185 protein-coding genes, 7 tRNA genes and 6 pseudogenes (2 of these 198 cut by a window edge) are annotated in these 230,686 nt (G+C 72.6%); 140 read left to right on the top strand and 58 right to left on the bottom strand.

Annotation, left to right across the window (positions count from 1 at the left end; all coding sequences use genetic code 11):
• Positions 1 to 130, top strand: the end of a protein-coding gene (locus tag QFZ64_RS12510) for a TetR/AcrR family transcriptional regulator (protein ID WP_307065094.1). Its footprint begins 434 nt before the window's first position; 130 of the gene's 564 nt are visible here — the last part of the coding sequence; the start codon falls outside the window, past its left edge; it ends in the stop codon at positions 128 to 130.
• A 48-nt stretch (positions 131 to 178) separates the two neighbouring features.
• Here QFZ64_RS12510 and QFZ64_RS12505 read toward each other — a convergent pair.
• Positions 179 to 489 (bottom strand): annotated as a pseudogene (locus QFZ64_RS12505) (hypothetical protein); the annotation flags it as partial.
• A gap of 433 nt (positions 490 to 922) precedes the next feature.
• Between QFZ64_RS12505 and QFZ64_RS12500 the strand changes: the two are divergent.
• Entirely contained in the window at positions 923 to 1,384 is a 462-nt protein-coding gene (locus QFZ64_RS12500; protein WP_307065092.1) for an NUDIX hydrolase, read from the top strand.
• Between the two features lie 963 nt (positions 1,385 to 2,347).
• A complete protein-coding gene (locus QFZ64_RS12495) occupies positions 2,348 to 4,108 on the top strand; it encodes a TIGR03767 family metallophosphoesterase (protein WP_307065090.1) in 1,761 nt (586 codons plus the stop codon).
• Positions 4,109 to 4,113: 5 nt separating this feature from the next.
• On the opposite strand, the gene QFZ64_RS12490 is transcribed toward QFZ64_RS12495, so the two are convergent.
• Both QFZ64_RS12490 and pepN read right to left on the bottom strand, forming a co-directional pair.
• Positions 4,114 to 5,223, bottom strand: coding sequence for a hypothetical protein (locus QFZ64_RS12490; protein WP_307065082.1), 1,110 nt, complete (start codon positions 5,221 to 5,223; stop codon positions 4,114 to 4,116).
• A gap of 471 nt (positions 5,224 to 5,694) precedes the next feature.
• Positions 5,695 to 8,271 carry an aminopeptidase N gene (gene pepN, locus QFZ64_RS12485; protein WP_307065081.1) on the bottom strand — a complete coding sequence of 859 codons (2,577 nt, stop codon included), beginning with the start codon at positions 8,269 to 8,271 and terminating at the stop codon, positions 5,695 to 5,697.
• A gap of 236 nt (positions 8,272 to 8,507) precedes the next feature.
• Between pepN and QFZ64_RS12480 the strand changes: the two genes are divergently transcribed.
• Positions 8,508 to 9,302 carry a disulfide bond formation protein DsbA gene (locus QFZ64_RS12480; protein ID WP_373430594.1) on the top strand — a complete coding sequence of 265 codons (795 nt, stop codon included), beginning with the start codon at positions 8,508 to 8,510 and terminating at the stop codon, positions 9,300 to 9,302.
• Between the two features lie 97 nt (positions 9,303 to 9,399).
• On the opposite strand, the gene QFZ64_RS12475 is transcribed toward QFZ64_RS12480, so the two are convergent.
• Together QFZ64_RS12475 and QFZ64_RS12470 are read right to left on the bottom strand one after the other, a co-directional pair.
• Complete coding sequence (locus QFZ64_RS12475; RefSeq protein ID WP_307065080.1) at positions 9,400 to 9,624, bottom strand: hypothetical protein; 225 nt, start codon at positions 9,622 to 9,624, stop codon at positions 9,400 to 9,402.
• 224 nt (positions 9,625 to 9,848) lie between these two features.
• A complete protein-coding gene (locus QFZ64_RS12470) occupies positions 9,849 to 10,490 on the bottom strand; it encodes a superoxide dismutase (RefSeq protein WP_307065078.1) in 642 nt (213 codons plus the stop codon).
• Positions 10,491 to 10,847: 357 nt separating this feature from the next.
• On the opposite strand from QFZ64_RS12470, the gene QFZ64_RS12465 reads away from it, so the two are divergent.
• Positions 10,848 to 11,426 (top strand): biotin transporter BioY, encoded by a 579-nt coding sequence (locus tag QFZ64_RS12465; RefSeq protein WP_307065077.1) that lies wholly within the window; start codon positions 10,848 to 10,850, stop codon positions 11,424 to 11,426.
• A 213-nt stretch (positions 11,427 to 11,639) separates the two neighbouring features.
• Here QFZ64_RS12465 and QFZ64_RS12460 read toward each other — a convergent pair whose 3' ends face one another.
• Positions 11,640 to 13,094, bottom strand: coding sequence for an amino acid permease (locus QFZ64_RS12460; RefSeq protein WP_307065076.1), 1,455 nt, complete (start codon positions 13,092 to 13,094; stop codon positions 11,640 to 11,642).
• Positions 13,095 to 13,418: 324 nt separating this feature from the next.
• Between QFZ64_RS12460 and QFZ64_RS12455 the strand changes: the two genes are divergently transcribed.
• The 11 genes from QFZ64_RS12455 (at position 13,419) to QFZ64_RS12405 (ending at position 28,881) form a co-directional block, all read left to right on the top strand.
• Positions 13,419 to 13,904, top strand: coding sequence for a ribose-5-phosphate isomerase (locus QFZ64_RS12455; protein ID WP_307065075.1), 486 nt, complete (start codon positions 13,419 to 13,421; stop codon positions 13,902 to 13,904).
• 288 nt (positions 13,905 to 14,192) lie between these two features.
• The gene (locus QFZ64_RS12450; protein WP_307065063.1) at positions 14,193 to 15,002 is read left to right on the top strand and encodes an Fpg/Nei family DNA glycosylase; all 810 of its coding nucleotides are present in this window, start codon (positions 14,193 to 14,195) and stop codon (positions 15,000 to 15,002) included.
• 234 nt (positions 15,003 to 15,236) lie between these two features.
• The gene (locus tag QFZ64_RS12445) at positions 15,237 to 16,412 is read left to right on the top strand and encodes a PP2C family protein-serine/threonine phosphatase (RefSeq protein ID WP_307065061.1); all 1,176 of its coding nucleotides are present in this window, start codon (positions 15,237 to 15,239) and stop codon (positions 16,410 to 16,412) included.
• 126 nt (positions 16,413 to 16,538) lie between these two features.
• Positions 16,539 to 19,007, top strand: a complete 2,469-nt coding sequence (locus QFZ64_RS12440) for an ADP-ribosyltransferase (RefSeq protein ID WP_307065057.1) — start codon at positions 16,539 to 16,541, stop codon at positions 19,005 to 19,007.
• Between the two features lie 42 nt (positions 19,008 to 19,049).
• Positions 19,050 to 19,454 carry a hypothetical protein gene (locus QFZ64_RS12435; RefSeq protein WP_307065050.1) on the top strand — a complete coding sequence of 135 codons (405 nt, stop codon included), beginning with the start codon at positions 19,050 to 19,052 and terminating at the stop codon, positions 19,452 to 19,454.
• A 92-nt stretch (positions 19,455 to 19,546) separates the two neighbouring features.
• On the top strand, positions 19,547 to 20,041 hold the full coding sequence (locus QFZ64_RS12430) for a phosphohydrolase (RefSeq protein ID WP_307065049.1): 495 nt from the start codon (positions 19,547 to 19,549) through the stop codon (positions 20,039 to 20,041).
• A gap of 89 nt (positions 20,042 to 20,130) precedes the next feature.
• Positions 20,131 to 20,466, top strand: a complete 336-nt coding sequence (locus tag QFZ64_RS12425; protein ID WP_307065047.1) for a hypothetical protein — start codon at positions 20,131 to 20,133, stop codon at positions 20,464 to 20,466.
• 271 nt (positions 20,467 to 20,737) lie between these two features.
• Entirely contained in the window at positions 20,738 to 22,093 is a 1,356-nt protein-coding gene (eccD, locus tag QFZ64_RS12420) for a type VII secretion integral membrane protein EccD (RefSeq protein ID WP_307065045.1), read from the top strand.
• Positions 22,094 to 22,170: 77 nt separating this feature from the next.
• Positions 22,171 to 23,352, top strand: a complete 1,182-nt coding sequence (locus QFZ64_RS12415) for a MinD/ParA family protein (RefSeq protein ID WP_307065041.1) — start codon at positions 22,171 to 22,173, stop codon at positions 23,350 to 23,352.
• A gap of 25 nt (positions 23,353 to 23,377) precedes the next feature.
• Complete coding sequence (gene eccCa, locus QFZ64_RS12410) at positions 23,378 to 27,364, top strand: type VII secretion protein EccCa (protein WP_307065039.1); 3,987 nt, start codon at positions 23,378 to 23,380, stop codon at positions 27,362 to 27,364.
• Between the two features lie 95 nt (positions 27,365 to 27,459).
• Positions 27,460 to 28,881, top strand: a complete 1,422-nt coding sequence (locus tag QFZ64_RS12405) for a DUF6177 family protein (RefSeq protein WP_307065037.1) — start codon at positions 27,460 to 27,462, stop codon at positions 28,879 to 28,881.
• Positions 28,882 to 28,981: 100 nt separating this feature from the next.
• Here the strand turns inward: QFZ64_RS12405 and QFZ64_RS12400 are convergent, their stop codons facing one another.
• Complete coding sequence (locus tag QFZ64_RS12400; RefSeq protein ID WP_307071667.1) at positions 28,982 to 30,154, bottom strand: acyltransferase family protein; 1,173 nt, start codon at positions 30,152 to 30,154, stop codon at positions 28,982 to 28,984.
• 683 nt (positions 30,155 to 30,837) lie between these two features.
• On the opposite strand from QFZ64_RS12400, the gene QFZ64_RS12395 reads away from it, so the two are divergent.
• The 3 genes from QFZ64_RS12395 to QFZ64_RS12385 all read left to right on the top strand — a co-directional run bounded on the left by QFZ64_RS12395 (position 30,838) and on the right by QFZ64_RS12385 (position 32,147).
• Positions 30,838 to 31,032, top strand: a complete 195-nt coding sequence (locus QFZ64_RS12395; protein ID WP_307065035.1) for a hypothetical protein — start codon at positions 30,838 to 30,840, stop codon at positions 31,030 to 31,032.
• A gap of 536 nt (positions 31,033 to 31,568) precedes the next feature.
• Positions 31,569 to 31,916 carry a DUF1330 domain-containing protein gene (locus QFZ64_RS12390; protein WP_307065034.1) on the top strand — a complete coding sequence of 116 codons (348 nt, stop codon included), beginning with the start codon at positions 31,569 to 31,571 and terminating at the stop codon, positions 31,914 to 31,916.
• A gap of 57 nt (positions 31,917 to 31,973) precedes the next feature.
• On the top strand, positions 31,974 to 32,147 hold the full coding sequence (locus QFZ64_RS12385) for a hypothetical protein (protein WP_307065032.1): 174 nt from the start codon (positions 31,974 to 31,976) through the stop codon (positions 32,145 to 32,147).
• A gap of 75 nt (positions 32,148 to 32,222) precedes the next feature.
• On the opposite strand, the gene QFZ64_RS12380 is transcribed toward QFZ64_RS12385, so the two are convergent.
• Positions 32,223 to 32,296: transfer RNA gene (locus QFZ64_RS12380), tRNA-Gly, on the bottom strand.
• 172 nt (positions 32,297 to 32,468) lie between these two features.
• Here QFZ64_RS12380 and QFZ64_RS12375 point away from each other — a divergent pair.
• The 5 genes from QFZ64_RS12375 to clpX all read left to right on the top strand — a co-directional run bounded on the left by QFZ64_RS12375 (position 32,469) and on the right by clpX (position 37,763).
• Positions 32,469 to 32,545 (top strand) — tRNA-Pro (locus tag QFZ64_RS12375).
• 254 nt (positions 32,546 to 32,799) lie between these two features.
• Entirely contained in the window at positions 32,800 to 34,209 is a 1,410-nt protein-coding gene (gene tig, locus QFZ64_RS12370; RefSeq protein ID WP_307065030.1) for a trigger factor, read from the top strand.
• A gap of 639 nt (positions 34,210 to 34,848) precedes the next feature.
• Positions 34,849 to 35,469 (top strand): ATP-dependent Clp protease proteolytic subunit, encoded by a 621-nt coding sequence (locus QFZ64_RS12365; RefSeq protein WP_307065028.1) that lies wholly within the window; start codon positions 34,849 to 34,851, stop codon positions 35,467 to 35,469.
• Positions 35,470 to 35,576: 107 nt separating this feature from the next.
• Positions 35,577 to 36,275: an ATP-dependent Clp protease proteolytic subunit gene (locus QFZ64_RS12360; RefSeq protein ID WP_307065026.1), complete on the top strand. Its 699-nt coding sequence runs from the start codon at positions 35,577 to 35,579 to the stop codon at positions 36,273 to 36,275.
• A gap of 201 nt (positions 36,276 to 36,476) precedes the next feature.
• The gene (gene clpX, locus QFZ64_RS12355; protein ID WP_307065025.1) at positions 36,477 to 37,763 is read left to right on the top strand and encodes an ATP-dependent Clp protease ATP-binding subunit ClpX; all 1,287 of its coding nucleotides are present in this window, start codon (positions 36,477 to 36,479) and stop codon (positions 37,761 to 37,763) included.
• A 113-nt stretch (positions 37,764 to 37,876) separates the two neighbouring features.
• On the opposite strand, the gene QFZ64_RS12350 is transcribed toward clpX, so the two are convergent.
• Positions 37,877 to 38,824 carry a hypothetical protein gene (locus QFZ64_RS12350; protein WP_307065023.1) on the bottom strand — a complete coding sequence of 316 codons (948 nt, stop codon included), beginning with the start codon at positions 38,822 to 38,824 and terminating at the stop codon, positions 37,877 to 37,879.
• 137 nt (positions 38,825 to 38,961) lie between these two features.
• Here QFZ64_RS12350 and QFZ64_RS12345 point away from each other — a divergent pair, with 137 nt between their 5' ends.
• The 11 genes from QFZ64_RS12345 to QFZ64_RS12295 all read left to right on the top strand — a co-directional run bounded on the left by QFZ64_RS12345 (position 38,962) and on the right by QFZ64_RS12295 (position 54,368).
• On the top strand, positions 38,962 to 41,613 hold the full coding sequence (locus tag QFZ64_RS12345) for a valine--tRNA ligase (protein WP_307065021.1): 2,652 nt from the start codon (positions 38,962 to 38,964) through the stop codon (positions 41,611 to 41,613).
• 219 nt (positions 41,614 to 41,832) lie between these two features.
• Complete coding sequence (locus QFZ64_RS12340; protein WP_307065019.1) at positions 41,833 to 43,359, top strand: folylpolyglutamate synthase/dihydrofolate synthase family protein; 1,527 nt, start codon at positions 41,833 to 41,835, stop codon at positions 43,357 to 43,359.
• Positions 43,360 to 43,364: 5 nt separating this feature from the next.
• Positions 43,365 to 43,739, top strand: coding sequence for a DUF4233 domain-containing protein (locus tag QFZ64_RS12335; protein ID WP_307065017.1), 375 nt, complete (start codon positions 43,365 to 43,367; stop codon positions 43,737 to 43,739).
• A gap of 64 nt (positions 43,740 to 43,803) precedes the next feature.
• On the top strand, positions 43,804 to 44,217 hold the full coding sequence (gene ndk / locus QFZ64_RS12330) for a nucleoside-diphosphate kinase (RefSeq protein WP_307065014.1): 414 nt from the start codon (positions 43,804 to 43,806) through the stop codon (positions 44,215 to 44,217).
• A gap of 398 nt (positions 44,218 to 44,615) precedes the next feature.
• Complete coding sequence (locus tag QFZ64_RS12325) at positions 44,616 to 45,635, top strand: rod shape-determining protein (RefSeq protein WP_006137364.1); 1,020 nt, start codon at positions 44,616 to 44,618, stop codon at positions 45,633 to 45,635.
• 230 nt (positions 45,636 to 45,865) lie between these two features.
• Positions 45,866 to 46,894, top strand: coding sequence for a rod shape-determining protein MreC (gene mreC / locus QFZ64_RS12320; RefSeq protein WP_307065010.1), 1,029 nt, complete (start codon positions 45,866 to 45,868; stop codon positions 46,892 to 46,894).
• A gap of 12 nt (positions 46,895 to 46,906) precedes the next feature.
• A complete protein-coding gene (gene mreD / locus QFZ64_RS12315) occupies positions 46,907 to 47,578 on the top strand; it encodes a rod shape-determining protein MreD (protein WP_307065008.1) in 672 nt (223 codons plus the stop codon).
• 133 nt (positions 47,579 to 47,711) lie between these two features.
• The gene (gene mrdA, locus QFZ64_RS12310) at positions 47,712 to 49,967 is read left to right on the top strand and encodes a penicillin-binding protein 2 (protein ID WP_307065006.1); all 2,256 of its coding nucleotides are present in this window, start codon (positions 47,712 to 47,714) and stop codon (positions 49,965 to 49,967) included.
• Entirely contained in the window at positions 49,964 to 51,163 is a 1,200-nt protein-coding gene (rodA, locus tag QFZ64_RS12305) for a rod shape-determining protein RodA (protein WP_307065004.1), read from the top strand. The genes mrdA and rodA overlap by 4 nt, the downstream gene beginning before the upstream one ends.
• Positions 51,164 to 51,395: 232 nt before the next feature.
• Entirely contained in the window at positions 51,396 to 53,336 is a 1,941-nt protein-coding gene (locus QFZ64_RS12300) for a TIGR03960 family B12-binding radical SAM protein (protein WP_307065003.1), read from the top strand.
• 225 nt (positions 53,337 to 53,561) lie between these two features.
• On the top strand, positions 53,562 to 54,368 hold the full coding sequence (locus QFZ64_RS12295) for a S1 RNA-binding domain-containing protein (RefSeq protein ID WP_307065001.1): 807 nt from the start codon (positions 53,562 to 53,564) through the stop codon (positions 54,366 to 54,368).
• Between the two features lie 33 nt (positions 54,369 to 54,401).
• Here the strand turns inward: QFZ64_RS12295 and QFZ64_RS12290 are convergent, their stop codons facing one another.
• Positions 54,402 to 54,566: a hypothetical protein gene (locus QFZ64_RS12290; RefSeq protein ID WP_307064999.1), complete on the bottom strand. Its 165-nt coding sequence runs from the start codon at positions 54,564 to 54,566 to the stop codon at positions 54,402 to 54,404.
• Between the two features lie 14 nt (positions 54,567 to 54,580).
• Between QFZ64_RS12290 and QFZ64_RS12285 the strand changes: the two genes are divergently transcribed.
• On the top strand, positions 54,581 to 55,624 hold the full coding sequence (locus QFZ64_RS12285) for a replication initiator (protein WP_307064997.1): 1,044 nt from the start codon (positions 54,581 to 54,583) through the stop codon (positions 55,622 to 55,624).
• Positions 55,624 to 55,752 carry a hypothetical protein gene (locus QFZ64_RS12280; protein ID WP_307064995.1) on the top strand — a complete coding sequence of 43 codons (129 nt, stop codon included), beginning with the start codon at positions 55,624 to 55,626 and terminating at the stop codon, positions 55,750 to 55,752. Before QFZ64_RS12285 ends, QFZ64_RS12280 begins: the two co-directional genes overlap by 1 nt.
• Positions 55,753 to 55,815: 63 nt before the next feature.
• Here the strand turns inward: QFZ64_RS12280 and QFZ64_RS12275 are convergent, their stop codons facing one another.
• Both QFZ64_RS12275 and QFZ64_RS12270 read right to left on the bottom strand, forming a co-directional pair.
• Positions 55,816 to 57,378 carry a recombinase family protein gene (locus QFZ64_RS12275; RefSeq protein ID WP_307071666.1) on the bottom strand — a complete coding sequence of 521 codons (1,563 nt, stop codon included), beginning with the start codon at positions 57,376 to 57,378 and terminating at the stop codon, positions 55,816 to 55,818.
• Between the two features lie 277 nt (positions 57,379 to 57,655).
• Positions 57,656 to 58,321: a hypothetical protein gene (locus tag QFZ64_RS12270; RefSeq protein WP_307064993.1), complete on the bottom strand. Its 666-nt coding sequence runs from the start codon at positions 58,319 to 58,321 to the stop codon at positions 57,656 to 57,658.
• Positions 58,322 to 58,525: 204 nt separating this feature from the next.
• Between QFZ64_RS12270 and QFZ64_RS12265 the strand changes: the two genes are divergently transcribed.
• The 7 genes from QFZ64_RS12265 (at position 58,526) to obgE (ending at position 69,859) form a co-directional block, all read left to right on the top strand.
• Positions 58,526 to 60,658 (top strand): restriction endonuclease, encoded by a 2,133-nt coding sequence (locus QFZ64_RS12265; RefSeq protein WP_307064991.1) that lies wholly within the window; start codon positions 58,526 to 58,528, stop codon positions 60,656 to 60,658.
• A 120-nt stretch (positions 60,659 to 60,778) separates the two neighbouring features.
• The gene (locus QFZ64_RS12260) at positions 60,779 to 61,957 is read left to right on the top strand and encodes a hypothetical protein (RefSeq protein ID WP_307071665.1); all 1,179 of its coding nucleotides are present in this window, start codon (positions 60,779 to 60,781) and stop codon (positions 61,955 to 61,957) included.
• A gap of 46 nt (positions 61,958 to 62,003) precedes the next feature.
• Positions 62,004 to 62,792: a TIGR03936 family radical SAM-associated protein gene (locus QFZ64_RS12255; RefSeq protein WP_307064989.1), complete on the top strand. Its 789-nt coding sequence runs from the start codon at positions 62,004 to 62,006 to the stop codon at positions 62,790 to 62,792.
• A 245-nt stretch (positions 62,793 to 63,037) separates the two neighbouring features.
• Positions 63,038 to 67,378: an Rne/Rng family ribonuclease gene (locus QFZ64_RS12250; protein ID WP_307064987.1), complete on the top strand. Its 4,341-nt coding sequence runs from the start codon at positions 63,038 to 63,040 to the stop codon at positions 67,376 to 67,378.
• Positions 67,379 to 67,642: 264 nt separating this feature from the next.
• The gene (gene rplU / locus QFZ64_RS12245; RefSeq protein WP_004931419.1) at positions 67,643 to 67,963 is read left to right on the top strand and encodes a 50S ribosomal protein L21; all 321 of its coding nucleotides are present in this window, start codon (positions 67,643 to 67,645) and stop codon (positions 67,961 to 67,963) included.
• 14 nt (positions 67,964 to 67,977) lie between these two features.
• Positions 67,978 to 68,232, top strand: coding sequence for a 50S ribosomal protein L27 (gene rpmA, locus QFZ64_RS12240; RefSeq protein ID WP_307064985.1), 255 nt, complete (start codon positions 67,978 to 67,980; stop codon positions 68,230 to 68,232).
• 181 nt (positions 68,233 to 68,413) lie between these two features.
• A complete protein-coding gene (gene obgE / locus QFZ64_RS12235; protein WP_307064983.1) occupies positions 68,414 to 69,859 on the top strand; it encodes a GTPase ObgE in 1,446 nt (481 codons plus the stop codon).
• A 77-nt stretch (positions 69,860 to 69,936) separates the two neighbouring features.
• Here the strand turns inward: obgE and QFZ64_RS12230 are convergent, their stop codons facing one another.
• A complete protein-coding gene (locus QFZ64_RS12230; protein ID WP_307064980.1) occupies positions 69,937 to 72,033 on the bottom strand; it encodes a hypothetical protein in 2,097 nt (698 codons plus the stop codon).
• A 434-nt stretch (positions 72,034 to 72,467) separates the two neighbouring features.
• Here QFZ64_RS12230 and proB point away from each other — a divergent pair, with 434 nt between their 5' ends.
• The 5 genes from proB to QFZ64_RS12205 all read left to right on the top strand — a co-directional run bounded on the left by proB (position 72,468) and on the right by QFZ64_RS12205 (position 77,756).
• Positions 72,468 to 73,595 (top strand): glutamate 5-kinase, encoded by a 1,128-nt coding sequence (gene proB / locus QFZ64_RS12225; RefSeq protein WP_307064978.1) that lies wholly within the window; start codon positions 72,468 to 72,470, stop codon positions 73,593 to 73,595.
• A 198-nt stretch (positions 73,596 to 73,793) separates the two neighbouring features.
• Positions 73,794 to 74,477 (top strand): hypothetical protein, encoded by a 684-nt coding sequence (locus QFZ64_RS35335; RefSeq protein WP_373430593.1) that lies wholly within the window; start codon positions 73,794 to 73,796, stop codon positions 74,475 to 74,477.
• A gap of 106 nt (positions 74,478 to 74,583) precedes the next feature.
• Positions 74,584 to 75,870 carry a glutamate-5-semialdehyde dehydrogenase gene (locus QFZ64_RS12215; RefSeq protein ID WP_307064976.1) on the top strand — a complete coding sequence of 429 codons (1,287 nt, stop codon included), beginning with the start codon at positions 74,584 to 74,586 and terminating at the stop codon, positions 75,868 to 75,870.
• A gap of 105 nt (positions 75,871 to 75,975) precedes the next feature.
• Complete coding sequence (locus QFZ64_RS12210) at positions 75,976 to 76,584, top strand: hypothetical protein (protein WP_307064974.1); 609 nt, start codon at positions 75,976 to 75,978, stop codon at positions 76,582 to 76,584.
• A gap of 104 nt (positions 76,585 to 76,688) precedes the next feature.
• Positions 76,689 to 77,756: a hypothetical protein gene (locus tag QFZ64_RS12205; protein WP_307064972.1), complete on the top strand. Its 1,068-nt coding sequence runs from the start codon at positions 76,689 to 76,691 to the stop codon at positions 77,754 to 77,756.
• Positions 77,757 to 77,787: 31 nt separating this feature from the next.
• Here QFZ64_RS12205 and QFZ64_RS12200 read toward each other — a convergent pair whose 3' ends face one another.
• The gene (locus QFZ64_RS12200) at positions 77,788 to 78,918 is read right to left on the bottom strand and encodes a M48 family metallopeptidase (RefSeq protein WP_307064970.1); all 1,131 of its coding nucleotides are present in this window, start codon (positions 78,916 to 78,918) and stop codon (positions 77,788 to 77,790) included.
• 163 nt (positions 78,919 to 79,081) lie between these two features.
• Between QFZ64_RS12200 and QFZ64_RS12195 the strand changes: the two genes are divergently transcribed.
• The 10 genes from QFZ64_RS12195 (at position 79,082) to QFZ64_RS12150 (ending at position 84,719) form a co-directional block, all read left to right on the top strand.
• Entirely contained in the window at positions 79,082 to 79,240 is a 159-nt protein-coding gene (locus QFZ64_RS12195) for a hypothetical protein (protein ID WP_307064968.1), read from the top strand.
• Positions 79,241 to 79,433: 193 nt separating this feature from the next.
• The gene (locus tag QFZ64_RS12190; protein WP_006137415.1) at positions 79,434 to 79,598 is read left to right on the top strand and encodes a hypothetical protein; all 165 of its coding nucleotides are present in this window, start codon (positions 79,434 to 79,436) and stop codon (positions 79,596 to 79,598) included.
• 91 nt (positions 79,599 to 79,689) lie between these two features.
• Complete coding sequence (gene nadD / locus QFZ64_RS12185) at positions 79,690 to 80,364, top strand: nicotinate-nucleotide adenylyltransferase (RefSeq protein WP_307064965.1); 675 nt, start codon at positions 79,690 to 79,692, stop codon at positions 80,362 to 80,364.
• Between the two features lie 16 nt (positions 80,365 to 80,380).
• Entirely contained in the window at positions 80,381 to 82,225 is a 1,845-nt protein-coding gene (locus QFZ64_RS12180) for an LCP family protein (RefSeq protein WP_307064963.1), read from the top strand.
• Positions 82,226 to 82,415: 190 nt separating this feature from the next.
• Positions 82,416 to 82,862: a ribosome silencing factor gene (gene rsfS / locus QFZ64_RS12175; protein ID WP_307064961.1), complete on the top strand. Its 447-nt coding sequence runs from the start codon at positions 82,416 to 82,418 to the stop codon at positions 82,860 to 82,862.
• Positions 82,859 to 83,539 carry a histidine phosphatase family protein gene (locus tag QFZ64_RS12170; protein WP_307064959.1) on the top strand — a complete coding sequence of 227 codons (681 nt, stop codon included), beginning with the start codon at positions 82,859 to 82,861 and terminating at the stop codon, positions 83,537 to 83,539. The genes rsfS and QFZ64_RS12170 overlap by 4 nt, the downstream gene beginning before the upstream one ends.
• Positions 83,540 to 83,669: 130 nt before the next feature.
• A tRNA-Ala gene (locus tag QFZ64_RS12165) sits at positions 83,670 to 83,742 on the top strand.
• A gap of 332 nt (positions 83,743 to 84,074) precedes the next feature.
• Complete coding sequence (locus tag QFZ64_RS12160; protein ID WP_307064957.1) at positions 84,075 to 84,248, top strand: hypothetical protein; 174 nt, start codon at positions 84,075 to 84,077, stop codon at positions 84,246 to 84,248.
• A gap of 3 nt (positions 84,249 to 84,251) precedes the next feature.
• Positions 84,252 to 84,485 carry a hypothetical protein gene (locus QFZ64_RS12155; RefSeq protein ID WP_307064955.1) on the top strand — a complete coding sequence of 78 codons (234 nt, stop codon included), beginning with the start codon at positions 84,252 to 84,254 and terminating at the stop codon, positions 84,483 to 84,485.
• A 161-nt stretch (positions 84,486 to 84,646) separates the two neighbouring features.
• Positions 84,647 to 84,719 (top strand) — tRNA-Ala (locus tag QFZ64_RS12150).
• 157 nt (positions 84,720 to 84,876) lie between these two features.
• On the opposite strand, the gene QFZ64_RS12145 is transcribed toward QFZ64_RS12150, so the two are convergent.
• Both QFZ64_RS12145 and QFZ64_RS12140 read right to left on the bottom strand, forming a co-directional pair.
• Positions 84,877 to 86,508: an NADH-quinone oxidoreductase subunit NuoF family protein gene (locus QFZ64_RS12145; protein WP_307064951.1), complete on the bottom strand. Its 1,632-nt coding sequence runs from the start codon at positions 86,506 to 86,508 to the stop codon at positions 84,877 to 84,879.
• Positions 86,505 to 87,824 carry a ferric reductase-like transmembrane domain-containing protein gene (locus tag QFZ64_RS12140; protein ID WP_307064950.1) on the bottom strand — a complete coding sequence of 440 codons (1,320 nt, stop codon included), beginning with the start codon at positions 87,822 to 87,824 and terminating at the stop codon, positions 86,505 to 86,507. The genes QFZ64_RS12145 and QFZ64_RS12140 overlap by 4 nt, the downstream gene beginning before the upstream one ends.
• 516 nt (positions 87,825 to 88,340) lie before the next feature.
• On the opposite strand from QFZ64_RS12140, the pseudogene leuS reads away from it, so the two are divergent.
• From leuS to QFZ64_RS12110, 6 genes and pseudogenes are all read left to right on the top strand, one after another.
• Positions 88,341 to 91,245, top strand: a pseudogene (gene leuS / locus QFZ64_RS12135) (leucine--tRNA ligase).
• 186 nt (positions 91,246 to 91,431) lie between these two features.
• On the top strand, positions 91,432 to 92,160 hold the full coding sequence (locus QFZ64_RS12130) for a hypothetical protein (RefSeq protein ID WP_307064948.1): 729 nt from the start codon (positions 91,432 to 91,434) through the stop codon (positions 92,158 to 92,160).
• Positions 92,161 to 92,256: 96 nt separating this feature from the next.
• Positions 92,257 to 93,102, top strand: a complete 846-nt coding sequence (locus tag QFZ64_RS12125; protein ID WP_307064947.1) for a DegV family protein — start codon at positions 92,257 to 92,259, stop codon at positions 93,100 to 93,102.
• A gap of 570 nt (positions 93,103 to 93,672) precedes the next feature.
• Positions 93,673 to 94,698, top strand: a complete 1,026-nt coding sequence (locus QFZ64_RS12120) for a helix-hairpin-helix domain-containing protein (protein ID WP_373430735.1) — start codon at positions 93,673 to 93,675, stop codon at positions 94,696 to 94,698.
• Between the two features lie 176 nt (positions 94,699 to 94,874).
• Positions 94,875 to 97,364, top strand: a complete 2,490-nt coding sequence (locus QFZ64_RS12115; protein ID WP_307071663.1) for a ComEC/Rec2 family competence protein — start codon at positions 94,875 to 94,877, stop codon at positions 97,362 to 97,364.
• Positions 97,365 to 97,590: 226 nt separating this feature from the next.
• Positions 97,591 to 98,010, top strand: a complete 420-nt coding sequence (locus QFZ64_RS12110) for a hypothetical protein (protein ID WP_307064943.1) — start codon at positions 97,591 to 97,593, stop codon at positions 98,008 to 98,010.
• A gap of 26 nt (positions 98,011 to 98,036) precedes the next feature.
• Here the strand turns inward: QFZ64_RS12110 and QFZ64_RS12105 are convergent.
• Positions 98,037 to 99,063: pseudogene (locus QFZ64_RS12105) on the bottom strand (NADP-dependent oxidoreductase).
• A 192-nt stretch (positions 99,064 to 99,255) separates the two neighbouring features.
• Between QFZ64_RS12105 and QFZ64_RS12100 the strand changes: the two are divergent.
• From QFZ64_RS12100 to holA, 3 genes are all read left to right on the top strand, one after another.
• On the top strand, positions 99,256 to 100,305 hold the full coding sequence (locus tag QFZ64_RS12100) for a GlxA family transcriptional regulator (protein ID WP_307071662.1): 1,050 nt from the start codon (positions 99,256 to 99,258) through the stop codon (positions 100,303 to 100,305).
• Between the two features lie 58 nt (positions 100,306 to 100,363).
• Positions 100,364 to 100,609: a hypothetical protein gene (locus QFZ64_RS12095; RefSeq protein WP_307064942.1), complete on the top strand. Its 246-nt coding sequence runs from the start codon at positions 100,364 to 100,366 to the stop codon at positions 100,607 to 100,609.
• Between the two features lie 117 nt (positions 100,610 to 100,726).
• Positions 100,727 to 101,719: a DNA polymerase III subunit delta gene (gene holA, locus QFZ64_RS12090; RefSeq protein WP_307064939.1), complete on the top strand. Its 993-nt coding sequence runs from the start codon at positions 100,727 to 100,729 to the stop codon at positions 101,717 to 101,719.
• 547 nt (positions 101,720 to 102,266) lie between these two features.
• Here the strand turns inward: holA and rpsT are convergent.
• A complete protein-coding gene (gene rpsT / locus QFZ64_RS12085) occupies positions 102,267 to 102,533 on the bottom strand; it encodes a 30S ribosomal protein S20 (RefSeq protein WP_307064937.1) in 267 nt (88 codons plus the stop codon).
• Positions 102,534 to 102,777: 244 nt separating this feature from the next.
• On the opposite strand from rpsT, the gene lepA reads away from it, so the two are divergent.
• Positions 102,778 to 104,646, top strand: coding sequence for a translation elongation factor 4 (gene lepA / locus QFZ64_RS12080; RefSeq protein ID WP_307064934.1), 1,869 nt, complete (start codon positions 102,778 to 102,780; stop codon positions 104,644 to 104,646).
• A 290-nt stretch (positions 104,647 to 104,936) separates the two neighbouring features.
• Positions 104,937 to 106,823 carry a long-chain fatty acid--CoA ligase gene (locus tag QFZ64_RS12075; protein ID WP_307064933.1) on the top strand — a complete coding sequence of 629 codons (1,887 nt, stop codon included), beginning with the start codon at positions 104,937 to 104,939 and terminating at the stop codon, positions 106,821 to 106,823.
• Positions 106,824 to 106,934: 111 nt separating this feature from the next.
• Here the strand turns inward: QFZ64_RS12075 and QFZ64_RS12070 are convergent, their stop codons facing one another.
• Entirely contained in the window at positions 106,935 to 107,525 is a 591-nt protein-coding gene (locus tag QFZ64_RS12070) for a two-component system response regulator (RefSeq protein ID WP_307064932.1), read from the bottom strand.
• Positions 107,526 to 107,829: 304 nt separating this feature from the next.
• Between QFZ64_RS12070 and QFZ64_RS12065 the strand changes: the two genes are divergently transcribed.
• Together QFZ64_RS12065 and hemW are read left to right on the top strand one after the other, a co-directional pair.
• A complete protein-coding gene (locus QFZ64_RS12065) occupies positions 107,830 to 110,373 on the top strand; it encodes a SpoIIE family protein phosphatase (RefSeq protein WP_307064930.1) in 2,544 nt (847 codons plus the stop codon).
• Between the two features lie 99 nt (positions 110,374 to 110,472).
• Positions 110,473 to 111,705, top strand: a complete 1,233-nt coding sequence (gene hemW, locus QFZ64_RS12060; RefSeq protein WP_307064927.1) for a radical SAM family heme chaperone HemW — start codon at positions 110,473 to 110,475, stop codon at positions 111,703 to 111,705.
• 114 nt (positions 111,706 to 111,819) lie between these two features.
• Here hemW and QFZ64_RS12055 read toward each other — a convergent pair whose 3' ends face one another.
• On the bottom strand, positions 111,820 to 112,638 hold the full coding sequence (locus QFZ64_RS12055) for a DUF3097 domain-containing protein (RefSeq protein ID WP_307064925.1): 819 nt from the start codon (positions 112,636 to 112,638) through the stop codon (positions 111,820 to 111,822).
• Positions 112,639 to 112,669: 31 nt separating this feature from the next.
• Positions 112,670 to 113,464 carry an MBL fold metallo-hydrolase gene (locus tag QFZ64_RS12050; protein ID WP_307064923.1) on the bottom strand — a complete coding sequence of 265 codons (795 nt, stop codon included), beginning with the start codon at positions 113,462 to 113,464 and terminating at the stop codon, positions 112,670 to 112,672.
• Positions 113,465 to 113,629: 165 nt separating this feature from the next.
• Here QFZ64_RS12050 and hrcA point away from each other — a divergent pair, with 165 nt between their 5' ends.
• The 13 genes from hrcA (at position 113,630) to QFZ64_RS11985 (ending at position 129,399) form a co-directional block, all read left to right on the top strand.
• A complete protein-coding gene (gene hrcA, locus QFZ64_RS12045) occupies positions 113,630 to 114,649 on the top strand; it encodes a heat-inducible transcriptional repressor HrcA (RefSeq protein ID WP_307064921.1) in 1,020 nt (339 codons plus the stop codon).
• 1 nt (position 114,650) lies between these two features.
• Positions 114,651 to 115,787, top strand: coding sequence for a molecular chaperone DnaJ (gene dnaJ, locus QFZ64_RS12040; protein WP_307064919.1), 1,137 nt, complete (start codon positions 114,651 to 114,653; stop codon positions 115,785 to 115,787).
• Between the two features lie 368 nt (positions 115,788 to 116,155).
• Complete coding sequence (locus QFZ64_RS12035) at positions 116,156 to 117,241, top strand: nitronate monooxygenase (RefSeq protein WP_307064917.1); 1,086 nt, start codon at positions 116,156 to 116,158, stop codon at positions 117,239 to 117,241.
• On the top strand, positions 117,238 to 117,987 hold the full coding sequence (locus QFZ64_RS12030; protein ID WP_307064915.1) for a 16S rRNA (uracil(1498)-N(3))-methyltransferase: 750 nt from the start codon (positions 117,238 to 117,240) through the stop codon (positions 117,985 to 117,987). The genes QFZ64_RS12035 and QFZ64_RS12030 overlap by 4 nt, the downstream gene beginning before the upstream one ends.
• A 105-nt stretch (positions 117,988 to 118,092) precedes the next feature.
• A complete protein-coding gene (locus tag QFZ64_RS12025; protein ID WP_307064913.1) occupies positions 118,093 to 118,650 on the top strand; it encodes a hypothetical protein in 558 nt (185 codons plus the stop codon).
• Between the two features lie 46 nt (positions 118,651 to 118,696).
• The gene (locus tag QFZ64_RS12020) at positions 118,697 to 121,897 is read left to right on the top strand and encodes a S41 family peptidase (protein WP_307064910.1); all 3,201 of its coding nucleotides are present in this window, start codon (positions 118,697 to 118,699) and stop codon (positions 121,895 to 121,897) included.
• A gap of 196 nt (positions 121,898 to 122,093) precedes the next feature.
• Positions 122,094 to 122,447 (top strand): histidine triad nucleotide-binding protein, encoded by a 354-nt coding sequence (locus QFZ64_RS12015; protein WP_307064908.1) that lies wholly within the window; start codon positions 122,094 to 122,096, stop codon positions 122,445 to 122,447.
• A gap of 18 nt (positions 122,448 to 122,465) precedes the next feature.
• On the top strand, positions 122,466 to 123,371 hold the full coding sequence (locus tag QFZ64_RS12010) for a ribonuclease Z (RefSeq protein WP_307064906.1): 906 nt from the start codon (positions 122,466 to 122,468) through the stop codon (positions 123,369 to 123,371).
• Between the two features lie 20 nt (positions 123,372 to 123,391).
• Positions 123,392 to 124,384 carry an adenosine deaminase gene (locus QFZ64_RS12005; RefSeq protein WP_307064904.1) on the top strand — a complete coding sequence of 331 codons (993 nt, stop codon included), beginning with the start codon at positions 123,392 to 123,394 and terminating at the stop codon, positions 124,382 to 124,384.
• 597 nt (positions 124,385 to 124,981) lie between these two features.
• Entirely contained in the window at positions 124,982 to 125,860 is an 879-nt protein-coding gene (locus QFZ64_RS12000) for a putative RNA methyltransferase (RefSeq protein WP_307064902.1), read from the top strand.
• Between the two features lie 117 nt (positions 125,861 to 125,977).
• On the top strand, positions 125,978 to 126,874 hold the full coding sequence (locus tag QFZ64_RS11995; RefSeq protein ID WP_307071661.1) for a 5-dehydro-4-deoxyglucarate dehydratase: 897 nt from the start codon (positions 125,978 to 125,980) through the stop codon (positions 126,872 to 126,874).
• Positions 126,871 to 128,166 (top strand): glucarate dehydratase family protein, encoded by a 1,296-nt coding sequence (locus QFZ64_RS11990; protein ID WP_307064899.1) that lies wholly within the window; start codon positions 126,871 to 126,873, stop codon positions 128,164 to 128,166. Before QFZ64_RS11995 ends, QFZ64_RS11990 begins: the two co-directional genes overlap by 4 nt.
• A 105-nt stretch (positions 128,167 to 128,271) precedes the next feature.
• Positions 128,272 to 129,399 (top strand): carbohydrate kinase family protein, encoded by a 1,128-nt coding sequence (locus QFZ64_RS11985; RefSeq protein WP_307064898.1) that lies wholly within the window; start codon positions 128,272 to 128,274, stop codon positions 129,397 to 129,399.
• 189 nt (positions 129,400 to 129,588) lie between these two features.
• On the opposite strand, the gene era is transcribed toward QFZ64_RS11985, so the two are convergent.
• Complete coding sequence (gene era / locus QFZ64_RS11980; protein ID WP_307064896.1) at positions 129,589 to 130,542, bottom strand: GTPase Era; 954 nt, start codon at positions 130,540 to 130,542, stop codon at positions 129,589 to 129,591.
• 302 nt (positions 130,543 to 130,844) lie between these two features.
• Between era and QFZ64_RS11975 the strand changes: the two genes are divergently transcribed.
• On the top strand, positions 130,845 to 132,173 hold the full coding sequence (locus QFZ64_RS11975) for an ammonium transporter (RefSeq protein WP_307064894.1): 1,329 nt from the start codon (positions 130,845 to 130,847) through the stop codon (positions 132,171 to 132,173).
• On the top strand, positions 132,170 to 132,508 hold the full coding sequence (locus QFZ64_RS11970; protein WP_307064892.1) for a P-II family nitrogen regulator: 339 nt from the start codon (positions 132,170 to 132,172) through the stop codon (positions 132,506 to 132,508). The genes QFZ64_RS11975 and QFZ64_RS11970 overlap by 4 nt, the downstream gene beginning before the upstream one ends.
• A 111-nt stretch (positions 132,509 to 132,619) precedes the next feature.
• Here the strand turns inward: QFZ64_RS11970 and QFZ64_RS11965 are convergent, their stop codons facing one another.
• From QFZ64_RS11965 to QFZ64_RS11930, 8 genes are all read right to left on the bottom strand, one after another.
• Positions 132,620 to 132,973 (bottom strand): cytidine deaminase, encoded by a 354-nt coding sequence (locus QFZ64_RS11965; RefSeq protein ID WP_307064890.1) that lies wholly within the window; start codon positions 132,971 to 132,973, stop codon positions 132,620 to 132,622.
• A gap of 37 nt (positions 132,974 to 133,010) precedes the next feature.
• Positions 133,011 to 133,376, bottom strand: a complete 366-nt coding sequence (locus tag QFZ64_RS11960; protein WP_307064889.1) for an MmcQ/YjbR family DNA-binding protein — start codon at positions 133,374 to 133,376, stop codon at positions 133,011 to 133,013.
• On the bottom strand, positions 133,373 to 134,674 hold the full coding sequence (locus QFZ64_RS11955; protein ID WP_307064887.1) for a hemolysin family protein: 1,302 nt from the start codon (positions 134,672 to 134,674) through the stop codon (positions 133,373 to 133,375). Before QFZ64_RS11955 ends, QFZ64_RS11960 begins: the two co-directional genes overlap by 4 nt.
• Complete coding sequence (ybeY, locus tag QFZ64_RS11950; RefSeq protein ID WP_307064885.1) at positions 134,671 to 135,168, bottom strand: rRNA maturation RNase YbeY; 498 nt, start codon at positions 135,166 to 135,168, stop codon at positions 134,671 to 134,673. Before ybeY ends, QFZ64_RS11955 begins: the two co-directional genes overlap by 4 nt.
• 15 nt (positions 135,169 to 135,183) lie before the next feature.
• On the bottom strand, positions 135,184 to 136,278 hold the full coding sequence (locus tag QFZ64_RS11945) for a PhoH family protein (protein ID WP_307064883.1): 1,095 nt from the start codon (positions 136,276 to 136,278) through the stop codon (positions 135,184 to 135,186).
• A 152-nt stretch (positions 136,279 to 136,430) separates the two neighbouring features.
• Positions 136,431 to 137,798, bottom strand: a complete 1,368-nt coding sequence (locus QFZ64_RS11940) for a GH1 family beta-glucosidase (RefSeq protein WP_307064881.1) — start codon at positions 137,796 to 137,798, stop codon at positions 136,431 to 136,433.
• Positions 137,795 to 138,061 carry a protealysin inhibitor emfourin gene (locus QFZ64_RS11935; protein WP_307064879.1) on the bottom strand — a complete coding sequence of 89 codons (267 nt, stop codon included), beginning with the start codon at positions 138,059 to 138,061 and terminating at the stop codon, positions 137,795 to 137,797. The genes QFZ64_RS11940 and QFZ64_RS11935 overlap by 4 nt, the downstream gene beginning before the upstream one ends.
• Before the next feature lie 21 nt (positions 138,062 to 138,082).
• The gene (locus QFZ64_RS11930; protein WP_307064877.1) at positions 138,083 to 139,153 is read right to left on the bottom strand and encodes a M4 family metallopeptidase; all 1,071 of its coding nucleotides are present in this window, start codon (positions 139,151 to 139,153) and stop codon (positions 138,083 to 138,085) included.
• Between the two features lie 232 nt (positions 139,154 to 139,385).
• Here QFZ64_RS11930 and QFZ64_RS11925 point away from each other — a divergent pair, with 232 nt between their 5' ends.
• The 5 genes from QFZ64_RS11925 (at position 139,386) to QFZ64_RS11905 (ending at position 144,673) form a co-directional block, all read left to right on the top strand.
• The gene (locus QFZ64_RS11925) at positions 139,386 to 139,631 is read left to right on the top strand and encodes a hypothetical protein (RefSeq protein ID WP_307064875.1); all 246 of its coding nucleotides are present in this window, start codon (positions 139,386 to 139,388) and stop codon (positions 139,629 to 139,631) included.
• Positions 139,632 to 140,030: 399 nt separating this feature from the next.
• Entirely contained in the window at positions 140,031 to 141,752 is a 1,722-nt protein-coding gene (gene leuA, locus QFZ64_RS11920; protein ID WP_307064873.1) for a 2-isopropylmalate synthase, read from the top strand.
• A 236-nt stretch (positions 141,753 to 141,988) separates the two neighbouring features.
• Complete coding sequence (locus tag QFZ64_RS11915; RefSeq protein ID WP_373430592.1) at positions 141,989 to 142,717, top strand: TerB family tellurite resistance protein; 729 nt, start codon at positions 141,989 to 141,991, stop codon at positions 142,715 to 142,717.
• Positions 142,718 to 143,041: 324 nt separating this feature from the next.
• Positions 143,042 to 143,791, top strand: coding sequence for a DNA repair protein RecO (gene recO / locus QFZ64_RS11910; protein ID WP_307064869.1), 750 nt, complete (start codon positions 143,042 to 143,044; stop codon positions 143,789 to 143,791).
• 45 nt (positions 143,792 to 143,836) lie between these two features.
• Complete coding sequence (locus QFZ64_RS11905; RefSeq protein WP_307064867.1) at positions 143,837 to 144,673, top strand: isoprenyl transferase; 837 nt, start codon at positions 143,837 to 143,839, stop codon at positions 144,671 to 144,673.
• Positions 144,674 to 144,800: 127 nt separating this feature from the next.
• On the opposite strand, the gene QFZ64_RS11900 is transcribed toward QFZ64_RS11905, so the two are convergent.
• The 4 genes from QFZ64_RS11900 to QFZ64_RS11885 all read right to left on the bottom strand — a co-directional run bounded on the left by QFZ64_RS11900 (position 144,801) and on the right by QFZ64_RS11885 (position 148,170).
• Positions 144,801 to 145,208, bottom strand: coding sequence for a Fur family transcriptional regulator (locus QFZ64_RS11900; protein ID WP_307064866.1), 408 nt, complete (start codon positions 145,206 to 145,208; stop codon positions 144,801 to 144,803).
• Positions 145,209 to 145,267: 59 nt separating this feature from the next.
• A complete protein-coding gene (locus QFZ64_RS11895; protein ID WP_307064865.1) occupies positions 145,268 to 146,266 on the bottom strand; it encodes a metal ABC transporter permease in 999 nt (332 codons plus the stop codon).
• Positions 146,267 to 146,300: 34 nt separating this feature from the next.
• Entirely contained in the window at positions 146,301 to 147,122 is an 822-nt protein-coding gene (locus QFZ64_RS11890; RefSeq protein WP_307064864.1) for a metal ABC transporter ATP-binding protein, read from the bottom strand.
• A gap of 76 nt (positions 147,123 to 147,198) precedes the next feature.
• The gene (locus QFZ64_RS11885) at positions 147,199 to 148,170 is read right to left on the bottom strand and encodes a metal ABC transporter substrate-binding protein (RefSeq protein ID WP_307064863.1); all 972 of its coding nucleotides are present in this window, start codon (positions 148,168 to 148,170) and stop codon (positions 147,199 to 147,201) included.
• Positions 148,171 to 148,352: 182 nt separating this feature from the next.
• Here QFZ64_RS11885 and QFZ64_RS11880 point away from each other — a divergent pair, with 182 nt between their 5' ends.
• Entirely contained in the window at positions 148,353 to 149,735 is a 1,383-nt protein-coding gene (locus QFZ64_RS11880) for a glycine--tRNA ligase (RefSeq protein WP_307064861.1), read from the top strand.
• Positions 149,736 to 149,823: 88 nt separating this feature from the next.
• On the opposite strand, the gene QFZ64_RS11875 is transcribed toward QFZ64_RS11880, so the two are convergent.
• Positions 149,824 to 150,750, bottom strand: a complete 927-nt coding sequence (locus tag QFZ64_RS11875; protein WP_373430591.1) for a helix-turn-helix transcriptional regulator — start codon at positions 150,748 to 150,750, stop codon at positions 149,824 to 149,826.
• Between the two features lie 137 nt (positions 150,751 to 150,887).
• Between QFZ64_RS11875 and QFZ64_RS11870 the strand changes: the two genes are divergently transcribed.
• On the top strand, positions 150,888 to 152,309 hold the full coding sequence (locus QFZ64_RS11870) for an MFS transporter (protein ID WP_307064859.1): 1,422 nt from the start codon (positions 150,888 to 150,890) through the stop codon (positions 152,307 to 152,309).
• Positions 152,310 to 152,401: 92 nt separating this feature from the next.
• Entirely contained in the window at positions 152,402 to 152,869 is a 468-nt protein-coding gene (locus QFZ64_RS11865; protein ID WP_307064857.1) for a VOC family protein, read from the top strand.
• Positions 152,870 to 152,934: 65 nt separating this feature from the next.
• Here QFZ64_RS11865 and QFZ64_RS11860 read toward each other — a convergent pair whose 3' ends face one another.
• Both QFZ64_RS11860 and QFZ64_RS11855 read right to left on the bottom strand, forming a co-directional pair.
• Complete coding sequence (locus tag QFZ64_RS11860; protein ID WP_307064855.1) at positions 152,935 to 153,093, bottom strand: hypothetical protein; 159 nt, start codon at positions 153,091 to 153,093, stop codon at positions 152,935 to 152,937.
• 142 nt (positions 153,094 to 153,235) lie between these two features.
• Complete coding sequence (locus tag QFZ64_RS11855) at positions 153,236 to 154,216, bottom strand: GlxA family transcriptional regulator (RefSeq protein WP_307064853.1); 981 nt, start codon at positions 154,214 to 154,216, stop codon at positions 153,236 to 153,238.
• Between the two features lie 175 nt (positions 154,217 to 154,391).
• Here QFZ64_RS11855 and QFZ64_RS11850 point away from each other — a divergent pair, with 175 nt between their 5' ends.
• The 5 genes from QFZ64_RS11850 (at position 154,392) to QFZ64_RS11830 (ending at position 161,573) form a co-directional block, all read left to right on the top strand.
• A complete protein-coding gene (locus tag QFZ64_RS11850) occupies positions 154,392 to 155,360 on the top strand; it encodes an NADP-dependent oxidoreductase (RefSeq protein WP_307064851.1) in 969 nt (322 codons plus the stop codon).
• Positions 155,361 to 155,398: 38 nt separating this feature from the next.
• Positions 155,399 to 155,719 (top strand): NIPSNAP family protein, encoded by a 321-nt coding sequence (locus tag QFZ64_RS11845; protein ID WP_307064849.1) that lies wholly within the window; start codon positions 155,399 to 155,401, stop codon positions 155,717 to 155,719.
• Between the two features lie 95 nt (positions 155,720 to 155,814).
• Positions 155,815 to 156,261 (top strand): heme-binding protein, encoded by a 447-nt coding sequence (locus QFZ64_RS11840; protein ID WP_307064848.1) that lies wholly within the window; start codon positions 155,815 to 155,817, stop codon positions 156,259 to 156,261.
• A 121-nt stretch (positions 156,262 to 156,382) separates the two neighbouring features.
• Complete coding sequence (locus tag QFZ64_RS11835) at positions 156,383 to 157,042, top strand: hypothetical protein (RefSeq protein WP_307064847.1); 660 nt, start codon at positions 156,383 to 156,385, stop codon at positions 157,040 to 157,042.
• Between the two features lie 16 nt (positions 157,043 to 157,058).
• Complete coding sequence (locus QFZ64_RS11830; RefSeq protein ID WP_307064846.1) at positions 157,059 to 161,573, top strand: cation-translocating P-type ATPase; 4,515 nt, start codon at positions 157,059 to 157,061, stop codon at positions 161,571 to 161,573.
• Positions 161,574 to 161,584: 11 nt separating this feature from the next.
• On the opposite strand, the gene dusB is transcribed toward QFZ64_RS11830, so the two are convergent.
• On the bottom strand, positions 161,585 to 162,658 hold the full coding sequence (gene dusB, locus QFZ64_RS11825; RefSeq protein WP_307071658.1) for a tRNA dihydrouridine synthase DusB: 1,074 nt from the start codon (positions 162,656 to 162,658) through the stop codon (positions 161,585 to 161,587).
• Positions 162,659 to 162,915: 257 nt separating this feature from the next.
• Here dusB and QFZ64_RS11820 point away from each other — a divergent pair, with 257 nt between their 5' ends.
• Positions 162,916 to 164,370, top strand: coding sequence for an MFS transporter (locus QFZ64_RS11820; protein ID WP_307064845.1), 1,455 nt, complete (start codon positions 162,916 to 162,918; stop codon positions 164,368 to 164,370).
• A 121-nt stretch (positions 164,371 to 164,491) separates the two neighbouring features.
• Here QFZ64_RS11820 and QFZ64_RS11815 read toward each other — a convergent pair whose 3' ends face one another.
• Positions 164,492 to 164,878 carry an AAA family ATPase gene (locus tag QFZ64_RS11815; protein ID WP_307064844.1) on the bottom strand — a complete coding sequence of 129 codons (387 nt, stop codon included), beginning with the start codon at positions 164,876 to 164,878 and terminating at the stop codon, positions 164,492 to 164,494.
• Positions 164,875 to 167,004 (bottom strand): CDP-alcohol phosphatidyltransferase, encoded by a 2,130-nt coding sequence (locus QFZ64_RS11810; RefSeq protein WP_307064843.1) that lies wholly within the window; start codon positions 167,002 to 167,004, stop codon positions 164,875 to 164,877. Before QFZ64_RS11810 ends, QFZ64_RS11815 begins: the two co-directional genes overlap by 4 nt.
• 608 nt (positions 167,005 to 167,612) lie before the next feature.
• Here QFZ64_RS11810 and ppdK point away from each other — a divergent pair.
• Positions 167,613 to 170,354 (top strand): pyruvate, phosphate dikinase, encoded by a 2,742-nt coding sequence (gene ppdK / locus QFZ64_RS11805; RefSeq protein WP_307064842.1) that lies wholly within the window; start codon positions 167,613 to 167,615, stop codon positions 170,352 to 170,354.
• Between the two features lie 277 nt (positions 170,355 to 170,631).
• Here the strand turns inward: ppdK and QFZ64_RS11800 are convergent, their stop codons facing one another.
• The gene (locus QFZ64_RS11800; RefSeq protein WP_307064841.1) at positions 170,632 to 171,483 is read right to left on the bottom strand and encodes a LysR family transcriptional regulator; all 852 of its coding nucleotides are present in this window, start codon (positions 171,481 to 171,483) and stop codon (positions 170,632 to 170,634) included.
• Positions 171,484 to 171,563: 80 nt separating this feature from the next.
• Here QFZ64_RS11800 and QFZ64_RS11795 point away from each other — a divergent pair, with 80 nt between their 5' ends.
• Entirely contained in the window at positions 171,564 to 172,151 is a 588-nt protein-coding gene (locus QFZ64_RS11795; protein WP_307064840.1) for a cupin domain-containing protein, read from the top strand.
• Between the two features lie 50 nt (positions 172,152 to 172,201).
• Here QFZ64_RS11795 and QFZ64_RS11790 read toward each other — a convergent pair whose 3' ends face one another.
• Complete coding sequence (locus QFZ64_RS11790; protein WP_307064839.1) at positions 172,202 to 173,209, bottom strand: SDR family NAD(P)-dependent oxidoreductase; 1,008 nt, start codon at positions 173,207 to 173,209, stop codon at positions 172,202 to 172,204.
• A gap of 73 nt (positions 173,210 to 173,282) precedes the next feature.
• Between QFZ64_RS11790 and QFZ64_RS11785 the strand changes: the two genes are divergently transcribed.
• From QFZ64_RS11785 to nirD, 4 genes are all read left to right on the top strand, one after another.
• Complete coding sequence (locus tag QFZ64_RS11785; protein WP_307064838.1) at positions 173,283 to 174,218, top strand: AraC family transcriptional regulator; 936 nt, start codon at positions 173,283 to 173,285, stop codon at positions 174,216 to 174,218.
• Between the two features lie 412 nt (positions 174,219 to 174,630).
• The gene (locus tag QFZ64_RS11775) at positions 174,631 to 175,905 is read left to right on the top strand and encodes an NAD(P)/FAD-dependent oxidoreductase (protein WP_307064837.1); all 1,275 of its coding nucleotides are present in this window, start codon (positions 174,631 to 174,633) and stop codon (positions 175,903 to 175,905) included.
• A complete protein-coding gene (gene nirB, locus QFZ64_RS11770) occupies positions 175,905 to 178,565 on the top strand; it encodes a nitrite reductase large subunit NirB (RefSeq protein ID WP_307064836.1) in 2,661 nt (886 codons plus the stop codon). Before QFZ64_RS11775 ends, nirB begins: the two co-directional genes overlap by 1 nt.
• Complete coding sequence (gene nirD / locus QFZ64_RS11765; protein WP_307064835.1) at positions 178,562 to 178,918, top strand: nitrite reductase small subunit NirD; 357 nt, start codon at positions 178,562 to 178,564, stop codon at positions 178,916 to 178,918. Before nirB ends, nirD begins: the two co-directional genes overlap by 4 nt.
• 72 nt (positions 178,919 to 178,990) lie before the next feature.
• Here nirD and QFZ64_RS11760 read toward each other — a convergent pair whose 3' ends face one another.
• Entirely contained in the window at positions 178,991 to 179,749 is a 759-nt protein-coding gene (locus QFZ64_RS11760; RefSeq protein ID WP_307064834.1) for an SDR family NAD(P)-dependent oxidoreductase, read from the bottom strand.
• A gap of 147 nt (positions 179,750 to 179,896) precedes the next feature.
• On the opposite strand from QFZ64_RS11760, the gene QFZ64_RS11755 reads away from it, so the two are divergent.
• A complete protein-coding gene (locus QFZ64_RS11755) occupies positions 179,897 to 180,532 on the top strand; it encodes a TetR/AcrR family transcriptional regulator (RefSeq protein ID WP_307064833.1) in 636 nt (211 codons plus the stop codon).
• Between the two features lie 52 nt (positions 180,533 to 180,584).
• Here the strand turns inward: QFZ64_RS11755 and QFZ64_RS11750 are convergent, their stop codons facing one another.
• Positions 180,585 to 181,208 carry a class F sortase gene (locus tag QFZ64_RS11750; RefSeq protein ID WP_307064832.1) on the bottom strand — a complete coding sequence of 208 codons (624 nt, stop codon included), beginning with the start codon at positions 181,206 to 181,208 and terminating at the stop codon, positions 180,585 to 180,587.
• A gap of 145 nt (positions 181,209 to 181,353) precedes the next feature.
• Entirely contained in the window at positions 181,354 to 181,878 is a 525-nt protein-coding gene (locus QFZ64_RS11745; protein ID WP_307064831.1) for a hypothetical protein, read from the bottom strand.
• 287 nt (positions 181,879 to 182,165) lie between these two features.
• Here QFZ64_RS11745 and cutA point away from each other — a divergent pair, with 287 nt between their 5' ends.
• Both cutA and QFZ64_RS11735 read left to right on the top strand, forming a co-directional pair.
• Positions 182,166 to 182,537, top strand: coding sequence for a divalent-cation tolerance protein CutA (gene cutA / locus QFZ64_RS11740; RefSeq protein WP_307064830.1), 372 nt, complete (start codon positions 182,166 to 182,168; stop codon positions 182,535 to 182,537).
• A gap of 90 nt (positions 182,538 to 182,627) precedes the next feature.
• Positions 182,628 to 182,912 (top strand): hypothetical protein, encoded by a 285-nt coding sequence (locus QFZ64_RS11735; protein ID WP_307064829.1) that lies wholly within the window; start codon positions 182,628 to 182,630, stop codon positions 182,910 to 182,912.
• Between the two features lie 183 nt (positions 182,913 to 183,095).
• Here QFZ64_RS11735 and QFZ64_RS11730 read toward each other — a convergent pair whose 3' ends face one another.
• Both QFZ64_RS11730 and QFZ64_RS11725 read right to left on the bottom strand, forming a co-directional pair.
• The gene (locus QFZ64_RS11730; RefSeq protein WP_307064828.1) at positions 183,096 to 185,204 is read right to left on the bottom strand and encodes a molybdopterin oxidoreductase family protein; all 2,109 of its coding nucleotides are present in this window, start codon (positions 185,202 to 185,204) and stop codon (positions 183,096 to 183,098) included.
• 147 nt (positions 185,205 to 185,351) lie between these two features.
• On the bottom strand, positions 185,352 to 186,077 hold the full coding sequence (locus QFZ64_RS11725) for a vancomycin high temperature exclusion protein (protein ID WP_307064827.1): 726 nt from the start codon (positions 186,075 to 186,077) through the stop codon (positions 185,352 to 185,354).
• A 176-nt stretch (positions 186,078 to 186,253) separates the two neighbouring features.
• Here QFZ64_RS11725 and QFZ64_RS11720 point away from each other — a divergent pair, with 176 nt between their 5' ends.
• The 10 genes from QFZ64_RS11720 (at position 186,254) to QFZ64_RS11675 (ending at position 198,136) form a co-directional block, all read left to right on the top strand.
• Positions 186,254 to 187,114: a sirohydrochlorin chelatase gene (locus QFZ64_RS11720; RefSeq protein ID WP_373430734.1), complete on the top strand. Its 861-nt coding sequence runs from the start codon at positions 186,254 to 186,256 to the stop codon at positions 187,112 to 187,114.
• Positions 187,115 to 187,155: 41 nt separating this feature from the next.
• On the top strand, positions 187,156 to 188,307 hold the full coding sequence (locus QFZ64_RS11715; RefSeq protein WP_307064825.1) for an FAD-dependent oxidoreductase: 1,152 nt from the start codon (positions 187,156 to 187,158) through the stop codon (positions 188,305 to 188,307).
• Positions 188,304 to 190,112: a CocE/NonD family hydrolase gene (locus QFZ64_RS11710; RefSeq protein ID WP_307064824.1), complete on the top strand. Its 1,809-nt coding sequence runs from the start codon at positions 188,304 to 188,306 to the stop codon at positions 190,110 to 190,112. Before QFZ64_RS11715 ends, QFZ64_RS11710 begins: the two co-directional genes overlap by 4 nt.
• A complete protein-coding gene (locus tag QFZ64_RS11705; protein ID WP_307064823.1) occupies positions 190,109 to 190,612 on the top strand; it encodes a nuclear transport factor 2 family protein in 504 nt (167 codons plus the stop codon). The genes QFZ64_RS11710 and QFZ64_RS11705 overlap by 4 nt, the downstream gene beginning before the upstream one ends.
• 41 nt (positions 190,613 to 190,653) lie before the next feature.
• Positions 190,654 to 190,968, top strand: coding sequence for an NIPSNAP family protein (locus QFZ64_RS11700; RefSeq protein WP_307064822.1), 315 nt, complete (start codon positions 190,654 to 190,656; stop codon positions 190,966 to 190,968).
• Between the two features lie 30 nt (positions 190,969 to 190,998).
• Positions 190,999 to 191,922: an acetamidase/formamidase family protein gene (locus QFZ64_RS11695; protein WP_307064821.1), complete on the top strand. Its 924-nt coding sequence runs from the start codon at positions 190,999 to 191,001 to the stop codon at positions 191,920 to 191,922.
• Between the two features lie 135 nt (positions 191,923 to 192,057).
• On the top strand, positions 192,058 to 193,395 hold the full coding sequence (locus QFZ64_RS11690) for a deoxyguanosinetriphosphate triphosphohydrolase (protein WP_307064820.1): 1,338 nt from the start codon (positions 192,058 to 192,060) through the stop codon (positions 193,393 to 193,395).
• A gap of 145 nt (positions 193,396 to 193,540) precedes the next feature.
• A complete protein-coding gene (locus QFZ64_RS11685; protein ID WP_307064819.1) occupies positions 193,541 to 194,806 on the top strand; it encodes an NAD(P)/FAD-dependent oxidoreductase in 1,266 nt (421 codons plus the stop codon).
• 55 nt (positions 194,807 to 194,861) lie between these two features.
• Entirely contained in the window at positions 194,862 to 196,772 is a 1,911-nt protein-coding gene (gene dnaG / locus QFZ64_RS11680) for a DNA primase (protein WP_307064818.1), read from the top strand.
• Between the two features lie 149 nt (positions 196,773 to 196,921).
• Positions 196,922 to 198,136, top strand: coding sequence for an RNA polymerase sigma factor (locus QFZ64_RS11675; protein ID WP_307064817.1), 1,215 nt, complete (start codon positions 196,922 to 196,924; stop codon positions 198,134 to 198,136).
• Between the two features lie 148 nt (positions 198,137 to 198,284).
• On the opposite strand, the gene QFZ64_RS11670 is transcribed toward QFZ64_RS11675, so the two are convergent.
• From QFZ64_RS11670 to QFZ64_RS11655, 4 genes are all read right to left on the bottom strand, one after another.
• Positions 198,285 to 200,216, bottom strand: a complete 1,932-nt coding sequence (locus QFZ64_RS11670; protein WP_307064816.1) for an ABC transporter ATP-binding protein — start codon at positions 200,214 to 200,216, stop codon at positions 198,285 to 198,287.
• Entirely contained in the window at positions 200,216 to 201,949 is a 1,734-nt protein-coding gene (locus tag QFZ64_RS11665; RefSeq protein ID WP_307064815.1) for an ABC transporter ATP-binding protein, read from the bottom strand. The genes QFZ64_RS11670 and QFZ64_RS11665 overlap by 1 nt, the downstream gene beginning before the upstream one ends.
• Before the next feature lie 277 nt (positions 201,950 to 202,226).
• A complete protein-coding gene (locus QFZ64_RS11660; protein WP_307064814.1) occupies positions 202,227 to 203,681 on the bottom strand; it encodes an FGGY-family carbohydrate kinase in 1,455 nt (484 codons plus the stop codon).
• Positions 203,682 to 203,859: 178 nt separating this feature from the next.
• Positions 203,860 to 204,165 (bottom strand): YtxH domain-containing protein, encoded by a 306-nt coding sequence (locus QFZ64_RS11655; protein WP_307064813.1) that lies wholly within the window; start codon positions 204,163 to 204,165, stop codon positions 203,860 to 203,862.
• 167 nt (positions 204,166 to 204,332) lie between these two features.
• On the opposite strand from QFZ64_RS11655, the gene QFZ64_RS11650 reads away from it, so the two are divergent.
• The 4 genes and pseudogenes from QFZ64_RS11650 to QFZ64_RS11635 form a co-directional block, all read left to right on the top strand.
• Positions 204,333 to 204,405 (top strand) — tRNA-Asn (locus QFZ64_RS11650).
• A 5-nt stretch (positions 204,406 to 204,410) separates the two neighbouring features.
• Positions 204,411 to 204,483 (top strand) — tRNA-Asn (locus tag QFZ64_RS11645).
• 223 nt (positions 204,484 to 204,706) lie between these two features.
• Positions 204,707 to 204,783 (top strand) — tRNA-Ile (locus QFZ64_RS11640).
• 318 nt (positions 204,784 to 205,101) lie between these two features.
• Positions 205,102 to 205,382 (top strand): annotated as a pseudogene (locus tag QFZ64_RS11635) (MFS transporter); the annotation flags it as partial.
• A gap of 73 nt (positions 205,383 to 205,455) precedes the next feature.
• Here the strand turns inward: QFZ64_RS11635 and QFZ64_RS11630 are convergent.
• The gene (locus QFZ64_RS11630) at positions 205,456 to 206,049 is read right to left on the bottom strand and encodes a hypothetical protein (RefSeq protein WP_307064812.1); all 594 of its coding nucleotides are present in this window, start codon (positions 206,047 to 206,049) and stop codon (positions 205,456 to 205,458) included.
• 697 nt (positions 206,050 to 206,746) lie between these two features.
• Between QFZ64_RS11630 and fxsA the strand changes: the two genes are divergently transcribed.
• The 7 genes and pseudogenes from fxsA to QFZ64_RS11595 all read left to right on the top strand — a co-directional run bounded on the left by fxsA (position 206,747) and on the right by QFZ64_RS11595 (position 216,804).
• Positions 206,747 to 206,908 (top strand): FxSxx-COOH cyclophane-containing RiPP peptide, encoded by a 162-nt coding sequence (fxsA, locus tag QFZ64_RS11625; RefSeq protein ID WP_307064811.1) that lies wholly within the window; start codon positions 206,747 to 206,749, stop codon positions 206,906 to 206,908.
• Positions 206,909 to 207,027: 119 nt separating this feature from the next.
• Positions 207,028 to 208,380 (top strand): TIR-like protein FxsC, encoded by a 1,353-nt coding sequence (locus QFZ64_RS11620; protein ID WP_307064810.1) that lies wholly within the window; start codon positions 207,028 to 207,030, stop codon positions 208,378 to 208,380.
• Positions 208,370 to 212,389, top strand: a complete 4,020-nt coding sequence (gene fxsT / locus QFZ64_RS11615) for an FxSxx-COOH system tetratricopeptide repeat protein (RefSeq protein ID WP_307064809.1) — start codon at positions 208,370 to 208,372, stop codon at positions 212,387 to 212,389. Before QFZ64_RS11620 ends, fxsT begins: the two co-directional genes overlap by 11 nt.
• Before the next feature lie 112 nt (positions 212,390 to 212,501).
• A complete protein-coding gene (locus QFZ64_RS11610) occupies positions 212,502 to 213,785 on the top strand; it encodes an FxsB family cyclophane-forming radical SAM/SPASM peptide maturase (RefSeq protein WP_307064808.1) in 1,284 nt (427 codons plus the stop codon).
• A pseudogene (locus tag QFZ64_RS11605) lies at positions 213,782 to 214,852 on the top strand (HEXXH motif-containing putative peptide modification protein); the annotation flags it as partial. The gene QFZ64_RS11610 and the pseudogene QFZ64_RS11605, both read left to right, overlap by 4 nt.
• A 75-nt stretch (positions 214,853 to 214,927) precedes the next feature.
• Positions 214,928 to 215,779, top strand: coding sequence for an aminoglycoside N(3)-acetyltransferase (locus QFZ64_RS11600; RefSeq protein ID WP_307071657.1), 852 nt, complete (start codon positions 214,928 to 214,930; stop codon positions 215,777 to 215,779).
• A 131-nt stretch (positions 215,780 to 215,910) separates the two neighbouring features.
• Positions 215,911 to 216,804, top strand: a complete 894-nt coding sequence (locus QFZ64_RS11595; protein ID WP_307064807.1) for a DUF4231 domain-containing protein — start codon at positions 215,911 to 215,913, stop codon at positions 216,802 to 216,804.
• A gap of 78 nt (positions 216,805 to 216,882) precedes the next feature.
• Here the strand turns inward: QFZ64_RS11595 and QFZ64_RS11590 are convergent, their stop codons facing one another.
• The 3 genes from QFZ64_RS11590 to QFZ64_RS11580 form a co-directional block, all read right to left on the bottom strand.
• Positions 216,883 to 217,368, bottom strand: a complete 486-nt coding sequence (locus QFZ64_RS11590; RefSeq protein ID WP_373430590.1) for a hypothetical protein — start codon at positions 217,366 to 217,368, stop codon at positions 216,883 to 216,885.
• Between the two features lie 148 nt (positions 217,369 to 217,516).
• Positions 217,517 to 218,554, bottom strand: coding sequence for a rod shape-determining protein (locus tag QFZ64_RS11585; protein ID WP_307064805.1), 1,038 nt, complete (start codon positions 218,552 to 218,554; stop codon positions 217,517 to 217,519).
• Positions 218,555 to 218,767: 213 nt separating this feature from the next.
• The gene (locus QFZ64_RS11580; protein WP_307064804.1) at positions 218,768 to 220,333 is read right to left on the bottom strand and encodes an acyl-CoA synthetase; all 1,566 of its coding nucleotides are present in this window, start codon (positions 220,331 to 220,333) and stop codon (positions 218,768 to 218,770) included.
• Between the two features lie 300 nt (positions 220,334 to 220,633).
• Here QFZ64_RS11580 and QFZ64_RS11575 point away from each other — a divergent pair, with 300 nt between their 5' ends.
• Positions 220,634 to 221,506 carry a RimK family alpha-L-glutamate ligase gene (locus tag QFZ64_RS11575; RefSeq protein ID WP_307064803.1) on the top strand — a complete coding sequence of 291 codons (873 nt, stop codon included), beginning with the start codon at positions 220,634 to 220,636 and terminating at the stop codon, positions 221,504 to 221,506.
• 135 nt (positions 221,507 to 221,641) lie between these two features.
• Here the strand turns inward: QFZ64_RS11575 and QFZ64_RS11570 are convergent, their stop codons facing one another.
• A complete protein-coding gene (locus QFZ64_RS11570; RefSeq protein ID WP_307064802.1) occupies positions 221,642 to 222,232 on the bottom strand; it encodes a hypothetical protein in 591 nt (196 codons plus the stop codon).
• Between the two features lie 212 nt (positions 222,233 to 222,444).
• Here QFZ64_RS11570 and QFZ64_RS11565 point away from each other — a divergent pair, with 212 nt between their 5' ends.
• From QFZ64_RS11565 to QFZ64_RS11555, 3 genes are all read left to right on the top strand, one after another.
• Positions 222,445 to 223,218, top strand: a complete 774-nt coding sequence (locus QFZ64_RS11565) for an IclR family transcriptional regulator (protein ID WP_307064801.1) — start codon at positions 222,445 to 222,447, stop codon at positions 223,216 to 223,218.
• Positions 223,215 to 224,072 (top strand): SMP-30/gluconolactonase/LRE family protein, encoded by an 858-nt coding sequence (locus tag QFZ64_RS11560; protein WP_307064800.1) that lies wholly within the window; start codon positions 223,215 to 223,217, stop codon positions 224,070 to 224,072. Before QFZ64_RS11565 ends, QFZ64_RS11560 begins: the two co-directional genes overlap by 4 nt.
• An 80-nt stretch (positions 224,073 to 224,152) precedes the next feature.
• Positions 224,153 to 225,658, top strand: a complete 1,506-nt coding sequence (locus tag QFZ64_RS11555) for an alpha-N-arabinofuranosidase (protein WP_307064799.1) — start codon at positions 224,153 to 224,155, stop codon at positions 225,656 to 225,658.
• 47 nt (positions 225,659 to 225,705) lie between these two features.
• Here the strand turns inward: QFZ64_RS11555 and QFZ64_RS11550 are convergent, their stop codons facing one another.
• Positions 225,706 to 226,089, bottom strand: a complete 384-nt coding sequence (locus QFZ64_RS11550) for an ATP-binding protein (protein WP_307064798.1) — start codon at positions 226,087 to 226,089, stop codon at positions 225,706 to 225,708.
• A gap of 317 nt (positions 226,090 to 226,406) precedes the next feature.
• Between QFZ64_RS11550 and QFZ64_RS11545 the strand changes: the two genes are divergently transcribed.
• The 3 genes from QFZ64_RS11545 to QFZ64_RS11535 are packed head-to-tail and all read left to right on the top strand — an operon-like array spanning position 226,407 to position 228,008.
• The gene (locus QFZ64_RS11545) at positions 226,407 to 227,303 is read left to right on the top strand and encodes a helix-turn-helix transcriptional regulator (RefSeq protein WP_307064797.1); all 897 of its coding nucleotides are present in this window, start codon (positions 226,407 to 226,409) and stop codon (positions 227,301 to 227,303) included.
• Positions 227,304 to 227,305: 2 nt separating this feature from the next.
• Positions 227,306 to 227,545, top strand: coding sequence for a DUF397 domain-containing protein (locus QFZ64_RS11540; RefSeq protein ID WP_307064796.1), 240 nt, complete (start codon positions 227,306 to 227,308; stop codon positions 227,543 to 227,545).
• Positions 227,546 to 227,549: 4 nt separating this feature from the next.
• Positions 227,550 to 228,008 carry an Rrf2 family transcriptional regulator gene (locus QFZ64_RS11535; RefSeq protein WP_307064795.1) on the top strand — a complete coding sequence of 153 codons (459 nt, stop codon included), beginning with the start codon at positions 227,550 to 227,552 and terminating at the stop codon, positions 228,006 to 228,008.
• Between the two features lie 40 nt (positions 228,009 to 228,048).
• Here QFZ64_RS11535 and QFZ64_RS11530 read toward each other — a convergent pair whose 3' ends face one another.
• Positions 228,049 to 229,263: an ATP-binding protein gene (locus tag QFZ64_RS11530; protein WP_373430589.1), complete on the bottom strand. Its 1,215-nt coding sequence runs from the start codon at positions 229,261 to 229,263 to the stop codon at positions 228,049 to 228,051.
• A 30-nt stretch (positions 229,264 to 229,293) separates the two neighbouring features.
• Between QFZ64_RS11530 and QFZ64_RS11525 the strand changes: the two are divergent.
• Positions 229,294 to 229,864: pseudogene (locus tag QFZ64_RS11525) on the top strand (PadR family transcriptional regulator).
• A 46-nt stretch (positions 229,865 to 229,910) separates the two neighbouring features.
• Positions 229,911 to 230,686: the 5' portion of an NADPH:quinone reductase gene (locus tag QFZ64_RS11520; RefSeq protein ID WP_307064793.1), read on the top strand. Its footprint extends 202 nt past the window's final position; 776 of the gene's 978 nt are visible here — the first part of the coding sequence; it begins with the start codon at positions 229,911 to 229,913; its stop codon lies off the right edge, out of view.

Genomic DNA, 230,686 nt, shown 5'->3' with positions numbered 1-230,686 from the left:
GATGCTGCGCAGCCTGTTCCACGGCTTCGCCACCCTGCAGGCGGCGGGCGGCTTCCGGTGGAGCACCGACCTCGACGAGAGCTTCGAGTGGCTCGTCGACTTCGTCGACCGGGGCCTGCGCGCCCCGTGAACGGGCGGGGAACGGGGGAAGACCTCCGTGTCCCACCGCGTGGTGCGGTTACGGCGCCACCTTCCCGATGCTCACGTTGCCGGTCCCGGCCACCGTGCCCCGGGCGTTGACCAACTGCACCCGGCCGAAGAACTCCCGGCCCTCGGGCGCCGCGGCCGCCACCGTGACCTGCGCGTCCACCGTCACCGACGCGCCCGTGCCGAGGAGTCCACCGTCACCGTGCCGAGCGAGGACGAGAACACGTCCCGGTAGTCGTACTCGGTGGTCCCGTCCGGCGCCGAGTAGCCGACGACCTCGACCGTGTACGTCCCGGCGGCCGGCTCCGCCACCGGCACCGACTCCTCCGAGTCGCCGACCGCCTCGGCCCGGCCGGAAGGTCGGCGACGTCCGAACCGAGCTTGGCGGGACCGGACTTGACGGGGGCGGCCCCGACCGGGTCGGACGCGGCGGTGGAGGTGCGGCCCGCCGCGACGGCCAGAGGTATCGGCCCGGTCGCGGAGAACGCGGCCACCAGGCCGGCGGCCACGGCGACGCGGACCGCGCGTCTTCTCGCGGCCGATGTGTATGGGGACGCGCTGAGGGGCGGAGGTCATCAGCATCCCTTGTAGGCCAACCGAACCGAAGTGGGCCGCTCAGCTCTACCCGAGCGGGGGTTGTTTGGGGAGTGTCGACCGAGAGGTGACCCGTGCATGGCGTACTTCCGCCATACGCCATCGGGGAGCTAGCGGGCAAAGCGGGTGGTTCCGTTCGGGTGGCGGTGGGCTTTCGGCCGTGGGGTCCTACCGTCGTCGCATGCGGAGGAACGTGAGGGTGGCGGCGTACGCCGTGTGTGTCCGGGACGGGCGGATCCTGCTGGCGCGGTGGACCGGAGCGGGCGGGCCCCGCCGGTGGACGCTGCCGGGCGGAGGAATGGAGCACGGGGAGGACCCGTACGGGACGGTGGTGCGGGAGGTGGAGGAGGAGACGGGGTACCAGGTGGAGCCGGTGGCCTTGCTGGGGGTGGAGTCGGCGCGGCGGGTGATCCCACGGCGGGGCTGGCGGCGGTCCGCGGTCGACCACCAGGCGGTGCGGGTGATGTACGAGGTGCGCATCACCGGCGGTGAGCTGCGGTCGGAGGTCGACGGGTCGACGGACCTGGCGGCGTGGCACAAGCTGTCGTCAGTGGGCTTGTTGACCCGTGTCCCTTACGTGGACACGGCTCTGCGCCTCTGGCGCGACCGCCCTCCGACGGGCCGAGCGATGGGTTCACCGTAAGGATTCCTCGCCCCCGCCTTCCCTACCCGACCCATTTCGCAGACCGTACGGCAGACACAGCACAACGCTCCAACTGCGACTCTCACTTGCGCAGTTGGAGCGTTGCTTCGTCCCGGGAGACCTCTACGCTCCGTGATCCGTGTGGAAGACCGTGGCTGCCGACGCATCATCGTTGATCCCGCCGGCCCTTGACCGACTGCGTGAAAGCCACAGGTCGGCCCGGAGGAAGTTCCGAGCCTGCTGGAGTGGCTGGCCGAAGTGGCGGACCGACTAGGGTGCGCCACCGCCTGGCCGTCGTACTCGCACCCACCGCGTGTGCGGTGCTGGCGGAGCGACCTCACTGCTGGCGGTGGGCGTGGTCGGAAGCTGGCTCGCGGACCGCCAGCCGAAGACGACCGGGGCCACCGCGTTGCGCGGTCTGGCCGTGGACGGCAACCAGAAGAAGCTCCGCACATATCCCAACTCGCGCGGCTCGTCCGCGACCACTGGAAGATCGAGGCCCTGCACCACGTCCGTGACAGCAACCTTCGCCGAGGACGCCCCACAAGTACGGACCGGCAAACGCGCCCCACGCCCGATGGCCACCCGGCACACCGTGCCAGTGGAGCCCTCCGAACAGCTGGAGCCAACAACATCGCGGCCACTTTCCGGCACAACGCCCGCGATCCCCGTCGTACCCTCGCACTCCTCAGCCTCAACTGATCACACACCGAACGTCACGCGACTATGCCGAAAACCTGCGCCCCAGACCCCCGGCGGCACCCCTCCCTCAAGGGGCGGAGCCCCTTGAGGGAGGGGAAGGGCAGGAGCGGCGAGGGCGAAAAAACTCCTGAGGGCGCCGCAACGTTGCCGTGCCGTTCACGCCGTCGCCACCCCCGGTGCCAAGCATCCCGGTGAGCGGAAGGTTCGCGCAGGCGAACCCCGCGCCACCGTCGATGCGTTCGCCCCCGGGGAGATCCCGCCATGCCGCGCCAGCGCTCAGCCACCGCACCCCCCGCCCCCGCCGCATTCGCCCCCACCCGTCGCACCCTCCTCGCCACCGCCGCCGCGGCCACCACCTCCGTCGGCATCGGCCTCGCCCTGCGGCCCGACAGGGCGGCCGCCGGAGCCGCCGAACCGTGGCCCGCCGCGCACGGCCGCCCGGCAGCCGCCCCACCCCTCGCCCCCTACACCCGCGGCACCACCCTGGCCACCGTCGCCACTCCCGTCGGCAGCAACACCGGCTACCGCCGCCTCGGCGACGGCCCCGCCTGGCCCCGCGTCGTCCGCACCGACCTCGCCGCCCCCGCCTCCGGCCGGGCGGCCCGGCGTACGACGCTCGCGGCGTTCGTCCAGTTCACCGACCTGCACCTGGTCGACGTCCAGCACCCCCTGCGCTACGAGTACCTGCGCGCCCAGACCTCCAGCGCCTGGCGCCCGCAGGAGGCCCTGTCCGTGGCCGGCGCCGCCTCCCTCGTCGAACGCGTCAACGCGTTGCGCGGCGCCCCCGCCACCGGCTCGCCGCTGCACTTCGTGATGACGACCGGCGACAACTGCGACAACAACTCCCGCACGGAACTGGACTGGTTCCTGAAGGTGATGAGCGGCGGCCGTGTCACCCCCAACTCCGGTGACCCCCGCCACTACGAGGGCGTCCAGAACAGCGGTCTGAAGCTGTACTGGCAGCCGGACGCCGCCCTGCGCGACATCGACAAGCAGCACGGCTTCCCCCGCCTCGACGGCTTCCTCGCCGCCGCGATCGCCGAGGTCAACAGCCCCGGCCTGAACCTCCCGTGGTACTCCACCGTCGGCAATCACGACGCCCTGCCCGGCGGCTGCTATGCCCCGGGCGACTCCTGGTTCGCCGAGTTCGCCGTCGGCGGACGCAAACTGATGAGCCTGGACGAGCACGCGGGCAAGGCCGTCTGGGACAACGTGCGGCACGGCGGCGACCCCACCGGCGCCGCCTTCCGCGACCTGCTGAGGTCCCAGGCACGCCACATGCGCGCGGTCACCGCCGACGAGGCACGCGCCCCCTTCACCCCCGCCGAGTACCTCAAGGCCCACCTGGACCCGGCGCACACCGGCCCCGGCCCCGTCGGCCACGGCTACACGCAGGCCAACGTCGACGCCGGCACCCAGTACTACGCCTTCCGCATCGGCGACGACGTCCTCGGCGTCAGCCTCGACACCACCGACCCCGGCGGCCACTACGAGGGCTCGATCGGCACGGCCCAACTGCGCTGGCTGGAGCGGACGCTGAGCGAGAACCGGGACTCCCACGTCCTCGTCTTCAGCCACCACACCAGCAAGACCATGCGCAACCTGCGCACCGACCCCGGCCGCCCGGACGAGAAGCGGCACGGCGGCGACGAGCTGGTCGCCGCGCTCGGCCGCCACCCCAACGTACTGGCCTGGATCAACGGCCACAGCCACAAGAACGACATCACCCCGCACCGCTTCTCCGGCAACGGCTCCTTCTGGGAGGTCTCCACCGCCTCCCACGTCGACTTCCCCCAGCTCGCCAGGGTGATCGAGGTGGCCGACAACAAGGACGGCACGCTCAGCCTGTTCACCACGCTCGTCGAGTCCGCCGCCCCGCACCGAACGGACTTCGCCGACCTCACCCAGACCGGCCTCGCCGCCCTCTACCGCGAACTCGCCTTCAACGCCCCCGGCTCCCGCGCGACCCTGTCGGGCGGCGCCCGGGACCGCAACACGGAACTCGTCCTGAAGAAGGCGTAGCGCGCTCACCTGGGCAGCACCACGATGTACGCGGGCGGCTTCCGGTCCGCCGCGGCCATCAGTGCCGTGCGGACCACCGTCGCCTGCTGCTCCATCGCGTCCCGCAGCTTCTTCGGCGTGAGGTGGACGACGGTGACGCCGAGCCGCTCCAGGTCCTCCCGCTTGCGGGCGTGCGCCGACCACGCGGCGTCCTCGTGCGGGCGGGCGACGCCCGGTGAACCGCCGTGGCGCGGGGCGCGGGTGTCCAGCTCCACGGCGACCGCGGCGTGCGGCCAGTAGGCGTCCACGCCGCCCAGGTGCGGGCCGCCGGGCAGGCGCAGGTCCACGTTCCACACCGGGTCCGGCAGCCCGTACTCCTCGACCATCCGGTACAGCCGCTCCTCGGCGAGGGTCCGGCCCTCGGCGAGGAGCGCGTCCACGGCGTCCACCACGTGCGGCCGGTTCAGCAGCCGTGCCTGCGTCAACTCCCGGACGGCGGCGGCCGGTTCGCAGTGGCCGCCGCGGACTGCCTCGGTCAGCAGCCGGATCACGGTGGTGGCGTCCGACAGGTGCGCCACCGCGTCGGCCAGGGCGCGCGGCACCGGGGCGACGGGGACGCCGGTGACCCGCTCGGCGATCGGCAGCACGGAGGTGCGCAGGATCCGCGCGCACCCCACGCTGCGCAGCCGGCGGGTGCGGGGGACCAGGACGTCGATGCGGTCCAGGGACGGCAGCGGCGGGGAGGCGGTGAAACCGTGCAGGGTGAGCGCGGCGAGCCCGGTGACCATCGCCTCGGCCTCCGGCACCGGGCGCGGGCCGGGGCCCGACTCCTGGGCCTCGTCCGAGCCCGGTTGCGGCGGAATGCCGGGGGCGGCCCGGCCGGCACCGTCGGCGGCCCGCGCGCGGTGGGCGTAGAGCAGTACCGCGTGCAGCCGCTCCTCCGAGGTGGGCGGGCCGGGGTGCAACAGGACGACCCCCGGCAGCAGTTGCTGCCAGGGGCCGCCGGGCCGGCACCGCCCGTCGGTCTCGGCGGCCCCGACGCCGTGGGCGCGGAGCTGGGCGGCGGACAGCACGCGCGGGCGGGTGTCGCAGAGGTGCTGGAGCGGGCGGGGGGAGAGGGGGGTGTTGTGCGTCATGCGGGGGAGTTTCCCGGGCCGGATCGCCCTGCCAACCGCTGTTACGCGTCCGTCGACGAACCAGGACAAGCAGGCCCTGGCGGACAGCTGTTCGGCCCCTGAAGAGGCTGGTCCGACCGGGCGGCCCCCCGGGTTACGGCCCAGGCGTCAGGGTTGCGTAACACCCACTGGTCCACGACGGGTTGACGCCCTCCCGCGCGGCGGCCGGCCCGCGCTCGGCCGGCGCCTCCGCTCGGCCGGCGGCCTTAGTCCGGGCGACAGATCTCATGTTCGGGTGGCGGCCCCCGCCTCTCGGCCGACGGCCCCGGACTCGGGCGGCGGTCCTCACCTCTGGGCCCGAGGCCCCCGTCTCTCGGCCGGAGGTACCCACCGCTCGCGCGGCGGGCCGCCCCAGGCCGCGCGGCCCGGGGCGGCCGCGTCGGTCGGGGCGGATGAGGCGGCCGGGGGCGCCGGGGTGGCTCCGCCCCCCGGTCAGCCGGCGGCGGCCGCGTCGCAGGACTGGCCGCGCAGGCCGCGCGCCAGGTCGTCCCGCGCCTCCAGGACCAGGCGGCGCAGCGCCGGGGCGGCGTCCTCGTGGGCGGACAGCCACGCGTCTGTCGCCGTCAGCGTCTCCTCCGACGCCTGGAGCGAGGGGTACAGTCCGCGGACCACGTCCATGCCGATCTGGATCGACCGCTCGGCCCACACCCGCTCGATCACCTCGAAGTACCGCTCGGCGTACGGCGCGAGCAGTTCCCGCTGGGACGGCTGCGCGAACCCCGCGATCGTCGCCTCCACCAGCGCGTTGGACAGCGTCTCCGACTCCACCACCTGCTCCCACGCCCGCGCCTTGACCCCGGCCGAGGGCCGCGCCGCCAGGCACCGCACCTCGTGCCGCTTGCCGGACGCGGTGTCGTCGCGGGCGAGCTCCGCCGCGAGTACCGCCTCGTCCACGGCGCCGTGCGCGGTGAGCGGCTCCAGGAACGCCCAGCGCAGCTCCTGGTCCACCTCCAGGCCGTCGATCTTCTCCGTGCCGTCGAGCAGCCCGCGCAGCACGGCGCAGTCCGCCTCCCCGGCGGCGGCCGCCGCGAAGAACCGCGCCCAGGTGAGCTGGTGCTGACTGCCCGGCTCCGCCGCCCGCAGCTCGCGCAGCGCACCCTCGGACAGCAGTCGGGCGCCCGTCTCCCGCCATTCGGGCGCGGCGTAGTGCGTCAGCGCGGACTCGGCCCACGCGTGCAGCATCTGCAGCACGCCGATGTCGGACTCTCGGCCCGCGAACCGCAGCACCAGGTCGACGAAGTCCCGTGCGGGCAGCAGCGCGTCCCGCGTCAGGTTCCACAGCGCCGACCAGCACAGCGCCCGAGCGAGGGGGTCGGTGAGGTCGCCGAGGCGGCCGCGCAGCGTGGCCAGCGAGGTCTCGTCGAAGCGGATCTTGCAGTACGTCAGGTCGTCGTCGTTGACCAGCACCAGGTCCGGTGCCTGGGCGCCCGCCAGCTCGGCGACGACCGTGCGCGGCCCGGCGACGTCCGCCTCGGCGCGCGCGTACCGCACGAGCGCCCCGTCCTCGTCGCGGTACAGGCCCACCGCCACCCGGTGCGGGCGGATCGTCGGATGCGACTCGGCGGCCTCCTGCACCACCGCCACCTCCTCCACGCGCCCGTCGGTGCTCAACAGCACCTGCGGGGTCAGGGAGTTGACGCCGGCCGTCTCCAGCCAGGCGCGCGACCACTCGGCCATGTCCCGCCCGCTGGTCTCCTCCAGCACCGCCAGCAGGTCACCGAGCCGGGTGTTGCCGTACGCGTGCCGCTTGAAGTAGCGACGGGCGCCCTCCAGGAAGGCGTCCTGGCCCACGTAGGCGACGAGCTGCTTGAGCACGGAGGCGCCCTTGGCGTACGTGATGCCGTCGAAGTTGAGCTTGGCGTCCTCCAGGTCGCGGATGTCCGCCGTGATCGGGTGGGTGGAGGGGAGCTGGTCGGCGCGGTACGCCCACGCCTTGCGGCGGTTGGCGAACGTGATCCAGGCGTCCTTGAAGCGGGTCGCGCCCACGTTGGCGAACGCGCCCATGAAGTCGGCGAAGGACTCCTTCAGCCACAGGTCGTCCCACCACTCCATGGTCACGAGGTCGCCGAACCACATGTGCGCCATCTCGTGCAGGATCGTGTTGGCGCGGGCCTCGTACGAGGCCCGGGTCACCTTCCCGCGAAAGATGTACTCCTCGCGGAAGGTCACCAGACCCGGGTTCTCCATCGCCCCCAGGTTGTACTCGGGCACGAACGCCTGGTCGTACTTGCCGAACGGGTACGGGTGGTCGAAGCGGTCGTGGAAGAAGTCCAGGCCCTGCTTGGTGACGAGGAAGACGTCGTCCGCGTCGAAGTGCTTGGCGAGGCCCTTGCGGCACAGCGCGCCGAGCGGGATCTCCAGACGGGTGCCGTCCTCGAACGTCCGCTCGTAATGGTCCGTCACGTAGTGGTACGGGCCCGCGACGACGCAGGTGATGTACGTCGAGATCGGCTTCGTCTCGGCGAAGCGCCACACCTCGTCCCGCAGGTCCCCGACGCCGTTGCTCCACACCGTCCAGCCCTCCGGTGCTTCCACCTCGAAGCGGAACGGGGCCTTCAGGTCCGGCTGTTCGAAGTTGGCGAAGACACGGCGGGAGTCGGCGGGCTCGTACTGCGTGTAGAGGTAGACCTCGCCGTCCTCCGGGTCGACGAAGCGGTGCATGCCCTCGCCGGTGTGGGAGTAGGCGCACCGCGCGTCCACCACCAGCTCGTTCTCCGCGGCCAGGTCCTCCAGCCGGATCCGGGTGCCGTCGAAGACCTCGCCGGGGTCCAGGTCGCGCCCGTTGAGGGAGAGCGCGGTGACGGCCGGGGCGATGAGGTCCGCGAAGCTCGTGGCGCCCGGCTCGGCACAGCGGAAACGGATCGTGGTGACCGAACGGAACGTGCGCGGCCCGTCGGCGGGGGCGTCGCCCACCGCCGAGCGCAGGTCGAGCGACACGTCGTACCCGTCGACGGACAGCAGGGCGGCCCGCTCCCGGGCCTCGTCGCGGGACAGGTTCTCACCGGGCACGGGCGGCACTCCCTCGGGTGTGGCGTGACATGGTCCGGCGGTCCGTCTCGGATGCCGGACACACGAGTACAGGAGCGATCCTGCCATGCGCCCCTGACATCGGACACGGGGGAATGTCCGGTACGGCCTGTCATGTTGCGGGAAAGTAGACCGTCGAGATCCCCACCGGGCCGCCACGGCCCGTTCGGCACCCCGGGTACGGCGTCCGGCCGTACGACCGCTCTTCGAGGAGACCCATGTCCGAGAAGCACGAAACGCACGAGGCCATTGACACGAGTCAGGCGCCTGGGACAGGAGCGACCACTGCGACGGCCGGGACGGCCGGGACGCCAGGGACGGCAGGGGCGGCCGTGACTGCCCCGGGTGCCGCGACGGTCGCCGGTGGCCCGTCGGGCAGGACTCCGGTCGACTTCTGGTTCGACCCCCTGTGCCCCTGGGCCTGGATGACCTCCCGCTGGGTCCTGGAGGTCGAGAAGGTCCGTGACATCGAGATCCGCTGGCACATCATGAGCCTGGCGGTGCTCAACGAGAACAAGCTCGACACGCTGGGCGACGGCTACCGCGAGCTGATGACCACCCGCGCCTGGCTGCCGGTCCGCGTCGTCACCGCCGCCTGGCAGAAGCACGGCCCCGAGGTGCTCGGCCCGCTCTACACCGCGCTCGGCACCCGCATCCACAACCGCGGCGAGGGCACCACCCGCGAGGCGGTCGTCGGGGCGCTCGCCGACACCGGCCTCCCGGCCGAGCTGATCGACTACGCCGACCAGGAGGACTTCGAGTTCGAGGCGCAGCTGCGCGCCTCGCACAAGGAGGGCATCGACAAGGTCGGCCAGGAGGTGGGCACCCCGGTGATCGCGCTCCCCGGCCCGGACGGCGAGGAGATCGCCTTCTTCGGTCCGGTGGTCACCCCCGCCCCGAAGGGCGAGGAGGCCGCCCGCCTCTGGGACGGCACGCTCGCCGTCGCCTCGGTCTCCGGCTTCTACGAGATCAAGCGCACCCGCACCAAGGGTCCCGACTTCAGCAACCTCTGACGGGGGGGCGGTCGGGGCGCCGCACGGCGACGCGTCGGCGGGGGCGCCGTCGCCCGGGGAGGGCCGGGCCGCGACGGCACCCCCGCCGATGGTCCGCTCAGAGGCCCTCCGGCAGACTCGCCCCCGTCTTCCAGCGGTCCTTGCGCTGCACCCGCCGGCAGCTCCCGCGGGTGCAGCGCTGGTAGGCGGCCGGACGGAACGGCATCTCGTCCGGGAAGAGCGCGAGCACCACGGCCTCCGCGGGGCCGTACTCCTTCTCCTTCAGGTCCCGGAACCACTTCAGGTCACTCCCGGGACATGTCGGACAGCGCACCCACGCCATGGCGTCTCCCCCCAGTTCCGGGCGGTGCCGACGCGCCGCCTTCGGGGCAGCGTACGGTCGCGGGACGCCGCGCCAGGAGCCCGGAATCGGTCCGACCGGGGACGCGATCCGGCACCCACAGCGGGAAACCCCCCGGGAGTCACGTCCTCCCGGGGGGTTTCCTCCGTGCGCCTGCCCGGTGAACGGTGAGAAGACGATCACGAGCAGGCCGCTTCAGTGTGCCCTCAGGGCGCGAGCAGCAGAACATCCGTGCGCGACTTCGCCGCTGCGTGACGCCGGGCGACGTCCTGCCAGTTCACCACCCGCCACATCGCCTCCACGAAGTCGACCTTCTGGTTGCGGTACTGCAGGTAGAAGGCGTGCTCCCAGGCGTCGAAGACCAGAAGGGGCGTGGCGCCCTGGCCCACGTTGCCCTGGTGGTCGTAGACCTGCTCGACGATCAGCCGCCCGCTCAGCGGCTCGTACGCGAGGACGCCCCAGCCGGAGCCCTGGGTGGTGGCCGCCGCCTTCGAGAGCTGCGCCTTGAACGAGGCGAACGAGCCGAACGACTCGGTGATGGCGTCGGCCAGTTCGCCCACGCCGTCCGCCGCCAGTGGCTCCCCGCCGCCGTCGCCGGTCATGTTCCGCCAGTAGATGGAGTGAAGGATGTGGCCGGAGAGGTGAAAGGCCAGGTTCTTCTCCAGGCCGTTGATCGAACCCCACCGCTCCTTGTCCCGCGCCTCGGCGAGCTGCTCCAGCGTGTCGTTGGCGCCCTTGACGTACCCCGCGTGGTGCTTGTCGTGGTGCAGTTCGACGATCTCGGGGCTGATCACGGGCGCGAGGGCCGCGTAGTCGTACGGCAGGTCCGGCAGCGTGTAGACGGGCATGGCGGATCGATCCCCTCCGGCCTTTATTGCACATTAGTTGCAACTGCACGCTAGCAACAACAAGGCCCTGGTGTCAGGCGGGCGGAGGCGGCCGGGTGCGCCCGTCGGCCGGGCGGGTGGACGGTTGCGGCAGACGCCGTTGGCGGGTCCCTACAGTCCGCCGGCGTGCGCCCGGCACACCCGCATCGCCGTCGCCTCCGTGATCAGGGTCACGCCCGGCGAGGTGTGAGGCACCGTCTTTGTGCGGTGTCCATCAACGCCGTGTTCCCCGCTTTGTCGGACGGTGACGGTGTAGGGGCGGGCATCCACCGGATAGCGTCACGGTGTCCCGAACCGTCCTCACCCGCGGAGTCCCCCATGAGCACCGCCGTCCTCGCCCGCCCCGGTCACGTCCTCGCCGACCTGCTCCCCTCCACCCGTGCCCGGGACGTCGCCCTCGTGGCCGGCGGCGCCGTGCTCACCGGGCTCGCCGCCCAGCTCGCCGTGCCCGTCCCCGGCTCCCCGGTGCCGGTGACCGGGCAGACCTTCGCCGCGCTCCTGGTCGGCACCTCGCTCGGCGCCCGCCGCGGCTTCCTCTCCCTCGCGGTGTACGCGCTGGCCGGCGTCGTCGGCGTGCCGTGGTTCGCGGGCGGCGGCTCCGGCGCGGGCGCGCCCTCCTTCGGCTACGTCCTCGGCATGCTGCTCGCCGCCATGGCCGTCGGCGCGCTGGCCCGCCGCGGCGGCGACCGCTCGGCGCTGCGCACCGTCGGCACGATGCTGGTGGGCGAGGCGATCATCTACGCCGTCGGCGTGCCCTACCTGGCCCTGGCGACCGGCATGTCCGCCTCGGCCGCGCTCGCGGCCGGCCTCACCCCGTTCCTGATCGGCGACGCGCTCAAGGCCGCGCTGGCGATGGGCGCGCTGCCGACCGCCTGGCGGCTGGCCGGACGGCGCTGACCCGGAAGCCGCACGGGGGCTCGTGCGGCCGGCTCGCACGGCGAGTCGCAAAGCGGTCCCGTACGGCGGTCCCGTACGGCGGTCCCGTACGGCGGTCCCGTACGGCGGTCCCGTACGGCGGTCCCGTACGGCGGGTCCGTACGGCGGCGGATGACGACGGAGAGGGGCGGGAGCCGAGCACGGCTCCCGCCCCTCCCGCGTGTTCCGCGCCCGTCAGGCGTCCACGGCCTCGCGCCGCCCGCGCACTCGCTCCTTCACCACCGCGACGACCAGCACCACCGCCGCCACCAGCAGGGACAGCAGTACCGTCTCGCGCCCGTCGTGCTCGGTGTCGGTCAGCATGTAGCCGAGGACGAAGACGATCAGCGCGGCCGTCGCCCATGTCAGATACGGGTACAGCCACATCCGCACGACCAGCCGCTCCGGCGCCTCGCGCTGGATGATGCGCCGCATCCGCAGCTGGGAGAAGCAGATCACCAGCCACACGAACAGCGCGACCGCACCGGAGGAGTTGACGAGGAACAGGAAGACCGAGTCCGGGAACTCGTAGTTGAAGAACACCGCGACGAACCCGAAGAGCACCGAGGCGATGATCGCCGTGCGCGGCACGCCCCGATGTGTGGTCCGGGCGAACGCCTTCGGCGCGTCGCCCCGCTCGCCCAGCGAGAACGCCATGCGGGAGGCGGTGTAGAGGCCGGAGTTGAGGCAGGACAGCACCGAGGTCAGCACGACGACGTTCATGACCTGTCCGGCGTGCGCGATGCCGAGCGAGTCCAGGGCGGCGACGTAACTGCCGTCGTCGGTGATCGACTTGTCGTTCCACGGCAGCAGGCAGATGACGACGAAGATCGAGCCCAGGTAGAACACGGCGATCCGCCAGATGATGCTGTTGGTCGCCTTGGTCACCGCCCGCTGCGGGTCCTCGGACTCGCCGGCGGCCAGGGTCGGGATCTCGCTGCCCATGAAGGAGAAGACGACCAGCAGCACACCGGTGAGGATCGCGCCGGGCCCGTGCGGCAGGAAGCCGCCGTGTTCGCTGAGGTTGCCGAGCCCCGCCCGGTCGCTGTGGACGCCGGGCAGCACCCCGAAGACGGCCAGCCCGCCGACGATGATGAAGATCGTGATCGCGACGACCTTGATCCCGGCGAACCAGAACTCGAACTCGCCGTAGGAGCCGACCGAGGCCAGGTTGGTCGCGGTGAGGACCAGCATGACGATCAGGGCCCAGCCCCACTGTGGGACCGCCGGGACCCAGCCCGCCAGGATCGTCGCCCCCGCGGTCGCCTCGACCGCCAGCACGACCACCCAGAAGAACCAGTACAGCCAGCCGATGGAGAACCCGGCCCAGCGGCCGAGCGCCCGGTCGGCGTGGGCCGAGAACGAACCCGAGGTCGGGTTGGCGGCGGACATCTCGCCGAGCATCCGCATCACCAGCACCACGAGGACGCCGACGAGCGCGTACGACAGCAGGATGCCGGGCCCGGTCGTGGCGATGCCGGTACCGGAGCCGACGAAGAGACCGGCGCCGATCACGCCGCCGATCGCGATCATCGTGAGGTGGCGGTTCTTGAGTCCCGCCTGGAGTCCGGTGCCGGTACCGGAGCCGGAATCGGGTCCGCCTGGTTCGGGACCGCTTCCGGGTGTCGCCAGGGTCGGCTGCGAGGTCATGCGCGTCTTCCTTTGCGCCGGGGCCGGGGGTGAGGGGCCGGGGAATAGGGCTGTCGTCTTCCCCCGCGGCGCGGGGATCATCCCGCGCTTCACGAGGGGTGCACGAAGGCCGCACGGCCGGAACACGTACGAGGTGTGCGACGAGTGGCCCGCCGTGCGAGCGGTGCACGAGCCGGAACAGTGAATCCCAGGGCAGTGCCCTACGGAACCTCTGTTTTGCACATTTTACAAGCGCCTTACCTGTACTTCCGTGGTGTGCCTCACAGTTTACGTGGGCGGTACCCGGCAGGCCGGGGCGCGTGGGGCCGTGCCACACTCGGAACCATGCGCGTCTACCTCGGCTCCGATCACGCCGGTTACGAACTGAAGAACCACCTCGTCGAATGGCTCGAGGCGGCGGGACACGAGCCCGTGGACTGCGGGCCGCACGTCTACGACGCCCAGGACGACTACCCGCCGTTCTGCCTCCGCGCGGCGGAGCGCACCGCGGGCGACCCCGGCTCGCTCGGCGTGGTGATCGGCGGCTCCGGCAACGGGGAGCAGATCGCGGCGAACAAGGTGAAGGGCGTGCGCGCGGCGCTCGCCTGGAGCGAGGAAACGGCGTCGCTGGGGCGGCAGCACAACGACGCGAACGTGGTGGCGGTGGGGGCGCGGATGCATACGCGTGAGGAGGCGACGAAGTTCGTCGAGACCTTCCTGGCGACGCCGTTCTCCGGGGACGAGCGGCATGTGCGGCGCATCGACATGCTGTCGGGCTACGAGACCACGGGGGAGCTGCCCCCGATTCCCCCGCACCACCCGCAGGGCTGAGGGGCGGAGCGGGACGGGGGCCCGTTTCCTCGCCCCCGCCGCCCCCACCCGTCCCATCACCGGGGGCTCCGCTCCCGGAGCCCCCACGGGGTGCGTTGTCGGGAGCGGGCCGGTGGGGGTGCGCCGCGCAGTTCCCCGCGCCCCTCAGGGGGCGCGGTCCGTCAGAGGGTTGCGGGGAACCGCGCGACCGGCCACGACGCACCCGCACCCCGCCCACGCACCGGCACCACCCGAGCTGTCCGCACCCACCCGCCCCGTCAGCAATCCCCGCACCGCCGGAGGCGCCCCGTGCCGGAAGGGCACACCATTCACCGCCTGGCCCAGGACTACGCCCGCTTCACCGGCGGAGCCGTCCGCGTCAGCAGCCCCCAGGGCAAGTTCGCCGACGCCGCCGCCCTCCTGGACCGTACGGAACTCACCGCCACCGAGGCCCACGGCAAGCACCTCTTCCTCGGGTTCGGCGCGACCGGCTGGGTCCACATCCACCTCGGCCTCTTCGGCAAGGTCGCCTTCGGCGGCGCCCCCGCGCCCCCGCCCACCGACACCGTCCGCCTCCGCCTCGCCGACGACACCGCCCACGTCGACCTCCGCGGCCCCACCACCTGCGCCCTGATCACCGATCCCGAGAAACGGGCCGTCCATGCCCGCCTCGGCCCCGACCCGCTGCGCGCCGACGCCGACCCCGCCGCCGCGTACCACCGGATATCCCGCAGCCGCACCACGATCGCCGCGCTCCTCATGGACCAGAAGGTCGTCGCCGGCGTCGGCAACGTCTACCGGGCCGAGGTCCTCTTCCGGCACGGCATCGACCCCCACCGCCCCGGCCGGGACCTCACCCCCGCCGAGTGGGACGCGCTCTGGACCGACCTGGTCGACCTGATGCGCGAGGGCGTCCGCCATAACCGCATCGACACCGTGCGCCCCGCCCACACCCCCGAGGCGATGGGCCGCCCGCCCCGCGTCGACGACCACGGCGGCGAGGTGTACGTCTACCGCCGCGCGAACCTGCCCTGCCACCTGTGCGGCACCCCCGTCCGCACCGCCGGCCTCGCGGGCCGCAACCTCTTCTGGTGCCCCACCTGCCAGAGCGCCCCGTAACGACCGTCCGGACGCCTTCGACACCCGGGCCCGGTCCACGCACGCCGTCCCAACTCCCTTGCGTACAGCACGTGATCGACCGACCCCGCACCGCCTATCGGGGCAATCCCGTACGGGAGAGGCCATATCACTCACCGTACGGCCCCCCGAACCCTGTGAAGTTGGGCGCTCCGAGGGGGGACAAGCGGTACCTCCCGTGCCAAGCACCTGGTCCGATGGATAGGGTCCCGAACAATGGCATCAGGACGAGAGCGGCGCGCGGAAGCCGAGACTTTCCCGGCCCGGGTGAAGAAGCAGTGGCACCGGGCCCGCGTCGGGCTGCGCCGCGCCGCCGTGGACTACTTCCGCGGGGACGGCTCCGACTGGATCGCCCTCGTCGGCCTGATGCTCACCGTGCCCCTCATCGCGGCGACGACGATGGCCAACTCGGTCTGGTGCGCACCGGCCGTCCTCGTCCTGCCGATCGTCGCCGGCGGCCTGCTGCTGCGGCCCTCCAGCCTGCTCGCGCTGTACGCGGCCGCCGCCACCGCGCTGATCGTCGAATCCGTCCAGCTCGGCCCGTACACCCAGGGCCCCTCCCGGGTCACGCCCGGCGTGGTCCTGGTGGTCGCCGCCTGCGGTTTCTTCGGGCTGCTCATCGCGCAGTTCCGCAGCCGGGTCGGCGTGCCCTGGCGGCGCGGCGGCACCATGCTGTTCGACCTGCGCGAACGCATCCGGGTACAGAGCAAACTGCCCAAACTGCCGATGGGCTGGCACCGCGAAATGGCGCTGCGCCCGGCCGGCGGGCAGTCCTTCTCCGGCGACTTCGTGGTCGCCGCCCGCACCAACGGGGGCCGCACACTGGAGGTCGTCCTCACCGACGTCTCCGGCAAGGGCATGGACGCGGGATCGCGGGCCCTGCTGCTGTCCGGCGCCTTCGGCGGCCTCCTCGGCTCCCTCCCGCCGCACGCCTTCCTCCCCGCCGCCAACGGCTACCTCCTGCGCCAGGACTGGGAGGAGGGGTTCGCGACCTCCATCCACCTCGTCCTCGACCTGGACTCCGGCGACTACGAGCTCTACTCCGCGGGCCACCCGCCGGGCCTCCAGCTCAGCGCCGGCAGCGGCCGCTGGGAGGAGAAGTCCGCGGAGGGTCCGCTGCTCGGCGTGTACGACGGCGCGCAGTTCGACTCCGTCAAGGGCACGCTGCGCCCCGGGGACGTGCTGATGCTCTTCACCGACGGCCTGGTGGAGACCGCCGAACGGGACATCGCCGAGGGCATGGACCGCCTCACCGGCGAGGCCGACCGCTACGTCGCGGGCGGCTTCCGCGGGGCGGCCTGGCATCTGATCGAGGCGGTCGCGAAGGACGTCAACGACGACCGGGCACTGCTGCTGATCTGCAGAGAGGGCCCGACGGCCCCGTCGCACTGACCGCTCGCCGGCTCCGCTCCGGATTGCATGAGCAATCGCGGAGTTGATAGAGATGACTCCGCGCACAGCACGGCACAGAACGGCACAGCACGGAGCCAACGGGCCGGGACGGGGGTCGAGGTCGCGGTGATCAGTCCAGAACAGATTCCGCAGTACACCGGGGATCTGACGCAACTGGAGAAGGACTACGGGGACCTGAGGACGGACGCGTCGCACCTCCGCTCCACGGGTGCGGACGTCCACTCGCAGTTCCAGGGGCTGTCGGCGTACTACAAGGCTCCGGAGGCGGAGCAGTTGTTCGCGTCGACGAAGCCGGTGAAGGACCGTGCGGACGATTTCGCGACGGATCTGGAGACGGTGTCCTCGGCCCTGTCGTCCTACGCCACGGAGATCCGCCCGCTGGTGACCAAGCTGGCGGAGCTGAAGACGAAGGCGACGACGTTCGTCAACTCGGTCAAGGACGACGACGACTGGGAGTACGACGGGGACAAGGTCGAGGAGCACAACGGGATCCGGGACGACATCACGGCGACGGTCGCGGCGTTCTGGGCGGCGGAGCGGACCTGCCACAACAAGATCACGGCGGTCTTCGGCGGGACGCAGATGGTCGCGGGGGACGGCTCCGACCGCAAGGACCAGTACGGATTCGACGCGGAGGACCTGAAGAACGCGAAGCTGCCGTGGGGCGATCCGGTGGAGGAGAAGCACCACGCCTGGGAGATCGGCCACTGGATCAAGTCGTTCGTGTGGGACGGCCTGATCGTGGACGGTGTGTGGGGCACGATCAAGGGGCTCGGCACGCTGGTCGGCTTCGGCGGCTGGGACGCGATGGGCCAGGCGTGGAAGGGCCTCGCGCAGCTCGCCACCGGCCTGGCCATCGCCTCGATCCCCGGTGTGGGCACCGCGTTCTGGGCGCTGCCCGACGACAAACTCCCCTCCTGGATCCGTGATTCGCGTACGGCGGTGAAGGAGACGGGCAAGGCGCTGGTGGCGTGGGACGAGTGGGGCAAGAACCCCGCGCGGGCCGCGGGCGCGGTCACGTTCAACGTCGTGACGACGGTCTTCACGGGCGGTGCTGGCACGGCCGCCTCGGGCGCGGGCAAGGCCGGCGCGGTCGCCAAGGCCCTGTCCGTGGCCGGCAAGGCGGGCAAGATCATCGACCCGATGACGTACGTCATGAAGGGCGCGGGCGCGGGCCTGTCCAAGATCGGCGACGTCACGAAGGCGCTGAAGGGCGTCGGCAAGATCGACATCCCGACCCTCCCCGACGGCGCGGTACACCTCCCCGAGGGTTCGATGCACCTCCCCGACGGCTCGGTCCACCTTCCCGACGGCCGCATCCTCGACCCCCAGGGCCACCTCACCACCCCCGACGGCGTCGTCGACACGACCCCCGCCCCGCACGAGGCGGCGCCGGGCCTCCCGAAGAGCTGGACGCTCCCGCACCAGCCGGTCCACGCGGCCGCGCACGTACCGGGCGGATCCGCGTTCCACACGGCGGACACGGCCGGCCACTACGGCGCCCAGACCCCGGCCCCGCACGTCCACGAGCCCGGCCCGTACGGCCACGGCCCGGGTGCGTACGACCACGGGCCGGGCCCGCACGGCGAGGGGCCGGGCCCGACGTCGTACGACCACACGACCACGCACGCGCCGCACGAGACACCGGGGGGCACCCCGCACCCCGGCCACGAGGCACCGGGCGGCGGCCATGGGGGCGAGCATCAGCACGAGGGTGAGCACGCGCACGGCGGCGACCACGACGGGGCGGGCCACGCGGACGACGCGCACCACGCGGACGACGCCGGCCATGTGGGCGACCACACGCCCCCCGTCCACCAGGCGACGGACGCAGCGGCCCACCACGGGCCGGACGGCGCGACAACTCCGGGGCACGCGGGTTCCGACGCCCCGGGGCACGGAGGATCCGGCGAGCCGTTCGAGTACGAGCCGATCATGTCGGCGGACGACTTCGACGATCTGGCCACCGACGCCGAGAAGCACGCGGTGGCCGAGGCGGAGCTGGCTCACGGCACCGACCCGACGCCCAGCCTCAGCGACGACGCCGGGCAGGTGTACGGCGACAGCTACTGGAACGACTTCCTGGACGACCTCGACCCCTCCGGGAGGGACGCGCTGCACACCTACAGCGACCACTACTACACAGAGATCAACGGCCACCTGCGGGGCAGTCACCCCGATGTGGACCCCAGCATCCTCCACACGATCCAGGAGATGGACCGGGTCATGGGAACCCGTCCGGTGCCCGAGAACGTCATGGTCATCCGTGGTACGGGCATCGACCACCTCAATCTGAGGTCGCCGCTCGAGATGGAGGGCAACGTCTACGGTGATCCGGGGTACACCTCCACGGCATTCGGCCGGACCGTTCCCGCCGCCTTCCGCTACAAGCCGGTGGTGATGCACCTGCGGGTACCCAAGGACACTCCCGCCCTCTGGATCGACCACATCTCCGCGAACCCCGGAGAACGGGAAATCCTGCTGGCACGTGGTACGCAGTACAAGGTGACGCGCGTCTTCATGGACGACGCGGGCAAATGGCACGTCTACGGTGAGGTCCTGCCGAGGCCCTAGCCGCGCTCAACACGAAGCCGCGCGAAGGAATGTGTGAACGACATGAGCAGTGAACGCCCGGTCAACCCGCGATTCGACGACGACATGAGGTTCGTCGAACAGCCGGGCGGCCCGCCGCGTTACCACCACTGGACCGACAAGCCGGTGCGGTACTTCACCGTGGTGGACAAGGAGGCCGGCTCGATCCTCGGGTATGTGTGGGCAGGCGACGAGGATGGCGCCGCCGCGTACGAGCCGAGGCAGGCTGCAGGGCCTCGTGGGGTGAACGCGGGCGGTCACTGGGTACGTCGGCTGCGTGCGGCCCGGGAGCGGGAGCTTCGACCGTCCCAGGCGCTGGCCGAGTTGTACGGCGATCCCGACCCCGGCGGAAAGGGGCGCCCGCTGCCGGGCTCACTCGCGGACGCGCCGAACGCCGCGGCCGTGGAGGCCCTCGCCGCCGGCGACTGACCCCCCGTTCCTCCCGTATCGCGTCCGTCCCGGGCTGTACTGGCCGCTCACCCATGGCTTATGTTGCAGGGGCAAAGTGAGGGGGAGCCTGAATGCCGTACGAGGGGCACCGGCAGGGGCGCACGGAGGCGTTGGGCGGCGGGCTGGGGCTCGCCGAGGTCGAGGCCGTGGCGCGTACCGCGCACGCCGCGCAGCAGGACAAGGCCGGGCGGCCGTACGCCGAGCATCTGCGGGCCGTGGCGGAGGGCGTGCGGGCCAGGGGCGGAGCGGACGACCTCGTCGCCGCGGGCTGGCTGCACGACGCGCTCGAGGACGGCGTCCTCGACGACGCCTGGCTCGACGCCGCCGCACTGCCGCAGCGCACCAAGGACGTCGTCCGGGCCGTCACCAAGCGCGACGGCGAGGACCCGGAGGCGTACGCGCGGCGCATCCTCGCCACCCCCGGCGCCCGGCTGGTCAAGGCGGCGGACCTCGCGCACAACGCGGACCCCGACCGGCTCGCCGTCCTCGACGAGCACACCGCCCGTCGGCTCACCGCCAAGTACGCCACCATGCGCCGGCATCTCGGCCTCACCGCCGACGACTGACGGTACGTCAGGGACCACGCGGACCACATGGACCGCACAGCCCACAGGGACTACACGGACCACACGGACTACACGGGACACGACGACTGATGGCACGGGACTACGACAGCCAGTTGCTGGAGTCGGTGGCGGTGCGCCGGCGCCGGATGCGCGACGCGCTGCTGTTCGGCGCGCAGCGCGGCCGGCGCACGGTGGACGAGCGGCTCGGCAAGATCTTCGCGGGCATCGCCATCGCGGCCGTCCTGTGCGCCGGGTGCGTCGGCTGGTCCTTCCTGCAGGCGACCCTGGACAAGCAGAAGGCCGAGAAGAAGAAGCAGGAACAGCAGCAGGAGCAGCTCTACAACCCGTCCGGGGCGAGCGACTCGCCCACCCCTTCCGGCAGCGCGACGAAGGGCGCCGGGAAGGGCGGGGACGGGAAGCGTTGAACCGGGGCCGGCGACGGGAAGGACATACGGGGGTCATGATGGGCATGCGCACGTCAGTAGCGTCGCCCGCCGCACGATCGGCGGCAGTGCTGTCGGCACCGTCGTCGGCGCCGCCGACGACATCGTCGGCACCGTCGACCGCGACGGCCGCGGCGCGCGCACCGGCAGGCACCACCACTCGCCCCCCGACCGCAACCGCCCCCGCACCCGACATGTTCACGCCATCGGTGTCCCCGTGGCCGAAAAACTACGCGATGATAGGTTCCCGCACGTGGTGAGCACAGCAACGACGTCCCGGGCCCAGCTCAGCAGGGTCACCCTGGTCGGCGAGCGACGGCGAGCCGACATCGTCCTGCCGTCGGACACCCCGATCGGCCAACTGCTGCCCGACATCCTGCAGTTGCTCGACGACCGGGCCGCCTCGCGGCCCATGACCCGGCAACTGATCACCTCCGACGGCTCGGTCCTGCCGCACGACGCCACGCTCTCCTCCGAGGGCGTCCCCGACGGCGCCGTACTGCAACTCGTGCGCGCGCACGCGGCACCGCCCGCGCCCGTCGTGCACGACGTCACCGACCAGGTCGCCGACGACCTCGATCTGCGCGCCTGGCGCTGGCGCCCCGCCGCCCGCCGGGTCACCGCCGGCGCGGCCACGGTCACCTTCGCGGTGGTCACCGCCGTGCTCGCGCGCCGCGAGTTCGCGCTGGACTCGCTGGCCGGCGTCCTCGTCGCCGCCACCGTCGTCTTCCTGCTCGCCGGCGCCGCCGTCGCGAAGATCGGCGAGGGCAACCAGGGCCTGGCCACCGCGCTGCTGCTCACCTCCGGCGGACTCGGCCTGCTGGCCGCCTGGACCCTCGCCGACGCCCAGGACTGGGAGGCGACCGCGCGGCTGGCCGCCGTCGGGGCGGCACTGGTGCTGATGCTCCTGCTGCTCGCCTTCTTCTCACCACTGGGCCGGGGCGGGCTCATCGGCGCGGGCGCGGTGGCCGTGATGGCCGCCGTCTGGGAGGCCGTCGCCGCACTGCAGGACCGTTCCGACCGGCTCGGCGCGGTGATGGCGGTCTTCTCCGTCGTCCTGCTCGGCCTGCTGCCCCGGTTCGCCCTCATGGCCTCCGGGCTCACCGGGCTCGACGACAAGCGCTCCGGCGGCGTCTCCATCAGCCGTCACCAGGTGGCCAACGCACTCGCCGCCACCCACCGCGGCCTCGCCCTCGCCACCGTCGTCACCGCCGCCTCCGCCGCGGCCGGCGGCTGGCTGCTGACCACCGCGGACGCGCCGACCCCGTGGAGCGTGGCGCTCGCCTCGCTCACCGCCGTCGTCCTGCTGTCCCGGGCGCGGGCCTTCCCGCTCGTCGCCGAGGTGGTGCCGCTGTTCGCCGCCGCCGCGCTGCTCGTCGTACGGCTCACCGTGGTGTGGACGGACCACGCGGGCGGCGCCGGACCGCTCGCCGTGCTGTGCGCGGCCGCCGTACTGCCGCTGCTGGTGCTCGCGGTGCAGCCGCCGGAGCACGTGCGGGTGCGGCTGCGGCGGACCGCCGACCTGATCGAGTCCATCGGCGTGATCGGGCTGTTCCCGCTCGCCGTGGGCGTGTTCGGCATCTACGGGCAACTGCTCGACAAGTTCTGACGCGCACCGCCGCGCCCCGGACAGAACACGGGGCACGGGGGCCGGGCAGAGGCAGAGGTACAGGGGAGAAGGGCGACATGCCGAACGGCGACAACTGGCAGAGCGACGTGCTGCGCGACCTGAACGGCGGCGCCGCGTCCGCGCGGGGCGCGCAGCCGGGTGCGGACGCGCAGCCCCCGAGGGGCGCCGGCGCGCCCGCCCCCGGCACGCCCGGGCCGGCACCGCAGTCCCCCGCCCAGCCCCAACAGGCGTACGTTCCCCCGCAGAACCTCCAGCCCCGGCGCCCGCAGACGCAGGCCCGCCCCGCCGCCGGGGCCGCGGGCCCCGCCCGCCCCCGCACCCCCGAGTCCCGTCCCGTCGTGGAGAAGGACCTCGTCGCCGCCGGCCTCAAGCCCCGGCACGGCGAGCCCCTCACCGCCCGCGCCCTGCGCGCCGTGCGCCGTACGGTCTCCTCCTCCGCCGCCCGCGAGGTCGCCCGCACCACCGCCACCGCCGAGGTGCTCCAGCAGGCGGTCACCACCGGACGGCAGATCGCCGTCACCTCCATCCGCGGCGGCGCCGGCAAGACCACGATCGCCGCGCTGCTCGGCACCACCTACGCGCACTACCGGCACGATCCCACCCTGATCATCGAGGCCGACCCCGCGCTCGGCTCGCTCCCGCTGCGGCTCGGCGCGCAGAGCCTGCGCTGGACCACCGGTGACGTCGCCGGCATCGTCGAACCGCAGATGTCGCTGCTCGACGTCACCGGCTACCTCGTCCAGCTCCCGGACAACGCCTGGCTGCTGCCAGGCAGTCAGGGGCAGATCGGGGCCATGCTCGACCTGCGCTCGTACGAGAAGGTCATGGTCTCGCTGCGCCGCTACTTCGGTGTCACCGTCGTCGACTGCGAGACCCTGCCCGCCGAGGTCGCCCGCGTCGCGCTGTCCGCCGCCCAGGCGCGCATCCTCGTCACACCCGCCACCCTCGAGGGCGTCGCCAGCACCTACGCCGTCCTGGAGTGGCTGCGCGGACTGCCCCGGCACGTCATCGCCGGGACGATCGTCGTCCTCACCGAGACCGTGCCGCACGCCGGTCTCGACCTCGACGCGGCCGGCGCCAAGCTGACCGCCACCGGCGCGGGCGTCCACGTCCTGCCCTACGACCGGCACCTCGCGGCGGGCGGCACCATCCGCACCGAACTCCTCGCGCACGCCACCCGGCAGTCCGTCACCACACTGGCCGCCGACATCTTCCAGCTCTCCCAGAAGCGCCGCTGACCGAAGAAGGGGGAGGCCACGGCACATGAGCACCCGACTGATCCACCGTCCCGCCCGGACCACCCGACCCGCCCCCGCGCCCGACCCGCGTTCCATCGAGGCGCCGCCCAACCTGCCCGAGGGCAAGGCGGGTTCGATAGCGACCTCGCTGCTGCCGGTGGCGGGCGTGATGTCGTCCGTGGTGATGATGACCGTCGTCCGCAACAGCCAGTTCGCGGGCCTCGGCGCCATCATCCTCGTCGTCACCCTCGCCGGCTCCATGACCCTGGTGTTCTCCCAGCGCGGCAAGGCCCAGCGCACCCGCCGCACCCAACGCGAGGCGTATCTCGCCTACTTGGAGGACCTGCGGGAGCAACTGTCCAAGGAGGAGCGGGAGCGGCGCGAGCGGGCCCAGGTGCTCAACCCGCCGCCGGACGCCCTCTACGACATCGTGCGCGACCCCGCCCGGCTCTGGGAGCGCCGCCGCCTCGACCCCGACTTCCTGCGCGTACGCGTCGGCACCGGCGAGATGCCCGTACGGGACCTGAAGGTCGCACAGCAGGGCTCCTCCGTCCTCACCCCGCCCGACGAGTTCATGCTGAACGAGGCCTCCGCGCTGATGGCCCGCTTCAGCACCGGCACCGAACTCCCGCTCACCGTCCCGCTCGACCGCGTCGGCGACATCAGCGTCATCGGCGCCCGCGAGGACACCCTGCGGGTCGCCCGCGCCCTGCTGGTGCAGGCCGCCGCCACCCACGCCCCCGACGACGTCGCCATGGCGCTCGCGGTGCCCGGAGACCGCCTGGAGGAGTGGGAGTGGGCCAAGTGGCTCCCGCACCTGCTCGACCCCGAGCAGTTCGACGGCCCCGTCGCCGCCCGCCGCATCGCCCCCTCGCTGCCCCAGCTCGCCCGGCAGATCCGCCCCGAACTCGCCCGCCGCGCCTCGTACGCGGCCGAGGTGCGCCGCGGCCTGTCCGGCAAGGACGCGCTCGCCATGTCCTCCCGGCTGCTCGTCGTCGCCGACGGACACGGCGAGGACGCCGTCGACCTGCCCCGCCCCGACGAGGCGGTCGGCCTGCGCGACATGGGCGTCACCGTGCTGCACCTGCTCGACCGGCGGGTGCAGGAGCCCGGTCACGTCGGCGTGCGGATCACCGTCGAGGGCGGGCGCGTGGTCATCGAGGACCTGCGCGAGGCCGAACCGGTCGGCGCCCACGGCACCGTCGACGAGGTCGGCGTCCCCTTCGCCGAGGGCCTCGCCCGGATGCTCGCCCCGATGCGGCTGTCCGCCGACTCCACGGGCGCCGACGCCCCCCTGTCCGGCCCCGTCGACTTCGCCGACCTGCTCGGCATCGACGACGTCGCCGACCTCGACCTCGGCCGGCTGTGGGCGCCGCGCGGCGAACGCGCCTTCCTGCGCGTGCCCATCGGCGTCAACGACGCCCGCGAACCGGTCCTGCTCGACCTGAAGGAGTCCTCCGAACTCGGCATGGGCCCGCACGGCCTGTGCGTCGGCGCCACCGGCTCCGGCAAGTCCGAACTGCTGCGCACCCTCGTCCTCGCCCTGGTCACCACCCACCCGCCGGAGGACCTCGCCCTCGTCCTCGTCGACTTCAAGGGCGGCGCCACCTTCGCGCCCTTCGCCGAACTCCCGCACGTGGCCGGCGTCATCACCAACCTGGAGAACCAGGCCGGCCTCATCGAACGCGTCCACGCCTCCCTCGCCGGCGAGGTCAAGCGCCGTCAGCAGGTCCTCAAGGACGCCGGGAACGTCGCCGACATCGGCCACTACGCGGCCCTGCGCGCCGAGAAGCGCCCCGACCTCGACCCGCTGCCGCACCTGTTCGTCGTCATCGACGAGTTCGGCGAACTCCTCACCGCCAAGCCCGACTTCATCGACCTGTTCCTCTCCATCGGACGCATCGGCCGCTCCATCGGCGTCCACCTGCTGCTGTCCAGCCAGCGCATCGAGGGCGGCAAGCTCAAGGGCCTGGACACCTACCTGTCGTACCGGCTCGGACTGCGCACCTTCTCCGCCGACGAGTCGCGCACCGTCCTGGACACCACCGACGCCTTCCACAACCTGCCCCCGCTGCCCGGCTTCGGTTACCTCAAGGTCGACACCAGCCACTACGAGCGGTTCAAGGCCAGCTACGTCTCCGGCGCCTACCGGGGCCCCGTGCAGCGCGAGGCCGAGGAGGACACCGGACCGCTCGCCCTCGCCTACGAGGCGTACAACACCCTCGGCCGGGACGAGACCGGCGGGCCCGAGGAACCGCAGATGCGGCGCCGGGAGACCGGGCCCACCGAGATGGGCGTCCTCGTCGGACGGATCGAGGAGTCCGCCGCCCCGCCCGTCCGGCAGATCTGGCTGCCCCCGCTGCCCGACGCCGTCGCCCTGGACAAGGTCGCCGGCCCCGTCGAGGTCGGCGCGCGCGGCATGCAGCTCGCCAAGCGGCGCGGCCCGCTCCAGGTGCCCATGGGCCTCCTGGACGACCCCACCAAGCAGTGGCAGGGCCAGTGGTACTTCGACCTCACCGTCGCCGGCGGCCACGCCGCCGTCATCGGCGGACCCCAGTCCGGCAAGACCACCCTGCTGCGCACCCTGGCCCTGTCCCTCGCGCTCACCCACACTCCGCAGGAGGTCGGCCTCTACGGCCTCGACCTCGTCGGGGGCGGCCTCCAGGCCCTGGCCGGACTGCCGCACGTCGGCGGCGTCGCCGGCCGCGCCGACCGCGAGCGCGCCGCCCGCACCATCGACTCGGTGCGCACCATGCTCGACCAGCGCGAGGAACTCTTCCGCGTCCACAGCATCGACTCCCTCGAACAGCTCCGCGACCTGCGCGCCGCCGGCCGGCTGCCCGAACTCGCCTCCACCGAGATCGTCCTGCTCATCGACGGCTTCGGCGCCCTGCGCGACGACTTCGAGCAACTCGACGACGCCGTCGTCGACATCCTCAAGCGCGGCGGCGGCTACGGCATCCACGTCGTCGCCGGCATGCTCCGCTGGAACGACGTCCGCATCGCCACCCAGTCCCAGTTCGGCACCCGCATCGAACTGCGCCTGAACGACCCCAGCGAGTCCAGCGTGGACCGCAAGCTCGCCGAGACCCTCGCCCCCACCGAGAAGGGCCGCGTCCTCACCGACGGCAAACTGTTCGCCCAGGTCGCACTGCCCCGCACCGACGGCCTCGCCGACACCGGCGACCTCGGCGCCGTCCTGGAACGCACCGCACGTTCCGTCCGCGCCACCTGGACCGGTGACGTCGCCCAGCCCGTCCGTGTCCTCCCGCACGTCGTCGAACCCCGGCAACTGCCCGGCCCCGCCGCCGAACCGCGCCGGGTCCCCATCGGCCTGGACCAGAACCGGCTCGCCCCGGTCCTGCTCGACCTGTTCGACCGCGACCAGCACCTGATCGTCATGGGCGACAGCGAGTGCGGAAAGACCAACCTGCTCAAGGTGATCGCCCAGGGCCTCATCGAGCGCTACGGCGACGAGGAGCTCGTCTTCGGCGTCTTCGACCCCCGGCGCGGACTGCGCGGCGCCATCCCCGAGGAGTACCGGGGCGGCTACGCCTACAACGCCAAACTGGCCGGGGGCCTGGCCGCGGGCATCGCGGGCGAACTGGAGAAGCGGCTGCCCGACGAGAGCGCCGACACCGAGGACCTGGAGCCCGGGAGCTGGGGCGCGGGACCCCGCATCGTCATCCTCGTCGACGACTACGACGTCCTCACCACGGCCGGACAGCAGCCGCTCGCCCCGTTCCTGCCGTACATCCCCTCCGCCGTCGACATCGGCCTGCACTTCGTGCTCACCCGCCGCGTCGCCGGCGCCTCGCGAGGGCTGTACGAGCCGCTGCTCCAGGGGCTGCGCGAGTCCGGCGCGAGCGCGCTGGTGATGACCGGCGACCGCGGCGAGGGCCAGCTCTTCGCCGGGGTCTACGCCACCCAGCAGCCCTCGGGCCGCGGCACCCTGATCCGCCGCGGACAGCCCAACCGCCTGATCCAGACGGTGTACACCGGGACGAATTGAACGTTGAACAACGTGCACATCGACGGCCATGACAGCCGTACGGCACCCGGTGGCCGGGTGCTCACCGCCGACGCGACGAAGGGCCTGCCCACCTCATGACCAAGGACGTCATCGCCCTCACCCGCAAGATGCCCGATCCGCTGAGCGTGCTCGCGGGGCTGCTCTCCGGCGGCCCGGACAAACTGGTCGGCGCCGAGGGCGACGGCGCGGTCGTGCAGCTCTGCGACGAGCAGGGCCGCCCGCTGGTCTCCGTCGAGGCCCCGCTCCTCGTCCAGGTGCGCGGCGAGGCCGAGCGGCTGCTCGACGCCACCGAGCCGGAGGTCCCGTACTGGTGGACGGAGGCCCGCGCCACCACCGGCGTACGCGAGGCCGAACAGCTCGCGGGCACGTTCGCCGCGAGGGTGGCCAGTCTGGTCGGCGGCACCGCCTGGCCGCGCGAGGCGGCGACGTCGCTGGCCGTGGTGAACTCCGACGGGATCAGCGCGGTGCCCACCCCGGCCGCCGCCCAGCCGGCCGTCGACGTGCTCACCGACAAGGTCGCCGTCATCATCCAGGACCGCCCCGTGGTCGCCATGACGGCCTGGCTCTCCGACGCCCTGCGCGCGGCGGCCGCCGCCGAACTCGGCCTGCAGATCGTCACCCCGGCCGGTACCCGGCTCTCGCCCGCCGTCCGGGGCAGCCTGCCCGGCTGGCCCTCACGGTGGGTGGTGCAGGACGAGAAGGACGGCTACTACGACGGCCTCTCCGGCGCCGTACTGGAGTGGAAGAACGGCCTGTTCGTCACCGTCGAGTCCCCGGAGGCGACCCCGCGCGACCCGCGCACCCCGGTCGCCGACACCTTCGCCGCGGACACCGCCGACACCGGCGAACGCCAACTCGCGCTCTCCTTCCGGGCGATCCACCCGGCCGACGACCGCCTCGTGCTCGGCGGCGCGGTGGAATCCGTCTGGGAGGCGGTCACCGGCGAGCCCCCCGCGGGCTGGGGCACCGAGGAACCGGCCAACCTGCCGTGGAACCTGCGCCAGTTGACCGACGTGGCCCACGAACGTTCGCCCGCCCCGACCTGGCTGGTCGTCGTCGGCACCCCCGAGCGTCCGGGCCTGGCGACGGTGCGGGTCAGCCGTACGACGGGGGGCGTGGAGGAGGACGTCACGCTGGCGTTCGGCTACGGGCCGGGAGAGGAGGTCCCGGTGGACGCGGTACCGAAGGCGGCGGAGGTACTGGCGACCCGGCACGACCTGCAGTCGATGCTGGCCCAGGTCCGCCGCGCCCGCCGCGACCTCTCGGTCCCGCCCCGCTTCGAGGGCCCCGGCGTCCCTCTCGCCTTCGCCCTGGGCGCGGAAGAGGTCCGCACGATGCCGGGCGACCGCGCCCGCAACACCCCCCTGCGCGATAAACCGAGAGAGCTGGGCCCCCGAACCCGCCCGTCCCTCTACTACCCCCTCCCCGGCGACCCGTCCGACCTCTCGGCCTGGCAGGACTTCGAACGCCTGATGAGACACCTGAAGGGCGCGTAGGACAGCCCCGCAAGGGGCGCGCCCTTCCAGGGGCGCGGGGAACCGCGCGACCAGCCACGCACGAACCGCAGCCGCCCGCAGACAGGCCCCCCGCATCCCTCTAGGCGCTCTTCTCCCGGGCCCCCGCACCGGAGGTGCGGAAGGCCCACCCCATCTCCGGCTCCAGCACGACCCGGAACACCCTGCGGACCGGCGGCGTACACAGCACCGTGACGACCGCAGCCGCCACCACCGTCGCAGCCACCTCACCCCACACCTGCTGCGCCCACGCATGGTCGTACCAGCCCCAGAACCGCGAACCCTTCGCGAGGAACCCGTGCAGCAGGTACCCGTACAGGGTTCCGGCGCCGAGCACCGTGAACCACGTCTTCCGCCGCGGCACCCACGCGAGGAAGCACCCCGTGAGCACCATCGAGCAGCCGAACAGCGCGAGCGTCATGACCACGCCGGCCCACCAGGGCGCACCCAGTTCCTGCGCACTGTCCCGGTGGTAGAACCACGCGGAGTTCATGCGCGGCCCGGCCCAGTAGGCGAAGGCGACCGCGCCCGCCACGACCGGCACGGACACCGTCCGCACCGCGCGCCCGCGCAGCCGCCGGAAGTGCTCCGGCCTCATGAACAGGCCGACGACGAAGAACGGCAGGAACTGCAGCACCCGCTGCAGATCGAGGTCGTCGCCGATGTCGGGGGAGACGGAGGCGAGGCAGGCGATGACGAGCGCCAGCGGCACCGGGTGGCGGACGACCTTCCACAGCGGGGTGGTCAGCCGCCACACGAACAGCGCGACGAGGAACCAGGTCAGGTACCAGGGGTCGAGCAGGCTGATCGGATGTCCGGGGTCGTGGTCGGCCCACCTCTTGAACAGGGAGTAGACCACCTCGAAGACGGCGTACGGCACGGCGACGCCGGTGATCAGCCGCCTGAGCCGGTCGGGCCGCATGTCGAAGCTGCGGGAGAAGTAGCCGGAGATGAGGATGAACGCCGGCATGTGGAACGTGTAGACGACCATGTAGAGCGCCTCGGCGGCGCGGCTGTGGTCGGTCAGCGGCTCCCAGGCGTGCCCCATGGCGACGAGGACGATCGCCAGGTACTTCGCGTTGTCGAAGAACGCGTCACGCCGGCCGGCCGGCCGGGCGGCGGGGGAACCGCCCGCGGTGGTCGCGTCGGGCGGGCGTCGCGGGTCGCGGGGTCCGGGCACCCCGTCCGCCGTCGGCCGGGCCGGGGGGAGCGGGACGCGGGAGGAGGAACCGTGCGGTCGCAGCGAGTTGGTCACCGGACCCCCCAGCGAGCGGGGGGCGGGGGGAGTGACCGGGACCTCGCTGCGCATACGGGGGACGAGGCAGCGGAGAACATTTGAGGCACCCTAGCGCTGTCTGCGGGGCTCAGTAAAACCCCTGTGGCCAATCCTGGTTATGGCCTGCGCATACCCGCGATTCACAGAAACCTGACAGTGCGGCTCACGTGTTCCGGGCCACATCCGGGGTAGCCGAGTCGTATGTCGGACCGTCATCAATTCCCATACCGTACGCGGGCGTTGTGTCCTACTTCCACACGATGAAGCAGGATGAAAGACCCCCAAAGGGGGCACGCGAGGACCGTCCGATTTCCGAGGGATGCCCGTTGTGCGCGTCCGGCGTCCACGGGCTTGCCCCGTATTCGTCGCCGCGCCTCCGCGCAATTCAAATCACTCGCGAACGAGATGTGTGGACATGGAAACGATCCGTGGCAATTCCCTCACGGGCGGCTGTTCGAATTCACGTGCGACACATGCTTGTTGAGCGGCGCACGCACGGGGCGCGTGCCCGTCCCGTGAGCGCCTCGATGGACGCGGGCGCACGACGATGTCTCACGCGCCGCATACGTACGGCCGGTTGGTGGCACGATGGTTCTGGCGGGGGCGCGCCGGGTTGGCGTCCCGGGCCGGTGGAGCGGGACCGACCGAGGGTGTGATCTGTTGTGGCCATTTCGCTGTCAGTGGTGCTGCTGTTGGCGATCATCCTTGTGGTGATGGTGCGAGGGGGCTCCATCAAGGCGGGCCCGGCCATCGTGGCCGTCCTCTTCGGCTTCTTCCTCGCCTCGACCGGTATGGCCCCGTCGATCAACCGCTTCATGAACTCGCTCGCGGACATGATCAACTCGATCACCCTCTGACCACCGGGCCGGCCGCCACCGCCGCACGCACGACGACGGCCTCCGGCCGGCCGCGCCCCCGAAGGGAGCGGCATCGGGCCCTGGGCCGCACCGGAGCGGGCGACGGGAAACGGACTCGCCTAAGAGGTGTCCCGCAATCCGTGGCGGACGTGCGACGACAGCTACGGCACCTCGCCGCGTTGTCGGAACGTCCGCATACATCCAGTACGCGGACGCCCCTCCGGCTCGCGATGCACCGCATCCGACGCCGCGCGCTGATCCACCAGGGATCACGGGACAGCCCTCAGCCGGCCGAGTGGATCGCGTGACCAGGCCGGGCCCGGCCGGGGAAGGTGCTGACCCGCGCGTTCCCGAACACTCGTCAACGGTCCCCGAAAATCCCCCGCCATGTGCCGCCTGAGCGGGCACCCGGGAGGCATGTGCGCCGTCGCTACGGCGGGTGCGGACGGGCTCCGCCCACCCGTCGGGTCACCGACCCCGACGCGTCGGCATGCCATGCTCCCGGCGTACGGAGCTCGACCGACCGGAAGGACACCATGCCCGCCTACGCCATAGCCCACCTGCGAGAGGCCGCTCCGCATCCGGAGATCGCCGAGTACGTCGAGCGCATCTCCGCCACCTTCGAGCCGCACGGCGGGCGCTTCCTGGTGCATGCCACGCAGCACGAGGTGAAGGAGGGCAGCTGGCCCGGGCATGTAGTAGTGATCGGCTTCCCCGGGATCACCGAGGCGCGGGCCTGGTGGGACTCGTCCGCCTACCAGGAGATCGCACCGTTGCGCTCGCGGCACATCGAGGGCGACATCATCCTGGTCGAAGGCGTCCCGGAGACCTACGACCCGACGGCCACCGCGAAGGCGATGCGAGAGGCCCTGCCCGCCGAGTGACCCGCCCGCATGATCTGCGCCACACGGGCAACACTCTCGCCGTGTCCACCGCGGCCAGTGACCGGGAGTCGACGGCGCGCGGGCCCCGGCACCGCCCGCACATCGCTGATCCACCAGCACGCCGGCGCCGACCGTGGTCGGCTGATCGCCGACGCCCCGACCGGCCCGGCCGACCGGGGCCGGAAGGCACCCGGCCACCCGGAGGGGTACGCGGGGGACATGGCCGACTGAACCTGTTGCACGCGCCCTTGGAACACGACCAGGGCCAGGTGGAGGATCGAACCTCCGACCTGGCCCTGACGCGTATGGAGCGGGCGACGGGAATCGAACCCGCGTAGCTAGTTTGGAAGACTAGGGCTCTACCATTGAGCTACGCCCGCACAGTCGGGCCGCAGGTCAGTGACCGCGGCACCGCACGCATCGTAGCGGGTGGGCCACCGACTAGGCCAACCCGTACGCCCCCGTGCGGCTCACGGAGGGGCGCCGCGCGGCCCGGCGAGCAATGCGGTCGGCGCGTCGCGCCCGGGCATGTACCCTACGTGTCGCACCAGACGGGGTGTGGCGCAGCTTGGTAGCGCGTCCGCTTTGGGAGCGGAAGGCCGTGGGTTCAAATCCCGCCACCCCGACCACCGGCTCCGGCTCGTTCGTCACCTCGCCGGACCTCTTCGGGCCTCTTCGGCAAGATCGCCTTTGGGCGCGTGTGCGGCCTGCGGCTACTATGCAGAATGCGCGCCCGTGTGTCCGCACAGTCACGTCTCACCGGACGGACGGCTCGGCTGTCTCAAGGGCGCGAATCCGCTGAGGCCCTGCCCGGTCGTACACCCGATCTCCGGCAGGCGCGTTCAGCAGAACCCGAAGAAGTCAGCCACAAGGAGACCGAACCGTGAAGAGCGCCGTGGAGACCCTGAACCCGACCCGGGTTCGGCTCACTGTTGAGGTGCCCTTCGAGGAGCTCAAGGACAGCCTCGACGCGGCGTACAAGAAGATCAACCAGCAGGTCACGGTGAAGGGCTTCCGCAAGGGCAAGATCCCCGCCCGAGTCATCGACCAGCGGTTCGGCCGCGGTGCGGTGCTGGAGGAGGCCGTCAACGAGGCGCTCCCCAAGTTCTACACCGACGCGGTCAACGAGGCCGAGCTGAACCCGCTGGGCCAGCCCGAGGTCGACATCAAGGAGCTGAAGGACAACGAGCTGCTGTCCTTCACCGCCGAGGTCGACATCCGCCCGGCCCTCGAGATCCCGGACTACTCCGGCATCGAGGTCGAGGTCGACGCCATCGAGGTCACCGACGAGGACGTCGACAAGGCGGTGGAGGAGCTGCGCGAGCGCTTCTCCTCCACCTCCCCGGTCGAGCGCGCCGCCGAGGAGGGTGACGTCGTCACCCTGGACCTGGAGGCCAAGGTCGACGGCGAGGTCCTCGAGGACGGCGTCGCCAAGGACGTCTCCTACACCATCGGCTCGGGCGAGCTGCTCGACGGCATCGACGACGCCGTGAAGGGCAAGTCCGCCGGCGAGGAGGCCACCTTCGCCTCCGAGCTCAAGGGCGGCTCGGCGGCCGGCAAGGAGGCCGAGGTCACCGTCAAGGTGTCCCAGGTCGCCGCGCGCGAGCTGCCGGAGCTGGACGACGAGTTCGCCCAGCTCGCCTCCGAGTTCGACACGCTGGAGGAGCTGCGGGCCGACAGCCGCAAGCGCCTGACCGACATGAAGGAGTACGACCAGGCCACGCAGGCCCAGGAGCGCGTGCTCGACAAGCTCCTGGAGCTCGTCGAGGTGCCCGTCCCCGAGAAGCTGCTCGAGGACGAGATCAACACCCGCAAGCACAACCTGGAGCACCACCAGCTCGGCCAGATGGGCCTCACCCTCGACAAGTACCTGGAGCTCCAGGAGAAGACCGCCGAGGAGTTCGAGACCGAGACCCGCGAGGCCGCGGTCAAGGGCATCAAGACGCAGTTCGTCCTCGACGAGCTGGTCAACAAGGAGAAGCTCAACGTCAACCAGGAGGAGCTCACCGAGCACCTGGTGCGGCGCGCGGCCGGCTCCGGCATGTCCCCCGACCAGTTCGCCCAGGCGGTCGTCGAGGGCGGCCAGGTCCCGATGCTGGTCGGCGAGGTCGCCCGCGGCAAGGCGCTGGCGGTCGTCGTCGAGTCGGCGACGGTCAAGGACACCAACGGTGAGGTCGTCGACCTGAGCGACGACGAGGACGAGGCGGAGACGGCTGCCGCCGGCTCCGAGGAGGAGACGGCGCCCGAGGCCGCCGACGCCGAGGAGAAGGCCGAGGACTCCAAGGAGTCCTGACCTCTCCTCCCTCCCCCCCCCCCCCCGCACGCCCGGAACGGGCCCCGTGGTCGTACACGGGGCCCGTTCCCGTTCCGGGGGACCGCCGTGTGCCACCAGGCACGCGCCCGACCGCGGCCCGACGGGGGCCGGTCGCGCAGTTACCCGCGCCCTTCAGCCGGGCGCCCGCACCGCACCGCATTGCACGAGGCACCGACGTCCCCCGTAAGCGCCCTCAAGGGGCGCGGGGAGCCGCGCGACGGGCGGCCCCGGCCCACCGTTCCCTTGCCGACCGCCGGGCGAGCGCCGCGCCCCCCAGGGGCGCGGGGACCCGCGCGACCAGCCCCACCGGCCCGCAGGCCATCCCCCGCCGGCGGGGCCACGGCGAGAAGGAGCCCGGGGGCCGGGGCGGAGTCCCGGGGCTGGGGGCGGGCAGGGCCTGTGCCGTCACCGCCCGGGCCCGCCCCACAACCCCCCGCTCACCGGCGGAGCCATGCGCTCACAGCGAACACTCCCGTGCGCGGGATTCCCCGGAGGGACCCGCGCGTTAGGGTCCATGAGTACGAGGGCAGGGGAGTCCCCGAATACGGCCGGACGGCCCGCGCCCCGGCAGAACACGTGAGACGGCCCGGCGCCGTCGTAAGACGAGCAGGTGGATACGTGACGAATCTGATGCCCTCCGCCGCCGGCGAGCCCTCCATCGGTGGTGGCCTCGGCGACCAGGTGTACAACCGGCTGCTCGGCGAGCGGATCATCTTCCTCGGCCAGCCGGTCGACGACGACATTGCCAACAAGATCACCGCACAGTTGCTGCTCCTCGCCGCTGACCCGGAGAAGGACATCAACCTGTACATCAACAGCCCCGGCGGCTCGATCACGGCGGGCATGGCGATCTACGACACCATGCAGTTCATCAAGAACGACGTGGTCACCATCGCCATGGGCCTCGCGGCCTCGATGGGCCAGTTCCTGCTCAGCGCGGGCACGCCGGGCAAGCGCTTCGCCCTGCCGAACGCGGAGATCCTGATCCACCAGCCCTCCGCCGGCCTGGCCGGCTCGGCCTCGGACATCAAGATCCACGCCGAGCGGCTGCTGCACACCAAGAAGCGCATGGCCGAGCTCACCTCGCACCACACCGGCCAGACGGTGGAGCAGATCACCCGCGACTCGGACCGCGACCGCTGGTTCGACGCGTACGAGGCCAAGCAGTACGGCCTCATCGACGACGTCATCACCCACGCAGCCAGCTTGCCGGGCGGCGGAGGCACCGGAGCGGCGTGAGCGCTCCCGTCCGCGCGCACGCCCCGCGTGCGTGACCGCGACGGAGCCCACGCGTCACCGCCCCAGCCGACCGCCACAGCCCCTCTCAGGCCCCAGGAGATATTTACGTGAACGACTTCCCCGGCCGCGGCCTCTACGGCCGTCTGCAGGCCACACAGGCCGCCGAGGCCGAGTACACCGGCCCGCGCGCCGAATCCCGTTACGTCATCCCCCGCTTCGTCGAGCGCACCTCCCAGGGCGTGCGCGAGTACGACCCGTACGCGAAGCTGTTCGAGGAGCGCGTGATCTTCCTCGGCGTGCAGATCGACGACGCCTCCGCCAACGACGTCATGGCGCAGCTCCTGTGCCTGGAGTCGATGGACCCCGACCGGGACATCTCGGTCTACATCAACAGCCCCGGCGGCTCCTTCACCGCGCTCACGGCGATCTACGACACCATGCAGTTCGTGAAGCCGGACATCCAGACGGTCTGCATGGGCCAGGCCGCCTCGGCCGCCGCCATCCTGCTGGCCGCCGGAACGCCCGGCAAGCGCATGGCGCTGCCCAACGCCCGGGTGCTGATCCACCAGCCCTACAGTGAGACCGGCCGCGGTCAGGTCTCCGACCTGGAGATCGCCGCCAACGAGATCCTCCGGATGCGTGCCCAGCTCGAAGACCTGCTGGCCAAGCACTCCACCACGCCGATCGAGAAGATCCGCGAGGACATCGAGCGCGACAAGATCCTCACGGCCGAGGAGGCGCTCTCCTACGGCCTGATCGACCAGATCATCTCCACCCGGAAGATGAACAACGACTCGGTCCGCTGAACCCGGACCTCCACAGGAGCTGTATCGTCTGCCGCCCCTTGGTTCGGTTCGGCACACCTCACGTGAGCCGTGTGTCGAAGTGAACCGTGCCAAGGGGGGCCCGAACGGGGGCCGCGGCAAGGTACCGTCGGACATAAGGCAGCACCAGGAGTCGCTGGACGTTGACGTCCAGGCGGTTCCCAGGCGAAGGGGAAGCACACCGTGGCACGCATCGGTGACGGCGGCGATCTGCTCAAGTGCTCGTTCTGCGGCAAGAGCCAGAAGCAGGTCAAGAAGCTCATCGCAGGCCCCGGTGTGTACATCTGCGACGAGTGCATCGATCTCTGCAACGAGATCATCGAGGAGGAGCTCGCCGAGACCAGCGAGGTGCGCTGGGAAGAGCTCCCCAAGCCCCGCGAGATCTACGAGTTCCTCGAGGGCTACGTCGTCGGCCAGGAGCCGGCGAAGAAGGCCCTCTCGGTCGCGGTGTACAACCACTACAAGCGCGTCCAGGCCGGCGAGAACGGCGGCGCGCAGGGCCGTGACGACGCGATCGAGCTCGCCAAGTCGAACATCCTCCTGCTGGGCCCCACCGGCTCCGGCAAGACCCTGCTGGCCCAGACGCTGGCCCGCATGCTCAACGTCCCCTTCGCCATCGCCGACGCGACGGCGCTGACGGAGGCCGGCTACGTCGGCGAGGACGTCGAGAACATCCTGCTCAAGCTGATCCAGGCGGCCGACTACGACGTCAAGAAGGCCGAGACCGGGATCATCTACATCGACGAGATCGACAAGGTCGCCCGCAAGAGCGAGAACCCGTCGATCACCCGGGACGTCTCCGGCGAGGGCGTGCAGCAGGCCCTGCTGAAGATCCTGGAGGGCACCACCGCCTCCGTCCCGCCGCAGGGCGGCCGCAAGCACCCGCACCAGGAGTTCATCCAGATCGACACGACGAACGTGCTGTTCATCGTGGGCGGCGCGTTCGCCGGACTGGAGAAGATCATCGAGTCCCGGGCGGGCGCCAAGGGCATCGGCTTCGGCGCCACCATCCGCTCCAAGCGGGAGCTGGAGTCCAAGGACCAGTTCCAGGACATCATGCCCGAGGACCTGGTCAAGTTCGGCATGATCCCGGAGTTCATCGGCCGGCTCCCGGTCATCACCTCCGTGCACAACCTCGACCGCGAGGCCCTGCTGCAGATCCTCGTCGAGCCGCGCAACGCGCTGGTGAAGCAGTACCAGCGGCTGTTCGAACTCGACGGTGTGGAGCTGGACTTCGAGCGCGAGGCGCTGGAGGCCATCGCCGACCAGGCGATCCTGCGCCAGACCGGCGCGCGCGGTCTGCGCGCCATCATGGAGGAGGTCCTCCAGGGCGTGATGTACGAGATCCCGTCCCGCAAGGACGTGGCCCGCGTCGTCATCACCGCCGACGTCGTCCACTCCAACGTCAACCCGACGCTCATCCCGCGGGACGCCCGCGGACGCGGCCCGGGCGAGCAGAAGTCGGCGTAACGCGACCCGGAAGTCGGCGTGACGCGCCCGCACCCGCGAGCAGCGCACACGAAGGGGCGCCCGGCAGTCCGCCGGGCGCCCCTTCGTGTGCGGTCGTATGCCGTGCGCCTTCGTCAGGCCTTGACGCGTGCCTTGCCGCGCAGCTCGGTGCCGAACGCGGACACCTTGTCCTGCGGGATGCCGGCCCCCGTCTTGGAGGACGTCAGGTCGAAGCCGTTGACCACGCCGTAGGTGCTGTGGTCGGCCCACACGCAGATCGGCATGTCCAGGCTCTGCGCGCCCTCGGTGATGTGTGCCGTCTGGCACTTCATCAGGGCCCCGTCCAGGCCGTTCGGCTCGACGGCCGCCGGGCTGCCCTTCCAGGAGATCTTCTCCTTGTTGTCGCCCGTGCTCGACGTCTTGTGGGCGTTGGCGAAGCCCGCGTCGATCGTGGCCTCCGGGTCCTTGATGTCCCCGTAGGCGCCGTTGAACGACATGATCCTGCCGCTGGTGCCGGGACCGGCGGTGTACGTGGCCTTGACGACATGGCCGTTCTCGATGCCGATCGTCTTGAGCTTCGCCGGGTCGCTGGTCCCGGTGGGGCCGCCGTCGCTGTCGGTGGTCAGACCGTCCGCCTTGGCGTAGTCGCCGACCGCGGCCGGCGTCACCAGCTTGTGCGGGCCGTCGTCGGCGACCGAGGCGCTGCCGCCGTCGTCGCCGCCGATCACGAAGTACGCGCCCACGGCGATCGCCGCGACCACGGCCACCGCACCGATGATCAGCCCGGTCTTCTTCTTGCCGCCGCCCGGCGCCGCCGGCTGCGGCGGGTAGGGCTGCTGACCGTACGGCTGCTGCCCGTAACCCGGCTGCGGGGCCTGCTGCTGGCCGTAAGGGTTCGGCTGCTGCGGCGGTACGCCCTGCGGCTGCTGCGGGTAGCCGTAACCGGGCTGCGGCGGGGTCTGGGGCGGCTGTCCGTAGCCGGGCTGCGGGGCCTGCGGCGGCTGACCGTAGGGTCCCGGCTGACCGTACGGCCCGGGCTGCTGCGGCTGCCCGCCGTACGGGCCCGGCTGGTTGTGGCTCATCTCTGGGTTCCCCCTCGGTTTCCTGTGTGGCCCCTGTCATCCTGACGGAAGCGCCATGCCCCGGGGGCGGCGGGGGCCGCACCGTTACAGAACAAACGCGTTTCAGAACCGGCCCGTGACACCTCTAAACTGAGCGGGTGACCGAGAACGCATCGCAGCAGCCCACAGCGCCCAGCACCGAACTGCCGACCCAGTACGCGCCGGCCGAGGTAGAGGGGAAGCTGTACGAGCGCTGGGTCGAGCGGGGTTACTTCGAGGCCGACGCCAAGAGCGAGAAGCCGCCGTACACCATCGTCATCCCCCCGCCGAACGTCACCGGCTCGCTCCACGTCGGGCACGCCTTCGAGCACACGCTCATCGACGCCCTGACCCGCCGCAAGCGCATGCAGGGCTTCGAGACGCTGTGGCAGCCCGGTATGGACCACGCCGGCATCGCCACGCAGAACATCGTCGAGCGTGAGCTCGCCAAGGAGGGCAAGTCCCGCCACGACCTCGGCCGGGAGGCCTTCGTCGAGCGGGTCTGGCAGTGGAAGGCCGAGTCCGGCGGGCAGATCAGCGGGCAGATGCGCCGCCTCGGCGACGGCGTCGCCTGGTCCCGTGAGCGGTTCACGATGGACGAGGGGTTGTCCCAGGCCGTCCAGACGATCTTCAAGCGGCTCTACGACGACGAGCTGATCTACCGCGCCGAGCGCATCATCAACTGGTGTCCCCGCTGTCTGACCGCGATCTCGGACATCGAGGTCGACTACCAGGACGACGACGGCGAGCTGGTCTCCATGACGTACGGGGAGGGCGACGAGACCATCGTCGTCGCCACCACCCGCGCGGAGACGATGCTCGGTGACACGGCCGTCGCCGTCCACCCCGAGGACGAGCGCTACAAGCACCTGGTCGGCAAGCTCGTCAAACTGCCGCTGACCGACCGCTCCATCCCGGTCGTCGCCGACGAGCACGTCGACCCCGAGTTCGGCACCGGCGCCGTCAAGGTGACGCCCGCTCACGACCCGAACGACTTCGAGATCGGCCGGCGCCACGACCTGCCGTCCATCGCCGTGATGGACGAGCACGCCGTCATCACCGTCCACGGCCCCTTCCAGGGCCTGGACCGGCTCGAGGCCCGCTCGGCCATCGTCGCCGCGCTGCGCGCCGAGGGCCGGATCGTCGCCGAGAAGCGGCCGTACGTCCACAGCGTCGGCCACTGCTCGCGCTGCAGGACCACCATCGAGCCGCGCCTGTCCCTGCAGTGGTGGGTCAAGGTCGCCCCGCTGGCGAAGGCCGCCGGTGACGCCGTCCGCGACGGCAGGGTCACGATCCACCCGCAGGAGATGGAGAAGCGGTACTTCGACTGGGTCGACAACCTCCACGACTGGTGCATCTCGCGCCAGTTGTGGTGGGGCCACCGCATCCCGGTCTGGTACGGGCCGAACGGCGAGGTCGTCTGCGTCGGCCCCGACGAGCAGCCGCCCACCGGCGAGGGCTGGCGGCAGGACTCCGACGTCCTGGACACCTGGTTCTCGTCCGGACTGTGGCCCTTCTCCACCATGGGCTGGCCCGAACAGACCGAGTCGCTCGCGAAGTTCTACCCGAACTCCGTCCTGGTCACCGGCTACGACCTGCTCTTCTTCTGGATCGCGCGGATGATGATGTTCGGTCTCTACGCGATGGACGGCACCCCGCCGTTCCGCACCATCGCCCTGCACGGCATGGTCCGTGACCAGAACGGCAAGAAGATGTCCAAGTCCTACGGGAACGTCGTCAACCCGCTGGACTGGATGGACAAGTACGGCTCCGACGCCGTGAGGTTCACCCTCGCGCGCGGCGCCAACCCCGGCGTCGACGTCCCGATCGGCGAGGACTGGGTCCAGGGTTCCCGGAACTTCGCCAACAAGATCTGGAACGCCACGCGGTTCGCGCTGATGAACGGCGCGACCGTCGACGGCCCGCTGCCGGACGCCTCGAAGCTGTCGTCCACGGACCGGTGGATCCTCTCCCGCCTCAACTCGGTCGTCGCCGAGGTCGACGCGCTCTACGAGGACTACCAGTTCGCGAAGCTCTCCGACGCCCTGTTCCACTTCGCGTGGGACGAGGTCTTCGACTGGTACGTCGAGCTGTCCAAGACGACGTTCATGGCCGGCGGCGAGGCCGCGCAGGTCTCGGGGCGGGTCCTCGGCGAGGTCCTCGACGTCACCCTGCGCCTGCTGCACCCGATCGTCCCGTTCGTCACCGAGACGCTCTGGACGACGCTCACGGGCGGCGAGTCGGTCGTCATCGCCGCGTGGCCGTCGGCTGTGCTGGTTCCTGGCGCTGACGCGCCGGGCGGCTTCCGCGACGCCGAGGCCGAGCGGGAGATCGGGACGCTCCAGCAGGTCATCACCGAGGTCCGCCGCTTCCGCGCCGACCAGGGCCTGCAGCCCGGCCAGCGGGTTCCGGCCCGGCTGAGCCTCGACGGTACGGCCCTCTCCCCGCACGAGGCCGCCATCCGCCAGCTCCTGCGCCTCACGCCGGAGGGCGACGCCTTCACCGCGACGGCGACGCTCCCGGTCGCTGGGGCGACGGTCGCCCTCGACCTCTCCGGCACGATCGACGTGGCGGCGGAGCGCAAGCGGCTCGCCAAGGATCTGGCGGCGGCGGAGAAGGAGAAGGCCCAGGCGACGGCCAAGCTGGGCAACGAGGGGTTCCTGGCCAAGGCCCCCGAGCCGGTCGTCGGCAAGATCCGCGGCCGCCTCGCCAAGGCGGAGGAGGACATCACCCGCCTCCGGGCCCAGTTGGACCGCCTCCCGCAGGCATAACGCCCTTGACGGCAAGCGTGGCCCCGGAGCCTCCAGGCACCGGGGCCGCGCCCTGTTCAGGGGGCCGCGTCGATCTGCGGCTCCGCCGCGTGGGCGCGCGACGGGCCACCACGCGCCCGCAGCCGCCTCACAACAGGACAGCCCGAGCCGAAAGGCGCCCAAGAGGGGCCGAAGGGGCACAGCCTCACTCCAGGGCAGGACCTCCGTAGACTGGACCGCGTGAGTGAGCTCCCGCCCGACAACGGCAACGCCCCCGACGGCTTCGACGCCGACGGCGACTTCGAAGACATCATCGCGGCCGAGACGGACCGCGACCCCGACCTCGCCGTCATCGAGGCCGGCAGCCGCACCCTGCGCACCCTGGGCGGCCCGCCGGAGCCCGACGTCCCCACCCGCCCCGCCGACCCGGAGACCGACGCGGCCCTGCGCGAGGTCGAGACGGAGCTCGCCACCCGCTGGGGCGAGACCAAGCTGGAACCCTCCGTCGACAGGATCGCCGCGCTGATGGACCTGCTGGGCGACCCCCAGCGCGCGTACCCCTCGATCCACCTCACCGGCACCAACGGCAAGACCACCACGGCCCGCATGATCGAGGCCCTCCTCGGCGCCTTCGACCTGCGCACCGGCCGCTACACCAGCCCCCACGTGCAGTCGGTCACCGAGCGCATCAGCCTGGACGGCGCCCCCGTCTCCGCCGAGCACTTCGTGGAGACGTACCAGGACATCAAGCCGTACATCGAGATGGTCGACGCGGCGCAGGAGTACCGCCTGTCGTTCTTCGAGGTGCTCACGGCCATGGCGTACGCGGCCTTCTCCGACGCTCCCGTCGACGTCGCCGTCGTCGAGGTCGGCATGGGCGGCACGTGGGACGCCACCAACGTCATCGACGGCGATGTCGCCGTCGTCACCCCCATCGACCTGGACCACACCGACCGCCTCGGCTCCACGCCCGGCGAGATCGCGGGGGAGAAGTCCGGGATCATCAAGCAGGGCGCCTCGGTCGTCATGGCCCAACAGCCGGTGGACGCGGCCCAGGTGCTGCTGAGGAAGTCGGCCGAGGCGGACGCCACCGTGGCCCGCGAGGGACTGGAGTTCGGCGTCGTCGCCCGGCAGGTCGCCGTCGGCGGACAGCTCATCACCCTGCGCGGCCTGGGCGGCGAGTACGACGAGGTGTACCTCCCGCTGCACGGCGCCCACCAGGCGCACAACGCCTCCGTGGCACTCGCCGCCGTCGAGGCGTTCTTCGGCGTCGGCGCCGAGCGCCCGCACCCGCTGGACATCGACACCGTCCGCAAGGCGTTCGCCGCGGTCTCCTCCCCGGGCCGCATGGAGGTCGTCCGCCGCTCCCCGACGGTCGTCCTGGACGCCGCCCACAACCCGGCCGGCGCGCGGGTCACCGCCGAGGCGGTGGACGAGGCGTTCGAGTTCAGCCGGCTCATCGGCGTGGTCGGGGCGAGTGCCGACAAGAACGTGCGGGGGGTGCTGGAGGCGTTCGAGCCGATCTTCGCGGAGGTCGTGGTCACGCAGAACTCCACCCACCGCGCGATGCCCGCCGACGACCTGGCCGCGCTCGCCGTGGAGGTCTTCGGTGAGGACAGGGTCCAGGTGGAACCGCGCCTCCCGGACGCCCTGGAGGCGGCCATCACGCTCGCCGAGGAGGAGAGCGAGTTCGCCGGCGGCGGTGTCCTGGTCACCGGTTCCGTGTACACCGTCGGCGAGGCCCGACTGCTGCTGAAGAGGGGCTGACCGCCGTGCGCACCCTGTGTTCCTCGACCCTGCTGGGCGAGTTCTTCGTGATCGGGTTCGCCGGACTCGTCGCGATGAAGGACCCCGACCTGTCCACGGGCACGGTCTGGACGGTCAGCGGCATCGCCATGGTGCTGTGCCTGCTGCTGTGCGGGGTGCTCACCCGCCCCGGCGGCGTCCAGCTCGGCTGGGCGCTGCAGCTCGCGCTGATCGCCTCCGGTTTCTTCGTCCCGACGATGTTCTTCATGGGCGCGGTGTTCACCGCCCTGTGGTGGGCTTCGGTGCACTACGGACGCAAGATCGACGAGGCGAAGGCCCGCTTCGCGGCGCAGGAGGCGCAGGGCGCGAACCCCGGCCCGTCGGACCTCGGTACTGCGTGATTTCTCCACGGAGGGGCCCTGTACCCTCTGACCACTCACTCACCAGTTCCCAAGGAGTTCCCCCGTGAGCCAGCGCACCCTTGTCCTCCTCAAGCCCGACGCCGTCCGGCGCGGCCTGACGGGCGAGATCATCAGCCGTATCGAGCGCAAGGCCGGCTGGAGCATCACGGCGCTGGAACTGCGCACCCTGGACCAGGAGACGCTGGAGCAGCACTACGGCGAGCACAAGGGCAAGGTCTTCTACGAGCCCCTCGTCGAGTTCATGGCCTCCGGCCCCGTCGTCGCCCTCGTCGTCGAGGGCGAGCGGGTCATCGAGGGGGTCCGGGCGCTGGCCGGTCCCACCGACCCGATCGCCGCCGCCCCCGGCTCCATCCGCGGCGACTACGGGGTCATCGTCCGCGAGAACCTGATCCACGCCTCGGACTCGGAGGACTCCGCCGAGCGCGAGCTGAAGATCTTCTTCCCCGGCCGCTTCTGAACCCGCGGGCCCGGCGGCCCGCGGCCCGTTCCCCTGCCCGCCCCGCCGTGCGGCGGCCCGCCGAACGAGGCCGATCCGCCGTACGCCCCCGACTCGCCGTCGACACGGCACCTGACGCCATGTCAGCCGAACGGACCACATGACGCGGGACGGCCGCCACCGAAGTGGCCGTCCGTCCGCGTATGCGTGCCGATCGGGGGAACGCGCACCCCCGAACGCCCCTCTCCACAAGCGGGGCGGGGCGTGATCTGCTGACAATGGCGAAGACCCTCGCACGGTGTTCGTGCAGGCGAGACTACGATGTAAGCCTTCACGTCACCGCACCCACTTCGCCGCCCCAACACGAGCCCTCACACGCTTCACTTGGGAAGGCCAGACGAAATCTGATGGGGAACTCAATGTCGTTCATCGGCCGTGACATGGCTGTCGACCTCGGGACCGCCAACACGCTGGTGTACGTCAGGGGTCGCGGAATCGTACTCAACGAACCGTCCGTCGTCGCGATCAACACCAACACCGGTGGCATCCTCGCGGTCGGTGCCGAAGCCAAGAAAATGATCGGGCGCACGCCGGGCAACATCGTCGCCGTGCGTCCGCTGAAGGACGGCGTGATCGCCGACTTCGAGATCACCGAGCGCATGCTCCGCTACTTCATCCTGAAGATCCACAAGCGGCGCTACCTCGCCCGCCCGCGCGTCGTCGTCTGCGTGCCCTCGGGGATCACCGGCGTCGAGCGCCGCGCGGTCATCGAGGCCTCCTCGCAGGCCGGCGCCCGCCAGGTGCACATCATCGAGGAGCCCATGGCCGCCGCCATCGGCTCCGGTCTTCCGGTCCACGAGGCCACGGGCAACATGGTGGTGGACATCGGCGGCGGCACCACGGAGGTCGCGGTCATCTCGCTCGGCGGCATCGTCACCGCCCAGTCCATCCGCGTCGCGGGGGACGAGCTGGACAACGCGATCATCCAGTACGTCAAGAAGGAGTACTCGCTCCTCCTCGGCGAGCGGACGGCGGAACAGATCAAGATCACGATCGGTTCGGCGTACGACCTCGACTCCGACGAGCACACCGAGATCCGTGGCCGCGACCTGGTCTCCGGCCTGCCCAAGACCGTCGTCATCTCCGCGGCCGAGGTGCGCAAGGCCATCGAGGAACCGGTCAACGCGATCGTCGACGCGGTCAAGACGACCCTCGACAAGTGCCCGCCGGAACTCTCCGGCGACATCATGGACCGCGGGATCGTCCTCACCGGCGGCGGCGCGCTGCTGCGCGGCCTCGACGAACGGCTGCGTCGCGAGACGGGCATGCCGATCCACATCGCCGAGGACCCGCTGGACAGCGTCGCCCTCGGATCCGGCAAGTGTGTCGAGGAGTTCGAGGCCCTCCAGCAGGTCCTCGACGCCCAGCCGCGCAGATGACGTAACGCTTCGATTCCGCCGTACGAGAAGCGCCCCTCTCGTACGGCGGATCACTGCTAGCGAGGCATAGGCTCCCCCACAACACCGCCGACACGGCGCCCCCCCCGCGACACCGCGGGGCCCGCGACACCGCACGACCCATCCCCTTCGCTCCACCCCCCCGCCCCATCCCTGTTCCACCCACCCCCACCCCACCTCCCATTCCGACGAGGAAGGCACGGCCGCCGCACGTGAGGGACACAAAGGAGAGCCGGCTGCTCCTGGTGCTGCTGATCGCCATCGCTTTCGCACTGATCACGGTGGACATCCGGGGCGGTGAGGACTCCCCGGTCGACGGCGCCCGGCAGGCCGCCGCCACGGTGTTCGGGCCGATCGAGAACGGGGTGTCGACCGCTGTCGACCCCGTCGGCAACGCGATCGCCGCGGTCCGCGACTCCGGTGACAAGCACGATCGCGTCGCCCGACTGGAGCGCGACAACGCCGCGTTGAAGGCGAAGCTCGGCAGCGGCGCCCGCAACCGCAGTCGGCTCGCCCAGCTCGACAAGATGCTGAGCGTCGCCGGCGAGGGCCAGTACGGCATCAAGGGCGCTCAGGTCATCGCCATAGGAGCGGCCCAGGGCTTCTCATGGACCGTCACCATCGACATCGGCGCCGACGACGGCGTCAAGCGGGACATGACCGTCCTCAACGGCGACGGGCTCGTCGGCCGCGTCACCACCGTCGGCCCGCACTCCGCCACCGTGCTGCTCGCGAACGACCCCGACTTCACCGTCGGCACGCGGATGGAGGGCAGCGACGAACTCGGCTTCGCCGCCGGCCAGGGCGACCGCCCCTTCCGGGTGCAACTCCTCAACGCCAAGGCCGACGTGAAGAAGGGCGACCGGCTCGTCACCTTCGGCTCCCAGGCCGACAAGCCGTTCGTGCCCGGCGTTCCCGTCGGCAAGGTCTCCCGCGTCGACCCCTCGGGCGGTGACCTGACCCGCACGATCTACGTCGAGCCGTTCGTCTCCTTCACCAAGCTCGACATCGTCGGCGTCGTCGTCGAGGCACCCGGCAAGGACCCGCGCGACACCGTGCTGCCGCCGAAGTCCAAGCCCAGGCCCACGCCGACCGTCACCGTGACCGTGACACCCTCGGGTGGCGCCCGCACCGAAGAGGACACCGGCGACGCCGGCACCACCGGCGACGCCGGAACAGACGACAACACCGACGGCAACAGCGACGGCAACGCCACCGCCGGTGCGCAGCCCACCCCGTAGGAGCCGAACCTGATGCGCCTCAACCGGATGCTGCTCTCCGTCGCCCTCGTGGTCGTCGCCCTGGTGGTCCAGGTGAGCGTGCTCGCCCGCCTGCACCTGCCCGGCGCCGTCCCCGACCTCGTCCTGCTCACCGTGCTCGCCCTCGCCCTGGTCTACGGCCACGTGGGCGGCGCCCTCGTCGGCTTCGGCGCCGGGCTGCTGTCCGACCTCGCGCCCCCCGCCGATCACGCGGCCGGGCGGTACGCCCTCGTGCTGTGCGTCGTCGGCTACCTCGCCGGGCTCGCCAGACCGGAGAACGGCCGACTGAAGTCCGCCACCGGCCCCATGGCCGTGGTCGCCGTCGCCGCGATCGGCTCCACCCTGCTGTACGCGGGCGTCGGCGCCCTCGTCGGCGACACCGCCGCCCGCCACGTGGGCCTGTCGGGCCTGCTGCTCAGCGCCACCGTCTACGACCTGCTGCTGGCGCCGTTCGTGGTCCCCGGACTGATGGCGCTGGCCCGCCGCGCCGACAACGACCCGCTCGACGGGGCCGGTTCGGGCGCCAAGGCCGCCGACGTCTCCGCCGGCTGGCTCTCCTCCGGCACCGGGCTGCGCATCGGCGGCCAGCGCGGCGGTCTCAAGGCCCGCGCGGCCAAGGCCAGGGTGGCCCGCGCCGGACGCATCAAGGGGGTCAAGCGGCTGTGACCACGGACCGGCCGGCGACCGCCGGACCCGCCGGACGTGCCGGACCCGCCCGACCCGCCGACGTGCCGGACCTCGCGGTCACAGGTCCGCACGGTATGACTCGTACACGCACTGAGAGGGGGCGGCAGCACCAGTGACCAACATCCCCGAGACCGGACGGACACCACGCGTCCAGATCCGACTCGTCGTCATCCAGATCCTCGTCCTCTCCCTGCTCGGGACCCTCGGCGGCAGGCTGTGGTACCTCCAGATCCGCGAGGGCTCCGCCTACGCCAAGGAGGCGTCCGGCAACCACGTCCAGCAGGTCGTCCAGCCGGCGGTCCGCGGCTCCATCCTGGACGCCCGCGGAGTGGCCCTCGCCGACAACGAGACCCGCCTGGTGGTCTCCGCCTCCCGCACCGACCTGCTGAAGATGCAGGACGACGGCAAGGCGGTCCTCACCAAGCTCGCCGGCGTCCTCGGCATGAAGCCGAGGGACGTCATGGACAAGGTCCGGCTGTGCGACGCCAAGACGCGCCAGCCCTGCTGGAACGGCTCGCCGTACCAGCCCATCCCCATCACCGACGAGGCCACCGCCAAGCAGGCCCTGCAGATCCGCGAGCGCGCCGAGGACTTCCCCGGCATCACCGCCGAACCCGAGGCCGTGCGCCGCTACGCCGCCCCTGGTGACGCCAACACCGCCCAGGTGCTCGGTTACCTCTCCCCGGTCACCGACGACGAGATCACCAAGGCGCAGGACACCGACTCGCCCTACCTCCGCTCCGACCAGGTCGGCCGCTCCGGCCTCGAGCGCCAGTACGACAAGCAGCTGCGCGGCAAGGCCGGCGTCACCCGCTACGAGGTCGACAACCTCGGCCGCGTCATCGGCAAGGCCCGGTCCGACAAGGCCCAGTCCGGCTCCAACCTGGTCACCAGCATCGACGCCCGCGTGCAGCGGGTCGCCGAGTACGAACTGGACGCGGCCATGAAGGCGGCCCGCAAGCAGTTCGACAAGATCACCGGCGAGAACTACAAGGCGGACTCCGGCGCCGTCGTCGTCATGGAGGCCAAGACCGGCCGCGTCGTCGCCATGGCCTCCGCACCGACCTACGACCCCAACGTCTGGGTCGGGGGCATCTCCGCCAAGGACTACCAGGCCCTCACCGGCAAGAACTCCGACTACCCGCTGCTCAACAGGGCCACCCAGGGCCAGTCGGCGCCCGGCTCCACCTTCAAGGTGGTCTCCACCGCCGCCGCCGTCGAGGCCGGCTACGACTTCGACGGCGGCTACCCCTGCACCAGCTCCTACTCCGTCGGCAACCAGGTCTTCAAGAACTTCGAGGGCGAGAACTTCGGCGACATCACGCTCGGCCGCGCCCTGGAGGTCTCCTGCGACACCGTCTTCTACGGCCTCGCCGACCGGGAGTGGAAGAAGGACGGCGGCATCAACCCCAAGAAGGGTGAGCCGAAGGACTACTTCTACAAGGCCGCCCACCAGTTCGGCCTCGGCCGGAAGACCGGCATCGACCTGCCCAACGAGGTCACCGGCCGGGTCCCCGACCGCGAGTGGAAGCAGAAGTACTGGGAGGCCAACAAGGACGCCTGGTGCAAGACCGGCAAGAAGGACGGCACCTACGTCCAGAAGATCGCGTACGAGAACTGCCTCGAGGGCAACAAGATGCGCGAGGGCGACTCGATCAACTACTCCATCGGCCAGGGCGACACCCTGCTCACCCCCGTCCAGGAGGCCGTGATCTACGGGGCGCTCGCCAACGGCGGCACCATGTACCACCCGACCATCGGCAAGGCGGTCGTCAGCGCCGACGGCAGGAAGGTCACCGAGATCAAGCCGCGGCCCTCGGGCAAACTGCCCGTCAGCAGGGCCACCATCGCCAAGATGGACGAGGCACTCGCCGGCGTGGCCACCCGCGGCACCGCCGCCTGGAAGTTCCAGGGCTGGCCGCAGGACAAGATCCCGCTGCACGCCAAGACCGGCACCGCCGAGGTCTACGGCAAGCAGACCACCTCCTGGCTGGCCACGTACAGCAAGGACTACTCGGTCATCATGACGATCTCCCAGGCCGGTACCGGTTCCGGCGCCTCCGGTGAGGCCGTCCGCAAGATCTACAACTCGCTGTACGGCGTCTCCGAGGACGGCAAGGTCGACAGGAGCAAGGCGCTGCTGCCCACCCCGCAGAAGAGCCTGCCCAAGATCCGGCCCGACGGCACCATCAAGGCCCCCAAGGTCAAGAAGTACGACCCCAAGGCGGACCAGGCCAACCAGGAGACCCCGCAGGGCGGCGCCTCCGAGACGCCGGTGGCGACCACCCCGTCGCCCACAGGCGGCAACCGACAGACACGACGGCGCTCCGGCGGAGGCCGCCGCGGCGGACGCGGGAGGACGGCATGACCGGGGCCAACAGCTTCTCCGTCTCCGGATACGGGCCCCAACGGGCCGGCTGGACCCGGGTCCTCGCCCGCGACTCCCTCGCCCGCCGCCTCGACTGGCCGATACTGATGTGCGCCGTCGCGCTCTCGCTGATCGGCTCGCTGCTCGTCTACTCCGCGACCCGCAACCGCACCGAGATCAACCAGGGCGACCCGTACTACTTCCTCCTGCGCCACCTGCTCAACACCGGCATCGGCATCGCCCTGATGATCGGCACGATCTGGCTCGGCCACCGCACCCTGCGCACCGCCGTGCCGATCCTCTACGGCCTCTCGGTCTTCCTCATCCTGATGGTGCTCACCCCGCTCGGCGCCACCGTCAACGGCGCCCACGCGTGGATCGTTTTCGGCGGCGGCTTCTCGCTCCAGCCCTCCGAGTTCACCAAGATCACCATCATCCTCGGCATGGCGATGCTGCTCGCCGCCCGCGTCGACGCCGGCGACAAGCCGTACCCCGACCACCGCACGGTCCTGCAGTCCCTCGGCCTGGCCGCCGTCCCGATCGCGATCGTGCTGCTCATGCCCGACCTCGGCTCGGTCATGGTCATGGTCATCATCGTGCTGGCCGTGCTGCTCGCCTCCGGCGCCTCCAACCGCTGGATCTTCGGCCTGATGGGCGTCGGCGCGCTCGGCGCCCTCGCGGTGTGGCAGCTCCACATCCTCGACGAGTACCAGATCAACCGCTTCGCGGCCTTCGCCAACCCCGACCTCGACCCGGCCGGCGTCGGCTACAACACCAACCAGGCCCGCATCGCCATCGGCTCCGGCGGACTGACCGGCTCGGGCCTGTTCCACGGCTCGCAGACGACCGGTCAGTTCGTCCCCGAACAGCAGACCGACTTCGTCTTCACGGTCGCCGGCGAGGAACTCGGCTTCGTCGGCGCCGGCGCGATACTGCTCCTGCTCGGCGTGGTCCTCTGGCGCGCCTGCCGCATCGCCCGCGAGACGACCGAGCTCTACGGCACGATCGTCGCCGCAGGCATCATCGCCTGGTTCGCCTTCCAGGCCTTCGAGAACATCGGCATGACCCTCGGCATCATGCCGGTCGCGGGCCTCCCCCTCCCGTTCGTCTCCTACGGCGGCTCGTCGATGTTCGCGGTCTGGATAGCGGTGGGCCTGCTGCAGTCGATCAGGGTGCAGAGGCCGCTGTCGGCGTAGGGGGCGGCGCCCCTTTGAAGGGCGCGGGGAACTGCGCGGCGCACCCCCACCGGCCCGCGGCCGACAACGTACCCTCCGGGGTCCGAGGGGCGGGGCCCCTTGACGGGACGGGAAGGGCGAGGGCGGCGGGGGCGAAACCCCCCGCACCCCCACCCCCGCGTTACGCTAGATGGCCCACCCCGCCCCGCCGGGGCCGGTACCCACCCCTCCCTCTCCCGAAGGTAATCGCGCGATGCCAGTCGAGTCGGTCTTCCCACAGCTCGAAGCCTTGCTCCCGCATGTGCAGAAGCCGATCCAGTACGTCGGCGGCGAACTCAACTCCACCGTCAAGAACTGGGACGACTGCGACGTCCACTGGGCCCTGATGTACCCCGACGCCTACGAGGTCGGCCTCCCCAACCAGGGCGTCATGATCCTTTATGAGGTCCTCAACGAGCAGGACGGTGTCCTCGCCGAACGCACGTACAGCGTCTGGCCGGACCTGGAGGCCCTGATGCGGGAGCACGCCGTCCCGCAGTTTACCGTCGACAGTCACCGCCCGGTGAAGGCGTTCGACGTCTTCGGCCTCTCCTTCTCCACCGAGCTCGGCTACACCAACATGCTCACGGCCCTCGACCTGGCCGGCATCCCGCTGGAGTCGAAGGACCGCACGGTCGACGACCCGATCGTGCTGGCCGGCGGCCACGCGGCGTTCAACCCCGAGCCGATCGCCGACTTCATCGACGCCGCGATCATCGGCGACGGCGAGCAGGCCGTGCTCGACATGACCGCCGTCATCCGCGAGTGGAAGGCGGAGGGCCGCCCCGGCGGCCGCGAGGAGGTCCTGTACCGCCTGGCGCGGACCGGCGGCGTGTACATCCCGGCGTTCTACGACGTCGAGTACCTCCCCGACGGCCGCATCGCCCGCGTCGTCCCCAATCGCTCGGGCGTCCCGTGGCGGGTGTCCAAGCACACGGTGATGGACCTCGACGAGTGGCCGTACCCCAAGCAGCCCCTGGTCCCGCTCGCGGAGACGGTCCACGAGCGCATGTCGGTGGAGATCTTCCGCGGCTGCACGCGCGGCTGCCGTTTCTGCCAGGCCGGCATGATCACCCGCCCGGTGCGCGAGCGCTCGATCACCGGCATCGGCGAGATGGTGGAGAAGGGCCTGCAGGCCACCGGCTTCGAGGAGGTCGGCCTGCTCTCCCTCTCCTCCGCCGACCACACGGAGATCGGCGACATCGCCAAGGGCCTGGCCGACCGCTACGAGGAGGACAAGGTCGGCCTCTCCCTGCCCTCCACCCGCGTCGACGCGTTCAACATCGACCTGGCCAACGAGCTGACCCGCAACGGCCGCCGCTCGGGCCTCACCTTCGCCCCCGAGGGCGGCTCCGAGCGCATCCGCAAGGTCATCAACAAGATGGTCTCGGAGGAGGACCTCATCCGGACCGTCGCGACGGCCTACGGCAACGGCTGGCGCCAGGTGAAGCTGTACTTCATGTGCGGCCTGCCCACCGAGACCGACGACGACGTCCTGCAGATCGCCGACATGGCCACCCGCGTGATCGCCAAGGGCCGCGAGGTCTCCGGCGCCAACGACATCCGCTGCACGGTCTCCATCGGCGGCTTCGTCCCCAAGCCGCACACCCCCTTCCAGTGGGCTCCGCAGCTCAGCGCCGAGGAGACGGACGCCCGGCTGCAGAAGCTGCGCGACAAGATCCGCGGCGACAAGAAGTACGGCCGCTCCATCGGCTTCCGCTACCACGACGGCAAGCCCGGCATCGTCGAGGGCCTCCTCTCCCGCGGCGACCGCCGCCTCGGCGCGGTGATCCGCGCGGTCTACGAGGACGGCGGCCGCTTCGACGGCTGGCGCGAGCACTTCTCCTACGACCGCTGGATGGCCTGCGCGGAGAAGACGCTGCCCGCCTCCGGCGTGGACGTCGACTGGTACACCACCCGCGAACGCACTTACGAGGAAGTCCTCCCCTGGGACCACCTGGACTCCGGCCTCGACAAGGACTGGCTCTGGGAGGACTGGCAGGACGCCCTCGACGAGACAGAGGTCGACGACTGCCGCTGGACGCCGTGCTTCGACTGCGGGGTGTGCCCTCAGTTCGATACATGGCCGCAACTGAGCGACAGCGGCAAGAAGTTGCTGCCGCTGACGGTCAAGAAGACGGCTCCGACCAGCTGAAACGGTCGCTGACGTGAGTGATGACCCGCTGCAGCGTCTCGCCGACGCTGTGGCGGAGGTCACAGAGGATGAGGTGGCCGCAGCGCTCGGTTTCCTCGGCATTCAGGGGGCGCGTGGGGCGGCGCCAGAACGGCCGAGGACGCCCCTGCCGGTGCTTGGGAGCCCCGCGGGGATCGAGTCCGAGGTGGAGTGGGTCTAGCCGGCCCTCGTGAGAACCTGGGCGGCATGAGCGACGTGTCGACGGACCGGGCTGCCCGGGACTTCCTGGCGGCCGTGCGGGTCGGTGCCCTCCGCTCGGGAACAGTCACGGCGGTCACGCCTGGCGAGGCCGTGGTGCTGCTGGACGGGTTCGCGGCGCGCCCGCTGGGCGTGGTGGGTCCGTTGGATGGTTCTTGGCGTCGACGCTTCGCCGACGCTGTCACGGTCGGGCAGCGGATCACGGCCGAGGTGACGGCCGTGGATCTCGATGCGACGCGGGTGCGGCTTTCGATGGCGGCCACCGAGAACCCGGACCTCTGGGCGTTCCTCAAGCGGCTTCGCCACGGTGAGCTCTTGGCCGGCACGGTGGCGGCGATAGAGCCCTTCGGTGTCTTCGTAGCACTGGACGAGGGCCCCGACCATCCGGTCCATCCCGGGGTCGGCTTCATCACCTACCCCGAACTGTCCTGGCGGCGCTTCGAAGCGGCGTCCGAGGTCGTTTCGGTCGGCCAGCGTGTGTCGTGCGAGTTCCTGCAATTCGACACCTGGAACGGGGAGGCCCGGCTGTCCCTGCGAGCAAGGCAGCCTGACCCCTTCCAGACGTTCGCCGACCACGTCCGGGTCGGCCAGCCACTGCGTGGGCGCGTGACCAAACTGCTGCCCTTCGGCTTCTTCGTCGAGGTGGCCGACGGAGTCGAGGGACTGGTCCCGCTGCGCGAGGCCGGCGCAACCCCGGTGGCCGTGTCTGAAGACGCCGTACAGATCGGCGACGAACTAACGGTCATCGCCACTGACATCGACCGTGAGCAACGACGGCTGTCCCTGTCTCGGTGACCGGCTGGTGTAGTTGCGGTGCGGGCCGTGCCCTCAGTTCGATACATGGCCGCCACTGAGCGACAGCGGCAAGAAGTTGCTGCCGCTGACGGTCAAGAAGACGGCTCCGACCAGCTGAAACGGGTCTTCTTGATGTGAGTAATGCGTCGAGCAGTGGCCGGAAGCAGGTGATTCGCTGGGCTTCTCGCTGACGTCCATCTATGCCAGGACCAGTGCGCTCCAACCGTCCCCGGCTCTTCGTCACCCTGACCGCGCCGTCCTTCGGCCCCGTGCACCGGATCGGAGAACGCTGCCGCCCCCGCCGCGACGGCGGCACCTGCGACCACGGGCGCCCCCTCGGTTGCACCACCGAGCACACTCCGACCGATCCCCTCATCGGCCAACCCCTGTGCCCCGACTGCTACGACTACACCGGACACGTCCTGTGGCACGCGCACGCCTCCAAGCTGTGGGACCGCTTCGTCATCGACGTGCGGCGGCGCCTGGCCACCTCCGCCGGCCTCGTGCAGTCCCGCTTCGCCCACCACGCCCGACTGTCCTTCGCACGCGTCGCCGAATACCAGAAACGGGCGGCCGTCCACGTGCACGCGGTCGTCCGCCTCGACGGCCCCGACGGACCGACCGACGAACCCCCGCCCTGGGGCACGGCCGACCGGCTCACCGACGCCGTCCGCGCCTCCGCCGGGCGCGTCCTGGTCCGCACCCCGTACAACCCCGCCGTCGGCGAACTGCTCCTGCGCTGGGGCGCCCAACTCGACGTCCGTCCGCTGCACGCCGACGGTGACGGGGCTGGGCCCGGCGATGACGCCGTGGCCGCATACGTCGCGAAGTACGTCACCAAGGGCGCGAGCGAGACAGGCGCCGGTACCGACCACAGGGTCACCACCTGGGCCGACATCGACACTGCACCCGTGAGCGCGCACGTCCGCACCCTCATGCGCACCTCCTGGCGCCTCGGCGGCCTCCCCGAGTACGCACCCCTCCACCTGCGCACCTGGACCCACACCCTCGGCTACCGCGGGCACATCCTCACCAAGTCCCGCGCGTACTCCACCACCTATGCGGCACTGCGCGCCGAGCGTGCTCAGCACGTCGGAGACGCCGAGATTCCAGACGCGATCACGGAAGCGCACTGGCGTTACGTCGGCTCCGGCCACACCCCCGGCGCGGCCCTCATCGCGGCCGGTGTGGCGGAGGACCTGGCGGAGGGTCGGCGGCTCAGCGCTGATGCCAGGCAAGAGGGCGGTGGGCGCTGATGACCCCTCTGCCCATTCCTCAGCCCTCGAACGACGGCAGAGCGGCGCACCTGATCGAGAGCGAGATCGTGATCGTGGATGAGGACGGCACCGAGGAACCGTTCGACGCCACCGCATGGTTCGAGTGAGACGCGAAGCCGCCTTCCTCGCGTCACGGGAAGGCGGCTTCGTTCTGTGTGCGGTGTGAGGGCTCAGAAGGCCTGTGCGAAGTCGTCCTCGCGAATCACGAGCCGCTCGCGTACGTCCTTCGGAATCAGCAAGCGAAGGTGCACCTTCGGGGCCCGGACACCTGGCATCTTCGTGCGCGTGACCTCGCAGCGAATGCCGACGCGGTACAGGTCTGCGGACATGGCTTCCATGCCGCCCTCTTGCCAGTGCTCACGGAACGTCTTCCCGCCGTGGACGTTGACCCATCGGTCCTTCGCCGTCTCGGGATCGATCGCTTCCAGCTCCTCAATAAGCTTGTCCAGCGTCGTCTCTGCCTGCTCCTTGGCGAACCGCGTCTTCGTGTACCGGCCCCCGGGTTCCAGCTCCTTCATGTACAGCGCGATGGACTCCTGAAGACGCTTGATCTCCCGCCGTGCCTCGGCGCCCTCGGCGTACTGACGAACCTGTACGGGGAAGTCTCCGAGGACCCTGAGCACGTCCTCCACCAGGCGCTCGTAGACCCGCTCCGGGTTGGGTGCCCCGTGTCCGCCGCTCTTGCAGTTGCGGCACCGAAGGTAGGGGTAGGTACCGAACCCGTTCCTCGTGACCTGCACGGTCATGTTCGTCTTGCAGTCGGCGCACAGGAGCACGCCGAGGAACTGCGTGGCTCCGCCGGGACGGCGTGGCGGCTGTTTCTTCATCCGCTTGTCCAGCGCTGCGCCGAGAGTCTCGAACTCCTCCTCGGTGAAAATCGGGGGAGCGACCCTGATCGGCTTGCCGTCCTTGCCGAGGACCGGCTTCGAGCGACGTTGTCCGCCGTTCTTGTCCTCCTCCACGCGGTAGCCGAGGAGTGCGGGGTTACGGAGCCGACGAAGGAGCGTCACCACGGTGAGCCCCTGGCTCATGAGCCCGGCCCGCTTCAGGCAGCGCACCATGAAACGGGCGGAGCGTCCGCGAAGTGCCATGCGGCGTGCCCAGTGCAGTGCCTTGTGTGCCTCGGGATCGATGACGAGAACGACCCTCCCCGTGTCGTCCTCGTCGGTGACGTAGCCGTACGCCGGCTTCCCGATGAGCCATTCCTCCTGGGACTTCGCGTAGTCCCACAGGCTCGTGACCCGGGTGGAGGTGTTGGCCGCCTCGATCTCGGCGATACCGCCGATGATCGTGACCATGATCTTCCCGGCGGTCGTCGTGAGGTCGAGGCTGTCGTTCTTCGAGACCAGGTTCTTCCCGCGCTTCAGGCTCCACTCGATCATCGTGGAGAGATCGGAGAGACGGCGCACGAAGCGATCGAGCTTCCAGAACAGGATTTCGTCGAACTCGGGGGAGCGGTTGTTCAGCCAGTCCCCGAGTTCCTTCCGCTTCCACGGCGGGACCTTCGTCGCCGACACGTTCAGGTCCGAAGCGACGCCGATGACTCGGCAACCCCGCTCCCTGGCCAGGATGCGGAGATCGAGTTCCTGACGTACTGGCGATGTCGTCTCGTCCGTCAGTACGGATAAGCGGATCGACAGGAGTGCCCGGGGAGCGTCCTCGGGGAGCAGCGCCTCAGCCTGCTTCAGCTCTTCCAAGAGCGCGAGATCGGCCTTGGTCCACTCGGCTTCCACGTTGTAGGCCGCTCGCTCCGCCGCGAGCCGCCGCTGTCCTCGTTTACTCATGTCGGGCAGCGTAGAGCTGGTTTTAAGCATTTTTCCATATGTCCCCAGATGGACACAAGTATTCAGATCGGACCAACGGGTAAGAAGCTTCTGCCTCTTTCGGTCAAGCAGCCGGCGGGCAGTGCGCACAGTCACTGAGGCGTGAGCCCAGGGACGGACGGTGGGCGGGGCGTTCCCGCTCCGGGCCGGGTGCGTCAGATGCGCTCGGTCCGGAGAGGGGCCCCTCTCATGCGGACGACACGGGGAAGCTCAGCACGCTGATGCTGTTGGACGCGGACCACTGGTCCGGGTTGTAGCCGTCCCAGTCGCGGGCGGTGCGGTCGTTCGCGAAGGACGCCGCCCGGTCCTGGCCCACCAGGACGAGCAGATAGATCTGGCCGATCCCCTTGGCCCCCGGGTAGCCGATCGGTCGGGCGTCGTCCTCCCAGCAGCCCCGCGAGGTGGGGGTGACGGGCGCGACCGGGTAGTAGCGGCCGTTGCCCGGATTGCCTTCCTGGTCCCGGGTGCCGGGGTCGGGCCGTCTCACCATGTAGAGGACCTGCCCGGCCGGTACGTCGAGGTTCAGCCGCCCCCTGACGCTCACCTCGGGGTTCGAGTCGGTGCTGACCCGGGTGTAGACGCGAGGGGTCCGGTGGTCGGCGAGGAGCGCCTCGTTGTGACGTTCGGACGGGGGCTGGGCCCAGAACCCGGTGAGCCGGTCGAGGTCGCAGGGATCCGTCGGCGGATGAGGCGGATCGGACCTGACGAGCAGGGGAACCGCCGCGGCGGCGACGGCCGCGACCCCTGCGATGAGAGTGGTGACGATCGCGTTCCTCCTGCCGGGCTTCCCGCCCCCGTCCGGTGGCCCGGAGGCGGCTGTGTCGTTCGTGGAACCTGTGTCGGTACTGGTCACGTGCGTCCCCCTGTTCGGAAGTCCGTAATATCCGACTGGTGTGGCCCCGGGAAGGGCGCGCGGGCGCAGCGCGGGGCGTGCGCGCTCGGGTTGGGCGCCCCGGTCGGGCGGTGGCCTGGAGGGATAGAGTCGCCCCATTGATACTGGTTGTGGGGACAGGGTCGGTGGGGTGCGCCGGAGCCCTGGGGGAGGGGCCTGTAGGGGATGAGTCGTCGCTCCAACGGATTGGCCGGGATCTGGGCCGAGGCGCAGCGTCAGCAGCAGCGGGGGCTGGAGGCGCAGGTACGGCAGCAGCGGGAGTACGAGCGCCGGCAGCGGGCGTACGAGCGTGAGGTGAACCGCAGCCGACGCGAGCAGCAGGCGGCGTACCGGCAGCAGCGTGAGGCCGAGGCGCGGCGCCGCACGGAGGAGCTGGACGCGCAGGTCGAGGCGTTGCAGGGGCTGTTGGCCGCCGGTTGCGGGGCGCCCGCGTTCCGCGCGGGGGCGCTGGCACGGGCGGAGGAGCTGGAGCCGTTCACGCCGGGGCCGCTGGCCGAGCCGCTCGTCATGCCCGACCCCGATCACTACCAGGCGCAGGCCGGCTGGGGTGCGGGCCGGCGGGCGCAGGCACAGGCGCAGGCCGAGGCGCGGGCCCGGTTCGAGCGCGACTGGCACGCCGCGCAGGCGGCCGAGGCGCAGCGGCAGCGCCAACTGGCGGACTACCGGCGGCAGTACGACGCGTGGGCGGCGGCCCGGCTCGCCGAGATCCGCGCGCACAACGCGGGGATCGCGCAGATGGGGCAGGCTCTGCGGGCGGCGGATCCCGAGGCCGCCGTGGAGTACTTCTCGGCCGCCCTGTACGCCTCCTCCGCCTGGCCGGAGGGGTTCCCGCGCCAGGTCGCGGCGGCGTACGATCCGGCGGCCCGGCAGCTGGTGCTCAACTGGGAGCTGCCGAGGTACGACATCGTTCCGGAGACGAAGCAGGTGCGGTATCTGCCCGGCTCCGACCAGGACAAGGAGACGCCCCGCCCGGTCACCCAGCGCCGTGCGCTGTACCGGGAGGTGCTCGCGCAGAGCGCGCTGCTCGTGCTGCACGAGCTGTTCGCGGCTGACGAGTTCGGCGCGCTGGAGTCGGTGGCGTTCAACGGTTTCGTGGACGACCACGATCCGGCGACGGGCCGGCGCACGGAGATCTTCCTGGTCACGGTGATGGCCCCGAGATCCCTCTTCGCCGGTCTGCACCTGGAGCAGGTCAGCCCGGTGGACTGTCTGACGGAGGCGTTGCGGGGGCAGCTCTCGACCCGCCCCGACCAGTACGCCGCCGTACGGCCGGGCCGGCGTCCGGAGGAGGTCGGCGGCGGGGTCGTCACGCACGGCGGGGAGGAGGAGCCGGACCTCTTCGCGATGGACCCGCTCGCCTTCGAGGCGCTGGTCGCGGAGTTGTTCCGGGCGATGGGCATGCAGGCGGTGACGACGCAGCGGTCGAACGACGGCGGGGTGGACGTCGACGCGCTGGACCCGACGCCGATCCGCGGCGGTTCGCTCGTGGTCCAGGTCAAGCGGTACAGGAAGACCGTCCCGCCGACGGCCGTCCGTGATCTGTACGGCACGGTGCAGTCCCTGGGCGCCAACAAGGGCGTGCTGGTCACGACGTCCGGCTTCGGCCCGGGCTCGCACACCTTCGCCCACGGCAAGCCGCTGGAACTGGTCTCCGGCCCCGAACTGGTGGACCTGCTGCACCGGCACGGCCTGCGCGGCCGGCTGGGGGACGGCGACAGCGACCGCCGAGGGGGATCACGGAGCGGGGGGTCCGGCGGCCGGGTGCCCGCGCCGCGCGGTGGGTCCCCGGAGCCCGCCGCCGACGCCGCCACCGACGACTACAACGTGCTCGGCATGACCTGGTCCGGCGGCGTCGCGGTGGACGTGTGCGCGCTCGTCTGCCACGGCGACCGGGTGCTCAGCGACGACCACTTCGTCTTCTACAACAACCCGCACACCCCCGACGGCACGGTCCGCGCGCTGCCCGCCGACGCACCGGACCGGGCCGCGCTGCGGGTCACCTTCGACGCGCTGCCGCAGTCGGCCGACCGGCTCGTCCTGGTCGCCGCGGTCGACCCGGCCGTCGACCCCGGCGCGGACCTGTCCGGCTTCACGGACGCGGGCATCCGTCTGCTGGACCCGGACCGCACCGAACTGGCCCGCCTGGAGGTCTCCGACGGCCGCCCCGGCGAGACCGCCCTCACCCTCGGCTCGTTCCGCCGCCGCCCGGGCGGCGACTGGGACTTCGTCCTGGGTGGCAAGGGCTACCGCGGCGGCCTGGAGGACCTGCTGCGGGACTTCGGGATCGACGTGGAGTAGCCGTGACGTAGTGGACGTGGAGCGGGGGAGCGCGCGTTGAACGGGGGAGAGGTGCGAGTGGTGGGGGAGCCGGGCAGGAACGCGGAGTCGGGCGAGAGCGGGGAGACGGTGAAGCCCGCGGTGCGCGAGCCGGTGGCGCCGGGCGGCGAGGGGTGCCTCGTCGTGGCCGTGCGCCTGCCGGTGCGGATCGTGGTGTTTGTGCTGGTCGTGCCGCTGAGGATGGCGTGGGACGTGCTCGTCGCCGGGGGTCGGCTGCTGCACCGTGCGGTGCTGCGTCCGCTGGGACGGGGGCTGTCGTGGGCGGGGCGGGCGCTGTTCGTGTGGCCGTGGGTGGCGCTGTGGCGGTACGTACTTGTGCCGGTCGGCGCGGGGCTGGGGTGGCTGGGGCGGGTGCTGCTGGTCATACCGGCGGTGTGGCTGTACGGCAGTGTCCTCGGACCGGTCGGACGCGGTGCCGCCCGCGCGCTGCGTGGCGTCGGTGCGGGGCTCGCCTGGGTACTGCGGGGGGTCGGCGCCGGTGTGGCGTGGGTGCTGCGGGGTGTCGGAGCCGCGCTGGTGTGGGTGGGGCGCGGGGTGGCGGCCGGGCTCGGATGGCTGTATGCGCGGGCGCTGACCCCGTGCGGTCACGCGGTGGTGTGGCTCGTGCGGTGGTTGGTGATCGTCCCGGCACGGTGGCTGGTGGTCGTTCCGGCACGGTGGCTGTACCGGTACCTGCTCATACCCGCCGGCCACGGGCTCGTCCGGTGCGTGCGCGCGCTGCTGTGGCTTGTGCGGACGAGCGCCGCGGGGATCGGCTTCGTCCTGTACTGGGCCGCGCGCCTGCTGCTCGTGCTGCCGGCGTTCGCCGTGTGGCGGTGGCTGCTCGTGCCGGTGGGCCGGGGGCTCGCGGCTGTCGGCCGGGTGCTCGCGGTCGTCGGACGCGAGCTCGCCGCCGCGCTGGGGCATGCCTGGCGCGTCGCGGGGCACGTGTCGCTCGCCGTGGGGCGGTTCCTGCGCGCGCTCCTGCGATGGACGGTCGCGGTGCCGGCCCGCTGGGCCTACCGCCGGCTGCTCACCCCCGTCGGACACCTGGTGCGCGACGGGGTGCTGCGGCCCGCCGCCGAGGCCGCGCGCGGTGCGGGCCGCGTGGTACGTCAAGCGCTCGCCGCGGCACGTGAGACCGCCCGGCAGACCCGCGCCGACCTGCGCCGGGCCCTGTTCGGCGAGCCCGCGAAGCGGCGGGAGGCGGTCCGCGGGGAACCCGGGGCCGACGGGACACGTACCCTGGAGAAAAGGACGACCGCTCTCACGAAGGACTAGGACACTGGGCAAGCGACAGCCCGAAGGCCCGCCGCCCGCACCCGCGGTGCAGCGCATTCGACTGCGTTACACCAAGCGCGGCCGCCTCCGGTTCACCAGCCACCGTGACTTCCAGCGCGCCTTCGAGCGTGCCCTGCGCCGCGCCGAGGTACCCATGGCGTACTCGGCGGGGTTCACGCCGCATCCGAAGGTGTCGTACGCCAATGCCGCACCCACCGGCACGGGCAGTGAGGCGGAGTATCTGGAGATCGCGCTCACCGAGCCGCGGGACCCGGAGACCCTGCGCGAACTCCTCGACGTGTCGCTGCCCACCGGGCTCGACGTGCTCGAGGCGGTGGAGGCCCGCACCCCGGGTCTCGCCGACCGGCTCACGGCTTCCGTGTGGGAGTTGCGCCTGGACGGCGTGGCGCCCGCGGACGCCGAACGCGCGGTCGCGGCCTTCACCGCGGCCGGGACCGTAGAGGTCCAGCGCCGTACGAAGAACGGCCTGCGCACCTTCGACGCGCGTCCGGCCGTGACTCGGCTCGAAGCGCACCCTCCACAGGCCGATAGGCCGAACGACCGGCCCTGTGCGATACTGCGGCTGGTTGTTCGGCACGTGACGCCTGCCGTACGACCCGACGACGTCCTGTCCGGTCTCCGCGCCGTGGCCGACCTGGCGCCGCCGGTCCCCGCAGCGGTGACCAGGCTGGCGCAGGGGCTGCTCGATGAAGAGACCGGCACGGTGACCGACCCGCTCGCGCCCGACCGCGAGGCGATCACGGCCGCCCCGGCCACTTCAGTGGGGGCCGCCGAAACCGCCGCGTCGGCGCTGGTGCCGGAAGGTTCCGCGTAGGGACGGACGTCGTAGCGCCGCCCTCGTACTCGGGAGCCACCTGGGTCGGGCAGCGCACCGACCACAAGACTTTCGCCAGGCCGTGCACAAAAAGGGGTACGGAACCGGCGAGACAGGACACAGACAGCTTCCGAGTGGCGCCCGCGCCCCGGACGGCGGCAGGCGCGCATCGCGCGAGCCGCGGACGTCACCGGCACTGCCGGACCAGGCGGGGCGCCCGGAAGCCTGACGGGAGATACGCCCGCATGCTCGAACCGACCGAACCCACCGAGGGTTCCACAACCGACAACCCCAGCGTTTCCGGCACTCCGAGCGACACCCTGCCGCCGCGCCGTCGACGCCGCGCCGCGTCCCGCCCCGCGGGGCCGCCGGTCGCGGCGTCGGAGACGACCGCCGAGATCACGCAGACCGCGCCGCCGGCCGTGGAGGACGACGCCGAAGAGGCGGACCTCGCCGGCACGGAGACGGCTGCGGTGAGCGACGCCGCCGCGGAAGAGGCGGCCTCGTCCGCCGACGCCGCTCCGCCGCGTACGCGGCGCCGCGCGACACGCCGGGTGTCCGCTCCGGCCGGGACCCCCGAGGGGGCCGAGGTCACCGCCGCCGAGACGACGGTGACACCGCCGGCCGCCGACAGCGGCGCCGGAACCGAAGCGGCCGTGGCGACCGAAGCGACCGGGGAGGTCCCGGCCGCGACCGACGCGTCCGCCGAGGCCGCTCCGCCGCGTGCGCGCCGTCGTGCGACGCGTCGGGTGTCCGCGCCCACCGCTGCCCCGCAGACGACCGCCGAGGCACCCGCCACCGGCGAAAAGACCCCTGCCGTGACTCCCGCCGCCGACGGCGAGGAGACCGCCGCGGCGGTCCCCGTCGACGTCGACGCCGCGAGCGAGGCGTCCGCCGAGGCCGCTCCGCCGCGTGCGCGCCGTCGTGCGACGCGTCGGGTGTCCGCGCCCACCGCTGCCCCGCAGGCGCCTGCCGCGACCGACGCGACGGACACGTCCGACGGGACCGCTTCCGTCGCCGAGACCCCGGTCACCGCGGAGACGCCCGTCGCCGCCGAGGTGTCCGTCGAGGCCGTTCCCGCTCTCCGGGCGGCCGAGGACGAGGACGTCGCTCCTCGTCGCAGCCGTCGCCGCGCCACCCGTCGGGCCTCCGCGCCCGCCGGCGCCCCCGATGAGCGCGTGGAGGCGCCCGTGACCGCCGACGACGCTCAGGACTCCGCCGAGTCCTCCGAGTCCTCCGAGACCGCCGGTCCCGGCGCCGAGACCCCCCGGGCCGGACGCGGCAGGCGTCGCGCCGCCGACACCGCGGCCGATGCCGCCGGGTCGGAGCCGGGTTCGCTCCCCGCGCCGCCCGAGATCGGTGACGCCCTCGCCGCCGAGGAGACCGGCCCCCGCCGTCGGCGCCGCGCCGTGCGCAAGGCCGCCACCGGCTTCGCCGCCCCCGCGCAGCCCGCGGGCCGCAAGGGCGCGGTCGAGGGAACGGACGAGGGAACGGACGAGGACACGCGGCGGCCCAAGCGGCCCGCCGTCGCCGTCTTCCAGGCGCCCGTGTTCACCGAGCCGATGTTCCAGACCCCGGAGCGCGCCGCCGCCGCAGCGGCCGCCGAGGCCCGGCAGGAGCGGCAGGAGCCGCAGGAACGGCCCGAGCAGCCCGTCGAGCTCGCCGCGCCCGTCACCGAGGAGGAGACCGGCGGTTCGCGTCGTCGCCGTCGCCGCCGCGGGGGTGCCGAGGGCGACGAGGCGCCGCAGGCCGCCGCGCAGCCCGCGGAGAGGGACGAGGAGCCCGAGGAGGACGAGGCCGGGACAGCCGAGGACTCCGCCGACGGCGACGACAACGAGGAGACCGGCTCCCGTCGGCGCCGCCGCCGCGGTGGCCGCCGACGCCGCCGGGGCGAGGCCGCCGACGGCGACACGGACGCCAACGACGCGGACGACACGGACGAGGCCGAGGGCGAGGACGTCGCCGCGACGCAGGCGGCGCAGGACGCCGAGGACGCGGCAGAGGACGCCGAGGAGGCGGAGGACGACTTCCGCGGCGACCAGGGCGGTGGCTCCAGCGGTACCCGTCGGCGCCGCCGTCGCCGTCGCCGCGCCGGTGACGGCTCGGGCGAGGGCGAGCTCTCCACCGACGACCCCGAGCGCACGGTCGTCAAGGTCCGCGAGCCCCGCAAGGCGAGCGAGGCGATCGACGAGGTGCAGTCCATCAGGGGCTCCACGCGGCTGGAGGCCAAGAAGCAGCGCCGCCGCGAGGGCCGCGAGCAGGGCCGTCGGCGCGTCCCGATCATCACCGAGGCCGAGTTCCTGGCCCGCCGCGAGGCCGTCGAGCGCGTGATGGTGGTCCGGCAGAGCGGCGAGCGCACGCAGATCGGCGTCCTCGAGGACAACGTGCTCGTGGAGCACTACGTCAACAAGGAACAGGCCGTCTCGTACGTCGGCAACGTCTACCTCGGCAAGGTGCAGAACGTGCTGCCGTCGATGGAGGCCGCCTTCATCGACATCGGCAAGGGCCGCAACGCCGTGCTCTATGCCGGCGAGGTCAACTTCGGTGCGCTCGGCATGTCGGGCGGGCCGCGCCGCATCGAGTCCGCGCTGAAGTCCGGGCAGTCCGTGCTGGTCCAGGTCACCAAGGACCCGATCGGCCACAAGGGCGCCCGTCTCACCAGCCAGGTCTCGCTGCCCGGCCGCTACCTGGTCTACGTGCCCGAGGGCTCGATGACCGGCATCAGCCGCAAGCTGCCCGACACCGAGCGGGCCCGCCTGAAGAGCATCCTCAAGAAGGTCGTCCCCGAGGACGCGGGCGTCATCGTGCGCACCGCCGCCGAGGGCGCCAGCGAGGACGAGCTGCGCCGCGACGTCGAGCGGCTCCAGGCGCAGTGGGAGGAGATCAAGAAGAAGTCGCGCAACGGCGGCAACGCGCCGACGCTGCTGTACGGCGAGCCGGACATGACCGTCCGGGTCGTGCGGGACATCTTCAACGAGGACTTCTCCAAGGTCGTCGTCAGCGGCGACGAGGCCTGGGAGACCATCCACGGTTACGTCGCCCACGTCGCGCCGGACCTCGCGCCGCGTCTGTCGCGCTGGACCAGCGAGACCGACGTCTTCGCCACGTACCGGATCGACGAGCAGCTCGCCAAGGCGCTGGACCGCAAGGTCTGGCTGCCCAGCGGCGGGTCGCTGGTGATCGACCGGACCGAGGCGATGGTCGTCATCGACGTCAACACCGGCAAGTTCACCGGTCAGGGCGGCAACCTCGAGGAGACCGTCACCAGGAACAACCTGGAGGCGGCCGAGGAGATCGTGCGCCAGCTCCGGCTGCGCGACCTCGGCGGCATCATCGTCATCGACTTCATCGACATGGTGCTGGAGTCCAACCGGGACCTGGTGCTGCGGCGCCTGCTGGAGTGCCTGGGCCGGGACCGGACGAAGCACCAGGTCGCCGAGGTGACCTCGCTGGGCCTGGTGCAGATGACCCGCAAGCGGGTCGGCCAGGGCCTGCTGGAGTCCTTCTCCGAGACCTGCGTGCACTGCAACGGGCGCGGCGTCATCGTGCACCTGGACCAGCCGAGCGTGTCCGGCGGTGGCGGTGGTGGCGGCGGAAAGCGCCGCAAGCGCGGCCGCGGCGGGGCCGACCAGCCGCACGAGCACGAGACGCACGAGCACGAGCCGGCGACGGCGGTCGAGGAGGCCGAGCCCGAGCCGGAGCGGCAGCGCGCCGTCGCGGCCGAGGTCCAGGAGGTCTTCGCGCCCGACGAGGAGCTGTACAGCAGCGTCGCCGAGGCGGAGGCCGCGGCCACCCGGGGCCGTTCGCGGCGCCGGGCGACCCGGCGGTCCTCCGCCCCCGCGGGTGCCCCGAAGCGGGCCGGTACGGAGGCGCCGACGGCGCAGGACGTCACCGTCGAGGAGGAGACCGCGCGTCCGGTGAGCCAGGAACCGGCCGCCGCCGCGCACGCCGAGCCGGCCGCCGCGGAGGACCCGGTGATCGAGGCCGCCGACGCCGCCGCGGCCCCCGAGGAGGCCGCACCGGCCGCGCCCAAGGGGCGTACACGCCGCCGGGCGACCCGCAAGGTGTCGGCGCCGGTGACCGCCCCCGAGGAGGCCGTGGTGACGGTCACCGAGCCGGCGCCCGCGCCGGTGCGGGTGCCCGAGCCGGAGCAGGCGGCGGCGCAGGAGCCGGCCGAGCGGCCGGAGCCGTCCGCCGAGAGCGCCGCCCCGGCCCGTCCGCGCCGCCGTGCCGTCCGCAAGGCCACCGCGCCCACCTCGTCCGAGGACGCGGCCGTCGTGGTCGTACCGGCCGCGGAGACCCCGGCGGAGCCGGCGCCCGACACGACGGCTGAGGAGCCGGCGGCCGAGGCGGCGGAAGGGGCCGAATCGGCCCCGGCCAAGAAAGCGGCCCGCAAGACCGCCAAGAAGGCCACGGCGAAGAAGGCCGCCACGAAGAAGACGACGGCCAAGAAGACCGCCGCGAAGAAGACCGCCGCCAAGAAGACGACGACGAAGAAGGCGACGGCCAAGAAGGCGACGGCGAAGAAGACGGCCGCGGCGACCGAACCGGGCCAGCCGACGGTGTCGGCGTCCACGGACGACTGACCCGAGCCGGTACGACGACGGTGGCCCACCCGCGGCTCGCGGGTGGGCCACCATGCGTGCGGAGGGCTTCCGCGGGTCCCCGAGGGCTCGGTTTGACCCTGTCGGAAGCGCCCCGTAACCTTGGCCGTCGGCGTGTCGAGTGGCACGCCACATCCCCGTAAACCCTTTTCCTCCGGGGCACCGTGTGTGCCGGAGAGGCGGCCCGTGTTGTCGGGCGGCTGGACTGCGGGGGTGCCGTTCCCGAGCGTAGAGAGTGAGATCCGCGTGTACGCCATCGTGCGCAGCGGTGGTCGCCAGCACAAGGTTGCTGTCGGCGACATCGTTGAGGTTGACAAGATTTCCACCGCCAAGGTTGGCGACACGGTCGAGCTCTCGACCCTGCTCGTCGTCGACGGCGACGCTGTGACCAGCGACCCGTGGGTGCTGGCCGGCATCAAGGTCCAGGCCGAGGTCGTGGACCACCACAAGGGCCAGAAGATCGACATTCTGCGCTACAAGAACAAGACCGGCTACCGCCGTCGTCAGGGCCACCGCCAGCAGTACACGGCGATCAAGGTCACTGAGATCCCCGCGGCTGCGAAGTAAGGGACTGAGAACAGATGGCACACAAGAAGGGCGCATCGTCCACCCGGAACGGTCGCGACTCCAACGCCCAGCGGCTCGGCGTGAAGCGCTACGGCGGTCAGGTCGTGAACGCCGGTGAGATCATCGTCCGCCAGCGCGGCACCCACTTCCACCCGGGCAGCGGCGTCGGCCGCGGCGGCGACGACACGCTGTTCGCGCTGCAGGCCGGTGCGGTGGAGTTCGGCACCAGCCGTGGCCGCAAGGTCGTGAACATCGTCCCGGTCGGCTGACCGGACGTCTTCCCGAGAGGCGGACCTCACTTCCCGGTCGGGAAGCGGGTCCGCCTTTCGCGTGTTGCACCACAGGCACCCCAGGTGCCGACACCGCAGGTACACGCACCACAGGTATACGCACCACAGGTATTCGTACGTTTTATCGCGGCGCTCCGCCGCTCACTGGAGGCACCGAACCATGACCACCTTCGTGGACCGCGTCGAGCTGCACGTCGCCGCGGGTAACGGGGGCCACGGCTGTGCCTCCGTCCACCGTGAGAAGTTCAAGCCGCTCGGCGGCCCGGACGGCGGCAACGGCGGCCGGGGCGGCGATGTGATCCTCACCGTCGACCAGTCCGTGACCACGCTGCTCGACTACCACCACTCCCCGCACCGCAAGGCCACCAACGGCAAGCCCGGCGAGGGCGGCAACCGCTCCGGCAAGGACGGCCAGGACCTGGTCCTGCCCGTCCCCGACGGCACCGTGGTCCTCGACCCGGCGGGCAACGTCCTCGCCGACCTCGTCGGCCACGGCACGTCCTACGTCGCCGCCCAGGGCGGCCGTGGCGGCCTCGGCAACGCGGCGCTGGCCTCCGCCCGGCGCAAGGCCCCCGGCTTCGCGCTGCTCGGCGTGCCGGGCGACCTCCAGACGATCGTCCTGGAGCTGAAGACCGTCGCCGACGTGGCGCTGGTCGGCTACCCGAGCGCCGGCAAGTCCTCGCTGATCTCCGTGCTGAGCGCGGCGAAGCCGAAGATCGCCGACTACCCGTTCACGACCCTGGTCCCGAATCTGGGCGTGGTGACGGCGGGCTCCACCGTCTACACCGTCGCGGACGTGCCGGGGCTCATCCCGGGCGCCAGCCAGGGCAAGGGGCTGGGCCTTGAGTTCCTGCGCCACGTGGAGCGGTGCAGCGTGCTGGTGCACGTACTGGACACCGCGACCCTGGAGTCCGAGCGCGACCCGGTCTCCGACCTGGACACGATCGAGGCGGAGCTGCGCGAGTACGGCGGCCTGAACGACCGGCCCCGCGTCGTCGTCCTCAACAAGATCGACGTACCCGACGGCAAGGACCTCGCCGAGATGGTGCGGCCGGACCTCGAGGCGCGCGGCTACCGTGTCCTCGAGGTGTCCGCGGTCGCCCACATGGGGCTGAGGGAGCTCTCCTTCGCGCTGGCGGAGCTGGTCGCGCAGGCGCGGGCGGCCCGGCCGAAGGACGAGGCGACCCGTATCGTCATCCGGCCCAAGGCCGTCGACGACTCGGGTTTCACGGTCACCCCGGAGGACGCCGACGGCGAGCCGCTGTTCCGGGTGCGGGGCGAGAAGCCCGAGCGCTGGGTGCGGCAGACCGACTTCAGCAACGACGAGGCCGTCGGCTACCTCGCCGACCGGCTGAACCGGCTCGGCGTGGAAGAGGCGCTGATGAAGGCGGGCGCCCGCACGGGCGACGGCGTCGCCATCGGCCCGGAGGACAACGCGGTCGTCTTCGACTGGGAGCCGACGGTGACGGCCGGCGCGGAGATGCTGGGCCGGCGCGGTGAGGACCACCGGTTCGAGGCGCCGCGCCCGGCGGCGCAGCGCAGGCGGGACCGTGACGCGGAGCGCGACGAGTCGCTCCGCGAGTTCGACGACTTCGAACCGTTCTAGGCGGAGCCGAAGGCGAAGAGGGAGGGGCCCCGGGGAAATCCCGGGGCCCCTCCCTCTTCGCGCTCGCGGCCGTGGCGTCAGGCGGTGACGGAGTCCTCCGTGCCGGCCTCCGTGTCCGCCTCGATCGCCGGCTCCTCCGGCGCCTCCTCCGCGGCCCCGCGCGGCGCGGGGATCTCGGAGCCCGTACCACGGGACTCCATCCGTGCCCGGCGCTCGTCGGCCCGCTCGCACAGCGCCCGCACCGCCTCGTTGAAGCGGACCAGCGACGGCGGCTCCGAGGGGCCGAGGAGCTGTACCTTCAGCTCCGCACGGGCCGCCGTGAACGCGTCCTTCTCCGGGTGCCGCACCGATTCGAGGAGCCCCTGGACCCCGTCCGCGTCGGGCGTGAGCACCACGCCCGCGGAGACGGTCGGGAACGCCTCGCGGAACGCCTCCTCGGGCAGACCCGAGGTGTTCGCGACCGCGTACGGCTTCTCGCTGGAGAGCCAGTCCGACACCACCGAGGACACGTCGCTGACGAGCAGGTCCGCCTCGTTGAAGCAGGCGAAGATACCGGGGCGCGCGGCGGTGATGATCTGGTGCTCCCACTCCGGGAAGGAGGCCCAGTAGACCCTCTCCCAGGCCGCCGTCGCCTCGGCGATCAGCGCCTCGCGCCGTCCGTCGGGCCGGCCCTGGAGCAGCATCCGCTCCATCTCGTCCGCGCTCGCGCGAAAGCCCGTGGAGGTCAGCCGGTCCAGTTCGGCCGTGCGGCGGACGAGCTCGGCGGCGGCCTCGGGACCCGGCCGGGCACCCGACCGCTTGGCGTTCGCCTCCGCGATCATCGCCTTGATGCGCTCGTTCGCCCGGCCCGCACGCGGGTCGACGGAGCCGGTCATCGGGTGCGGCTTGTACAGCAGGCGCACACCGTCGTCGGCGAGCAGCCTGCGGACGATGTTCTCACCGGCCAGGACCACGGAGGTGTTGCCGGGGTTGCCGTCCCAGCCCTCCCAGGTGGGGGCGTACAGCACGGTGGTGTACGTGCCCGTCGGGGGGCCGGAGTGGGGGCGGATCGGCGCGAGCTGCGGCCGTCCGACCTCCACGATGTCCTTGTCCTCCACGCCGACCTCGGCCTGCGCGTACCGCTCGCGGGCGGCGGAACCGGCGACCCAGACCTCGTCGTAGGCCTTGGCGTACGGGTTGCAGGAGGAGAGCTTGTCGCTCTCGCCGTGGTTGATGAAGGCGTGCTTGATCGTGGGGATGCGCAGCACCTGGGACGTCTTCGCCGCGTTGGCGGGGTGCAGCATCATCTTCAGCGTCGAGTTCTCCAGCGAGAACATCGTGGAGACCTTCGGGAAGCAGATGACCGGCACGTCGGTGGCCTCGATCTTCTGCACCATGAAGCGCTCGCGCAGCACGATCAGCGGGCGGCCGTCGAGCTGGGACAGCGTGGAGAGCCACATGTTGGCCTGGTACGCCGACGTCGTACCGCCGGAGAAGTACATCGCGACGGTGGGCCGGTACTCGGCCAGCCAGCCGTCCAGCCACTCCATGACCTGCTGTTCCGTCCTGGCGCGCTTGCCCTTGAGCAGCCAGGTGGCCAGGTAGGCGGTGCCGCCGACGGCCATCAGCAGGGCCAGGCCGACGCCGATGTCGCCCCACAGGCCGTCCCCGGTGGCGGCGGTGGCCAGAAGGCCGGCGGTGGCCGGGACGGAGAGGGTCAGCAGCCGGTGGCCCTGGCGGCGGGCCAGGATGCGCGGCGGGGCCTTGGTCAGGTGCAGCGCGGAGGCGTCGATGTTGCGGGTGACGATCGGCAGCGTGCGGGTGCGGCGGACCAGGACGGCGACCGCCTGGCAGCAGAAGTGCAGCGCGTAGCAGGCGCACAGGGCGACCGTCAGGGGCGCCTGCTCGCGCAGCGGCTCGATGTCGTCGATCCGCAGGAGTCCCACCAGGACGAGCATGTCGCGCAGCAGTTGGCGGACGGTGACGTCGAAGCGGACCTTGCCGAGCAGGGCGAGGAGGCCGGGGTCGCGGTACTGGTAGTACAGGTCCAGGGCGAGTCCGGCCGCGCTCACGGCGACGAGCACCGGGACGTCGGGCAGCAGCGCGGTGATGATCTGGGCCGTGAAGAGCGCGAACATCGCGCACAGCGTGGCCACCTGCACGAGACGGCGGGTGGCGGGGCCTGCGGAGGGCACGGGCTGGGCTCCTGCGGAGGGAGATGCGGCGGATGGGGGGAAATGGGGGGTGACTGCCCGCCCTTCGGGAGCGCCCGAACAAGAGTGCACCTTCGAGGAGAGCCGACGCTGACGGTATGACTTCGGACGCCCGCCAAGCAATCTCCGCCACCCAAGGTGCCCGTAAAAGGGATGTATCGGGCGGAGCGTGCTCCTGTGAGCGGCGCGCCCCGTCAGGGACGCCGGGTGGCGTGACCCAGGGCCTCGGCCTCATTCACCCCGCGAAACGGCGGCGCGGACCGAGCCCCCGTCCTCCCGGGTTCGCCGCCGCGAACCGGGCCCCCGTCCACCTCGCGAAATGGCCGCGCACCCCCGGTCTCCGGTCCCGTAGATTGCGAACCGGAACCGCCCGTCGGGGCGGCCGTCCGCACATGTCGGGAAAGTGAGAGGCGCACGTGTCAGCGCACAGGCAGGACGTCGAAGCAGCACGCCGGATCGTCGTGAAGGTCGGCTCCTCCTCCCTCACGACCGCCGCCGGCGGCCTCGACGCCGACCGCGTCGACGCCCTGGTCGACGTCCTCGCCACGTACCACGGCGGTCGCGGCAAGGAAGTGGTGCTGGTCTCCTCCGGTGCCATCGCCGCCGGTCTCGCCCCTCTCGGCCTGCCCCGCCGCCCCCGTGACCTGGCCCGGCAGCAGGCCGCCGCCAGCGTCGGCCAGGGGCTCCTCGTCGCCCGCTACACGGCTTCCTTCGCCCGCTACGGCGTCCGCGTCGGACAGGTGCTGCTCACCTCGGACGACACCAGCCGCCGCGCCCACCACCGCAACGCCTCCCGCACCCTGGACAAGCTCCTCGCGATGGGCGCGCTGCCGGTCGTCAACGAGAACGACACGGTCGCCACGGACGAGATCCGTTTCGGCGACAACGACCGCCTCGCGGCCCTCGTCGCCCACCTCGTCCACGCCGACCTGCTGGTACTGCTCTCCGACGTGGACGGCGTCTACGACGGCGACCCCGGCCGGCCCGGCACCTCCCGCATCTCCCAGGTGCGGGGCCCCGCCGATCTCGAGGGCGTCGAGATCGGCAGCGCGGGCCGGGCCGGCGTGGGCACGGGCGGCATGGTCACCAAGGTGGAGGCGGCCCGGATCGCGGCGGCGGCCGGCATCCCCGTCGTACTGACCAGCGCGGTGCACGCCGCCGACGCGCTGGCCGGCGGGGACACCGGCACGTACTTCCGGCCCACCGGCAAGCGTTCCGCCGACCGCCTGCTCTGGCTGCAGCACGCCTCCGCCCCGCAGGGGGCGCTGATCCTCGACGACGGGGCCGTGCGCGCGGTCGTCGAGGGCCGCAAGTCGCTGCTGCCGGCCGGCATCGCGAGCGCCGAGGGCGACTTCACGGCGGGCGACCCGGTGGAGCTGCGCGACGGCGCGGGCCGGGCCGTGGCACGGGGGCTCGTCAACTTCGACGCCAGGGAGATCCCCCGTCTGATCGGCCGCTCGACCCGGGAGCTGGCGCGCGAACTGGGACCGGCTTACGAGCGCGAGGTCGTGCACCGCGACGACCTCGTCCTGCTGGAGGGATGACGGGCGGCGGCTCCCCGTGGCCGTGCCGCGCCGATCCGCCGCCCCTGGCCCCGGCCCGAACACCTATTCGCCGACCTCCGACGGAGGACGTTCCGCAAAACCGCCACACGACCGTCTCCCGCCTGCTCAACTGTCTCCCGGGGACACGTTCCGCACGACCGCTGGACACGGCACGACCGTGCGCTGAAGGAGGCCGCCGTGAGACGAGTGCGCCCTGGGACGCCGACGTCCCGCCCCGAGGGCACCGCACCCGAGCCCCGAGCCGCAGCCCGCGACCCGCGGGGCGCGTCCGGCGCCCGCGAGCCCCGGGATCCGGCCGCCGCCCGCGAGCCGCGCGGCGCGCCCGGCGGCCGCGGGTCCCAGGCCCTGCGCCGAGTGCACGGGCTCCGCAGCGTCGGCGAGGGCCGGACACCGGCCGGAGCCGCCGGTACGACCGGCGCGGACGAGCACGACGGTTACGACGGGTTCGAGGGATACGACGGGTACGACGGGCCCGCCGAGCCGGGCGCGGCCGCAGGACCGGGGCGCGCAGGCCGGCCCGCCGCCCGGCTGTGGCACGTCACCCTCAGCGTGTCCGGCGGCGAGGCCCCGCTCGACGAGGTCAGGCGGGGGCTCGAACAGCTCGCGCACGACCACCCCTTCCTGCTCACCAGCCGCTACGCCGGCGACCACGCCGAGATCCGCTACTGGGAAGAGGCCCGCGACCTGCACGACGCCGCCGCGGTCGCCCTCCGCCTGTGGGGCGAGCACCGGCGCACCGCCGGGCTGCCGCCCTGGGAGATCGTCGGCCTGGAGGTCATCGGCCGCGAGACCTACCAGCAGCGCGTGGCCGCGGGCTACGGCCCGGCCCCCGCCACCCCGGTCGGGGTCCACCCCTTCTGACTCCGCTCCGTCCGACCCGCTCCCGACGGGATTTCTCACCGTTCGCCCCGTCTCGTTGCGTGGAACGGCGGAGGACCGGGCCCGTCCGGCGCACTACGCTTTTCCCATGACCACGCTCTCGCCGTACGACTCGATGTCCCCGGTCGCCCGGGCCGCCTACCGGTCGCAGGCAGCGGCCGCCGAGATCGCCCCGCTGCCGCGCGCCGTGAAGGACGACACGCTGCTCGCCGTGGCGGACGCGCTGGAGGTCCGGACGAGCGAGATCGTCGCCGCCAACGCCAAGGACGTCGAGCGCGCCCGCGAGGCCGGCACCAGCGGGGCCATCGTCGACCGGCTCACCCTCACCCCGGAACGGGTGCGGGCCATCGCCTCCGACGTACGGGACGTGGCCGCGCTGCCCGACCCGATCGGCGAGGTCGTCCGCGGCTCCACCCTGCCCAACGGCATCGACCTGCGCCAGGTCCGCGTCCCGCTCGGCGTCGTCGGCATCATCTACGAGGCCCGCCCGAACGTGACGGTCGACGCCGCCGCCCTGTGCCTGAAGTCCGGCAACGCGGTGCTGCTGCGCGGCTCGTCCTCGGCGTACGAGTCGAACACCGCCCTGGTCCGCGTGCTGCGGGACGCGGTCGGCGGGGCGGGGCTGCCGGCCGACGCCGTCCAGCTCGTGCCCGGTGAGGGGCGCGACGCCGTGCGCGAGCTGATGCGCGCCCGCGGCCTGGTCGACGTACTGATCCCGCGCGGCGGCGCCTCGCTGATCCGCACGGTCGTGGAGGAGTCCACCGTCCCGGTGATCGAGACCGGTACCGGCAACTGCCACGTCTACGTCGACGCCGACGCCGACATCGACATGGCGATCGACATCCTGGTCAACTCCAAGGCGCAGCGGCCCAGCGTCTGCAACGCCGCCGAGACCCTCCTCGTCCACCAGGACATCGCCCCCGAGTTCCTGCCCCGTGCTCTGGACGCGCTGGCCGACGCCGGGGTCACCGTGCACGGCGACACCCGCGTGCTGGCGTACGCCAAGAACTCCAGGGCCACCGTCGTGGAGGCGACGGCGGAGGACTGGGACACCGAGTACCTGTCGTACGACATCGCGGCCGGCGTCGTCGACTCACTGGACAAGGCCGTGGCCCACATCCGGCTGTGGAGCTCCCGGCACACCGAGGCGATCGTCACCAATTCGCAGCAGGCCGCCCGCCGGTTCACCCAGCTGGTGGACGCGGCCGCGGTCGCGGTGAACGCCTCCACCCGGTTCACCGACGGCGGCCAGTTCGGCTTCGGCGCCGAGATCGGCATCTCCACGCAGAAGCTGCACGCCCGCGGCCCGATGGGTCTGCCGGAGCTGACCAGTACCAAGTACATCGTCACGGGCGACGGCCACGTACGACGCTGAGACCGGACCGGGCCGGGGGCCCGTCCCCGGCCCCCGGTCCGGACAGGAACGGACGAATCTCCGTGCGCTCTGCCCAAATTGCCCCCCCGGGACTACTCTGGATCCGTGCCGGAGGACGTGGGGGGCACGCCGTTCCCTGACGGCTGGGAGCCCGACGACGACCACGACCGCGGAGCGACGGACGAAGAGTTCGCCTCCGTGGTCTTCGACGAGACCTTCGTACGGGCCGCCGTGGTCCACGAGCCGACGGCCGTGGAACGCCTCCTCGCCGCCGCACAGTCCCGCGCCGAGGCCCAGGAGGCCGAGGCCCGCCGGGCGCACGCCCGCGGCGCCCTGGGCGACGACGACCTCTACGAGGACGACTTCGGCCCGGACGGCGGCCGCGGCATCGGGTACGGCCCGGATTTCGACGACCTCGACGACAGCGACCTCCTCGGGCGCCGCGGCCCGCGCGGCACCCGCGGGCGGCTCTACGGCAAGCACGCCCGCTGGCACCGCCCGGTGGCCTGGATGCTCGCCCTCGTGATGGGGATCGGCATGGTCGCGCTGGCGTTCGCCGCGGTCTACCGGGGCTCCTCCTCGTCGGACCGCCGCGACCAGGTGCCGCCGCCCGCCTCGACGGGACTGGAACAGGGCGTGGGCGTGGGCGCGGATCCCGCGGGCTCCGCCGAACCGGCCCCGCCCGCCGTCTCCGCGGCACCACCCTCACGCTGAGCCGCACAAGGCGTGCGAACACTCCCCGAACCTGGCCGGGACCTGACAGAACTTGTCCGGTAGCGCGGCGTTTACCGCGGCTCCGCGAGACCTACTCTGAAGGTATGGGCGGGCCAGGAGAGCCACCGGAAGGGACGACCCCCGAGGGCGCCCCCGGCGGCGGTGAGGACGAGTACCGATCCGTCGTCTTCGACGAATCGTTCGTCCGCGCTGCCCGCCTCCAGGAGTTCTCCGCGCAGGAGCGGATCTCCGACCACGCCCCCGCCGTACGCCGCCGGCCCGCCGCCCTGCGGCGCGGCCTCTCCCGACAGGTGCTGCTCCTCGTCCTGCTCATCGCGTTCGCCTTCAGCACCGCGATCTACATGGGGTTCCGCCACCCCTACCAGAAACCCGGCGCACGGCCCGCCCAGCCGCTGCGGACGACGGTGATCCCGCTGGCCCCGCGCTCCGCCGTCCCCGGCTCCGCCGACACCGAGGCGCTCTACGCCCACAGCCCCGCCGCCGGGTTCCGCTACGGCGCCGAGGGCTTCACGCTGCCGGGCGTCCGGCGCACCGCGCACTTCGCCGAGAGCCAGGTCCTCTCCGCGCTGACCACCGCCAAGGACTACCTCGTCGACTCCGCGCTCGACCCCGAGGTCCTCGCCGGCGCCACTGTGCGCCCCGTCCGGACGCTCCTCGACCCCCGGCAGTCCGCCCAGTTCGACCGGAGCCTCGCCCACCCGGCCGCGGACGGCCGGCACGCGGTCACCGGCTGGCTGATCCGCTTCGACCCCGCCCGCGCCGAGCTCGCCGACCGCAGGGTCCGGGTGCGGGGCACCCTCCGGGCAGCCGAGGCCGCCTCCGACACACTGGAGGTCGTCGCCGACCACACCCTGGTGTACGCGCTGCGGCCGACCGGTTCGGGCGCCGGCGCCAAGGCCTCGCTGTTCACCGTGCGCCGCGAGCTGACATTCCGCTTCGACCGGGGCGACCTGCGCGTGCACCAGACGGAACTGGCCACCGCCTCCGTCCAGGCCGGTCCCCTCTCCTGCGCCGAGGACCCGTCCGGCAGGTTCGTCCCGCTCCTGGCCGGCCAGTCGCCCGCACCCGGCGGCCCCGCCGGCACCAACCCCTACGCCACCGACGCGGCCACGGCCGTGTGCGGCACCCTGGCCACGGCGCCGCCTCGCTGAACCCGCGGCGCCTCAGCCCCGGTCCCCGTCCTCAGCCCTCGTCCCCGTCGCGCCCCGGCGCGTCCTTGGGGGAGCCGCCGGGCGAGTCCTTCGGCGCGTCCTTGGGCCCGTCGTTCTGCGGACCCGAGGTGAAGCCGTCGAACCCGCGCCGTACCCGGCCCCCGATTCCGCCGGCGCCGCCCGCCAGGTCGCTGACCAGCTTCATCAGCGGGTCCTTGGAGCTCTTGACGCTGCTCGCGTAGTGCGCCGCCGACTCCCGGAAGGAGTCGGACACGGACGCGTCCTTGTCCTCCGTCCGCCGCGGGTAGTGCCCGTCCATCAGCCGCTGGTAGTCCCGCGACTCCGCCCATTTCTTCAGCTCCGCCGCACGGACGGTCGTGAACGGGTGCGAGCGCGGCAGCACGTTGAGGATCTTCAGCACGGAGTCCCGCAGGTCACCGCCCGCCTCGTACTCCTCCGCCTGCGCGAGGAACGCGTCCACGTTCATCTCGTGCAGGTGGTTGCCGCCCGCGATCTTCATCAGCCCGCGCATCGACGCCCGCAGGTCCTGTCCGACCAGCAGCCCCGCCCGGTCCGCCGACAGCTCCGACTTGCGGAACCACTCGCGCAGCGCGGTCACGATCGCCATGATCGCCAGGTTGCCCAGCGGGATCCAGGCCACCCGCAGCGCGAGGCTGGTGAGGAACAGCAGGATCGTGCGGTACACGGAGTGGCCCGACAGCGCGTGCCCCACCTCGTGCCCGACGACCGCCCGCATCTCCTCCTCGTCGAGCAGCTCGACGAGGCCCGTGGTCACCACGATGATCGGCTCGTCCATGCCGATGCACATCGCGTTGGGCTGCGGGTTCTGGGTGACGTACATCGGCGGGACCTTCTCCAGGTCCAGGATGTAACAGGCGTCCCGCAACATGTCGTTGAGGTGGGTGAACTGCGCGTCCGAGACCCGTACCGAGTCGGACAGGAACAGCAGCCGCAGGCTGCGCTCGGGCAGCAGGCCGCTGAGCGCCTTGAAGACGGTGTCGAAGCCGCTGAGCTTGCGCAGGGCCACCAGGGCCGAACGGTCCGCCGGATGTTCGTACGCGCGCGAGGAGATTCCCGGGAAACGCCTGCGCTGCCTGCTCGGCACGTGCTCGTGGCCGTTCGGTCGGCTGTCGTCGGACATGTGGTCCCCCATGCGTCGATGGCTGCCCTGTCGGTCCTGCTGTGACGAAGGTGTGGATCCGGTGGGAGCCGTACAGGAAACCCCCGCCCCGCGACCCCCCGGAGCGGAACCCAGCCTAAGCGGAGTTACCGTGGCGGGGCAGCACACTCGTAAGGAGCGATCCATGGAGCATCTCCCCGCCGCCTGGCTCACCGGGGCGGCCGATGCCGCCGCACGACAGGGCTCCGGATACCTCCTCCGCGTCGTCCTGATCGTCATGATCGTCGGCTGCGTCTTCACCGCCTGGTTCGTGCTGCGCGGGTACGGCCGTCACGACGACTGACGTCTTTCAGCCCCGAACGGTTGCCCGAGCGGCTGCCCGACCGGGCCCGCGGAGGGATCACCCAGGGCTCCGCACGGTCCTCGTGGGCCCCTCGCCCGCCCCAACGGTGGAGTCGGCGTGAGGCGCGCACAGGCCCCCGCATACGATGAGGCGACGTCTTTATCCCGCCCACACCGGATAGGTCCTGCCGAAGATGAGCCTTCCCAGCACCGCAGCCCAGTTGGTCACTCTCGCCGCCGAGGGCGGGGAGCACGGTGGCAACCACGAAAGCCTCGACCCCGCCGTGACCGGCGGTGCCGCCCTCCTCATCCTGCTCCTGCTGCTGTGGATCACCACCCGCTTCAACCGCGACCGCTGAACCCCGGGCGCAGCGTGGTCCCGGCCATGACATGGCTCGATGGACGCCCGTCGGACGGAGCTCGCAGGACGGGCCGGTAGGGTCTGCACGCATGGGAGAGCAGGACATGCCTACCGGTCCGGCGAGCGGCACGGCCCCCGGGATCCGGCGCGGCCCCGGCAACGCGCCGTCGAATCCGGGCAAACGCCGTCTCGGCGTCATGGGCGGAACGTTTGACCCGATCCACCACGGGCACCTCGTGGCGGCCAGCGAGGTCGCCGCGCAGTTCCACCTGGACGAGGTGGTGTTCGTCCCCACCGGCCAGCCCTGGCAGAAGGCCGACCGCCAAGTCACGCCGGCCGAGGACCGCTATCTGATGACGGTCATCGCCACCGCCGAGAACCCGCAGTTCTCGGTCAGCCGCATCGACATCGACCGCGGCGGCCCCACCTACACCACGGACACCCTGCGCGACCTGCGGGCCCTCAACCCGGACACCGACCTGTTCTTCATCACCGGTGCCGACGCCCTGGGACAGATCCTCACCTGGCGGTACGCCGAGGAGCTGTTCTCGCTGGCCCACTTCATCGGCGTCACCCGCCCCGGCCACACGCTGACCGATCCCGGCCTCCCCGAGGGCGGTGTCTCGCTGGTCGAGGTCCCGGCCCTGGCCATCTCCTCCACCGACTGCCGTGCGCGGGTCGCGAGCGGCGAGCCGGTCTGGTACCTGGTCCCGGACGGCGTGGTGCGCTACATCGACAAACGCCAGCTGTACCGCGGCGAGTGAGCCGAGAGGGGCACCGGTGAACGACCGATACGACGGATATCCGGCCGGCGACCAGTACGAGATCGTCGGCTACGACGAGTTCGGGCAGCCCGTGTACCGGCAGGTGCCCGCGCCCCGGGCACCCGAGGGGTACGACCCCTACGATCCCTATGCCGGCGGCCCGCCGCAGCAACAGCAGGGCTACGCCGACCAGTCGGGGCAGGCCGCGGGGACCGGCTACCCCGGTTACGGCTACGACCCCTACGCCGCCGCGCAGCAGCCGGCTCCGCCGTACGACGACACCGCGGGCGCGGGCGGTGCCGCGGGCGCCTCGCCGTATGGCGCCTACGACCCGTACGGGACCACCGGGAGCGCCCCGGGCGCCCCCGAGGACCCCTACGGGCAGACGTCCGGCGGACAGCGGTCCCGGGTGACGGGGCGGACCGCCCGTATCCCCCAGCAGTCGGGCCCGGCGGACCAGGCCGCGTACGAGACACCGGGCGGCACCGAGCACGCTCCCGGCACGGGCGCGGGTACCGCGGCCGGCTCCGGCATGGGTACGGCGACCGGCTCCGGCACCGGTCCCGACTCCGACGGTGACGCCGACCGCGAGTACCGCACCGAGCAGTTCGCCTTCGTGGAGGAGCCCGACGGCGACTCCGAGGACGTCATCGACTGGCTCGCGTTCACCGAGAACCGCACCGAGCGCCGCGAGGAGGCCAAGCGGAGGGCCCGCAGCCGCGTCGTCGCCCTCGTGGTCGCCCTCGCCGTCGTCGCCGTCGGCGGGGTCGGCTACCTCTGGTACGCGGGCGAGCTGCCCGGCGGTTCCTCCGGCGGCGGCGCCGCCGGCACCACGACGGCCGCCGGCGCCCAGAGCCGCGATGTCGTCGTCGTCCACCTGCACAACACCAAGGGCGGCGGCACCTCCACGGCGCTCCTCGTCGACAACACCACCACCAAGCGGGGCGCCACCGTCCTGCTGCCCAACTCCCTCGCCCTGACCGACGAGGACGGGTCCACCACCACCCTCGCCAAGTCGGTCGACGACGACGGCTCCAGCGGCACCCGCGAGGAACTCGACACCGTCCTCGGCACCGACATCGAGGGCACCTGGCGGCTGGACACCCCGTACCTGAACAACCTCGTCGAGCTGGTCGGCAACATCGAGATCGACACCGACGCGGACGTGCCCGACCCCGCCGACAAGAAGAAGGACGCCGGTCCGCTCGTCCACAAGGGGAGCTCCCAGACCCTCAGCGGCAAGATGGCCGTCGCCTACGCCACCTACCGCGCCTCCGGAGAGTCCCAGGACGCCCAGCTGAAGCGGTTCGGGCAGGTCATGCAGGGGGTGCTGCGCAAGCTGTCCTCCGACGCGGGCGCCGCGACCACCACCGTGCGGACCCTCGCCCAGATCCTCGACCCGTCCCTGAGCGACAAGGACCTCGGCGCCTTCCTCGCCAAGCTCGCCGCGCACGCCAAGGAGGGCGACTACACCACCGACCTGGTGCCGGTGGGGCCCGACGGGAGCGTCGACGACACGGCCTCCGACGGCGTGGTGAAGAAGCTGCTCGGCGGCACCGTCAAGAGCCCCGGGGCGGGGGACGCCGTACGCGTCGGCATCAAGAACGCCACCGGTGACAAGGACGACACCGAGAAGGCCCGCGTGACCCTCGTCAACGGCGGCTACACCTTCCTCGACGCCGGCACCACCACCGGCGTGGCGACGTCCGCCGTCACCTACAAGGACACCGCCCACAAGGACGACGCCGTCGAGGTCGCCAAGACCCTCGGCCTGTCCGCCGGCGCCGTCACGAAGGGCACGGTCGCCTCCGGCGCCGATGTGTCGGTCGTCCTGGGCCAGGACTACCACCCGTCGTCGTGAGCCCGGAATCCGGGACCCGGGGCGGGATCCCGGCCGGGACCGCGCCCCGGGTCCCGCCGTGCGGTTGTCCGCCCGGAGCGCCCGGCGGACCGTGAGACCCTTGGGGGGTGATACCCCGTGCGGGCGGTCGCCGCCTGGTGCGGCCCCGGGCCCCCGCACCGCCCCGACCGCCGACACGGAAAGCCGCGCAGTGACCGCTACCGACCGCTCTCTCGAACTCATCAACAAGGCCGCCCAGGCGGCGGCCGACAAGCTCGCGCACGACATCATCGCCTACGACGTCAGCGACGTGCTGTCGATCACGGACGCCTTCCTGCTGGCGTCCGCCCCCAACGACCGCCAGGTCAAGTCGATCGTCGACGAGATCGAGGAACGACTCAGCAAGGAACTCGGCGTGAAGCCCGTACGCCGCGAGGGCGACCGCGAGGCCCGCTGGGTGCTGCTCGACTACGTCGACATCGTCGTCCACGTCCAGCACAGCGAGGAGCGCGTCTTCTACGCCCTGGAGCGGCTGTGGAAGGACTGCCCCGAGCTCGACCTTCCCGACGACGCCCGGGCGACCCGCGGCAAGGCCGAGGAGCACGCCAAGCTGCGGGCGGCGGAGGAGGCGGCCGAGTTCGACGGGGAGCCGCGATGAGCGCGGCCGTCGACGGTGGTGCGAGCGGCGGCCGCAAGCCCGGCCGCGGCCTTCGGATCATCCTGTGGCGGCACGGCCAGACCCGGTGGAACGTCGAGCGGCGCTTCCAGGGCTCCACGGACGTCGAGCTGACCGAGGTCGGCATCGGCCAGGCCCGCCGGGCCGCCCGGCTGCTCGCCTCCCTGCGCCCGGACGCCATCGTGGCCTCCGACCTCCGGCGGGCCGCCGCCACCGCCGGCGAACTCGCCGCGCTCACCGGCCTGGACGTGGCGTACGACGAGGGGCTGCGCGAGACCTACGCGGGCGTCTGGCAGGGGCTGACGCACGACGAGATCATCGCCCGTCACGGCGAGGAGTACGCCGCGTGGAAGCGCGGCGAACCGGTCCGCCGCGGCGGCGGCGAACTGGAGTCCGAGGTCGCCGACCGGGCCGCTCCCGTCGTGCTGCGGCACGCCGAGAAGCTGCCGGAGGACGGCACCCTCGTGGTCGCCAGTCACGGCGGGACCATCCGCACCACCATCGGGCGGCTGCTGGGCCTGGACTCCCACCACTGGGAGAGCTTCGGCGGACTGTCGAACTGCTGCTGGTCGGTGCTCGGCGAGGGCAGCCGCGGCTGGCGCCTGCTGGAGCACAACGCGGGCACTCTCCCGGAGCCGGTCCTGGGCGACGACGTCTGAACGGTCCGTGCCGCCCGAACGGTCCGTGCCGTCTGAACCCGTCCGTGCCGTCCGGACCACCGGATTTCACTTTCCGGCAGGTCGCAGGCTAAAGTTCTCTTGTTCGCCCGCCGAGCGGGAAGAACGACAAGGGGCTATAGCTCAGTTGGTAGAGCGCCTGCATGGCATGCAGGAGGTCAGGAGTTCAATTCTCCTTAGCTCCACACCTTTCGCACCACAGGATCCCGTCGGGCCGAGTCGGCCGGGCGGGATCTCGCGTTTCCTGGCCGGCCCGCGCGACGGCCCGGCCAGGGGTCGGGGCGGGCTCGGACGGGGGGGGGGGTGAACGAGGCATCGGGCGACTGCTTGAGTCGGTTGGGCCCCGGGGGCGTATATCTCTACGCACGCGCTCCTCCCGCACACGAACGCGCCGGTCGTGGCGGGTGGGCCGGGTGCCGTGTCCGGACTGGTACGAAGGCGTCGCTGACCGTATTGGCCCGGCCGTGGCAGAATCAAACGGCCGGAAGGGGGCGCGGCCCGACGGGAGGGAGTAGCGATGCCTGCGAGCATCCTCGGGGAGGTCGACCACCTCCACGCCGTGGGAGCGCCGAGAAAGAAGGCCACCTCGCTCGACTGCCCCTCCTGCGGTTCCTCGCACGTCGCCCAGGTCCTCGGCGACAACGGCGGCGTTTCCTACGTGTGCACGGCCTGCGGCCACATCTGGAGCTGATCGATGGGTGCCCACAGGCGGAAGTGCGACTGGTGCGGCAGCGGCACGCCCATCGTCCGCGACATGGAGCCGGTGAACCGGGACTACCAGTACTGGTGCGAGGAGTGCGCGCGGGCGCTGATCATAAAAGGCGACCCCATCGAGACGTACCGCGAACTGGAGGGTGAGCCGATCTACGGCCGGCTGCTCGACGAACACTGCACCCTCAAGCGGTTCTATTCGTTCGCGACGGCGTGAGATCGCGGTCCGCTCCTGTGACCGTCCTCGGGCCCGCGGCCCCGGTCCGGTCGGCACCGGAATCGATTTGGTGGTCGACCCCCCGGACCGTGTAATGTTGGCGTCGCCGCCAGGGAGACCGGCGGCCCGGTCGGAAGCGCGGTTTCACCGCGTGGCCGTACGGGGCTATAGCTCAGTTGGTAGAGCGCCTGCATGGCATGCAGGAGGTCAGGAGTTCAATTCTCCTTAGCTCCACAAGTGACACAAGCAGCACAAGTGACAAGCAATACGCACCACGTGCGAAGGCGGGCCATCCGAAATGGATGGCCCGCCTTTCGTATGTCGGGAACGAGAGTGGGGGCGGGGGGCGGTTCCCGGTGGTCACTGTGGTCACCGGGAACCGCCCCCGACCTCACCGGCCGCTGCCCAGCGCCCGTCGGCCGCGGCCTCCGCCGCGCCCCTGGGAGAGGACGGGCAGGTTGCGCGAGGGCGCCGTGGAGCGGGTGTCCTCCTCCAGGCGCAGCGCCAGCGCCGGGCACCGCCGTACCGCCCGCAGAGCCTTCGCCTCGGCGTACCGGGGGACCGGGGCCTGTGCCACGGTCGGGAAGCCGTCCGCGCCCAGCTCGAACACCTCGGGGAGGATGTCGGCGCACAGGCCGTGCCCCCGGCACAGCGTCCAGTCGACGTAGATCTTCTGCCGGCTCTCGCCGGACTCGGGCTCGGCCGCGCCGCCGCCCGGGATGCCGGTCGGTGCCCTGCCCCCCTCGAAGAGCGGCAGGACGCCCTCCACGGGCCGCCCGCAGCCGTTGCCCAGGACATGGGCGGCCAGGTCGTCCGTGAACGCCTTGATGGTCGACTCCAGGAACATCGCCGAGCCGTCCGGGTGGGAGCAGGCGCCGCGCCGCTTCACGGACTTGGCGACCTGCTTGAGGGCCTCCAGGGCGGCCGGCCCGCCCCCGTTGAGGATGTCCTCCAGGCCGCGCGCGGCGGCCGGCAGACCGAGGTAGCAGGGGCCGCACTGCCCCGCGCTCTCCTCCGCCAGCCACTTCGCCACCTGGAGCGACTCACCCAGCGGGCAGGTCTCCTGACGGATCGGCAGGATGGCGCCCGCGCCCAGTGAACCGCCCACGGCGTCGAGGGAGTTACGGGAGACGATCGCCTCGTCGACCGTGGCCGCGTCGATCCACTTGCCGTGGTAACCGCCCGTCAGCACGCCCTGCGGAACCGGCGGGGCGCCGGCCAGTTGCAGGACGTACCGCAGGGGCACACCGGTGGGGACCTCGATGACCATGGGGCGGGCGACGGCGCCGGAGACCGTGAGCATGACGGTGCCCGGCTCGTCGTACAGGCCGGTGTTGCGGTAGCGGTCCGGGCCGATGCGGGCGGCGATCGCGAGCTGGGCGAACGTCTCCGCGTTCGACAGCAGGGTGGGCAGGCCGCCCACGCCGCTCTGGGAGGCGCTGATCTTGCGGCCCGGCGGGATGGCCGGGCCGCCGTCGATCGAACGGATCAGCGAGGCGGCGGCGCCCGTCACCATCCGTACCGGGTTGCGCTGCACACGGGCCCGGATGGCCGAGCCGCGCCGGTCGCTGAGTCCGCGCTCGGCGAGCGCCTGCTCCATCGACCGCTCGGTGGACTCCCTGGTCACGCCCACCACCAGGGTGCGCGCGCCCAGAGCCTCGGCGACCAGCAGGGCGCCGTCCAGGATGAGGTGGGGTGCCCGGTTGATCAGCACCGTGTCCTTGCGGCAGGCGGGTTCGTCCTCGCTTCCGTTGACCACGACCACCGGCCGGGTGCCGCGGCGGATCGCCTGTTCGGCGACCGACCGCAGCTTCTTGTGGAAGGGGAAGCCGGCGCCGCCCCTTCCTTTCAGGGATATCTGTTCGGCGAGCTGCGCGAGCTGCTCGCCGCCCAGCGGATCGAGCGGCCCGTGCACCTTCAGATGCATGGGCAGATCGAGCCGTTCCACAAGGTCGAAGCCCGACGTGAGCTGGGGAAGTCCGACGACGCGGACCTCGGGGACGTCGGGCAGGGCCTCGTTCACTTATAGCCTCCGGAAGGCGCGTTCCATGATTCTCCGGAGCCCGGGGCGTCGAAGGCACCGGGCGGGGTGTCGCTGGCGGGACCGCTGTTGTACGTGTCATTGGGGTTGTACGTGCCGAAGGGGGCGTTCGACTCACCCGCGGCCGAGAAAGTGCCGGAGGAATTGTCGTAGCCGCCGTAACCCGCCTGGTACGTCATCCCGCCCGCGAAGGTGTCGGTCATCGGGTCGTACGCCGAGGGCGGCGCCTCGCCCACCGGCGGCGGGGAGGGGGCGGGCCAGCGCGGGCCCGCCGGGGCGCCGCCGTCCATGCGGGGCAGCGGCCCGGTGCCCTGCATGTCGGGCAGGTCCATGCGCCCGGTGCCTTCGGCGAAGGAGCCCTGTCCCCCCTGCCCCCGCGGGGTGTTCGAGACGGTCCGGTAGGCGGCCGCGAAGCCGTTGCCGGGCTCCGGGCTCATGGTGCGGGTGCCCGAAGTGTCGTAGAGCGGCGCGGATCCGGCCGCGCCCGCCGTCGGCACGCCGGGGGAGCGGCGCCCGGAGTCGCCGGAGCGGGCGCCGAGGCCCGCCATGGCGGCCGTCTCCGCGTTGCGGGCGCGACTGGCCTCCAGGTCCTCGCGGCCGATCCGGTTGTCGGTGCCGATGAAGGCGACGATCCGGTCGGCGACCTTGCGCTTGAAGGGGCGCGGCGCGCTGCGCAGGGCGAGCGCGGCCATGACTCCGACCAGGCACAGCTCGTACAGGACGGTGAAGAGGGGAGACTTCACCGCGCGGCCCGCGTACAGGCCGTGGACCAGGGCGCAGCACCAGGCGGGGTAGGCCAGCATGTGCATCGCCCGCCAGCGGGCGGCGACCGGCGCGGGGGACGCGAAGGCGCTGCGCAGGGCACCCGTGATGGCGGTGAAGATCATGAGCAGTCCGGCCACCGAGCCGAGGCCGATGAGCCCGGCGAGGCCGGTGAAGCCGAGGCTGAAGGGGATCACCGCGGCGATGAACTGCGTGTGGTCGAGCGCCAGTTTGACGGTCACGTGCAGCAGCAGGAAGGCCACCGAGGAGATGGCCGTCGTCCGGTGCACGGCCTGCGCCACGAGGCGCTGGCGCGTGTTGAGGAAGATGCGGTCGGTCGCGACCAGGCCCCAGATCACCGAGCAGGAGAGGGCGACCAGCGACAGCACGCCGGCGCCGAAGTTGAGGAACTCCCGCACCGAGTTCCCGCCGGCCAGCACGACGACGGGTATCAGGAGCAGGACGACGGCGCTCGCCGGACCATAGGCCGAACGGCCTGGTTTGGGCAGCGAGCTGGCACTACGACGAGGATTCATGGGGGCGACTCCGAGCGGTTCGGGAAAGCGGTCCCGGTGCTGCACTCTAAGGCGGCCCCGTACCGAGCGGTACGAGGTTTGAGTTATTGCCTTGTTATCTAAGGGTCTCCAGGGGGGTGTGTTGTCCTATAGAGGGCATTACGCGAAGTAACAATTGAACGATGTTCAAGGTTTTTCGGTGCCGGTGTGACGGAGGCAATGTGACGGAAGCGGTCGCGGGCCGCCGGGAACCGGTGGCGGGGTGAGACGGATCGGGCGGCGGGGCGAGGCGACGGGGCGCGGACGGCGCGGGAAGTCCGTCGCGGGGCGCTCGGTCGCTGCGGTAACCTGTCGCCATGCGTGCCGTACGCCTTCTGCTTAGCGAGCCGCGCTGATCAGTCCCGACCGCCGGACAGTGAGAGACGGTCGGAATCGGCGCGGCGTCCCCTCCTGTGCGAGGGGTTTTTTCGTTTCCGGGGAGTCCCTTTCCGGAAGCCGCAGCCGAGGGCGCAGACGATCGATGGAGCTTTGAGGATCATGAGCGAGACGAACCCCGCTGCCGCCGCCATGCAGGCGGAGGCAGCGCCGCACCGCTACACGGCCACCATGGCGGCGGACATCGAGGCACGCTGGCAGGACTTCTGGGCCGCCGAGGGCACGTACGAGGCGCCCAACCCGAAGGGCGACCTGGCCGGTGACCCCGACCTGGCGGCCCGCCCCAAGAAGTTCATCATGGACATGTTCCCGTACCCGTCCGGGGCGGGACTGCACGTGGGCCACCCGCTGGGCTACATCGCCACCGACGTGTACGCCCGCTTCCAGCGGATGACCGGCCACAACGTCCTGCACACCCTGGGCTTCGACGCCTTCGGCCTGCCCGCCGAGCAGTACGCCGTGCAGACCGGCACGCACCCGCGGGTCTCCACCGAGGCCAACATCGAGAACATGACCTCCCAGCTGCGCCGGCTGGGCCTGGGCCACGACAAGCGCCGCTCCTTCGCCACGATCGACCCGGACTACTACAAGTGGACCCAGTGGATCTTCCTGCAGATCTTCAACTCGTACTACGACGAGCAGGCGGGCAGCGCCCGTCCGATCGCCGAGTTGGTCGAACAGTTCGCCTCCGGTGAGCGGCCCGTACCCGGCACCACGCGCGCGTGGAGCGAGCTGAGCGAGGCCGAGCGCGCCGACGTCCTGGGCGGGTACCGCCTGGCCTACGCCTCCGACGCGCCCGTCAACTGGTGCCCCGGTCTGGGCACCGTGCTGGCCAACGAGGAGGTCACCGCCGACGGCCGCTCCGAGCGCGGCAACTTCCCGGTCTTCAAGGCCAAGCTGCGCCAGTGGAACATGCGGATCACGGCCTACGCCGACCGCCTGCTGGACGACCTGGACGAGCTGGACTGGCCCGAGGCCATCAAGCTGCAGCAGCGCAACTGGATCGGCCGTTCCGAGGGCGCGCGCGTCGACTTCCCCATCGACGGCGAGCGCATCACCGTCTTCACCACCCGCCCCGACACCCTGTTCGGCGCCACCTACATGGTGCTGGCTCCCGAGCTACCCCCTGGTGGAGAAGTTCACCCCGGCCGCCTGGCCGGAGGGCACCCACGAGGTGTGGACCGGCGGCCACGCCACCCCCGCCGAGGCCGTCGCCGCCTACCGCGCGCAGGCCGCGTCGAAGTCCGACGTCGAACGCCAGGCCGAGGCGAAGGACAAGACCGGTGTCTTCATCGGCGCCTACGCCACCAACCCGGTCAACGGCGAACGGGTCCCCGTCTTCATCGCCGACTACGTCCTGATGGGCTACGGCACCGGCGCGATCATGGCCGTACCGGCGCACGACACCCGCGACTTCGAGTTCGCGCGCGCCTTCGAACTGCCGGTCCGCTGCGTCGTGGAGCCCACCGACGGCCGCGGCACCGACACGACGGAGTGGAAGGACGCCTTCGCCTCCTACGACGCCACGATCGTCAACTCCGCGAACGACTCCGTCACCCTGGACGGCCTGGGCGTCACCGAGGCCAAGGCGCGCATCACCGAGTGGCTGCGCAGCGAGGGCGTCGGCGAGGGCACCGTCAACTTCCGGCTGCGCGACTGGCTGTTCAGCCGCCAGCGCTACTGGGGCGAGCCCTTCCCCATCGTCTACGACGAGGACGGCATCGCCCACCCGCTGCCCGAGTCGATGCTGCCCCTGGAGCTGCCCGAGGTCGAGGACTACTCGCCCCGCACCTTCGACCCGGACGACGCCGACACCCAGCCCGAGACCCCGCTGTCGCGCAACGCGGACTGGGTGAACGTCACCCTGGACCTGGGCGACGGACGCGGGCCCCGGAAGTACCGCCGCGAGACCAACACCATGCCCAACTGGGCCGGTTCCTGCTGGTACGAACTGCGCTACCTGGACCCGCACAACGACGAGAAGCTGGTCGACCCGGAGGTCGAGCAGTACTGGATGGGCCCGCGCGAGGGCATGCCGCACGGCGGTGTCGACCTGTACGTGGGCGGCGCCGAGCACGCCGTGCTGCACCTGCTGTACGCGCGCTTCTGGTCCAAGGTGCTGTACGACCTGGGGCACGTCTCCTCCGCCGAGCCGTTCCACAAGCTGTTCAACCAGGGCATGATCCAGGCCTACGTCTACCGGGACAGCCGCGGCATCGCGGTGCCGGCCGCCGAGGTGGAGGAGCGCGACGGCGCGTTCTACCACGAGGGCGAGAAGGTCTCCCGGCTGCTGGGCAAGATGGGCAAGTCCCTGAAGAACGCGGTCACCCCGGACGAGATCTGCGCCGAGTACGGGGCGGACACCCTGCGCCTGTACGAGATGGCGATGGGCCCGCTGGACGTCTCCCGGCCGTGGGACACACGTGCGGTGGTCGGCCAGTTCCGGCTGCTGCAGCGGCTGTGGCGCAACGTCGTCGACGAGGCGACCGGCGAGGTCACCGTCGCCGACGTCGGGACCACCGGGAACGACGCCGTCGATGTGGACACCCTGCGCGCGCTGCACAAGGCGATCGACGGGGTGCGCCAGGACCTGGAGGGCCTGCGGTTCAACACCGCCATCGCCAAGGTCACCGAGCTGAACAACCATCTGACGAAGGCCGGCGGACCGGTGCCGCGCGCGGTGGCCGAGCCGCTGGTGCTGATGGTGGCGCCGCTGGCCCCGCACATCGCCGAGGAGCTGTGGCGCCGGCTGGGCCACACCGACTCGGTGGTCCACCAGGACTTCCCGGTCGCCGACCCGGCGTACGTCGTCGACGAGACCGTCACGTGCGTGGTGCAGATCAAGGGCAAGGTCAAGGCCCGGCTGGAGGTCTCCCCGGCGATCTCGGACGAGGAGCTGGAGAAGGTGGCGCTGGCCGACGAGAAGGTCGTGGCCGCGCTGGACGGGGCCGGCATCCGCAAGGTGATCGTGCGGGCGCCGAAGCTGGTGAACATCGTTCCGGTGTAGGTGTAGGTGCGCGTGTAGACGTACGCGTGGGCGTGGGCGGTGGCTCGGGAGTGGTCCGGGCGTTGGTGTGGGGGAAGTCCCCTACGGGCAGGTTCGGGGTTCCGCGGGAACCCGGGACCTGCCCGGTGCGTTTACCGTGGAAGGGCGGCGGGCCAGCCGCGCACACTCGCGTGGAGGAGGAGCGCCGTGGAAACGGTCATCGCGGTCGTCGCACTGCTCTTCGTGCTCTTCCTCGGTCTCGGCGCGTACGCCACCGTCAAGGCGGTCGGCGCCGCGAAGCGAGGTGTGGACCGCACGCTCACCCAGGCGCGGCGCACCGTCGAGGACACCACACTGCGCGCGCGGACGTTCGCACTGCCCGGCCCGGTGGGCGAGCTGGCCCAGCTCCGGCTGAGACTGCGCACCTCCCTACGGGCCACGCAGGAGGCGCTGGAGGCGGGCGCGACCGAGGACGCGTCGCTGAAGGAGTCCCTGGGCCTCTTCGAGCGGCTCAGCGCGCACGGCCGGCAACTGGACGGCGAACTCAGGCGCCTGGAGAGCGAACCGGACCGGTCCGGCCTCGCCCGCCGCCTGCCCGAGCTGCGTGAACGCATGGAGCGGATCACCACCTCCGCGGACTCCCTGCGCTGGGCGGCACACGAGCGCGCCCGCCGCTTCTCGCAGGACGACCTGTCGACGCTGAGCGAGCAGATAGACATCGAGGCGGGCGCGCTCAGGCACTGGACGACGGAACCGGCCCCGGGGCGGGACGCGGTCTCGGCGGAGTCGGCAGCGGCGGGGCCGACAGCGGGGGTTGCGGCGGCGGAGGAAGCGGCGCCGCGCGCGGACCCGCCGGTGCGTCCCGCCGCCGCGGCGCCCGGGCCGCGGCCCACCTACCCCTGGGACAAGAAGCCCCGCCCCGAGACGACGACATGAGCGGCGCCCCGGTCGATGACTTGATCCCGTCGGTGTCACCGCAGGCGGAAGGGGTCGGGCTGCCTCCGCTTAGCCACGGCAGGTAACCTCCAGCTCATGTCCCGCCATGTCGCGATCGTCACCGATTCAACGGCCTACCTGCCGCCGCGGACGATGGAGCGTCACGGCATCACCTCGGTACCGCTGACCGTGGTACTGGGCGACCGGGCATTCGAGGAGGGCACCGAGATCTCGGCCCGCTCCCTGGCGGAGGCACTGCAGAAGCGCCGGTCCGTCACCACCTCCCGGCCCAGCCCCCAGATGTTCGCGGAGACCTATCGCAGGGTCGCCGGGGCGGGAGCGACCGAGATCGTCTCCCTCCACCTCTCCTCCGAGTTCTCCGGCACGTACGACGCCGCGGTGCTGGCCGCGCGAGAGGCACCCGTGCCGGTGCGCGTCGTGGACACCGGTGTGGTCGCCATGGCACTCGGCTTCTGCGCCCTCGCCGCGGCCGAGACGGTGGAGACGGGCGGCACGGTCGACGAGGCGGTCGCGGCCGCGGAGAAGCGCGCCGCCGGGACATCCACGTTCTTCTACGTCGACACCCTCGACTATCTGCGGCGCGGCGGCCGGATCGGCGCGGCCCAGGCCCTGTTCGGCTCCGCCCTCGCCGTCAAACCGCTGCTGCGGCTGGACGACGGACGTATCGATCTGCTCGAGAAGGTCCGCACGGCGTCCCGGGCGATCGCCCGCCTCGAGGAGATCGTGGCCGAGCGGGCGGCCGGCGCACAGGTCGACATCGCGGTGCACCATCTCGCCGCGCCCGAGCGGGCGGCGGCGCTCGCGGAGCGGCTGCGGGCCAGGGTCCCGGGGCTCGAGGACCTCCATGTCAGTGAGGTCGGCGCGGTGATCGGGGCGCACACGGGGCCGGGGCTGCTGGGCGCGGTCGTCTCGCCCCGTTGACGTGCATCACCCCCACGGGTGACGGAGATATCCACAACCGGCGAGTAATCCACGGGTTTTGAGCAAGATCATCGCGAGTCGCGCGATGTGCCCGATCCTGCCCGCATGGCACTTCGATCACCTTCACGTACAGCGACTCCCACCAGTGGTCCGGGCCGCGGCCCGGCCTCCGACGGCCGCACCCGGCACCGTGCCGCACGAAGCGGCTCCGCACGGACGCACGGTTCTTCCGGCTGGCGTCGGAGCGCCGGCGGGCGGCACGGTCAGCAGCGGCACGCCTCGGCCGAGGCGCTGCGGGTGCGCGCGGAGGCCCTCTTCGCGCGAGGGCCCGGGGCGGGTCGGCCGGCGCTGCCGGATGCGGACTCCCAGGCCGAGGACCGGTTGCCGTCGCCGCAGACGCATCCGTTCTTCACGGGGGTGGACTGGGAACCGCGGCCGGAGCGGGAGGAGGCGGGCAACGACCCACCGGGGCCGTCCGAGCCACCGGTGCGCCCGAAGCGGGGGACGGGCGCGGCCGTGGGCGTGGGGACGGCGGCGGCAGTGGGGGAGTCGACGGCGGCAACCGCGGGCGTGGGGGCGGCGGCAGTGGATGAGGGGACGGCGACAGTTGCCGCAGGTGCGGGGACGGCGGCGACCGCAGGGACGGGGGTGACCGCGAGGACGACTGCGCGGGTGCCTTCGTGGGCGGCCGCGGAGGAGCTCGCGGAGAGGGAGCGGACTGCTGGTACGGAGGGGATTCCTGCCACGGAGGGGGCTCCTGCCACGGAAGGGGCTCCTGGTACGGAGGGGGCTTCCGCCAGGGAGGCGGCGCCCGGGCCGACTTGGCGGGAGCGGGTGGGTCTCGCGGTGCAGGAGCGCACCCCGCTGTGGCTGCAGACCCGGTGCGGACTGGAACGCAGGAGCGTGGCGGCCCTCGCCGTCCTGCTCGTGGCGGCCGCGGCCCTCGCCGGCGGGCACTTCTGGTCCGGTCGCACCGAGGAGGTCGAGGCACCGCGGCAGGTACGGGCGGCGCTCCCCTACGGCGGGCACGGCGACGGCACGGAACCGGTCCCGAGGCCGTCACCGGGCATCCGTGGTGCGACCGCTCCGCGTTCCTCCGCGGCGCCGGTGGCGGGGAGCGGCGCCGACGCGACGGTCGTCGTCGATGTCAGCGGCAAGGTGCGGCATCCGGGCATCCAGCGGCTGCCCGCGGGGTCCCGGGTCGCGGACGCCTTGCACGCGGCCGGGGGAGTGCGCTCCGGTACGGACCTCGGCACCCTGAACCGGGCACGGGTCCTGGTGGACGGCGAGCAGATCGTGGTCGGCGGCGGCGCGCCCGCCCCGGTGCCCGGTCCCGTCCCCGCGCCGGGCGCCGGAGACAGCGGGGCGGCACCCGGCGGCGCGGCTGCCGCCCCCGGACCGGCGAGCCCACTGTCCCTGAACTCCGCCACCACCGAGCAGTTGGACACCCTGCCGGGCGTGGGCCCCGTCCTGGCCAGGCACATCCTCGACTACCGCACCCAGCACGGCGGTTTCACCTCGGTCGACCAGTTGCGTGAGGTGACCGGCATCGGCGACCGGCGCTTCGCGGACCTCCGGGACCTGGTGCGGCCATGAGCGCCCCACGGACGCCGGTGCCCGTGCCGGCGCGAGTGCGGGAGCCGGCGCCCTCGCCAGGCCGCCGCCCCCGGCTCGCGGACGGCGGGGACCCCCGGGACCCCGGGGACCGGGCCGGACCCGGCCGGGCGGGAGCCACGCCCGGCCTCCGCCCCGGGCAGCCCGCCGGCACCCGGATGCGCGGCGGTCGGCTCGGGGAGGCGCATCCGCGGCAGCGGAACCCGAGCGACCTGCGGCTGGTGCCGCCGGCGCTCGGCGCGTGGGCGGCGGCCGCATGGGCGCTGGACGCGCCGCCGGGATGGGTCACCGGTGTGACAGTCGGCTGCGCGCTGGTCGCCGGTGGGCTGCTGCTGTCACGGCGGACCGCCTGGCCGGCGGTGCCGGTCGCCGCCGTACTGCTGTGTGTCGCCGCGGCCGCCGCCTCGGCGGGGCTGCACGGCGCGGACCTGCGACGCGGACCGGTCCCCGACCTCGCCCGCCACTACGCCACGGTGACCGCGGAGGTGGAACTGACCTCCGATCCGCGACTGGTCCGTCCGAAGGTCGTCGGCGACCGCGCGGCGCCGAGAGCGGTGTTGCTGCACGCGGACGTACGACGCCTGACGCGACCGGACGGCACGACGGCGTCGACCCGTACGCCGGTACTCCTGCTGGTCGACGCGCGAAGCCATCGCATCGCCCCCGACCCTTCCGCCACAGACGACGCCGGCCCCGGAGCCGACCGTGACCGGCGCTCACCCTGGCTCGAGTTGCTGCCGTCCACACGGTTGCGGGTGGTCGCACGGCTCGCGCCGGCGCTGTCCGGCGGGGACCGGGTCGCCGCCGTGCTGCGGGTACGGGGGAAGGGGGCACCCGAGACGCTGCGGGCGCCCTCGGCCCCGCAGCGCTGGGCGGGGAGGCTGCGGGACGGACTCAGGGAGGCGACCGCCGGCCTGGATCCCGACCCACGGGCGCTGCTGCCGGGACTGGTCGTCGGGGACACCGCACGTATCACCCCGGAACTGGACGACGCGTTCAAGGCGACCGACCTCACGCACCTCCTCGCGGTCAGTGGGGGCAACTTCACCCTGCTCCTCGCCCTGTTCCTCGGCCCGCCGGGGCTCGCCCAGCGCGTGGAGCGGCGCGGACTCGCCCCCCGGCTCGGGATCCCACTGCGCGGCACCGCGCTGCTCGGCGGGGTGCTCACGGTGGGGTTCGTCGTGGTGTGCCGACCGGATCCGAGCGTGCTGCGGGCGGCGGCCTGCGGTGGGGTCGCGCTGCTCGCCCTCGCCACCGGGCGGCGCAGATCGCTGCTGCCCGCGCTGGCCGCGGCAGTGCTGCTGCTCGTGCTGTACGACCCGTGGCTGGCCCGTGGATACGGTTTCCTGCTCTCCGTGCTGGCGACCGGCGCGCTGCTCACCGTGGCTCCCCGGTGGAGTGCCGCGCTACGCCGGCGGCAGGTCCCGCCACGGTTGGCCGAGGCACTGGCGGCGGCGGCCGCCGCGCAGGCGGTGTGCGCCCCGGTGGTCGCGGTGCTGTCCGCCCGGGTCAGCCTGGTCGCGGTGCCGTGCAACCTGCTCGCGGAGTTCGCGGTCGCCCCCGCCACCGTGCTGGCTTTCGCGGCCCTGGCGGTGGCACCGGTGTCGATGCCGTTCGCCGAAACCCTCGCGTGGTGCGCGGGGTGGCCCGCCGGGTGGATCGCCGACATCGCCCGCACCGGGGCGTCCCTGCCGGGCGCGGGCGTGGACTGGCCGGGCGACTGGACCGGGGCCCTGCTGCTGGCCCTGGCCACGGCCGGTGTCGTGGTCGTCGGACGGCGGATCCTGCGGCGGCCGTGGCTCACGGCCGCGACCGCGCTGCTCCTGGCGCTGGTGGTGGTCCGGCCGCCACCGCTGACCAGGGTGATCACGGGGTGGCCGCCGCCGGGGTGGCGGTACGCGATGTGCGATGTCGGCCAAGGTGACGCGACGGTCCTCGCGGCGGGCGAAGGCACCGGCATCGTGGTGGACGCCGGACCCGACCCGGTGCTGGTGGACCGGTGCCTGAGCGCTCTCGGCATCACCCGGATCCCGCTGGTGGTGCTCACCCACTTCCACGCCGACCACGTGGCGGGGCTCCCCGGCGTCCTACGGGGACGTTCGGTCGGGGCCATCGAAACGACCGGACTCGCGGAGCCACCCGAACAGGCACTGTCCGTCCGCGCCCAAGCGGCGGCCCGGCACATCCCCGTGACCCGCGCGGTGGCGGGAGAACAGCGGCGCACCGGAGCGCTCACCTGGCAGGTGCTCTGGCCACCCCCGGACCCCGCGCTCCGCCCCGACGGCCCCAACGACGCCAGCGTCACCCTGCTGGTGAAGTCCGGCGGGCTGCGCCTGCTCCTGCTGGGCGACCTCGAACCGCTGTCCCAGCAGGCCCTGTTGGCCTCCCCCACCGCCCGGCAACTGGACGGGGTGGACGTCCTCAAGGTGGCCCACCACGGCAGCGCCTACCAGGACGCCGACCTCCTGCGCAGAGCATCACCCCGCCTCGCCCTCATCTCCTGCGGCCGGGACAACCCCTACGGCCACCCGGCCCCGGGCACGGTGGCGGCGCTGCGCGCGGAGGGCGCGAAGGTGCTCCGCACGGACCGGGACGGGGCGGTCGCCGTGACGGGCGAGGGGGACCGGCTGGCCGTGGTGCGGGCATGAGCGCACGAATGCGGCAGGACAGCGGACGGCACGTCGGATCCGCACGTCGTGATCACGGTCGGGATCTGTATGTAAATTCCATGTATTCCTCCCGTATATCCTGTGCCGCCCGGCTCGTCGTGCACGGTCGAGTTGCCGGTCGGGTACTCAGGAGCCCGCAGTGGAGAACCCGTTGCCGATCCCCCCGAACTTCCCCCCGCCCCCCTCCGGGCCTCCCCCGCCGCAGGTGCCGGCTGATGCGACCCCGGGGGGCTGGCGGGACGAGTACGAGAGCGACCCGGAGTACCAGCGCATCCTGGCGGGGATGGGCAACCCCTGGTGGAAGCGGCCGTTGGCCCTGTGGGGCGGCGTGGTCGCGATCGCCGTGGGGTCGTTCCTCCTGGGGGGCGCGGTTCTGGGCTCCGACGGGGGCTCGGGCTCCTCGTCCCCGGACCCTTGGGGGCAGGGGCAGATCGACGACCAGTCGGGAAACAGCCGGCAGCCGAACGATCAGCCTGCCGGGATCTCGCCCGCGCGGAAGAGCCAGATCCTGCCGCAGTACTGCGATCAGCGGGCCGGAGGGCCCACCAATGTCTCGGAGGCCGCCTTGCTCGAGTGCTTGCAGAGCTACCAGGTCACGGACGAGGGCATGGTGATGCCGGAGTAGCGGCCTCGGGGTGCGGGCGGATCGGCTCAGCGCACGGTGAGGACCAGCTTTCCCACGGTGCGGCCCGTCTCCGCCAGTTCGTGGGCCCGGGCGCCTTCGGCGAGGGGGAAGGCGTCGGAGACGTGGGCCCGCAGCCTGCCCCGGCGGACGAGTTCGGCGACGGCGCGCATTCCGGCCTGGTCGTGCTCGACGAGCAGGGTGACGGCGCGGACCTGTGCCTTCTCCGCCGCGGCGGACGTGTCCTCGGCGCCCGGCACCAGGGAGACGAGGACGCCGCCGGGGCGGAGCACACCCACAGAACGGGTGGCGGTCTCCCCGCCGAGGGCGTCGAGGACGACGTCGTAGGGCTCCTCGGCGTCGGTGAAGTCCTCGGAGCGGTAGTCGACGCAGGCGTCAGCGCCGAGTTCGCGCAGGAACTCGTGCTTGGAGGCGCTCGCCGTCCCGGTGACGTGCGCGCCGCGTTCCTTGGCGATCTGTACGGCGAGATGACCGACGCCCCCGGCCGCGGCGTGGATCAGCACGCGCTGCCCGGCCCGCAGGCCCGCGGTCTCGACGAGGGACTGCCAGGCGGTGAGCGCGGCGAGCGGCAGGGCGGCCGCCTGGACATGGTCGATCTCGGCGGGCTTGGCGGCGAAGGCGCGGGTGGGGCCGGCCACGTACTCGGCGTGGGAACCCGCCCCGTAGGGGTAGGGCAGCATGCCGAACACCTCGTCACCGGGCTGGAAGAGGGTGACGCCCGGGCCGGTCTCCACCACGGTGCCGGAGACGTCCCAGCCGAGGGTCAGCGGCGGGGCCGGCAGGAAGATGCTCAGGGCGCGGTGCTTGACGTCCGTGGGGTTGAGTCCGGCCCGCGTGCACGGCGACGAGGATCTCCCCGAGGCCGGGTGCGGGCCGCGGAAGCTCGGCCAGCCGCAGGACCTCGGGGCCGCCGAGGACCGTCTGGTGCAGGGCGAGCATCACGGGGGTGCCGTCCGGGGCGGCGGAACGTGGGGAGTCCGTGGCGGTCGCAGGGTCCGTGGAGCCGAGGTTCTCAGGGGTGTTCGTCGAAGTCATGCCTTGATCCTCGCCAGGGGGCCGACCCGGGGCGATGGCAGAAAGGTCATCATCCGATACATTCTTGCCATGCCCGTCACCCCCGTCGACCACAGCGTCCCCGGAGCCCCCACCGCTCCCGTCGTCAACCCGTCCGCAGCGCCCTCGTGGGCCCGTGACCTGGTCGACCGCGCGGCCGAACTGGGGCGCCGGATGAGCCCGCCCCCGCGACCGGGCGCCCACAAGGTCGTCGTACTCGCCCTCGACGGTGTCTATCCCTTCGAACTCGGCATCCCGCACCGGGTCCTGGGCTCCGCCGACGGCCGCTACGAGGTGCTGTCCGCGAGCGTGGACGGGCAGCCCGTGCGTACGGACGCGGACCTGACCGTCATCCCCGGGCACGGTCCCGAGGTGCTGGCCGAGGCGGACACCGTGATCATCCCCCCGTACGCGGTCTCGCCGGCCCCGGACCCGCGGGCCCTCACCGCTCTGTCCCGCGTTCTCCCCGGGACCCGCCTGGTGTCCATCTGCACCGGCGCCTTCCTGCTGGCCGTGGGCGGTCTCCTCGACGGTCGCCGGGCCACCACCCACTGGGCGCTCACCGACTACTTCCAGGAGCTGTTCCCCCAGGTCGAGTTCGACGCCGGCGTGCTCTTCGTCGACCACGGTGACGTGCTGACCTCCGCGGGAGCGGCGAGCGGTGTCGACGTCTGCCTGCACCTGGTGCGCCAGGACCACGGCAGCGAGGTGGCCAACGAGGTCGCCCGTCGTTGCGTCGTGCCGCCGTATCGGGACGGCGGGCAGGCGCAGTACATCGAGCGGCCGCTGCCGTCGGCGAGCGAGGCCGGCACCGGGCCGACCCGCGACTGGGCGCTGAAGCGGCTGCAACTTCCCCTTTCACTGGACGAGTTGGCCGTGCACGCGGCGATGAGCACCCGTACCTTCGCCCGGCGCTTCCGGGAGGAGACCGGGCTGAGCCCCGGCCGCTGGCTGACCCAGCAGCGGCTGCGGCGGGCGCGCCACCTGCTGGAGTCCACCGACCTGCCGGTCGAGCGGGTCGCCCACGAGGTCGGCTTCGCCACCGCCACCTCGCTCCGACGGCACCTGGCGGCGGAGGCCGGGGTGTCCCCGTCGACGTACCGGCGCACTTTCCGCGCCTCGGGCCCGGCTGCGGGCGGCGACGGCGGCGGCAACGACGGTGACGCCTATGGCGAGGGCGAGCGCGTCGTCAGGAAAGCGTCGACGACACACTCCACCGGGTGACCCAGCAGTGCGCCACCCACCCGCCGCGCCCCCGTTGACCGTCGCGGACAATGCGGGGGTGAGCGATGTGAGACATGTGCTGGTGCTGCCGGACCGCGACGCCGCGGAGGAGGCGGCCGAGGCGCTGGGGGAGCGGTTCCGGCTGGACGAGGAGCCGCAGCTCGTCCGGGACGCGCTGGCAGGCGAGGACGACGCCGAGGACGCGCAGTGGCTGCTGGTGCTGCGGGACGAGGCGGGCCGGCTCGACCCGGCGGAGCTGGACGCGTTCGCGGGGGAGTGGGAAGGGTGGCGGGAGGAACCGTAGCCCTCGAACAAGGACTTCCGGCAGGGGCGGCGGACTCCCGCCGAGCGTTCCACGGGGCATTCCACGGGGCCATCCCGCGGAGCGGCGCTGTCAGTGGCGCGTGCGATGCTGTGAGCGATGGCCAGGAAGACCGCAACAGACGACCCTCTCGCCCCCGTCACACTCGCCGTGGGCCAGGAGGACCTCCTGCTCGACCGTGCCGTGCGGGAGGTGGTGGCCGCAGCCAAGGCCGCCGACGCCGACACGGACGTACGTGACCTCAACCCGGACCAGCTTCCGCCCGGCACACTCGCCGAGCTGACCAGTCCGTCGCTCTTCGCCGAGCGCAAGGTCGTCGTCGTACGCAACGCACAGGATCTTCCCGCCGACACGGTCAAGGAGTTCAAGGCGTACTTCTCCTCGCCCGCCGAGGAGATCACCCTCGTGCTGCTGCACGCGGGCGGCGCCAAGGGCAAGGGGCTGCTCGACGCGGCCCGCAAGTCCGGGCTGGCGCGCGAGGTGGCCTGCCCGAAGATGACGAAGCCGGCGGACCGGCTGGCGTTCGTGCGGGGGGAGTTCCGGACGCAGGGGCGGTCGGCCACGCCCGAGGCGTGCCAGGCGCTGGTCGACGCGATCGGCAGCGATCTGCGGGAGCTGGCGTCCGCGGTGTCGCAGCTCGTCGCGGACGTGGAGGGGACGATCGACGAGGCCGTCGTCGGCCGGTACTACACGGGGCGGGCCGAGGCGTCGAGCTTCACGGTCGCGGACCGGGCGGTCGAGGGGCGGGCGGCGGAGGCGCTGGAGGCGCTGCGCTGGTCCCTGTCGACGGGGGTGGCGCCGGTGCTGATCACCAGCGCGCTGGCCCAGGGCGTGCGCGGGATCGGGAAGCTGCTCGGCAACCGGGGCGGCCGCCCGGCGGATCTGGCGCGGGAGCTGGGGATGCCGCCGTGGAAGATCGACCGGGTGCGGCAGCAGATGCGGGGGTGGACGCCGGACGGAGTGTCGGTGGCGATGCGGGCGGTCGCGGAGGCGGACGCCGGTGTGAAGGGCGGCGGTGAAGACGTGGGCTACGCCCTGGAGAAGGCGGTGGTCGCCGTCGCCCACGCGGCCCGCTCCCGCGGCCGGGCCTGACCGAAGCAGGCTGCCGGGGCTGCGCTCCACAGCTCCGGGGCCCTGGCCGCCCCAGGGGCGCGGGGAACTGCGCGTCCGGCCCCCACGCGGCCCGCGCCCGCCGACGCTCCGGGTCCCCCGCGTTCTCCCGCGCGGCTCGTACCCGCGGCCGGGCCTGGACCGGGGTAGGAAGGCCCGGGGCTCCCCTTCGCGGCCGCGGGGGGACCCCGGTCGGCTCAGGCGGGCGGGGAACTGCGCGCCCGCCCGCACCTGCCGACACTGCCCGCCCCCCCGAGTTCTCCCGCGCCCGGACACCCCCGCGCCCGGACATGCCGAAAGCCCCCGTTCCTCCCTGGGGAAGGGGGGAACGGGGGCCCCGGCAAAGCTTGAGGATTCGCACCCGCGTGGCGAACGCAGGCCGCGTGCGAACCCGGGGGCCGGACGGGAGCGGATGAGAGAGGGCCCGCTCGTGTCCCTCCGGCGTGTGGACCCGTGGGCACGGATGCGATGCGACCGTACGCACGGATCCGGACCCTTGCGGGTCCGTTCAGATCAGGGGCGAAGGGTGTCAGCCCTTCAGCGCCGCCACCTTGGTGGCCAGGGCCGACTTCTTGTTGGCGGCCTGGTTCTTGTGGATGACGCCCTTGGAGACGGCCTTGTCGAGCTGACGCGCGGCGATGCGCTGGTACTCGGTGGCCTTCTCGACGTCACCCGCGGCAGCGGCCTCGCGGGCCTTGCGGACCGCGGTCTTGAGCGAGGACTTCACGGCCTTGTTGCGCAGCCGCGCCTTCTCGTTCGTCTTGTTCCGCTTGATCTGGGACTTGATGTTCGCCACGAAGGAGCCTTTTCAGGTTCTGGCGCGCGAAACGGTGACCGCGGACGGGACCGCTTCACGTGCCGGTGATTTCTCGGAGAAGTGCCTCCCGTGAGAGGACAGAAGACACAGCTGCCCAGGCTACCAGTCGCCCGGTGGGCCGCCCAAACCACCCGGCACCCCCGGCCCGTGGGACCATGGAGGCTGCGTAACGATCCGACCGAGACCGCAGCAGCTGCGGACGCCTCAAGAATCAGGACCCTGCGTGCCCGCGATCCCCAGCCACGTGCCCGAGCCGAGCCGTACCGACCCGGCGCTGATCCGCAACTTCTGCATCATCGCGCACATCGACCACGGCAAGTCCACGCTCGCCGACCGGATGCTCCAGCTCACCGGTGTGGTCGAGCAGCGGCAGATGCGCGCCCAGTACCTCGACCGCATGGACATCGAGCGCGAGCGCGGCATCACGATCAAGTCCCAGGCGGTGCGCCTGCCGTGGGCCCCCACCCACGACAAGAGCGCCACGCACATCCTCAACATGATCGACACCCCGGGGCACGTCGACTTCACCTACGAGGTGTCGCGCTCGCTCGCCGCCTGCGAGGGCACGGTCCTCCTCGTCGACGCCGCCCAGGGCATCGAGGCGCAGACCCTCGCCAACCTCTACCTGGCGATGGAGAACGACCTCACGATCATCCCGGTGCTGAACAAGATCGACCTGCCGGCCGCGCAGCCGGAGAAGTTCGCCGAGGAGCTCGCCAACCTCATCGGCTGCGACCCGAGCGACGTGCTCAAGGTCTCCGCCAAGACCGGGCTGGGCGTCGACGCGCTGCTGGACAAGGTGGTCGAGCAGGTCCCGGCCCCGGTCGGCGTCAAGGACGCGCCCGCCCGCGCGATGATCTTCGACTCGGTGTACGACTCCTACCGGGGCGTCGTCACCTACGTGCGTGTCATCGACGGACAGCTCAACAAGCGCGAACGCATCCGGATGATGTCCACCGGCGCCACGCACGAGCTGCTGGAGATCGGCACCAACTCCCCGGAGATGCTTCCGGCGGACGGCCTGGGCGTCGGCGAGGTGGGTTACCTCATCACCGGCGTGAAGGACGTGCGGCAGTCCAAGGTCGGTGACACGATCACCAGCCATGTCAAGGGCGCCGAGGAGGCCCTGGGCGGCTACAAGGACCCCAAGCCCATGGTCTTCTCCGGGCTGTATCCGCTGGACGGCTCGGACTACCCCGACCTGCGCGAGGCCCTCGACAAGCTCCAGCTCAACGACGCCGCCCTCGTCTACGAGCCGGAGACCTCCGCCGCGCTCGGCTTCGGTTTCCGCGTCGGCTTCCTCGGGCTGCTGCATCTGGACGTGATCCGCGAGCGGCTCGAACGCGAGTTCGGGCTCGACCTGATCGCCACCGCGCCCAACGTGGTCTACCGCGTGATCATGGAGGACGGCACCGAGCACGTCGTCACCAACCCGAGCGAGTTCCCCGAGGGGAAGATCGACGAGGTCTACGAGCCGGTCGTGCGGGCCACCGTCCTCGCGCCGACCGAGTTCATCGGCGCGATCATGGAGCTGTGCCAGACCCGCCGCGGCACCCTGCTCGGCATGGACTACCTCTCCGAGGACCGCGTCGAGATCCGCTACACGCTCCCGCTCGCCGAGATCGTGTTCGACTTCTTCGACCAGCTCAAGTCCAAGACGCGCGGGTACGCCTCCCTGGACTACGAGCCCACCGGGGAGCAGTCCTCCAGCCTGGTCAAGGTCGACATCCTGCTGCACGGCGACAAGGTCGACGCCTTCTCCGCCATCACCCACAAGGACCAGGCGTACGCGTACGGCGTACGGCTCGTCGCCAAGCTGCGGGAACTCATCCCGCGGCAGAACTTCGAGGTGCCTGTCCAGGCCGCCATCGGCTCCCGGGTGATCGCCCGCGAGACCATCCGCGCCATCCGCAAGGACGTCCTCGCCAAGTGCTACGGCGGTGACATCTCCCGCAAGCGGAAGCTGCTGGAGAAGCAGAAGGAAGGCAAGAAGCGGATGAAGATGGTGGGTTCGGTGGAGGTTCCGCAGGAGGCCTTCATCGCCGTCCTGTCCAGCGACGACGGCGGTGGCGCCGGCAAGGCCAAGAAGTAACCGTCCTCCGGTCGCGGCCGGGGGGACGAAGCGGACATGGAGGGGCTCGTCGTGCGAAAGTGCGGCGGGCCCCTCGGTGTGCGTACGGTCGGCCTGCGGAGGAAGTGAGCGCACATGGCCCCTTACCAACCGGCCGGTCGGCCCTTACGCTGTGCTCGGTAGTTACTCGCGAGTTAAACAAGAGTCGTTGCCCGTGAGTGGAACGACGTCAAGCACGTGAGTGGAACGACACTGAGAGTGAAACCAGCCGCACCTGAGTCAGCCGCACCGTCGCGGGCCCGGAGGATGTCGTGAGCGACACACAGACACTGATCGAGAACCGTCCGCCCTCCGTGGCGGCCCTCTTCCTGGAGCGCGTGGCGGCCACACCGGACGCCGAGGCATACCGCTATCCCGTGCCGTCCCCGTCGGGAGAGGGGCCGGACGACTGGAAGTCGCTGAGCTGGGCGGAGTCCGCGGAACGGGTGCACGCCATCGCGGCGGGTCTCATCCAGCTCGGCGTGCGGCCCGAGGAGCGGGTCGCGCTCGCCTCCTCGACCCGCATCGAGTGGATCCTCGCCGACCTCGGCATCATGTGCGCGGGCGCGGCGACGACCACCGTCTACCCGCAGACCAACGCCGAGGAGTCGGCCTTCATCCTCTCCGACTCCGAGAGCCGGGTGCTGATCGCGGAGGATGCCGCGCAGCTCGCCAAGGCCCGCGAGAAGCGCGCCGAGCTGCCCGAGCTGGCCCACGTGGTGGTCGTCGACCCGGCCGGGGTCGAGCGGACCGCCGAGGAGGGCGACTGGGTCCTCACTCTCGACGAGCTGGAGAGCCGGGGCGCCGCCCATCTGCAGAAGCACCCCGAGCTGATCAAGGAGCGGGTGGGGGCGATCACCAAGGACCAGCTCGCCACCCTCATCTACACCTCCGGCACCACCGGCCGCCCCAAGGGCGTGCGCCTGCCGCACGACAACTGGTCGTACATGGCGAAGGCCACCGTCGGGACAGGACTGATCAGCGGCGACGACGTGCAGTACCTGTGGCTGCCGCTCGCCCACGTGTTCGGGAAGGTGCTCACCTCCGGGCAGATCGAGGCGGGGCACGTCACCGCCGTCGACGGCCGCGTCGACAAGATCATCGAAAACCTGCCGATCGTCCAGCCGACCTACATGGCGGCCGTGCCGCGCATCTTCGAGAAGGTCTACAACGGTGTCGCCGCCAAGGCCCGGGCGGGCGGCCCGGCCAAGTACAAGATCTTCCAGTGGGCGGCCGGGATCGCCCGCGAGTACGCCAAGGTCACCCAGGACAACTTCCGGCGCACCGGTACGGCGTCCGCACCCTTCGGGCTCGCCACCAAACACAAGGCCGCCGACCGGCTCGTCTACGCCAAGATCCGTGAGGCGTTCGGCGGACGGCTGCGCGCCTGCGTCTCCGGCTCCGCCGCCCTCGCACCCGACATCGGCTACTTCTTCGCCGGCGCCGGCATCCACATCCTGGAGGGCTACGGGCTCACCGAGTCCTCGGCGGCCTCCTTCGTCAACCCCGGCGAGGCCTACCGCACCGGCACGGTCGGCAAGCCGCTCCCCGGCACCGAGGTGCGCATCGCCGACGACGGCGAGGTCCTGCTGCGCGGCCCCGGGATCATGGAGGGCTACCACGGGCTGCCGGAGAAGACCGCCGAGGTGCTGGAGGCGGACGGCTGGTTCCACACCGGCGACATCGGCGAGCTCTCGCCCGACGGCTATCTGCGCATCACCGACCGCAAGAAGGACCTGATCAAGACCTCCGGCGGCAAGTACGTGGCGCCGGCCGAGGTCGAGGGCCAGTTCAAGGCGGTGTGCCCCTACGTCTCCAACATCCTGGTGCACGGCGCCGACCGGAACTTCTGCACCGCGCTCATCGCCCTCGACGAGGAGGCCATCCTCGGCTGGGCGAAGGAGAACGGACTGGCGGGCAAGTCGTACGCGGAGGTGGTGGCGGCGCCGGCGACGGTCGCGCTGATCCAGTTGTACGTCACGGAGCTCAACCAGGGCCTCCAGCGCTGGCAGACCCTCAAGAAGTTCCGCCTGCTGCCCCGCGACCTCGACGTGGAGCACGGCGAGATGACGCCGAGCCTGAAGCTGAAGCGCCCGGTGGTGGAGCGGGAGTTCGGGCACCTGATCGACGAGATGTACGCGGGGACGCGGGAGGCGTAGCGACGACGGCCGCGCGCACCGCCGCCGGGTCACCGCGACCCGACGGCGGCGCGTGCTCATGCCCGCGGTCTGCTTGCTCATGCCCGCGGTCTACGTGCTCATGCCCGCGGTCTACGTGCTGCGCATCCGGCGCAGGGTCTCCTCCATGCGCCGTACGTGGCGGCGCAGTGCGAAGACGTCCTGGACCGGGTGCGAGGACAGGTGCGTGTCGAGTTCGTCCAGGTGGGCCGAGAGCTGCTCGAACTGGTGCCGCTCGCGGGCCAGCATCCGTTCGAGCTGCCGGCCCTTGCGGTGCAGGTCCAGGAAGACGCTCACCTTGGCCCGCAGCACCCACGGGTCGAACGGTTTGGTGAGATAGTCGGCGGCCCCGGTGGCGTAGCCGCGGAAGGCGTAGCCCGCGTCCGGGTCCTCACCGGTCAGGAAGATGATCGGTACGTCCTTGGTCTGGTCGGCCCGTTTGATGTGCGCGGCCGTCTCGAAGCCGTCCATGCCCGGCATCCGGATGTCCAGGAGCACCACCGCGAACCGCTGCTTGAGCAGCGCCTTCAGTGCCTCCTCGCCCGACCGTGCGCGGACCAGCGGCTCGTTGAAGGAGCCGAGCACGGCCTCCAGCGCGAGCAGGTTGTCCTCCATGTCGTCGACCAGGAGGATGGCGGCGCGGTTCTCCTCGGCCGCGGTGCCTGCCGTCTGCTCGGCGTTCATCCCGGCGTTCCTCGCCGGTGCCCCACCCGTTCCGACATCTGTACGGAGCCTGGAACCGGTTCTTGAGCGGATGCTCGAATTTGATCGTTTCCCTGCCCGTTTCGGAGTGCATCCGTAGCACTGTTCTCACCCATGGCGGCCTACTTCGGTAACTCGGCGCTTATGGCCGGGGTCAGTCTGTCACTCTGTCCGCATCGGTACAGGCAGATTCGACCGACTGCTCCGGGAGCTGTCCATGGGGGCCATTCCCACACAACGGGACACCTGGGCCCGTCCGGCCGCCACGTCGGCCACACTCGGGGGAATGACCCCCACGGGTGACGATGCGTCCGTCGTGGCCGCGTACGGAAGCGCGGGGTGGCGCACGGTGGCGCGCACGTCGCTGCCCGGCGGGGCGCTCGCGCCGGGCGCCGCCCGCCGCTTCGTCCGCGAGACGCTCGCCGCGTGGACGGCCCGTGCGCTGCCCGGCGCCGGGTTCCTCACGGACCGGCTGTGCGACGACGCCGAGGTGGTGGTGAGCGAGCTGGTCACCAACGCGGTGGTGCACGCGGGCACTGACGTGGTGGTGGAGTGCCGCCTGGAGTACGCGGGGTGCACCGGCTCCGAGGACTTCGGCGGATGCGGGGAGCGTGCCGGGGGCGTGGTGGAGGCGGTCGGACCGATCGAGCCGATCGAGGCCATGGAAGCCATGGAGGCCATCGAGACGATCGAGTGCCTGGATCCGCTCGCGGACGGCGCTCGGCCGCCGGACGGCGCTCTGCTGTCGGGCACCGGTTCGCTGTGGGACAGCGGTGCACCGTCGGACGGCGGTTCGTTGTCGGCGGCCGGGTCCCTCGGGGTGGGGGTGCCTCCGTTCGCCGGGGCCCTCGGGGACGCCGGGGGCCCCGGCGAACGGCAGGACGGCGGCACACGCGGGCCGTACGGCGACGAGGCGGACACCGGCGGTCGTGGGGCGAGCGGATCCGCCGCGCTCGTCGTGGAGGTGTCGGACCGTCATCCCTCCCGGCCCGTGCGGGACGAGGGGGCCCGGGCCCACGGCACGCCGGAGTACGGCCGCGGGCTGCGGCTCGTCGCCGCGCTGGCCCAGGAGTGGGGCATCACCTACCGCCGGGGCACCAAGTGCGTGTGGGCCCGGCTGGCCGGGGGCGACGGGCCCGGCGGGGAGAGAGAGTTCGGCACGTACGGCGCGGTCACGGACACGGCGGAGGCGCCGGCCCCCGTCGGCACGTCGGCGGCGCCGGCCGTCGTCGGCACCGTGACCGGGCCGTACGTCGCCGGCACCGCGGAGGCGCCGGCCGTCGTGGGCCCGTCGGCGATGTCGGACCCGGCGGCCACGGGTGGTGCGCGCTCCACGACTCCGGAAGCGCCGTCCGGGGACGCGGCATCGCCGCACGCCCGGCCGGGGCCCGCCGGCAGGACCGCCGACGGGACGGGGGACGAGCCCGCCGACGGGCCCGAGCAGGACTGGCTCGACCGGGGCGCCCTCTCCTTCCTCGCCGAGGCGTCCGACCTGCTGGCCGGGCAGCTCGACGAGGACCTGGTCACCGCTCTCGCCGGTCAGCTTCTCGTGCCCCGGCTCGCCGAGTGGTGCGCGGTGTGGCTGGAGGACGGGACCACCGACCCGCGCGCCGCCGGGACCGGTACCGCGCGCGGCTCCCGGCTCGCCCGCGTCTGGCACAGCAACGAGGACCGCCTGGAGGAACTGCGCCGCGTCCTGGAGAAGGACCCGCCCCGCCTCCCCGACGCCGCCCGCACCCGCCCCGTACCGGTCTCCTGGCCCGCCGAGGCGCTGGACCCGCCCCAGGGGGAGACAGCCGCGACGGAGCGGGACGACGGAGCGGACGGCGGCCCCGGAGCGGACGGCGACCCCGCCGTGGTCGTCACCCCGGGTGCCGCGCTCGCCTACCGTCTGATCGTCGGCGGCCGCCCCCTCGGCACCGTCGTCATCGGCCGGTCCGGCGTGCCGCGCTTTCCCGACGGGGTCTCCGCACTGGTCGAGGACCTGTGCCGCCGGGTCGCCCAGGCCGTCGGCGCGGCCCGCCAGTACGCCCGGCAGGCCAACATCAGCCGTGTCCTCCAGCGCGGACTGCTGCCCGGCGCGGTCGCAGAGATACCGGGGATGCGCAGCGCCCTCGTCTACGAACCGCGTGACCAGGGCGGCCCGAGCGGCGACTTCTACGACCTGTTCCCCGCCGGCCACGGCCGCTGGTCGTTCGCGATCGGCGACGTCCAGGGGAAGGGGCCCGAGGCCGCGGTGGTCATCGGTCTCGCCCGGCCGTGGCTGCGGCTGCTGGCCCGCGAGGGGTACGCCGTCCCGGAGGTCCTGGACCGCCTCAACCAGCTCCTCCTCGACGACGCCACCGAGGCCTCGGACGCCGCCGCGCGGGCCCTGGTCGCCGCCGGGGTCCCGGACCTCGGTGCCGACGACGGGCCGCAGAACCGGTTCCTGTCCCTGCTCTACGGCGAGCTGGCGCCCGTCGAGGGAGGGGTGCGCTGCACGCTCGCCTCCGCCGGGCACCCCCTGCCGCTGGTCCTGGCGCCCGACGGGAGCGTACGCACGGCGGCACAGCCGCAGACCCTGCTCGGGGTGGTGGAGGACGCGACGTACGACTGCGAGACGTTCGAACTCCGCTCCGGCGACACGCTGCTGTGCGTCACGGACGGGGTGACCGAGCGACGGCACGGACCGCGCCAGTTCGACGACGCCGACGGGCTCGCCGACGCGCTGGCCGGCTGCACGGGCCTGACCGCGGAACGCGTCGCGGACCGGATCCGCCGGCTCGTGCACGACTTCGGCGACGGGCCGCCCGAGGACGACCTGGCCCTCCTGGTCCTCCAGGCGGAGTGACGTGCCGCGGGCGGCCCGGTGCGGGGCGCGTGGGGCCGCCCGTGCCGGTGCGCACGGCGCGTGGATCGGTCCCGCGCGCCGTGCGGGACAATGGAACGCATGCCTTCCGCTCTCCCCGACGGCGAGCCCGTGCCCCACGACGGTGCCCTGCCCGCGTCCGCCCTGGCCGGCGCCGCCGACCGACCCCTCGGCTTCTACCTGCACGTTCCCTACTGCGCGACCCGCTGCGGCTACTGCGATTTCAACACCTACACCGCCACCGAGCTGCGCGGCACCGGCGGAGTGCTCGCCTCCCGCGACAACTACGCCGACACCCTGATCGACGAGATCCGCCTCGCCCGCAAGGTCCTCGGCGACGACCGCCGCGAGGTCCGTACGGTCTTCGTCGGCGGAGGCACGCCGACGCTGCTGGACGCCGCCGACCTCGTACGGATGCTGGGCGCCGTGCGCGAGGAGTTCGGTCTCGCCGCCGACGCCGAGATCACCACGGAGGCCAACCCCGAGTCCGTCGACCCGGCGTATCTGGCCACCCTGCGCGAGGGCGGCTTCAACCGGATCTCCTTCGGCATGCAGAGCGCCCGGCAGCACGTGCTCAAGGTCCTCGACCGCACGCACACCCCCGGGCGGCCCGAGCGCTGCGTCACCGAGGCCCGCGCGGCCGGTTTCGACCACGTCAACCTCGACCTGATCTACGGCACGCCGGGGGAGTCCGACGACGACTGGCGGGCCTCGCTGGAGGCGGCGCTGGGCGCCGGGCCGGACCACGTCTCGGCGTACGCGCTCATCGTCGAGGAGGGCACGCGGCTCGCGGCGCGGATCCGGCGCGGGGAGGTGCCGATGACCGACGACGACGTGCACGCGGACCGGTACCTGATCGCGGAGGAGGTGTTCTCAGCGGCGGGCTACGACTGGTACGAGGTCTCCAACTGGGCGACCTCGGACGCGGCGCGGTGCCTGCACAACGAGCTGTACTGGCGGGGTGCCGACTGGTGGGGGGCGGGACCGGGGGCGCACTCGCACGTGGGGGGCGTGCGGTGGTGGAACGTCAAGCATCCGGGGGCGTACGCGGGAGCGCTGGCGGAGGGGCGGTCGCCGGGGGCGGGGCGGGAGGTGCTGTCGGCGGAGGACCGGCGGGTGGAGCGGATCCTGTTGGAGCTGCGGTTGCGGGAGGGGGTGCCGTTGCGGTTGCTGCGGGAGGAGGGGCTCGCGGCGTCCCGGCGGGCCCTGGCGGACGGGCTGCTGCTGCCGGCCCCGTACGAGGAGGGCCGGGCGGCGCTCACCCTGCGGGGGCGGTTGCTGGCGGATGCGGTGGTACGGGACCTGGTGGACTGACGGGGCCTGCGGGGGCGCCCGGGATTCTTTCGCCCCCGCCGCCCCTGCCCTTCCCGTCCCTCAAGGGGCTCCGCGCGAGAGTTCACCCACCCGCACGCCAGGGGCCAACCCCGCTCAACCCTCCGGTGGGGCCGTGACGAAGTCGATCAGTTCCTCCACGCGGCCCAGGAGCGCCGGCTCCAGGTCCTTGTACGTCCGCACCGCGGACAGGATCCGCTGCCACGCCGCCCCGGTGTTCTCGTCCCACCCCAGCCGCCGGCACACCCCCGTCTTCCAGTCCTCCCCCCGCGGCACCCGCGGCCACCGCCCGATGCCCAGCGCCGCCGGCTTCACCGCCTCCCACACGTCGATGAACGGATGCCCCACCACCAGCGCGTACTCGCTCGTCACCGCCTCGGCGATCCGGGACTCCTTGGAGCCGGGGACGAGATGGTCGACGAGGACCCCCAGCCGCGCGTCCGGTCCGGGCGCGAACTCCTCGACCACCGCCGGAAGATCGTCGATCCCGGAGAGGTACTCCACGACGACCCCCTCCACCCGCAGGTCGTCGCCCCACACCTTCTCCACCAGCTCCGCGTCGTGCCGTCCCTCGACGTAGATCCGCCCGGCCCGCGCCACCCGCGCCCGCGCCTGCGGCACCGCGACGGACCCCGACGCCGTCCGCGTGGGACGCACCGGTCCCCGCCCCGTCGCGGCAGGCCGTACCAGCGTCACCGGCCGCCCCTCCAGCAGGAACCCGCGCGGCTCCATCGGGAAGACGCGGTGCTTGCCGAAGCGGTCCTCCAGGGTCACCGTGCCGGCCTCGCAGCGGATCACCGCCCCGCAGAAACCGGTGCCCGGCTCCTCCACCACCAGCCCCGGTTCGGCCGGAACCTCCGGTACGGGCGCGGGCTTCTTCCACGGCGGGGTCAGATCCGGAGAGTACTGGCGCATCCGACCGACGATAGGGAAAGCTCCCCGCCCGTCACGGCGACACGCCGAAGCGGCGGGCCAGCGCGTCCCGTTGGGCACGGACGAACCGCGCGTCGAGCACCGCTCCGTGGCCGGGCACGTACACCGCGTCCTCGCCGCCGAGGTCGAGCAGCCGGTCCAGCGCGGCCGGCCAGTGCGCGGGTACGGCGTCGGGACCCGCCTGCGGCTCGCCGGACTCCTCGACCAGGTCGCCGCAGAAGACGACCTTCGGGGACGAGGGCGTGGCGGGGACCAGTACCGCGAGGTCGTGCGCGGTGTGGCCGGGGCCCACGTCGGCCAGCAGCACGGTGAACCCGCCGCCCAGGTCGAGGGTCCACTCGCCGCGGACGTGGTGGCGGGGAGGGACCAGGGAGCGTGCCGCCTCGGCCGCCGCGTCCTCCGCCAGCCCGTTGCGTACGGCGTCCGCGCGCAACTCCTCCCGGCCGCGCGCCGTGTACGCCACGTCGATGCCGACCGCGCCGAACACCTCCGCGTCCCCGAACGCCGCCGCACCGAAGACGTGATCGAAGTGCGGGTGGGTCAGCGCGAGATGCGTCACACGGCGCACGGGACCCGTGCCGGTGCCGGTCTTGGTCCCGGTGCCCCCGCCCAGCGACCGTTCCGCCTCCTCCCGCAGCCACCCGCCCTCCGCCACGCTCGACCCCGCGTCCACCAGCAGCGCCGCGCTCTCACCCACGACGAGCCCGGCGGTGCAGTCCCACCGGGGCAGCCGGCACCGCCCGACCCGGGCCGTCACCCGTTCCCACCCCGACGCCTGCTCCGCACGGTCCTCCCACAGCACGCTCATACCGGGACGCTAGCCCCAGAGGCGGTCGCCGGGCACGGCATCGCAGGCCCCGCCCTTGCCCGGCCCGTACCCCCCGGCCGTACACTGGACCGGGGATGTTGGCACTCGCGCACGTGGAGTGCCAGGCACAGTAGCCAACGGGACAGCCTTCTGGAGGTGCGCGCGGTGCTCAGTGAACGCAGGCTCGAAGTGCTGCGCGCCATCGTCCAGGACTACGTGGGCACCGAGGAGCCGGTGGGCTCCAAGGCGCTCACCGAACGGCACAACCTCGGCGTCTCCCCGGCCACCGTGCGCAACGACATGGCGGCCCTCGAGGACGAGGGCTTCATCGCGCAGCCGCACACCAGCGCCGGGCGCATCCCCACGGACAAGGGCTACCGCCTCTTCGTCGACAAGCTGGCCGGCGTCAAACCGATGACGGCGCCCGAGCGGAGGGCGATCCAGAACTTCCTCGACGGCGCGGTCGACCTGGACGACGTCGTCGCCCGCACGGTGCGGCTGCTCGCGCAGCTCACCCGGCAGGTGGCGGTCGTGCAGTACCCCTCGCTGACCCGTTCGACCGTGCGGCACGTGGAGTTGCTGTCGCTCGCCCCCGCGCGGGTGATGCTGGTGCTGATCACGGACACCGGACGGGTGGAGCAGCGGATGATCGACTGCCCGGTGCCGTTCGGCGAGGCCTCGCTCGCGGACCTGCGGGCGCGGCTGAACAGCCGGGTCGCGGGGCGCCGTTTCGCGGACGTGCCGCAGCTCGTGCAGGACCTTCCGGAGGCGTTCGAGGAACCGGAGGACCGCGCCACGGTCGCCACGGTGCTCTCCACGCTGCTGGAGACGCTGGTCGAGGAGACCGAGGAGCGGCTGATGATCGGCGGCACCGCCAATCTCACCCGCTTCGGACATGACTTCCCTCTCACCATCCGGCCCGTCCTGGAGGCGCTGGAGGAGCAGGTCGTGCTCCTCAAGTTGCTGGGCGAGGCGAAGGATTCGGCCATGACCGTGCGTATCGGTCACGAGATCGCCCATGAGGGACTCAACTCCACGTCCGTCGTCTCCGTCGGCTACGGTTCGGGCGACGAGGCAGTAGCCAAACTCGGCGTGGTCGGACCGACACGCATGGATTACCCGGGAACGATGGGAGCGGTACGAGCGGTGGCACGGTACGTCGGACAGATCCTGGCGGAGTCTTAAGGTGGCCACGGACTACTACGCCGTGCTCGGCGTGCGCCGCGACGCGTCGCAGGATGAGATCAAGAAGGCCTTCCGGCGGCTCGCCCGCGAGCTGCATCCGGACGTCAACCCCGATCCCAAGACGCAGGAGCGTTTCAAGGAGATCAACGCCGCCTACGAGGTGTTGTCGGACCCGCAGAAGAAGCAGGTCTACGACCTCGGCGGCGACCCCCTGTCGCAGAGCGGCGGGGGCGGTGCGGGCGGCTTCGGCGCCGGCGGCTTCGGCAACTTCTCCGACATCATGGACGCGTTCTTCGGCACGGCGTCGCAGCGCGGGCCGCGCTCGCGCACCCGTCGCGGCCAGGACGCCATGATCCGGATCGATGTCGAACTCGACGAGGCGGCCTTCGGCACCACGAAGGACATCCAGGTCGACACGGCGGTCGTCTGCACGACCTGCAACGGAGAGGGTGCCGCGCCCGGCACCTCCGCGCAGACCTGCGACATGTGCCGCGGCCGCGGCGAGGTCTCGCAGGTCACCCGGTCCTTCCTGGGCCAGGTCATGACCTCCCGGCCCTGCCCCCAGTGCCAGGGCTTCGGCACGGTCGTGCCCACCCCGTGCCCCGAGTGCGCGGGCGACGGCCGGATCCGCTCCCGCCGGACGCTGACGGTGAAGATTCCCGCCGGTGTCGACAACGGCACGCGCATCCAGCTCGCCGGGGAGGGCGAGGTCGGGCCGGGCGGCGGTCCCGCCGGTGACCTCTACGTGGAGATCCACGAGACCGCGCACTCCATGTTCCAGCGGCGCGGCGACGACCTGCACTGCACGGTGACGATCCCGATGACGGCGGCGGCGCTCGGCACGAAGGTGCCGCTGGAGACGCTGGACGGCCTGGAGGAGATCGACATCCGGCCCGGCACGCAGTCCGGGCAGTCGGTACCGCTGCACGGGCGGGGCGTCACGCACCTGCGGGGCGGGGGGCGTGGGGACCTCGTGGTGCACGTCGAGGTGCAGACGCCGGGGAAGCTCGATCCCGAGCAGGAGCGGTTGCTGCGGGAGCTGGCGAAGCTACGGGGTGAGGAACGGCCGACGGGGCAGTTCCAGCCGGGGCAGCAGGGTCTGTTCTCGCGTCTGAAGGACGCGTTCAACGGCCGCTGACGCGGCCGGGGTTCCCTCGCACCGCCTCCGGGTGCGCCCGGACTTCTTCCCCGCCTCCGCCACCCCTTCCCGTCCCGACCCCGGGGGCCGCGCCCCCGGACCTCCGAGGCGCGTGGGAGCTCGGATGGGCGGGGTACATCGGCGGGTGCACGTACGTCGTGGCCGGTCGCGCAGTCCCCACCCGCCCGCACCCGCCGCACCCGCCCGCGCGCCGCATCCCCCGAGCTCTCCCGCGCCCCGCCCGCAGGGCGCCCGGGGTGGGAGGGGCGAAGCCCCTGGGGGACGGGGAGGGTACGGGCGGCGGGGGCGGAAAACGCTGGCGGAACCGTCGATTCGGACTCTTCGGGGGGACGTGGCACCATGCGGGCATGTCCTCCCCGCTGACCGATCTGTTCCCGCACCCGATCGTGCAGGCCCCCATGGCCGGCGGCGTGTCGGTGCCGCGGCTGGCCGCCGCCGTCAGTGACGCCGGCGGTCTGGGTTTCCTCGCCGCCGGTTACAAGACCGCCGACGGCCTGTACCAGGAGATCAAGCAGATCCGCGGACTGACGTCCCGTCCCTTCGGCGTGAACCTCTTCCTGCCGCAGCCCGAGTACGGCGACCCGGCCACCGTCGAGGTCTACGCCCACCAGCTCGCCGGCGAGGCCGCCTGGTACGCGACCGAGCTGGGCGACCGGGACAGCGGCCGGGACGACGGCTACGAGGCCAAGCTCGCCGTCCTCCTCGACAACCCGGTCCCCGTCGTCTCCTTCCACTTCGGCACCCCCGGCCGGGACACCGTCGACGCCCTGCACCGCGTCGGCACCTTCGTCCTGGCCACCGCCACCACCGCCGAGGAGGCCCTCGCGGTGCGGGAGTGCGGCGCGGACGCGGTGATCGCGCAGGGTGTCGAGGCCGGGGGGCACCAGGGCACCCACCGCGACACCCCCGAGAACGACGGCACCGGCATCGGGCTGCTCGCCCTGCTCGCCCGGATCCGCGAGACCATACCCCTGCCCGTTCTCGCCGCCGGCGGTCTGATGCGCGGCAGCCAGATCGCCGCCGTGCTCGCGGCCGGCGCGAGCGCGGCCCAGCTCGGCACCGCCTTCCTCGCCACCGACGAGTCCGGCGCCCACCGCCTGCACAAGCAGGCGCTGACCGACCCGCTCTTCGTCCGCACCGAACTGACCCGCGCCTTCTCCGGCAGACCCGCGCGCGCCCTGGTCAACCGGTTCCTGCGGGAGCACGGCCGCTACGCGCCCGCCGCCTACCCGGAGGTCCACCACCTCACCTCGCCGCTGCGCCGCGCCGCCGCGGCGGCGGGCGACGCGCAGGGCATGGCGCTGTGGGCCGGCCAGGGCCACCGCCTGGCCCGCGCGCTGCCCGCCGGACAGCTCGTGGAACTGCTGGTGGCGGAACTCGACACGGCGGCGGCCGCACTGCCGTCCCACCCGGCGGGAGGCACGCACCGATGACGGCTCCGGTGTTCGTCGTGGACGAACTGCGCGGCGTGGGACCCGACTTCGTGCTGGAGGGACCCGAGGGGCGGCACGCCGTCTCGGTGAAGCGGCTGCGGCCCGGCGAGGACGTCGTCCTCACCGACGGGCGGGGCCGCTGGGCCGAGGGCGTCGTCAAGGCCGCCGAGGGCAAGGACCGCCTCGTCGTCACGGACCTGGCGCACGTACGGCAGGAGCCGCCGGAACAGCCCCGGATCACCGTCGTGCAGGCGCTGCCCAAGGGCGACCGGGGCGAACTCGCCGTGGAGACCATGACCGAGGTCGGCGTGGACACGATCGTGCCCTGGCAGGCGGCGCGCTGCGTCACCCAGTGGAGGGGTGAACGGGGGCTGAAGGCGCTCGCCAAGTGGCGGTCCACCGCGCGCGAGGCGGGCAAGCAGTCCCGCAGGGTCCGCTTCCCGGAGGTCGCGGACGCGGCGACGACCCGACAGGTTGCCGCGCTTCTGGCCAAAGCCGACCTCGCGGCCGTGCTGCACTCCGACTTCGAGTACGGCAGCACCCCGCTGGCCACCGCCGAACTCCCCGCCGAGGGCGAGATCGTGCTGGTCGTCGGCCCCGAAGGCGGTGTCGCCGCCGACGAGTTGGCGCAGTTCAGAGAGGCGGGCGCGAAGGCGTACGTGCTGGGCCGCAGCGTGTTGCGCACCTCGACGGCCGGTACGGCGGCCGCCGCTCTGCTCCTCGGCCGCACCGGCCGCTGGTCGTAGAAGTCCCCGGCCGGCGTGCCCTGCCCGGACAGGGCCTGGGCTGGGCGTGCGGGGTGGCCGTATGCGCCCTACCGCGCTGCCCGGGACGGTGGCAGGCTGCCGTGCATGAGGGCAATGACGCGCTCGAGCGGCGGCCGCGTGGCCTCCGTCGCCGGTCTCGTCGTGGTCGCGGTCGGTGCCGCCGTCGCCTGTGAACCCGGTGGCCTGAGCGGGGTGTCGGTCGCGTACACCACGGATCAGACGGCCACGCACGAGCTGGAACGACGGCACGTCGACCTGAGCTGGCTGAGCTGCACCGCGGCCTACGGCGACAAGTCGACCGGTAGGTCCGGCAGTTCCGGTGAACCCTCCTCGACGGGTTCACGAACCGTCGCCTCCGTCGACTGCCAGGGCAAGACCGACGACGGCAAGGACGTCACCGTCAAGGGCCGTGTCACCCGTGCCGTGGACGGCAGATGCGTACGCGGGCAGTTGCGGGGAACCGTCGGCGGCAGGCAGGTCTTCCGCGTCGACGGCCTCGGCGACTGCGACGCGAGCGCCACCCCCACCCCGCCCGCCACCTACCGGCCGTCGCCCCCCGGACGCCCCGGACCCACCGTCACGGTCACCCGCACCATCTGGTGCCTCGGCGACCCCACCTGCCGGCCCGTGGAGGGCAAGTGATCCGGAACCCTGTCCGTGCGGCCCGGTCGGTGCATAGGGTGAGCTGGTGACACAGCCCGCATCGCCCGCGTATCTCCGGTTTCCGCATCTGCACGGCGACACGGTCGCCTTCACCGCCGAGGACGACGTCTGGGTCGCGCCCCTGGCCGGTGGCCGCGCCTGGCGCGTCAGTGCGGACAACGTCCCCGTGAACCATCCGCGTATCTCCCCCGACGGCACCCGGCTCGCCTGGACCTCCACCCGCGACGGCGCCCCCGAGGCGCACGTCGCGCCCCTGGACGGCGGGCCCGCGACGCGCCTCACGTACTGGGGGACCAGGACCCAGGTCCGCGGCTGGACCCCCGACGGCGAGGTGCTCGCGGTCAGCACCCACGGCCAGAGCTCGCTGCGCCGCACCTGGGCCCGCGCGATCCCGCTCGACGGCGGCCCCGCCACCACCCTGCCCTACGGCCCGGTCGGCGACGTCGCCCACGGACCGCACACGGTGCTGCTCTCGGCCACCATGGGCCGGGAGGCCGCCTGGTGGAAGCGGTACCGCGGCGGCACCGCGGGCAAACTGTGGATCGACCGCGAAGGCGACGGCGAATTCGTCCGCCTGCACGAGGAGTTGGACGGCAACCTGGAGTACCCGCAGTGGGTGGGGGACCGCTTGGCGTTCCTCTCCGACCACGAGGGCACCGGCGCCCTCTACTCCTCCCTCGCCGACGGCTCCGACCTGCGCCGGCACACCCCCGTCGGGGGCTTCTACGCCCGCCACGCGGCCACCGACGGCACCCGCGTCGTCTACTCCTGTGCCGGTGAGCTGTGGATCCTCGACGACCTCGACGGGGCCGAGCCCCGTCGCCCGGAGATCCGGCTCGGCGGACAGCGCGTCGACCTCCAGCCCCAACCCGTCAGCGCCGTCCGCTGGTTCGGTGCCGCCGCCCCCGACCACACCGGCCGCGGCAGCGCGGTCGCCGTACGCGGATCCGTGCACTGGGTCACCCACCGCTCGGGGCCCGCCCGTGCCCTCGCCGACGAGCACGGCGTACGGACCCGGCTGCCGCGCACCTTCCGCTCCGAGGGCGAGGAATGGGTGGTGTGGGTCACCGACGCCGAGGGCGAGGACGCTCTGGAGTTCGCGCCCGCCACCGGCGGCGCACCCGGCGCCGCCCCGCGCCGGCTCGCCGCCGGCCGGCTCGGCCGGGTGCTCGGCCTCGCCATGGCACCCGACGGCAGCAGGGCCGCGGTCGCCTCCCACGACGGTCGAATCCTCCTCGTCGAACGGGAGAGCGGCGAGGTCCGCGAGGTCGACCGCGGCGAGGACGGTGAGGCCGACGGACTCGTCTTCTCGCCGGACTCCACCTGGCTCGCCTGGTCCCACCCCGGCCCGCGCCCGCTGCGCCAGCTCAAGCTCGCCAACACCGCCGACCTGTCGGTGACCGAGGCGACCCCGCTGCGCTTCCGCGACTTCTCGCCCGCCTTCACCCTCGACGGCAAGCACCTCGCGTTCCTCTCCGCCCGCTCCTTCGACCCGGTCTACGACGAGCACGTCTTCGACCTGGCGTTCGTCGGCGGCGTACGCCCGCACCTGATCACGCTCGCCGCGACCACCCCGTCCCCGTTCGGACCGCAACGCCACGGCCGCCCCTTCGACGCGCCCGACAAGGACGAGACCCCCGACAGCGAGGGCACCCCCACCACCCGCATCGACCTCGACGGGCTCGCCGACCGGATCGTGCCGTTCCCCGTCGAGGCCGCCCGCTACTCCACCCTGCGGGCCGCCAAGGACGGCGTGCTGTGGCTGCGCCACCCCCTCCAGGGCGTCCTCGGCTCCTCCCGCGCCACCCCGGAGGACCCCGACCCCAAGACCGACCTGGAGCGGTACGACCTGCTCCAGCAGCGCGTCGAGCACCTCTCGGGCGACGCCGACCACTTCGCCGTCACCGGTGACGGCAAGCGGGTCCTGCTGTGGACCGACAGCCGGCTCAAGGTCGTCCCCAGCGACCGCCGTGCCTCCTCCGACGAGGACAGCGACACCAACATCCCCGTCGACCTCACCCGCATCCGGCAGACCGTCGACCCGGCCGCCGAGTGGCGGCAGATGTACGACGAGGTGGGCCGCCTCATGCGGGACAACTTCTGGCGGCCCGACCTCGGCGGCGTCGACTGGAGCGCCGTCCTCGACCGCTACCGGCCGGTCCTGGACCGTGTCGCCACCCACGACGACCTCGTCGACCTGCTCTGGGAGGTCCAGGGCGAACTGGGCACCTCGCACGCCTACGTCACCCCCGGCGGGGCCTGGGGCGGCTGGTCCGACCGGCGGCAGGGGCTGCTCGGCGCGGACATCTCCCGCCGCGAGGACGGCAGTTGGCGCATCGACCGGGTGCTGCCCTCGGAGACCTCCGACCCCGACGCGCACGCCCCGCTCGCCGCGCCGGGCGTCGCGGTGCGCGCGGGCGACGCGATCGTCGCCGTCGGCGGCCGGCCGGTCGACCCGGTCACCGGCCCCGGACCGCTGCTCGTCGGCACGGCGGGCAAGCCGGTGGAACTGACGGTGTCCCCGGCGGGCGGCGGCGACCTGCGGCACGCGGTCGTCGTCCCGCTGGAGAGCGAGGAGCCGTTGCGCTACCACGCGTGGGTCGCCGGCCGGCGGGCCTACGTCCACGAGAAGTCCGGCGGCCGGCTCGGCTATCTGCACGTGCCCGACATGGTCGGCTCCGGGTGGGCGCAGCTCCACCGCGACCTGCGGGTGGAGGTCGCCCGGGAGGGCCTGGTCGTCGACGTACGGGAGAACCGGGGCGGGCACACCTCCCAGCTGGTGGTGGAGAAGCTGGCGCGGCGGATCGTCGGGTGGGACCTGCCGCGCGGGATGCGTCCCTCCAGCTACCCCGAGGACGCGCCCCGGGGTCCGGTGGTCGCCGTCGCCAACGAGTTCTCCGGGTCCGACGGGGACATCGTCAACGCGGCGGTCAAGGCGCTGGGGATCGGGCCGGTGGTGGGCACGCGGACGTGGGGCGGGGTCATCGGCATCGACAACCGGTACCAGCTCGTCGACGGTACGGCGGTGACCCAGCCGAAGTACGCGTTCTGGCTGGAGGGGTACGGGTGGGGGGTGGAGAACCACGGTGTCGACCCGGACGTGGAGGTCGTGACGGCCCCCCAGGACTACGCGGCGGGCCGTGACCCCCAGCTCGACGAGGCGATCCGTCTGGCCCTGACGGCCCTGGAGCAAACCCCGGCCAAGACCCCGCCGTCGCTTCCGTAGGCGATTTCCCTCGCCCCCGCCGCCCCTGCCCTCCCTCAAGCTCTCAACTTCGTTCGAGCAGGGGGACCCCACGTCCCGGGTCGAAGGGGCGGAGCTCCCGGGGGACGGGAAGGGCAGGGGCGGCGGGGGCGGAAGAACTCCGGCCCCCGGCCGATAGCATGCCCCGCAAGTGATCCACTCCGTCAGGAGGAACCCCATGGCCGCAGAGCCACAGGACGACTGCCTGTTCTGCAGAATCGTCGCGGGCAAGATCCCCGCCACCCTCGTCCGCGAGACCGACACGACCCTCGCCTTCCGGGACATCAACCCCCAGGCCCCCACCCACGTCCTCGTCATCCCCAAGGCCCACCACCGCGACGCCGCCGCCCTCGCCACCGCCGACCCCGCCCTCACCGCGGACGTCCTGCGCGAGACCCAGGCGGTCGCCACCGCCGAGGGCCTCGACAGCTACCGCGTCGTGTTCAACACCGGCGCCGGCGCGGGCCAGACCGTCTTCCACGCCCACGCCCACGTCCTCGGCGGCCGCGGCCTCCAGTGGCCCCCCGGCTGACCGGGAAGCACATACATCGTGTCCGTCCGCGAACTGGTCGTCCTCGGCACCGCCAGCCAGGTCCCGACCCGGCACCGCAACCACAACGGCTACCTGCTCCGCTGGGACGCCGAGGGCATCCTGTTCGACCCCGGCGAGGGCACCCAGCGCCAGATGCTGCGCGCCGGCGTCGCCGCGCACGACCTGAACCGGATCTGCGTCACCCACTTCCACGGCGACCACTCCCTCGGCCTCGCCGGCGTCATCCAGCGCGTCAACCTCGACCGCGTCCCGCACGAGATCACCGCCCACTACCCGGCCTCCGGGCAGCGGTTCTTCGACCGGCTGCGGTACGCGACGGCGTACCGGGAGACGGTCGCGCTCACCGAGGCCCCGGCCGCCACCGACGGCGTACTGGCCGAGACCCCCGCGTACACCCTGTACACCCACCGGCTCGACCACCCCGTCGAGTCCTACGGCTACCGCCTCGTCGAGCCCGACGGTCGCCGCATGCTGCCCGAGCGGCTCGCCGCGCACGGCATCGCGGGCCCCGACATCGGCCGTATCCAGCGGGAGGGCTCCCTCGGCGGCGTCCCGCTGGAGGCGGTGAGCGAGGAGCGGCGCGGGCAGCGGTTCGCGTTCGTCATGGACACCCGGCTGTGCGAGGGCGTGCACGTCCTCGCGGAGGGCTGCGACCTCCTCGTCATCGAGTCCACCTTCCTCGACGAGGACGAGGAACTGGCCGTCGAACACGGGCATCTGACGGCCGGCCAGGCGGCCCGCGTCGCCCGCGACGCCGGCGTACGGCACCTCGTCCTCACCCACTTCAGCCAGCGCTACTCCGACCCCGCCGAGTTCGAGCGGCAGGCCCGTACCGCCGGTTTCGCGGGCGAGCTCACCGTCGCCGAGGACCTGCGACGCGTACCGGTTCCGAAACGGGTGTGAACGGGACGTACCATGCTCTGATGCCCCTGCCCAAAGCCGAGCTGCACCTGCACATCGAAGGCACCCTGGAACCGGAGCTCGCGTTCGCGCTCGCCGCGCGCAACGGTGTGTCCCTGCCGTACGCCGACACGGACGCGCTCCGCGAGGCGTACCGGTTCCAGGACCTGCAGTCCTTCCTGAACCTGTACTACGAGCTCATGGCGGTCCTGCGCACGGAGCGGGACTTCGCCGACCTCGCGGACGCCTACCTCGCCCGGGCCGCCGCCCAGGGCGTGCGGCACGCGGAGATCTTCTTCGACCCGCAGGCCCACACCGCACGGGGTGTGCCGATGGAGACGGTCGTGCGGGGGCTGGGGCGGGCACTGGGCGGCAGCGTCCAGAACCACGGCGTCTCCACCCGGCTGATCCTCTGTTTCCTGCGCGACCGGCCCGCCGAGTCGGCCCTGCGCACACTCGAGGAGGCCAAGCCCTTCCTGGACCGCATCACCGGCGTCGGACTGGACTCGGCCGAGGTCGGCCACCCGCCGGCCGTCTTCCGTGAGGTCTACGAGACCGCCGCCGCGCTCGGCCTGCGCCGGGTGGCGCACGCGGGGGAGGAGGGCCCGCCGGAGTACATCACCGAGGCCCTGGACGTCCTCGGCGTGGAACGCGTCGACCACGGCCTGCGCTGCGTGGAGGATCCCGCACTGGTCGACCGCCTGGTCCGCGCGCGTATACCGCTGACCCTGTGCCCCCTGTCCAACGTCCGCCTGCGCACGGTCGACCGCCTCGCCGACCACCCCCTCCCGGCCATGCTCGACGGGGGCCTCCTCTGCACCGTCAACTCCGACGACCCGGCCTACTTCGGCGGCTACGCCGGAGACAACTTCGACGCCGTCCGCGACGAACTCGGCCTGGGCGAGGACCACCTCCGCACACTCGCCCGCAACTCCTTCCTCGCCTCCTTCCTGGACGACGACGAGGAACTGCGGACGCGGTACCTGGCGGAGGTGGAGGCGTACGAGTTCCCGTGAGCGGACCGAGGGCCCAGGGCCACCGAGTACGACGTGAGACGCCATGCGGACAGGCGAAGCAATGCCGTGGCGCAAACGCAGCTCGCACGCACGCGTGCGGTCGAGCATGAGTCCATGCGGTCGCGCCTGCCACTCGGGGACGAACCGCGGTCCGAGCTGTCCCGGCACCGATCCGGACGAACGTGTCCTGTTCCTCGAGCACTTGGACCACCAGCCGCCCCGCGAAGGCTGGATGGTCGAACTACGCTGCGGCACCGGCCCGCGCTTCAGCCACTGCCCCCGCAAAGGCAGTGAAAGTGCCGGCCGCAGCCTGGCCCACGACGTGACCTCGAACCACCAGCCAAGAGTTGCCACGGGCAGGGGGGGGAGCCTCGTCGAAGCTCGTAGACTCGTGGCGTGGCATTCATGAGCACCCCGCACTGCTGCTTCCTGTGAGTGGGAGGCCCTGAGGGCGATGCCGGACGGCGTCGCCCTCCTTGGTGTGCCTGCCGCGCGGGTCATGTTTTCGGTGCTGCCCTTCTGGGACGGCGGCTTTCCGGGTGCGCCGGCGTAGGCACGTTCTCCTTCCCCCACCTCGCACCGTGCCAGGAGTGCCCCGTGTCCGTAACCTTCCCCCCTGCCCTCGTACGCTCCCTCGATCTGTTGCGCTGCCCGGCGTGCCGGGCGGGTGCGCTCACTGCCGACCGGGGCGCGCTGCGCTGTCCCGCCGGTCACAGCTTCGACGTCGCCCGGCACGGCTATGCCGGTCTGCTGACGGGTGCCCGCGCCACCAGTGGTGACGACGCTGCCATGGTCCGGGCCCGGGAGCGGTTCCTGGCCACCGGCGCCTACGCACCCGTGCGTGCGGCCGTGGCCCGGCTGGCGGGCGGATCCGGGCCCGGGCGGGCGGCCACGGTGGTGGACTCCGGGTGCGGCACCGGCTACTACCTGGCCGGGGTACTCGACCGGCTGCCCGGCGCGCGCGGTCTGGGGCTGGACACGTCGACGCGTGCGCTGCGTTCGGCGGCCCGGGCTCACGCGCGGGCCGCCGCGGTGTCGTGGGACGTCTTCCGTCCCTTTCCGCTGGCCGACGCGGTGGCCGACGTCGTCCTCGACGTGTTCGCCCCGCGCAATCCGGCCGAGTTCCACCGGGTGCTGCGTCCGGCCGGCCGACTGGTCGTGGTCCGGCCCACAGGGCGGCATCTGGCCGAACTGCGGAGCCGGGCGTCCGCGATGGTCACGATCGACCCGGACAAGGAGCGGCGGCTGCACCGAGCGCTCGATTCCCTCTTCGAGGTCGCCGGCACCGAACGGGTCGAGTACCGCATGCCCCTGGACCGGGCGGAAGCGCTGGACCTGGTGGCCATGACACCGGGCGCACGCCACCCGCACCGGGCGGAACCGGAGAGCGGTGGCCCCCTGCCCGGACGGGTCACCGTCTCCGTACTGGCCACCGCCTACCGGCCGCGATTGACGGACCTTGGTTCGTGTATCTAACCTTCATCTGCATACGTGAATAGTGTCTACAGGTCTACACAGATCTACATGGGGAGATGAACGCGGGTGAACCTCGACACCGGCACCACCGACGTGGCGCAGCGGTTGCGGGACGGGATGGCGAAGGGGGTGCTGTCCTTTCCGCTGACCTCTTTCCACGAGGACGGCTCGCTCGACGTGGACGGGTACCGCGAACACGTCGCCGGGCGGCTCGCCGCCGCGCCCGGCGCCGTCTTCCCGGCCTGCGGTACCGGCGAGTTCTTCTCGCTCGACGAGGAGGAGTACCGGCAGGTCGTCACGGCCACCGTCGAGGTCGCGGCGGGCCGCCTGCCCGTCGTGGCCGGCACCGGGTACGGCTGGGCGCAGGCCGCCCGGTTCGCCCGGATCGCCGAGGAGGCCGGCGCCGACGCGCTGCTCGTCATGCCGCACTACCTCACCGCCGCCCCGCAGGACGGCCTGGTCGCCCAGCTCGAACAGCTCGCCGCCCGCACCCGCCTCCCCCTGATCGCCTACCAGCGCGGCCAGGTCGCCTACGGCCTCGACGCCTTCCGGCGGATCACGGAGATCCCCGGCGTCATCGGCCTCAAGGACGGCCACAGCGACCTCGACCGCCTCCAGCGCCTCACCCTCGCCGCCCCCGACGGCTTCCTCTTCTTCAACGGCGCCTCCACCGCCGAGATGCAGGCCCGCGCGTACGCCACCGTCGGCATCCCCGCCTACTCCTCCGCCGTGCACGCCTTCGCGCCCGAGATCGCGGGCGCCTTCTTCACCGCCCTGCGCGACGGCGACGGCGCCACGGTGGACAAGCTGCTGCGCGACTTCTACGTCCCCCTCGTCGAACTGCGCGACCGGGCGCCCGGGTACGCCGTGTCCCTGGTCAAGGCCGCCGCCCGGCTGCGCGGCTGCCCGGTCGGCCCCGTGCGCGCCCCGCTCACCGGCCCCTCCGCCGCCGACCTGGCCGACCTCACCGCCCTGCTGAGCACCGGACTCGACCTCGTAGGAGCCGCGCTGTGACCCGCGACCTCACCCTCACCGACGTCCGGCTGACGCCGATCCTCGTCGCCGACCCGCCGCTGCTCAACACCCAGGGCGTCCACCAGCCGTACACCCCCCGGCTGATCATCGAGGTCACCACCGCCGACGGCGTCACCGGCGTCGGCGAGACCTACGGCGACACCAAGTACCTGGAACTGGCCCGGCCGTTCGCCGGGAAACTGATCGGCCACCGTCTCACCGACCTCAACCGGCTGTTCACACTCGTGGACGAGGTCGACGTCGACTCCTCCCGCGTCTCCGGACAGGTCGACGTCGGCGGACTGCGGGGCGTGCAGACCGCCGACAAACTGCGGCTGTCCGTCGTCTCCGGCTTCGAGGTGGCCTGCCTCGACGCGCTCGGCAAGTCCCTCGGCCTGCCCGTGCACGCGCTGCTCGGCGGCAAGGTGCGCGACGCCGTCGAGTACAGCGCCTACCTCTTCTACAAGTGGGCCGCCCACCCCGAGGGCGTCGCCGGCGAGCGGGACGACTGGGGCGCCGCCCTCGACCCGGCCGGCATCGTCGACCAGGCGCGGAAGTTCACCGAGCGGTACGGCTTCACCTCCTTCAAGCTCAAGGGCGGTGTCCACCCGCCCGAGCAGGAGATCGCCGCGATCCGCGCCCTCGCCGAGGCCTTCCCCGGCCGGCCGCTGCGGCTCGACCCCAACGGCGCCTGGTCCGTGGAGACCTCGCTGAAGGTGGCGGCCGAACTCGGCGACGTCCTCGAATACCTGGAGGACCCGGCCCTCGGCACCCCCGCCATGGCCGAGGTCGCCGCCCGCACCGACGTCCCGCTGGCGACCAACATGTGCGTGACGACGTTCGCGGAGATCAAGGAGGCGTTCACCCGGGACGCCGTCCAGGTCGTCCTCTCCGACCACCACTACTGGGGCGGACTGCGCAACACCCAGCAACTCGCCGCGCTCTGCCGTACGTTCGGCGTCGGCGTGTCCATGCACTCCAACACCCACCTCGGCATCAGCCTCGCCGCCATGACCCACGTCGCGGCCACCGTCCCGAACCTGCACCACGCCTGCGACTCGCACTACCCCTGGCAGTCCGAGGACGTCCTCACCGAACGGCTGAACTTCGACGGCGGCAGGGTGAGGGTCTCCGACGCCCCCGGCCTCGGCGTCGAACTCGACCGCGACCGGCTCCAGTTCCTGCACCGCCGCTGGCTGGAGGACGACGGTGCCCTGCGTGACCGGGACGACGCGGCCGCCATGCGGGTCACCGACCCCGACTGGGTCACCCCGGCCGTACCGCGCTGGTGACGGGAACTCCCGCACGGTACGGGGGTGCGCCGACCGCGTGCACCCCCGCCGGGCGGGCGCGGTGGTGCACACTGGCCGGAACCGCACCACCTCAGGGAGCCCACCGTGACCCCGTCCACCGGAGAGGGACCGCACAGCCCCGCACACGTCGACCCGCTGGCCGCCCTGCGCACCCCGGACGATCCGCCCTGGGACGTGTACCTGACCGGCACCGTCTTCCTGGACATCGTCTTCACCGGACTCGACTCCGCCCCCGTGCGCGGCACCGAGTCCTGGGCGCGCGGCATGGGCTCCAGCCCCGGCGGCGTCGCCAACATGGCCACCGCGCTCGCCCGGCTGGGCCTGCGCACCTCCCTCGCCGCCGCCTTCGGCGACGACCACTACGGCGAGTACTGCTGGGACGCCCTCGAGCGGGGCGAGGGCATCGACCTCGGCCCCTCCCGCACGGTGCCCGGCTGGCACTCGCCGGTCACCGTGTCCATGGCCTACGAGGGGGAGCGCACGATGGTCTCCCACGGACACGAACCGCCGCAGGAGGCCGCACTCGCCCAGGAGAGCGCCCCCGACCACCCGCCGCGGGCCCGCGCCGCCATCGCCTCGCTCGTGCCGGGCGTCCGGGCACCCTGGATCGCCGAGGCCGCCCGCGCGGGCACGCGGATCTTCGCCGACGTCGGCTGGGACGACACCGGTGCCTGGGACCTGGCGGGACTGCCCGACCTCGCCCACTGCGAGGCGTTCCTGCCCAACGCCGAGGAGGCCATGCGCTACACCGGCGCCGACTGCCCGCGCACCGCCGCGCACGCGCTCACCGCGCACGTCCCGGTGGCCGTGGTGACGCTGGGCGCGGAGGGCGCCTACGCGGTGGACGCCCGCACCGGCGAGACGGCGGAGGTGCCGGCGATCGAGGTCGAGGCCCTCGACCCGACCGGCGCGGGCGACGTGTTCGTGGCCGGCTTCGTCACCGGCTCCCTGGCCGGCTGGCCGCTCGCCGACCGCCTCGCCTTCGCCGGCCTCACCGCCGCGCTCTCCGTCCAGGAGTTCGGCGGCTCGCTGTCGGCACCGGGCTGGTCGGAGGTCGCGGCCTGGTGGCGCCGGGTGCAGTTCTACGACGACCAGGACCCGGCAGCCCTACGCCGCTACGCCTTCCTCGCCGACCTGCTCCCCGAGAACCACGCCCGCCCCTGGCCCCTGCGCCGCGCGGTCCCGACGATCGGCTTCGGCCGCTCGGCGTGACGGGGACGGGCCGTGCCCCGTCAGGGGCGCGGCCCGTGGCGATCCGCGGCTCCGCCGCGCGGGCGCGAGCAGCTCCCACCCACCCGCACTCCCCACGCGACCCCACCCACCCGAGCTCTCCCGGGGCCGGAGGCGCAGAGCCTCTCAGGGAGGGGACGGGCAAGGGCGGCGGGGGCGGAACCCCCCCCGTCAGAACCCCAGCCGCCGCAACTGCTTGGGATCCCGCTGCCAGTCCTTCGCCACCTTCACATGCAGGTCCAGGAACACCGGCGTCCCCAGCAACGCCTCGATCTGCTTGCGCGACTTGATCCCCACGTCCTTCAGCCGCTTCCCCTTGGGACCGATGATGATCCCCTTCTGGCTGGGCCGCTCGATGAACACGTTGGCGTGGATGTCGAGCAACGGCCTGTCCGCCGGCCGGTCCTCGCGCGGCAGCATCTCCTCCACCACCACCGCGATCGAGTGCGGCAACTCGTCCCGCACCCCCTCCAGCGCCGCCTCGCGGATCAGCTCGGCCACCATGACCTGCTCGGGCTCGTCCGTCAGGTCGCCCTCCGGGTAGAGCGCGGGGCTCTCCGGCAGCATCGGGATCAGCAGGTCGGCCAGGAGGTCCACCTGCTTGCCCGCCGTCGCCGACACCGGCACGATCTCCGCCCAGGTGATCCCCAGCTCCCGGCCGAGCTGGTCGATCGCGATGAGCTGCTCGGCCAGCGCCTTGGAGTCCACCAGGTCCGTCTTCGTGACGATCGCGACCTTCGGCGTCCGCTTGATCCCCGCCAGCTCCTTGGCGATGAAACGGTCGCCCGGGCCGAGCTTCTGGTCGGCCGGCAGGCAGAAGCCGATCACGTCGACCTCCGCCCAGGTCGCCCGTACGACGTCGTTGAGCCGCTCGCCGAGCAGCGTGCGCGGCTTGTGGAGGCCAGGGGTGTCGACCAGGATGAGCTGCGCCTCCGGCCGGTGCACGATGCCCCGGACCGTGTGCCGCGTCGTCTGCGGTCGGTTCGAGGTGATCGCCACCTTCTGGCCGACCAGAGCGTTCGTCAGGGTGGACTTGCCCGCGTTGGGGCGGCCCACGAAGCAGGCGAAACCGGCACGGTGGACGGCCTCGGCCGGCTCTTCGGATGACTGGGTAGGAACGCTCATGGCGCCCATTGTCCCTGATCCACGAAGCCCCGCCGCACCGGCCACGCACGGGCCGCACCCGCCCCCGGACCCGCGCCGCCGCTCGGTGAGCTTTGCGAAACCCGAACGCAACGAAACACCGGGGAAACACAGCCGTACGCGACGTGAAACGCACGCCGGTGACGCTCGGGACGAGCCCCGCCCCCGCGGGCACCCGTCCCGGGAGGGCCGTCCCGCAAGGGCCCCTTCCCACGGCCCCGCCACACCAGGGCCGACCCGCGACGGACCCGCCCCGACGAGACCCGCCCCGAGGAGACCCGTCCGTGGAGACCGTCACCCTGTCCGCCGCCCACGCCTCGGCCCTCTCCGCCGGTGACACCGCCTGGCTGCTCGCCGCCACCGCCCTCGTCCTGCTGATGACCCCCGGGCTCGCCCTCTTCTACGGCGGCATGGTCCGCACCAAGAGCGTGCTCAACATGCTGATGATGAGCTTCGTCTCGATCGCCCTCGTCACGGTGGTGTGGCTGGCCGCCGGCTACTCCCTGGCCTTCGGCGACGACACCTTCGCCGGGCTGATCGGCGGCCTCGACCACCTCGGCATGGCCGGCATCGGCCCGGCCGACGTGCACGGCACCGTCCCCACCCTCCTCTTCGCCACCTTCCAGCTCACCTTCGCGATCATCACCGCCGCGCTGATCAGCGGGGCCGTCGCGGACCGGGCCAGGTTCGCGGCCTGGCTGGTCTTCGTCCCCGTGTGGACCCTCCTCGTATACGTTCCCGTCAGCCACTGGGTGTGGGGCCCCCGCGGCTGGGTCTCCGCGAGTCTCGGCGCCCTCGACTTCGCGGGCGGACTGCCCGTGGAGATCACCTCCGGCGCCTCCGGGCTCGCGCTCTGCCTGGTCCTCGGCCCCCGCCTGGGCTTCAAGAAGGACGCCATGCGCCCGCACAACCTGCCGATGGTGGTCATGGGCGCGGGACTGCTCTGGTTCGGCTGGTTCGGCTTCAACGCCGGCTCCGCGCTGCGCGCCGACGGGCTGGCCGCCGCGGCCTTCCTCAACACCCTCGCCGCCGGCTGCACCGGGCTCCTCGGCTGGCTCGTCGTCGAACAGCGGCGCGACGGCCATCCGACGACGCTGGGCGCCGCCTCCGGCGCGGTCGCGGGCCTCGTCGCCATCACGCCCTCCTGCGGTACGGTCTCGCTGCTGGGCGCGCTGGTCGTCGGCCTCGCCGCGGGCGTGCTGTGCTCGTACGCCGTGAGCTGGAAGTTCCGGCTCAACTACGACGACTCCCTCGACGTCGTCGGCGTCCACCTCGTCGGCGGGATCGTCGGCACCGTCCTCATCGGGGTCTTCGCGGCCCGCGGAATGACCGGCGGGGCCGAGGGGCTGCTGTACGGCGGCGGGTTCGGGCAGCTCGGCAGGCAGCTCGTGGCGGCGGCCGCGGTGGGCGCGTACGCCTTCGCGGTGACGTACGGCATCGGCAGGGCGCTCCACCGGGTCATGGGCTTCCGGGCGAGCGAGGAGCAGGAGCACACCGGCCTGGACCTTACGGTGCACGCCGAGACGGCTTACGATCACGGGGTTCTGGGGCACGGTGCCCCGGTCTCGTCCTCCGTGCTCCACTCCGCCCAGAAGGCCGGCAGCCAGCCATGAAACTCATCACCGCCGTCGTCAAGCCGCACCGCCTCGACGAGGTGAAGACCGCGCTGCAGGAACTCGGGGTGCACGGCCTGACCGTGACCGAGGCCAGCGGGTACGGGCGGCAGCGGGGGCACACCGAGGTCTACCGGGGGGCGGAGTACCGGGTGGACCTGGTGCCCAAGGTACGGATCGAGGTCGTCGTGTCCGACGCGGACGCGGAGCCGGTGATCGACGCGATCGTCGCGGCGGCGCGCACGGGGAAGATCGGCGACGGCAAGGTCTGGTCGGTCCCCGTGGACACGGTGGCCCGCGTCCGCACGGACGAACGCGGGGAAGCCGCGCTGTAGCCCCGCCCTCCAAGGGGCGCGGGGGACTGCGCGATCTTTTGGGGGTCCGGGGGCGGAGCCCCCGGGGACGGGAAGGGCAAGGGCGGCGGGGACGAAGGAAAGTGCCCCGGCTCAGCCCGCCGCGACCGTCTCCCGCACCACCCCGTCCGCCCCCGCGAGGAGAACCGGCGTCCCGGGCCCGCCGAGGTCCCGCACCGCCGCCAGGTCCTCCGCCGCGATCCCGTCGGCCCCGGACACCACCGCCGCCGCCTCCAGCGACGTCGCCCCCGACGCCACCGCCATCGCCACCGCCGTCCGCAACGCGCTCAACCGCAGCGAGGGAAGCTCCACGCTCCCCGCCACATACGTACGCCCCGTCTCGTCCCGCACGGCCGCCCCCTCGGGCACCCCGTTGCGGGCCCTGGCCGAGCGGGCCAGGGTGACGATCTTGCGGTCCTCGGCGTCGAGCGCGCTGCTGTCGGTCATGAGCCGAGCATACGAACCCGCCCGCCCGGCGCGTGCCTCAGGGGCGGTCCAGCCGCAGCCGCTCCGCCCGTGGCAACCCCGCCACGACCAGGTCGTACGAGTCCTCCACCAGCTCCCGCACCAGCCGGTCCGGCAGGGCCCCGTCCACCGTCACGGTGTTCCAGTGCCGCTTGTTCATGTGGTACCCGGGAACGATCAGCCCCTCGTGCCCCGGCGTCTCCCGGAGCCGCACCGCGTCCTCCGGGTCGCACTTCAGGTTGACCGTCAGCGGCCGCGCCCCTAGGTTCGTCAGCGCGAACATCTTCCCCAGCACCTTGAAGACCGAGGTGTCCGGGTTGAACGGGAAGTCCTCCACCACCGCGTTGAAGGACAGGCACAGGGCGCGCAGTTCCTGCGGGGTCATTCCGGTCTCGCCTCCGTCGGATCCGGCACCGCGGCCAACGGCTCCACCAGCACCGTCACGATCTTGTTGCGCCGCCCGGCCGCCGCCTCCGCCGTCAGCCGCAGCCCGCGTCCGTCGGGCAGTTCGACCTCCGAGGACGCGCCCGCGATCGGCACCCGGCCGAGCGCCTTGGCGAGCAGGCCGCCCACCGTCTCCACGTCCTCGTCGTCGTACTCCTCGACGCCGTACAGCTCGCCGAGGTCGCCGATGTCCAGGCGGGCGGTGACCCGGAAGCGGTCCTCGCCCAGCTTCTCCACCGGCGGCAGCTCGCGGTCGTACTCGTCGGTGATCTCGCCGACGATCTCCTCGAGGATGTCCTCGATGGTGACGATGCCCGCCGTGCCGCCGTACTCGTCGATGACGACCGCCACGTGGTTGCGCTCCTGCTGCATCTCGCGCAGCAGATCGCCCGCGTTCTTCGTGTCGGGCACGAAGGAGGCCGGCCGCATCGCCGTGGAGACCAGGTCGCTCTCCGTGTCCCGGCTGATGTGCGTCTTGCGGGCCAGGTCCTTGAGGTAGACGATCCCGACGATGTCGTCCTCGCTGTCCCCGGTGACCGGGATGCGCGAGAAACCGGAACGCAGCGCCAGCGTCAGCGCCTGCCGGATCGTCTTGTACCGCTCGATGACCACCAGGTCCGTGCGCGGCACCATCACCTCGCGCACCAGGGTGTCACCGAGCTCGAAGACCGAGTGCACCATGCGGCGCTCGTCGTCCTCGATGAGCGACTCCGCCTCGGCGAGGTCCACCAGCGCCCGCAGCTCCGCCTCGGAGGCGAACGGGCCCCGGCGGAAGCCCTTGCCGGGGGTGAGCGCGTTGCCGATGAGGATGAGCAGCGAGGGGATCGGGCCGAGCACCCTGGCCAGCGGCACGAGCACGTACGCGGCCACCGTCGCCGTGTTCAGCGGGTGCTGGCGGCCGATGGTGCGCGGCGAGACGCCGACCGCCACGTACGACACCAGCACCATCACCGCGATGGCGACGGTCAGCGCCTGGGCCGTGCTGTCGAACTCCTTCAGGCAGGCGTACGTCACCACCGCCGCGGCGGCCATCTCGCAGGCGACCCGCAGCAGCAGCGCGAGGTTCAGATAGCGCGTCGGGTCGGCGGCGACCTGCACCAGCATGGCGCCGCCACGCCGCCCGGACCGTACGGCCTCCTCGGCGCGGAAGCTGGAGATCCGCGCCAGGCCCGCCTCCGCGCAGGCGGCGAGCCAGGCGACGACGACCAGGGCGACGGCCCCGGTGAGGAGTTGGGTCATGACACGGTCGGGGCCGGGGAGGGACCGGTCATGCCCTTCTCGGCACGCCAGCCGTCCACGATGGCGGCCTGCAGCCCGAACATCTCGGCCTTCTCGTCGGGTTCCTCGTGGTCGTAGCCCAGCAGGTGCAGCACCCCGTGCACGGTGAGCAGTTGCAGCTCCTCGTCCATGGAGTGCCGCGTGGCCGCCTCGGCGCCCTGCCTGGCCGCGACCTCGGGACACAGCACGATGTCGCCGAGGAGGCCCTGCGGGGGCTCGTCGTCGTCCTTGCCCGGCGGACGCAGCTCGTCCATCGGGAAGGACATGACGTCCGTGGGCCCCGGCAGGTCCATCCACTGCTGGTGGAGCTGCTCCATGGCGTCGGCGTCCACGACGATCACCGAGAGTTCGGAGAGCGGGTGGATGCGCATCCGCGCGAGCGCGTGGCGGGCGATGTCGAGGATCGCCTGCTCGTCGACCTCGGTTCCGGATTCGTTGTTGACGTCGATCGACATGGTCGTGCCGTGTCTCTACTTCCCCTTGTGCCCGGACGACCGGCCCCGGCCGCCCGCCTCGCCCCGCTCGGGGCTCTTGTGGGTGCCGTTCTCGGTGCCGTGCGTGCTGTCGTACTTCTCGTACGCGTCGACGATACGGCCGACCAGCTTGTGCCGGACGACATCCTGCGACGACAACCGGGAGAAGTGGACGTCGTCCAGGCCCTCCAGGATGTCCTGCACCTGCCGCAGACCGGACTTGGTGCCGCTCGGCAGGTCCACCTGCGTCACGTCACCCGTGATCACGATCTTCGAGTCGAAGCCGAGCCGGGTGAGGAACATCTTCATCTGCTCGGGCGAGGTGTTCTGGGCCTCGTCCAGGATGATGAAGGCGTCGTTCAGCGTCCGGCCGCGCATGTATGCCAGCGGGGCGACCTCGATCGTGCCCGCCGCCATCAGCCGCGGGATCGAGTCCGGGTCCAGCATGTCGTGCAGCGCGTCGTAGAGCGGGCGCAGGTACGGGTCGATCTTCTCGTAGAGCGTGCCGGGCAGGAAGCCGAGGCGCTCACCGGCCTCGACCGCGGGCCTGGTCAGGATGATCCGGTTGACCTGCTTGGACTGCAGGGCCTGAACCGCCTTGGCCATGGCGAGGTAGGTCTTGCCGGTACCGGCGGGGCCGATGCCGAAGACGATCGTGTGCTTGTCTATCGCGTCGACGTACCGCTTCTGGTTGAGGGTCTTGGGGCGGATGGTGCGGCCGCGCGAGGACAGGATGTTCTGCGTGAGCACCTGCGCGGGGGTCTCCTGGCCGTCGCCCTCGCCGTTCTCGCTGGCCTGGAGCATGGCGATCGACCGTTCCACGGCGTCCTCCGTCATCGGCTGTCCGGTGCGGAGCACCAGCATCATCTCGTCGAACACGCGCTGGACGAGGGCCACCTCGTGGGTGTCGCCCACCGCGCTGATTTCGTTGCCCCGGACGTGGATGTCGGTTGCGGGGAACGCCTTCTCGATCACGCGCAGCAGGGAGTCTCCGGAGCCCAGCACGGTCACCATGGGGTGCTGGGCGGGCACGGTGATCTGCGCTCGTGCCTGCCCCTTCGCGGGGTCGTGCGCTGTGGATGTCTGAGTCATGGGCCGGCTCTGTAGGCCTTGCTCGTCCTCCTCGGAACGTCTCGCCCGCCGCACGGGCGTCCTGGTGATTCCAGTCATTCCAGAGTACGACGCGGGACTGACAGTGCCGTAGGGCTTTTCCGGGTCCCCGTGCCGCATGTCCGGCGGGCGTCTCAGCCGCGTTGTGCCCGTAGCGCGTCCCGCAGCCAGTGGTACGACGCCTTCGGCGTGCGCTCCAGCGTCGCGAAATCGACGTGCACCAGGCCGAAGCGCCGGGCGTACCCCTCGGCCCACTCGAAGTTGTCCAGCAGCGACCACACGAAGTAGCCCCGTACGTCCACGCCCGCCTCCATCGCCTCGTGCAGCGCGCGCACGTGGCCGTCGAGGTAGGCGATGCGGTCCTGGTCGTCCAGGCCCTCGTAGGAGCAGCCGTTCTCGGTGATGGTCACCGGGGGCAGCCGGTCGCCGTAGCGGTCGCGGAAGGCGGTGAGCAGTTCGGTGAGTCCTTCCGGGGCCACCGGCCAGCCGAAGTCCGTCACCGGGCGCCCCTCGATTTTCCGCACCGAGAACGGCAGTTCGGCCGGCATCGACACGCCCCCGAACTCGATCTCCGTGCCCTGCGGGGCGCCCACCCGGGTCGGGGCGTAGTAGTTGATCCCGTACCGGTCCAGCGGCTCGGCGATCACCTTCAGGTCCGCCTCGACCCGCGCCGCCGTGCCGGGCATCAGCTCGCCGAGGCCGTCGGGGTAGGCGCCGAGCAGCAGCGGATCGGCGAAGAGTCGGTTGAGGAGCAGGTCGTAGAAGCCGGCCGCCTCCACGTCCGCCGGTTCCCGCGACGCGGGCCAGGTCGGGCCGTGGGAGTTGGCGATCCCGACGTCCCGGGCCCCGGCCGCGCGCAGCGCCCGTACGGCCAGGCCGTGCGCGAGGAGCTGGTGGTGGGCGACGGGCAGCGCGTCGAAGAGGAGCCGGTGGCCGGGGGCGTGCACGCCGAGGGCGTGGCCCAGGAGGGTGTGCTCGGCGGGTTCGTTGAGGGTGATCCAGGTGGGCACGCGGTCGCCGAGCCGTGCGGCGACCCCGGCCACGTACTCGGCGAACCGCTCCGCCGTCTCCCGGGAGCGCCAGCCCCCGGCCTCCTCCACCCCAAGCGGCAGGTCCCAGTGGAAGAGGGTCGGTACGGGCCGTACGCCGGCCGCGCACACCTCGTCCACCAGACGGTCGTAGAAGTCGAGACCGCCGGGGCCGTTCACGCGCGGCCAGGAGATCGAGAAGCGGTACGCGTCCACGCCGAGGTCGCGCAGCAGGGCCACGTCCTCGGTGTGGCGGTGGAAGTGGTCGCAGGCCACCGCCGCCGTCGAGCCGTCTCTCACGCGCCCGGGTGCGGCGGTGAAGGCGTCCCACACGGACGGCTCTCGGGTGTCCGCCGCGCCTTCTATCTGGTGGGCCGAGGTGGACACCCCCCACAGGAACCCGGAGGGGAACCGGGGGAGAGGACGCACGTCAGGAGCGCCTGCCGGGGACGCCGCGGAGGTCACGGAGGTCACGCGCCCTCCTTCAGGACCCGGGAGATCAGTTCGCGCTGGGCCTCGGTCAGTCGGGGGTCCGCGCAGTACACGCTCGTCCCGTCCGCCGTGATCCGGTAGCTGAAGCCGTCCGGGACGCCGGAGGGGGGCCGGTCCCGGCCGTCGGCCAGCGCTCGCTGGGCCAGGGCCCGCCACTCCCCGGCGTCGGGCCGCCCCGAGGTGTCCACCTCGGCGTGCCGCTCGATGCCCGCGAAACCCCCTGTGCGCCTCACCTGAATTCGCATGACGTTCTGTGTAGTACGGATCTACAGCGTGCGCACCCCCACCTGCTCCCAGGCCTTGAGGACCCCCTGGAGTTCCTTGCCCTCGCCGTACCGCTCCCGCGCGGCGGACACGGTGAGGGTGGCGAAGTCGGTGAACAGGGCGTCCTCGTGCAGCTCGCCGCCGGTGAGCACGTCGTACCAGACCTGCCCCGCCCGCTCCCAGGCGTGGCCGCCGAGCGCGGTGGCGGCCAGGTAGAAGGCGTGGTTGGGGATGCCGGAGTTGAGGTGCACGCCGCCGTTGTCGCTGCCGGTGTGTACGTAGTCCTCCATCGTGCTCGGTTGCGGATCCTTGCCGAGGACGTCGTCGTCGTACGCCGAGCCCGGCTCCTTCATCGAGCGCAGCGCCGTGCCGGTGACGCGCGGCGCGAGGAGTCCGGCGCCGATCAGCCAGTCCGCCTCGGCGGCGGTCTGGCCGAGCGTGTACTGCTTGATCAGCGAGCCGAAGACGTCCGACAGCGATTCGTTGAGCGCGCCGGACTGGCCGAAGTAGGCCAGGTTGGCGCTGTGCTGGGTGACGCCGTGGGTCAGCTCGTGGCCGATGACGTCGACGGGGAGGGTGAAGTCGAGGAAGATCTCCCCGTCCCCGTCGCCGAACACCATCTGCTCGCCGTTCCAAAAGGCGTTGTTGTAGTCCCTGTCGTAGTGCACGGTGGCGTCCAGCGGCAGTCCGGATCCGTCGATGGAGTCGCGGCCGTACACCTTCAGGTAGAGGTCGAACGTGGCGCCGAGGCCCGCGTGGGCGCGGTTGACGGTGGCGTCCGCGGTCGGCTCGTCGCCCTCGCCGCGGACCTTGTGGCCGGGCAGTTCGGTGCCGTGGCGGGCGTCGTACACCGTGCGGTGCGGCTTGCCGGCCTCGGCCCCGGGGGGCGAGGCGACGGCGGCAGCGCCGACGACGGTGGTGAGCCGGCGCCGGGTGCGCTCCAGCGCGTCCCGTTCCAGGGTGCGGCGCGCGGGTCGCGCGAGTGCGGGGTCCTCGTGCCGGGCGAGCCGGTCGAGGACGTGCGGCGGAATGATCGTGCAGAAGACGGGCTCGGAGCCCCCGTTGCGGGTCATACGGGAACGATTGCACCGGGTCACCGCGTTGTCACTAGGCGCAACCGGAATTGATGAACGGGGAGGTGTGAGGTCGACGTGGCGGGTGCGCCGGCGGAAACCTGTCCGCGTTCACCCAACCTCCCCACTCGCCTTGGACCCTGGGCCGGGGCGCGCTCGTCCTACTCACCGTAAGTCCCACAGGGTCGATGACCGGCCTGGCCGGTCCGGCTCCTACCGTGAGGAGATACACGTGAAGTCCTGGCGTTCCCGTATCGCCGTCGCCGCCGTGATCGGCGCCGCGGCGGTCACCATTCCGCTGACCGCAGGTTCCGCCTCCGCCGTGACCGACCCCGACGGCTTCCAGCTGGCCAGTGGCAGCCGGACGCACGACGCATGCCAGGAGGAGGGCCGGTACGACCTCGAGTTCAACGGATTCCACGAGTTCCAGTGCCGCTGGAACGCGGCCTCGGGGTACTGGGAGGAGTGGGTCCGCTGAGCGGACCTCACAGGATGCACGCGGTGTCCCGCCGGGGCGCGCCGTCCCGCGGGTCGCGTGGCTGACCGCGGGCGGTGACCCGCCGGGAAGACAGCGGCGCCGGTCGGTGACTCTCGGACGGGTCACCGACCGGTGGAGCCGGCGGCGGCCGGCAGGCCAAGGCATCGGGCGCCCGGTCCCGCATACTGATACGTGGCCCCGCCCACCGCAGGCGGTCCGCTAGCATGCGGAGCATCATGCGTATCGGGCTGCTTCTCCTTAGCTGCCGCGGCGAGGGCCTGTAGTCGAGGCCGACCCCCTCCCCGCGGAGTTCGGCGTTGCGCCGTCGGCCGTGTCCCTTCCGGACCCGCTGACCCGCGGACACTTGGCCCGCGGACATCTCGAGGAGCCCACGCCACCATGGCAAACCGCCAGCAGCCCAGCACCATGCCCGTCCACAAGTACGGCCGCTACGACCAGGTCGACATCCCCGACCGCACCTGGCCGGAAGCGCGCGTCACCACCGCTCCCCGCTGGCTCTCCACCGACCTGCGCGACGGCAACCAGGCCCTGATCGACCCCATGTCGCCCGCGCGCAAGCGCGCGATGTTCGATCTGCTGGTGAAGATGGGCTACAAGGAGATCGAGGTCGGCTTCCCGGCCTCCGGCCAGACCGACTACGACTTCGTGCGCTCGATCATCGAGGAAGAGGGCGCGATCCCGGACGACGTCACGATCTCCGTACTGACCCAGGCCCGCGAGGACCTGATCGAGCGGACCGTGGAGTCCCTGAAGGGCGCCAAGAGGGCCACCGTCCACCTGTACAACGCGACCGCGCCCGTCTTCCGCCGCGTCGTCTTCCGCGGTTCCAAGGACGACATCAAGCAGATCGCCGTCGACGGCACCCGCCTGGTGATGGAGTACGCCGAGAAGCTGCTGGGCCCGGAGACCGAGTTCGGGTACCAGTACAGCCCGGAGATCTTCACCGACACCGAGCTGGACTTCGCCCTGGAGGTCTGCGAGGCGGTGATGGACGTCTACCAGCCCGGACCGGGCCGCGAGATCATCCTCAACCTGCCCGCGACCGTGGAGCGTTCCACCCCCTCCACGCACGCGGACCGCTTCGAGTGGATGCACCGCAACCTCTCCCGCCGCGAGTACGTCTGTCTGTCCGTGCACCCGCACAACGACCGCGGCACGGCCGTGGCGGCGGCGGAGCTGGCGGTCATGGCCGGCGCCGACCGCGTCGAGGGCTGCCTGTTCGGACAGGGGGAGCGGACCGGCAACGTCGACCTGGTCACCCTGGGCATGAACCTGTTCTCCCAGGGCGTCGACCCGCAGATCGACTTCTCCCAGATCGACGAGATCCGCCGCACCTGGGAGTACTGCAACCAGATGGAGGTCCACCCGCGCCACCCGTACGTGGGCGACCTGGTCTACACGTCCTTCTCCGGCTCCCACCAGGACGCCATCAAGAAGGGCTTCGACGCCATGGAGGCCGACGCGAAGGCCAAGGGTGTCACCGTCGACGACCTCGAGTGGGCGGTCCCGTACCTGCCGATCGACCCCAAGGACGTCGGCCGCTCCTACGAGGCCGTCATCCGTGTCAACTCGCAGTCCGGCAAGGGCGGCATCGCGTACGTCCTGAAGAACGACCACAAGCTGGACCTGCCGCGCCGGATGCAGATCGAGTTCTCGAAGATCATCCAGGCGAAGACGGACGCCGAGGGCGGCGAGATCACTCCCGCCGACATCTGGGCGACCTTCCAGGACGAGTACCTGCCCAACCCGGACAACCCCTGGGGCCGCGTCCAGGTGCGGACGGGGCAGTCGACCACCGACACCGACGGCGTGGACACGCTCACCGTCGAGGCGACCGTCGACGGCGAGGACACCGTCCTGACCGGTTCGGGCAACGGCCCGATCTCGGCCTTCTTCGCCGCCCTGCAGTCCCTCGGCATCGACGTACGGCTGCTGGACTACCAGGAGCACACGATGAGCGAGGGCGCCTCCGCGCAGGCCGCCTCCTACATCGAATGTGCGATCGACGGAAAGGTCCTGTGGGGAATCGGGATCGACGCGAATACGACACGTGCCTCGCTGAAGGCGGTCGTCTCCGCGGTCAACCGTTCCGCGCGCTGAACCGGCCGCTCCGCCCTGACCTCAGCTTTTTAGGCCCCCGTCCACCCCGCCCGGCGGACGGGGGTCCGTCGTTCGACCGTCGGGTACAGGCCAATCCGTGTAAGGGTCACACATAGGTCTCGTCCAAGGTACTGACTACGCGTCCACGATGTGGCTAACATCACGCAGACGCGACGACGTCGTCGCGGCACCACCCGCGCCCCGTAAGGGCCGCGGGGGAGTTACGGAGGTGCGACGTGCTGCCAGGACGGGGACGAAGCGGCCACAAAGCCGGAAACCGGCGCATGCCGCGCGCGCTCGCCATCCCCGTGACCCGCCTCGTCGGCACCCGCACCGCGTGGACCGCCGTCGGCGACGGCGAGTTCTTCTGCCCCGGCTGCGGCGGCGACCGCAACTACCAGCGGCTCACCGGGCGGCGCCGGCTGGCCGTCGCGGGCGTGCCCGTGCTGCCGCGCGGCGAGACCGGGCCCGTCGTGGAATGCGCCTCCTGCCGCCACCACTACGGCACGGACGTCCTGGACCACCCCACCACCGTGCGGTTCGCGGCGATGCTGCGGGACGCCGTGCACACGGTCGCCCTCGCCGTCCTCGCGGCGGGCGGCTGCGCCTCCCGTACGTCCCTGGAGACCGCCGCCGTCGCGGTGCGCGCCGCCGGCTTCGACGACTGCACGGAGGGCCAGCTCGCCGCGCTCGTCGAGGCCCTGGAGGCGGACACGGGGCGGGTGTACGGCCACGCGTGCGGCCCCGGCCTCGCCATAGAGCTCCACGAGGCACTGGACCCCCTGACCCCCCACCTCGCCCCGGCCGGCCGCGAGTCCATCTTCCTCCAGGGCGCCCGCATCGCCCTGGCCGACGGTCCGGACACCCCCGCGGAACGGGACGTCCTGGCAACGGTCGGCGCGGCGCTGACGCTGCCGGCGGAAGAGGTCACCCGCCTCCTGGAAACGGCGCGTACGCCGTCGTGACCCACCGGAGAAGGCCCGGCCGGCGCGGGTGGACCCGCCCCCGACCGGCCGCCGGACGGTGCCGTGCCACCCGTGACCGCGACACCGCCGGGCGAACCAAGACGCCCCGGATCAGACGTTTCCCGGTCCGGGTGAGGATCCGGGCCAGGCGGCCGGACACCTTCTCCTCGATGTGCTCATCCGCTGCGACCGGGTTCATCGCCGGGGGGGCTTCGTGTCCGCCCGTGGAACCGGGCGCTGTTCCGTGGAGTCGTGAAGGGGGCGGGGCGCGGGTTGTCCCGCCGGCCGACCGGCACACGTTCGGCGTAGGCGAGAATGGGGTCCATGAGCCTGTTCCGCGACGACGGCATCGTGCTGCGCACCCAGAAGCTGGGTGAGGCGGACCGCATCATCACCCTGCTCACGCGCGGTCACGGCCGGGTACGGGCCGTGGCGCGCGGGGTGCGGCGCACGAAGTCGAAGTTCGGGGCCCGGCTGGAGCCCTTCTCCCACGTGGACGTGCAGTTCTTCGCCAAGGGGAGCAGCGAACTGGTCGGGCGCGGGCTGCCGCTGTGCACGCAGAGCGAGACCATCGCCCCGTACGGCGGTGCCATCGTCACCGACTACGCCCGGTACACCGCCGGGACGGCCATGCTGGAGACCGCCGAGCGGTTCACCGACCACGAGGGGGAACCGGCCGTGCAGCAGTACCTGCTGCTGGTCGGCGGGCTGCGTACCCTCGCCCGCGACGAACACGCCCCGCACCTCGTGCTCGACGCCTTCCTGCTGCGCTCCCTCGCCGTCAACGGCTACGCGCCCAGCTTCGGCGACTGCGCGAAGTGCGGCATGCCGGGGCCCAACCGGTTCTTCTCGGTGGCGTCCGGCGGTGCGGTCTGCGTCGACTGCCGGGTGCCCGGCAGCGTCGTACCCTCGCCGCAGGCCCTGGAACTGCTCGGCGCGCTGCTGACGGGGGACTGGGCGACGGCGGACGCGTGCGAGGCGCGGTACGTGCGGGAGGGCAGCGGGCTGGTGTCCGCGTACCTGCACTGGCATCTGGAGCGGGGGCTGCGGTCCCTGCGGTACGTCGAGAAGTGACCCTGGTCATCGGATGACCCGACCATCGAAGGAGACGAGTAGCACATGGCCGTACGTGGGATCCTGGGGGGCCGGCGCCGGGAGTACAGCACGCCGGAGCCGCATCCGTCCGGTGCCCGTCCGCCGAAGCTCCCGGGCGAGCTGATCCCCAAGCATGTCGCGATCGTCATGGACGGCAACGGCCGGTGGGCGAAGGGGCGGGGGCTGCCGCGCACCGAGGGGCACAAGGTGGGTGCCGAGCGCGTGCTCGACGTGCTCCAGGGCGGTATCGAGATGGGCGTCGGGGCGATCTCGCTGTACGCCTTCTCCACCGAGAACTGGAAGCGGTCGCCCGAGGAGGTGCGCTTCCTCATGAACTTCAACCGCGACTTCATCCACAAGTCCCGTGACCAGCTCGACTCGCTGGGTGTGCGGGTGCGGTGGGTGGGGCGGATGCCGAAGCTGTGGCGGTCCGTGGCGAAGGAACTCCAGGAAGCGCAGGAGCAGACCAAGGACAATGACCGGATCACGCTGTACTTCTGCATGAACTACGGCGGGCGGGCCGAGATCGCGGACGCGGCGAAGGCGATGGCGGAGGATGTGCGGGCGGGGCGGCTGGAGCCGTCGAAGGTCAACGAGAAGACGCTCGCGAAGTACCTGTACTACCCCGACATGCCGGATGTGGACCTGTTCCTGCGACCGAGCGGGGAGCAGCGGACGTCGAACTACCTGATCTGGCAGAGCGCGTACGCGGAGATGGTCTTCCAGGACGTGCTGTGGCCGGACTTCGACCGGCGGGACCTGTGGCGGGCGTGTCTGGAGTTCGCCTCGCGGGACCGGAGGTTCGGGGGGGCGATTCCCAATGAGGAGTTGCTGGCGATGGAGGGGCGGCAGGGGGAGTAGAGCCGTGGGTGGGGGTGGGTGGGGTGCGTGTGAGGGGTTTCCCGCCCCTGCCGCCCCTGCCCGTCCCCGTCCGAACCTGGGTGGGGACTTCTCGCGCGGTCCCCCGCGCCCCTTACCGGGGCGTGTCCTACGGCGCGCAGTCCCCGCACGTGCCGAAGATCTCCAGGGTGTGGTCCACGTTGACGTAACCGTGGGTCGCGGCGATGGACTCGGCCCACTTCTCGACCGCGGGGCCCTCCACCTCGACCGCCTTGCCGCAGACGCGGCAGACCAGGTGGTGGTGGTGTTCGCCGGTGGAGCAGCGGCGGTAGACCGACTCGCCCTCGGACGTGCGCAGGACGTCGACCTCGCCGGCGTCGGCGAGGGACTGCAGCGTGCGGTAGACCGTGGTCAGACCGACCGAGTCGCCCTTGTGCTTGAGCATGTCGTGCAGATCCTGGGCGCTGCGGAACTCCTCCACCTCGTCCAGGGCCGCCGCCACAGCGGCACGCTGGCGCGTGGAACGTCCCCGTACGGGCTGGCCGGCGGCGGTCACCGTTGCCTCCTCACGTCTGCGTCTCGCGGGGCCATTGTGCCAGCCCCGGCTGTGCGGGGTCAGGCGTCGGCCCCCTCGGCCGGACCCCGCATGGCCGGAACGGTCGCTTCCGGCGGCTCGGGGGAGCCTGCCCGTTGCGACGGGGTCCATGCGGGCCGGTGCCCCGCCGCGGCCTCCGTCACGTCCTCGGCCGCATCGTCGGCCGCTTTCTCCACCACGGTCTTCGCCCCGCCCTCCGCCCGCCTGGCCCGGCGTCGGGCCAGTGGTGTCGCCAGCGCGGTGAGCACGACGAACACGGCGATGGTCAGCAGCACGATCGTCGCGCCGGGCGGTACGTCCTGGTAGTACGAGGTCACCGTGCCGCCGATCGTGACGCTCACGCCGATCACGACCGCGAACGCGAAGGTCGCCGCGAAGCTGCGGCCGAGCTGCTGCGCGGCCGCCACCGGCACCACCATCAGCGCCGAGACCAGCAGCAGGCCCACGACCCGCATCGCCACCGTCACGGTGACCGCGGCGGTGACCGCGGTGAGCAGGTTCAGGGCGCGCACCGGCAGGCCCGTGACCCGGGCGAACTCCTCGTCCTGGCTGACCGCGAACAACTGCCGCCGCAGCCCCAGGGTGACCAGGACGACGAAGGCGGCGAGCACGCAGATCGCCGTCACGTCCGACTCCGACACCGTCGACAGCGAACCGAACAGGTACGAGGTCAGGTTGGCGTTGGAGCCGCCCGGGGCGAGGTTGATGAGCATGACGCCGCCCGCCATGCCGCCGTAGAAGAGCATCGCGAGCGCGATGTCGCCGCGCGTGCGGCCGTACCAGCGGATCAGTTCCATCAGGACCGCGCCGAGGACGGAGACCGCGGTCGCCATCCACACCGGGGACCAGGAGAGCAGGAAGCCCAGGCCGACGCCGGTCATCGCGACGTGCCCGATGCCGTCGCCCATGAGGGACTGGCGGCGCTGCACGAGGTAGATGCCGACGGCGGGCGCGGTGATCCCCACCAGGACGGCGGCGAGCAGCGCCCGCTGCATGAAGGCGTAGTCGAGTATGTCCATCAGCTTTCCCTCAGCTCGGCAGTCCCGTTTTCCATCAGCTCAGCAGTCCCGTGCGGATCTCGGCGCCGGCGCCGGCGGGGGCGTGCGGGTGGACGTGGTCGTAGGCGTGGTCGTGGCCCGGCAGGGCGTGCCGGTCGGCGGCCCTCGGCGGCGGGCCGTCGTGCACGACGCGGCCGTCGCGCAGGACGACCGCGCGGTCGATCAGCGGTTCCAGCGGGCCGAGTTCGTGCAGGACGAGCAGGACGGTGACGCCCCGTTCGATCTGCCCGCGCAGGGTCTCGGCGAGCGCCTCCTGACTGGCCAGGTCCACGCCCGCCATCGGTTCGTCCATGAGCAGCAGTTCGGGTTCGGCGGCCAGCGCGCGGGCGATCAGCACCCGCTGGTGCTGGCCGCCGGAGAGCGCGTCCACGGAATCCCTGGCCCGGTCCGCCATGCCGACCAGCTCCAGCGCGTGGCGCACGGCGTCGCGGTCGGCCCGGCGCAGCACGCCGAAGCGGGTCCGGGAGAGCCGGCCGGCGCAGACCACCTCGGTCACCGTGGCGGGCACGCCGCCGGCGGCCGTCGTGCGCTGGGGCACGTACCCCACGCGCCGCCAGTCGCGGAACCGCCGCCGTGGAGTGCCGAACAGTTCGACCTCGCCTGCGGTGACGGGGACCTGGCCGATGACCGTGCGGACGGCGGTGGACTTCCCGGAGCCGTTGACGCCGAGCAGGGCGACGACCTCGCCGCGCCGCACGGTCAGGTCGACGCCGCGCAGCACGGTCCGCGAGCCCAGCTCGGCGGTGACACCCCGCAGGGCGATGACGGGTTCGGTGACGGACCCGTCGGGACCGGGATGCTCGGTCGGTCGGCTCACGGTCGTCTCCTCGGAAAACACTCGGCGCTCACTGGTACTCGCCTGCTGCGGGCACCTGTTGAACCGTTTCGGCGGGTCATTCGCTTCCCGGGTTTCCCAGGGCCTTCCGCAGCGCCTCGAGGTTGGACTCCATGACCTGGAAGTAGTCGTCGCCGCGGGACTTGCGCGTGATGCCTTCGATCGGGTCGAGGACGTCCGTCCTCAGATCGGTGTCCGAGGCGATCGTCTTCGCGGTCCTGTCGCTGACGAGCGTCTCGTAGAAGACGGTGGTGACGCCGTCGGCCTTCGCCATCCTCTCCAGCGCGTGGACGCGGGCCGCGCTCGGCTCCGACTCCGGGTCCAGGCCGTTGATGGCCTCCTCGGTGAGGCCGTAGCGCTCGGCGAGATAGCCGAAGGCGGCGTGGGTGGTGATGAACACCTTGGAGTCGGTGTCCTTCAGGCCCTTCTCGAACCGGGCGTCGAGTGCGTCGAGCTTCTTCACCAGGGCCGCGGTGTTCTCGCGGTAGGCGTCGGCGTGGTCGGGGTCGGCCTTCTCGAAGGCCTTGCCGACGCCCTCGGCGACCTCGGCGTAGCGCACGGGGTCGAGCCAGATATGGGGGTCCTTGCCGCCCGGCTCCTCCTCGCCGTGCTCGTCGCTGTGCTCGGCAGCGTGCCCGCCGACCTCGTTGCCGTGGTCCTCGAGCGTGGTCAGGGAGGCGGCGTCGATCTTCGTTCTGATCCCGGACTGGGCGACGGCGTCGTCCACGGAGGGCTGGAGCCGGCTGAGGTAGAGCACCGCGTCGGACTCCTGGAGCCGCGCGGTCTGCCGGGCGCTGATCTCCAGGTCGTGCGGCTCCTGGCCCGGCTGGGTCAGGCTCGTGACGTGCACGTGGTCGCCGCCGATCGACTCGGCGAGGAAGGCGAGCGGGTAGAACGACGCCATGACGTCGAACTTGGCGGTGTTGCCGCCGGCCGCGTCGGCGGAGGAACAGGCGGAGGTGGCCGCGAGGGTGAGCGCGGAGACCGCGGTCAACGCGGCCGTGGGTATGAGTCGACGCCGGATGTTCATGACAGTCATTTTCAATGACAATGGAAATGATTGTCAACTAGCGTCCGCAGGGTCCCGAGTGCGAGGCGGTCGGCCCCTTTTGTCACCGGTGTCCGTACAGCGGCCCCACCGATTTGATGCGAGCCCGGGCCACGCCGGTAACCTGAAGCATTCGCGCCGTTCCGTCGTATGAAGAGAGCATCGTGGCCGCCGACAAGATCGACACCATCGTCAGCCTGAGCAAGCGCCGTGGCTTCGTGTACCCCTGTAGTGAGATCTACGGCGGGCAGCGCGCCGCCTGGGACTACGGCCCGCTCGGCGTCGAGCTCAAGGAGAACATCAAGCGCCAGTGGTGGCGTTACATGGTCACCTCCCGCGAGGACGTCGTCGGTATCGACTCGTCGGTGATCCTGGCCACCGAGGTCTGGGTGGCCTCCGGCCACGTCGCCACCTTCACCGACCCGCTGACCGAGTGCACCTCCTGCCACAAGCGCTTCCGCGCCGACCACCTGGAGGAGGGGTACGAGGAGAAGAAGGGGCACGCCCCGGCGAACGGCCTGGCCGACATCAACTGCCCCAACTGCGGCAACAAGGGCACCTTCACCGAGCCCAAGCAGTTCTCCGGCCTGCTCTCCACGCACCTCGGCCCCACCCAGGACTCCGGCTCGGTCGCCTACCTGCGCCCCGAGACCGCCCAGGGCATCTTCACCAACTTCGGCCAGGTCCAGCAGACCTCGCGCCGCAAGCCCCCCTTCGGCATCGCCCAGATGGGCAAGTCCTTCCGCAACGAGATCACGCCCGGCAACTTCATCTTCCGCACCCGCGAGTTCGAGCAGATGGAGATGGAGTTCTTCGTCAAGCCGGGCGAGGACGAGACGTGGCAGGAGTACTGGATGGAGCAGCGCTGGAACTGGTACCGGGGTCTCGGCCTGCGTGAGGAGAACATGCGCTGGTACGAGCACCCGAAGGAGAAGCTCTCCCACTACTCCAAGCGCACCGCCGACATCGAGTACCGCTTCCGCTTCGGCGGCTCGGAGTGGGGCGAGCTGGAGGGCGTCGCCAACCGCACCGACTACGACCTCAGCGCCCACTCCAAGGCCTCCGGCCAGGACCTGTCGTACTTCGACCAGGAGGCCGGCGAGCGCTGGACGCCGTACGTCATCGAGCCGGCGGCCGGTGTCGGCCGCACCATGCTCGCCTTCCTGCTGGACGCCTACGTCGAGGACGAGGCGCCCAACGCCAAGGGCAAGATGGAGAAGCGCACGGTGCTGCGGCTCGACCCGCGCCTGGCCCCGGTGAAGGTCGCCGTCCTGCCGCTGTCGCGCAACCCCGAGCTGTCGCCGAAGGCGAAGGGGCTCGCGCAGGCGCTGCGCCAGAACTGGAACATCGACTTCGACGACGCGGGTGCGATCGGGCGCCGCTACCGCCGCCAGGACGAGATCGGTACGCCGTTCTGCGTCACCGTCGACTTCGACACGCTCGAGGACAACGCGGTGACCGTGCGCGAGCGTGACTCGATGAAGCAGGAGCGGGTGTCCCTCGACCAGATCGAGGGATACCTGGGGAGCCGGCTCCTCGGCTGCTGAGTCGTCGGCTGCCGGTTCGTCGCAGTCGCGCACTTGCGGTTTCTCGTGCCGTTCCCCGCGTCCCTCCAGGGCGCGGGGAACGGCTTTCTCATGCCAGTGCCGCAAGCGCCTGCAGGCGTTCCAGGCGGGCACGGGTCTCGTCGTCCGCCGGGGCGTAGGTGACCAGCCGGGGGCCGTTGCGCGGGCCCAGCCAGAGGTCGGTGTGGTCCAGGGTGAGCAGGCCGACCTGGGAGTTGCAGAACTGCTTGCGCTTGACGCGCGGGCCCACCACCTCGTGCCGCTCCCAGATCTCGACGAACTCCTCCGACTCGGTGAGCAGCCGGTTCAGGAGGAACTTCCAGGCGGGCTCGGCGAGATGCTCGGCCATCGTCGCGCGGAGCTTGGCGGCCATCAGCCGCAGCACCTCCTCGCGGTTGGTCAGCGACGTGCGCCACTGTGGGTGGGTGTAGGCGAGCAGGATGCAGTTGCGGTCCTCCACGGGGATCGCGTCCAGATCACAGAGCATCCTCCCGTAGGTGCGGTTGTACGCGAGGATGTCGTACCGGCTGTTCTGCACGCAGGCGGGCAGCGGCTCCAACTGCTTCAGCAGGATGTGCTGTGCCGGGGTGACGGCGGAGCAACTGCCGCTGGGCGCCGGGTCGACGGCTCCGGCGAGGTTGAACAGGTGCGCCCGCTCGCTGGAGTCGAGCAGCAGCGCCCGGGCCAGGGAGTCCAGGACCTGCACCGAGACCTGGATGTTGCGGGCCTGCTCCAGCCACGTGTACCAGGTGACGCCGACCGAGGAGAGCTGGGCGACCTCCTCGCGGCGCAGCCCTGGGGTGCGCCGGCGCAGGCCGCGGGGGAGCCCCACCTGTTCGGGCGTGACATGCTCGCGGCGGTGCCGCAGAAAGGCGGCCAGTTCGTGCCGCCGTACCGCCGACGCGGAGCCCTCGTGTCCGGCGGGGGTCGCGCGTACGGGCATGGTCTCCCGCGCGGTCGCGTGTACGGGCGTGGTCTCCTGCGCGGTCGTCGTCATGATTCCATGGTGCCGTGCGCCGGATCCTGTTGCCAGGTGGTTCCGCTACCAGGATAAAGACACTCTGGTACCAGCCTGGGGTCCGGCGGAGCCTCGGTGAGGTGACGAAGACTCTTCCCCCCTCACCCTCTTCCGCCTTGTCGACCTCTGCTGCCTCCTCGGTGACTTCCGGTGCGCCGCCCGTGCTCGGCGCGCTCGGGCTGTTCACCGTGCTCCTGGGCGCGGCGCTCCCCCTCATCGACTTCTTCATCGTCAACGTGGCCCTGCCGACGATCGGCGAGGACCTGCACGCGGGCGAGGCCGTCCTCGAACTCGTCGTCGCCGGTTACGGGGTGGCCTACGCCGTCCTGCTGGTCCTCGGCGGACGCCTCGGCGACCTCTTCGGCCGCCGCCGGCTCTTCCTCGGCGGCCTGGCCGCCTTCGGCCTGGCCTCGCTCGCCTGCGGTCTCGCGCCGGACGCCTGGACGCTGGTCGCGGCCCGCGCGGCGCAGGGCGCGGCGGCCGCGGCGATGCTGCCGCAGGTGCTCGCCACCATCCAGGCCGGCACGGCCGGAGCCCGCCGGGCCCGCGCCATGGGCCTGTACGGGGCGACGGCCGGACTCTCCATGGTCGGCGGGCAGATCCTCGGCGGTGTCCTCGTGGCCGCCGACATCGCCGGCAGCGGCTGGCGCGCGGTGTTCCTGGTGAACGTGCCGGCCGTCCTCGTCGGCCTGGTCCTGGCCGTGCGGGCCGTCCCCGACACCCGCTCGCCGCGCCCGGAGCCGGTGGACGGCCCCGGCACCGTGCTGCTCGCCGCCTCCCTGCTGACCCTGCTGGTGCCGCTGACCGAGGGCCGGGCGGCCGGCTGGCCGCTGTGGACCTGGGCGGCACTGCTCGCCTTCCCCTTCGTGGCCTGGGGCTTCTACGCCGTGGAGCGCAGGGCCGACCGCGCCGGCCGCACCCCGCTCGTGCCGCCGAGTCTGTTCGCGCTGCCCTCGCTGCGCCGGGGCCTGATCCTGCTGGCGCCGTTCTCCGTCGGCTTCAGCGGCTTCATGTTCGTCCTCGCGGTCGCGCTCCAGCAGGGTGCGGAGCTGGGGCCGGTGGCGGCCGGGGTGACGCTGGTGCCGATGGCGGCGGCGTTCTTCGTCGTCTCGCTGTGCGGGCCGCGTCTGGTGGCCCGGTTCGGCACGCGCGTGGTGACCGCGGGCGGGCTGATCCAGGTCGTCGGCCTGGTGCTCATCGCCCTGGCGGTCCGGCGGGACTGGCCCGACCTGGGCATCGTGACGCTGCTCCCGGGCGGGGCGGTGGCCGGGGCGGGGCAGGCGCTCCAGATGCCGGTCCTGTTCCGCGTCATCCTCTCCGAGGTCCCGACGGCCCGCGCGGGCGTCGGCAGCGGCGTCATGATCACCACCCAGCAGTCGGCGCTCGCCCTCGGCGTGGCGACACTGGGCTCGCTGTTCCTGGCGCTGGCCCCGGGGATGGGCATGCGCGACGCGCTGGTGACGACGCTGCTGGCCCAACTCGCCCTGGTCGTCGTGACGGTGGCGCTGAGCCTGCGGCTGCCCAGGGAGGTCGGCTGAGGTCGGCTGAGGACGGGGCGGGTGGGGGCGGCGGGGGCGGCGGGGGCGGTGACGCTGGACAGGGTGCCCTCCCGCCCCGTAGAAGCGATCCCATGACTGCGCACTCCGAAGCCCTGCACGTCAAGCTCGTCGTCGACACCGCCGACGCCCCCGCGCTCGCGGACTTCTGGGCCGCCGCGCTGGGATACACCGTCGAGGACAACAGCGCCCTGATCGAACGGCTCCTGGCGGCCGGACGGCTGCCGCAGGCGGCGACGGCGGAGCACGACGGGCGCCGCGTCTTCCGCGGCCTCGCCGCGATCCGGCACCCCGACGACCCCTACGACGAGACCACCGGCATCGGCACGGGCCGGCGCATCCTGTTCCAGGACGTGCCGGAGCCGAAGACGGTGAAGAACCGGCTGCACCTCGACGTGCACGCGGGGGAGGAGGGCCGGGAGCGGACCGTCGCCCGACTGGAGTCGCTGGGCGCGCGGCGGGTCGAGGAGGTCGACCGGGGCCCGGCCGGCCACTGGTGGGTGATGCGCGACCCCGAGGGCAACGAGTTCTGCGTCGCCTGACACATGCCTGAGGGGGTGCATCTGAGGGGTGCACCTGGGCTGGGGGGCGTTGCCCGACGGCCCCCTCAGTGCGCCCGTAGCCCCGTCATCAGCAGGTCGAGGAGGGCCGCGGCGGTGGCCTCCGGTCCGGGGGACTGCCGGAAGCTGCCGTAGGACACCCGGGCCCGGACGGTCTCGGTGAGCTGTCCGGTGAGGACGCCGAGCGCCCGCGCCACGTCCGTCACGGTCGCCTTGGCCGGGCCGTGCCCGGCGCAGCACCTTCTCGGTGGCGTCGAGGACGCGGTCGGCGGTGAGGACGTCGCTGGCCGGTGCCATGCGGGAGACGGTACGCGCGGGGACCGGCGATCGGCGCGCGGGAAGGCGCGGTCACCGCGCGGCCGCCGGCTCCGGGGCGCTGTGGGCGCGGCGGTAGGCCAGCGGCGACAGGCCCACGTGCGCGTGGAACTGCTGGCGCAGGGCGACGGGGTTGCCGAAGCCGCAGGCGGTGGCGATCCGTGCGACGGGCAGGTCGGTGGACTCCAGCAGCAGCCGCGCGTGCGCGAGGCGCCGCTGCGCCAGCCACTTCAGCGGGCTGCTGCCCACCTCGCCCCGGAACTTCCGGGTGAACGTGCGCACACTCATGTGCGCGTGCCGTGCCATGTCCTCCAGCGTGAGCGGCTCCTCCAGCCGGTCCAGCGCCCACTGCCGGGTCGCCGACGTGGAGCGGTCGGTGTCCTGCGGGACCGGGTGCTCGATGAACTGCGCCTGCCCGCCCTCGCGCCACGGCGCCACCACGCAGCGCCGCGCGGCGGCCGAGGCCACCGCCGCCCCGTGGTCCAGCCGGACCAGGTGCAGGCACAGGTCGATGCCCGCCGCCCCGCCGGCGGACGTCAGGACGCGTCCGTTGTCGACGAACAGCACCTCCGGGTCGACCTCCACCCGGGGGAAGAGCCGCGCCAGCGCGTCGCACAGCGCCCAGTGGGTGGTCGCCCGTCTGCCGTCCAGCAGTCCGGCCGCCGCGAGCAGGAAGGCCGAGGTGCACAGGCTGACGATGCGGGTCCGCGGCCCGATGCGGCCGAGGGCCGCGGCGACGTCGGCAGGGAGCGTGCCGGTCGACAGCAGCTCCCGGCCGGGCTCCTGCGTGGCGAGGACGACGGTGTCCGCGGTCTCCAGCGCCGACTCGTCGTGATCGACGACGATCCGGTAGTCCTCGTGCGTACGGACCGGCCGGCCGCCCAGGGAGCAGGTCGTGACGGAGTACAGACGGGTCCCGTCCGGCGTGCAGGCCTCGTTGAACACCCGGGCGGGGATGCCCAGGTCCAGCGGGAGGACTCCGTCGAGGGCGAGGACGACGACTCGATGCGGCATGGCCGGAATGCTACTACAGGTGGCCTTCCGGCCACTCACTTGCCTCTGCGGCCGCCGGGCACTCTCTTCTTGCCGGGACACGGTCCCGGCAAGAAGTGAACGTCGGACGTACAGCGCGGGGCGCGCGGAACCCAGTGCGCGGCGCGCGGAGTGCACAGCACGGAGCGAGGACATCATGAGCAGCGACAACGTCATGCGGGCCGTCACCCTCAAGGAGTTCGGCGGACAGGAGGTGCTGACCGTCGAGGAGGTCGCGCGCCCCGAGCCGCTGCCCACCGAGGTGCTGGTGCGGGTGCACGCCGCCGGCGTCAACCCGGTGGACTGGAAGACCCGTGAGGGCCAGGGCATGGCGGGGCTGCAGAAGTTCCCGCTGATCCTGGGCTGGGACGTCTCCGGCGTCGTCGAGAAGGTCGGCTTCGGCGTCACCACCCTCGCGCCCGGCGACGAGGTGTACGGCATGCCGTGGTTCCCGCGTGCCGCGAGCGCCTACGCCGAGTACGTGACCGCGCCCGCCCGGCAGTGGGCCCGCAAGCCGGCCACCCTCGACCACGTGCACGCGGCCGCCGTGCCGCTGGCGGCGCTGACCGCCTGGCAGATCGTGGTCGACACCGTCCACGTGCAGCCCGGCCAGCGCGTGCTGATCACGGCCGCTGCCGGTGGGGTGGGCCACTTCGCGGTGCAGTTCGCCCGGCACCTCGGCGCGCACGTGATCGCCACCGCGAGTGCCGGCCGCCACACCTGGCTCAAGGAACTCGGCGCCGAGGAGACCGTCGACTACACCACCACCCGCTTCGAGGAGGCCGTCTCCGACGTCGACGTCGTCATCGACCTGGTGGGCGACGCGCACGACAGCACGAGCACCCGCTCGCTGAAGGTCCTGCGCCCCGGCGGACTGCTGGTGTCCGTCCCGGGCGGTGTCTCCCCGGAGCTGGCCGCGGCCGCCGAGGCGGCCGGTGCGCGGGTCACCGGGTACCTGGTCGAGCCGGACGGCCCGGCGCTGACCATGATCGCGGGGCTGATCGACGCCGGCGAGGTCTCCGTCGAGGTGGCGGGCACCTTCCCGCTGGAGCGGGCCGCGGAGGCCCACGCCCGCGGTGAGGAGGGCCGCACGCGCGGCAAGCTCGTCCTGACCGTCACGGACTGACGCCCCCAGCCCTTTCCCACCGACAACGGAGCAACGACATGTACTACGAGATCCGCCGCTACCAGGCCCACCCCGGACGCCGTGACGAATGGGTGCGGTACATGGAGGACGTGGTCATCCCGTTCCAGACCTCGCTCGGCATGGACGTGACGGCCTCCTTCGTCGACGACGAGGACGAGGACGGCTACATCTGGATCCGCCGCTTCGAGGACGAGGCCCAGAGCAAGGCCCTCTACGAGGCCGTCTACGAGAACGACCGGTGGAAGAACGAGATCGGTCCGGTCGTGTACGGCCTGCTGATCCCCGAGAAGTCGGTCGTCACCCGCGTGTCCCCCACCCCCGCCTCGCCCCTGCGATGACGCGGCCCCGGACCACGTGGTCCTCGCCCCGGACCGAGCAGTCCTCGCCCCGCCCCACACAGCCCCGCACCCGGAACAGCGACAGAGGAACCCTCATGACCACCGACACCCTCCAGAAGTCGGCCCCGACCCCGTCCGTCACCCAGGCAGCCGCCGGCGCGCTCATCGCGGCGGTCCACGCCGCCGCCGCCCGGATCGGCTTCGCCGCGGCCGTCGCCGTCACCGACCAGGGAGGACACCTCAAGGCGTTCGACCGGCCCGACGGCGCGCCCTTCCTGACCGCCGAGGTCGCCCTCGACAAGGCCTGGACCGCGGCCTCCTTCCAGCTCCCCACCCACACGTGGAACGAGTACCTCGCCGACCCGAAGGTCGCGCCCCTGGGCGGCCACCCCCGCCTGATGGCCGTCGGCGGCGGCTACCCGCTGCTCGAGGACGGGCGGTGCGTCGGCGGGCTGGGCGTCTCCGGCGGCAGCCACGAGCAGGACCGGCTGGCCGCCGAGGACGCGCTGACCGCGCTCGGGTTCGCCCTGCCCGGTCACTGACCTGGCCCAGGAGAGCGGGCCGGGGGCAGAGGGCGGCGTTCACCCGAACGGCCCGGTTTGCCGCCCGGTATGAGGGCACTCGCCAGGTTCACACGATTTTGTCGCGTACGCGAGGTGAATCATGGCCGAGGTCAAGTCGTCGAGTCTGCTCCTGCCGCTGCGCACCGCCGCCTCGGTGCTGCGGAAGGTGCCCGGTGGCGGGGCCGTGACCCGGGCCGCCGGGGACGCGCTGGACAGGGTCGGCGCCGTGTCGCCGCGCGGACGGCGGTTCGTCGTGTACACCGGGGCGGGGGTGCTCGGCCTCGCGGGCGTCGTCGAGTGGCCCGTCGCCGTCACGGGGGCGGCCGTCGCCTGGCTCACCCAGCCGCGCCCCCGGGACCGTGCGGAGGACGCCTCCCACGACGGGCACGCCGCGCACACCGCGACGGTCACCACCCCCGCGTCGCCCGCCGCCGTGTCCAGGGCACGCCGTGCCTCGCCCGCGCCGAAGGGCAAGGCGGTCGCCGCGGGCGGTACGGCGGCGCGCGCGGGCCGGGCCACCACGAAGGCGGCGACGAAGGGCGTGGCCTCCCCGACGGTCAGGAGGAGCAAGGCGGCCGTCGGTGCCAAGGAGACCGGTGGCGGGGCCGCTTCCCGGTCGGCGGAGTCGGCGAAGGCGACGAGGACGGCACGGGCCGCGAAGACGGTACGGACTGCGAACACGGCGAAGGCCGCGAAGGCCGCGAAGGCGGCGAAGGCGGCGGCCCGGGCCACCGCCGTGCGCGACCGCAGCACCGGCTGAGCGGGACGGCGGCGACATGGCACCGGCAGCGGCATTGGCATCGACATCGGCACTCCTGACCCGTCCGACGGCCACCGCCGCCGAACTCGCCCTCGCCGGGCCCCGGTTGCTCGCCCGGTCCGCCGCACCGGCGGTCGGCGCGGTCGTCGGCGCGGCGGCGGGCACCGCGCGGGCGGGCGTCCGTGGCGCGGACGGCGCGGCCCGGGTGGGCCGGGTGGTCCGCGACGCCCTGCCGGGCCGGCCGCGCCCCTGGCGGTCCGGCACCCGGGCCCACCTGGCGCTGCGCGCGGAGGGCGGCGTCGCGGGCGGTACGGAACACCGCGCGCGCCGGGTCGCCGCCGCCCTCGCCGACCACCCGGACGTGGCGTTCGCCTACTGGGACGGCGGGCTGTCCCGGCTGGTGGTCGCCGCCACCGAGGACACCGCGATGGACCGCGTCCTGGACCACGCGTCCGCCCTCGCCGCCCGGCACGGACTGGGGGAGAGCGACGAGCGGGTGGAGGAGTTCGCCCACCCGGGCGACCCCGCCGGCGTCCGCACCGCCGCCGCGGCCCTCGTCGCCGACGTGGGCGGCATCGCCGTGGCCTTCGCCGGCTCGGCCCTGCGACTGCCGGTGTCCCCGCGGGCGGTCACCGCCGTCACGACGCTGCTGCGCGAGAACCCCCGGTTCCGCGGCCTGCTGCGCGCCCGCATCGGCCGCTCGCGCATGGACCTGGCCCTGGCCGTCGCCAACGCCGCCGTCCACGGTGCCGGCCGCACCCCGACCGCGCTCGCGCTCGACGGGGCCCTGCGCGCCTGCCAGGTGGGGGAGACCGTGGCACGCGCCGCCGCCTTCGACGCCGTGCACGACGAGGTGTGCAGGCCCGACCGGACCGGCGTGCCCGCCGGCCGGTACCCGCGCCCGCCGCTGCGCACCTCCCCGGCGCAGGAGTACGCCGCCGCGGCCGCCACCGGAAGCATGGTGGGCGCCGCCGCGACCCTGCTGGTCAAGCACGACCTCGGCGAGGCGGCCGAGGCGGTGCTCGCCGGCTCCCCGAAGGCCGCCCGCTACGGGCCCGCCGCCTTCCACGCCGTCCTCGCCGCCGCCCTGTCCCGCGCGGGCGTGCTCGTCCGCGACACCGAGCGGCTCGCCCAGCTGGAGACCGCCGACACGCTCGTCCTGCACCCCAGCGCACTGCTCGCGCCGTCCGGGGGCGCCGATCCGTGGGCGGAGGAGATCCTGGAGGCGGCCCGCCGGGCCGGACTGCGCGTCGTGGTCGTCGACCATCCCGCGCTCGCCGACTTCACCGGCCTCGCCGACCACGTGGCGGACCCGGAACGCCCGTTGGCGGAGGTGGTCGCCCGGCAGCGGGAACGTCACGGAGGCACGGTGGTGACGGTGGCCCGGGTGCCGGCCGCGGCGGCGGAACCCGCCGTGCCCGGCCGTACACCCGCCACCGCCGGTGACACCGCCGCCCTCGGCGACGTACGCGACGACGTCCTGGAAGGGCTGCTCGGCGGGGACGTGGCCGTCGCCCTCACCGACGGGGACGCCGCCGTCGTCTGGGGGGCCGACGTGCTCGCCCGGCAGGGGCCGGCCGACGTGTGGCGGCTGCTCACCGCCGTGCCCGCCGCCCGCGCGGTGGGGCGCAGGTCGCAGACGCTGGCGCGGTCGGGGGCCGTGCTGTCCGGGCTGCTCGTCGCCGTCGGCGAGTCCCGGCGCGGGCGCCCCTCGCCCTGGCCCGGGCTGCGGCACGCCCCCGTCGACGCGGCAGCGGCGGTGGCCCTCTACACCGGGGCGCGCGCGGCGCTCGGAGTGGCGGTGGCGCGCGCTCCGCACCCCCGGCCCCGGGTGGCCTGGCACGCGCTCAAGCCGGGGGACGTGCGGCGGCGGCTGTACGAGGAGCCCGAGGTCCGGCCCGGTGCCGTCGAGCGGGCGACGCTCCGGGCCCGCGCGCTGGGCGACCGCACCGGGAAGGTCCGCGTTCTGGCACCGGCCCGCTGGACCTGGCAGCTCGGCCGCGCCGTACGGGGCGAACTCGACGACCCGCTCACCCCCGTCCTCGCCGTCGGCTCGGCCGCCTCCGCGATCCTCGGTTCCGCCGTCGACGCCCTCCTCGTCCTCGGTGCCCTCGATCTGAACGCGCTGGTCGGCGGCGTCCAGCGGCTGCGCGCCGAGCGGGCGCTGTCCGGGCTGCTGGACGAGCAGAAGCGCAAGGCCCGGGTGAGCACCGGCGACGACGGCCCCGCCGCCGAACCCCGCACCGTCGACGCCGCCGGGCTGCACCCCGGTGACGTCATCGCGCTCAAGGCCGACGACGTCGTACCCGCCGACGCCCGGCTGCTGTGGGAGGACGGCCTCGAAGTCGACGAGTCCGCGCTGACGGGGGAGTCGCTGCCCGTCGACAAACAGACCGCGCCCACCCCGAGGGCCGCCGTCGCCGACCGGAGCTGCATGGTGTTCGAGGGCACCACCGTGGTCGCCGGGCAGGCCCGCGCGGTCGTCGTCGACACCGGTGACCACACCGAGTCCGCGCGCGCCGTCCACCTCGCCGCCCGCACGCCCCCCGCCGCCGGCGTCCAGGCCCGGCTGCAGGAACTGACCCGCAAGGCGCTGCCGCTCACCATGGCGGGCGGCGCCGCGGTGACCGGGCTGGCACTGCTGCGCGGCACACCGCTGCGCCGGGCGGTCGGCGGCGGGGTCGCGGTCGCCGTGGCCGCCGTCCCCGAGGGGCTGCCGCTGGTGGCGACGGTGGCGCAGCTCGCCGCCGCGCGGCGGCTCAGCCGCCGGGGGGTCCTGGTGCGCGCCCCCCGCACGCTGGAGGCGCTGGGCCGGATGGACACCGTCTGCTTCGACAAGACCGGCACGCTCACCGAGAACCGGCTGCGCCTTGTCCGGCTGACCGACGCCGACGGCACCGTGCACCGACCTGACGACGTGGTCGAGACCGAGGCCGGTATGGAGACGCTGCGCGCCGCCGCCCGCGCCTGCCCCCGGGCGAACGGCGACTCCGCCCGCGTGGACCACGCCACCGACGAGGCGGTCCTCGACGCGGCCCGGCCCGACCCCGGCTGGCGGCAGGAGGAGTACCTGCCCTTCGAGGCCGCCCGCGGCTACGCCGCGGCCGTCGGCCGGGAGGCCGGTGGCGGGCGGGGGGCCGGTGGCGGGCGGGGGGCCGGTGGCGGGCGGGTGCTCGTGGTCAAGGGTGCCCCCGAGACCGTCCTGCCCGCCGTCCGGGGCCGTACCGAGCACGCCACCGAGACCGCGCACGCGCTCGCCGACGACGGACTGCGCGTGCTCGCGGTGGCCCACCGGCCCCTGGCGGACGGCGAGTCGGCCGCGGACGTCCTCGAACGCCCGCTGGGCGAGCTGGAGTTCATCGGTCTGCTGGCACTCGCGGACACACCACGCGAGAGCTCCACCGCCCTCGTACGAGGACTGCGCGAGGCGGGCGTACGGCCCGTCATGCTCACCGGCGACCACCCGGGGACCGCCAGGGCCATCGCCGCCGAACTCGGCTGGCCCGAGGACACGACCGTCGTCACCGGTGACGAACTGGCCGCTGCCGACCGCTCCGCACGCGCCCGCATGCTGCGCGACGTGGGAGTCGTCGCCCGGGTCGCGCCCGAGCAGAAGCTCCAGGTCATCGAGTCGCTGCGGGACGCCGGCCGGGTGGTGGCGATGGTCGGCGACGGCGCCAACGACGCCGCCGCGATCCGCGCCGCCGACATCGGCGTCGGCATCAGCGCCCGCGGCTCGGCCGCCGCGCGCAACGCGGCCGACCTCGTCCTCACCGACGACGACATGACCGTCCTCGTCGAGGCGGTGACCGAGGGCCGAGCCCTGTGGCGCAGCGTCGCGGACGCCATCGCCATCCTGATCGGCGGCAACGCGGGCGAGGTGAGCTTCGGCATCCTCGGCACACTGCTGTCCGGCTCGGCACCGCTGTCCACCCGCCAGATGCTGCTGGTGAACCTGTTCACGGACCTGTTCCCGGCCATGGCGGTCGCGGTCACCCCGAAGGAACAGATCCCGCAGGAGAGCCCGGAGGAACAGGTGCCGGTGGAACAGGCCTTGGACGAGCAGGCCCGGGCGGACGACCCCGACACCGCCCCGGAGCCGGCCGAACCGCTGGTCACCGCCCTGCTCGGCGAACCGCTCCTGCGTCAGATCCGGCACCGCGCGGCGACGACCTGTCTCGGCGCGACCGCCGCCTGGCTGGCCGGCCGCTTCACCCCCGGCACGGCACGCCGCTCCACGACCATGGCGCTGTGCGGCGTGGTCGGCACCCAGCTCGCCCAGACACTGACCGACCGCCGCGACAGTCCCCTGGTCCGCGTCACCGTCTTCGGCTCGGCGGCGGCCCTGGTGGCCCTCGTCCAGACCCCCGGCCTCAGCCAGCTCTTCGGCTGCACCCCGCTGGGCCCGGTGGCCTGGGCGGGAGTGGCCGCCGCCCTCGTGCTGGCGGTCGTGGCGCACCGCCGCCTGCCGGGTCTGGAACGGGCGGTACTGGCGTTCGCCGGGCGGCACGGCATGCCCGGGACCGCGTAGGCCGGGTACGGTCAGCCGCCCGACGTGTCCAGCTCCGCCTCCTCGCCCACACCCGCCATGTCGTACGGGTCCTTCAGCCATCCGTCCGGCAGGACGACCCTGTTGTTGCCGGAGCTCCGCCCGCGTGGGCCGTCCGCCCCCGCCGGCCACTCCTGGTCGAGGTCCAGCTCGTCCAGCCCGCCCCGCAGTTCCGCGAGCGACGACGTGATCGCCAGCCGCTTGCGCATCTCGGAGCCGACCGCGAACCCCTTCAGGTACCAGGCCACGTGCTTGCGGAAGTCCACCACTCCGCGCGCCTCGTCCCCGAGCCACTCCCCGAGCAGCGTGGCGTGCCGGACCATGACGTCGGCGACCTGGCGCAGCGTCGGGCGCACACAGGCGTCCGGGCGCCCCTCGAACGCGGCCACCAGGTCCGCGAACAGCCACGGCCGGCCCAGGCAGCCCCGACCCACGACCACGCCGTCGCATCCCGTCTCGCGCACCATCCGCAGCGCGTCCTCGGCGGACCATATGTCACCGTTGCCGAGCACGGGGATCTCCGGGACGTGCTCCTTGAGGCGGGCGATCGCGTCCCAGTCCGCCGTGCCGCCGTAGTGCTGGGCGGCGGTGCGGCCGTGCAGCGCTATGGCGGTGACGCCTTCCTCGACCGCGATGCGCCCGGCGTCGAGGTAGGTGAGGTGGTCGTCGTCGATGCCCTTGCGCATCTTCATCGTCACGGGGAGGTCCCCGGCGCCGCTGACCGCCTCGCGCAGGATCGACCGCAGCAGGTTCCGCTTGAACGGCAGCGCCGAGCCGCCGCCCTTGCGGGTCACCTTCGGCACGGGGCAGCCGAAGTTGAGGTCGATGTGGTCGGCGAGGTCCTCCTCGGCGATCATCCGGACGGCCTTGCCCACCGTCGCCGGGTCGACGCCGTACAGCTGTATGGAGCGCGGTTTCTCGCTCGCGTCGAACCGGATGAGCTGCATGGTCTTGTCGTTGCGCTCGACCAGGGCGCGGGTGGTGATCATCTCGCTGACGTACAGCCCCTTGCCGGCGCTGAACTCCCGGCACAGCGTACGGAAGGGGGCGTTCGTGATCCCGGCCATGGGGGCGAGGACGACGGGCGGTCCGACGAGGTGCGGGCCGATCCGCAGCGGGGCGGCGGGGGCGCCGATCTGCTGCGGAGCGCTGGGCGTGCCGAGCCGCTGCGGGGCGGTGGGCGTGCTGGTGGGCGTGGACATTGCTCCATTGTCCCGCACGCCGGCGGGCCCCGGCGCGAGGTCGTCCACAGAAAGATGCATACGTCATTAGTTAGGAAAGTCATTAGTTAGACTCGCTATTCATGTTGTCGTACGATGCGGTAATGCCTGAGCTCAGCCACCGCCGCCGCACGCTGGTGCTCGCGATCTGCTGCATGAGCCTGCTGATCGTGGGACTGGACAACACCGTCCTCAACGTCGCCCTGCCCTCGCTGCAGGAGGACCTCCACACCAGCACCTCGGGGCTGCAGTGGGCGATCGACGCCTACACCCTCGTCCTCGCCTCGCTGCTGATGCTGGCCGGCTCCACCGCCGACCGGATCGGCCGCAAACGCGTCTTCATGACCGGCCTCGCCGTGTTCACCGTCGGCTCGGCGCTGTGCTCCGTGGCCCCGAACCTCCAGACCCTGGTGATCTTCCGGATGGTGCAGGCCATCGGCGGCTCGATGCTCAACCCGGTCGCGATGTCGATCATCACCAACACCTTCACCGACCCCCGCGAGCGTGCCCGGGCGATCGGCGTCTGGGGCGCCGTCATGGGCATCTCCATGGCCGCCGGACCCCTCGTCGGCGGGCTGCTCGTGGAGTCGGTGGGCTGGCGGTCGATCTTCTGGCTCAACCTCCCGGTCGGCGTCGCCGCGCTGCTGCTCACCCTGCGGTACGTGCCCGAGTCGCGGGCGCCGAAGCCGCGCCGGCTCGACCCGCTCGGACAGATCCTGGTCATCGCCCTGTTCGGGGCCCTGACGTACGCGATCATCGAGGTGCCGGACGCCGGGTTCCTCGCGGTGCTGCCCTACGCCGTCCTCGCCGTGGCCGCTCTCGCCGGGCTGCTCCTGTACGAGCCCCGGCGCGCCGAACCCCTCATCGACCTGCGCTTCTTCCGGTCCGTGCCGTTCGGCGGGGCGGCCGTCATCGCGATCAGCGCGTTCGCCTCACTGGGCGGCTTCCTCTTCCTGACCACGCTCTACCTGCAGAACGTACGCGGACTCGACGCCCTGCACGCGGGCCTGTGGATGCTCCCGATGGCCGTCCCGACGTGCCTGTGCGCACCGCTCTCGGGGCGGCTGGTCGGCAGCAGGGGACCGCGGCTGCCGCTGGTGCTGGCGGGGTGCGCGATGACCGCGTGCTGCACCCTGTTCGCCGTGTTCGAGGCGGAGACGTCGAACGTGACCCTGTTCCTCGGCTATGTGCTCTTCGGTATCGGGTTCGGCTTCGTGAACTCGCCGATCACCAACACCGCGGTCTCCGGGATGCCGAGGGAGCAGGCCGGGGTGGCGGCGGCGGTGACCTCCACCAGCCGGCAGCTCGGGCAGGCACTCGGTGTCGCGGTGGTCGGTGCGGTGCTGGCCTCCGGTGTGGGGGCGTCGCCGTACCGGGAGGCGTTCGTGTCGGCGGCGCGGCCGGGATGGTGGATCCTCCTGGTGTGCGGGGTGCTGGTCCTGGTACTGGGCGTACTGACCACGGGCCGCCGGGCCCGGGCGTCCGCCGAGCGGACGGCCCGGCTGCTGGCGGAGCCCGAGGTACGGGACGCGGGCGCGGGGGAGCGGGTAGGGGCCTGAGGCGCGGCGAGGAGCGCGCGCTCTGCGGAGCCCGCGTCGGCGTGTCCGTGCGGCCCTGGCCGCGTGGGCGCTGATGCCGTGGTCACGAAGGTGGCTTCGCCGTGGTCAGGTACGTGTGGGTCTACGTGACGTTCGAGGCCAGGTCCGCGATCGAGTCGAGAAGCAGCCGGTGATCGGCCCAGGGTTCGAACGCGGCTCGCCCCTCCCGCACCGCCTCCCAGGTCGGCTCCTCGAAGCCCGCGATGTCCCGGGAACGGCTCTCAAGCCGCTGCCTGTGCGTCCGCGAGTCGGAGCACACCACCTCGATGAACACCACCGGCACCCGGTGGCGTCCGGCCGGGGCCCGCCACCGCCCGCGGGCCGCCTCCACCGCGTTGACCGCGTCGACGATCACACTGCGGCCCAGCGTCGGCACGCCGTCGGCCACCGCCCCGGCGACGAGGCAGGCCGCGGTGACCTCATCTCTTCGACGGGTGCGGCCTTGTCCCTTCGACGAAGGTGACCTCATCCCTTCGACGGGTGCGGCGTCGACCCGTACGCCGTCAGGAAGCGGTCGCGGAAGGAGCTCATCCGCCACACCGGCGCGTTCTTCGCGGGGCGCAGACCGTCCGTGAACCTCCAGTCCGCGATCTTGTCCAGGACCTTCGGGTCCTTCGCCACGATCGACACCGGCACCTGGTGGTCGGCCCCGTCGCCGCTCACCTTCGCCACCGGCTGGTGGTCGCCGAGGAACACCAGCACCGTGTCGTCGTCGCCGTACCGCTGAAGGAACTGCGTCAGCGCCGTCACCGAGTACTGGATCGACTTGCCGTACTCCTGTTTCACCTTCGTGGAGTCGTAGAAGACGTCGCCCGGGTCCTTGCCCGCCTTCTCGATCGCGTCGTACACCGATCCGTCGCCCACCTGGTCCCAGCCGACCATCTTCGGGATCGGCGCCCACGGCTGGTGGCTCGACGTCAGGATGATCTCGGACATCAGCGGCTTGTCGCGCTTCTTGCTGTGTTCCAGCCGCTGGAACGACTCCAGCGCGTACTGGTCAGGCATGGTCGACCAACTGAACTTCGGCCCCTCGTACCCCATCTGGAACGCGTTGTAGACCTTGTCCAGGCCGTAGAACTTCGCCTCCGGCCAGCCCTTCTGGACGCCGGGCATGATGCCGACGGTGTCCCAGTCGCCGGTCTTCTTGAACGCCTTGGTCAGACTGAGGTGGTCGCTGTTGGTCACCGTGCGGTAGCGGTTCTGGTTGTCGATCCACAGGCCCGACAGGAACGTCGAGTGCCCGAGCCAGCTGCTGCCGCCGTACGTCGCCGACGTCAGCCAGCCGCTCTTGGCGTGGAACCCGGCCTTGTCGAGCGCCGCCGTGCTCGTGGCGAGGGTCTTGTCGACGCCGGGTGCCATCACCGGGTCCTCGATCGCGCTGCGGCCGTAGCTCTCGATGAACGTGAAGATCATGTCCTTGCCGCGCAGGTCCGGCACGAGCTGGGACGGCGGGGTGTCGCCGAACGCGTCCGCCTTCGCCGTCTTCGCGAACTCCCGTTCGTCCCGCAGGGTGTCCTGCACGGCCTGGGCGCGGCTGCGGGCCAGCGCGATCGTGTGCTGCGAGGCGATCGGCACACCGTCGATCCGCAGGCCCAGCACGGTGCAGGTCATCCACACCATGCTGAGGACCAGCAGCGTACGGCCGGTGATGTGGCGGTGCCGGGCGAGCAGCTCGCTCAGCCGCACCACCGCGAGCGCGATCAGCACGACCAGGACGACGATCAGCGCGGCCGCGCCGATCAGAACGGCGGTCGTGCCGCCCTTGCCGACGGTGTCGTTCAGGTACGACCTGGCGTCGCCGAGCAGCACCCAGTCGATCACGATGTCGAAGCGGCGGCCGAGGAACTCGTAGAACCCCATGTCGAAGAAGTTCAGGACCGTCAGCAGGCCGAGGACGAGGCCACCGGCCCAGGCCGCGACCAGCCGCCAGCGCCGGGGCAGCGTCATCAGGACGACACCGCCGAGCAGCGCCTCCACGGGGATGCGGGTGAACTGCGCGGGGCGCAGGTGCATGCGGTTGGGCAGCACCATCGCCGCGAGGACGAGAACGGCGGCGAGAACGGTGGTGCCGTCGCGCAGCACACGGGCGGCGGTGGGGTGCGCCTCCCGCCATGCGGCGAGACGGGGGCGGGACGACTTGGGGGCGGGGGCGGGGGCATTCGGGGGTTCGTCGGCGTCCGCCGGGGAGAGAGTGCTTGTCGGTCCGGGCGCCTGTGTCGTCGGTTCGCGGGCGTCCGTCGCTTCACGGGTGTCCGTCGGTTCGGGGGCGTCCGCGGGCGCGGGTTCGTCCGCCGGTTCAGGGGCGTCCGCCTCGGCCGTCTTCCCCGAGGTCTCGGCGGACTCGACGGCGCCGGCGGTGTCGGTCGTCGCGGTGCCGGCGGTGTCGGTCGTCTTCGTGACCTCCGCCTCGGCCGGCGCAACGGGTTCCGCGGGCTGCGCGGATTCCGCCGGTTCAGCGGCACCCTCCGCATCGGCGGGCAGCGTCGGTTCCGCGGGTTCCGCCGGTTCCGTCGGTCCCGTCGATCCCTTCGCTTCTTCCGACTCCGCCGGTTCCGTCTCGTCCGCCGTTCGTCGCGTGTCCGTATTGAGAGGCACCCGCGGGTCCTTCCGTGCGCAGCCGTGGTGAGAGGCGGGTCGCTCGGGGGAGGCCGCGCCCGCCGTCCTCCCGTACGCGCCCCCGTCGACCCGCGTTCAAGCCCGCGCCCCCGTACCCGGCAAACACCCGGCAAACCCCTCGTCAACCCTTCTCCAGTACGCCCCGCACGGCGCACCCGCCCCGCACCCGACCGGCGTCCGCCGGGCGTCCGTTCCGCATCCGCCCGGCGTCCGCATGGTGAAATCCGGTCCGCTCGAACGGCGTGATTCTCGCCACCCCTGATAGGGGTTGCGCTCAGATGAGCGGATCATGAGTGCCTGTAACTCTCGGAGGCGTGGCACTCAGTGCCAATGCCCGATCATTCACGATCCTTAACCATACGGGCCGAGTGGCGCTCGTATGAGCGCGTAACCACCCGCTCGGCCCCTCTCGCCTTCAAAGAGTGAACGCGCCTCCACGCCCCGCTCGCTCCCGCACCCACTTTCGATCCAGCGGCGGACGGCTGGTTACGGGCACACGACGCGCGAGTGGACGTACCCACGCACCTTCGATCTGGGTATGTTCCTGGCCGTCAGGGCAGCCACCGCGTCCTCGAGGAGTCGAGACCGTGTCGGAAAACAAAGATCCTCACCTCACCGGGAACGCCGTCGAGGACGTGAAGTTCGTTTATGACTTCACCGAAGGCAACAAGGACCTCAAGGACCTTCTCGGCGGCAAGGGCGCGAACCTGGCCGAGATGACCAACCTCGGCCTCCCCGTCCCGCCCGGCTTCACCATCACCACCGAGGCGTGCAAGGTCTACCTCGGCACCGGCGAGGAGCCGGCGGACCTGCGTGACGAGGTGAGTGCGCACCTCGACGCCCTCGAGGCGAAGATGGGCAAGAAGCTCGGCCAGGCGGACGACCCCCTCCTCGTCTCCGTCCGCTCCGGCGCCAAGTTCTCCATGCCCGGCATGATGGACACCGTCCTGAACATCGGGCTCTCCGACAAGTCTGTGCAGGGTCTGGCCAAGCAGGCCGGCGACGAACGCTTCGCGTGGGACTCCTACCGCCGGCTCATCCAGATGTTCGGCAAGACGGTCCTCGGCATCGACGGCGACCTCTTCGAGGAGGCGCTGGAGAAGGCCAAGGAGGCCAAGAAGGTCGAGGTCGACACCGAGCTGGCGGCCGCGGACCTGAAGAAGCTGGTCGGCACCTTCAAGAAGATCGTCAAGAAGGAGGCCGGCCGGGACTTCCCGCAGGACCCGCGCGAGCAGATGGACCTCGCCGTCAAGGCGGTCTTCGACTCCTGGAACACCGACCGGGCCAAGCTCTACCGCCGTCAGGAACGCATCCCGCACGACCTCGGCACGGCCGTCAACATCTGCTCCATGGTCTTCGGCAACCTCGGCCCCGACTCCGGCACCGGTGTCGCCTTCACCCGCGACCCGGCCTCCGGCCACCAGGGCGTCTACGGCGACTACCTGCAGAACGCGCAGGGCGAGGACGTCGTCGCGGGCATCCGCAACACCGTCGCGCTGGCGGAGCTGGAGACGATCGACAAGAAGTCCTACGACCAGCTCATGCAGATCATGGAGGCCCTGGAGAACCACTACCTGGACCTCTGCGACATCGAGTTCACCATCGAGCGCGGCACCCTGTGGATGCTGCAGACCCGGGTCGGCAAGCGCACCGCCGGTGCCGCCTTCCGGATCGCGACGCAGCTCGTGGACCAGGGCCTGATCGACGAGGCGGAGGCGCTGCAGCGCGTCAACGGCGCCCAGCTCGCGCAGCTCATGTTCCCGCGCTTCGACGAGGACGCGAAGGTGCGGCAGCTCGGCCGGGGCATCGCGGCCTCGCCCGGCGCGGCGGTCGGCAAGGCGGTGTTCGACTCGTACACCGCGATCAAGTGGTCGCGCTCGGGCGAGAAGGTCATCCTGATCCGCCGCGAGACCAACCCCGACGACCTCGACGGCATGATCGCCGCCGAGGGCATCCTCACCTCGCGCGGCGGCAAGACCTCGCACGCCGCCGTCGTCGCGCGCGGCATGGGCAAGACGTGCGTGTGCGGCGCCGAGGAGCTGGAGGTCGACACCAAGCGACGCTGTCTGACGGCGCCGGGCGGGGTGGTCGTGGAGGAGGGCGACGTCGTCTCCATCGACGGGTCCTCCGGCAAGGTCTACCTCGGTGAGGTGCCGGTGGTGCCCTCCCCGGTCGTGGAGTACTTCGAGGGCCGGATGCACGCCGGTGCCGACGACGCCGACGAACTGGTCGAGGCCGTCCACCGCATCATGGCGTTCGCCGACCGCAAGCGCAGGCTGCGGGTGCGGGCCAACGCGGACAACGCCGAGGACGCGCTGCGCGCCCGCCGGTTCGGGGCGCAGGGCATCGGCCTGTGCCGCACCGAGCACATGTTCCTCGGCGACCGCCGCGAGCTGGTCGAACGGCTGATCCTCGCCGACACCGATGCCGAGCGCGAGGAGTCCCTCGCGCAGCTCCTGCCGCTGCAGAAGCGGGACTTCATCGAACTGTTCGAGGCGATGGACGGCCTCCCGGTGACGGTCCGTCTCCTGGACCCGCCGCTGCACGAGTTCCTGCCCGACATCACCGAACTGTCGGTGCGCGTCGCGCTCGCCGAGTCCCGCAAGGACCCGCACGAGAACGACCTGCGGTTGCTCCAGGCCGTGCACCGGCTGCACGAGCAGAACCCGATGCTCGGCCTGCGCGGCGTACGGCTCGGCCTGGTCATCCCCGGCCTGTTCACGATGCAGGTACGGGCCATCGCCGAGGCGGCGGCCGAGCGCAAGGCGGCGAAGGGCGACCCGCGCGCCGAGATCATGATCCCGCTCGTCGGCACGGTGCAGGAGCTGGAGATCGTCCGCGAGGAGGCCGACCAGGTCGTCGCGGAGGTCCAGGCGGCCACCGGCACGGAGCTGAAGCTGGCGATCGGCACGATGATCGAGCTGCCGCGTGCCGCGCTGACCGCCGGGCAGATCGCGGAGGCGGCCGAGTTCTTCTCCTTCGGCACCAACGACCTGACCCAGACGGTGTGGGGCTTCAGCCGCGACGACGTGGAGGCGAGCTTCTTCACGGCGTACCTGGAGAAGGGCATCTTCGGGGTGTCGCCCTTCGAGACGATCGACCAGGACGGCGTCGGCTCCCTGGTCAGGTCCGCGGTGCGGGCGGGCCGCGAGACCCGGCCCGACCTGAAGCTCGGCGTGTGCGGCGAGCACGGCGGCGACCCGGAGTCCGTCCACTTCTTCCACGAGGTGGGCCTGGACTACGTCTCCTGCTCCCCGTTCCGCATCCCGGTCGCCCGCCTGGAGGCCGGGCGCGCGGCCTCCTCGTCGACGGGCAGCGACCACCGCTGACCCGCCCGCGAACCCCGGGGCCCGGGTCCCCGACCGAACCGACCCGGGCCCCGGACCACCCCTCGCACGCCGGGGCCCCGCGGTTCCCTGACCGAACCGCCGGGCCCCGGCCCCGGGTCCCCGACCCGGCCCGGTCCGCCCCGGAACCGCCACGCCCCGCGCACCGCCCCTCACCCGCGCGGCGGCGGTCTCCACCGGGGCACCAGGAGGGGGCGGTACCCCTGTGCGGGGGGTACCGTCCCCTCCGTCCACGCCCAACCGTCGAAATCAGCCGGGGTCACGCGCGATAGGCCACGGTCGCCGCCCGGACGAACGCCTGGACCAGCGGGCTGGTGTCGCCCGTCCGCCACGCCACCACCGCACGGCTCGGCGGCATGCCGGTCAGCGGCACCACTGTCAGCCCCTCTCCCGGGTCGTGGCCGAGGAGGGTCATGCCGACCGTGCCGTTCCACAGCACCGCCTGCCGGCACTCCTGGACCGCGCGCACCACCGGACCCTCGCGCGGTTCCCCGGCGCTCCAGTACGCCTGCCAGAGCGGGTCGGTGCCCTCCGGGAACCGGAACCAGCGGCGGTCGGCCAGTTCGGCCGGTGCCAGGCTGTCCCGGCGCGCCAGCGGATCGTCGGCGCGCAGCAGGGCGCCCACCGGGTCGGCCCGCAGCTCGTGCACGGTCAGGCCGGTCTCGTCGAACGGGGCGCGGGTCAGGGCGACGTCGACCGCCTCGCCGTGCAGGCCGCAGGTGGGATCGGTCAGGTCGGTCTCGCGCACCTGGATCTCGACGTGCGGGTGGCGCCGGCGGTAGGCGCGGGCCAGCCGGGTGACGTCGGGGTCGGCGCTGTCGCCCAGGAAGCCGACGGTGAGGGTCGCGGCGCCCGCCGCCGCGGCCACGCGGACGCGCGCCCGGTCGGCCCGGTCGAGCACGGCGCGCGCCTCCTCCAGCAGGACCGCCCCGACCGGGGTCAGGCCGACACCGGCGGGCGACCGGTCGAACAGCGGGGCGCCCGTCTCCGCCTCCAGTTGCCTGATCGCCCGGCTCAGCGGGGGCTGGCTCATGTGCAGCCGGGCGGCGGCCCGGCCGAAATGCAGTTCCTCGGCGACCGCCACGAAATACCGCAGCGTGCGTAGCTCCATGCTGCGACGATACCCGTACGGTATCGGGGTCGCGGGGCAGGTCTTGGACAGGAGCCGGGTCCCCGCCGTGGAATCGTGGCATGACCGACAACACCACGAGCACGAGTACCAGCACGAGCACGAGTACCAGCACGAGCACAGGCACGGGCACCCATGAGCCGGCCGCCGACCCAGTCGTGTCGGTGGTCGGCCCGGACGACGGCGAGACGATCCTCCTGGGCACCACCCGTATGCGCGTCCTGGAGGACGGCAGCACCACCGGCCACCGCCTCGGAATCGCCGAGTCCGTCCTCGCGCCGCACACACCGGGACCGCCGCAGCACCGGCACGCCCGGCACGACGAGGGCTTCTACATCGTCTCCGGCTCGGTGCGGTTCACCGTGGGGGAGGACCGGCACGACGCGACCGCGGGCACACTCGTGATGGTCCCGCCCGGAGCCCCGCACACCTTCGCCAACGTGACCGACCGGCCGGCCGTCATGCTCAGCACCTTCACCCCCGATCTGTACGTGCAGTACTTCCGGGACATGCGGGACGCGATGGAGGACGGCCGGCTGCCGTCCCCCGCGGCGAACATCGCGGTGATGAGCCGCTACGCCACCGACCCCGCCACCGACTTCCCGCCGGGCCCCGGCCCCGCCCCCGCGTCCGCCCCCGGCTCCCGCTGAGCGGGGCACGGGGTGCGCGGCCCGGGGCGAAGCCGGTGGCACGCTCCGGGTCACTTCGTCAGGAGGCGTTCCGCGAGGTCCCAGAGGCGGTGTGCCGAGGCGGGGTCGGCGGCGTGCGGGGCCAGGTCGGAGGTGACGTCGCCGACGGCGAGCATCTCCGGGGTGAGGGGGCGGGCGTCGACGCGGGCGACGTCGCTGTTCTTGAGGTAGACGCCGCCGATGCCGTCGAGCAGCGGGCTCGCCGCCGCGAACGCGATGGTGGCGGCGGCCTGTTCCGGGGTCTTCTTCTCGCGCTCGGGGTCCAGGACCGGCTCGTCGTCCTCGCCGATCAGGCCCATGGCGCGCAGCTCCGCGGGGGCGTAGAGCGAGGTGGACGCCCTGCGCAGGGACGTGATCACGGAGATGCCCGGGTGCAGGCTGTAGCCGCGGATGCCGTCGGCGGCCCAGCGGCGGTCCAGTTCGCCCGCGAAGAGGATGAGTGCGGTCTTCGACTGGCCGTAGGCGAGGTCGCTGTCGTAGCCGTGGGCGAAGTGGAGGTCGTCCCAGCGGATGTCGCTGAGGCGGTGGCTGCCGGAGGCCACGTTGACGACGCGGGCGCCGTGGGCCGCGCGCAGGGCGGGCAGCAGGCCGAGGGTGAGCTGGAAGTGGCCGAGGAAGGCGGTGGCGAAGGTGGTCTCGTAGCCGCGCGCGTCCAGGACGCGCTGCCGGTGGGTGGCGGCCGCGTTGTTGATCAGGACGTGCAGCGGTCGGCCGGAGTGCGTCCAGCGGGCCGCGAAGGCGTCGATCGACTCCGGGTCGAGCAGGTCCAGCCGCTCGACCCGGACGCCGTCGATGCCCGCCAGGGCGGCGGCCGCCGCGTCGGTGTCGCGGGCCGCCACGGTGACGGAGGCGCCGGCTTTGACGAGCGCCTCGGTGCTCGCCAGGCCGAGCCCGCTGTGCCCTCCGGTGAGGACGATGTTCCTGTCCGTGAGGTCGACGCCGGTGAGGACCTCGGCGGCGGTGGAGAACGCGGTGAAGCCCGAGCCGAGCGGCTGCTGGTTTTCCAGGTGATGTGTCATGGCACCAGCCTGTGCCCGCTTCCTCGAACTGAGAATGCTTGACGGGACGGATTTTCTTCGCGAGAGTTCGAGCGTGGTCATCGATCATTTGTCAGAGGTGTTCGATCTCGTCGAGGTGCGCGGCCAGCTCTCCGGCGCGTTCGCGGTGCGCGGGCGCTGGGTCACGCAGGGCGCCGTCAGGAGCCCGCTGAAACTGACGGTGATGGTGCGCGGGCGGTGCCGGCTGTCGACCGACGGGCTCGACGAGCCCGTCGCACTGGAGTCCGGCGACGTCGCGGTCCTCACCGGCCGCTCGTGGCTGCGCGCCGAGGGCGGGACCGGCGGGATCGGTGATGGCCCGCCCGTGGAGTTCACGCCCGAGCCGGACGAGTACGCCCTGCGCGTCAACGGCGGTGACTTCGCCGTCGACGACGTCGTCCTCGGCGGCCGCGTCGACCTCAACCCGGCCGGTGCGGCGCTGCTGACGCAGTCGCTGCCGCCCGTGGCGCTCGTCCGGGCGTCCGACGCAGCCGCGCCCACCCTGCGGGCCTGCGTCGACCGGCTGGTCGAGGAGGTCACGGACGACCGGCCGGGCGCCGCCTTCGCCGTACGCCAGCACGCCCAGCTCCTGCTCCTGGAGGTGCTCCGGGCCTACCTCGACCGTGCCGAGCCGCCACCGGGATGGCTGCGCGCGCTCACCGACGACCGGCTGCGTCCCGCGCTGACCCTCATGCACGGCGACCCCGGACGCCCCTGGGGCCTCGCGGAACTGGCCCGCGCGGCGGCGATGTCCCGCACCTCGTTCGCCGTACGCTTCCGCGCCGCGGCCGGTGTCCCCCCGCTGACCTACCTCAACACCTGGCGCATGCTGCTCGCCCGACGGGCCCTGCGCGACGACGACGTCCGCATCGGCGCCCTCGCCGCACAACTGGGCTACACCTCGGAGAGCGCCTTCAGCACCGCCTTCAAACGCGAGGTCGGCGAGGCACCCCTGCGGTACCGGCAGCGGCTGCGGGGGGTGTCGTCGTGACCCGCGGGCATCGGCGGCGGACCCGGCCCGGCCGGCCGCGCATGCGCCGCCGCCCGCCGGGCACCCGCGACGCCGGGTCCGGCCGGCAGAGGGCCGGTGGGGTGGAGGGGGACGGGGGTGTGGTGGCACTGGTTGTTCTTCGCCCGGCCGGACATTCCCGAACGCGTCATCACCGCCGACCCGGATTCCTGGTACCGCGGCGATCCGCACCTCATGGGACGGGAGAACCTCGACGAGTGGCGGGCGGCCGGAGTTCTTCGGCGGCCCCGCCTGTGTGAACGCCCCCTCACGCCCGCCCCGTCCGTGTGAGCAACCTCCTCACACCCACCTCCCGCCCCCACTGAGGGCAGCGTTCCTCCGGGGAAACAGAGGGGATGCGGTCGGGTAACACCCGCGGCGCAGGCTCCTGGGCATGACCTCGGATGCGCACGTGGTGGTGATCGGGGCCGGGATCGCGGGTGTCGCGCTCGCCCGGCGGCTCGGTGAGCTCGGTGTGCCCGCGCTGGTCGTGGGGGAGGAGGAACACCCTCCGTACAACAGGGTGCTGCTCGCCGAGGTGCTGGCCGGGCGGTACGCGCCCGAGGTGATCGCCCTCCCCGGGACCGCCACCGAACCGGTGCGCGCACGGGTCACCGGTATCGACCGTGCCGCGCGGCGCGTGCGGTGTGCGGACGGGACGGAGATCGGGTACGGCACCCTCGTTCTCGCCACCGGCTCCAACCCCGTACTGCCGCCCCTGCGCGGGCTGTTCGGCGCGGACCGCCGGCTGCCCGAGGGCGTGCACGCGTTCCGCACCATGGACGATTGCCTCGGGCTCGCCCGTGCCGTACGGCCCGGCGCGCGCGCCGTCGTCGTCGGCGGGGGACTGCTCGGGGTCTCCGCCGCCCGTGCGCTGGCCGCGCGCGGTGCGCAGGTCGTGCTCGCCCAGCAGTCCGAGCGGCTGATGGAACGCCAGCTCGACCCGGTCTCCTCCGGGCTGGTCCGACGCCATCTGACCGGGCTCGGGGTGGAGGTCCACACCGAGACCCGGGTGCGCGACGTACGCTGCGCCGGCGGTGCGGTCCGGTCGGTGGAACTGGCCGACGGCTACCGCCTCGACACCGACCTCGTCGTCCTGGCCTGCGGGGTCCGTCCGCGCACCGGGCTCGCCGAGGAGGCCGGGCTCGCCGTCCGTACGGGCGTCCTCGTCGACGACGAGCTGCGCACCTCGGACCCGTACATCCGTGCGATCGGCGACTGTGCCCAGCACGACGGGACGGTCTACGGCCTGGCCGCACCCGCACTCGAACAGGCCGGCGTACTGGCCACCCTGCTCGCGGACGGCGACGCGGCCGCCCGCTACACGGGGACCAGGGCGCTCACCCGGCTCACCCTGACCGGAGGCGGTTTTCCTGGCGGGGGCGGCACCCCTGCCGACACCGACGCCGACGCCGGCCCCCGCGGTTTTCTCGACCTCGCCGCCTTCGGCGACCCCGAAACCCGCCCCGGTGACGACGTCGTGCAGCTCGCCGACGCCACCCGCGGCACCTACCGCAAGGTCGTCGTCCGCGAGGACCGCGTCGTCGGCGGGGTCCTCGTCGGCGAACTCGGCACCGTCGGCGCCCTCGCCCGCGCCTGGGAGGCGGCGGAGCCGCTCCCCGACGGCGGCCCCCTGCTCCACCTGCTCACCAACGACGGAGGCTCCTGATGACCACCACCCCCGGGGCCGGCCCCACGATCGTGCTCGTGGGCCACGGCATGGTCGGCCAGCGCTTCCTGGAGGCGCTCGCCGAGCGCGGGCTCACCGCCACGCACCGCGTGGTCGTCCTCTGCGAGGAACCCCGCCCCGCCTACGACCGCGTCCGGCTCACCTCCTACTTCGACGGCCGCACCCCCGAGGAACTGTCCCTCACCGACCCCGCGTTCCTCGCCGGCCACGGCATCGAACTGCACCTCGGCGACCCGGCCGAGAGCGTCGACCGCGAGGCCCGCACCGTCACCGCCCGCTCCGGGCTGACCGTCGCCTACGACACCCTCGTCCTGGCCACCGGCTCCTACCCCTTCGTCCCGCCGGTGCCCGGCAAGGACGCCGAGGGCTGCTTCGTCTACCGGACGATCGAGGACCTGCTCGCCATCGAGGAGTACGCGAAGCGGCGCGCCACCACCGGCGCCGTCGTCGGCGGCGGGCTGCTCGGCCTGGAGGCGGCCGGCGCGCTCAAGGGGCTCGGCCTGGACACCCACATCGTGGAGTTCGCGCCCCGCCTGATGCCCGTCCAGGTCGACGACGGCGGCGGCGCCGCCCTGCTGCGCACCATCGAGGAGATGGGGCTCGCCGTCCATACGGGCGTCGGCACCCAGGAGATCACCGCCGACGACGCGGGCGCCGTCACCGGCATGAAGCTGTCCGACGGCTCCGCACTCGCCACCGACCTCGTCGTGTTCAGCGCCGGCGTGCGCCCCCGCGACCAGCTCGCCCGCGACTGCGGACTGACCGTCGGCGAACGCGGCGGCATCAGCGTCGACGAGCGGTGCCGCACCGTCGCCGACCCGCACGTCTTCGCCATCGGCGAATGCGCGCTCGCGGCCGACGGGCGGGTGTACGGGCTGGTGGCGCCCGGCTACGAGCAGGCCGAGACGGCCGCCGCCGCCATCGCGGCCACCGCCGCCCTCGCCGCCGACGAGGACGGACAGCGCGCGTTCACCGGCGCCGACCTCTCCACCAAGCTCAAACTGCTCGGCGTCGACGTCGCCTCCTTCGGCGACGCGCACGGCACCACCGAGGACTGCCTCGACGTCGTCTACTCCGACTCCCGCGCCGGCCTCTACAAGAAGCTCGTCATCGGCCGCGACGGCACCCTCCTCGGCGGCATCCTCGTCGGCGACGCCGACGCCTACGGCACCCTGCGCGCACTGACCGGCTCGGTGCCCCCGCTCGCCCCCGAGTCCCTCGTCCTGCCCGCCGGCGCCGGCGCCCCCGCGCAGCTCGGCCCCTCCGCGCTGCCCGACGACGCCGTCATCTGCTCCTGCCACAACGTCACCAAGGGCACCATCCGGGGCGCCGTGACCGAGCACCACTGCACCTCCGTGCCCGAGGTGAAGAAGTGCACCAGGGCCGGCACCGGCTGCGGCAGTTGCGTCAAGGTACTGGGACAGCTCGTGGAGGCAGAGCTGGAGGCGAGCGGCGTCGAGGTCGACAAGGGCCTGTGCGGCTGCTTCGCGCAGACCCGCGAGGAGCTGTACGAGACGGTCCTCGCCCTGCGCGTCGACTCCTACCAGGACCTGCTGGACGGCCACGGCCGCGAGGAGGCCCGCGGCGGCGACGGCTGCGACATCTGCAAGCCCGCCGTCGCCTCGATCATCGCCTCCCTCGCCCCCGCGATCGGCGCCAGCGGCCACATCCTCGACGGTGAGCAGGCGGCACTCCAGGAGACCAACGACCACTTCCTCGCCAACCTGCAGAAGAACGGCTCGTACTCGGTCGTCCCGCGCATCCCCGGCGGTGAGATCACCCCCGAGAAGCTCATCGTGATCGGCGAGATCGCCCGCGACTTCGGCCTCTACACCAAGATCACCGGCGGCCAGCGCATCGACATGTTCGGTGCCCGCGTCGAACAGCTCCCGCTGATCTGGACCCGTCTGGTCGACGCCGGCTTCGAATCCGGACACGCGTACGGCAAGTCGCTGCGCACGGTGAAGTCGTGCGTGGGGCAGACCTGGTGCCGCTACGGCGTCCAGGACTCCGTCCGCATGGCGATCGACCTGGAACTGCGCTACCGGGGCCTGCGCTCGCCGCACAAGCTGAAGTCCGCCGTCTCCGGCTGTGCCCGCGAGTGCGCCGAGGCCCAGTCCAAGGACTTCGGCGTCATCGCCACCGCCAACGGCTGGAACCTGTACGTCGGCGGCAACGGCGGCGCCACCCCGCGCCACGCCGACCTGCTCGCCCAGGACCTCTCGGACGCCGAACTGGTCCGCCTCGTCGACCGGTTCCTGATGTTCTACATCCGCACCGCCGACCGGCTGGAGCGCACCAGCGTCTGGCTGGAGCGGCTGCCCGGCGGCCTGGACCACGTGCGGGACGTCGTCGTGCACGACTCGCTCGGGATCTGCGCGGAGCTGGAGTCCCTGATGGCGGCCCACGTCGCGCACTACCGCGACGAGTGGGCCGACACCGTCAACGACCCGGAGAAACTCGCCCGGTTCGTGTCCTTCGTCAACGCCCCCGACACCCCCGACCCGGTCGTCGCCTTCGTCCCCGAGCGCGGCCAGATCAAGCCCGACCTGCCCCTGCTGACCATCGGCACCCGTCCCCGAGCCCTCGGTCCCGCTCGAGCAGGGGAGACCCCGTTCCTGGAAGGAGCCCAACGATGACCCTGGCCCCCGAGACGACCGACCTGAAGATCCAGCTCAGGCTGGCGGCGGACGACTGGCTCACCGTCTGCGACCTGACCGCCCTCACCCCCGGCCGCGGCGTGGCCGCCCTGCTGCCCGACGGCCGCCAGGCCGCCCTCTTCCGCGACCGCGCCGGCCGCCTCTACGCGATCGGCAACCGCGACCCCTTCACCGGCGCCGCCGTCCTCTCCCGCGGCCTGACCGGCAATCACGCCGGCCGCCCGTTCGTCGCCTCCCCGCTCCTCAAGCAGCGCTTCGACCTGGAGTCGGGCCAGTGCCTGGACGACGAGGCGGTGCGCGTCCCGGCGTACGAGGTGCGGGCGGCGGTCTGACGGGGTGGGGTCCGGCGGGGCGGCGGTCCGGAGAGAGACCGCGCCTCGCCCGTCACAGGAGGACCCCGCCCGTCACAGGAGGGCGCCGCCGGAGACCTCGATGCGCTGGGCGGTGACCCAGCGCAGTCCCTCGGAGGCCAGCGTGGCGATGGCGTCGCCGATCTCCTCGGGTTCGCCGACGCGGCCGAGCGCTGTCTGCCCGGCCAGGACCTGGCGCATTGCGGCGTCGTCCCGCATCGCTCCGCCGTTGAAGTCCGTGGCGGTCGGCCCCGGGGCGATGGAGTTGACCCGGATGCCGCGGGGTCCGAGTTCCGCGGCGAGAGTGCGGCTGAGCGCCTCGACGGCGGCCTTCGACGCGGAGTAGGCCGAGGTGGCGGGGCTGGTGTGGCGGGTCAGTGACGTCGAGACGTTGATGATCCGGCCGCCCTCGGCCAGCAGCGGCACCAGCGACTGGATGAGGAAGAACGTGCCCCGGACGTTGGTGCCCATCACCGTGTCGAAGTCGTCGGTCGTGACGGTCTCCAGCGGCCCGAAGACCCCCACTCCCGCGTTGTTGACCAGGATGTCGAGCCGCGAAGCACCCCAGCGCTCCAGTCGCGCACCCAGTTCGGAGGTGAAGGACGCGAAGGAGGAGACGTCGCTGAGGTCGAGCCGGAGAACGGCGGCGGTCCCGCCCGCGGCCCGCACCTGTTCCGCCGTCTTCTCGGCCCCGGTCGCATCGCCGCGGTGGGTGACCACGACCCGCACCCCGCGTGCGGCCAGGGCGATGGCCGCGCTGCGCCCGAGGCCGCGATTGGCACCGGTCACCAGAGCGATCTTGTCGAGTGTCATGAGAATCCTCCACCGTGCGACAGCCCCGGGACGAGCCCGGGTGCCCAGACCGAGGCGAGTCACTCGACTCGCCTCATCGGTGCACCGTAGGCGGGTCTCCAGTGGCGAGTCAAGTGACTCGCCTCGGGGCTGCGGCATACTCTCCGTATGGCAGCAGAACTCACCGCGCATCACCGCAGGCTCGCCCGGCAGAAGCGTGAGGCGATCATCTCCGCGGCCACAGAACTGTTCCTGGAGCGTGGCTACGACGGCACCTCCCTCGCGCGGATCGCCGAAGCGGCCGGGGTCTCGAAATCCACCCTGTTCAAGCAGTTCCCCACCAAGGCGGCCCTCTTCGAGGCCATCGTCACCGAGTCCTGGCAGCGCGACGCCGGCGACACCGCCGCGCAGCCCCGGGCGGGAGACCCGCGCGCCGGGCTGACGGCCATCGGCCACCGCTACGCCGAACTGATCGGCCGCCCCGGCATGACAGCCCTGTTCCGCATCGTCATCGCCGAACTGCCCCGCTTCCCCGAACTGGGGCGGATGCAGTTCCAGCTCGGCAAGCTGCCCTACTTCGCCTCCGTCCAGCACTACCTGGAATCCGAGCACGAGGCGGGCAACGCCGATGTGCCCGACGCCGAGAGCGCCGCGAACCAGTTCCTCGGCATGATCGCCAACTACGTCCTGTGGCCCCGCATGCTGCTGACCGACTGGAAACCCGCGGCCTTGGACATCCACTACGCCGTCGAAGAGGCCGTCCGGACCATGCTCGCCAGATACGCCCCCGACCGGCCTGCCTGACCCGCAGCCGCGAGTCGACGAGAGCGTCGGGCCGGTGCGCGGCCGCCGGCCCTCACCGGGTGCCGGTCAGGTGGGCGAAGACGACCACGTTGCCCTGGTAGCCGGTCGTCCGCGAGTAGCCGCCGCCGCAGGTGATCACCCGGAGTTCGGGGCGGGCGGCGGCGCCGTAGACCTTCCGGTCGGGGAAGTGCTCCGCCTCGTACACCTCGACCGCGTCCACCGTGAACCGCGCGACGGTGCCGTCGCGCCGGTCCACCTCGATGGCGCCGCCCTTCTTCAGAGCGCCGAGGTCGTAGAAGACGGCGGGGCCCTCGGCGTTGTCGACGTGGCCGGCGACGATCGCGGTGCCCGTCTCGCCGGGGGTGGTGCCGGCCTCGTACCAGCCGGCCAGGTTCTTCTCCCGGGCGGGCGGCACGTCGAGGCTGCCGGACCTCGTCAGGCCCAGGCCCGTCAGCGGGGCGTTCACGCCGATGGACGGGATGCGGATGCGGTCGGGCGGCGACGGCGGCAGGGCGGGGGCCGCGGCGCCCGGACGGTCGGTCCCGGTGGAGGCCTGCGCGGCCGACGGCTGCGGGGGCGGCGCGGGGGTCTCGGCGGCGCCGCGCAGCAGCCAGGCGCCGGAACCGAGGGCGACCAGGGTGACGGCCGCTATCGCGGAGTTGCCTATTCTGCGCACGAGGCGCCCCCTTCCCGTCGGCCCCTCGGCCGGCTGCGGTGCTCCGGTCCGGCCCGCCTCCCCCCGCCGGACCCGCGAGGGGCGGGCGGACCCGGAGGGGGAGGGGACCGTGCGGTACCGGCGGACGGACAGCGGAGGGTGTCCGTCAGATCCCCTCGCCTCTCGCCCGGCGATGCAGGAGCCAGGTACCGCCCGCGGCGGCGACGGCGAGAGCCGCCACGCCGGCCGCGGTCCGTACGGGGTCGGCGCCGAGTCCGCCGCCGACCCCCGTCTTCACACTTCCTCTCGGCAGGGTGCCGTCCCGGGCGGCGCTCAGCGCCACCACCAGGTCGCCCGTGACCCGCTCGCCGTTCTCGGAGCAGCGGGCGACGATCTCGTACGTCCCCGGCTGCGCACTCGGCGGCACCTCGAACTGACCGATCGCGTCGTGCTCGTGGGTGCTCGGCGCGAGCGCGAAGCGCCCGGCGCCCACGGCGCTCGCGTCGCCCTCGGCCGCGCCGTCCGGGCCGCACGCGCCGGTGTCCACCGACACGTTGTCACCGGGGATCACGGTGGAGGGGAACACTTCCAGGCGACCGGCGTCCCCGCCGCCGTAGGCGGGCGCGGCGGCGAGACCGGCGGCGGTGACGGCGAGCGCGGTACCGGTCAGCAGACGGGCCGTGCGGCGCATGGTGCTCCTCCGAGGGGGCCCGGCCCGCGACACCCCTCATGTGCCACTGCGTAGGCCACGCCCCTGCCCTTCCGAGCAAAAGGGCCCGGTCCGACTCCCGCTTCCTGAGCCGCCGTCAGAAATACGGAGAACGGGTGTTCCGTACCTCGCACACGCGACCGGTGCGACCCCGTTACAGCAGGTCAACGCCCCGGCCCCGACCCGCCGGGAAGGACCACCCGGAGGGCCCAGGGGACGGGGCGAGACGGGTGACGGCAGCGGGAAGCGGCGAGGGGATGATGGGGGACATGACGACCGACTCGAACGGGCGACCGGCGGCGCCGGCCGCGCTGACGGTACTGACGACGACGGACTCCGAGGCCGCTGCGCGGGAGCTGGCCCGGGGCGCGGTCGAAGCACGCCTGGCGGCCTGCGCCCAGATCTCCGGCCCGGTCACCTCCGTCTACCGCTGGCAGGGCGGGGTGGAGACCGCCGCCGAGTGGCAGGTCTCGTTCAAGACGACCCCGGCACGCTACGAGGCCCTGGAACACCACCTGCGCACCGCGCACGACTACGAGACCCCGGAGATCATCGCCACCCCGGTGGTGCGGGGGAGTACGGAGTACCTCCGGTGGGTGACGGAGGAGACGGCACCGGACGGCGGCGCCGGACCGAGGTGAGGTCCGCCGCACGGGGGCGAGGTCCGCCGTGCGGGGGACCGTGCCGTGTGCCCCCGCGCTCCCCGGCGACCCCGCGCCTAGGGTCCCGCCATGACCGACAGACACGTCCCGCGCCCCCTTGCGGCGGTCGCCCTGGCCGCGGCCCTGCTCCTCGCCGCCACCGCCTGCTCCCCCGACGCCCCCACCGCACCCCCGGCCCCCGGCGCCCCGGCCGACGACACGTCACACACCCCGACGGCAGCAGCCCCGCCCTCCCCGGCCGCGACGACTCCGGCCGCGGCCCCCACCGCCACGCCGACCCCGACGTTCACCCCACCCGCCGACAGCGCGGCCAGCGCCTCCTTCATGACCCGCACACCGTCGAGCAGACCTTAGGACCGCGGGCGCGCCCCGGAAGGGGCGCGGGGCTGTGTCACCGTGCGGCTGCGGCCGCGCGGGCGCGACCAGCCCCCACCCGCCGGCGCTCCCCACACAACCCGATCCCCCGAGCCCTCCGGGCCCAGAGGGGCGCAGCCCCCTGAAGGGACGGGAAGGGCAAGGGCGGCCGGGGCGTGAACCTCACCGCACGACCTCCACCCGCACCGCGCACACCTTGAACTCCGGCATCCCCGACACCGGATCGAGCACGGGGTTCGTCAACACGTTCGCCCTTCCCGCCCCCGCCCAGTGGAACGGCATGAACACCGTGTCCACCCGAATCCCCCCGGACACCCGCACCGGCACCACCACCCGCCCCCGCCGCGACACCACCGCCACGTCCTCCCCGTCCGCCACCCCCACCCGCTCCGCCAGCCGCGGGTGCATCTCCACGAACGGCCCCGGCGCCGCCGCGTTCAGCTCCGCCACCCTCCGCGTCTGCGCCCCCGACTGGTACTGCGCGAGCACCCGCCCGGTGGTCAGCAGCACCGGATACTCCTCGTCCGTGTCCTCCCCGGCCGCCCGGTGCGACACCGCCGCGAACCGGGCCCGCCCGTCCCCGGTGGCGAACCGCTCCAGGAACAGCCGGGGCGTCCCGGGGTGCGGGCGCCCGTCCGCCGTGCCCGCGTCCTCCCCCTCCGGGATGTCCGCCGGGCAGGGCCAGAACACCCCATCCTCCTCCGCCAGCCGCCGGTAGCTGATCCCCGAGTAGTCGGCCGGGCCCCCCGCGCTCGCCCGCCGCAACTCCTCGAACACCTCCTCCGGATCGGCGGGGAACTTCTTCTCCACGCCCAGCCGCGCCGCCAGCCCGTGCAGCACCTCCAGATCGCTGCGGACGCCGTCGGGCGGGGCCAGCGCACGCCGGCGCAGCAGTACACGGCCCTCCAGGCTGGTCGTCGTCCCCGTCTCCTCCGCCCACTGCGTCACCGGCAGCACCACGTCCGCCAGCCGGGCCGTCTCCGACAGCACGACGTCCGCCACCGCGAGGAAGTCCAGCGACCGCAGCCGCTCCTCCACGTGCGTGGCGCGCGGCGCGGACACCACCGGGTTGGAGCCCATCACCAGCAGCGCCCGGATGTCCGTACCGAGCGCGTCGAGGAGTTCGTACGCGCTGCGGCCGGGCCCCGGCAGCGAGTCGGGGTCGACGCCCCACACCCGCGCCACGTGCTTGCGGGCCGCGGGGTCGGTCAGCTTGCGGTAGCCGGGCAACTGGTCGGCCTTCTGGCCGTGTTCGCGCCCGCCCTGCCCATTGCCCTGCCCGGTCAGGCACCCGTATCCGGACAGCGGCCGGCCCGCCCGTCCCGTCGCCAGCGTCAGGTTGATCCACGCGCCCACCGTGTCCGTGCCCTTGGACTGCTGCTCGGGCCCCCGCGCGGTGAGCACCATCGCGGCATCGGGCGCGCAGAACAGCCGTACTGCCTCCCGCAGCCGCGGCACCGGCACGCCGGTGATCCGCTCCACGTACTCCGGCCAGTGCGCCATCGCGGTGGCCCGCGCCTCCTCCCAGCCGCTCGTCCGCTCCCGGAGGTACTCCTCGTCCGTGTGACCCTCGGCGACGATCAGGTGCAACAGGCCCAGCGCCAGGGCGAGGTCGGTGCCGGGGCGGGGCGCCAGGTGCAGATCGGCCTGCTCGGCGGTACGGGTGCGGCGCGGGTCGACGACGATCAACGTGCCGCCGTTCTCGCGCAGTTCGGTGAAGTAGCGCAGGGCGGGCGGCATCGTCTCGGCGGGGTTGGAGCCGACGAGGATCACGCATCCGGTCCTCGGGATGTCCTCCAGCGGGAACGGCAGCCCCCGGTCGAGCCCGAACGCCCTCGTCCCGGCCGCCGCCGCGGACGACATGCAGAACCGCCCGTTGTAGTCGATCTGCGAGGTGCCGAGCGCGACCCGGGCGAACTTGCCCAGCGCGTACGCCTTCTCGTTGGTCAGCCCGCCGCCGCCGAACACCCCGACCGCGTCCGCCCCGTGCGCCGTGCGCGCCCGCGTGAGCGCGTCGGCGAGCGCGTCGAGCGCCTCCTCCCAGGAGGCGGGCTCGAGCACGCCGTCGCGGCGCACCAGCGGGGAGGTGAGCCGTACGGCGGACGACAGCAGCGCCGGTGCCGTACGCCCCTTGCCGCACAGCGCGCCCCGGTTCACCGGGAAATCGGCGCGCTCGGCCACCTCGACCCCGCCGTCGGCCGCCGGGACCAGGTTCATCCCGCACTGCAGGGAGCAGTAGGGGCAGTGCGTGGGCGTGACGGTGGTCTGCATGCCGCCCAGCGTGCGCGGCACGTGTTACGCACCGGGACGTGCGCGGTTACGCCGACGGCACGGGGGGCTCCCGGCGGCGCGGGGGGCGACGTGAGGGCTGCGGCAGGGGGCCGGCCGGCGTGCCGTCGGCCCGCCGCCGGTTCGTCGTCAGCCCGCCGTTCGTCCGCTCCCGGCCGCCGCCAGTGCCCGGCCCACCCCCGGCTCCCGCGGGCCGAGGAAGTGCGGGTCCGGCCGGAAGAGGGCGTCCAGTGCCGCCTTGCCCGCCGCGAACACCTCGCGGGTGGCGCCGTAGTACCAGGTCACGTCGTGCGCGTCGCCCGCGGCCGCGACGCCGTACGACTCCACGCCGGCCGCTCGGCACAGGGCCACCGCACGGCGGATGTGGAAGCCCTGGCTGACCAGTACGGCCCGGTCCACGCCGAAGATCTTCTTCGCGCGGGCGCAGGAGTCCCAGGTGTCGAAGCCGGCGTAGTCCTCGACGACGCGGTCGCGGGGGACGCCGTGCTTCGTCAGGTACGCCTGCATGGCGTCCGGCTCGTCGTAGTCGTCGCGGCTGTTGTCGCCGGTGACGAGGAGGACCTTGACGCGGCCGGCGTGGTAGAGCGCGGCGGCGGTGTCCAGGCGGTGGGCGAGGTACGGGGACGGTTCGCCGTCCCACAGTCCGGCGCCGAAGACGACGGCGACGTCGGTGCGGGGGGTGGTCTCCGGGGTGCGGAGGTGGCTGTCGGTGGTGGTGAACAGCCAGGCGGCGGGGGAGAGGGCGAGGACGCAGAGGGCGACGGTGGCCTGGAGCGTGCGGCGCTGGGCCCGGCGGGTGCGGGGGAGACGGGGCAGCCGGAGGAGGCGGCGGAGGCGCGGGTGGGGCGGGCGCATGGGCGGGGTCCCCCGGGGGTCGGCGCTGAGCGTACGGGTGTTCGTGAGGAGGGACGCGGGAGGTGGGGCGTTGGTTCAGACGGAGTGTGTCTCACTCCCGTGCGCCCGTCCCCGTGAGCCGACTCCTCACCCCCCGTGACGCCCACGCAACGGCCCCGAAACCTCCCCCGGCCACGCTGACGAACGTGACCGCACCCCGCACCCCGCCCCCGCCCACCCTCCTCCTCGTGGCCCACGGCAGCCGCGACCCCCGCACCCTCGAAACCGTCCGCACTCTCCTCGACGGTGTTCGCGCGCTGCGCCCCGGCCTCCCCGTCCGCCTCGGCCACATCGAGCTGAACGAACCGCTGCTCCCCGAGGCCCTCGCCACCCTCGGCCCCGCCCCCGCCGTCCTCGTCCCCCTCCTCCTCAGCCGCGGCCACCACGTCCGCCACGACATCCCCACCGCCGCGGCCGCCGCCCCCCTCCCCACCCTCGTGGCCGCCCCCCTCGGCCCGCACCCCCTCCTCGTGGACGTCCTGCACTCCCGCCTCCTCGACGCCGGCTGGCCGGCCGCGCCCACCGGCGCGGACCGCCGCCGCACCGGCGTCGTCCTCGCCGCCGCCGGCTCGCGCGACCCGGACTCCGCGGTCGACACCGGCCGCACCGCCGCCCTCCTCGCCGACCGCCTCGGCGTGCCCGTCGTCCCCGCGTACGCCTCCGCCGCCGCGCCCACCGTGCCGGCCGCCGTCCGCGCGCTGGCCGCCCGGGGCCGCGACCGGGTCGCCGTCGCCTCGTACTTCACCGCGCCGGGCCGCTTCCACACCGAGAGCGCCGCAGCCGCCCCCTGGATCGCCGCCGCCCCGCTGGGCGCCCACCCCGCGATGGCCCGCCTGGTCCTGCACCGCTACGACGAGGTCCTCGCCCGCGCCGCGACACCGGCCGGACCGGCGGAACCGGCCGGACCGGCGGAACCGGCCGGACCGGCATCCCGATTGCAGATGGCGAAAAGAGTCCGTACCAACGTTGCACTGGTGTCAATCGGCCGTGGTTCCTAACGTCGATCGCGGACAGCCGCGACGACACGAGGAGCACGCGCATGGACATCCGTACACACACGCCCCCGAGGCGCGCCGTGGTGATCGGCGCCGGAATCGTGGGCCTGACGACCGGGCTCGCGCTGCGCCACGCGGGGTTCGAGGTGGTGGTCTGCGAGCGGGCGCCGGAGATCCGCGCCGCCGGGGCCTCCCTGGGACTGTGGGCGAACGCGCTGGAGGTCCTCGACGAACTCGCCGTCGGCGAGCAGGTGCGCACGATCGGTGCCCCCACCGAGATGCGCTTCCACGACCCGGCCGGAGAACCGCTCCGCACCCCGGAGTTCGGCCCCGAGGACCGCCGGTACCTGCTGGTGCACCGGGCGAAGCTGAACGATCTGCTCGCCGACGCCGTGGGGCGCGGGAACATCCGCCTGGCCACCGCCTTCGACGCCTACGAGGAGCACGAGGACCGGGTGACGGTCCGGCTCTCCGACGGCAGCACCGTGGACGCCGACGTACTGGTCGGGGCCGACGGCGCGTACTCGGCGGTGCGCGACCGCCTCGTGCCGAGCACCCCGGCGCGCGAGCACCCCGGCCACCACGCCTGGCGCGCGGTCGTCCCGCCCGGCGGCGTCACCGTGCCCGAGGACCGGCTGATCCTCGGCGGGAACCGCTGCCGGGGCGGCTATGTGCGCACGTACGACGGGAGCGTCTACTGGCTGGTCAACCAGTTCGACTCGCCCCCGCCGACCGGCACGCTCAAGGAGCAGGCCGCGGCACGCGCCGTCCACCTGGAGGCGCCGGGCGGGGGCGGCATCCTGTCCGCGCTGATCGCGGCGACACCCGAGGACCGCATCCTGCACAACCAGATCATGCTGGTGCCGCCGCTGCCCCACTGGGTCTCCGCGCGGGTCGTGCTGGCCGGGGACGCCGCCCACGCCATGTCCCCGCACATCACCGCCGGTGCGACGCTGGGCATCGAGGACGCCGCCCTGCTCGGCCGGCTGCTCGGCGCCCACGACGACGTGCCCGCCGCGCTGGCCGCCTACCAGGCCGACCGGATCCCGCAGTACGCGCACGTCGCCCGGCTCTCCGAGGCGGTGGAACTCGCGTCCACCCCGCGGGAGTTCGCGCGGAACTACGCCGCGTTCAGCCACTGGATGCTGAACCAGCGGTCGCCGCAGGCCCCCGCACCGGAGGGGCGGGGCGCATGACGTTCACCGTCGACGTGGACGTGCCGGTGCCGATGCGGGACGGCACCGCGCTCGCCACCAACGTGTGGCGGCCCGAGGGACCCGGCCCCTTCCCCGTGCTGCTGCTGCGCACCCCCTACGGCAAGGACGACGCCGGAACGTTCGGCAACCCCAAACTGCCGGACGTGTTCGCCCTCGTGGACGCCGGCTACGCGGTGGTGGCCCAGGACGTCCGCGGCACCGGACGGTCGCCGGGGACGTTCGTGCCGCACGCCGACGAGGGCCGCGACGGCACCGACACCCTCGTATGGCTGACCGGACAGCCGTGGTGCGACGGCGCCGTCGGCATGTGGGGCGGGTCCTACATGGGCATCGCCCAGTGGCAGGCGGCCGTGGGCGACGGGCCGGGACTGCGCGCGCTCGCCCCCGTGATGGCGTCCGCCGACCCGTACGGGGCCCCCTGGTACTCCCCGGGCGGGGCGCTGTCCCAGGACGCCGTCCTGACCTGGGCCTCCCTCGCGGCCCTGCGCAACCTGCGACGCGGACCGGCCGCCGACACCCCGGACACCCCCGCCCCGGCAGACGCTGCCGCCGACGCCGAGGCGCTCCTGTCCGGCCTGGCGGACCCCCGGCTGCTGCACGAGCCGCTGCCGCTCGCCGACCGCCCCGCCCTCACCCGCCATCTGCCCTGGGCCGGGCAGGTCCTCGGCCACCCGGAACGGGACGCGTTCTGGCGGGAGACCGCCCCCATCGACCACCCCGACCGCGTCACCGCCCCGGCGCTGCACGTGGGCGGCTGGTACGACGTCTTCGTCGGCGAGACCGTACGGTCCTACACGACGATGCGCCGCCACGCCGGCAGCGCCGCGGCCCGCGACGGCCAGCGAATGGTCATCGGCCCCTGGAGCCACGCCGACGGCACCGACCTCGGCACCTACCCCGACCGGTCCTTCGGGCTCCACGCCAGCATCAAGGCCGCCGACATCACCGGCGTCCACCTGCGGTTCTTCGACCGCTGGGTGCGCGGCCGCACGGACGTGGCCGACGACGACCGGCGGGTGCGGATCTTCGTCATGGGCATCGACCGATGGCGCGACGAGGAGGACTGGCCGCTGCCCGGCACCCGGCCCACCGACTTCTTCCTCTCCGGGGCGGGCCGGGCCAACACCGCGGACGGCGACGGGACACTGACCCGCCGGCCCCCGACCGCCGAGGCGGTGGACACGTTCCGCCACGACCCCCGCCACCCGGTCCCCAGCCTGGGCGGCACCGTGCTCGCCGGCGCCTCCGGCGCCTACCCCGGACCGGCCGACCAGGCGCCCGTCGAGACGCGCGAGGACGTGCTCGTCTACACCGGCGACGTGCTCGACCGCCCCGTCGAGGTCACCGGCCACGTCACCCTCGTCCTGCACGTCTCCTCCTCGGCACCGGACACCGACGTCACGGGCAAGCTCGTCGACGTGCACCCGGACGGCAGGGCGATCCTGCTGTGCGAGGGCGTCCTGCGGGCCAGGTACCGCACCTCGCCCACCGACCCCGAACCGCTGGAGCCGGGGACGGTGTACGAACTGACGGTCGACATGAACGTCACCTCGAACGTGTTCCTGCCCGGACACCGCATCCGGCTGGAGGTGGCCGGCAGCAACTTCCCCCGCTACGACCGCAACACCGGCACCGGGGGCGCCCTCGCGGCCGACGGCGACGACGACCTGGTCGTCGCGGTCGACCGGGTCCACCACGGACCGGCCCACCCCTCCCGCCTGGTCCTGCCGCTGATCGAACGGCCGGGCACCGGACACCCCACGGCGACGGGAACACCGGCATGAGCACCCCGGCCGACCCGGTCACCGTGGCCGACCTGGCGGACCGGGCCGCCGTCACGGACGTCGTCGCCCGCCTCGCCCACGCCCAGGACGACCGCGACTGGCCCGCCCTGCGCGCGCTGTTCGCCGACGAGGTGCTTGTGGACCTGTCGGCCCACCACCACGGCACCCCGCCGACGACCGTGCCGGCCACCGAACTGGTCGCGCTCGCCCGCAGCACCCTGGACGGCTTCGACCACACCCACCACACCGCCACCGACCTGCTCCTGCGGCTCTCGGGCGACGAGGCCGAGTGCCGCGCGCACGTCGTCGCCCTGCACCACCTCACCACCGGCCCCGACGTCGTCGACCACTGCACGATGCGCGGCCTGTGGCGGCTCGGACTGCGCAGGAGCGACGGGCGCTGGCTCGTCGACCGCTGGGCCGTGGTCCGCACCGCCCCCTGGGAGGGGTCCCCCCGGATCTACGCTCTCGCCGCCGCCCGCGTCGCCCCACCGTCGTGACGGCGGCCGCATCCTCCGGCCCGAAGAAACGCGAGGAACCCATGTTCTACGAGCTGCGCATCGAACACGCGCGCCCCGGCCACGGCCCCGAACTGGCCCGCTACATGAGCACAACCGTCGTCCCGCTGCACCGGGAGAACGGCATGGAGGTGGTCGGCGCGTTCACCGTGACCGGCGACGAGAACCGCTTCGTCTGGATCCGCCGCTTCGAGGACTCCGCCGACCGCGAGCGCGTCCTGGCCGCCGTCCACGGACACCCCCGGTGCGCCGCCGTCGCGGAGACCGTCTCCGCACTGTCGGACGGCGCCCCGGCCACCCTCCGGCTGGAGCCCGCCCCCGGCTCCGGGCCGCGCTGACCGCACGGGAAACAGACGAGGAGGAAACCCATGACCCGACACCGGCTGCCGGCCACCCGAGAGAACGTGGTGAACGTCTTCGACCGGGACACCCCGCCGGTGCTCACCGTGGATCCGGGCGACACGGTGGTCGTCGACTCCCTGGACGCCGCCGGGTTCCTGGAGCCGATGCGCACGCCCCACGACACCGGCCCGACGATGTTCGAGGGCCGGATCGGCCACTGCCTCACCGGGCCGGTCGCCGTACGGGGCGCGGCACCCGGCGCCGTCCTCGCCGTGCGCGTCGGCTCCCTGGAGCCCGGCACCTGGGGCTGGACCCTGGCCGGCGGGCGGGACACCCCGCTCAACCGCAGGCTCGGCCTCGCCAACGGGCCCGAGACGGGACTGCTGTGGGACATCCGCGACGGTACGGCCACCGACGGCCACGGCCGGACGGTGACCACCGCGCCGTTCCTCGGCGTGATCGGCGTCCCGCCCGCGGCACCGGGCCCGCACTCCACGCTCCCGCCCCGCGCGGAGGGCGGCGGCAACATCGACTGCCGCGAACTGGTGGCGGGCTCGACGCTGTATCTGCCGGTGACCGTGCCCGGCGCGCTGCTCCACCTCGGGGACGGCCACGCGGCACAGGGCAACGGTGAGGTCGCGGGTACCGCGATCGAGTGCCCCATGACGACGGAGGTGACGCTGGACCTGGTCGAGGACCCCCCGGTCCCCGGCCTTCACGCCGAGACCCCGGAGGGGCGGATCACCTTCGGCATCGACCCGGACCTGGACACGGCCGCGGCCGGCGCGCTGGACGCCATGCTGTCCTGGATGTGCGTCCTGTTCGACACGGACCGCAGAACGGCGCTGGCCCTGGCCGGCGGGGTCCTCGACCTGCGGGTCACCCAGGTGGCGAGCGCCGCTTACGGCGTGCACGCGGTCCTGCCGCACGGAGCCCTCCGCACCCCGTGACACACCACGACACCGGGCCGCACCCCCTGACACACATCGACACCGAGCCGCCCCCGACCCCCTGACCAGGAATCACCCTCCCCCCCGCCCCGTCCGGAGCGGGCACTGCCGGTGGCGGCGTCTACTGTCGTACCCATGGAAGGAACCGCATCCGGCCCGGGCGGCGCCCCGGGCCGGCCGTACGAGCAGTACACCGCCGCCGGCGGGTACGACGCGGCGGCCGTGGAGCGCTGGGCCCCCGAGCCCGACAAGCGCCCCGGACGCACCGCCTTCCAGCGCGACCGCGCCCGCGTGCTGCACTCCGCTGCGCTGCGCCGGCTCGCCGGCAAGACCCAGGTCGTCACCCCCGGCAGCACGGGCTCCGTCTGGGACGCCAGCCCCCGCACCCGGCTGACCCACTCCCTGGAGTGCGCCCAGGTCGGCCGCGAGCTGGGCGCCGCGCTCGGCTGCGACCCCGATCTCGTCGAGGCCGCCTGCCTCTCGCACGACCTGGGCCACCCGCCCTTCGGGCACAACGGCGAACAGACGCTCGACGAGTTCGCCGCGGACTGCGGCGGCTTCGAGGGCAACGCCCAGTCGCTGCGCCTGCTCACCCGCCTGGAACCCAAGCGCTTCGTCCCCGACCCCGCCACCGGTGCCCTCGTCGGCGTCGGCCTCAACCTCACCCGCGCCGCCCTGGACGCAGCCACCAAGTACCCCTGGCCGCGCGGCGCCCGCCCCGACGACCCCGCCTCGCCCAAGTTCGGGGTGTACGAGGACGACCGCCCCGTCTTCGACTGGGTGCGCAAGGACGCTCCCGGCCCCCGCGTCTGCTTCGAGGCCCAGGTCATGGACTGGTCCGACGACGTCGCCTACTCGGTGCACGACGTGGAGGACGGCCTGCACGCCGGCCACCTCGACCCCCGCGCCCTGCGCGACGGATCCGAACGGCGGGAGATCTTCGCCGTCGCCCGAAGCCGCTACGCCGACCCGGACACCGACCCCGCCGAGCTCGCCGAGGCCCTCGACCGGCTCCTCGCCCAGGACTGGTGGCCGCACGGCTACGACGGCTCGGCGATCGGCCAGGCCCGCCTCAAGGACGCCACCAGCCAGCTCATCGGCCGCTTCTGTCTGGCCGCCGAGGGCGCCACCCGGGCGGCGTACGGCTCCGGGCGGCTCACCCGCTACGGCGCCGAACTCGTCGTACCGCGCGGCACCCGCCTCGAGTGCGCCGTCCTCAAGGCCGTCGCCGACCGTTACGTCATGCAGCGCGCCGAGCAGGAGCGGCTCCGCGCCGACCAGCGGATCGTCGTCGCCGAGCTGGCGGACGCGCTCACCGCCCGCGCCCCCGGGGGACTGGACCCCCAGTTCCGGGCACTGTTCGAGGAGGCGGCCGACGACCGGGCCCGCAAGCGCACCGTAGTCGACCAGATCGCCTCGCTCACCGACGCCACGGCCCGCTCCCTGCACGCGCGGCTGACCGGGCGGGTGTGACCATGCACCGACGGGTGGAGCGGAGGTGGCGGGAAAGACCTGCCGGGGCGACCCGGCGGGCCCCGATCTCGCCACCCCCCTCTTCCCGCACCGGGCCGCGTGCGGGAGGCTCGCATGTGGCGACATCCTTACGAGGAGGCATCAAGTGGTCGACGCGGATCAGACGTTCGTCATCGTCGGAGGGGGCCTGGCCGGGGCCAAGGCGGCCGAGGCGCTCCGTGCGGAGGGGTTCACCGGGCGGGTGATACTGATCTGTGACGAGCGCGACCACCCCTACGAGCGCCCCCCGCTCTCCAAGGGCTACCTGCTCGGCAAGGAGGAACGCGAGAGCGTCTTCGTCCACGAGCCCGCCTGGTACGCCCGCAACGACATCGAGCTCCACCTCGGCCAGACCGTCGTCGCGATCGACCGCGCCGCCAGGTCCGTCCGCTACGGCGACGACGGCACCGTCGTGCACTACGACAAGCTCCTGCTGGCCACCGGCGCCGAACCCCGCCGCCTGGACGTCCCCGGCACGGACCTCGCCGGCGTCCACCACCTGCGCCGGCTCGCCCACGCCGAGCGCCTCAAGGGCATGCTCACCGCGCTCGGCCGGGACAACGGCCACCTGGTGATCGCCGGCGCCGGCTGGATCGGCCTGGAGGTCGCCGCGGCCGCCCGCGGGTACGGCGCCGAGGTCACCGTCGTCGAACCCTCCGACAGTCCGCTGCACGGCGTGCTCGGACCCGAGCTCGGCAACGTCTACGCCGAACTGCACCGCGAGCACGGCGTCCGCTTCCACTTCGGCGCCCGACTCACCGAGATCGTCGGCCAGGACGGCATGGTGCTCGCCGCCCGCACCGACGACGGCGAGGAGCACCCGGCGCACGACGTGCTCGCCGCGATCGGCGCCGCGCCCCGCACCTCGCTCGCCGAGGCGGCCGGCCTGGAGATCGCCGACCGCGCGCACGGCGGGGGAGTCGTCGTCGACGAACAGCTGCGCACCTCCGACCCCGACATCTACGCCGCCGGCGACGTCGCCTCCTTCCCGCACGCCCTGTTCGGCACCCGGCTGCGCGTGGAGCACTGGGCCAACGCGCTCAACGGCGGCCCGGCCGCCGCCCGCGCGATGCTCGGCAAGGAGGGCGTCTACGACCGGGTGCCGTACTTCTTCTCCGACCAGTACGACGTCGGCATGGAGTACTCCGGATGGGCACCGCCAGGCTCCTACGACCAGGTCGTGCTGCGCGGCGACGCCGGGAAGCGGCAGTTCATCGCGTTCTGGGTCAAGGAGGGCAGGGTGCTCGCCGGGATGAACGTCAATGTGTGGGACGTCACCGAAACCGTCCAGAAACTGATCAGGAGCGGCACCCCCGTGGACACGGAGGCCCTGGCGGACCCGCACGTCGCCCTGGACAGCCTCCTCCCCTGAGACCGGGGGAGGCCGAGGGGCCGAGGGCGTCGGTGGACCACCGTAGAATTCACGCGTGGCAGGACGGATCAACGACGAGGACGTGAAGGCGGTCAGGGACGCGGTCCCCATCGACGCCGTCGTCTCCGAGTACCTCCAGCTGCGCAACGCGGGCGGCGGCAACCTCAAGGGCCTGTGCCCCTTCCACGACGAGAAGTCGCCGTCCTTCCAGGTCAGCCCGAGCAAGGGACTCTTCCACTGCTTCGGCTGCCAGGAGGGCGGCGACACCCTCACCTTCGTGATGAAGATCGACCACCTCTCGTTCTCCGAGGCGGTCGAACGGCTCGCGGGTCAGGCCGGCATCACCCTGCGCTACGAGGAGGGCGGCTACAACCCCTCCCACCAGCGCGGGGAGCGGATCCGCCTGGTCGAGGCGCACAAGATGGCCGCCCAGTGGTATGCCGAACAGCTCGCCACCCACCCTGAGGCCGACACCGGCCGCGCCTTCCTCGCCGAGCGCGGCTTCGACCAGGCCGCCGCCGTCCACTTCGGCGTCGGCTACAGCCCCCAGGGCTGGGACCACCTCACCCGCTTCCTGCGCGGCAAGGGCTTCACCGACAAGGAACTGGTCCTCTCCGGGCTCGCCCAGGAGGGCCGCCGGGGCCCCATCGACCGCTTCCGGGGCCGCCTGATGTGGCCGATCCGCGACATCGGCGGGGACGTCGTCGGCTTCGGCGCCCGCAAGCTCTACGAGGCGGACAACGGCCCGAAGTACCTCAACACGCCCGACACCCCGATCTACCGCAAGTCCCAGGTCCTCTACGGCATCGACCTCGCCAAGAAGGACATCGCCAAGGCGTCCCGCGCCGTGGTCGTCGAGGGCTACACCGACGTCATGGCCTGCCACCTGGCCGGCGTGACCACCGCCATCGCCACCTGCGGCACGGCCTTCGGCAGCGAGCACATCAAGATCCTCCGCCGGCTGCTGATGGACAACGGCTCGGCCCGCGTGATCTTCACCTTCGACGGCGACGCGGCCGGCCAGAAGGCCGCCCTGCGCGCCTTCGAGGACGACCAGAAGTTCGCCGCCGAGACGTACATCGCCATCGCACCCGACGGCATGGACCCCTGCGACCTGCGGCTGGTCAAGGGCGACGAGGCGGTCGCCGAGCTGGCCGAGCCGCGCACCCCGCTGTTCGAGTTCGCCCTGCGCCAGATCGTCGGCCGCTACGACCTGGACACCCCGGCCGGCCGCGCCGCCGCCCTGGACGAGGCGGCGCCGGTCGTCGCCCGCATCAAGAACACCGGCGCACAGCACGAGGTCGCCGTGCAGCTCGCCGGGCTGCTCGGCATCCTCGACACCCAGTTCGTCGTCCGCCGCGTCGGCCAGCTCGCCCGCTGGGCCCGCGAGCGCGGCGGCCGGGGCCCGGCACCCGCCGCCGACCAGCGCCGCCGGCAGGATCACGCCGCCGGACAGACCCCTTCCGTTCCGCGCGGCCCCGCGCTCAACCTGCGCAACCCCGTCTACGCCACCGAGCGCGAGCTGCTCAAGCTGGCCCTGCAACGCCCCGAGCTGGTCGCCCCGGCGTTCGACGCGTACGGCACCGACGAGTTCACCGCACCGCCCTACGCGGCGGTCCGCGAGGCGATCCAGGAGGCGGGCGGCGTCGAACAGGGCGTGCGGGACCCGCAGGAGTACCTGCTGCGGGTGCGCGAGGTGGCCCCCGACGACGCGGTCCGTGCGATGGTCACCGAGCTGGCCGTCGAGGCGATCCTGCGCCGCACGGTGGACGAGCACTACGCGGGCGAGCAGCTCGTCACCGTGCGCCGCCGCGCGGTCGAGCGGCGCGTGCGCGACATTCAGAGCCGGCTCACCCGCCTCACCGCACACGGCGACCCGGCCCAACTGGGTGCTGTGCAGAACGAGTTGTGGGTTCTCCAGCAGTACGACCAGGCCCTGCGGACGGGCGGGGCCGCCGCGCTGTGAGCGCGCCCCGACGCCTGCCGCGGCGCGCGCTCCGGCCCGCGGCCCGCCCGTAGCCGCCCCTCCCGGTAACCGCCCGGTCACCGACCGGACGCAAAAAGTCACCGCACGCCCCTCGTGGCGGGGATGTGTCGTACCCCACACTGGGGGCGGTGCCTGAGTCCTCGGAGCGCGGACGGCCCGCACACCCCGGATCCCCCACGCCCGCGATTCCGCCCCACGACTGCGGGATGGCCGCCGGCGAGGCCGTCGACCCCATCCCCCACACTCCGCTGCCGCACGCCCCCGCAGCGACTCATCCGGAGGTCGCCCCCGTGCAGACCCAGACCCTCACGCAGACAGACGGCGCGACAGACGGCGCGGCGGACGGCCGGGTGGACGGCCCGGAGGCGGAAGCGGTGGTGCCGGCCCCGCCGCCGCGCGGCCGCGCGGACACCGGTGGGTCCGCCGGGGCTGGGCCCTCCTCCGACCTGTTCCGCCAGTACCTGCGCGAGATCGGCCGCGTCCCGCTGCTCACCGCCGCCGACGAGGTCGAACTCGCCCGCCGGGTGGAGGCCGGCCTGTTCGCCGAGGAGAAGCTCGGCTCCACGCCCGACCTGGACAGCCGGCTCGCCCTCGACCTCGACCAACTGGTCGTCAGGGGCCGGATGGCCAAACGCCGGCTGATCGAGGCCAATCTGCGGCTGGTCGTCTCCGTCGCCAAGCGGTACGTCGGGCGCGGGCTGACCATGCTGGACCTGGTGCAGGAGGGCAACCTCGGGCTGATCCGCGCGGTGGAGAAGTTCGACTACGCGCGCGGCTACAAGTTCTCGACGTACGCGACCTGGTGGATCCGCCAGGCGATGTCCCGCGCCCTGGCCGACCAGGCCCGCACGATCCGCGTGCCCGTGCACGTCGTCGAGCTGATCAACCGGGTCGTGCGGGTGCAGCGGCGGATGCTGCAGGAGCGCGGCTACGAGCCGACGGCGCAGGAGGTCGCCGCGCACCTCGACCTGTCCCCGGAGCGGGTGGGCGAGGTGCTGCGGCTGGCCCAGGAACCGGTGTCGCTGCACGCGCCGGTGGGCGAGGAGGAGGACGTCGCGCTCGGCGACCTGATCGAGGACGGCGACGCGGCGAGCCCCGTGGAGTCGGCGGCGTTCCTGCTGCTGCGGCAGCACCTGGACGCGGTCCTGTCGACGCTCGGCGAGCGCGAGCGGAAGGTGGTGCAGCTCCGGTACGGGCTGGCGGACGGGCGTCCGCGCACGCTGGAGGAGATAGGCCGCATCTTCGGCGTCACGCGCGAACGCATCCGCCAGATCGAGTCGAAGACCCTGAACAAACTGAGGGACCACGCCTACGCCGACCAACTCCGCGGCTACCTGGAGTGAGCCGCCGGCGTTTTTCCCCGCCCCCGCCGCCCTTTTGCCGTCCCGTCCCTTCACCGGGGACGGAGCCCCGTGACGTGACGTGACGGGAAGGGCGGGGGCGTGCGGGGGCGAGAGAAACCCGCCCCCGCACGCCCCCGCAGGGAACCCCTCAGTCGACCTCCGCCACCGCCTGCGCGAACTGCGCCCGGTACAGACGGGCGTACGCACCGCCCGAGGCCAACAGCACATCGTGGGACCCCTGCTCCACGATCGAGCCGTCCTCCATCACCAGGATCGTGTCCGCGTCCCGGATCGTGGACAGCCGGTGTGCGATCACGAACGACGTCCGCCCCGCCGCCAGCTTCGCCATCGCCTTCTGGATCAGCACCTCCGTCCGCGTGTCCACGGAACTCGTCGCCTCGTCCAGCACGAGGATCACCGGATCCGACAGGAACGCCCGCGCGATCGTGATGAGCTGCTTCTCGCCCGCGCTCACCCCGGAACCCTCGTCGTCGATCACCGTGTCGTACCCGTCCGGCAGCGTCCGCACGAACCGGTCCGCGTGCGCCGCCCGCGCGGCCTCCTCGATCTCCCCGCGGGTCACCTCGCGGGAGGCCCCGTACGCGATGTTCTCCGCGATCGTGCCGCCGAACAGCCAGGTGTCCTGGAGCACCATGCCGATGCCCGCGCGCAGTTCCTCGCGGGACATCCGCGCGACGTCCACCCCGTCGAGCGTGATCCGCCCGCCGGTGACCTCGTAGAACCGCATCAGCAGGTTGACCAGCGTGGTCTTGCCGGCGCCCGTGGGGCCGACGATGGCGACCGTGTGGCCCGGCTCGACCGCCAGCGACAGGTCCTCGATGAGCGGCTTGTCGGGGTCGTAGCGGAAGGAGACGTGCTCCAGCGCGACCCGCCCGCGCAGCTCGGCCGGCTTCTCGCCCGGCACCGCGTCCGCGCTCTGCTCCTCGGCGTCGAGCAGTTCGAAGACCCGCTCGGCGGAGGCGACCCCGGACTGCACCAGGTTGGCCATCGAGGCGACCTGTGTCAGCGGCATCGAGAACTGCCGCGAGTACTGGATGAACGCCTGCACGTCACCGATGGACAGCGAACCCGTGGCGACCCGCAGCCCGCCGACGACGGCGACCAGCACATAGTTCAGGTTCGACACGAACATCATCAGCGGCTGCATGATCCCGCTGTTGAACTGCGCCTTGAACCCGGCCTCGTACAGCGCGTCGTTCTGCTCGGCGAACGCCGCCGCCGACTCGTCCTGCCGCCCGAACACCTTCACCAGGTTGTGCCCGGTGTACATCTCCTCGATGTGCGCGTTGAGCTTGCCCGTCGTACGCCACTGCTGCACGAAGTGCGGCTGCGACCGCTTGCCGACGCGGGTCGCGACGTAGAACGACAGCGGCACGGTGACCAGCGCCACCAGGGCCAGCAGCCAGGAGACGTAGAACATCATCACCAGCACGCCGACGATGGTCAGCAACGAGTTGACGAGCTGGCCCATCGACTGCTGGAGCGTCTGCCCTATGTTGTCGATGTCGTTGGTGGCCCGGCTGAGCACCTCACCGCGCTGGCGCTTGTCGAAGTACGACAGCGGCAGCCGCGACAGTTTCCCCTGCACGTCCCTGCGCAGCCGGGACACCGTCAGGTTGATGGCCCGGTTGGACAGCCGGGTGGAGACCGCCATCAGCAGGCCGGCCACGAGGAACGTGCCCAGCGCGAGCAGCAGGACGTCGCCCACGGCGCCGAAGTCGATGCCCTTGCCCGGGGTGAAGTGGGTGCCGGAGAGCATGTCGGCGACGGCACCGTCGCCGCGCCTGCGCATCGACTCCAGCACCTGTTCCCTGGTGGTGCCGGCGGGCAGCTGCCGTCCGATGATGCCGGCGAACACCAGGTCGGTCGCCCTGCCGAGGATCTTCGGCCCGAGCACCGACAGGGTCACGCTCGCCACGCCGCACGCCAGCATCACCAGCAGCGTCGCCCGCTCCGGACGGAACTGCGCGAGGAGCCGCTTGCCGGATCCCTTGAAGTCCATCGATCGCTGGTCGGGGGCGCCCCGCCCGGCCGCCATCCGTCCCATGGGCCCGGCCATCAGGCGGCCTCCGCTTCCGTCAGCTGGGAGAGCACGATCTCCCGGTAGGTCTCGTTGTCCGCCATCAGTTCGTGGTGCCGTCCGGCGCCGACGACCCGGCCCTCGTCCAGCACCAGGATCCGGTCGGCGTCACGGATGGTCGACACCCGCTGGGCGACGATCACCACGGTCGCCTCGGCGGTCTCGCGGGCGAGCGCCGCGCGCAGGGCCGCGTCGGTGGCGTAGTCGAGCGCGGAGAAGGAGTCGTCGAACAGATAGATCTCCGGGCGCTGCACCAGCGTCCGGGCGATGGCCAGACGCTGGCGCTGACCGCCCGACACATTGGTGCCGCCCTGGGCGATCGGCGCGTCGAGGCCGCCCTCCAGCGCGGTGACGAACTCCTTGGCCTGCGCCACCTCCAGCGCGTGCCACAGCTCCTCGTCGGTCGCGTCCGGGTTGCCGTAGCGCAGGTTGGTGGCGACCGTCCCCGCGAACAGGTACGGCTTCTGCGGCACCATGCCGACGGTCCTGGCCATCAGCTTCGGGCCGATCTCCCGGACGTCGACGCCGTCGACGAGGACCGTGCCGTCGGTGGCGTCGAACAGCCGGGGGACCAGCCCCAGCAGCGTCGACTTGCCGCTGCCGGTGGACCCGATGACGGCCGTGGTCTCGCCCGGCCGGGCGACCATGTCGATGCCGCGCAGCACCGGCTCCTCGGCGCCCGGGTAGGCGAAGCCCGCCCCGCGCAGCTCCAGGTGCCCGTGCCGGCGCAGTTCGAGGACCGGGGCCGACGGCGGCACCACGCTGCTGGAGGTGTCCAGCACCTCCTGGATGCGCTCGGCGCAGACCTCCGCGCGCGGCATCATCATGAACATGAAGGTGGCCATCATCACGGACATGACGATCTGCATCAGATAGGCGAGGAACGCGGTGAGGTCGCCGATCTGCATGCCGCCGCTGTCGATGCGGTGCGCGCCGAACCAGAGGACGGCGATCGAGGAGAGGTTCACCACGGTCATCACCATGGGGAACATCAGCGCCAGGATGCGTCCGGTGCCCAACGACACCTCGGTCAGCTCGCCGTTGGCGCCGGCGAACCGGTCCTTCTCGTAGCCGTCGCGCACGAAGGCGCGGATCACACGGTTGCCGCTGATCTGCTCGCGCAGCACCCGGTTCACGGTGTCCAGGCGGACCTGCATGCCCCGGAACAGCGGACGCAGCCGCCGTACCAGCAGGGTGACGCAGATGGCGAGCACCGGGACCACGGCGACCAGCACCCCGGACAGCGGCACGTCCAGACCGAGCGCCATCACGATGCCGCCCACGCACATGATCGGTGCGGACGCCACCAGCGTGAACGTCATCAGCGTCAGCATCTGCACCTGCTGGACGTCATTGGTGGTGCGGGTGATGAGGGAGGGCGCCCCGAACTGTCCGAGCTCGCGGGCGGAGAACGACTGCACCCGGTCGAAGACCGCGGCCCGCACGTCCCGGCCGAGCGCGGACGCGGTACGGGCGCCGATGTACACGGCCCCCACGTTGCACACGACCTGGACCAGCGAGATGCCGACCATCAGCGCGCCGAAGGTGAGGATGTAGTCCGTGTCGCCCTTGACGACACCGTTGTCGATGATGTCCGCGTTCAGGGTGGGCAGATAGAGGGTGGCTGAGGTCTGCATGAGCTGCAGCAGGACCAGCAGCGCGAGGGGTTTCCGGTAGGGCCTGAGGTGGGCCCGGAGGAGTCGTATGAGCACGCGGGACTCTCGGTTAGTCGACGACAGGGGATGCGGTGGTGCACCACCCCCTATCGTCCGGCACTCCACCCGTGTTACCTCAACCGATTAATCCGATCGCGGCACGGGTAGGTGCACGGGTTCGCTCCGGGGGCGCACGCCCCGCGCGTTCGAGCTTTCGGGGAGCGCGGTCCGGGCCCCGGTCCCGGGCCCCCGTCACCTGACCGCGAGGAGCCCGCCCCCGTGCCCGCGTCATGCCCGGCCCCGCGCTCGCGAGGAGCCCGCCCCCGCGCCCGCGTCAGGCCCGGAACGCCCCGGGATGGGTCTGTTCGCGCACCGACACGTACTGCTGCCGCACCGCCTGACCCACCGCCAGGTCCTCCCCGGCCTCCAGCACCTGCGCGGCCGCGCCCTGCCACACCGGCGGGGTGCGCGGGTCCAGGGTGCCCTGGGAGGCGCCGAGCGCCCACGCCGCCTGCCGTGCCGAGCCGATCGCCGCGTAGTCGGCCGGCTGGGGGACGACGACCTGCGCGGCGAACAGCGAGGGCGCCGCCGCCTGCACGGCCGGCAGCTCCGCGGCCGCCCCGAGCAGGAACACCCGGCGTACCTCGACGCCGCGCCCGCGCAGCACGTCCAGCGCGTCCGCGAGCCCGCACAGCATCCCCTCGAACGCCGCCCGCGCCAGGTGCTCCGGCTTCATCGACTCGCGCCGCAGCCCCGCCAGCGTGCCCGCGGTGTGCGGCAGGTTCGGCGTGCGCTCGCCCTCCAGGTAGGGCAGCAGCACCAGGCCGTGCGAGCCGGGCGTCGACTTCATCGCCAGCTCCGACAGCGTCTCCAGATCCGGCACGCCGAGCAGATCGGCGGCACCGCGCAGCGCCCGTACGGCGTTGGTCGTGGTGACCACCGGCAGATGCATCCCGGTGGCGTCCGCGAGTGAGGTGATCATGCCCGACGGGTCAACCAGCGCCTCGGGGTGCACGGCCATCACCGAGCCGGAGGCGCCCAGCGACACCACCGCGTCACCGAGCCCGATGCCCAGCCCGAACGCGGCGGCCATCGTCTCGCCGGTCCCCGCGGAGATCAGCAAGCCCTCCGGGGTGCGCCCGGCCGCGTCCGAGGGACCGAGCACCTCGGGCAGCATCGCGTGGTGGCCGAGCGCCAGTTCCACGAGGTCCGGCCGGTACGCCCCGGTCGCCGCCGACCAGTAGCCGGTGCCCGAGGCGGCGCCCCGGTCCGTGGTCCTGCGCACCGGCCGCCCCAGCAACTGCCACACCAGCCAGTCGTGCGCCTGCAGCAGTACGGCGGTGCGCGCCGCGTTCTCCGGTTCGTTCTTGGCCAGCCAGCGCAGCTTCGTCACCGGCTGCGCGGCCCCCGGGACGCAGCCCACCGACTGCGCCCACGCCTGCCGCCCGCCGAGCGCGTCGATCAGATCGGCGGCCGCCACCTGCGCCCGCTTGTCGGCGCCGACCAGCGCCGGGCGCACGGTGGTGCCCTGGGAGTCGAGCGGCACCACCGCCCCCGCCTGAGCGGAGACGCCGATCGCCTGCACGCCTTCGAGGAGACCGCCGCTCGCCGCGTCGCCGAGGGAGAGCAGCCAGGCCTGCGGATCGACGTCGGAGGGGCGGCCGCCGCCCTCGCGCGGTTCCAGCGGATGTGGCGCGTAACCCTGCCTGAGCACGGCGCCCGTGTCCGTGTCACACACGACGATGCGAGTGAAATCGGGCGAACTGTCCAACCCGGCGACTATCCCCATGGCGGAATTGTGCCGCACATGCGGAGCGCACCGCGCCGCTCCCCGGCGTCCGGGGGCGGCCGGACCCCGGGCCGGACGCGGCCGGGCCCGGGGCGCGGGCGGGTGGGTGACCTCGGCCACCCGGCCCGCACGCACCCCGGGCCCGGCATGTCCGGGGCCGCGGACGCGCGTCGCGGCGTCAGGTGTTGCTCGTGCCCCAGTCGTCCCGGCCGGACCCGGCCGAGCTGTGCTCGCGCAGCGTCTGCACGCGCCGGCTGACCGAGTCGGGCATGCGGTCGCCCACCCGGTCGCTCACCGCGTCGTAGGCCTTGCCCGCGAATTCCCGGCCCTGCTGGGCCGCGGACTCCGCGGTGTTGCGGACGGCGGGGTTCTGAGCCATTCGCCGTGCCGACTGCCTCAGTTGCTCGTAACGCTCGCGTCCGGCCCGTGTACCCAGTACGTAGCCCACGGCCACTCCGACCACGAACGTCAGCCGATAGCGCATGACGGCCACCTTCCCTTGCTCTTGCGTCCCGGTCCTTGCGCGGGCGCCGGTCGCGGGGGACACCGATTGGCGAAGCACCCCCCTGCTTGCGCTAATGTATGTGTCGCAGCGAGCGCGCGCCCTTCGGGGCGGCTACCCGGGTAGCCACGTTCGATGCGACGAAGCATTCCTCCGTAGCTCAATTGGCAGAGCAGCCGGCTGTTAACCGGCAGGTTACTGGTTCGAGTCCAGTCGGGGGAGCTCGGTCCTCCGTAGCTCAATTGGCAGAGCAGCCGGCTGTTAACCGGCAGGTTACTGGTTCGAGTCCAGTCGGGGGAGCATGCTGAACGAGGACCCTTCAGGGGTCCTTTTTCATGTCCGATCACCTGTCGATCACATGTCCGACCACAGGCCCGCCGCCGGTTCCGGGAACCGCACGGGCCGCCGCGGAGTCTCCAGGGACAGCAAGGTCGCCGAGCACCCGCCCACCTGGGGCAGGAGATCGTATGAGCGGCTATGCTGCGGCAGACGGCGCGCACACGTGTACGCGACGCGCCGCAACGGGGCGGTAGCTCAGCCGGTTAGAGCAGCGGACTCATAATCCGCCGGCCGTGGGTTCGAGTCCCACCCGCCCCACCAAGCGCCACTTCCACGGAAGAGGTCTTCCCGGTGACTCAGCCAGGAGACGGAACTCTTGTCTCCTGGCGCCGGGCGTCTTCATCAATGTGCCCGTCGCCCTCGGTCCGCCGGCCATCGTCCTCGGCCTCACCCAGGCCCGGAGCACGGTCGGGGTTCCCCCGAGGCGCTGCTGTCGCCGCTGTCGGCCTGCTGTTGCTGATCGTGTTCTGGGCCGTCGAGCGCAGGCTGAGCGTCCGGCCGGTGCCGCTCGGTGTGCTCGGCAGGCCCTGAGGGCTGTCCCGCAATCCCCGGCGGGCGCGCGACGACAGCTACCGCACCGGCTCCATGGTCACGGCCACCTCCGGTCCCGCCGACCACGAGCAGGGCCTGGCCACCGGGCTCGCGGCCATGACCCAGCAGATCGGCATCACCGTGGGCGCGCCGATCATGAGCGCGATCGCCACCGTCACGATGACCGGCACCGGCACCGGCGCTCGGCCGTCCTCGGCGGACTGCGGACGGCCCTCGCGGCCAACGCCGCCCTCGTCGTCGTCGGCGCCCTGGCCAGCGCCGCTGTCCTGCGTGGTGCGCGGTCGGATGCGCGGTCCGGTGCGCGCTGACTCGCTACGGTTCGGATTCCGCGCGGGTTCCTGACGGGGAACGTGCCCCGTCAGGAGACGGAGGGGTGAGGCGTCACTTGCGCAGGAGCGGCGGGCAGACGCCGGTCACCGAGCCGATGGAGTTGATCGTGGCGTTGTCGCGGGAGTCGTCGGCGTAGTTGATCTGGTCGGTGCACTTGACCTCCGGGTCCTTCACCGGGGTGCCCTTCTCCCCGCCGGCACCCTGGACCGGCGGGCAGGTGCCGGTGTCCGAACCGATGGAGTTGATCGTGGCGTTGTCGCGCGGGTCGCCCGCGTAGTCGAGCTTGTTCGTGCACTTCTCGTCGTCCGGCGCCTTCTGGACCGGCGGGCAGGTGCCGGTGTCCGAACCGATGGAGTTGATCGTGGCGTTGTCGCGGTAGTCGCCGGAGTAGTCGATCTGGTTCGTGCACTTCATGTCGGGCTTGGCGGGCGTGCCCGCCGACGTTCCCTTGCCCGCCGACGTCCCCGAACCCGTCCCCGCCGAGGTGCCCTTGCCCTGGTCGGACTTCGGGGTGTCCGTGGACACGGACGACTTGCTCGCGGTGGAGGAGGGCGCGTCGGCGAGGTCGTCACCGTTGCATGCCGTCAGCGACAGGCCGAGGGCCACCGCGGTCAGGGTCAGGATCGAGATCTTCCGAGCGCGCATGGGGTCCATCCTCCGTGTGGGGGTGGGGCCGGCCGTCCGGCCCCGGTGGCTTTCTGTCCCGCTAGAGGGGCGGCCCGTCCGGCACCGTTGCGCGGCGGGCGTGCTCAGGACACGCTCGTGACACAGCGGTGGCAGCGGCGTGAAGTTGACACCGGCCGGGACGCCTTCTGTCACACACCGAGGGCGGGAGCGCCTGCGGTGGGACGGCGGAAGCGGCCGGTTCCGGGGCGGCGCGAGCCCGACGGTCACCTCGGACCCCGTCCACGAGGGCGCGCACGCCCTGTGCTTTCTCCCTCGCGGGTGATGGGCACAGCGCGGTCGGCACCACCCAGGGGCTGGACGCGCTCATGCCGGGGCGACGGTCACCTACCGCGTCCGCGCTCCTAGGCCGACGTCGCAGCGCGCGACGGCACCGGTGTTCCTGGCGTGCCCGATGGTCCCTCGGTCACTGTCGTTCCCTTGTCCCGTCGTTCCCGGCGTGCGGGATCCGCCCCCGCGGCGACAATGGCATCAGACGACCAGTCGGGTACGGTCCGGACACCGGCCGGACAGTGTGTGCGTACCACCCGTGCCACGCCGGTCCCGAGGGTTCGACGAGGGGAGCGTTCCTCTATAGTTCTGCCGTTGCCCGGACCCCGGCGCGGCATCGTACGACGTGCGTGCGCGCACGCCAGCAGGGAAGGGCACGTACGTGCTGATGGACACGAGCGAACCCGAGTACGCCTCGGTTCTGGTGGATGTCGCGAACGTGCCCATGGACGCGCTGGAGGACCTGCCGGAGACAGCGCTGTCGGCGGTGCTGAGGGAATTGCGTGAACCGTCGGCGGAATCGTACGCCGCCTTCGAGTCCGCCCTCTAGGATCTACCACGACGGACCCGGAGCTCGCCGACCACTCTCGGCATACTGCCAATTGCCCACTGGCGCAGACCTGGTGAGGGTAGAGCGGTGAGCGGCATGGGTATGAAGGTGCCGCGTACGTGTCCCCGGCCCGGCGCGCCGTCGGTGGCCGGGTGGGCGGCGGTGGGGGTTTGGGGGTGCCCTTGGAGCGGGAGTCGTACTTCTTCCTCAGCTACGCGCGCCAGGACGACCGCGATGACGTCTTCGTGAGCCGCTTCTACGAGGACCTGGTGGGCGAGCTGGACCGTCTCGGAGAGGACTGCAGCAGGCAGAGGCCCTTCCGGGACGTGGAACAGCTTGCCCTCGGGGCGGACTGGGAACGCATGCTCGGCCGGGAGGTGGGGCACTGCCGCGCCATGGTCGCCCTGTGTTCCCCCGCCTATGTGCACAGTCTCTACTGCGGCAAGGAGTGGGCGGCCTTCCAGGCCCGGGTGGAGGACTACCGGGAGCGCACCGACATCGACGTACGCGCGCTGATTCCCGTCATCTGGGCCCCGTTGCGCGGCCCGGTCCCCGAAGCGATCAGCCGCTACCAGTTCTTCGAGCCGGGGCTGGGCCGCGAGTACGCGGAACAGGGACTGATGAGTTTGATGCGCGGTGACCCCACCGCCTATCGCAGGGCGCTGCGGCTCATCGCCAAACGTGTGCAGTACGCCGCCGGACTGTTCCGGCTACCCACGGTCAAGGAGCTCGACCTGGGCGCTGTGCGAAGCCTTTTCCCGGCTCAGGGCGCCATGGCACCGACCGGACGCAGCACCGGCCACGTGCGGCTCTTCGTGGCAGCGGGAGCCGCGGACGCCCTGCCCGCCGGCAGGCAGCGGCACGAGTACTACGGCCGCTCGCCACTCGACTGGACCCCCTACCACCCGCCGGTCCACCCCACCGTCGCACACCGCGCCCAACGGGTGATCCTCGAGGAGGAGTACACCTCCAGCATCGAGGTCGTCGACGACACGCTCGGCAGCAAGCTCGACGAGGCGATGCGGGAGAACCAGCCCAGCGTGCTGCTGGTCGACCCCTGGGCCGCCCGCGGGGCGCCGTACCGCGCGCCGCTGTCCGACTACGACCGGCGGAACCATCCGGTCACCGGCGTCCTGATGCCTTTTCACCAGTCGGACGACGAGTCCGGTGACAGGGTGCTGTGGGACGACGTGCGTCAGGTTTTCCGGCGCAACTGGATGCGGCGCAACGATCCGTACGACCGACTCTTCCGGGTTCTGGTGGACAAGGAGCACTTCGACGACCGGCTGGCCGAGATGGTGATCGTGGCGCAGAGCCGATTGATCGAGAACGCCGTCCCCCGACGGCTGCCCGCCGGACCGCCCGCACCACCGATGCCGGGACTCGCCGTCCCCGCCCAGCCCCCGCCCGGCGACCGGGACGACCCGTCCGGTCGCCCTCCCTCAGCAGAGGATCCCGACGATGACGACTGAGGCCGGTACCGGACGCGACGGTCGGATAGTGACGTTCTACTCGTACAAGGGTGGAACGGGGCGGACCATGGCACTGGTCAACGTCGGCTGGATCCTCGCCAGCAACGGCCTGCGGGTACTGCTCGTCGACTGGGACCTGGAAGCCCCCGGTCTGCACCGGTACCTGCGACCGTTGTTCGTCGACTCCGAACTCCGGCGCAGCAACGGCCTGATGAACATGATGACCTCCTACGTGGGGCAGGTTATGGGCTCGGGAGACCCGGGTCGGTCCGTCGGTGGCACCGAAACGGACCGGGACACTGTGATCGAGGGCGAGGAGTGGCTGCGCTCGTGCGCCAGCCTCCGCCCGTACACCACAGGGCTCGACCTGACCCTGCCGCCCGGCGGACGCCTGGACTTCCTTCCGGCCGGCCGTCAGAGCGCCTCCTACTCCGCCGCTGTCACCACCTTCGACTGGCACCGCTTCTACAATCGGCTCGGTGGCGGTTCCTTCCTCCAGGTGCTGCGCGAGGAGATGAAGGCGGAGTACGACTACGTCCTCATCGACAGCCGCACCGGCGTCAGCGACACCTCCGGCATCTGCACCATGCTGCTGCCCGACCTGCTGGTGAACGGCTTCGCTCTGAACCTGCAGAGCATCGGCGGCTGCGCCGAGGTCGCCGCCTCGGTCACCGCTTCCGCCCCGCACCCGGTGCGCATCCTGCCGGTGCCCATGCGGGTGGAGGACGCCGAGCAGGAACTGCTCCAACAGGGCAGGGACTCCGCGCGGGCCGCGTTCGCGCCCTACCTCTCATGGCTGCACAAGGGCGAGCGCGAGAAGTACTGGGGAGAGGTGGAGATTCCCTACAAGACCTACTACGCCTATACCGAGATACCGGCCACGGTGGCCGACCGCCCGTTACAGGCAGGTTCCCTGCTGGCCGCGTTCGAACGGCTCACCGGGTGGATCACCGACGGGCAGGTGCGCGGTCTGCGGCCGCAGCCGGTGGAGGAGCGTCGCCTGCTCAACGCCGAGTACCGGCGCGATCCGCGCGCGGTGCCGCCCCGCTTCTACGTCAGCTACGCCCCCACCGACCGGATGTGGGCGGAATGGGCGGCCGGTCACCTCCAGGCGGCCGGATATCAGGTGTCCCTGCACAGCACCTCGGAGTCGGTCAACGGCGTCCCGGCCGAGGCGACCGCCGTGTTGGAACGGCGGGGCCGGCTCCTCGCCCTGCTCACCCCGGACTACGTCCATCAGCAGCGCGCCGCCGACGTATGGGCGCGGGTGACCGGACGGGAGTCGGCGGGAGTGCCGGCGCTGGTGGCGGTCCGTGTCGAGGAGATGGACGGTTCCCACTCCGCGGACGGACTCTTCGACGACCGTCTCAGCGTCGACCTGACCCGCCGGAGTCCGCAGGACGCGGCCCGCGGACTGCTGGAGGCCGTCGGCTCGGCCTCGGCACCGCGTACCCCGGACGGCAGCACCGTCACGGGTGTGGTTCCGCCGCCGTTCCCGACCGCCGCTCCTGCCGTGTGGCGCGTCCCCACCCGTAACGTGGCCTTCACCGGGCGCGGCCCGCTCCTTGAGGAACTGCGCGACCGGTTCAGCGGCGGATCCCGGCAGGTGCCTCAGGTCCTGTACGGCCTCGGCGGGATGGGCAAGACGCAGATCGCCCAGGAGTACGCCCACCGTTTCAGGGCGGCCTACGACGTGGTGTGGTGGCTGCCCGCGGCCCAGCCCCACCTGATACGCCCCGCACTGGCCGACCTCGCTCCCCAATTGGGCATCGAGGACGGGGAGGACACGGCCGGAACGGCGGAGGCCGTGCTGCGCGCGCTGCGCGAGGGACGGCCGTACAAGCGCTGGCTGCTCGTCCTGGACAACGCCGGACGGCCCGAGATGCTGGAGGAGTTCCTGCCCGGCGGACCGTCCGGCGGGCACGTGCTGATCACCTCCCGCGACCGGACCTGGGCCAACAGCGCCGGTCTGATCGACGTCGACGTCTTCCAGCGTCGCGAGAGCCTGGAACTGCTCCACCTGCTCAACCCCCGGCTGCCGGTCGTCGAGGCCGAGCAGGTCGCCGACCGGCTGGGCGACCTGCCACTGGCCGTCGGGCAGGCCGCCGTCTGGCTGAGCGACGGAAGCATGCCGGTGTCGACGTACCTCGCCCTGCTCGACGACCGCCTCACCAAGGTCCTCAACGACACCCGGCTGCCCGAGCGGGACTATCCGCGCTCCGCCGCGGCCACCTGGCTCCTCGCCGTGGACGAACTGCGCCGGATCAACCCGGCCGCGGCCGAGATGCTGGAGATCTGTGCCTTCTTCGGTCCCGACCCCATCCCCATGAGGGTGCTGTACGGCCGGACCGTCACCGAGGCCCTCACTCTGGGCGAGGGTGAGCCGCGCGACGAGATGACCATCGCGTTGCTGCTGCGCGCCATCAACCGCTTCGGTCTGGCCAGGAGTGACCAGACGAGTGCCACCCTCACCGTGCACCGGCTGGTGCAGGCGGTCATCCGGGACCAGATCCCCAAGGAGGACAGGTTCACGATCCGTGCCGTGGTGCACGCGGCTCTTGTCGAGGCCGCGCCCGGTGATCCGGACGCGCCGGACAACTGGGAACGGTACGAGGAACTCCTCCCGCATCTGCAACCGGGCCGGGCCGCCAAGAATCCCGATCGGGAGGTCCGCAAGTGGATCACCGACTCGGTGCGTTATCTGTGGAAACGCAGTCTGTTCACGGCCGGTCTGGACCTCGCCGCATTCACTCTCCAAACCTGGGAAGCGCGTGGCATCGGCCACCCCGACGATCCGCAGACCCTCATGCTCCGCACCCAGCAGGGCAATCTGCTGCGCTCGCAGGGCAGGCTGCTGGAGTCCTACGAGATAGACCAGGACACCCTCGAACGGTTCCGGCGCACTCGTGGAGCCGAGTACGCCCACACCTTGGCGGTGGCCGGCAATCTGGGGGCCGACCTGCGTGCCCTCGGCCGTTACCGGGAGGCGCGCGAGTTGGACCGGGAGACACTGGCCGCCGCCCGGCGGGTCCTCGGCGACGATCACCCCCGCACCCTCATGTACACCAACAACCTCGGCATGTCGGAGTACCTGGCGGGCGACAGGCAGGAGGCTCTGCGCCTGCACGGCGGTGTCCACCGGCAGCAACTGGAGACCTACGGGCCCAAGAACCTTTACACCCTGTCCCGCGCCGACAACTATGCCCGCGATCTGCGGGAGACCGGCAGTCTGCGGATGGCCCTGGAGCTGCTGGAGACCACTGCGCAACAGTGTGCGCAGGCCCTCGGCGACAATCACAGCGTCACCCTGCGGGTACGCAAGAACTTCGCGGTGGCTCTGCGCAGGAACGGGCAGTACGAGCAGGCCAGGGAGATGGACGAGGACCTCCACAACCGCTACGTCACCGCCCATGGCCCCGAGCACGCCGACACCCTCGCCGCCGCCTGCAACCTCGCCGGGGACCTCGCCGCGCTCGGGGACACCGGGCGGGCGCTGGAGCTGGTCGAACGCGCCATGTCCCGCTACGAGACCTATCTCGGCGCCGAGCACCCCGTCTCCCTCGCCTGTGCCAACAACCTCTCCGTCTACCTCCGCCTGGAGGGGCACACCGGGCGGGCGCGGGAGATGTCGGGGCTGGCGTGGGAGCAGATGACGCGGGTGCTCGGGGAGAGGCATCCCTACACGCTGTGCTGCATGGTCAACCACGCCAATGACCTCGCGCTGGCCGGGGCCGACGACCCCGGCTGCTTCGTGGCCGCCGCCGAACTGGAGGTGCGGGCCCGGGAGCTCTTCGTCGAGGTGCTCGGGACCGATCACTACGACACCATCGGGGTGACCTCCAATCTCGCCCTCAGCCTGCGCGCCGTCGGCCGGACCGAGGAGGCGGACGCCCTGGCCGAGGAGGCGCTGCGGCGGTCCCGGCAGACGCTGGGGGAGGACCATCCCACGACCCGCGCGGTGCTCGCCGGCACCCGGCTGGACTCGGACATCGAGCCGCCGACCACCTGAGGTGTCCGTGAGTACGAGCAGTACGAGCCTGGGCACGGTCCTTGCGTCACCGCGCCCGCGGACCCCGTAGGGTGACGCCGTCCCTGACGCCCCACCAGAGCGACCGATGCCCATGCCCGCCACCCGCTCCCTCCGCCCCCCACCCGCACCGGACCCCGCACCCCTCGTGCCGTTCCGGCAGTTCTTGCTGAAGATCCACAGCCGGTGCGACCTCGCCTGCGACTACTGCTACATGTACGAGGCCGCAGACCAGAGCTGGCGCGGCCGCCCCCGGCGGATGGAGCTGGACACCGTCCGCCGCACCGCCGCCCTGATCGCCGACCACGCCCGCGAGCACCGTCAGTCCGAGGTGCGGATCGTGCTGCACGGCGGGGAGCCGCTGCTCGTCGGGGCCCGGCACCTCGACGAGCTGCTCGGCATACTCACCGGCGCCCTCGACGGCGTCGCCGCACCCCGGTTCGTGCTGCAGACCAACGGCGTGCGGCTGGGGCGGGATCCGGGGCTCCTGGAGGTGCTGGACCGGTACGGCGTACGGGTCGGCGTCAGCCTCGACGGCACCGCCGCCGACCACGACCGGCACCGCCGCCGGCCCGACGGCCGCGGCAGCCACGCCGCGACCGTCCGTGCCCTGGACCTGCTCGCCGCCGGCCCGCACCGGCACCTGTACGCCGGGGTGCTGTGCGTCGTCGACCTGGCCGCCGACCCCGTGGAGACGTACGAGGCGCTGCTCACGCACACCCCGCCCCGGCTCGACCTGCTGCTGCCGCACGCCACCTGGGACGCCCCGCCGCCGGGACTGGCGGACCGCACGGCCCCGCCCGACCGGCCGCCCGACCCGCCGTCCGGCCCCACCCCGTACGGCGACTGGCTGTGCGCCGTCTTCGACCGCTGGTACGGCGCCCCCCGGCGGGAGACCGGCATCCGGCTCTTCGAGGAGATCATGGTGCTGCTGCTCGGCGGCACGGCACGCAGCGAGTCGGTCGGGCTGACCCCCGTCGACCTCGTCGTCGTCGAGACCGACGGGACGATCGAGCAGGCCGACTCGCTCAAGGTCAGCTACCCGGGCGCCCCGGAGACCGGCCTCGACGTCTTCCGGCACACCTTCGCCGACGCCGCCCTGCACCCGGCGTTCCGCGCCCGGCAGCGCGGCACGGCCGGACTCGGGACGGTCTGCCGCGCCTGCCCCCGCGCCCGTGTCTGCGGCGGCGGTCTGTACGCGCACCGCTACCGTCCCGGCGACGAGCCGTCGTTCTCGGCGCCGTCCGTCTACTGCGAGGACCTCGCGCTCCTCGTCGACCACATCGCCGACCGCGTACGACGGGACGTCGCCCGGCTCGCCGACGCACCCGACCACCGCACCGACAGCCCCGACCACCCGGAGGCGGTCGCCCGATGAGCACCACGGATGCCGCGGACGCCACGGACGCCACCGAAAAGCCCGCCACGGACACCACCCGGTACCTCACCACGGACGCCCGCGGGGGCGCTTCGGGCCGCCTCGGACGTCATGCCGTCGGGCGCGAGGACTTCCTCGCGCTGGCCCGCGCCCGGGGCGGTGCCTCCCGTGTCGCGCTGCTGCGCGCCGGGCAGCTCAGCAAGCGGATGCTGCTGGTGCGCGCGCTGCGCGAGGCCGCCGGGGAGCGGGTCGGGGACGCCTACCGGCGGCTCGTCGCGCTCAACCGCCGCGACCCGGACGCCTGGCGGGAGGTCCTGCTCCAGCCCTACCTCGACGAGGGCGTCGCCCGCACCCTCGTCGCGCTGGAGCGCGCCGAACCGGCCGGCACGGAGTGGTTCGACCGCCTCGTGCGCGACCCGTACGCACCCGACGGCCCGCCCTGGCCCCGGGTGCGCACCGAATGCGACGGCCGCGTCCTGGATGTACGCCTCGCCGACCGGGGCCCCTTCCGCGACGCGCACGGTCACACCCTCGCCCCGCCCCTCACCGGCCCCGAACGGGAGCGCTGGACGCGGACGCTCACCGAGGCCTGGCGGATCCTCGTCCGCCGGCACCCCTGGCACGCCGAGGCCGTCGCCGCCTGCCTGACCACCCTCGTCCCGCTGGAGCCCGGCCCCGACGGCGGCGGCGTCAGCTCCGCCGCCCGGCGCGCGTACGGGGCCGTCGCCGCCTCCCTGCCCGAGGACCCCGTCCTGCTCGCCCTCGGCCTCGTCCACGAGTTCCTGCACGTCCAACTCGGCGCGCTCCTCGACCTGGTGCCGCTGCACGGCCCGCCCACCGCCGCCCGCTACCACGCCCCCTGGCGCCCCGACCTCCGCCCGGCCGGCGCCCTGCTCCAGGGCACGTACGCGCACCTCGGCGTCACCGACTTCTGGCGCGCCGAACTCGCCGCCGGCGTCGGCGGACCCCGCGCCCGGCGGGAGTACGACACCTGGCACGGCCACACCGACGCCGCCGCCGGCACTCTGCTCGACAGCGGTGAACTCCTGCCCGCGGGGACACGGTTCGTCGCCGAGCTGCGCCGCGCGATCCGCCGCCCGGACCCCGGGACGGGCGCGGGGGCGGGTGCCGGGGCCGCTGCCCTGTGCACCCGCGCCCGGCTCGCCGCCGACCTGCGGGCCCTCGGGCTCACCGCCGGGGACACCGTGCTCGTGCACTCCTCGCTGCGCGCGCTCGGCCCCGTCGAGGGCGGTGCCGAGACGGTCGTGGACGCGCTCCTGGACGTCCTCGGCCCGGCCGGCACCCTCGTCGTCTACACCCAGACCCCCGACAACTCCGACCCCTCCCGCTGGCCGGGCACCCGCGGCTACGCCGTCCCCGAGGCGCAGTGGGAGCGACTCCGCGCCGCGCTGCCCGCGTTCGACCCGGACACCACCCCCGCCTACGGCGTCGGCGTGCTGCCCGAGACCGTACGGGCGCGGCCCGGCGCGCTGCGCAGCGCCCACCCGCAGAGCTCCTTCGCCGCCCTCGGCGCCCGCGCCCGCGCGATCACCGCGGACCACGCCCCCGACTGCCACCTCGGCGAACGCTCCCCGCTGGCCCGTCTGGAGGAGGCCGGCGCGCGAGTGCTGCTGCTCGGGGTCGGCTGGGAGGTGTGCACCGCGTTCCACCTCGCCGAGTACCGGGTGCCCGGACGGCCCCGGCAGATGTACTCCTGCGTCGTCGGCGACGGGCAGGGGGGCCGCGCCTGGTACACGTACACCGACGTCCGGCTCGACTCCTCGCCGTTCGCCCGCATTGGCGCGTCGTACGAGGCCGGCGCGGGCGACGAGAGCGACGAGAGCGAGGGCGGGCGGCCGTCCGCCGTCGGGGAATCCGTCGTCCGGGGACGGGTCGGCGCCGCCGACAGCCGGCTGTTCGGCCTGGGACCGGCCGTCGCCCACGCCACGGCATGGTCGGCCCCGGCGGCAGGATCCGGCCCCGCCGTCCCCTGATCGGATGGTTCCGGGCCGTCCGGGGCCCCCGAGGCCGGTCTGCGTCTGGTGCCGGACGGGCCGGGGCGCGACCATGGTGGGTCCGATGACGGAGGCCGCAACGGGGGGCCCGGAAAACGGAGTTGGTCGACGTGGACGAGAGGGCTCTGCCGCCGCTCTTCGTGGAGAACGACCGCCTGGCGCTCAGCCGGCAGAGCGAGGCCTTCCGGGCCACCCGCACACAGCTCACCGTGCTGCTGTCGGGCACCGCCGCCGCGACACTCACCGAGCACTGGGCGGGCCGGTTCTGGGCGACGCTCGCCGCCCTGTGCTACGGGCTGGCGGCGATCCTCGGCCTGTACACCGCGCGCCGCAGGGCCCGCGCCCACTGGCAGGCGCACCGCGCGGCCGCCGAGGTCGTCAAGTCGCTGGCCTGGCAGTACATGGTGCACGGCGGGGCGTTCCGCACCGGCGTCGTCGACCCGGACGGGCTGTTCGCCGAACGGCTCGCGGACCGGCTGCGGGAACTGCGCAAGGTCGGCTGGGAGGACCACGGCGATGCCACCGCCGGGCTCGCCCTCCTCCGCATCGCCGAACAGATCACCCCGCAGATGCGGGCCGTGCGCGCCAAGCCGTTCGAGGCCCGGCGCGACACTTACGTCCGCGAACGGGTCCTGGAGCAGCTCGTCTGGTACGGCAAACGGTCCGCGCAGGCCCACCGCGCCTCCTCCCGCTGGTCCGCCGGCACCGCGGTGCTCACCCTGTTCGCCCTCGTCACGGCCGCGCTGCGGGCCTACGGCCTGCTCGGCAACTGGGACCTCAACGGTCTGTTCTCCGCCGCCGCGGCGGCCGGGGTGGCCTGGCAGGAGGTGCGCAGGCACCGCCCGCTGGAGTACGCGCACGCCCTCATCGAACAGGATCTGGACACCGCGCGGCTGGCGATGGGCACCACCGTCACCGAGGAGGGCTGGGCCGACGCGGTCGAGGACGTGGAGCGGCTGTGCAGCCCGCAACACACGGACTGGCTGGTGCGGTTCGGATCCTGAGCCGACGGCCGACGGCCGACGGCCGACGGCGGTCGGCGGTCGGCGGACGGCGGTCGGCGGACGGCGGGACGCGGGCCGTCACGCCCGGCTGACCCCCGGCCGCCACAGCACCCGCACCGGGACGCCGGTGCTGCGCGCGTACGCCACCACGTCGGCGGTGCCGCCCAGGCCGCGCGCCGGGTGCCCGTCCCACACCGCGAGCAGCCGGTCGGTGTGGTCGACGATCCAGCGGCCCGCCGCGTAGTACGCCTCCTCGTGGGTGGGTTCCAGCGGCAGCCGGACGCGGTCCGCGCAGGCGGCGAGCAGTTGCCGGTAGGTGCCGCGCACCCGCTCGTCACCGAGGTGGGCCTCGTAGTCCATGCCGGGGATGACGGCGGTCACCGGGACGCCGTGGTCCAGCGCGAGCTGGGCGAAGAGCTGGTCGCTCCCGGCGGCCAGCGCGCTGAACGCCACCGCGGCCGGTTCCAGGCTCAGTTCCGCGAGCTCCGCGACGATGCCCGAGCGCACCGCGGGCAGTACCTCGCTGGGTACGCAGCGGTGCCCGGTGATTCCGATCCGGGACACGGACACCACCTCCGCGGGCATGGTCGTCCCGTGCACCCTAACGGTCACCCGCCACCGGAACCTATCGCTCACCCCCCGGCGCCCACCGCCGTGACTGTCGTACGCCCCGCGCGCGTTCACGGCGGCCGGGGCACGGCGGCGTCGGGGGTCAGGCGGCCAGCGGGTCCAGCACCAGCGGTTCGATCCGGCCCTCCAGCATCTCGCCCAGGCCCTGCACCGCGCACACGTCGGGCCGCTCGGCGATGTACACCGGCATCCCGGTCGCCTGCCGCAGCATCTGGTCGAGCCCCGGCAGCAGGGCGCTGCCGCCGACCATCATGATGCCCCGGTCGGCGAGATCGGCGACCAGGTCGGGCGGGCAGTCCCGCAGCACCTTGCCGATGCCGTCGAGGACGGCGGTGAGCGGGGTCTGGATGGCGTTGCGCACGGCGGCGGTGTCGACCTTCACCGAGCGGGGGAGCCCGGTGGCCACGTCTCGGCCGTGGATCTCGGTGACCTCGGGGCCGCCCGGGGTGAGCCCGTTGCCGGACAGGGCGACCTGCAGCGGCCGTACCGACTGGCTGGGCAGCATCAACTCGTGCTGGTGGCGCAGATGCTGCACGATCGCGTGGTCCACGGCCTCGCCGCCCACCGGGATGCGCTCGGCGGTGACGATGTTGCCCAGCGACAGCACCGCGATCTGCGTGGCCGCCGCCCCGCACACCATGATCATCGAAGCCTCGGGCCGCTCCACGGGCAGCCCGCACCCGACGGCCGCCGCGACCAGCGTGTCCACCAGCTCCACCCGCCGCGCCCCGAGCCCGACCATCGTCTCCACGGTGGCGCGCTGGGCCAGCGGATCGGCGTCGTGCGGGGTGCAGGCGGCCGCCCGCAGCCGGGGCTTGCGGCGCAGCGTGCGGCGCAGCTTCTCGCCGAGCAGCTGCCGCAGCATCCGCTGGGCCATCTCGATGTCGACCACCGTGCCGCCGGAGACGGGCCGCACCACCCTGATGTACGAGGGCGTGCGCCCGGTCATCTTCTCGGCGAACTCCCCGACCGCGATCAGCGCCCCGGTCTGTGTGTTGACGGCGGCGGCACTGGGCTGGTCGACGACCAGCCCGACCCCTTTCACATAGACCCGGGTCCTCGCCGCCCCCAGGTCGACGGCGAAGTGGCAACGGCGCAACTGCTCCAGACTCGCGGTCACGGCGACATCCTCCCGAGGCACGGACCGTGGGACCTCCGGCCGGCGGCCCCTCACTCGCATCGTGAGCGCGACCACCCGTTCCCGCGCGCGGAGCTGGGCCGGGCAGGGAACGCCCGAACGGGTGAACTGTGCGGGGCGTGCGCGGTGCAGTGGTCAAGGCGTCCGTGGCGCCGTGTTCACGGCGGGTGCAGCGCGTGCGTGGCGCCGCCGTGCTCAGGGCGTCCGCAACGCCCGCTTCAGCAGCTTCCCCATGTCGTTGCGCGGCAGGGCGTCCAGGTAGTGGACGACCCGTGGCCGCTTGTGCGGGGCGAGCCGCTCCGCGACGTGCGCGGCCAGCGCCTCGGGCGCCGGTGGTGATGCCGGCTCCGCCGCCACCACCCATGCGACCACCCGCTCGCCGAGGTCCGCGTCCGGCTCGCCCGTGACCGCCGCCTCGCTCACCCCGGGGTGTTCGAGGAGCGCGTTCTCGATCTCCCCGGCGCCGATCTTGTAGCCGCCGCTCTTGATCAGGTCCGTCGCCTTCCGGCCCACGATGCGGACGTGACCGTCCGGGTCCCGGACCGCCATGTCGCCGGTGCGGAACCAGCCGTCGGCGGTGAACGCGCCGGCGGTGGCGTCCGGCCGGTGCAGATAACCGGTGAACAGGTTCGGCCCGCGCACCTGGATCTCGCCGACCGTCTCCCCGTCGTACGCGGCGATCGGCGTCCCGTCCTCCTCCACGAGCCGCAGTTCGACCCCCGGCAGGGGCAGTCCGACCGTGCCCGGCCCGGCCTCGCCGTCGGCGCGGACGGCGGTGTTCATCAGCGTCTCCGTCATGCCGTACCGCTCGACGACCCGGCGCCCGGTCGCCGCCGCGATCCGCTCGTGGTCGTGGACGGGCAGCGCGGCCGACCCGGACACCAGCAGCCGGGCCCCGGCGAGCGCCCGCACCAGCTCGGGGTCACCGGGCAGCGCCTCGGCGATCCGGTGGTACATCGTGGGCACCCCGAACAGCATCGTCGCCCCGGAGTTCAGCTCCCGGGCCACGCCCTCGGTGGAGAACCGGCCCAGGTGGCGCACGGCCCCGCCGCGCCGCAGCGGGCCGAGGACGCCGAGGATCAGCCCGTGCACGTGGAACAGCGGCAGGCCGTGGACGAGGACGTCGTCGGCGGTCCACTGCCAGGCGTCGGCCAGCGCGTCCAGCGTGGCGGCGACGGCCCGGCGGGGGATGACGGCGCCCTTCGGCGGGCCGGTGGTGCCGGACGTGTAGACGACGAAGGCGGGGGACTCGGGGTTGGGTTCGTCCAGGGCCGGGACGGTCTCGCTGCCCCCGAGATCGATCCCGGTGCCGGTCCCGGTGCCGGTCCCGGCGTCGATCCCGGTGCCGGTCCCGGCGTCGGTCCCGGTACGGATCCCGGCGTCGATCGTGACGTCAAGCCGCCTCAACTCCCGCACCGCCCGCGGAAGTTCTTCTCCCGGTGCCGCGAGGAGCAGTCGCGGTGCGCTGTCCGCCAGGATGTGCTCCAACTCGGCCTTGCCCGACCGGGGGTTGAGCGGGACGACGGCGAGGCCGGCCTCCAGCGCGGCCACCACGCCCACCGCCGTCTCCAGCACCGGTGTCGCCCACACCGCCACCCGCCCGCCGTCCGCGGCCTCGCGCACCCGCGCCGCGAACCGCCGCGCCGCGACGGCCAGTTCGCCGTGGCTCAGGGCATGCGTGCCGAAGCGCAGGGCGGGCCGGCGGACGGTCGCCGAGTCGTCCGTCGCGGCCTGGAACAACGCCGGAAACAGCAGGGACACGCGGCACACTCCTCGAGCGGGGACGAACGGACGACTGTACGACTGGGACGACTGGGACGACTGTCCGACTCGCGAACCTACGCGGCTGTCACCGGGTCCGCCAGCACGCGGTGCCCGTTCCCGTCACGTGCCCGTTCCCGTCACGTGCCCGTCCCCGTCACGTGCCCGCCCCCGTCACGTTCCCGCCCCGCGGCTCCCGGCCGTCCGCATCCGGAAACGGAGCGAGGCCGGTGCGGGAGGCTTGTTAGCCTCGCCGGGGCCGATCCGTGCCACCGTCGTCCGAGGTCAGGAGTCCATGCCGTGCCCCACATAGCCCTCGCCACCTACCGACGTGGACCGGACGGCCCCGAGGACCGCGATCTGCCCCTGCTGCTGTCGGCGCTCGACGGGGCCGGGGCTCGGGCGGAGACGGTGTTCTGGGACGACCCGGACGTGGACTGGGCCTCCTTCGACCTCGTCGTGATCCGTTCCACCTGGGACTACACCCTGCGGGTGGCGGAGTTCACGGCCTGGGCCGAGCGGTGCGGGAAGCTGACCCGGCTGGCCAATCCGGCCCCGGTCGTACGGTGGAACACGGACAAGCGGTACCTGGGGGAGCTGGCCGCCGCCGGCGTCCCCACGGTGCCCACCGGCTACCTCGCCCCCGGCGACCCGGCGGAGCTGCCCGAGGACCGGGAGTACGTGATCAAGCCGACCTCCGGGGCGGGCTCCCGGTACGCCGCGCGGTACGCCCCGGGCGAGCGCGCGACCGCCGTACGGCACCTGGAGCGGATGCACGCGGAGGGGCTGACCGCGATGGTGCAGCCGTATCTCAAGGCCATCGACGTCACCGGCGAGCGGCCGCTGCTGTTCTTCGGCGGGCGCCTGGTGCACGCGAGCCGCAAGAAGGCGGTGCTCACGCCGGGTACGCCGTACGACGCGCGCAAGACCGCGCATCCCGGGCTGGAGGTGTGGCAGCCGACGGCGGCGGAGGTCGCGGTGGCGGAGCGGGCGTTGGCGGCGGTGCCGGGGGATCCCGCGCTGTTGTACGCGCGGGTCGACCTCGTCGACGGGGACGACGGGCGGCCGTGCGTGATGGAACTGGAGCTGGTGGAGCCGAACCTGTTCCTGTGGCTGCATCCGGGGTCGGTGCCGGTGGTGGCGGCGGAGATCCTGCGGGCGGCGTCCGCCTGAAACGGGTTTCCCCGCGCCCTTTGACAGGGGCGCGGGGAACCGTGCGAAACGGGGCGAAGTCCCGTGCCGGGGTCCAAGAGGCAGCGCCCCTTGCAGGGACGGGAAGGGCAAGGGCGGCGGGGGCCAGAAAAACCCTCACCTCACCCCCACCCGCTGCAGCAACCCCCACGTGAACTCCGCCGCGCACTCCCGCCGCACCCCCTCCCCGTCCGGCGCGGTGAACGCCAGCCCCCACCGGGTCGGCGCCGTCCCCTCCAGCGGCCGGGCCGGCGCGAACGCCCGCGCCACCTCGTCCACCGTGCACGACCACGGCACCAGGTCGTCCACCGTCCGCAGCCGCGGCGCCGCCGCCCCCGGCGCCCGTACCAGCCACTCGTTCCACACCGCCCCGTCCGGCCCGACCAGCGCCTCGAAGCGCAGGTCGGGCCAGAGCGGCACCGGCCACCGCAGCGCCTCGCAGTCGAGATCGCCGACGCGGCGCGCGGCCGCCGTCTCCGGCGCCCCGAGCACGGACCGCAGACGCGCCGCCGCCCCTCGCGAGCGCGGCCCCCGCACCATCGCCTGCCACCGCCTGTTGGCCTCGCGCATGCCGGCCACCGACACCCCCAGCTCGTGCCGGGCGCGCTCGACGAGGTCCGGGTTGTGGTCGGCCATGCGGCGCAGCAGGACGAGCTGGAAGTCCAGGGGCGTGAAGGGCGTCGGCGGGACTTTCTTCGCGGGCGGCATGGGTCCATCGTCCCGCGCGGCTTCCGCACCCGGCTCCCGCTCCCGTGCCCGTGTGCTGCCGCCGCTGCCCGGCCCATTGCCGCTGCCCCGGCCCGTTGACTAGCCTGTGTTCGCCGTGTTCGTCATGCCGATCGCCAGTTGAAATCTCGAACACCCATAGAAGCGCTCAACGCACCACTGCGGAAACACGACCACAGAGAGGGGGCCGGACCGTGGGACGCCTCGTACCCGCCGTCACCCGGGCTCTCGACATACTGGAGCTCTTCCTGGACGGTGACGGTTCGCTCTCCGCCCCCGACATCGTGCGCAAACTCCAGCTCCCGCGCACCACCGTGCACGAGCTGGTGACCACCCTGGCCGCGCGCCAGTACATCGTCCAGGTGCCGGGGCAGCCGGGACGCTACCGCCTCGGCGTCCGCCCGTACCAGCTCGGCAGCCGCTACGCCGAGAACCTCGATCTCGCCGCCGAGGGGCAGCAGGTGGCCCGCGCGGTCGCCGAGACCTGCGACGAGACGGTGCACGTCGCCATCCTGGAGGGCACCGACGTCATCTACATCGCCAAGGTCGACTCCACCCACGCCGTGCGCATGGTGTCAGCCGCCGGACGCCGGCTGCCCGCCCACTGCACCTCCGTCGGCAAGATGCTGCTGGCCTCGCTGCCGGAGGAGGAGCTGGACGCCCGTGTCCCGGCCGGCGCCGAGCTGCCCGCGATGACCGCCAACAGCATCACCGACCCGGCCGCGCTGCGTGAGGCCCTGCGCGAGATCCGCGGCCGGGGCATCGCCGTGGAGACCCGTGAGTCCAACGAGGACGTCTCCTGCGTGGCCGCCCCCGTGCGCGACCGCACCGGCACGGTGGTCGCCGCGCTGTCCATCTCCGTGCCCATGATCCGATGGAGCGAGGAACGCCGCGCCGAACTGGAACAACTCGCCGCGAAGGGCGCCGCCGAACTGTCGGAACATCTCGGTCATCGGAGCGTGGCATGACGACGTACGAAGTGGAAGTCGCCGTACGGGCGGAGGCGGAACTGGGCGAGGGCCCGACCTGGGACGCGGCGGCCGGACGGCTGCTGTGGCTGGACATCCTCCGCTCCCGGGTGCACACCTACGACCCGGTCTCCGGACGCCGGACGGTCCGCACCACCGAGCAGCACGTCGGCGCCGTCAAGCCGCGCGCCGGGGGCGGTCTCGTGCTCAATCTGCGCGACGGTATCGGGCTGGTGGACGACGCCGGTGACTTCCGGTGGCTGCGCCACGAGCCGGTGCCGGGGCGGCGCGGCAACGACGCCGCCGTCGCGCCCGACGGGTCGCTGTGGGCCGGCACCATGCGCTACGACGAGGCGAAGGGCGGCGGCACGCTGTCCCGGATCACCGGGGACGGGGCGGCCGAGGTCGTCCTCGACGACGTGACGGTGAGCAACGGCACGGGGTGGAGCCCCGACGGGCGGCTCATGTACTACATCGACACCCCGACCCGCCGCATCGACGTCTTCGACCACGACCCGGCCACCGGGCGGGTCTCGGGGCGGCGGCCGCTGGCGACGGTGGAGGACGGCGCGGGCTTCCCGGACGGGCTGACGGTGGACGCGGACGGCTGCGTGTGGGTGGCGCTGTGGGACGGGGCGGCGGTGCGGCGGTACACGCCGGGGGGTGAGCTGGACCGGGTGGTGCGGCTGCCGGTGCCGCGCGTCACGGCGTGCGCGTTCGGCGGTGCCCACCTGACGGACCTCTACATCACGACGGCGCGGGTCGGGCTGTCGCCCGCGCCTCCCCTGGCCGGTTCCCTGATGGTCCTGCCCGGCGCGGGCAAGGGCCTCGCCCTGCCCCCCTTCGCCGGCTGACCCCGGACCCGCCCCTGCCCGCACCCCGGTTCGGGCGGGGGCCGTCCCGTGACGGCTCCCGCCCTCTCGCGAAGGAATTCATGGACAGCGCCCGCTTCACCCTCGACCCCGCCTTCACCGTCGGGGAGGTGAGCCCCCGGCTCTTCGGCTCGTTCGTGGAGCACCTGGGCCGCTGCGTCTACACCGGCGTCTTCGAACCGGACCACCCCACCGCCGACGCGGCGGGGCTGCGTGGGGACGTCCTGGACCTGGTCCGCGAACTCGGCGTCACCACGATCCGCTACCCCGGCGGCAACTTCGTCTCCGGCTACAGGTGGGAGGACTCCGTCGGCCCGGTGGCGGACCGCCCCCGCCGCCTCGACCTCGCCTGGCGCTCCACGGAGACCAACCGTTTCGGCCTGTCCGAGTACCTCGCCTTCCTGAAGCGGATCGGCCCGCAGGCCGAGCCGATGATGGCCGTCAACCTCGGCACGCGCGGCGTCGCCGAGGCACTGGAGCTCCAGGAGTACGCCAACCACCCCTCGGGCACCGCCCTTTCGGACCTCCGGGCCGCCCACGGCGACAAGGAACCCTTCGGGATCAAGCTGTGGTGCCTGGGCAACGAGATGGACGGCCCCTGGCAGACCGGCCACAAGACCGCCGAGGAATACGGCCGCCTCGCCGCCGAGACGGCCCGCGCGATGCGGCAGATGGACCCGTCCGTCGAACTGGTCGCGTGCGGCTCCTCCGCGCAGTCCATGGACACCTTCGCCGAGTGGGAGGCGACGGTCCTGACCCACACGTACGACCTGGTCGACCACATCTCCCTGCACGCCTACTACGAGCCGCACGACGGCGACGTCGACTCCTTCCTGGCCTCGGCCGTGGACATGGAGTCCTTCATCGAGAACGTGGCGGCGACCTGCGACCACGTGGGCGCGAAGCTCAAGTCGAAGAAGAAGATCGACCTCTCCTTCGACGAGTGGAACGTCTGGTACATGTCCCGCGCCGACGCCCAGGTCAGCGCCCTGGACTGGCCCGAGGCGCCGCGTCTGCTGGAGGACAGCTACTCCGTCACCGACGCGGTCGTCCTCGGCTCGCTCCTCATCGCGCTGCTGCGGCACGCGGACCGGGTGAAGGTGGCGTGCCTGGCGCAACTCGTCAACGTGATCGCCCCGATCATGACCGAACCGGGCGGCCCGGCCTGGCGCCAGACCACGTTCTTCCCCTTCGCCCAGGCGTCCCGCCACGGCCGGGGCGAGGTGCTGGACGTACGGGTCGACTCGCCGACGTACGAGACGCGGAAGTACGGCGAGGCCGACCTGCTGCACGCGACGGCGGTTCGCGCGGAGGACGGCACGGTCACCGTCTTCGCGGTCAACCGCGGCCGGAGCGAGTCCCTGCCGCTCGAAGTCGCCCTGTCCGGCCTGGACCTGACGCGCGTGGTGGAGCACACGGCCCTGTCGGACGAGGACCCGGAGGCCCGCAACACCCTCGACGCACCGGACCGTGTCACCCCCCACGAGGTAAGGGGCACCGCCCTGACGGACGGCCGTCTGAGCGCCACGCTGGAGCCGCTGTCGTGGAACGTGATCCGGCTGGCGTAGGCGTAGGCGCGGACGGCAGGGTCGAGGGGGAAGCCGGCGTCTGCTCCTCAGTTCCGGACGAGCTGGAACCACACGCCCTTGCCCGTGCGGGTGCGGGTGACGCCGAAGCCGTCGGCGAGTTCGGCCACGAGCAGCAGGCCCCGCCCGCCCTCGGCCTCGCCGTCGACCCTGCCCCGGGGACAGGGTGGCTCCGGGCTCTCGTCGTACACGGCCACGCGGACCGCCGTCGCCTCGACGACGGCTCGCAGGTGTACCTGGCCCTGCACGTGCAGGTGGACATTGGTCACCAGCTCGGACGTGCAGAGGGCGGCCGTGGGGGCGAGTTCGCCGGCTCCCAGCGTCGTGAGGACCGAGCGCACGAAGTCTCGGCACACCTTGGGGGAGGTCGCGGTGGCAGGCGTGAACAGGGTGTAGGCGTGCGGAAGGTGCATGACTGACGCCTCCAGGGCGCTGAGCGGTGACGCGGAAAGGGGATGCGGAACGAGCGCGTCGACGTGCGCCGCCCGCGGTGGCTCTGCCGCCCCCTGGGAACGGGCTAGCCCGGAACGGCCCGTGAATCCGGCGGTGCGCTTCCGCGATGCGGCGTGCGTACGCGTACGTCGACGGCGAGGCTTCCGACATCACTGTGTGAGCGTCGCCGTACATAAAGTAGCCATTGGCTCAGCACGTTTGCAACCTTCTTCGGTGATTGGTGGACCCTGTCCTGCCAACACGGCAGACTGTCCCCGACCTTCAGGGAGGCCCGGTCTTGGCCCTACGGCTCAACGTCACCGAACGTCAGCGACGGCTCGGCATCGAACTGCGCAAGCTACGCGAAGCCGCCGGCCTGAATCTCGCCGAAGGGGCCGCGCTGATTGGTATGGGGCGTCCCCACCTCAATCACATCGAGGCGGGCCGGACCGCGATCCCGGTCGAGCGCCTGCGGGAATTGGTGGAGGGGTATGGGTGCACAAGTGTCCCCTATGTCGATGAGCTGGTGCGTATGGCCGAGAGCAGCGGAAAAGGCTGGTGGTCGGAGTACCGAAGACTCATGCCGCCGCGCGCGCTCGACCTGGCCGAGTTGGAGGACCGTGCTGCCGAGATCGCCAGTTACGAGACACTGCTGATCCCCGGTCTTCTCCAGACCGAGCAGTACATGCGTGCCCTCTTCACGTCGGCACGGCCGGAAGCCGACCCTGCCGAGATCGACGCGCTCGTACGTTTCCGCCTCGCGCGGCAGCGCATCCTCGCTAGGGAACGACCGCCTCGTCTGCACGCCCTGATCCACGAAGCGGCGCTGCACATGGTCGTCGGCGGCCCGCACGTCATGCGCGGTCAGTTGGCGCACCTGATCCGTGCTGCCGCCGACGGGCACGTCGCGATTCAGATCCTGCCGTTCGACCGTGCCCAGCAGTCCTGGGTCAGTGCGCCGTTCCTGGTCCTGAGCCCCGGCGTACCGGGCCTGGAGACCGTGTTCCTCGAACACCCCGCCGCCGCTGTCAGCCTCCACGAGACCGACGACGTGGCCCACTACCGCGCGACGACCGCCGCGCTGGCCCGCAACGCCCTGCCCGCGATCGTCCCCTCGGCGTCTCCGGACCGCCACGAGGAGCGCGATTCCTGGGGTCTGATCCAGCATGTCCTGTACACCCACCGAGGAGCATGACGATGACCGAACTGACCTGGCAGAAGTCCTCGTTCAGTGAGGCGGGTGGTGCGAACTGCCTGCACGTCGCCGCCCGGCCCCCCGTCGGCCCCGTCCACCTGCGCGAGAGCGACCGGCCCGGCACCGTCCTCACCACCACTCCCGGCGCGCTGGCCGCCCTCATACGGGTGCTGGCACCCCCGGAGTTCCGGGCGGTGGTGGCAGCCGGTGGTCACCGGATGCCGCCTTCGGCACCACAATGAGCGTATGAGGATCTCGGCGCGGGCGGACTACGCGGTACGGGCTGTGGTGGAGCTGGCGGTGCGGCAGGGGGGCGGGCCGGTGAAGGCCGAGTCCGTCGCCGAGGTGCAGGACATCTCGCACAAGTTCCTGGAGGGCATCCTCGGCGATCTGCGCCGGGCCGGCCTCGTCGCCAGCCGGCGCGGCGGCAACGGCGGCTACCGGCTGGCGCGGGAGGCGGACACGATCACCGTCGCCGACATCATCCGCGCCGTCGACGGCCCCATCGTCTCCGTACGTGGCGAGCGGCCGACCCAGCTCAAGTACACCGGCCCCGCCGAGCCGCTGCTCCCGCTGTGGATCGCCCTGCGGGCCAACGTCCGCCAGGTACTGGAGGGCGTGACGGTGGCCGACCTGGCCGCCGGCGCTCTGCCCGCCCCCGTACGACAACTCGCGGAGAACCCGGCGGCCTGGCAGAACCCCTGAGCCGACGGCCCGCCCCCCGTCCGCGGGGCCGGTGCCGGCATCAGGCGGGCCACGCCGCCAGGAGCTCCGCGGGGCCGTACGAGGCGTCGAGGCCCGTGCAGTCCGTTCCGCTGCGTGAGACCGCGACCAGGGGGAGCGGGTCGGGTGTGAGCGCGGCGCGGTGGCGTTGCAGCGCGGCCAGGTCGTGCCGGTCGAAGGGAGAGTTCTCCAGCCACTTCACCGAGCCGACGAAGAGCAGCTTCTCGGCGAGGGGCGCACGGTCGGCTCCGACAAGGTCGATCTCCACATTGTTGGTCCGGGTCCAGTAGCCGCCGACGGCGGGTGCCGGTGGCAGAGCCGTGTCGGGCAGCAGCCGACCGAGTGCTTCGCGCACGAGCGGTTCGACCGCCCGGCCGCGCCAGCTGGTCCAGTTCTCACGGACACGGTTCAGCGTCAGGTCGCCCCGGCCCCGCTCCACCTCGCCCATCGCAGGGCCGAGGAACCGGAGCCAGAAGCGGAGGTAGGGGTCCGCCACCCGGTAGCGCCGGTCCTTCGACGGGCGTGTGGACAGCGGCAGTTCGGCCGAGACAATCCTCTTGTCGGTCAGTATCCGCAAGGAGCGCTGAAGCGGGGTCGCGCCGATCTCCCCGGCCGCACGGGCGATGTTGGCGAAGGTGCGCTCACCGCTGCCGATCGCCGACAGCACCGTACGGGCCTGTGCCTGCTGGGGGAACTCGGCCGCCAGGGACCGCTCCGCCGAAACCAGCAACGCCGTGACGGGATCGTTGAGGGCGTCCGACAGGAAGTCCCAGAGCCCGGCGCCGTGCGGCCATTCCGCACAGATCAGGGGCAGCCCGCCCGTGACCGGGGCGGCGTCGAACGCCGCCGCCGGCTCCAGCCCCAGCATGCCGCCCACCTCGGCCGGATTGAGGGGGCCGAGCACCATCTCCCGGCCGCGCTGGTGGAACGGGCGGCCGTAACTGTTCAGCGCCTCCATCATGGACAGGTCGGAGCCGATGAGGACGAGCAGGACCGGCTTGGTCTGAAGCACCCCGTCCCAGGCCCGTTGCAGCATGCCCTCGAACGCGCCCGTCTCATCCATCAGATAGGGCACTTCGTCCATGACCACCACGCTCGTCCGGTCGTGCGGCAGCGCCGCCGCCAGCACGTCGAAAGCGGCGTCCCAGTTCTCCGGACGGGCCGCGGCCAGCAGGTTTCCCTGGGGGAGGTTCGACGACCGCGCGTCCTGGGCCAGCCATCGAATCGATGTATACATCGATTCGATGAAACCTGCGATGATGGCCGCATGCTCGAACTCGCCATCCTCGGCTTCCTCGCCGAAGGCCCCCTGCGGGGGCACGCGCTGCGGCGGCCGGATCGCCCGGCTCACCGGGTACGTCCGGCCGGTCAGCGACGGCACCCTCTACCCGGCGATCAACCGGCTCGCCAGGGCCGGGCTGCTGGAGCGCAACCCCGAACCCGGCGCGGGCGCCGGGCGGTACGTGCTCGCGCTGACGCCGGCCGGGCGGGACGAGATGCTGCGGCGGCTGCGCACACCCGCCGAGCACGAGATCACCGACTTCACCCGGTTCCTCGTCGTCCTCGCGTTCCTCTCCCTGCTGCCCGACACCGCCGAGCAGCACGCCGTACTGCGCCGGCGGCTCGCGTTCCTGGAGGAGCCGGCGAGCTTCTTCGCGGCGGACGACGACGGCGAGAGCGGCGGCGGCCGTCCGCTGCGCGCCGAGGAGGTCGACGACCCCTACCGGCGCGGCATGCTCCTCACCGCCCGCGCCACCAGCCGCGCCGAACGCGCCTGGCTCCGCGAGGTGCTCGGCGGGGCGACGGGCGAGGGCCGGGTCGAGGGCCCGGCGGACTGACTTACCTAATTACTGACCGACCGACCGACCGATCCGGAGGATCGCCATGCGCGCGTCCTGGTACGACCGACAGGGGCCCGCCGCCGACGTGTTGCGCGTCGGCGAGCTGCCCGACCCGCAGCCGGGGCCCGGCGAGGTGCGGGTCAGGGTGACCGTGTCCGGGGTGAACCCCGGCGACACCAAGAAGCGGCGCGGCTGGCTCGGCTCCTCGATGCCGTACCCCCGTGTCGTGCCGCACAGCGACGCCGCCGGGGTCGTCGACGCCGTGGGGGACGGGGTGGACGCACGGCGGACCGGGCAGCGGGTGTGGGTGTACGGTGCCCAGTCCTACCGGGCCTTCGGCACCGCCGCCCAGTACACCGTCGTACCCGCCGAGCGGGCCGTGCCGCTGCCCGGCCACGTCGGCGACGACCTCGGGGCGAGCCTCGGCATCCCGGGGATCACCGCGCACCGGGCCGTGTTCGCGGACGGCCCGGTCGACGGGCGGACCGTCCTGGTGCACGGCGTCCTCGGCGGCGTCGGCTCCCTGGCCGCGCGGCTCGCGCACTGGGGCGGCGCGAGTGTGATCGGCACCGTGCGGCGCGGCGCGGACCTCGGCCGCGTCGACCCGGACGCCGTCCACCACGCCGTCGCGCTCGACTCCGGCGACCCGGCCGCCGCGATCCGCGCGCACGCGCCCGGCGGCGTCCACCGGATCGTCGAGGTGTCCCTGTCCGCCAACGCCGCGCTCGACGACGCGGTCGTCGCGAATGACGCCGTGATCGCCGCCTACGCCACCGGCGCCGACCGCACCGAAATCCCCTTCTGGACAATGCTGTTCAA

Origin of the sequence: Streptomyces sp. B3I8 (genome assembly GCF_030816915.1) — a bacterium.
Taxonomy (GTDB): Bacteria; Actinomycetota; Actinomycetes; order Streptomycetales; family Streptomycetaceae; genus Streptomyces.
This window is presented reverse-complemented; position numbering and strand designations above follow the sequence as displayed.

Excerpts from the sequence above, each read along its gene's own strand:
- QFZ64_RS12500 (WP_307065092.1), top strand. The coding sequence starts at position 923 with ATGCGGAGGAACGTGAGGGTGGCGGCGTACGCCGTGTGTGTCCGGGAC.
- QFZ64_RS12495 (WP_307065090.1), top strand. The coding sequence starts at position 2,348 with ATGCCGCGCCAGCGCTCAGCCACCGCACCCCCCGCCCCCGCCGCATTC.
- QFZ64_RS12490 (WP_307065082.1), bottom strand. The coding sequence starts at position 5,223 with ATGACGCACAACACCCCCCTCTCCCCCCGCCCGCTCCAGCACCTCTGC.
- QFZ64_RS12480 (WP_373430594.1), top strand. The coding sequence starts at position 8,508 with ATGTCCGAGAAGCACGAAACGCACGAGGCCATTGACACGAGTCAGGCG.
- QFZ64_RS12475 (WP_307065080.1), bottom strand. The coding sequence starts at position 9,624 with ATGGCGTGGGTGCGCTGTCCGACATGTCCCGGGAGTGACCTGAAGTGG.
- QFZ64_RS12470 (WP_307065078.1), bottom strand. The coding sequence starts at position 10,490 with ATGCCCGTCTACACGCTGCCGGACCTGCCGTACGACTACGCGGCCCTC.
- QFZ64_RS12465 (WP_307065077.1), top strand. The coding sequence starts at position 10,848 with ATGAGCACCGCCGTCCTCGCCCGCCCCGGTCACGTCCTCGCCGACCTG.
- QFZ64_RS12460 (WP_307065076.1), bottom strand. The coding sequence starts at position 13,094 with ATGACCTCGCAGCCGACCCTGGCGACACCCGGAAGCGGTCCCGAACCA.
- QFZ64_RS12455 (WP_307065075.1), top strand. The coding sequence starts at position 13,419 with ATGCGCGTCTACCTCGGCTCCGATCACGCCGGTTACGAACTGAAGAAC.
- QFZ64_RS12445 (WP_307065061.1), top strand. The coding sequence starts at position 15,237 with ATGGCATCAGGACGAGAGCGGCGCGCGGAAGCCGAGACTTTCCCGGCC.
- QFZ64_RS12435 (WP_307065050.1), top strand. The coding sequence starts at position 19,050 with ATGAGCAGTGAACGCCCGGTCAACCCGCGATTCGACGACGACATGAGG.
- QFZ64_RS12430 (WP_307065049.1), top strand. The coding sequence starts at position 19,547 with ATGCCGTACGAGGGGCACCGGCAGGGGCGCACGGAGGCGTTGGGCGGC.
- QFZ64_RS12425 (WP_307065047.1), top strand. The coding sequence starts at position 20,131 with ATGGCACGGGACTACGACAGCCAGTTGCTGGAGTCGGTGGCGGTGCGC.
- QFZ64_RS12415 (WP_307065041.1), top strand. The coding sequence starts at position 22,171 with ATGCCGAACGGCGACAACTGGCAGAGCGACGTGCTGCGCGACCTGAAC.
- eccCa (WP_307065039.1), top strand. The coding sequence starts at position 23,378 with ATGAGCACCCGACTGATCCACCGTCCCGCCCGGACCACCCGACCCGCC.
- QFZ64_RS12405 (WP_307065037.1), top strand. The coding sequence starts at position 27,460 with ATGACCAAGGACGTCATCGCCCTCACCCGCAAGATGCCCGATCCGCTG.
- QFZ64_RS12390 (WP_307065034.1), top strand. The coding sequence starts at position 31,569 with ATGCCCGCCTACGCCATAGCCCACCTGCGAGAGGCCGCTCCGCATCCG.
- QFZ64_RS12350 (WP_307065023.1), bottom strand. The coding sequence starts at position 38,824 with ATGAGCCACAACCAGCCGGGCCCGTACGGCGGGCAGCCGCAGCAGCCC.
- QFZ64_RS12325 (WP_006137364.1), top strand. The coding sequence starts at position 44,616 with ATGTCGTTCATCGGCCGTGACATGGCTGTCGACCTCGGGACCGCCAAC.
- mreD (WP_307065008.1), top strand. The coding sequence starts at position 46,907 with ATGCGCCTCAACCGGATGCTGCTCTCCGTCGCCCTCGTGGTCGTCGCC.
- rodA (WP_307065004.1), top strand. The coding sequence starts at position 49,964 with ATGACCGGGGCCAACAGCTTCTCCGTCTCCGGATACGGGCCCCAACGG.
- QFZ64_RS12300 (WP_307065003.1), top strand. The coding sequence starts at position 51,396 with ATGCCAGTCGAGTCGGTCTTCCCACAGCTCGAAGCCTTGCTCCCGCAT.
- QFZ64_RS12295 (WP_307065001.1), top strand. The coding sequence starts at position 53,562 with ATGAGCGACGTGTCGACGGACCGGGCTGCCCGGGACTTCCTGGCGGCC.
- QFZ64_RS12290 (WP_307064999.1), bottom strand. The coding sequence starts at position 54,566 with ATGGACGTCAGCGAGAAGCCCAGCGAATCACCTGCTTCCGGCCACTGC.
- QFZ64_RS12280 (WP_307064995.1), top strand. The coding sequence starts at position 55,624 with ATGACCCCTCTGCCCATTCCTCAGCCCTCGAACGACGGCAGAGCGGCG.
- QFZ64_RS12265 (WP_307064991.1), top strand. The coding sequence starts at position 58,526 with ATGAGTCGTCGCTCCAACGGATTGGCCGGGATCTGGGCCGAGGCGCAG.
- QFZ64_RS12250 (WP_307064987.1), top strand. The coding sequence starts at position 63,038 with ATGCTCGAACCGACCGAACCCACCGAGGGTTCCACAACCGACAACCCC.
- rpmA (WP_307064985.1), top strand. The coding sequence starts at position 67,978 with ATGGCACACAAGAAGGGCGCATCGTCCACCCGGAACGGTCGCGACTCC.
- obgE (WP_307064983.1), top strand. The coding sequence starts at position 68,414 with ATGACCACCTTCGTGGACCGCGTCGAGCTGCACGTCGCCGCGGGTAAC.
- QFZ64_RS12215 (WP_307064976.1), top strand. The coding sequence starts at position 74,584 with ATGACCACGCTCTCGCCGTACGACTCGATGTCCCCGGTCGCCCGGGCC.
- QFZ64_RS12205 (WP_307064972.1), top strand. The coding sequence starts at position 76,689 with ATGGGCGGGCCAGGAGAGCCACCGGAAGGGACGACCCCCGAGGGCGCC.
- QFZ64_RS12200 (WP_307064970.1), bottom strand. The coding sequence starts at position 78,918 with ATGTCCGACGACAGCCGACCGAACGGCCACGAGCACGTGCCGAGCAGG.
- QFZ64_RS12195 (WP_307064968.1), top strand. The coding sequence starts at position 79,082 with ATGGAGCATCTCCCCGCCGCCTGGCTCACCGGGGCGGCCGATGCCGCC.
- QFZ64_RS12190 (WP_006137415.1), top strand. The coding sequence starts at position 79,434 with ATGAGCCTTCCCAGCACCGCAGCCCAGTTGGTCACTCTCGCCGCCGAG.
- nadD (WP_307064965.1), top strand. The coding sequence starts at position 79,690 with ATGGGAGAGCAGGACATGCCTACCGGTCCGGCGAGCGGCACGGCCCCC.
- QFZ64_RS12170 (WP_307064959.1), top strand. The coding sequence starts at position 82,859 with ATGAGCGCGGCCGTCGACGGTGGTGCGAGCGGCGGCCGCAAGCCCGGC.
- QFZ64_RS12160 (WP_307064957.1), top strand. The coding sequence starts at position 84,075 with ATGCCTGCGAGCATCCTCGGGGAGGTCGACCACCTCCACGCCGTGGGA.
- QFZ64_RS12155 (WP_307064955.1), top strand. The coding sequence starts at position 84,252 with ATGGGTGCCCACAGGCGGAAGTGCGACTGGTGCGGCAGCGGCACGCCC.
- QFZ64_RS12140 (WP_307064950.1), bottom strand. The coding sequence starts at position 87,824 with ATGAATCCTCGTCGTAGTGCCAGCTCGCTGCCCAAACCAGGCCGTTCG.
- QFZ64_RS12125 (WP_307064947.1), top strand. The coding sequence starts at position 92,257 with ATGTCCCGCCATGTCGCGATCGTCACCGATTCAACGGCCTACCTGCCG.
- QFZ64_RS12115 (WP_307071663.1), top strand. The coding sequence starts at position 94,875 with ATGCGCGGCGGTCGGCTCGGGGAGGCGCATCCGCGGCAGCGGAACCCG.
- QFZ64_RS12100 (WP_307071662.1), top strand. The coding sequence starts at position 99,256 with ATGAGCCCGCCCCCGCGACCGGGCGCCCACAAGGTCGTCGTACTCGCC.
- holA (WP_307064939.1), top strand. The coding sequence starts at position 100,727 with ATGGCCAGGAAGACCGCAACAGACGACCCTCTCGCCCCCGTCACACTC.
- QFZ64_RS12070 (WP_307064932.1), bottom strand. The coding sequence starts at position 107,525 with ATGAACGCCGAGCAGACGGCAGGCACCGCGGCCGAGGAGAACCGCGCC.
- QFZ64_RS12065 (WP_307064930.1), top strand. The coding sequence starts at position 107,830 with ATGACCCCCACGGGTGACGATGCGTCCGTCGTGGCCGCGTACGGAAGC.
- hemW (WP_307064927.1), top strand. The coding sequence starts at position 110,473 with ATGCCTTCCGCTCTCCCCGACGGCGAGCCCGTGCCCCACGACGGTGCC.
- QFZ64_RS12055 (WP_307064925.1), bottom strand. The coding sequence starts at position 112,638 with ATGCGCCAGTACTCTCCGGATCTGACCCCGCCGTGGAAGAAGCCCGCG.
- QFZ64_RS12050 (WP_307064923.1), bottom strand. The coding sequence starts at position 113,464 with ATGAGCGTGCTGTGGGAGGACCGTGCGGAGCAGGCGTCGGGGTGGGAA.
- QFZ64_RS12035 (WP_307064917.1), top strand. The coding sequence starts at position 116,156 with ATGTCCTCCCCGCTGACCGATCTGTTCCCGCACCCGATCGTGCAGGCC.
- QFZ64_RS12030 (WP_307064915.1), top strand. The coding sequence starts at position 117,238 with ATGACGGCTCCGGTGTTCGTCGTGGACGAACTGCGCGGCGTGGGACCC.
- QFZ64_RS12025 (WP_307064913.1), top strand. The coding sequence starts at position 118,093 with ATGAGGGCAATGACGCGCTCGAGCGGCGGCCGCGTGGCCTCCGTCGCC.
- QFZ64_RS12015 (WP_307064908.1), top strand. The coding sequence starts at position 122,094 with ATGGCCGCAGAGCCACAGGACGACTGCCTGTTCTGCAGAATCGTCGCG.
- QFZ64_RS12005 (WP_307064904.1), top strand. The coding sequence starts at position 123,392 with ATGCCCCTGCCCAAAGCCGAGCTGCACCTGCACATCGAAGGCACCCTG.
- QFZ64_RS11995 (WP_307071661.1), top strand. The coding sequence starts at position 125,978 with ATGGCGAAGGGGGTGCTGTCCTTTCCGCTGACCTCTTTCCACGAGGAC.
- era (WP_307064896.1), bottom strand. The coding sequence starts at position 130,542 with ATGAGCGTTCCTACCCAGTCATCCGAAGAGCCGGCCGAGGCCGTCCAC.
- QFZ64_RS11970 (WP_307064892.1), top strand. The coding sequence starts at position 132,170 with ATGAAACTCATCACCGCCGTCGTCAAGCCGCACCGCCTCGACGAGGTG.
- QFZ64_RS11965 (WP_307064890.1), bottom strand. The coding sequence starts at position 132,973 with ATGACCGACAGCAGCGCGCTCGACGCCGAGGACCGCAAGATCGTCACC.
- QFZ64_RS11960 (WP_307064889.1), bottom strand. The coding sequence starts at position 133,376 with ATGACCCCGCAGGAACTGCGCGCCCTGTGCCTGTCCTTCAACGCGGTG.
- QFZ64_RS11955 (WP_307064887.1), bottom strand. The coding sequence starts at position 134,674 with ATGACCCAACTCCTCACCGGGGCCGTCGCCCTGGTCGTCGTCGCCTGG.
- ybeY (WP_307064885.1), bottom strand. The coding sequence starts at position 135,168 with ATGTCGATCGACGTCAACAACGAATCCGGAACCGAGGTCGACGAGCAG.
- QFZ64_RS11945 (WP_307064883.1), bottom strand. The coding sequence starts at position 136,278 with ATGACTCAGACATCCACAGCGCACGACCCCGCGAAGGGGCAGGCACGA.
- QFZ64_RS11935 (WP_307064879.1), bottom strand. The coding sequence starts at position 138,061 with ATGCGAATTCAGGTGAGGCGCACAGGGGGTTTCGCGGGCATCGAGCGG.
- QFZ64_RS11930 (WP_307064877.1), bottom strand. The coding sequence starts at position 139,153 with ATGACCCGCAACGGGGGCTCCGAGCCCGTCTTCTGCACGATCATTCCG.
- leuA (WP_307064873.1), top strand. The coding sequence starts at position 140,031 with ATGGCAAACCGCCAGCAGCCCAGCACCATGCCCGTCCACAAGTACGGC.
- recO (WP_307064869.1), top strand. The coding sequence starts at position 143,042 with ATGAGCCTGTTCCGCGACGACGGCATCGTGCTGCGCACCCAGAAGCTG.
- QFZ64_RS11905 (WP_307064867.1), top strand. The coding sequence starts at position 143,837 with ATGGCCGTACGTGGGATCCTGGGGGGCCGGCGCCGGGAGTACAGCACG.
- QFZ64_RS11895 (WP_307064865.1), bottom strand. The coding sequence starts at position 146,266 with ATGGACATACTCGACTACGCCTTCATGCAGCGGGCGCTGCTCGCCGCC.
- QFZ64_RS11885 (WP_307064863.1), bottom strand. The coding sequence starts at position 148,170 with ATGAACATCCGGCGTCGACTCATACCCACGGCCGCGTTGACCGCGGTC.
- QFZ64_RS11875 (WP_373430591.1), bottom strand. The coding sequence starts at position 150,750 with ATGACGACGACCGCGCAGGAGACCACGCCCGTACACGCGACCGCGCGG.
- QFZ64_RS11865 (WP_307064857.1), top strand. The coding sequence starts at position 152,402 with ATGACTGCGCACTCCGAAGCCCTGCACGTCAAGCTCGTCGTCGACACC.
- QFZ64_RS11855 (WP_307064853.1), bottom strand. The coding sequence starts at position 154,216 with ATGCCGCATCGAGTCGTCGTCCTCGCCCTCGACGGAGTCCTCCCGCTG.
- QFZ64_RS11850 (WP_307064851.1), top strand. The coding sequence starts at position 154,392 with ATGAGCAGCGACAACGTCATGCGGGCCGTCACCCTCAAGGAGTTCGGC.
- QFZ64_RS11845 (WP_307064849.1), top strand. The coding sequence starts at position 155,399 with ATGTACTACGAGATCCGCCGCTACCAGGCCCACCCCGGACGCCGTGAC.
- QFZ64_RS11840 (WP_307064848.1), top strand. The coding sequence starts at position 155,815 with ATGACCACCGACACCCTCCAGAAGTCGGCCCCGACCCCGTCCGTCACC.
- QFZ64_RS11835 (WP_307064847.1), top strand. The coding sequence starts at position 156,383 with ATGGCCGAGGTCAAGTCGTCGAGTCTGCTCCTGCCGCTGCGCACCGCC.
- QFZ64_RS11830 (WP_307064846.1), top strand. The coding sequence starts at position 157,059 with ATGGCACCGGCAGCGGCATTGGCATCGACATCGGCACTCCTGACCCGT.
- dusB (WP_307071658.1), bottom strand. The coding sequence starts at position 162,658 with ATGGCCGGGATCACGAACGCCCCCTTCCGTACGCTGTGCCGGGAGTTC.
- QFZ64_RS11820 (WP_307064845.1), top strand. The coding sequence starts at position 162,916 with ATGCCTGAGCTCAGCCACCGCCGCCGCACGCTGGTGCTCGCGATCTGC.
- QFZ64_RS11815 (WP_307064844.1), bottom strand. The coding sequence starts at position 164,878 with ATGAGGTCACCTTCGTCGAAGGGACAAGGCCGCACCCGTCGAAGAGAT.
- QFZ64_RS11800 (WP_307064841.1), bottom strand. The coding sequence starts at position 171,483 with ATGGAGCTACGCACGCTGCGGTATTTCGTGGCGGTCGCCGAGGAACTG.
- QFZ64_RS11795 (WP_307064840.1), top strand. The coding sequence starts at position 171,564 with ATGACCGACAACACCACGAGCACGAGTACCAGCACGAGCACGAGTACC.
- QFZ64_RS11790 (WP_307064839.1), bottom strand. The coding sequence starts at position 173,209 with ATGACACATCACCTGGAAAACCAGCAGCCGCTCGGCTCGGGCTTCACC.
- QFZ64_RS11775 (WP_307064837.1), top strand. The coding sequence starts at position 174,631 with ATGACCTCGGATGCGCACGTGGTGGTGATCGGGGCCGGGATCGCGGGT.
- nirB (WP_307064836.1), top strand. The coding sequence starts at position 175,905 with ATGACCACCACCCCCGGGGCCGGCCCCACGATCGTGCTCGTGGGCCAC.
- nirD (WP_307064835.1), top strand. The coding sequence starts at position 178,562 with ATGACCCTGGCCCCCGAGACGACCGACCTGAAGATCCAGCTCAGGCTG.
- QFZ64_RS11760 (WP_307064834.1), bottom strand. The coding sequence starts at position 179,749 with ATGACACTCGACAAGATCGCTCTGGTGACCGGTGCCAATCGCGGCCTC.
- QFZ64_RS11755 (WP_307064833.1), top strand. The coding sequence starts at position 179,897 with ATGGCAGCAGAACTCACCGCGCATCACCGCAGGCTCGCCCGGCAGAAG.
- QFZ64_RS11745 (WP_307064831.1), bottom strand. The coding sequence starts at position 181,878 with ATGCGCCGCACGGCCCGTCTGCTGACCGGTACCGCGCTCGCCGTCACC.
- cutA (WP_307064830.1), top strand. The coding sequence starts at position 182,166 with ATGACGACCGACTCGAACGGGCGACCGGCGGCGCCGGCCGCGCTGACG.
- QFZ64_RS11735 (WP_307064829.1), top strand. The coding sequence starts at position 182,628 with ATGACCGACAGACACGTCCCGCGCCCCCTTGCGGCGGTCGCCCTGGCC.
- QFZ64_RS11730 (WP_307064828.1), bottom strand. The coding sequence starts at position 185,204 with ATGCAGACCACCGTCACGCCCACGCACTGCCCCTACTGCTCCCTGCAG.
- QFZ64_RS11725 (WP_307064827.1), bottom strand. The coding sequence starts at position 186,077 with ATGCGCCCGCCCCACCCGCGCCTCCGCCGCCTCCTCCGGCTGCCCCGT.
- QFZ64_RS11715 (WP_307064825.1), top strand. The coding sequence starts at position 187,156 with ATGGACATCCGTACACACACGCCCCCGAGGCGCGCCGTGGTGATCGGC.
- QFZ64_RS11710 (WP_307064824.1), top strand. The coding sequence starts at position 188,304 with ATGACGTTCACCGTCGACGTGGACGTGCCGGTGCCGATGCGGGACGGC.
- QFZ64_RS11705 (WP_307064823.1), top strand. The coding sequence starts at position 190,109 with ATGAGCACCCCGGCCGACCCGGTCACCGTGGCCGACCTGGCGGACCGG.
- QFZ64_RS11700 (WP_307064822.1), top strand. The coding sequence starts at position 190,654 with ATGTTCTACGAGCTGCGCATCGAACACGCGCGCCCCGGCCACGGCCCC.
- QFZ64_RS11695 (WP_307064821.1), top strand. The coding sequence starts at position 190,999 with ATGACCCGACACCGGCTGCCGGCCACCCGAGAGAACGTGGTGAACGTC.
- QFZ64_RS11690 (WP_307064820.1), top strand. The coding sequence starts at position 192,058 with ATGGAAGGAACCGCATCCGGCCCGGGCGGCGCCCCGGGCCGGCCGTAC.
- QFZ64_RS11670 (WP_307064816.1), bottom strand. The coding sequence starts at position 200,216 with ATGGCCGGGCCCATGGGACGGATGGCGGCCGGGCGGGGCGCCCCCGAC.
- QFZ64_RS11660 (WP_307064814.1), bottom strand. The coding sequence starts at position 203,681 with ATGGGGATAGTCGCCGGGTTGGACAGTTCGCCCGATTTCACTCGCATC.
- QFZ64_RS11655 (WP_307064813.1), bottom strand. The coding sequence starts at position 204,165 with ATGCGCTATCGGCTGACGTTCGTGGTCGGAGTGGCCGTGGGCTACGTA.
- QFZ64_RS11630 (WP_307064812.1), bottom strand. The coding sequence starts at position 206,049 with ATGCGCGCTCGGAAGATCTCGATCCTGACCCTGACCGCGGTGGCCCTC.
- fxsA (WP_307064811.1), top strand. The coding sequence starts at position 206,747 with ATGGACACGAGCGAACCCGAGTACGCCTCGGTTCTGGTGGATGTCGCG.
- fxsT (WP_307064809.1), top strand. The coding sequence starts at position 208,370 with ATGACGACTGAGGCCGGTACCGGACGCGACGGTCGGATAGTGACGTTC.
- QFZ64_RS11610 (WP_307064808.1), top strand. The coding sequence starts at position 212,502 with ATGCCCGCCACCCGCTCCCTCCGCCCCCCACCCGCACCGGACCCCGCA.
- QFZ64_RS11570 (WP_307064802.1), bottom strand. The coding sequence starts at position 222,232 with ATGCCGCCCGCGAAGAAAGTCCCGCCGACGCCCTTCACGCCCCTGGAC.
- QFZ64_RS11560 (WP_307064800.1), top strand. The coding sequence starts at position 223,215 with ATGACGACGTACGAAGTGGAAGTCGCCGTACGGGCGGAGGCGGAACTG.
- QFZ64_RS11555 (WP_307064799.1), top strand. The coding sequence starts at position 224,153 with ATGGACAGCGCCCGCTTCACCCTCGACCCCGCCTTCACCGTCGGGGAG.
- QFZ64_RS11550 (WP_307064798.1), bottom strand. The coding sequence starts at position 226,089 with ATGCACCTTCCGCACGCCTACACCCTGTTCACGCCTGCCACCGCGACC.
- QFZ64_RS11540 (WP_307064796.1), top strand. The coding sequence starts at position 227,306 with ATGACCGAACTGACCTGGCAGAAGTCCTCGTTCAGTGAGGCGGGTGGT.
- QFZ64_RS11535 (WP_307064795.1), top strand. The coding sequence starts at position 227,550 with ATGAGGATCTCGGCGCGGGCGGACTACGCGGTACGGGCTGTGGTGGAG.
- QFZ64_RS11530 (WP_373430589.1), bottom strand. The coding sequence starts at position 229,263 with ATGTATACATCGATTCGATGGCTGGCCCAGGACGCGCGGTCGTCGAAC.